This window comes from Neobacillus sp. GCM10027624, from assembly GCF_042675345.1.
Taxonomy (GTDB): Bacteria; Bacillota; Bacilli; order Bacillales; family Cytobacillaceae; genus Neobacillus; species Neobacillus cucumis_D.
Map to the genome: position 1 here is coordinate 1 of NZ_JBHTHD010000003.1, position 230,686 is coordinate 230,686.

229 protein-coding genes, 1 pseudogene and 3 riboswitches (1 of these 233 cut by a window edge) are annotated in these 230,686 nt (G+C 38.0%); of the genes and pseudogenes, 174 read left to right on the forward strand and 56 right to left on the reverse strand.

The features are described 5' to 3' along the window. The first annotated feature begins 273 nt into the window (after positions 1–273). From ACFQZ9_RS04980 to ACFQZ9_RS05000, 5 genes are all read left to right on the forward strand, one after another. Positions 274–1,137 carry a YxiH-YxzG fusion protein gene (locus tag ACFQZ9_RS04980; protein ID WP_498942608.1) on the forward strand — a complete coding sequence of 288 codons (864 nt, stop codon included), beginning with the start codon at positions 274–276 and terminating at the stop codon, positions 1,135–1,137. Between the two features lie 246 nt (positions 1,138–1,383). After that, on the forward strand, positions 1,384–2,043 hold the full coding sequence (locus ACFQZ9_RS04985) for a cysteine hydrolase family protein (RefSeq protein ID WP_498942609.1): 660 nt from the start codon (positions 1,384–1,386) through the stop codon (positions 2,041–2,043). Positions 2,044–3,399: 1,356 nt separating this feature from the next. Further along, a complete protein-coding gene (locus ACFQZ9_RS04990) occupies positions 3,400–3,639 on the forward strand; it encodes a hypothetical protein (RefSeq protein ID WP_498942610.1) in 240 nt (79 codons plus the stop codon). A gap of 366 nt (positions 3,640–4,005) precedes the next feature. Beyond that, on the forward strand, positions 4,006–5,334 hold the full coding sequence (locus tag ACFQZ9_RS04995) for a nucleobase:cation symporter-2 family protein (RefSeq protein ID WP_498942611.1): 1,329 nt from the start codon (positions 4,006–4,008) through the stop codon (positions 5,332–5,334). A gap of 31 nt (positions 5,335–5,365) precedes the next feature. Further along, complete coding sequence (locus ACFQZ9_RS05000) at positions 5,366–6,598, forward strand: PucR family transcriptional regulator (protein ID WP_498942612.1); 1,233 nt, start codon at positions 5,366–5,368, stop codon at positions 6,596–6,598. Between the two features lie 34 nt (positions 6,599–6,632). Here ACFQZ9_RS05000 and ACFQZ9_RS05005 read toward each other — a convergent pair whose 3' ends face one another. Further along, the gene (locus tag ACFQZ9_RS05005) at positions 6,633–7,361 is read right to left on the reverse strand and encodes a PucR family transcriptional regulator (protein WP_498942613.1); all 729 of its coding nucleotides are present in this window, start codon (positions 7,359–7,361) and stop codon (positions 6,633–6,635) included. A 208-nt stretch (positions 7,362–7,569) separates the two neighbouring features. Here ACFQZ9_RS05005 and uraD point away from each other — a divergent pair, with 208 nt between their 5' ends. From uraD to ACFQZ9_RS05045, 8 genes are all read left to right on the forward strand, one after another. Further along, the gene (gene uraD, locus ACFQZ9_RS05010; RefSeq protein ID WP_498942614.1) at positions 7,570–8,070 is read left to right on the forward strand and encodes a 2-oxo-4-hydroxy-4-carboxy-5-ureidoimidazoline decarboxylase; all 501 of its coding nucleotides are present in this window, start codon (positions 7,570–7,572) and stop codon (positions 8,068–8,070) included. 108 nt (positions 8,071–8,178) lie between these two features. Continuing rightward, the gene (pucL, locus tag ACFQZ9_RS05015) at positions 8,179–9,150 is read left to right on the forward strand and encodes a factor-independent urate hydroxylase (protein WP_498942615.1); all 972 of its coding nucleotides are present in this window, start codon (positions 8,179–8,181) and stop codon (positions 9,148–9,150) included. Continuing rightward, positions 9,147–9,500, forward strand: a complete 354-nt coding sequence (gene uraH, locus ACFQZ9_RS05020; RefSeq protein ID WP_498942616.1) for a hydroxyisourate hydrolase — start codon at positions 9,147–9,149, stop codon at positions 9,498–9,500. The genes pucL and uraH overlap by 4 nt, the downstream gene beginning before the upstream one ends. Positions 9,501–9,542: 42 nt before the next feature. Then, entirely contained in the window at positions 9,543–10,061 is a 519-nt protein-coding gene (tpx, locus tag ACFQZ9_RS05025) for a thiol peroxidase (RefSeq protein WP_498942617.1), read from the forward strand. Positions 10,062–10,282: 221 nt separating this feature from the next. Next, a complete protein-coding gene (hemA, locus tag ACFQZ9_RS05030; RefSeq protein ID WP_498943585.1) occupies positions 10,283–11,647 on the forward strand; it encodes a glutamyl-tRNA reductase in 1,365 nt (454 codons plus the stop codon). A 72-nt stretch (positions 11,648–11,719) separates the two neighbouring features. Next, a complete protein-coding gene (locus ACFQZ9_RS05035) occupies positions 11,720–12,010 on the forward strand; it encodes an IDEAL domain-containing protein (protein WP_498942618.1) in 291 nt (96 codons plus the stop codon). A 201-nt stretch (positions 12,011–12,211) separates the two neighbouring features. After that, complete coding sequence (gene katG, locus ACFQZ9_RS05040) at positions 12,212–14,395, forward strand: catalase/peroxidase HPI (protein WP_498942619.1); 2,184 nt, start codon at positions 12,212–12,214, stop codon at positions 14,393–14,395. 328 nt (positions 14,396–14,723) lie between these two features. Beyond that, on the forward strand, positions 14,724–15,149 hold the full coding sequence (locus ACFQZ9_RS05045; RefSeq protein ID WP_498942620.1) for a Fur family transcriptional regulator: 426 nt from the start codon (positions 14,724–14,726) through the stop codon (positions 15,147–15,149). 114 nt (positions 15,150–15,263) lie between these two features. Here the strand turns inward: ACFQZ9_RS05045 and ACFQZ9_RS05050 are convergent, their stop codons facing one another. From ACFQZ9_RS05050 to ACFQZ9_RS05070, 5 genes are all read right to left on the reverse strand, one after another. Further along, entirely contained in the window at positions 15,264–15,446 is a 183-nt protein-coding gene (locus ACFQZ9_RS05050) for a hypothetical protein (RefSeq protein WP_498942621.1), read from the reverse strand. A gap of 735 nt (positions 15,447–16,181) precedes the next feature. Next, entirely contained in the window at positions 16,182–18,128 is a 1,947-nt protein-coding gene (locus ACFQZ9_RS05055; RefSeq protein ID WP_498942622.1) for an ABC transporter permease, read from the reverse strand. After that, positions 18,118–18,882: an ABC transporter ATP-binding protein gene (locus tag ACFQZ9_RS05060; RefSeq protein WP_498942623.1), complete on the reverse strand. Its 765-nt coding sequence runs from the start codon at positions 18,880–18,882 to the stop codon at positions 18,118–18,120. The genes ACFQZ9_RS05055 and ACFQZ9_RS05060 overlap by 11 nt, the downstream gene beginning before the upstream one ends. 103 nt (positions 18,883–18,985) lie before the next feature. Next, positions 18,986–19,990 carry a sensor histidine kinase gene (locus ACFQZ9_RS05065; protein WP_498942624.1) on the reverse strand — a complete coding sequence of 335 codons (1,005 nt, stop codon included), beginning with the start codon at positions 19,988–19,990 and terminating at the stop codon, positions 18,986–18,988. Next, a complete protein-coding gene (locus ACFQZ9_RS05070) occupies positions 19,987–20,679 on the reverse strand; it encodes a response regulator transcription factor (protein WP_198313068.1) in 693 nt (230 codons plus the stop codon). Before ACFQZ9_RS05070 ends, ACFQZ9_RS05065 begins: the two co-directional genes overlap by 4 nt. Positions 20,680–21,267: 588 nt before the next feature. Here ACFQZ9_RS05070 and ACFQZ9_RS05075 point away from each other — a divergent pair. The 6 genes from ACFQZ9_RS05075 (at position 21,268) to ACFQZ9_RS05100 (ending at position 27,176) form a co-directional block, all read left to right on the forward strand. Further along, positions 21,268–21,936, forward strand: a complete 669-nt coding sequence (locus tag ACFQZ9_RS05075; protein WP_498942625.1) for a cyclase family protein — start codon at positions 21,268–21,270, stop codon at positions 21,934–21,936. 637 nt (positions 21,937–22,573) lie between these two features. Next, positions 22,574–23,275 carry a response regulator transcription factor gene (locus tag ACFQZ9_RS05080; protein ID WP_498942626.1) on the forward strand — a complete coding sequence of 234 codons (702 nt, stop codon included), beginning with the start codon at positions 22,574–22,576 and terminating at the stop codon, positions 23,273–23,275. Then, positions 23,276–24,211 (forward strand): sensor histidine kinase, encoded by a 936-nt coding sequence (locus ACFQZ9_RS05085; RefSeq protein WP_498942627.1) that lies wholly within the window; start codon positions 23,276–23,278, stop codon positions 24,209–24,211. A gap of 96 nt (positions 24,212–24,307) precedes the next feature. Then, positions 24,308–25,231, forward strand: a complete 924-nt coding sequence (locus tag ACFQZ9_RS05090) for an ABC transporter ATP-binding protein (RefSeq protein WP_498942628.1) — start codon at positions 24,308–24,310, stop codon at positions 25,229–25,231. Positions 25,232–25,426: 195 nt separating this feature from the next. Continuing rightward, entirely contained in the window at positions 25,427–25,990 is a 564-nt protein-coding gene (locus tag ACFQZ9_RS05095) for an ABC transporter permease (protein WP_498942629.1), read from the forward strand. A 925-nt stretch (positions 25,991–26,915) separates the two neighbouring features. After that, positions 26,916–27,176: a hypothetical protein gene (locus ACFQZ9_RS05100; RefSeq protein ID WP_429745747.1), complete on the forward strand. Its 261-nt coding sequence runs from the start codon at positions 26,916–26,918 to the stop codon at positions 27,174–27,176. A 331-nt stretch (positions 27,177–27,507) separates the two neighbouring features. Then, positions 27,508–27,596, reverse strand: a riboswitch (cyclic di-GMP riboswitch). A gap of 592 nt (positions 27,597–28,188) precedes the next feature. On the opposite strand, the gene ystJ is transcribed toward ACFQZ9_RS05100, so the two are convergent. The 4 genes from ystJ to ACFQZ9_RS05120 form a co-directional block, all read right to left on the reverse strand. Further along, positions 28,189–29,436: an NAD(P)-dependent malic enzyme gene (gene ystJ / locus ACFQZ9_RS05105; protein ID WP_498942630.1), complete on the reverse strand. Its 1,248-nt coding sequence runs from the start codon at positions 29,434–29,436 to the stop codon at positions 28,189–28,191. A gap of 137 nt (positions 29,437–29,573) precedes the next feature. Then, positions 29,574–30,080 (reverse strand): acyl-CoA thioesterase, encoded by a 507-nt coding sequence (locus tag ACFQZ9_RS05110; RefSeq protein WP_498942631.1) that lies wholly within the window; start codon positions 30,078–30,080, stop codon positions 29,574–29,576. Between the two features lie 177 nt (positions 30,081–30,257). After that, positions 30,258–31,508, reverse strand: a complete 1,251-nt coding sequence (odhB, locus tag ACFQZ9_RS05115) for a 2-oxoglutarate dehydrogenase complex dihydrolipoyllysine-residue succinyltransferase (RefSeq protein ID WP_498942632.1) — start codon at positions 31,506–31,508, stop codon at positions 30,258–30,260. An 80-nt stretch (positions 31,509–31,588) separates the two neighbouring features. Continuing rightward, positions 31,589–34,480, reverse strand: coding sequence for a 2-oxoglutarate dehydrogenase E1 component (locus ACFQZ9_RS05120; RefSeq protein WP_498942633.1), 2,892 nt, complete (start codon positions 34,478–34,480; stop codon positions 31,589–31,591). Positions 34,481–34,642: 162 nt separating this feature from the next. Between ACFQZ9_RS05120 and ACFQZ9_RS05125 the strand changes: the two genes are divergently transcribed. The 6 genes from ACFQZ9_RS05125 to ACFQZ9_RS05150 all read left to right on the forward strand — a co-directional run bounded on the left by ACFQZ9_RS05125 (position 34,643) and on the right by ACFQZ9_RS05150 (position 40,520). Continuing rightward, the gene (locus ACFQZ9_RS05125) at positions 34,643–35,542 is read left to right on the forward strand and encodes a LysR family transcriptional regulator (RefSeq protein ID WP_498942634.1); all 900 of its coding nucleotides are present in this window, start codon (positions 34,643–34,645) and stop codon (positions 35,540–35,542) included. A gap of 434 nt (positions 35,543–35,976) precedes the next feature. Continuing rightward, the gene (locus tag ACFQZ9_RS05130; protein ID WP_498942635.1) at positions 35,977–36,438 is read left to right on the forward strand and encodes a hypothetical protein; all 462 of its coding nucleotides are present in this window, start codon (positions 35,977–35,979) and stop codon (positions 36,436–36,438) included. A gap of 235 nt (positions 36,439–36,673) precedes the next feature. Beyond that, positions 36,674–37,564, forward strand: a complete 891-nt coding sequence (locus ACFQZ9_RS05135) for a ubiquinol oxidase subunit II (protein ID WP_498942636.1) — start codon at positions 36,674–36,676, stop codon at positions 37,562–37,564. Between the two features lie 21 nt (positions 37,565–37,585). Continuing rightward, positions 37,586–39,589: a heme-copper oxidase family protein gene (locus tag ACFQZ9_RS05140; protein ID WP_498942637.1), complete on the forward strand. Its 2,004-nt coding sequence runs from the start codon at positions 37,586–37,588 to the stop codon at positions 39,587–39,589. Positions 39,590–39,593: 4 nt separating this feature from the next. Further along, a complete protein-coding gene (gene cyoC, locus ACFQZ9_RS05145; protein WP_498942638.1) occupies positions 39,594–40,205 on the forward strand; it encodes a cytochrome (ubi)quinol oxidase subunit III in 612 nt (203 codons plus the stop codon). A 36-nt stretch (positions 40,206–40,241) separates the two neighbouring features. Continuing rightward, entirely contained in the window at positions 40,242–40,520 is a 279-nt protein-coding gene (locus ACFQZ9_RS05150) for a cytochrome o ubiquinol oxidase subunit IV (RefSeq protein WP_429745984.1), read from the forward strand. A 488-nt stretch (positions 40,521–41,008) separates the two neighbouring features. Here the strand turns inward: ACFQZ9_RS05150 and ACFQZ9_RS05155 are convergent, their stop codons facing one another. The 3 genes from ACFQZ9_RS05155 to ACFQZ9_RS05165 form a co-directional block, all read right to left on the reverse strand. Continuing rightward, a complete protein-coding gene (locus tag ACFQZ9_RS05155) occupies positions 41,009–41,254 on the reverse strand; it encodes a hypothetical protein (RefSeq protein WP_498942639.1) in 246 nt (81 codons plus the stop codon). Positions 41,255–41,280: 26 nt separating this feature from the next. Continuing rightward, positions 41,281–41,721, reverse strand: a complete 441-nt coding sequence (locus ACFQZ9_RS05160; protein WP_498942640.1) for a hypothetical protein — start codon at positions 41,719–41,721, stop codon at positions 41,281–41,283. Between the two features lie 785 nt (positions 41,722–42,506). After that, on the reverse strand, positions 42,507–42,890 hold the full coding sequence (locus tag ACFQZ9_RS05165; protein ID WP_498942641.1) for a winged helix-turn-helix transcriptional regulator: 384 nt from the start codon (positions 42,888–42,890) through the stop codon (positions 42,507–42,509). Between the two features lie 194 nt (positions 42,891–43,084). On the opposite strand from ACFQZ9_RS05165, the pseudogene ACFQZ9_RS05170 reads away from it, so the two are divergent. From ACFQZ9_RS05170 to ACFQZ9_RS05190, 5 genes and pseudogenes are all read left to right on the forward strand, one after another. Further along, positions 43,085–44,257: pseudogene (locus ACFQZ9_RS05170) on the forward strand (MFS transporter); the annotation flags it as partial. A 57-nt stretch (positions 44,258–44,314) separates the two neighbouring features. Then, positions 44,315–44,782 (forward strand): heme-degrading domain-containing protein, encoded by a 468-nt coding sequence (locus ACFQZ9_RS05175; RefSeq protein ID WP_498943586.1) that lies wholly within the window; start codon positions 44,315–44,317, stop codon positions 44,780–44,782. Positions 44,783–44,793: 11 nt separating this feature from the next. Continuing rightward, positions 44,794–45,267, forward strand: coding sequence for a tautomerase family protein (locus ACFQZ9_RS05180; protein ID WP_498942642.1), 474 nt, complete (start codon positions 44,794–44,796; stop codon positions 45,265–45,267). 53 nt (positions 45,268–45,320) lie between these two features. Beyond that, on the forward strand, positions 45,321–46,163 hold the full coding sequence (gene pgoN / locus ACFQZ9_RS05185) for a glyoxal/methylglyoxal reductase (RefSeq protein ID WP_498942643.1): 843 nt from the start codon (positions 45,321–45,323) through the stop codon (positions 46,161–46,163). A gap of 127 nt (positions 46,164–46,290) precedes the next feature. Continuing rightward, positions 46,291–47,328, forward strand: coding sequence for an NADH:flavin oxidoreductase/NADH oxidase (locus ACFQZ9_RS05190; protein ID WP_498942644.1), 1,038 nt, complete (start codon positions 46,291–46,293; stop codon positions 47,326–47,328). Between the two features lie 190 nt (positions 47,329–47,518). Here ACFQZ9_RS05190 and ACFQZ9_RS05195 read toward each other — a convergent pair whose 3' ends face one another. After that, positions 47,519–48,103, reverse strand: coding sequence for a TetR/AcrR family transcriptional regulator (locus ACFQZ9_RS05195; RefSeq protein WP_498942645.1), 585 nt, complete (start codon positions 48,101–48,103; stop codon positions 47,519–47,521). Between the two features lie 276 nt (positions 48,104–48,379). Here ACFQZ9_RS05195 and ACFQZ9_RS05200 point away from each other — a divergent pair, with 276 nt between their 5' ends. Continuing rightward, positions 48,380–49,834, forward strand: a complete 1,455-nt coding sequence (locus ACFQZ9_RS05200; protein ID WP_498942646.1) for a DHA2 family efflux MFS transporter permease subunit — start codon at positions 48,380–48,382, stop codon at positions 49,832–49,834. Positions 49,835–49,973: 139 nt separating this feature from the next. Here ACFQZ9_RS05200 and ACFQZ9_RS05205 read toward each other — a convergent pair whose 3' ends face one another. Then, on the reverse strand, positions 49,974–50,861 hold the full coding sequence (locus ACFQZ9_RS05205; RefSeq protein WP_498942647.1) for an AraC family transcriptional regulator: 888 nt from the start codon (positions 50,859–50,861) through the stop codon (positions 49,974–49,976). Between the two features lie 196 nt (positions 50,862–51,057). Here ACFQZ9_RS05205 and ACFQZ9_RS05210 point away from each other — a divergent pair, with 196 nt between their 5' ends. From ACFQZ9_RS05210 to ACFQZ9_RS05220, 3 genes are all read left to right on the forward strand, one after another. Next, positions 51,058–52,305 (forward strand): Zn-dependent hydrolase, encoded by a 1,248-nt coding sequence (locus ACFQZ9_RS05210; protein ID WP_498942648.1) that lies wholly within the window; start codon positions 51,058–51,060, stop codon positions 52,303–52,305. A 104-nt stretch (positions 52,306–52,409) separates the two neighbouring features. Next, positions 52,410–53,636, forward strand: coding sequence for a diaminopropionate ammonia-lyase (dpaL, locus tag ACFQZ9_RS05215; RefSeq protein ID WP_498942649.1), 1,227 nt, complete (start codon positions 52,410–52,412; stop codon positions 53,634–53,636). Between the two features lie 39 nt (positions 53,637–53,675). Beyond that, the gene (locus ACFQZ9_RS05220; protein ID WP_498942650.1) at positions 53,676–54,839 is read left to right on the forward strand and encodes a M20 aminoacylase family protein; all 1,164 of its coding nucleotides are present in this window, start codon (positions 53,676–53,678) and stop codon (positions 54,837–54,839) included. Between the two features lie 122 nt (positions 54,840–54,961). Here the strand turns inward: ACFQZ9_RS05220 and ACFQZ9_RS05225 are convergent, their stop codons facing one another. Next, the gene (locus ACFQZ9_RS05225; protein WP_498942651.1) at positions 54,962–56,380 is read right to left on the reverse strand and encodes a sigma-54 interaction domain-containing protein; all 1,419 of its coding nucleotides are present in this window, start codon (positions 56,378–56,380) and stop codon (positions 54,962–54,964) included. Between the two features lie 295 nt (positions 56,381–56,675). Between ACFQZ9_RS05225 and ACFQZ9_RS05230 the strand changes: the two genes are divergently transcribed. The 4 genes from ACFQZ9_RS05230 to ACFQZ9_RS05245 are packed head-to-tail and all read left to right on the forward strand — an operon-like array spanning position 56,676 to position 60,642. Continuing rightward, entirely contained in the window at positions 56,676–57,851 is a 1,176-nt protein-coding gene (locus ACFQZ9_RS05230) for an aminotransferase A (RefSeq protein WP_498942652.1), read from the forward strand. A 1-nt stretch (position 57,852) separates the two neighbouring features. Continuing rightward, on the forward strand, positions 57,853–58,050 hold the full coding sequence (locus ACFQZ9_RS05235) for a DUF3311 domain-containing protein (RefSeq protein ID WP_308913120.1): 198 nt from the start codon (positions 57,853–57,855) through the stop codon (positions 58,048–58,050). Continuing rightward, the gene (locus tag ACFQZ9_RS05240) at positions 58,047–59,525 is read left to right on the forward strand and encodes a sodium:solute symporter family protein (protein ID WP_498942653.1); all 1,479 of its coding nucleotides are present in this window, start codon (positions 58,047–58,049) and stop codon (positions 59,523–59,525) included. Before ACFQZ9_RS05235 ends, ACFQZ9_RS05240 begins: the two co-directional genes overlap by 4 nt. Before the next feature lies 1 nt (position 59,526). Continuing rightward, a complete protein-coding gene (locus tag ACFQZ9_RS05245; RefSeq protein ID WP_498942654.1) occupies positions 59,527–60,642 on the forward strand; it encodes a M20 metallopeptidase family protein in 1,116 nt (371 codons plus the stop codon). Between the two features lie 110 nt (positions 60,643–60,752). On the opposite strand, the gene ACFQZ9_RS05250 is transcribed toward ACFQZ9_RS05245, so the two are convergent. Continuing rightward, positions 60,753–61,358: a TetR/AcrR family transcriptional regulator gene (locus ACFQZ9_RS05250; RefSeq protein WP_498942655.1), complete on the reverse strand. Its 606-nt coding sequence runs from the start codon at positions 61,356–61,358 to the stop codon at positions 60,753–60,755. Positions 61,359–61,655: 297 nt separating this feature from the next. Between ACFQZ9_RS05250 and ACFQZ9_RS05255 the strand changes: the two genes are divergently transcribed. From ACFQZ9_RS05255 to ACFQZ9_RS05295, 9 genes are all read left to right on the forward strand, one after another. After that, positions 61,656–63,254, forward strand: coding sequence for an ABC transporter substrate-binding protein (locus ACFQZ9_RS05255; protein WP_498942656.1), 1,599 nt, complete (start codon positions 61,656–61,658; stop codon positions 63,252–63,254). A 63-nt stretch (positions 63,255–63,317) separates the two neighbouring features. Next, entirely contained in the window at positions 63,318–64,262 is a 945-nt protein-coding gene (locus ACFQZ9_RS05260) for an ABC transporter permease (RefSeq protein ID WP_498942657.1), read from the forward strand. 12 nt (positions 64,263–64,274) lie between these two features. Beyond that, positions 64,275–65,174 (forward strand): ABC transporter permease, encoded by a 900-nt coding sequence (locus ACFQZ9_RS05265; RefSeq protein WP_498942658.1) that lies wholly within the window; start codon positions 64,275–64,277, stop codon positions 65,172–65,174. A 23-nt stretch (positions 65,175–65,197) separates the two neighbouring features. Continuing rightward, positions 65,198–67,231: an ABC transporter ATP-binding protein gene (locus tag ACFQZ9_RS05270; RefSeq protein ID WP_498942659.1), complete on the forward strand. Its 2,034-nt coding sequence runs from the start codon at positions 65,198–65,200 to the stop codon at positions 67,229–67,231. Further along, a complete protein-coding gene (locus tag ACFQZ9_RS05275; RefSeq protein ID WP_498942660.1) occupies positions 67,228–68,028 on the forward strand; it encodes an HpcH/HpaI aldolase family protein in 801 nt (266 codons plus the stop codon). The genes ACFQZ9_RS05270 and ACFQZ9_RS05275 overlap by 4 nt, the downstream gene beginning before the upstream one ends. A 35-nt stretch (positions 68,029–68,063) precedes the next feature. Beyond that, on the forward strand, positions 68,064–68,741 hold the full coding sequence (locus ACFQZ9_RS05280) for an RraA family protein (protein ID WP_498942661.1): 678 nt from the start codon (positions 68,064–68,066) through the stop codon (positions 68,739–68,741). Positions 68,742–68,778: 37 nt separating this feature from the next. After that, positions 68,779–69,951 (forward strand): aminotransferase A, encoded by a 1,173-nt coding sequence (locus ACFQZ9_RS05285; RefSeq protein WP_498942662.1) that lies wholly within the window; start codon positions 68,779–68,781, stop codon positions 69,949–69,951. Positions 69,952–70,194: 243 nt separating this feature from the next. Continuing rightward, positions 70,195–72,270: a sigma-70 family RNA polymerase sigma factor gene (locus ACFQZ9_RS05290; RefSeq protein ID WP_498942663.1), complete on the forward strand. Its 2,076-nt coding sequence runs from the start codon at positions 70,195–70,197 to the stop codon at positions 72,268–72,270. Positions 72,271–72,379: 109 nt separating this feature from the next. Further along, positions 72,380–73,180: a carbon-nitrogen hydrolase family protein gene (locus ACFQZ9_RS05295; protein WP_498942664.1), complete on the forward strand. Its 801-nt coding sequence runs from the start codon at positions 72,380–72,382 to the stop codon at positions 73,178–73,180. Positions 73,181–73,249: 69 nt separating this feature from the next. Here the strand turns inward: ACFQZ9_RS05295 and ACFQZ9_RS05300 are convergent, their stop codons facing one another. After that, positions 73,250–74,425 (reverse strand): PucR family transcriptional regulator, encoded by a 1,176-nt coding sequence (locus ACFQZ9_RS05300; protein WP_498942665.1) that lies wholly within the window; start codon positions 74,423–74,425, stop codon positions 73,250–73,252. Positions 74,426–74,612: 187 nt separating this feature from the next. Here ACFQZ9_RS05300 and ACFQZ9_RS05305 point away from each other — a divergent pair, with 187 nt between their 5' ends. The 10 genes from ACFQZ9_RS05305 to ACFQZ9_RS05350 all read left to right on the forward strand — a co-directional run bounded on the left by ACFQZ9_RS05305 (position 74,613) and on the right by ACFQZ9_RS05350 (position 83,862). Beyond that, positions 74,613–75,977 (forward strand): PLP-dependent aminotransferase family protein, encoded by a 1,365-nt coding sequence (locus tag ACFQZ9_RS05305; RefSeq protein WP_498942666.1) that lies wholly within the window; start codon positions 74,613–74,615, stop codon positions 75,975–75,977. Beyond that, the gene (locus tag ACFQZ9_RS05310) at positions 75,961–76,656 is read left to right on the forward strand and encodes a CoA transferase subunit A (RefSeq protein ID WP_198313095.1); all 696 of its coding nucleotides are present in this window, start codon (positions 75,961–75,963) and stop codon (positions 76,654–76,656) included. Before ACFQZ9_RS05305 ends, ACFQZ9_RS05310 begins: the two co-directional genes overlap by 17 nt. Beyond that, the gene (locus ACFQZ9_RS05315) at positions 76,641–77,297 is read left to right on the forward strand and encodes a 3-oxoacid CoA-transferase subunit B (protein WP_498942667.1); all 657 of its coding nucleotides are present in this window, start codon (positions 76,641–76,643) and stop codon (positions 77,295–77,297) included. Before ACFQZ9_RS05310 ends, ACFQZ9_RS05315 begins: the two co-directional genes overlap by 16 nt. 12 nt (positions 77,298–77,309) lie before the next feature. Further along, complete coding sequence (locus ACFQZ9_RS05320; protein ID WP_498942668.1) at positions 77,310–78,491, forward strand: thiolase family protein; 1,182 nt, start codon at positions 77,310–77,312, stop codon at positions 78,489–78,491. A gap of 30 nt (positions 78,492–78,521) precedes the next feature. Next, complete coding sequence (locus ACFQZ9_RS05325; RefSeq protein WP_498942669.1) at positions 78,522–79,790, forward strand: zinc-binding metallopeptidase family protein; 1,269 nt, start codon at positions 78,522–78,524, stop codon at positions 79,788–79,790. Between the two features lie 264 nt (positions 79,791–80,054). Continuing rightward, entirely contained in the window at positions 80,055–80,534 is a 480-nt protein-coding gene (locus tag ACFQZ9_RS05330; RefSeq protein ID WP_498943587.1) for a CBO0543 family protein, read from the forward strand. A gap of 197 nt (positions 80,535–80,731) precedes the next feature. Continuing rightward, positions 80,732–81,751, forward strand: coding sequence for a fatty acid desaturase (desA, locus tag ACFQZ9_RS05335; protein WP_498943588.1), 1,020 nt, complete (start codon positions 80,732–80,734; stop codon positions 81,749–81,751). A gap of 72 nt (positions 81,752–81,823) precedes the next feature. Continuing rightward, positions 81,824–82,963, forward strand: coding sequence for a sensor histidine kinase (locus ACFQZ9_RS05340; RefSeq protein ID WP_498942670.1), 1,140 nt, complete (start codon positions 81,824–81,826; stop codon positions 82,961–82,963). Beyond that, complete coding sequence (locus ACFQZ9_RS05345) at positions 82,960–83,559, forward strand: response regulator transcription factor (RefSeq protein ID WP_198313100.1); 600 nt, start codon at positions 82,960–82,962, stop codon at positions 83,557–83,559. Before ACFQZ9_RS05340 ends, ACFQZ9_RS05345 begins: the two co-directional genes overlap by 4 nt. A gap of 123 nt (positions 83,560–83,682) precedes the next feature. Then, positions 83,683–83,862, forward strand: a complete 180-nt coding sequence (locus ACFQZ9_RS05350; protein WP_498942671.1) for a hypothetical protein — start codon at positions 83,683–83,685, stop codon at positions 83,860–83,862. A gap of 14 nt (positions 83,863–83,876) precedes the next feature. Here ACFQZ9_RS05350 and ACFQZ9_RS05355 read toward each other — a convergent pair whose 3' ends face one another. After that, positions 83,877–84,707: an alpha/beta fold hydrolase gene (locus ACFQZ9_RS05355; protein WP_498942672.1), complete on the reverse strand. Its 831-nt coding sequence runs from the start codon at positions 84,705–84,707 to the stop codon at positions 83,877–83,879. A 164-nt stretch (positions 84,708–84,871) separates the two neighbouring features. Here ACFQZ9_RS05355 and ACFQZ9_RS05360 point away from each other — a divergent pair, with 164 nt between their 5' ends. The 5 genes from ACFQZ9_RS05360 to ACFQZ9_RS05380 all read left to right on the forward strand — a co-directional run bounded on the left by ACFQZ9_RS05360 (position 84,872) and on the right by ACFQZ9_RS05380 (position 89,446). Then, on the forward strand, positions 84,872–85,066 hold the full coding sequence (locus ACFQZ9_RS05360) for an IDEAL domain-containing protein (protein ID WP_026574646.1): 195 nt from the start codon (positions 84,872–84,874) through the stop codon (positions 85,064–85,066). 157 nt (positions 85,067–85,223) lie between these two features. Continuing rightward, positions 85,224–86,378: a stage II sporulation protein P gene (gene spoIIP, locus ACFQZ9_RS05365; protein ID WP_498942673.1), complete on the forward strand. Its 1,155-nt coding sequence runs from the start codon at positions 85,224–85,226 to the stop codon at positions 86,376–86,378. Positions 86,379–86,552: 174 nt separating this feature from the next. After that, complete coding sequence (locus ACFQZ9_RS05370) at positions 86,553–87,128, forward strand: DeoR/GlpR family DNA-binding transcription regulator (protein ID WP_498942674.1); 576 nt, start codon at positions 86,553–86,555, stop codon at positions 87,126–87,128. A gap of 31 nt (positions 87,129–87,159) precedes the next feature. Continuing rightward, positions 87,160–88,794, forward strand: a complete 1,635-nt coding sequence (locus ACFQZ9_RS05375; protein WP_498942675.1) for a copper resistance protein CopC — start codon at positions 87,160–87,162, stop codon at positions 88,792–88,794. A gap of 19 nt (positions 88,795–88,813) precedes the next feature. Next, positions 88,814–89,446, forward strand: coding sequence for a YcnI family copper-binding membrane protein (locus ACFQZ9_RS05380; protein WP_498942676.1), 633 nt, complete (start codon positions 88,814–88,816; stop codon positions 89,444–89,446). 38 nt (positions 89,447–89,484) lie between these two features. Here the strand turns inward: ACFQZ9_RS05380 and ACFQZ9_RS05385 are convergent, their stop codons facing one another. Further along, complete coding sequence (locus tag ACFQZ9_RS05385; RefSeq protein WP_498942677.1) at positions 89,485–90,132, reverse strand: YczE/YyaS/YitT family protein; 648 nt, start codon at positions 90,130–90,132, stop codon at positions 89,485–89,487. A 225-nt stretch (positions 90,133–90,357) separates the two neighbouring features. Here ACFQZ9_RS05385 and ACFQZ9_RS05390 point away from each other — a divergent pair, with 225 nt between their 5' ends. From ACFQZ9_RS05390 to ACFQZ9_RS05450, 13 genes are all read left to right on the forward strand, one after another. After that, a complete protein-coding gene (locus ACFQZ9_RS05390) occupies positions 90,358–91,542 on the forward strand; it encodes an aminotransferase class I/II-fold pyridoxal phosphate-dependent enzyme (RefSeq protein ID WP_498942678.1) in 1,185 nt (394 codons plus the stop codon). Positions 91,543–91,668: 126 nt separating this feature from the next. Continuing rightward, positions 91,669–92,118 (forward strand): SRPBCC family protein, encoded by a 450-nt coding sequence (locus tag ACFQZ9_RS05395; protein ID WP_498942679.1) that lies wholly within the window; start codon positions 91,669–91,671, stop codon positions 92,116–92,118. Positions 92,119–92,258: 140 nt separating this feature from the next. Beyond that, positions 92,259–93,629 (forward strand): cadherin-like beta sandwich domain-containing protein, encoded by a 1,371-nt coding sequence (locus ACFQZ9_RS05400; RefSeq protein WP_498942680.1) that lies wholly within the window; start codon positions 92,259–92,261, stop codon positions 93,627–93,629. Between the two features lie 245 nt (positions 93,630–93,874). Further along, a complete protein-coding gene (ppc, locus tag ACFQZ9_RS05405) occupies positions 93,875–96,634 on the forward strand; it encodes a phosphoenolpyruvate carboxylase (RefSeq protein ID WP_498942681.1) in 2,760 nt (919 codons plus the stop codon). A gap of 100 nt (positions 96,635–96,734) precedes the next feature. Then, the gene (locus ACFQZ9_RS05410; RefSeq protein WP_498942682.1) at positions 96,735–97,271 is read left to right on the forward strand and encodes a hypothetical protein; all 537 of its coding nucleotides are present in this window, start codon (positions 96,735–96,737) and stop codon (positions 97,269–97,271) included. Between the two features lie 321 nt (positions 97,272–97,592). Continuing rightward, positions 97,593–98,894, forward strand: coding sequence for a coiled-coil domain-containing protein (locus ACFQZ9_RS05415; RefSeq protein ID WP_498942683.1), 1,302 nt, complete (start codon positions 97,593–97,595; stop codon positions 98,892–98,894). A 253-nt stretch (positions 98,895–99,147) separates the two neighbouring features. Continuing rightward, a complete protein-coding gene (locus ACFQZ9_RS05420) occupies positions 99,148–99,396 on the forward strand; it encodes a hypothetical protein (protein WP_198313111.1) in 249 nt (82 codons plus the stop codon). Continuing rightward, on the forward strand, positions 99,396–100,493 hold the full coding sequence (locus ACFQZ9_RS05425; protein ID WP_198313112.1) for a GerAB/ArcD/ProY family transporter: 1,098 nt from the start codon (positions 99,396–99,398) through the stop codon (positions 100,491–100,493). The genes ACFQZ9_RS05420 and ACFQZ9_RS05425 overlap by 1 nt, the downstream gene beginning before the upstream one ends. Before the next feature lie 17 nt (positions 100,494–100,510). Beyond that, a complete protein-coding gene (locus ACFQZ9_RS05430) occupies positions 100,511–102,118 on the forward strand; it encodes a spore germination protein (protein ID WP_498942684.1) in 1,608 nt (535 codons plus the stop codon). Further along, positions 102,115–103,305 (forward strand): Ger(x)C family spore germination protein, encoded by a 1,191-nt coding sequence (locus tag ACFQZ9_RS05435; RefSeq protein WP_498942685.1) that lies wholly within the window; start codon positions 102,115–102,117, stop codon positions 103,303–103,305. Before ACFQZ9_RS05430 ends, ACFQZ9_RS05435 begins: the two co-directional genes overlap by 4 nt. Positions 103,306–103,435: 130 nt before the next feature. Next, positions 103,436–103,531 (forward strand): YjcZ family sporulation protein, encoded by a 96-nt coding sequence (locus ACFQZ9_RS05440; protein ID WP_198313115.1) that lies wholly within the window; start codon positions 103,436–103,438, stop codon positions 103,529–103,531. A gap of 20 nt (positions 103,532–103,551) precedes the next feature. Continuing rightward, the gene (locus tag ACFQZ9_RS05445; protein WP_198313116.1) at positions 103,552–103,701 is read left to right on the forward strand and encodes a YjcZ family sporulation protein; all 150 of its coding nucleotides are present in this window, start codon (positions 103,552–103,554) and stop codon (positions 103,699–103,701) included. Positions 103,702–103,879: 178 nt separating this feature from the next. Next, positions 103,880–104,479: a cell wall hydrolase gene (locus ACFQZ9_RS05450; RefSeq protein WP_498942686.1), complete on the forward strand. Its 600-nt coding sequence runs from the start codon at positions 103,880–103,882 to the stop codon at positions 104,477–104,479. A gap of 12 nt (positions 104,480–104,491) precedes the next feature. On the opposite strand, the gene ACFQZ9_RS05455 is transcribed toward ACFQZ9_RS05450, so the two are convergent. From ACFQZ9_RS05455 to ACFQZ9_RS05465, 3 genes are all read right to left on the reverse strand, one after another. Continuing rightward, on the reverse strand, positions 104,492–104,938 hold the full coding sequence (locus ACFQZ9_RS05455; RefSeq protein WP_498942687.1) for a YkvA family protein: 447 nt from the start codon (positions 104,936–104,938) through the stop codon (positions 104,492–104,494). A gap of 94 nt (positions 104,939–105,032) precedes the next feature. Then, positions 105,033–106,754, reverse strand: coding sequence for an AAA family ATPase (locus tag ACFQZ9_RS05460; protein ID WP_198313118.1), 1,722 nt, complete (start codon positions 106,752–106,754; stop codon positions 105,033–105,035). A gap of 144 nt (positions 106,755–106,898) precedes the next feature. After that, on the reverse strand, positions 106,899–107,156 hold the full coding sequence (locus tag ACFQZ9_RS05465) for a hypothetical protein (RefSeq protein ID WP_498942688.1): 258 nt from the start codon (positions 107,154–107,156) through the stop codon (positions 106,899–106,901). Positions 107,157–107,338: 182 nt separating this feature from the next. Here ACFQZ9_RS05465 and ACFQZ9_RS05470 point away from each other — a divergent pair, with 182 nt between their 5' ends. The 3 genes from ACFQZ9_RS05470 to ACFQZ9_RS05480 all read left to right on the forward strand — a co-directional run bounded on the left by ACFQZ9_RS05470 (position 107,339) and on the right by ACFQZ9_RS05480 (position 111,128). Further along, the gene (locus ACFQZ9_RS05470; RefSeq protein ID WP_198313120.1) at positions 107,339–108,919 is read left to right on the forward strand and encodes a peptide chain release factor 3; all 1,581 of its coding nucleotides are present in this window, start codon (positions 107,339–107,341) and stop codon (positions 108,917–108,919) included. A 281-nt stretch (positions 108,920–109,200) separates the two neighbouring features. Continuing rightward, on the forward strand, positions 109,201–109,956 hold the full coding sequence (sigI, locus tag ACFQZ9_RS05475; RefSeq protein ID WP_232490234.1) for an RNA polymerase sigma factor SigI: 756 nt from the start codon (positions 109,201–109,203) through the stop codon (positions 109,954–109,956). Beyond that, positions 109,953–111,128: an anti-sigma factor domain-containing protein gene (locus ACFQZ9_RS05480; protein WP_498942689.1), complete on the forward strand. Its 1,176-nt coding sequence runs from the start codon at positions 109,953–109,955 to the stop codon at positions 111,126–111,128. Before sigI ends, ACFQZ9_RS05480 begins: the two co-directional genes overlap by 4 nt. Positions 111,129–111,172: 44 nt before the next feature. Here ACFQZ9_RS05480 and ACFQZ9_RS05485 read toward each other — a convergent pair whose 3' ends face one another. Next, positions 111,173–111,376 carry an alpha/beta-type small acid-soluble spore protein gene (locus ACFQZ9_RS05485; RefSeq protein ID WP_133332630.1) on the reverse strand — a complete coding sequence of 68 codons (204 nt, stop codon included), beginning with the start codon at positions 111,374–111,376 and terminating at the stop codon, positions 111,173–111,175. Positions 111,377–111,495: 119 nt separating this feature from the next. Next, positions 111,496–111,849, reverse strand: a complete 354-nt coding sequence (locus ACFQZ9_RS05490) for a DUF3905 domain-containing protein (protein WP_198313123.1) — start codon at positions 111,847–111,849, stop codon at positions 111,496–111,498. A gap of 134 nt (positions 111,850–111,983) precedes the next feature. On the opposite strand from ACFQZ9_RS05490, the gene ykzP reads away from it, so the two are divergent. Both ykzP and ykzE read left to right on the forward strand, forming a co-directional pair. Further along, on the forward strand, positions 111,984–112,148 hold the full coding sequence (gene ykzP / locus ACFQZ9_RS05495) for a protein YkzP (protein ID WP_165976144.1): 165 nt from the start codon (positions 111,984–111,986) through the stop codon (positions 112,146–112,148). Then, the gene (gene ykzE / locus ACFQZ9_RS05500) at positions 112,148–112,285 is read left to right on the forward strand and encodes a protein YkzE (RefSeq protein ID WP_198313124.1); all 138 of its coding nucleotides are present in this window, start codon (positions 112,148–112,150) and stop codon (positions 112,283–112,285) included. Before ykzP ends, ykzE begins: the two co-directional genes overlap by 1 nt. Positions 112,286–112,308: 23 nt before the next feature. On the opposite strand, the gene ACFQZ9_RS05505 is transcribed toward ykzE, so the two are convergent. Further along, positions 112,309–114,054 carry a B12-binding domain-containing radical SAM protein gene (locus ACFQZ9_RS05505; RefSeq protein WP_498942690.1) on the reverse strand — a complete coding sequence of 582 codons (1,746 nt, stop codon included), beginning with the start codon at positions 114,052–114,054 and terminating at the stop codon, positions 112,309–112,311. A 338-nt stretch (positions 114,055–114,392) separates the two neighbouring features. Here ACFQZ9_RS05505 and ACFQZ9_RS05510 point away from each other — a divergent pair, with 338 nt between their 5' ends. From ACFQZ9_RS05510 to ACFQZ9_RS05520, 3 genes are all read left to right on the forward strand, one after another. Next, on the forward strand, positions 114,393–115,406 hold the full coding sequence (locus tag ACFQZ9_RS05510; protein ID WP_498942691.1) for a 2-oxoacid:acceptor oxidoreductase family protein: 1,014 nt from the start codon (positions 114,393–114,395) through the stop codon (positions 115,404–115,406). Next, a complete protein-coding gene (locus ACFQZ9_RS05515; RefSeq protein WP_498942692.1) occupies positions 115,406–117,700 on the forward strand; it encodes a thiamine pyrophosphate-dependent enzyme in 2,295 nt (764 codons plus the stop codon). The genes ACFQZ9_RS05510 and ACFQZ9_RS05515 overlap by 1 nt, the downstream gene beginning before the upstream one ends. Positions 117,701–117,846: 146 nt before the next feature. Further along, positions 117,847–119,025, forward strand: a complete 1,179-nt coding sequence (locus tag ACFQZ9_RS05520) for a PAS domain-containing sensor histidine kinase (RefSeq protein WP_498942693.1) — start codon at positions 117,847–117,849, stop codon at positions 119,023–119,025. A gap of 26 nt (positions 119,026–119,051) precedes the next feature. On the opposite strand, the gene mtnK is transcribed toward ACFQZ9_RS05520, so the two are convergent. Next, positions 119,052–120,239 carry an S-methyl-5-thioribose kinase gene (gene mtnK, locus ACFQZ9_RS05525; RefSeq protein WP_498942694.1) on the reverse strand — a complete coding sequence of 396 codons (1,188 nt, stop codon included), beginning with the start codon at positions 120,237–120,239 and terminating at the stop codon, positions 119,052–119,054. 98 nt (positions 120,240–120,337) lie between these two features. Then, a riboswitch (SAM riboswitch) is annotated at positions 120,338–120,489 on the reverse strand. Between the two features lie 212 nt (positions 120,490–120,701). Between mtnK and ACFQZ9_RS05530 the strand changes: the two genes are divergently transcribed. The 6 genes from ACFQZ9_RS05530 (at position 120,702) to ACFQZ9_RS05555 (ending at position 125,679) form a co-directional block, all read left to right on the forward strand. Next, complete coding sequence (locus ACFQZ9_RS05530; protein WP_498942695.1) at positions 120,702–121,880, forward strand: pyridoxal phosphate-dependent aminotransferase; 1,179 nt, start codon at positions 120,702–120,704, stop codon at positions 121,878–121,880. A gap of 75 nt (positions 121,881–121,955) precedes the next feature. Further along, positions 121,956–122,065, forward strand: a riboswitch (SAM riboswitch). A 77-nt stretch (positions 122,066–122,142) separates the two neighbouring features. Further along, positions 122,143–123,354, forward strand: a complete 1,212-nt coding sequence (mtnW, locus tag ACFQZ9_RS05535; RefSeq protein ID WP_498942696.1) for a 2,3-diketo-5-methylthiopentyl-1-phosphate enolase — start codon at positions 122,143–122,145, stop codon at positions 123,352–123,354. Then, positions 123,355–124,020, forward strand: a complete 666-nt coding sequence (locus ACFQZ9_RS05540; protein ID WP_498942697.1) for an HAD family hydrolase — start codon at positions 123,355–123,357, stop codon at positions 124,018–124,020. A gap of 1 nt (position 124,021) precedes the next feature. Next, entirely contained in the window at positions 124,022–124,651 is a 630-nt protein-coding gene (locus ACFQZ9_RS05545) for a methylthioribulose 1-phosphate dehydratase (RefSeq protein ID WP_198313133.1), read from the forward strand. 28 nt (positions 124,652–124,679) lie between these two features. Beyond that, a complete protein-coding gene (locus ACFQZ9_RS05550) occupies positions 124,680–125,213 on the forward strand; it encodes a 1,2-dihydroxy-3-keto-5-methylthiopentene dioxygenase (RefSeq protein WP_133332621.1) in 534 nt (177 codons plus the stop codon). Between the two features lie 217 nt (positions 125,214–125,430). Further along, positions 125,431–125,679, forward strand: a complete 249-nt coding sequence (locus ACFQZ9_RS05555; protein WP_232490237.1) for an aspartyl-phosphate phosphatase Spo0E family protein — start codon at positions 125,431–125,433, stop codon at positions 125,677–125,679. A gap of 36 nt (positions 125,680–125,715) precedes the next feature. On the opposite strand, the gene ACFQZ9_RS05560 is transcribed toward ACFQZ9_RS05555, so the two are convergent. Next, complete coding sequence (locus tag ACFQZ9_RS05560; protein WP_498942698.1) at positions 125,716–126,447, reverse strand: ZIP family metal transporter; 732 nt, start codon at positions 126,445–126,447, stop codon at positions 125,716–125,718. A gap of 430 nt (positions 126,448–126,877) precedes the next feature. Here ACFQZ9_RS05560 and ACFQZ9_RS05565 point away from each other — a divergent pair, with 430 nt between their 5' ends. The 6 genes from ACFQZ9_RS05565 (at position 126,878) to ACFQZ9_RS05590 (ending at position 132,116) form a co-directional block, all read left to right on the forward strand. Next, positions 126,878–127,705, forward strand: coding sequence for an electron transfer flavoprotein subunit beta/FixA family protein (locus ACFQZ9_RS05565; RefSeq protein WP_498942699.1), 828 nt, complete (start codon positions 126,878–126,880; stop codon positions 127,703–127,705). 33 nt (positions 127,706–127,738) lie between these two features. Continuing rightward, positions 127,739–128,764 carry an electron transfer flavoprotein subunit alpha/FixB family protein gene (locus ACFQZ9_RS05570; protein WP_498942700.1) on the forward strand — a complete coding sequence of 342 codons (1,026 nt, stop codon included), beginning with the start codon at positions 127,739–127,741 and terminating at the stop codon, positions 128,762–128,764. Further along, complete coding sequence (locus tag ACFQZ9_RS05575; RefSeq protein WP_498942701.1) at positions 128,757–130,052, forward strand: FAD-dependent oxidoreductase; 1,296 nt, start codon at positions 128,757–128,759, stop codon at positions 130,050–130,052. Before ACFQZ9_RS05570 ends, ACFQZ9_RS05575 begins: the two co-directional genes overlap by 8 nt. After that, a complete protein-coding gene (locus ACFQZ9_RS05580) occupies positions 130,052–130,336 on the forward strand; it encodes a ferredoxin family protein (protein ID WP_133332615.1) in 285 nt (94 codons plus the stop codon). The genes ACFQZ9_RS05575 and ACFQZ9_RS05580 overlap by 1 nt, the downstream gene beginning before the upstream one ends. Before the next feature lie 240 nt (positions 130,337–130,576). Next, positions 130,577–130,729: a hypothetical protein gene (locus ACFQZ9_RS05585; RefSeq protein WP_498942702.1), complete on the forward strand. Its 153-nt coding sequence runs from the start codon at positions 130,577–130,579 to the stop codon at positions 130,727–130,729. A gap of 1,102 nt (positions 130,730–131,831) precedes the next feature. Then, the gene (locus tag ACFQZ9_RS05590) at positions 131,832–132,116 is read left to right on the forward strand and encodes a ferredoxin family protein (RefSeq protein WP_026574684.1); all 285 of its coding nucleotides are present in this window, start codon (positions 131,832–131,834) and stop codon (positions 132,114–132,116) included. A 200-nt stretch (positions 132,117–132,316) separates the two neighbouring features. On the opposite strand, the gene ACFQZ9_RS05595 is transcribed toward ACFQZ9_RS05590, so the two are convergent. After that, positions 132,317–132,601, reverse strand: a complete 285-nt coding sequence (locus ACFQZ9_RS05595) for a hypothetical protein (RefSeq protein ID WP_498942703.1) — start codon at positions 132,599–132,601, stop codon at positions 132,317–132,319. Between the two features lie 286 nt (positions 132,602–132,887). Here ACFQZ9_RS05595 and ACFQZ9_RS05600 point away from each other — a divergent pair, with 286 nt between their 5' ends. Continuing rightward, positions 132,888–133,412, forward strand: a complete 525-nt coding sequence (locus tag ACFQZ9_RS05600; RefSeq protein WP_498942704.1) for a hemerythrin domain-containing protein — start codon at positions 132,888–132,890, stop codon at positions 133,410–133,412. 30 nt (positions 133,413–133,442) lie between these two features. Here ACFQZ9_RS05600 and ACFQZ9_RS05605 read toward each other — a convergent pair whose 3' ends face one another. Both ACFQZ9_RS05605 and ACFQZ9_RS05610 read right to left on the reverse strand, forming a co-directional pair. Continuing rightward, positions 133,443–134,678, reverse strand: coding sequence for an MFS transporter (locus tag ACFQZ9_RS05605; protein ID WP_498942705.1), 1,236 nt, complete (start codon positions 134,676–134,678; stop codon positions 133,443–133,445). A gap of 197 nt (positions 134,679–134,875) precedes the next feature. Then, positions 134,876–136,378, reverse strand: a complete 1,503-nt coding sequence (locus ACFQZ9_RS05610; RefSeq protein ID WP_498942706.1) for a sensor histidine kinase family protein — start codon at positions 136,376–136,378, stop codon at positions 134,876–134,878. 243 nt (positions 136,379–136,621) lie between these two features. Here ACFQZ9_RS05610 and ACFQZ9_RS05615 point away from each other — a divergent pair, with 243 nt between their 5' ends. Both ACFQZ9_RS05615 and ACFQZ9_RS05620 read left to right on the forward strand, forming a co-directional pair. Continuing rightward, entirely contained in the window at positions 136,622–137,062 is a 441-nt protein-coding gene (locus ACFQZ9_RS05615; protein ID WP_498942707.1) for a MarR family winged helix-turn-helix transcriptional regulator, read from the forward strand. Positions 137,063–137,158: 96 nt separating this feature from the next. Further along, positions 137,159–138,853, forward strand: a complete 1,695-nt coding sequence (locus ACFQZ9_RS05620; RefSeq protein ID WP_498942708.1) for a M3 family oligoendopeptidase — start codon at positions 137,159–137,161, stop codon at positions 138,851–138,853. Between the two features lie 49 nt (positions 138,854–138,902). Here ACFQZ9_RS05620 and ACFQZ9_RS05625 read toward each other — a convergent pair whose 3' ends face one another. Beyond that, positions 138,903–141,062 carry an ATP-dependent Clp protease ATP-binding subunit gene (locus ACFQZ9_RS05625; protein WP_498942709.1) on the reverse strand — a complete coding sequence of 720 codons (2,160 nt, stop codon included), beginning with the start codon at positions 141,060–141,062 and terminating at the stop codon, positions 138,903–138,905. Positions 141,063–141,259: 197 nt separating this feature from the next. Between ACFQZ9_RS05625 and ACFQZ9_RS05630 the strand changes: the two genes are divergently transcribed. Beyond that, entirely contained in the window at positions 141,260–142,306 is a 1,047-nt protein-coding gene (locus ACFQZ9_RS05630; RefSeq protein ID WP_498942710.1) for a YkvI family membrane protein, read from the forward strand. 110 nt (positions 142,307–142,416) lie between these two features. Further along, positions 142,417–142,536, forward strand: coding sequence for a DUF6254 family protein (locus ACFQZ9_RS05635; protein ID WP_231510828.1), 120 nt, complete (start codon positions 142,417–142,419; stop codon positions 142,534–142,536). A gap of 85 nt (positions 142,537–142,621) precedes the next feature. Here the strand turns inward: ACFQZ9_RS05635 and ACFQZ9_RS05640 are convergent, their stop codons facing one another. Continuing rightward, positions 142,622–142,810: a YkvS family protein gene (locus ACFQZ9_RS05640; protein ID WP_198311054.1), complete on the reverse strand. Its 189-nt coding sequence runs from the start codon at positions 142,808–142,810 to the stop codon at positions 142,622–142,624. Positions 142,811–143,059: 249 nt separating this feature from the next. On the opposite strand from ACFQZ9_RS05640, the gene ykzS reads away from it, so the two are divergent. From ykzS to ACFQZ9_RS05700, 12 genes are all read left to right on the forward strand, one after another. Beyond that, complete coding sequence (gene ykzS, locus ACFQZ9_RS05645) at positions 143,060–143,257, forward strand: protein YkzS (RefSeq protein WP_198311055.1); 198 nt, start codon at positions 143,060–143,062, stop codon at positions 143,255–143,257. A 43-nt stretch (positions 143,258–143,300) separates the two neighbouring features. Then, entirely contained in the window at positions 143,301–143,861 is a 561-nt protein-coding gene (locus tag ACFQZ9_RS05650; protein WP_498942711.1) for a glycerol-3-phosphate responsive antiterminator, read from the forward strand. A 200-nt stretch (positions 143,862–144,061) separates the two neighbouring features. Next, positions 144,062–144,886 (forward strand): MIP/aquaporin family protein, encoded by an 825-nt coding sequence (locus ACFQZ9_RS05655; RefSeq protein ID WP_498942712.1) that lies wholly within the window; start codon positions 144,062–144,064, stop codon positions 144,884–144,886. Between the two features lie 27 nt (positions 144,887–144,913). Continuing rightward, positions 144,914–146,404, forward strand: coding sequence for a glycerol kinase (gene glpK / locus ACFQZ9_RS05660; protein ID WP_498942713.1), 1,491 nt, complete (start codon positions 144,914–144,916; stop codon positions 146,402–146,404). 179 nt (positions 146,405–146,583) lie between these two features. After that, positions 146,584–148,278: a glycerol-3-phosphate dehydrogenase/oxidase gene (locus tag ACFQZ9_RS05665; RefSeq protein WP_498942714.1), complete on the forward strand. Its 1,695-nt coding sequence runs from the start codon at positions 146,584–146,586 to the stop codon at positions 148,276–148,278. Positions 148,279–148,570: 292 nt separating this feature from the next. Beyond that, positions 148,571–148,837, forward strand: a complete 267-nt coding sequence (locus ACFQZ9_RS05670; RefSeq protein WP_026574699.1) for a phosphocarrier protein HPr — start codon at positions 148,571–148,573, stop codon at positions 148,835–148,837. Beyond that, positions 148,837–150,549, forward strand: a complete 1,713-nt coding sequence (gene ptsP, locus ACFQZ9_RS05675; protein ID WP_498942715.1) for a phosphoenolpyruvate--protein phosphotransferase — start codon at positions 148,837–148,839, stop codon at positions 150,547–150,549. Before ACFQZ9_RS05670 ends, ptsP begins: the two co-directional genes overlap by 1 nt. A 521-nt stretch (positions 150,550–151,070) precedes the next feature. Beyond that, on the forward strand, positions 151,071–151,706 hold the full coding sequence (locus tag ACFQZ9_RS05680; protein ID WP_498942716.1) for an FMN-dependent NADH-azoreductase: 636 nt from the start codon (positions 151,071–151,073) through the stop codon (positions 151,704–151,706). 83 nt (positions 151,707–151,789) lie between these two features. Continuing rightward, on the forward strand, positions 151,790–152,575 hold the full coding sequence (locus ACFQZ9_RS05685; protein ID WP_498942717.1) for an SDR family oxidoreductase: 786 nt from the start codon (positions 151,790–151,792) through the stop codon (positions 152,573–152,575). A gap of 81 nt (positions 152,576–152,656) precedes the next feature. Continuing rightward, positions 152,657–153,127 (forward strand): hypothetical protein, encoded by a 471-nt coding sequence (locus tag ACFQZ9_RS05690; protein WP_198311063.1) that lies wholly within the window; start codon positions 152,657–152,659, stop codon positions 153,125–153,127. A 161-nt stretch (positions 153,128–153,288) separates the two neighbouring features. After that, positions 153,289–154,167: an NAD(P)-dependent oxidoreductase gene (locus ACFQZ9_RS05695; RefSeq protein WP_498943589.1), complete on the forward strand. Its 879-nt coding sequence runs from the start codon at positions 153,289–153,291 to the stop codon at positions 154,165–154,167. 68 nt (positions 154,168–154,235) lie between these two features. Then, positions 154,236–154,415, forward strand: a complete 180-nt coding sequence (locus ACFQZ9_RS05700; RefSeq protein WP_498942718.1) for a hypothetical protein — start codon at positions 154,236–154,238, stop codon at positions 154,413–154,415. 39 nt (positions 154,416–154,454) lie between these two features. Here ACFQZ9_RS05700 and ACFQZ9_RS05705 read toward each other — a convergent pair whose 3' ends face one another. Next, positions 154,455–155,609 (reverse strand): aminotransferase A, encoded by a 1,155-nt coding sequence (locus ACFQZ9_RS05705; RefSeq protein ID WP_498942719.1) that lies wholly within the window; start codon positions 155,607–155,609, stop codon positions 154,455–154,457. A gap of 124 nt (positions 155,610–155,733) precedes the next feature. Next, positions 155,734–156,213 carry a YkyB family protein gene (locus ACFQZ9_RS05710; RefSeq protein WP_498942720.1) on the reverse strand — a complete coding sequence of 160 codons (480 nt, stop codon included), beginning with the start codon at positions 156,211–156,213 and terminating at the stop codon, positions 155,734–155,736. Between the two features lie 292 nt (positions 156,214–156,505). Here ACFQZ9_RS05710 and ACFQZ9_RS05715 point away from each other — a divergent pair, with 292 nt between their 5' ends. Continuing rightward, positions 156,506–158,614, forward strand: coding sequence for a putative bifunctional diguanylate cyclase/phosphodiesterase (locus tag ACFQZ9_RS05715; protein ID WP_498942721.1), 2,109 nt, complete (start codon positions 156,506–156,508; stop codon positions 158,612–158,614). A 56-nt stretch (positions 158,615–158,670) separates the two neighbouring features. Here the strand turns inward: ACFQZ9_RS05715 and ACFQZ9_RS05720 are convergent, their stop codons facing one another. Beyond that, on the reverse strand, positions 158,671–159,540 hold the full coding sequence (locus ACFQZ9_RS05720; protein WP_498942722.1) for a metallophosphoesterase: 870 nt from the start codon (positions 159,538–159,540) through the stop codon (positions 158,671–158,673). Positions 159,541–159,736: 196 nt separating this feature from the next. Then, on the reverse strand, positions 159,737–160,552 hold the full coding sequence (locus ACFQZ9_RS05725) for a C39 family peptidase (RefSeq protein WP_498942723.1): 816 nt from the start codon (positions 160,550–160,552) through the stop codon (positions 159,737–159,739). A gap of 156 nt (positions 160,553–160,708) precedes the next feature. Between ACFQZ9_RS05725 and ACFQZ9_RS05730 the strand changes: the two genes are divergently transcribed. The 13 genes from ACFQZ9_RS05730 to ACFQZ9_RS05790 all read left to right on the forward strand — a co-directional run bounded on the left by ACFQZ9_RS05730 (position 160,709) and on the right by ACFQZ9_RS05790 (position 174,300). After that, positions 160,709–161,920: an EAL domain-containing protein gene (locus ACFQZ9_RS05730; RefSeq protein ID WP_498942724.1), complete on the forward strand. Its 1,212-nt coding sequence runs from the start codon at positions 160,709–160,711 to the stop codon at positions 161,918–161,920. Between the two features lie 206 nt (positions 161,921–162,126). After that, positions 162,127–162,363, forward strand: coding sequence for a YkuJ family protein (locus ACFQZ9_RS05735; RefSeq protein WP_198311072.1), 237 nt, complete (start codon positions 162,127–162,129; stop codon positions 162,361–162,363). Between the two features lie 114 nt (positions 162,364–162,477). Beyond that, a complete protein-coding gene (cbpB, locus tag ACFQZ9_RS05740; RefSeq protein ID WP_498942725.1) occupies positions 162,478–162,921 on the forward strand; it encodes a cyclic-di-AMP-binding protein CbpB in 444 nt (147 codons plus the stop codon). Between the two features lie 58 nt (positions 162,922–162,979). Continuing rightward, positions 162,980–164,503: an MDR family MFS transporter gene (locus tag ACFQZ9_RS05745; RefSeq protein ID WP_498943590.1), complete on the forward strand. Its 1,524-nt coding sequence runs from the start codon at positions 162,980–162,982 to the stop codon at positions 164,501–164,503. Between the two features lie 44 nt (positions 164,504–164,547). Then, entirely contained in the window at positions 164,548–165,432 is an 885-nt protein-coding gene (gene ccpC / locus ACFQZ9_RS05750) for a LysR family transcriptional regulator (RefSeq protein ID WP_498942726.1), read from the forward strand. Between the two features lie 77 nt (positions 165,433–165,509). Beyond that, on the forward strand, positions 165,510–166,220 hold the full coding sequence (gene dapD / locus ACFQZ9_RS05755) for a 2,3,4,5-tetrahydropyridine-2,6-dicarboxylate N-acetyltransferase (protein ID WP_498942727.1): 711 nt from the start codon (positions 165,510–165,512) through the stop codon (positions 166,218–166,220). A gap of 60 nt (positions 166,221–166,280) precedes the next feature. Then, positions 166,281–167,405, forward strand: coding sequence for an N-acetyldiaminopimelate deacetylase (locus ACFQZ9_RS05760; protein ID WP_498942728.1), 1,125 nt, complete (start codon positions 166,281–166,283; stop codon positions 167,403–167,405). A 281-nt stretch (positions 167,406–167,686) separates the two neighbouring features. Continuing rightward, entirely contained in the window at positions 167,687–168,235 is a 549-nt protein-coding gene (locus ACFQZ9_RS05765) for a peroxiredoxin (protein ID WP_198311077.1), read from the forward strand. A gap of 119 nt (positions 168,236–168,354) precedes the next feature. Then, positions 168,355–168,810 (forward strand): TlpA family protein disulfide reductase, encoded by a 456-nt coding sequence (locus ACFQZ9_RS05770; RefSeq protein WP_198311078.1) that lies wholly within the window; start codon positions 168,355–168,357, stop codon positions 168,808–168,810. 165 nt (positions 168,811–168,975) lie between these two features. Further along, positions 168,976–170,730, forward strand: coding sequence for an ABC transporter ATP-binding protein (locus ACFQZ9_RS05775; protein WP_498942729.1), 1,755 nt, complete (start codon positions 168,976–168,978; stop codon positions 170,728–170,730). Positions 170,731–170,748: 18 nt separating this feature from the next. Further along, positions 170,749–172,566, forward strand: coding sequence for an ABC transporter ATP-binding protein (locus ACFQZ9_RS05780; protein ID WP_498943591.1), 1,818 nt, complete (start codon positions 170,749–170,751; stop codon positions 172,564–172,566). An 85-nt stretch (positions 172,567–172,651) separates the two neighbouring features. Further along, positions 172,652–173,557 (forward strand): DUF4349 domain-containing protein, encoded by a 906-nt coding sequence (locus ACFQZ9_RS05785; RefSeq protein ID WP_498942730.1) that lies wholly within the window; start codon positions 172,652–172,654, stop codon positions 173,555–173,557. An 83-nt stretch (positions 173,558–173,640) separates the two neighbouring features. Beyond that, entirely contained in the window at positions 173,641–174,300 is a 660-nt protein-coding gene (locus ACFQZ9_RS05790) for a potassium channel family protein (RefSeq protein WP_198311081.1), read from the forward strand. A 46-nt stretch (positions 174,301–174,346) separates the two neighbouring features. Here the strand turns inward: ACFQZ9_RS05790 and rnjA are convergent, their stop codons facing one another. Both rnjA and ACFQZ9_RS05800 read right to left on the reverse strand, forming a co-directional pair. After that, complete coding sequence (rnjA, locus tag ACFQZ9_RS05795) at positions 174,347–176,014, reverse strand: ribonuclease J1 (RefSeq protein ID WP_133332580.1); 1,668 nt, start codon at positions 176,012–176,014, stop codon at positions 174,347–174,349. A gap of 6 nt (positions 176,015–176,020) precedes the next feature. Beyond that, a complete protein-coding gene (locus tag ACFQZ9_RS05800) occupies positions 176,021–176,230 on the reverse strand; it encodes a DNA-dependent RNA polymerase subunit epsilon (protein WP_498942731.1) in 210 nt (69 codons plus the stop codon). Between the two features lie 503 nt (positions 176,231–176,733). On the opposite strand from ACFQZ9_RS05800, the gene ACFQZ9_RS05805 reads away from it, so the two are divergent. Continuing rightward, the gene (locus tag ACFQZ9_RS05805; protein WP_498942732.1) at positions 176,734–177,504 is read left to right on the forward strand and encodes a Cof-type HAD-IIB family hydrolase; all 771 of its coding nucleotides are present in this window, start codon (positions 176,734–176,736) and stop codon (positions 177,502–177,504) included. Between the two features lie 35 nt (positions 177,505–177,539). Here ACFQZ9_RS05805 and def read toward each other — a convergent pair whose 3' ends face one another. Next, positions 177,540–178,091, reverse strand: a complete 552-nt coding sequence (def, locus tag ACFQZ9_RS05810; protein ID WP_498942733.1) for a peptide deformylase — start codon at positions 178,089–178,091, stop codon at positions 177,540–177,542. Between the two features lie 127 nt (positions 178,092–178,218). On the opposite strand from def, the gene ACFQZ9_RS05815 reads away from it, so the two are divergent. The 5 genes from ACFQZ9_RS05815 to lpdA all read left to right on the forward strand — a co-directional run bounded on the left by ACFQZ9_RS05815 (position 178,219) and on the right by lpdA (position 184,180). Beyond that, positions 178,219–178,872 (forward strand): YkyA family protein, encoded by a 654-nt coding sequence (locus ACFQZ9_RS05815; RefSeq protein ID WP_498943592.1) that lies wholly within the window; start codon positions 178,219–178,221, stop codon positions 178,870–178,872. Between the two features lie 382 nt (positions 178,873–179,254). Further along, positions 179,255–180,370, forward strand: coding sequence for a thiamine pyrophosphate-dependent dehydrogenase E1 component subunit alpha (gene pdhA, locus ACFQZ9_RS05820; protein ID WP_498942734.1), 1,116 nt, complete (start codon positions 179,255–179,257; stop codon positions 180,368–180,370). Between the two features lie 3 nt (positions 180,371–180,373). After that, a complete protein-coding gene (locus ACFQZ9_RS05825) occupies positions 180,374–181,351 on the forward strand; it encodes an alpha-ketoacid dehydrogenase subunit beta (protein WP_026574728.1) in 978 nt (325 codons plus the stop codon). A gap of 87 nt (positions 181,352–181,438) precedes the next feature. Then, on the forward strand, positions 181,439–182,761 hold the full coding sequence (locus ACFQZ9_RS05830; RefSeq protein ID WP_498942735.1) for a dihydrolipoamide acetyltransferase family protein: 1,323 nt from the start codon (positions 181,439–181,441) through the stop codon (positions 182,759–182,761). A gap of 3 nt (positions 182,762–182,764) precedes the next feature. After that, positions 182,765–184,180, forward strand: a complete 1,416-nt coding sequence (lpdA, locus tag ACFQZ9_RS05835) for a dihydrolipoyl dehydrogenase (protein WP_198311088.1) — start codon at positions 182,765–182,767, stop codon at positions 184,178–184,180. A 668-nt stretch (positions 184,181–184,848) separates the two neighbouring features. On the opposite strand, the gene ACFQZ9_RS05840 is transcribed toward lpdA, so the two are convergent. Then, on the reverse strand, positions 184,849–185,283 hold the full coding sequence (locus ACFQZ9_RS05840; RefSeq protein WP_498942736.1) for a DUF1885 family protein: 435 nt from the start codon (positions 185,281–185,283) through the stop codon (positions 184,849–184,851). 150 nt (positions 185,284–185,433) lie between these two features. Between ACFQZ9_RS05840 and ACFQZ9_RS05845 the strand changes: the two genes are divergently transcribed. Further along, positions 185,434–185,733, forward strand: coding sequence for a DUF3055 domain-containing protein (locus tag ACFQZ9_RS05845; RefSeq protein WP_198311090.1), 300 nt, complete (start codon positions 185,434–185,436; stop codon positions 185,731–185,733). A 151-nt stretch (positions 185,734–185,884) separates the two neighbouring features. Then, a complete protein-coding gene (locus ACFQZ9_RS05850) occupies positions 185,885–186,010 on the forward strand; it encodes a GapA-binding peptide SR1P (RefSeq protein ID WP_081810767.1) in 126 nt (41 codons plus the stop codon). Positions 186,011–186,056: 46 nt separating this feature from the next. Here the strand turns inward: ACFQZ9_RS05850 and ACFQZ9_RS05855 are convergent, their stop codons facing one another. Next, positions 186,057–187,529: an aminotransferase class I/II-fold pyridoxal phosphate-dependent enzyme gene (locus tag ACFQZ9_RS05855; protein ID WP_198311091.1), complete on the reverse strand. Its 1,473-nt coding sequence runs from the start codon at positions 187,527–187,529 to the stop codon at positions 186,057–186,059. A gap of 192 nt (positions 187,530–187,721) precedes the next feature. Here ACFQZ9_RS05855 and ACFQZ9_RS05860 point away from each other — a divergent pair, with 192 nt between their 5' ends. Both ACFQZ9_RS05860 and ACFQZ9_RS05865 read left to right on the forward strand, forming a co-directional pair. Continuing rightward, positions 187,722–188,681, forward strand: coding sequence for an NAD(P)H-dependent flavin oxidoreductase (locus tag ACFQZ9_RS05860; RefSeq protein WP_498942737.1), 960 nt, complete (start codon positions 187,722–187,724; stop codon positions 188,679–188,681). A 33-nt stretch (positions 188,682–188,714) separates the two neighbouring features. Next, complete coding sequence (locus ACFQZ9_RS05865) at positions 188,715–188,987, forward strand: UPF0223 family protein (RefSeq protein WP_498942738.1); 273 nt, start codon at positions 188,715–188,717, stop codon at positions 188,985–188,987. 38 nt (positions 188,988–189,025) lie between these two features. Here ACFQZ9_RS05865 and ACFQZ9_RS05870 read toward each other — a convergent pair whose 3' ends face one another. Next, positions 189,026–189,658: a YktB family protein gene (locus tag ACFQZ9_RS05870; RefSeq protein WP_498942739.1), complete on the reverse strand. Its 633-nt coding sequence runs from the start codon at positions 189,656–189,658 to the stop codon at positions 189,026–189,028. A gap of 182 nt (positions 189,659–189,840) precedes the next feature. Between ACFQZ9_RS05870 and ACFQZ9_RS05875 the strand changes: the two genes are divergently transcribed. Together ACFQZ9_RS05875 and ACFQZ9_RS05880 are read left to right on the forward strand one after the other, a co-directional pair. Continuing rightward, complete coding sequence (locus tag ACFQZ9_RS05875; RefSeq protein WP_198311095.1) at positions 189,841–190,035, forward strand: YkzI domain-containing protein; 195 nt, start codon at positions 189,841–189,843, stop codon at positions 190,033–190,035. Between the two features lie 279 nt (positions 190,036–190,314). Further along, a complete protein-coding gene (locus tag ACFQZ9_RS05880; protein ID WP_198311096.1) occupies positions 190,315–191,112 on the forward strand; it encodes an inositol monophosphatase family protein in 798 nt (265 codons plus the stop codon). 30 nt (positions 191,113–191,142) lie between these two features. Here the strand turns inward: ACFQZ9_RS05880 and ACFQZ9_RS05885 are convergent, their stop codons facing one another. Continuing rightward, positions 191,143–191,328, reverse strand: coding sequence for a YlaF family protein (locus ACFQZ9_RS05885; protein ID WP_133332566.1), 186 nt, complete (start codon positions 191,326–191,328; stop codon positions 191,143–191,145). A gap of 161 nt (positions 191,329–191,489) precedes the next feature. Here ACFQZ9_RS05885 and typA point away from each other — a divergent pair, with 161 nt between their 5' ends. From typA to ACFQZ9_RS05905, 4 genes are all read left to right on the forward strand, one after another. Further along, the gene (gene typA, locus ACFQZ9_RS05890) at positions 191,490–193,328 is read left to right on the forward strand and encodes a translational GTPase TypA (protein ID WP_198311097.1); all 1,839 of its coding nucleotides are present in this window, start codon (positions 191,490–191,492) and stop codon (positions 193,326–193,328) included. Positions 193,329–193,422: 94 nt separating this feature from the next. Next, positions 193,423–193,737: a YlaH-like family protein gene (locus ACFQZ9_RS05895; protein ID WP_198311098.1), complete on the forward strand. Its 315-nt coding sequence runs from the start codon at positions 193,423–193,425 to the stop codon at positions 193,735–193,737. 15 nt (positions 193,738–193,752) lie between these two features. Next, positions 193,753–194,058, forward strand: a complete 306-nt coding sequence (locus tag ACFQZ9_RS05900) for a hypothetical protein (protein WP_498942740.1) — start codon at positions 193,753–193,755, stop codon at positions 194,056–194,058. A 149-nt stretch (positions 194,059–194,207) separates the two neighbouring features. Beyond that, a complete protein-coding gene (locus ACFQZ9_RS05905) occupies positions 194,208–195,122 on the forward strand; it encodes a nuclease-related domain-containing protein (RefSeq protein ID WP_498942741.1) in 915 nt (304 codons plus the stop codon). Positions 195,123–196,578: 1,456 nt separating this feature from the next. Here ACFQZ9_RS05905 and ACFQZ9_RS05910 read toward each other — a convergent pair. Beyond that, the gene (locus ACFQZ9_RS05910) at positions 196,579–196,779 is read right to left on the reverse strand and encodes a YlaI family protein (RefSeq protein ID WP_026574744.1); all 201 of its coding nucleotides are present in this window, start codon (positions 196,777–196,779) and stop codon (positions 196,579–196,581) included. Between the two features lie 151 nt (positions 196,780–196,930). Here ACFQZ9_RS05910 and ACFQZ9_RS05915 point away from each other — a divergent pair, with 151 nt between their 5' ends. Beyond that, entirely contained in the window at positions 196,931–197,386 is a 456-nt protein-coding gene (locus ACFQZ9_RS05915) for a pyridoxamine 5'-phosphate oxidase family protein (RefSeq protein ID WP_198311100.1), read from the forward strand. Positions 197,387–197,403: 17 nt separating this feature from the next. Here the strand turns inward: ACFQZ9_RS05915 and ACFQZ9_RS05920 are convergent, their stop codons facing one another. Further along, positions 197,404–197,988: a YhcN/YlaJ family sporulation lipoprotein gene (locus tag ACFQZ9_RS05920; RefSeq protein WP_498942742.1), complete on the reverse strand. Its 585-nt coding sequence runs from the start codon at positions 197,986–197,988 to the stop codon at positions 197,404–197,406. Between the two features lie 188 nt (positions 197,989–198,176). On the opposite strand from ACFQZ9_RS05920, the gene ACFQZ9_RS05925 reads away from it, so the two are divergent. Further along, positions 198,177–199,505, forward strand: a complete 1,329-nt coding sequence (locus tag ACFQZ9_RS05925; protein WP_026574747.1) for a PhoH family protein — start codon at positions 198,177–198,179, stop codon at positions 199,503–199,505. A 40-nt stretch (positions 199,506–199,545) separates the two neighbouring features. Here ACFQZ9_RS05925 and ACFQZ9_RS05930 read toward each other — a convergent pair whose 3' ends face one another. Next, entirely contained in the window at positions 199,546–200,043 is a 498-nt protein-coding gene (locus tag ACFQZ9_RS05930; protein ID WP_498942743.1) for a molybdopterin-binding protein, read from the reverse strand. 179 nt (positions 200,044–200,222) lie between these two features. On the opposite strand from ACFQZ9_RS05930, the gene ACFQZ9_RS05935 reads away from it, so the two are divergent. Then, the gene (locus tag ACFQZ9_RS05935; protein WP_198311347.1) at positions 200,223–200,504 is read left to right on the forward strand and encodes an Fpa/YlaN family protein; all 282 of its coding nucleotides are present in this window, start codon (positions 200,223–200,225) and stop codon (positions 200,502–200,504) included. A gap of 175 nt (positions 200,505–200,679) precedes the next feature. Beyond that, the gene (locus tag ACFQZ9_RS05940) at positions 200,680–201,882 is read left to right on the forward strand and encodes an FtsW/RodA/SpoVE family cell cycle protein (protein WP_498942744.1); all 1,203 of its coding nucleotides are present in this window, start codon (positions 200,680–200,682) and stop codon (positions 201,880–201,882) included. Between the two features lie 31 nt (positions 201,883–201,913). On the opposite strand, the gene ACFQZ9_RS05945 is transcribed toward ACFQZ9_RS05940, so the two are convergent. Further along, positions 201,914–202,822, reverse strand: coding sequence for a COX15/CtaA family protein (locus ACFQZ9_RS05945; RefSeq protein ID WP_498942745.1), 909 nt, complete (start codon positions 202,820–202,822; stop codon positions 201,914–201,916). Between the two features lie 554 nt (positions 202,823–203,376). Here ACFQZ9_RS05945 and cyoE point away from each other — a divergent pair. The 7 genes from cyoE (at position 203,377) to ACFQZ9_RS05980 (ending at position 210,063) form a co-directional block, all read left to right on the forward strand. Further along, entirely contained in the window at positions 203,377–204,315 is a 939-nt protein-coding gene (gene cyoE / locus ACFQZ9_RS05950; protein WP_498942746.1) for a protoheme IX farnesyltransferase, read from the forward strand. 190 nt (positions 204,316–204,505) lie between these two features. Continuing rightward, a complete protein-coding gene (coxB, locus tag ACFQZ9_RS05955) occupies positions 204,506–205,564 on the forward strand; it encodes a cytochrome c oxidase subunit II (RefSeq protein WP_498942747.1) in 1,059 nt (352 codons plus the stop codon). Between the two features lie 31 nt (positions 205,565–205,595). Next, complete coding sequence (gene ctaD / locus ACFQZ9_RS05960) at positions 205,596–207,464, forward strand: cytochrome c oxidase subunit I (protein ID WP_198311107.1); 1,869 nt, start codon at positions 205,596–205,598, stop codon at positions 207,462–207,464. Further along, positions 207,464–208,090, forward strand: a complete 627-nt coding sequence (locus ACFQZ9_RS05965) for a cytochrome (ubi)quinol oxidase subunit III (RefSeq protein WP_198311108.1) — start codon at positions 207,464–207,466, stop codon at positions 208,088–208,090. The genes ctaD and ACFQZ9_RS05965 overlap by 1 nt, the downstream gene beginning before the upstream one ends. Positions 208,091–208,094: 4 nt before the next feature. Beyond that, positions 208,095–208,430, forward strand: coding sequence for a cytochrome C oxidase subunit IV family protein (gene ctaF / locus ACFQZ9_RS05970; protein ID WP_498942748.1), 336 nt, complete (start codon positions 208,095–208,097; stop codon positions 208,428–208,430). Between the two features lie 145 nt (positions 208,431–208,575). After that, a complete protein-coding gene (gene ctaG, locus ACFQZ9_RS05975) occupies positions 208,576–209,481 on the forward strand; it encodes a cytochrome c oxidase assembly factor CtaG (RefSeq protein WP_198311109.1) in 906 nt (301 codons plus the stop codon). Positions 209,482–209,601: 120 nt separating this feature from the next. Then, complete coding sequence (locus ACFQZ9_RS05980; RefSeq protein WP_198311110.1) at positions 209,602–210,063, forward strand: DUF420 domain-containing protein; 462 nt, start codon at positions 209,602–209,604, stop codon at positions 210,061–210,063. A gap of 34 nt (positions 210,064–210,097) precedes the next feature. On the opposite strand, the gene ACFQZ9_RS05985 is transcribed toward ACFQZ9_RS05980, so the two are convergent. Further along, positions 210,098–210,457, reverse strand: coding sequence for a YugN family protein (locus tag ACFQZ9_RS05985; protein ID WP_133332550.1), 360 nt, complete (start codon positions 210,455–210,457; stop codon positions 210,098–210,100). Between the two features lie 191 nt (positions 210,458–210,648). On the opposite strand from ACFQZ9_RS05985, the gene ACFQZ9_RS05990 reads away from it, so the two are divergent. Further along, positions 210,649–211,083 (forward strand): CBS domain-containing protein, encoded by a 435-nt coding sequence (locus ACFQZ9_RS05990; protein WP_498942749.1) that lies wholly within the window; start codon positions 210,649–210,651, stop codon positions 211,081–211,083. Positions 211,084–211,266: 183 nt separating this feature from the next. Then, entirely contained in the window at positions 211,267–212,307 is a 1,041-nt protein-coding gene (locus tag ACFQZ9_RS05995) for a CAP domain-containing protein (RefSeq protein WP_498942750.1), read from the forward strand. Between the two features lie 29 nt (positions 212,308–212,336). Here the strand turns inward: ACFQZ9_RS05995 and ACFQZ9_RS06000 are convergent, their stop codons facing one another. Then, the gene (locus ACFQZ9_RS06000) at positions 212,337–212,690 is read right to left on the reverse strand and encodes a regulator of G-protein signaling domain-containing protein (RefSeq protein ID WP_498942751.1); all 354 of its coding nucleotides are present in this window, start codon (positions 212,688–212,690) and stop codon (positions 212,337–212,339) included. A gap of 19 nt (positions 212,691–212,709) precedes the next feature. Continuing rightward, positions 212,710–213,192, reverse strand: coding sequence for a PaaI family thioesterase (locus ACFQZ9_RS06005; RefSeq protein ID WP_198311113.1), 483 nt, complete (start codon positions 213,190–213,192; stop codon positions 212,710–212,712). 132 nt (positions 213,193–213,324) lie between these two features. Between ACFQZ9_RS06005 and ACFQZ9_RS06010 the strand changes: the two genes are divergently transcribed. From ACFQZ9_RS06010 to ACFQZ9_RS06030, 5 genes are all read left to right on the forward strand, one after another. Next, complete coding sequence (locus ACFQZ9_RS06010) at positions 213,325–213,747, forward strand: YlbD family protein (protein ID WP_198311114.1); 423 nt, start codon at positions 213,325–213,327, stop codon at positions 213,745–213,747. Between the two features lie 18 nt (positions 213,748–213,765). Beyond that, positions 213,766–214,005 carry a YlbE-like family protein gene (locus ACFQZ9_RS06015; RefSeq protein ID WP_198311115.1) on the forward strand — a complete coding sequence of 80 codons (240 nt, stop codon included), beginning with the start codon at positions 213,766–213,768 and terminating at the stop codon, positions 214,003–214,005. A gap of 101 nt (positions 214,006–214,106) precedes the next feature. Further along, a complete protein-coding gene (locus ACFQZ9_RS06020) occupies positions 214,107–214,556 on the forward strand; it encodes a DUF6130 family protein (protein ID WP_198311116.1) in 450 nt (149 codons plus the stop codon). Between the two features lie 59 nt (positions 214,557–214,615). After that, a complete protein-coding gene (locus ACFQZ9_RS06025) occupies positions 214,616–215,050 on the forward strand; it encodes a YlbF/YmcA family competence regulator (RefSeq protein ID WP_198311117.1) in 435 nt (144 codons plus the stop codon). Between the two features lie 297 nt (positions 215,051–215,347). After that, positions 215,348–215,623, forward strand: a complete 276-nt coding sequence (locus ACFQZ9_RS06030; RefSeq protein ID WP_026574767.1) for a YlbG family protein — start codon at positions 215,348–215,350, stop codon at positions 215,621–215,623. 28 nt (positions 215,624–215,651) lie between these two features. Here the strand turns inward: ACFQZ9_RS06030 and ACFQZ9_RS06035 are convergent, their stop codons facing one another. Next, positions 215,652–216,041 (reverse strand): DUF7147 family protein, encoded by a 390-nt coding sequence (locus ACFQZ9_RS06035; protein WP_198311118.1) that lies wholly within the window; start codon positions 216,039–216,041, stop codon positions 215,652–215,654. Positions 216,042–216,400: 359 nt separating this feature from the next. Between ACFQZ9_RS06035 and rsmD the strand changes: the two genes are divergently transcribed. Next, complete coding sequence (rsmD, locus tag ACFQZ9_RS06040; RefSeq protein WP_498943593.1) at positions 216,401–216,958, forward strand: RsmD family RNA methyltransferase; 558 nt, start codon at positions 216,401–216,403, stop codon at positions 216,956–216,958. Positions 216,959–216,977: 19 nt separating this feature from the next. Beyond that, positions 216,978–217,466 (forward strand): pantetheine-phosphate adenylyltransferase, encoded by a 489-nt coding sequence (gene coaD / locus ACFQZ9_RS06045; RefSeq protein WP_198311119.1) that lies wholly within the window; start codon positions 216,978–216,980, stop codon positions 217,464–217,466. Between the two features lie 20 nt (positions 217,467–217,486). On the opposite strand, the gene spoVV is transcribed toward coaD, so the two are convergent. Continuing rightward, positions 217,487–218,707: a sporulation integral membrane protein YlbJ gene (gene spoVV, locus ACFQZ9_RS06050; RefSeq protein ID WP_498942752.1), complete on the reverse strand. Its 1,221-nt coding sequence runs from the start codon at positions 218,705–218,707 to the stop codon at positions 217,487–217,489. Positions 218,708–218,900: 193 nt separating this feature from the next. Here spoVV and ACFQZ9_RS06055 point away from each other — a divergent pair, with 193 nt between their 5' ends. Then, a complete protein-coding gene (locus tag ACFQZ9_RS06055) occupies positions 218,901–219,680 on the forward strand; it encodes a patatin-like phospholipase family protein (RefSeq protein WP_198311121.1) in 780 nt (259 codons plus the stop codon). A gap of 8 nt (positions 219,681–219,688) precedes the next feature. Next, positions 219,689–220,708 (forward strand): YlbL family protein, encoded by a 1,020-nt coding sequence (locus ACFQZ9_RS06060; RefSeq protein WP_498942753.1) that lies wholly within the window; start codon positions 219,689–219,691, stop codon positions 220,706–220,708. A gap of 23 nt (positions 220,709–220,731) precedes the next feature. Here the strand turns inward: ACFQZ9_RS06060 and ACFQZ9_RS06065 are convergent, their stop codons facing one another. Together ACFQZ9_RS06065 and ACFQZ9_RS06070 are read right to left on the reverse strand one after the other, a co-directional pair. After that, complete coding sequence (locus tag ACFQZ9_RS06065; RefSeq protein ID WP_498942754.1) at positions 220,732–221,943, reverse strand: tRNA(Met) cytidine acetate ligase; 1,212 nt, start codon at positions 221,941–221,943, stop codon at positions 220,732–220,734. Positions 221,944–222,044: 101 nt separating this feature from the next. Further along, complete coding sequence (locus tag ACFQZ9_RS06070) at positions 222,045–222,278, reverse strand: hypothetical protein (RefSeq protein ID WP_198311124.1); 234 nt, start codon at positions 222,276–222,278, stop codon at positions 222,045–222,047. 251 nt (positions 222,279–222,529) lie between these two features. Here ACFQZ9_RS06070 and ACFQZ9_RS06075 point away from each other — a divergent pair, with 251 nt between their 5' ends. The 4 genes from ACFQZ9_RS06075 (at position 222,530) to ACFQZ9_RS06090 (ending at position 224,930) form a co-directional block, all read left to right on the forward strand. Beyond that, on the forward strand, positions 222,530–223,054 hold the full coding sequence (locus tag ACFQZ9_RS06075; RefSeq protein ID WP_198311125.1) for a YceD family protein: 525 nt from the start codon (positions 222,530–222,532) through the stop codon (positions 223,052–223,054). Between the two features lie 81 nt (positions 223,055–223,135). Beyond that, positions 223,136–223,309: a 50S ribosomal protein L32 gene (gene rpmF / locus ACFQZ9_RS06080; protein WP_024029176.1), complete on the forward strand. Its 174-nt coding sequence runs from the start codon at positions 223,136–223,138 to the stop codon at positions 223,307–223,309. A 155-nt stretch (positions 223,310–223,464) separates the two neighbouring features. Then, positions 223,465–224,229: an enoyl-CoA hydratase/isomerase family protein gene (locus ACFQZ9_RS06085; protein ID WP_498942755.1), complete on the forward strand. Its 765-nt coding sequence runs from the start codon at positions 223,465–223,467 to the stop codon at positions 224,227–224,229. A gap of 80 nt (positions 224,230–224,309) precedes the next feature. Continuing rightward, on the forward strand, positions 224,310–224,930 hold the full coding sequence (locus ACFQZ9_RS06090) for an RsfA family transcriptional regulator (protein WP_198311127.1): 621 nt from the start codon (positions 224,310–224,312) through the stop codon (positions 224,928–224,930). Positions 224,931–224,961: 31 nt separating this feature from the next. On the opposite strand, the gene ACFQZ9_RS06095 is transcribed toward ACFQZ9_RS06090, so the two are convergent. Next, complete coding sequence (locus ACFQZ9_RS06095) at positions 224,962–225,432, reverse strand: N-acetyltransferase (RefSeq protein ID WP_198311128.1); 471 nt, start codon at positions 225,430–225,432, stop codon at positions 224,962–224,964. 252 nt (positions 225,433–225,684) lie between these two features. Here ACFQZ9_RS06095 and ACFQZ9_RS06100 point away from each other — a divergent pair, with 252 nt between their 5' ends. From ACFQZ9_RS06100 to bshC, 6 genes are all read left to right on the forward strand, one after another. Continuing rightward, positions 225,685–227,022, forward strand: a complete 1,338-nt coding sequence (locus tag ACFQZ9_RS06100) for an acetyl-CoA carboxylase biotin carboxylase subunit (protein ID WP_498942756.1) — start codon at positions 225,685–225,687, stop codon at positions 227,020–227,022. A gap of 13 nt (positions 227,023–227,035) precedes the next feature. Next, positions 227,036–227,248, forward strand: coding sequence for a biotin/lipoyl-containing protein (locus ACFQZ9_RS06105; protein ID WP_327835821.1), 213 nt, complete (start codon positions 227,036–227,038; stop codon positions 227,246–227,248). A gap of 22 nt (positions 227,249–227,270) precedes the next feature. Further along, positions 227,271–228,812, forward strand: a complete 1,542-nt coding sequence (locus ACFQZ9_RS06110; RefSeq protein ID WP_498942757.1) for an acyl-CoA carboxylase subunit beta — start codon at positions 227,271–227,273, stop codon at positions 228,810–228,812. A gap of 226 nt (positions 228,813–229,038) precedes the next feature. Next, positions 229,039–229,941, forward strand: coding sequence for a 2-dehydropantoate 2-reductase (locus ACFQZ9_RS06115; protein WP_498942758.1), 903 nt, complete (start codon positions 229,039–229,041; stop codon positions 229,939–229,941). Next, a complete protein-coding gene (locus ACFQZ9_RS06120) occupies positions 229,938–230,333 on the forward strand; it encodes a DUF3397 domain-containing protein (protein ID WP_498942759.1) in 396 nt (131 codons plus the stop codon). The genes ACFQZ9_RS06115 and ACFQZ9_RS06120 overlap by 4 nt, the downstream gene beginning before the upstream one ends. A 180-nt stretch (positions 230,334–230,513) precedes the next feature. Further along, a protein-coding gene (gene bshC, locus ACFQZ9_RS06125; protein ID WP_498942760.1) for a bacillithiol biosynthesis cysteine-adding enzyme BshC crosses the window boundary here: on the forward strand, positions 230,514–230,686 show its beginning. It continues 1,462 nt past the right edge of the window; the window shows 173 of its 1,635 coding nt (coding positions 1–173); its start codon is at positions 230,514–230,516; its stop codon lies beyond the right edge, outside the window.

The following is a 230,686-nucleotide window of genomic DNA, read 5'->3' on the forward strand; positions in this document are numbered from 1 at the left end:
TCTTTATCAGTATTGACCCTTCCATACCTTTTTCATTCTTTGTGGTGAAGCGCTGATTTTTGCGCTTCATGGATGGCTATCGGTTGAAGAAGTTGATTGTAAATGGAATCTTTGAAATGGAAGGCAGTCTTGAGGCAACGAGATTATACAGTGTCCGTTTGAAACAATAATGGTATTTGGAATGGGATGAGAACTGAAAGATTGTGAAAAATTGTTCTTAAACAAACGGGTGCTTATGTTATCAAGTGTTGATTATGATTTTTAGGGGGAAAAATGAATAATATAAAAGCTAGCCATTATATTAACATAGAACATATAGCTGGTGGATTTGACGATTTTAGAATTAGTGTCGATTTCGATGGAAATCTTATTTTATTAACAGAAAAAGATGCAAAAGGTAAGTATTTGCATAAGATATATCATTTTTTAAATCAAGAAATAAATGAAATCAATGTTCCTTTGGTATCGGAAGCATTTGATTTTGCTCAACCTCTTGAAGAGAATTGGTTAATGGTTAGTGCAAGAACCGACGAAGAAGAAGGGTATTTGAGGAACGCCACTTTGTTTGACATTCAAGGAAATGTATTGAAGACCTTTTCGTTTGATGATGCAATTCAAGATGTACAAACCACAAAAAATTCAGATATATGGGTAAGTTATTTCGATGAAAATATGGATTCAGGTTTAAGATGTTTTGATAAAGAAGGATTACAAACATTTAATTATCTTGATTTTGTGATACAAACAGGGAGAAAGGTTCCTTTCATAGACGATTGTTATGCTTTAAATGTAACTTCAGAAAGTACAATTATATATTATTATTATGACTTTCCACTTGTAAAATTAAATAAGACAGGCTATGATATTTTTCCAAATATACACATAAAGGGGAGTCATGCATTTGCTTTCCTGAACGATTTTGTTTTGTTTAGTCATGGTTATGATGATAGAGCACTGGTGTATTTGTATTCTTTAAGGGACAAGCAAAGAAAGACATTTCAAACCGTCGATCAGAATGGAGAAGAACTGAAATATGAATACGCCGTTGGCAGAGGAAGCAAATTGTTCTTAGTTAAGGGGAGGGATGTTTACTTAATAAATATGGAAGATGAACAGTTTTTGAAGGAAAATATTTAAAGTAACGGGTGTAAGAGTTAGAGGAATATAGCTGCTTCGGCAGCTTTTTCTTGTTCCACTAACGGGGCAGAATAGTTTAAGTATATTTCTTCACAAAGTTTTTTTATCGATTCAAATGTTTTCTCGTTTACCTGCTTATTGACAGATTAGATTTTTTGGGGGAGGGAATCGAATCGCACCATAACCGGGGTAATAGACCTAATTTGCATGTTGTAATATTGATAGCATCGAATAGGAATAATAAGCATGGTAAAGGGGGTGAAAAGGTTGGAAAAATTAAATGAGAACTTGGAACGGAAAAACACGACCGTCATCGTTGTGGATATGCAAAACGATTACTGCCATCCTGATGGAGCAATTGCTAAAAGCGGAAGCGACGTCAGCGCGGTCAAAAAAATACTGCCGAGCTTGCGCAGCTTATTAGCTGGGGCAAGAGAGCACTCTGTTCCAATCATTTTTTTGCAGACGAACCATGAGAAGTCGACTGATTCTGAGGTTTGGCTTTCCCGCTTTCCGGATGGTGTCAACCCGATTTGCCAGACGGGGAGTTGGGGAGCGGAATTTTACGAAGTTGAACCGCAGCCGAATGACATCATTGTGAAGAAGCATCGTTACAGTGGATTCGTTCATACTAGGCTGGAGTCCATATTGCGAACTCTTAAAATCGAAACCTTGATTTTAACAGGCGTCAGCACGAATCTTTGTGTGGAATCAACCGCCAGAGACGGGTTTATGCTGGATTATCGAATTGTGCTCATGAAAGATGCCTGCGCTGCTTTTTCGCAGGAAGAACACGATATGACCTTAAAAACCGTAGATACCTATTTTGGAATGGTGGCAGATACGGAACAGGTTTTTTCCTTTTGGCGGATGCACACTCCCCAATCCCCCCAGTTTTTGGCCTAAACGGTTGATGGACAAAAAAACGACCATGATTATTTTGACAAACCCCAACAATAAAAACAGTGGTAGCCTAGGATGAGAAAAAAAAGTTCTAGCCTGTCGCTGTTTTATTGATTATTGCTGCATCCCTTTTTCCTTTTGAACAAACGGGTTAATCTAATATGAAATAGTATAAGAATATTATTAGTAGGCGATACCTACACGCTATTTTATATTAGCGCGTGCTTTTATCTGTTTAAAAGTAAATTCTGCTGTATCCGGTACGGATATTTCAGTTGCACCCTCCGGCAAAAACTTTCGGTCTATTCGATATTTACCTACCCTTAGGATTAATTTATTTTGTTTCATCTTTTGATACTTTAAATTTTTTCCTCGCTAAAAATTTGAAAATAACTCCTTACTTCATCTAATGTGAGTGAAGATAGACCTCTTGGGGAATATCCTTAATTCGATCACACATCATAATTCCTTCCGTTTTAAGCCAATTAAAGAAATTACAAAAATCTCTTACATAATTAAATAAGGTCATAGAAGAGCCAATATCTTTTTTAGCATCTACATACGGCCTGTAATTTCCAAACAAACATGAAATTCGAAAGAGAAGGGTAATGGATTTTGGTTTTCACTTTATATCAACTAATAGATTAATAGACCTGAGCCAGTATCCCTTGCTTTCTTGTTCCGTAATTTTTAGCTCTATTTAGGTGCTTCTTTTGAAACTGTTTACCCGAATACGATCGTTGTTAGGTTTAACGCATTCCATAGCCTGACTTTTACTTTTCGTCACTCATATATCCTATTCTGTATTAGATTACGATTTTGAACTAAGGAAAAGAAGGTGAATCCTTTTCATTATTGTGTCAACTGACTGAAAGTACTAGCGGACTTTTGTTCAATTTACGGTAAATTTGATTCATAATAAGTAATTTCTGTAAAGTTAATTTCATGAGTTTATAAAAATTAAAAACCTAAACTTTACAAAGTTATTCTAGGAAAGTTGAAAGGAAACTCTTTGAAGTGTAAAAAAAACATACTTTAACTTTTTGTAATAATTATTAAATAATAATCAGAAAAATATTGAAATTAGGAATTTTTGGTGCTAATATTATAAATATATTTTGGAACAATGTTCCTTAATGAGCAACAAATGGCATATCATTACATTTTGGGAAGGGGGAAGTGAATTGTCCTACAGTAATAGACAAATTGTTGGTCAGAGGATTTCAAATAGAATGAATAAATTAACGGCAATCTCTGTGCTTTCAATCGGTGTAACTTGATTGTCTTTTACAAAGGAGTTTCGTGAAGGTAAGGAATTAGTTAGTAAATGGATGACGGAAGCAGGCATGATGGTACGAATTGAATCCTGCATGGGGTGATCAGCATCCTGGGTTTGGTTATCCGGGAAGTGAAGTGAATGTATTAGAATTAACAGAGCATTTACAGGTATTATTAGAAATTGGTTATATCAGTGAGGGCTCACAATATGTTGTTGTCTTTGAAGTAAAACCAGTGGAAATGAAAATTCGGATGTGGAAGGTGCACAATCCAAACGGCTTTTGTCCAAGCCTGGGCAAGAGTTTAATGCATTGTTCTTAGATTTATTCTTAATAAAAAACGATTGTGAATTATAAAAAAGGGAGGAATTTTGGCAAGTTACGCAGAATGATAAATTAAATCTTTTTTTGACAGCGTTTCCACGGGCATCTCAAAAATAATGTAAATTTTTGATTAAAAGGGAGTAAATATGTCTATCTATGAAGCTGTTGTATATAAAGATAAAGAATTAATGTCAAAGGTGAATTCTTGAATCAATCTCAAATGTGATTCATAGTTTTGATTTTGTTGTCCGAATAATTCTGAATATTATTTATATTCAGTAAGTAGTTTGTTGTTTAATGAAAGTTGCCCCGGCTTTGTGAAAAATGCAACTCCAATATTTTCTTATATCAAGGAGGAACATGGATGGGAAAATTAAGCTTCGGTAAAACAATTGCGTTAGGATTTCAGCATGTTTGTGTTATGTATGGCGGTGCTATAGCAGTCCCATTAATTGTAGCCCATTCACTTGGATTGACACAACAACAGCTTGTTTATCTTATTTCGTTTGATTTATTGTCATGCGGTATTGCGACTTTAATCCAAGTAATTGGTTTTGGGAGTATCGCCGGTATTCGATTACCCGCTTTAATGGCCGTATCCTTTATCGTTCTTGATCCTGCCATAGCAATTGGCAAGGCATATTCGATAACAGGTGTATTCGGGGCAGTTATGGTTTCAGGAATAGTAATTGCCCTTTGTGCCCCGTTTATTGGTAAGTTGGCAAAGTTTTTCCCTCCTATTGTTTCGGGTTCTGTGATTCTCATAATTGGTATTACCTTAATGCCTGTTGCGATGGCTAATGCTGCTGGCGGTCAAGGAGCTGAAAATTTTGGGGATCCAAAGAATCTGCTCATCGCTGCATTTACCTTACTCTGCTTTTTAATTTTCAACACATTTTTTAAGGGATTTTTAAAGTCAATTTCTGTCTTAATTTCGATGATCATTGGTACAGTGGCAGCTAGTTTCTTTGGAATGGTGAATTTTTCAACAGTAAGTACAGCAAAATGGTTTAACATTGTCACGCCATTTTATTTTGGAACACCTACATTCCACCTTTCTGCCATTATTACAATGGTTATTATCTCCTTTATTATTGCGATTGAAAGTATTGGCGTATTTATGGCACTTGGTGAATTTTCAGATAGGAAAATTGGCGAAGCCGATATTAAAAAAGGACTACGTGCAGAAGGAATTGGGGCATTTATTAGTAGTATCCTAAATTCCTTCAGCCATTCGACTTTTTCACAGAATGTCGGGCTGGTTATGCTTACGAAAGTAACAAATTTAAGTGTTTTGGTTGCTTCCGGGATTATTCTTGTATTTTTAGGTCTTGTACCAAAAGTAGGAGCTCTCACCACTATGATTCCTGCTCCTGTTCTTGGTGGGGCCATGATCCCGATGTTTGGCATGCTAATTGCAGCTGCATTAAAAATTATTGGGAAAGCGGATATGTCTTTGCCATCTAATCAAATTACAATTGCTATTGGCGTTGGTATCGCATTAGCAATAAAAGGTGTCCCCACTGCCTTTACTCATCTTCCACAAACTCTTCATTTATTAATTGGGGATGGCGTTGTAGTTGGTGCATTAGTTCTTGTTATATTAAACGCATTGTTAAATGGTAGTTTGCAAGAAGGGCATTTTCATGGATTCGAGAAAGTAGAAGCAGAAGCCATATTGGATGCTGAATAGAACAGGTTTTTATAAAATGGGGGCGTGAACAATGTCATTTCTGGTATCTGATTTTTTAAAGCTGCAGGTAATTGGTAGCAGCCGTATCATAGCGGGGGATCGAGGGGGAAATAACAGCATCCGTTCTGTCAGCATTATGGATGCTCCCGATACATCATGGTTAAAACGAGGTGATTTGCTGCTAACAACCGGGTATGTCTTTAAAGATCAACAGGATACTCAGATTAAATTGCTCAATGACCTCGCCGGGAAACATTGTGCTGGTTTGGCTATTAAAGTAAAAAGGTTTTTTTCTGAAATTCCTGCAGTTATGTTACAGGAGGCAGATCGCTTAGGTCTGCCTTTAATAGAATTATCATCTGATATTGTTTTATCTGACCTGCTTCTTTCGGTAACGAAAGAGATTGTAAGTTATGAAGATTTGTTTAATAAGAAAAATTCTTTAGTCTCACTAATTATGGGCCATCCACTCGAGCATGGAGATCTAGAATTAATCTCCCATCAATATAAGTTCATGCCTAACTCCAATTATATTGCGATGATGATATCAGTTAATCCCTATCATGGAGATAAACCGGTTATTAGTCAAACCACCTTTGCTCAAATGGCAAACGAGATTGGAAACAAAGTAAATGCAAAGTTACTAATGATTCCTAACAATAAAGATTTTTCAGTGATTTTAAATCCTCTTAATCTAAAAAAACCGCTAGAACTTGCCGCTATTGCAAGGAAAACTGCAAGACTTCTGGGAAATCAAATTCAAAAGAAATTTCCCAAACAAGTGATTCAAATCGGAATAGGTTCATCATGTATACAACTCTCGAGAATACATAAAAGCTATAAGGAAGCTAAGGAAGCTGTTCATTTTGGAAAAACAAATTCAGACTACAGGAATTTGGCCATTTATGAATACGCTGATTATGCACCTGAAGGTTTATTTCAGCAGTTATCAGATGACGTGTTAAAAAACTATGTTAAAAGTACACTAGAAGTGCTAACTACATATGACCAAGAAAATAACTCGAATCTGCTGCAGACCTTAGAGGCATTCCTGGAAAGCGGCGGCAAGCTGGCAGAAACTGCGAATGTTCTTTTTGTACATCGAAACACAGTGAAATTTAGGATTTTACGAATTGAGGAATTATTGGGTATTGATCTAAATGAAAGCAAGACGACATTTCGCCTCCAATTAGGGTTGCGAATTGCAAGGATGCTCGACTTGCTGCCTTGTTCAAATGAAGTTGAAATAAAGTCAATGATTTAAAGATTTTTAGGGCCGGAATGATTCCCGGCCCTTTTTATTTTTGCTCGGAATATTGGTAACTCCATAAGGCCAACTGTAATTTGAAAATATTCTCTCCATTGTTAAAATCCATACCAAGAAGTTCTTTAATTTTTGGCAAACGCTGGTGTACGGTGTTGCGGTGAATACCCAGTGTATGAGCCGTTTCTGTCGGTTTTAGACAGCTATTCAGGTATACCGATAGTGTTTTGATGAAATCCGAATGATTCAACTGATCATATTCAATTAATGGAGACAGTAAGTGAGTATAATAATTTTCTAGAACATCTTTTGGGATATATCGCAGTAACGAATAGATTTCAATTTCTTTTTCCTCTTCCATCGTCTCTTCGGACTGAACTGCTAATATTTTCCTTAGTACTGCAAGAACTAAATCAGCTATCGATTGTTCATCTGGAATTTGAAAGATGGGAAAAGAATATTCATCCGCAATTGAAATCATCTCAGAAGGCAGTGAGCGTTGTAAATGGTTGGTTTTGATTCCCAGTCCTGCACACTTCCGTTTTGCTAGATCCTGAACCAATTTAATTAATGAAGCTTCTTCATTTTTGAAAACATACCCCGTAGTTAAGACCAAATCTCCTTCTTTAAGCCAATGAATAACATCAGGGGCGTCGAAACTATTAACTGATGTTATATAGTTGGAAATTCCATTAAAACCTGCAGCGATCTTACAAGTGTTTAATGGAGGGCTGCTTAGTGCTTCTGCTAAAGTCAACTTCATGGTTCCACTTCCTTTTATAAGAAGTTTCTAATTATCAATAGTTTACCTTATGGTGTGCTCAGAGCACAATGGAAAGTAGTCAGATTTGTCAGGTTCGGCTAATGACCCTAATAATAAATCCTATTAAAATTAAATTAATCCTTAATAACTATTAAATGAGTAGTTTATTAGGAGAGAGGGGGTCTCTAAATAGAAAGGAATGAAAAATATGAGCAGGAAGCTGGCAAAAATGAATGAACTTGATCAAGCTGCTTTTACCGAAGCTCTTGGATGGATTTTTGAACATTCACCGTGGGTGGCGGAAAAGGCTTGGGTAAATCAACCGTTTCATTCTATATCTGAACTGCATCGGACGATGGTTCATGTGGTTCAGGAGGCTGATCTAAATGAAAAATTTGCTCTCTTGAGGGCACACCCTGATTTGGCAGGGCGAGTTCAAATGGCAGATGCATCAGTTAAAGAACAAGCGGGTGCAGGCCTTCATCAGCTTTCAAGAGAAGAACATGAGGAATTTCTTTTACTCAATAAGACATATACAGACAAATTCGAATTTCCTTTCATCATGGCAGTAAAAGGCCAAAACAAAGAATCCATAAAGCAGATGTTGAAAAAACGGCTGCACAATGGACCTGAGGCTGAACTTAAAGAAGCTCTGGAACAAATCTATAAAATAGCTTTGTTTCGCTTAGAGGATTTTCTTAACGCCTAGCTTAGAGGTAATAACAAAATGCCAGAGCTTTCTTCCATTCTTTTGTAAATGAACGGGCTACCGTTGATTTAGATTTTAAATGATTTAAAAATAGAAGGAGGAGTTTTTATGAGTTCAAAGGAAAGAGTTATGTATTATGGTAAAGGTGATGTATTTGTTTTCCGGACCTATCAAACCCCGCTTGAAGGTATTAAATCAATTCCTGAGTCAGGCTTTACTGGCCGCAATAACGTTATTTTTGGAATGAATGCTAAGATTGCTCTTGAAGGGGATTTTGAGGAATCATTTACGAAAGCGGACAACAGCCGTGTTGTTGCTACTGATTCTATGAAAAACTTTATTTTGCGCCAAGCAGCACAGTACCATGGACCGACTTTTGAGGGATTTTTAGCATTTGTTTGTAATCGCTTCCTTAACACTTATGCACACCTTACTGCTGTTGAAATTACTGCCGATGAAGTTCCCTTTGAAACGGTAAATGTTGCCGGACAAGATCAATTAGAGGCAAGTCCGCTAGTTTACAGACATTCAAGAAATGAATTAATCACGACTACTGTAAAGGTACAACGGACTGAGAAAGGAAATAAAATTGTAAAGCAAGAAAGCGGTATTAGGAATCTTCACTTGATTAAAGTATCCGGCAGTTCATTCTACGGTTTTATTCATGATGAATATACTACCTTGCCGGAAGCAAAGGATCGTCCGCTTTATATCTACTTAGATATCCATTATCGTTACAACAATAATGAGGATGCGGTTTCAGACGATCCGGCTGTTTATGTTCCAGCTGAACAAATTCGTGATATTACTGCTTCTGTTTTCCATGAGGCAGAAACAAAATCCATCCAAGATTTAATATACCGTGTAGGTTTACGTATTCTTCAACGCTTCCCGCAGCTTGCAGAAGTACAGTTTTTATCTAATAACCGTACATGGGAAACGATTGTTGAAATTCCAGATTCTAATGGTGCTGTATTTACAGAGCCAAGGCCACCGTACGGTTTCCAAGGTTTTGTTGTAGACCGCCAAGACCTTGAGAATGAAGGATTAGCAGTTTCTCCACAAAAGGTAGAGGCATGAGCGGCAGATTAACAACCCATGTTTTAGATTTGGCAAAAGGTATGCCAGTAAAAGGATTAAAGATAGATCTTTGGAAACTTGGACCGGAGCGTACTTTTATCAAGTCAGTAAATACGAATAGTGATGGCAGGGTGGATTCCCCCTTATTAAACGATAATCAACTAACAACCGGGGAGTATGAATTACTATTTTACGTGGCTGATTATTTTCGATCTCAAGGTGTCAATGTACCCGAGCTGCCCTTCCTTGATAAAGTCCCATTAAGGTTCGGTGTTGCGGACCCGGACAGTCATTACCATGTCCCGCTGTTAGTTGCACCAGGCGGATATAGTACCTATCGCGGCAGTTGATTAATAAATCTTCTTTACGGTTTGAAATGGAGGACAGAGTTTATGATAACAGAACGCACTCGAAGAGCCACATTAGCAGGTAATCCCGTTACACTTATTGGACCAGAAATTAAAGTCGGTGATAAGGCACCAGACTTTGAGGTTTTGGCGAACGACAGGTCAAAGGTAACTCTTTCAGATTCAAATAATATGGTACGACTGATTAGTGTCGTCCCATCCCTTGATACCGCTGTATGCGACCAGCAGACTAGACGCTTTAATGAAGAAGCGGCAAAGCTTGGTGAAAACGTCGTCGTATTAACAATTAGTGCGGATCTCCCGTTTGCCCAGAGCAGATGGTGCGGGGCACAAGGAATACAAAATGTTCAAACGTTATCGGATCATCAAAGTATGTCATTTGGCAGTGCATATGGGACCTACATGAAGGAGCATCGTTTGGAAAGCAGGGCTGTCTTTGTAGTAGATTCCCAAAATATTGTGACCTATGTGGAATACCTTTCTGAAGTAACGAATCATCCAAATTACGATGCAGCTTTAACAGCGGTCAAAGCTGCAAAATAGACTTTAGCAACAGTACTTCTCAATTAAATTACGCAGAAACACTTGGAGTAAAATTTATATTTTTAATAGTTATCTATTACAAATTAACTGAATTTACAAAAAAGTTATAAAATTTATGAGTGCGGTAAATATGATTCTAAGTTTACCGCACTTCCTTCCAATATTTATGATCTTATCTTTTTCCGGAATGGTTTAAAAATGGAGTGGTACATGTGGAAATAATGGTTTTAGGTATGAATCATAGCACAGCACCTGTAAAAATTAGGGAGAAATTTAAAATACAAAAAGAGTCTTATTCCAATTTTATTGAATCTCTGTATCGAACTGAGGGTCTTCAAGAGTGTGTAATTTTGTCAACCTGTAATCGAACTGAAATTTATGCAGTTGTAGATGAAACACATATGGTTAAGCATAAAATCATCCAATTTCTTACCGATTCTTTTGAGGCAAACAAATTACAGATTACAAATAATTTATATTTAAAAGAAAATGATGAAGCTGTAAAGCATTTATTCCGCGTTATCTGTGGTCTTGATTCTATGGTTCTAGGAGAAACTCAAATTTTAGGACAAGTTAAAGAAGCTTATACTAGAAGCCACAGTCATCAAGCAACAGGTACTATATTTAATAAATTATTTAACCAAGCCATTACATTTGCTAAACATGTTCATTCCGAAACGGATATCGGCAGAAATGCTGTTTCTGTTAGTTATGCTGCAATAGAGTTAGGAAAAAAAATTATTGGTCCTTTACATTCCAAGACTGCTGTTATTTTAGGTGCAGGTGAGATGGCAGAATTAACGGTAAAACATCTTCACGCAAATGGAGCAGATAAAATAATTGTTGTGAATCGAACATATGAACGAGCTAAGAAATTGGCAGAGAAATTTGGTGCTGGCACCAAAACAATGGACCGAATTCACGATGTACTAATCGAAGCTGATATTATTATAAGTTCGATTGATATGAAAGAACCTATCATCACTGCAAAAGATATGGAAACTATTAACCTAAAAAGAACACAACGCCCTTTATTCATGATTGATATTTCTGTTCCAAGAAATATTGATCCGAAAATTAATAACCTTGATCATGTTTTCTTATACGATATCGACGATTTGGAAAGTATTGTTGAAACCAATCTAGAAAAAAGAGCTCAAGAACGTGAAAAAATCAACGATATGATAGATCAGGAATTGCTGACCTTTAAGGCGTGGTTAAGCACATTGGACATTACACCTATTATGGCTGCCCTTCGTTCAAAATCATTAGCAATCTATGAAGAGGCTATCAGTCAAATTGAAAATAAGTTACCAGGTTTAACCGAAAGGGAACGAAAAATTATTCGTAAATATTCAAAAAGCATCGTTACCCAAATGATGCATTCACCTTTAATTGGAATGAAACAGATGGTTGCTACTAATTCAAACCAAAAAGAAATTTCGGACCTTATTATTCAACTTTTTTCTTTAGAGGAAGAAGTAGACGAACAACATAATGCGAGAAAATTTAATTCAAAGCCAAACCACCTAATTAATGTATTACATCCTTCTACTACCTTTGGGAATATTCCTGTCCACTCTTGAATAAATGTGGAATAAGGATGATATATATAAGAAAAAGATGATCATATAAAAAGGTATTAGGGGTGATTTGCAATGGAAAAGAAAAAACCGTATAAAAGCACTTCATATAGTGAGATTATGAAATCGCTTAATTCATCAAAGAAAACTCAAGATGTGAATTCAAATCTTGATATGTATATACAAATGGTCTTGGATGAAGCAATGGTCACCCGGCAAATTACGCTCCTAGAGGAAAAGATTAATGATGCTCTTACATCAATGGATAAGCCTTTATTTCTGGAATTGTCCGCTACGTATGAAAAATTAAGACACCAACAACAAAGCTTAATTGAAAAAGGTAGGCATATAGTAAAGAAACTATGAATATTGCTACTTTAAACTAGCATAAGTATTATTTCAAATTTAAATATTTTTGCAGAATTATCTGAAATAAAAATAAATTAAATTTATTATATATTAATATTGATTTTTAAATGATTTTAATTTTTAATAGGTATATAGCATATTTTAATCGCTATCAAAAATATTAACGGGGTGAAAAAAATGACTAAAGGGGAAAAAAATATGGACACGAAAGACACTACTAACATTGGAAAGTGCCCGTTTCACCATGGCGGTGCAACTTCTAACAAATCTAGTAATATGCCAAATAGAGACTGGTGGCCAAACCAGTTGAACTTGAAAATTCTGCATCAGCATGACAGAAAATCTAACCCAATGGGAGAAGAATTTAATTATGCAGAGGAATTTAAAAAATTAGATTATGATGCTCTTAAGCAGGATCTTAAAGTGCTTATGACAAACAGCCAAGATTGGTGGCCGGCAGACTATGGACATTATGGTCCATTCTTTATCCGTATGGCTTGGCACTCAGCAGGTACATATCGTACAGGTGACGGCCGTGGTGGTGCCGGAACTGGCAATCAGCGTTTTGCTCCACTGAACAGCTGGGCTGACAACGGTAACCTTGATAAAGCCCGTCGACTGCTATGGCCGATTAAGCAGAAGTATGGCAACAAGATCTCTTGGGCTGACTTAATGATTCTAACGGGTAATGTTGCGATCGAATCAATGGGCGGCAAGACATTTGGTTTTGGAGGCGGACGTGCTGACATTTGGCATCCAGAAGAAGATATCTACTGGGGTTCTGAAACTGAAATGTTGGGTGATAACCGTTACACAGGTGATCGTGAGCTTGAGAACCCACTTGCTGCTGTTCAGATGGGTCTAATTTATGTTAACCCTGAAGGACCAAACGGTAAACCAGATCCGCTTGCAAGCGCTCGTGACATACGTGAGACCTTTGCACGTATGGCAATGAACGATGAAGAAACAGTTGCACTAGTTGCTGGCGGTCATACTTTTGGTAAGGCACATGGTGCAGGAGATGCTGCTCATGTTGGTCCAGAACCAGAAGCTGCTCCTATTGAAGCACAAGGTTTAGGTTGGTTAAGCACACATGGCTCAGGTAAAGGTCATGACACCATCACGAGTGGTATTGAAGGTGCTTGGACTGCTAATCCGACAAAGTGGGATAATGGTTACTTTGATCTATTGTTTGGATATGAATGGTGGCTTACAAAGAGTCCTGCAGGTGCATTTCAGTGGCTTGCAGTAAATCCTGATGAGAAGGATCTTGCACCGGATGCAGAAGATTCATCAAAACGTGTTCCGACAATGATGACCACTGCGGATATGGCTTTACGTTTTGATCCAATATACGAAAAGATTTCTCGTCGTTTCCATGAGAATCCGGAAGAATTTGCAGATGCATTTGCCCGTGCATGGTTCAAACTAACACACCGTGACATGGGTCCTGCTTCAAGATATCTTGGCCCGGAAGTTCCAGAAGAAGAGCTTATCTGGCAAGATCCTGTACCATCCGTTGATTATGAATTAACGTATAATGAAGTAGAAAAGATTAAAACGATGATCCTGGATTCAGGTCTTACAATTACCGAGTTAGTCACAACGGCGTGGGCTTCAGCAAGTACCTTCCGTGGCTCAGATAATCGTGGCGGCGCAAATGGTTCTCGCATCCGTCTTGCTCCACAAAAAGATTGGGAAGTGAATCAACCAGAACAACTTACAAAAGTGCTTAGTGTACTAGAAGACATTCAAAGTCATCTAGATAAAAAAGTCAGCTTGGCGGACTTGATTGTACTAGGCGGTAGTGCCGCAGTAGAGAAAGCTGCTCAAGATGCAGGTTTTGACGTAACGGTTCCTTTTGCACCTGGACGCGGCGATGCAACACAAGAGCAAACTGATATTGAAAGTTTTGCAGTCTTAGAGCCTATCGCGGATGGTTTCCGTAACTATCAGAAGAAGCAGTATAGTGTAAGTGCAGAAGAGATTCTAGTAGACAAGGCACAACTACTAAACCTTACTGCACCAGAAATGACTGTACTTATTGGCGGTATGCGTGTTCTAGGTACAAACTACGGTGGTACAAAACACGGAGTTTTCACTGATTGTGTGGGTACACTTACTAACGACTTCTTTGTTAACCTGCTTGACATGGGGGTTGAATGGAAGCCTGTAGAAGGTGATATATATGAAGGACGTGACCGCAAGACAGGTGAAGTAGTGCGTACAGCAACTAGAGTTGATCTAGTGGTCGGTTCAAACTCCGTTCTACGTGCCATTGCAGAAGTTTATGCTCAAGAAGATAACAAAGAGAAGTTTGTACATGACTTTATTGCCGCCTGGGTAAAGGTAATGAATGCAGATCGTTTCGATCTTAATTAACGACTACGGGTATTCATGCAACAAAGCCCAATGAAAGTTGTTAATTATTATCCCTGTTATTCCCAAGAGGACCGACAATTTTAGTCGGTCTCTATTTTGGTGAAAAATCAACATGGAAATTACATTACCTGATTTGATCCATACACAAAAAAGAAATCCTAAAACACATATTAGTGCTGTTGTCTAATTTGGATGACAGCATTCGTGTTTTACAAGGGTAATGATTTTGAATGTTATTCTCGATTCTATCGGTGCCCTTCTATTAAACTTATAATATTCTCGAATTTACCAACATGGTGAATAAAAAAATAGAATGGAGATGTTGTAGATGATGAATCATCCACGTGTTCAACAAGGTTTTGAGGTATTAAAAAATAATGGATTAAAGCTAACCCCACAGAGAATTGCCATAATGGAGTATATGGCCACTTCTAATTCTCATCCCACCGTAGATGAAATCTGTAAAGATTTAAAGGGATTTTTGCCTAGTTTAACGCCAGCCACGATATATAGTAACTTAAAAAGTTTTAAGAAATATAATCTTATAAATGAGTTGTCCTTTGGGGAATTTGCTAGTCGCTTTGAATGGGCTACTTCCTTTCATTACCATGTTCGATGTAAATTGTGCGGAAATCTTGCTGACTTTTATTACCCAAAATTAATTCAAGTAGAAGAATTCGCCAAAATTAATTTACAATTTAATGTAACTCATCACTTTTTTGAATTACAAGGAATTTGCCCTAAATGTATTTAAAAAGGGTGTTTGAAAGTGAACGATCCTTTGTCATGTAGACATTCCATTCAGTAAAGAATATCATTATTTCTTTTGACAATGCTTCTTCAAAAGTAAGCCCTCCACCAAGTGATATCATCTTCTCGGTGAACAAAAAGCAAACGTACTTAACGCCCGACTACGAATGTTAATCACGTGAACAGATAATTCTTTGTTGCTGCTTTTTCGATATTCATCCTCTGAGTATGGTATACGTTCGGTTCGAAGATAATTGATATAACTTCGTACTTTATCCGCTGTAATTTCGATAACGTCCATAACATCTCCTGAAAGAAACACCTCATTACTTCTTGATAACCATTTATTGATCCTAGCCTTAGTCTGTTAATTTTAAAGCTGATTTAAGAATAGATGAATTAAGCGACTTGGTTAATGAAATTAAATTAATCAGCAAGGTTTTGAAGGTAAAAGCTACCTTAAAAATATGGATTACACTTTACATATTGAATGTAAAATAGATAAGATTAAGTGAAATGCAGAAACATGCTATCGTGCGGGTTATGTTCAAGGCAGTTATCGGCGAATCCCAGCAATTCTATCAGCGAAATTTAATTAAAGTACATCAATACGCCTCCAAACCAAAACATAGCTTGAAAATAAGCTCGATAATTAATAATACGCTTTTCACCCCATGTTGATACGGTTATCCATCTGTTATCAAAAGTATCTCGAGAATATCCAGTAATGGTCATCCAGTGCCATGCGTATGGATAACCCGTTTTCGGCCATAGCAGATTTAATGTAGCCACAGGACAATTACTAAGCAGCCAACTTAAATCCTTCCATTTAAATTTCACTTTTCCAGAATTTTTTCTCTTGTTTTTTTCAATCTTTTTCCCACATTATGCATTTGCGTAGGCATCAATACCATTTTTTGTTGTTTATGCAGATATATCCTTTATTACTTGATCTACATTCAATTAGTGGCCATGTACACTACTAAAAAATAAAACAAAGGCTCCAGCATATACAACGATGCTAGAGCCTTTCACATTATAGGGCTTCTTTAATAATCTTCTTGTAATATTGAACAGACAGCATTCCGAAGATAGAGTACAACGTGGCATATACAACCATGACTACAATCATCGGTGTCCACAGTTCCGTCCCAAAAAGGAACCAGCCAGATTTGACGGCAAAGTAACTGTGTGATAAGCCGATTACTAAAGGAATCCCAAAACTAAACAGCTGCTTCCCGCGAATGCCTTTCACTAAATCCCCCCGGGTAAACCCGAGTTTCCTTAAGATTGTGTAGTTAGGCATTTCCTCTTCACCTTCGCCCATTTGTTTAAAATACAAAATACAGCCAGAGGTAATCAGGAATGTTAATCCCAAAAAGCCGACGATAAACATGATCAGTCCCATATTTTGTTTTTGAAAGTTGCTCATTTCCAACCGAGAATCCATCGAGTTGTCTTCATTCCCAAACATTTCTTTGAACAGATCATTCGCCTTTGTAACATGCTCCTCATCCTTCAACGTAATCCCAATAAATAAAGAGGATTTCTTTTGGATGGTAGGCTCAAGGTTATTTTTTAACTGTTTGAAGACAGAGTCGTTGACAACCGCCACAGGAAAGCCACCGCCTGTAAAATATCTTGATACAATAAATTCTTTTTCTAAGCCTTTATACTGTAAAGAAATGGCCTCGTTTTGTCCATGCAATTTGATTTGCCCTAAATCCTTTAATGACATAAATGACTGCAGCAAATCATTATAACCGGTAAAGATTGTTTCCTCTGGTGGTAGATCCATGTCTATCACAGCCTTGTCACTGACGACCGGGAGAGGCACGCTGCTTGGGTTGATGGTTAATTCCTGCAATCCGGTTTCCATAATGGTCGATAGGTCAGCATTTACCTGAATGACATCGGCTCTTTTTTCATTAAATGGCAGATGATTTTCTTCTAATGCCTTTTTAAATTGTTCGGCATCCGTCGTTTTGGTGAAGGCAAAATCGGCAGCCACATTATTTTCAGCCATTTTTTCCGCAGAGTAGTAAGAAATATAACTTAATGACAAAAGTCCAATGGCCAAAGCGGAAACAGTAGTGATAATTGTTAATAATAAGGCGTTTGATTTCATCCGAAACATAATGGAAGAAAGTGATAAGACCTCTTTAATGTTTAAATACCCATCTTTCTTTTTCCGTATCAAATGAAAAATAAAGCTGACGGAGCCTTTGTAAAACAGGTAGGTTCCGATGATGACAGAACCAAGAATACCAATCATTGCTATGAATAATTCATTTATCGTGGTAAAATCGCCGCCAAATAATTTTGAAGAAACGTAATAGCCAACGCATACCAGAATCATACCGGTGATTCCGATTAGGATTTCCCATATCGATAATTTCATTATTTTTTGCTCAGTCGACGAGGTAATCCTAAATAAAGCCAAAATGGACTGTTTTTTTATAAATATATAATTCATCAACATTATCAAGAGATAAATGGTGCCGAACACAATCAGAGTTTGAACTAATGCCTTGGTTGAAAATCGTAAAACGGCGTCCGCATCCACTTGCGTGACTTTCAACAGAATCATCATAATAAATCGGGAAAATGAAAAGCCAAGGAATATTCCTATTACCAAGGAGCCAAAATAAAGAAAAAAGTTTTCAGTGCTCAGGATGTGGAATATTCGGCTTTTCGTCATCCCAATGAGTTGAAAAAGGCCAATTTCCTTGCTGCGCCTCTTAATGAAGATTGTATTCGCGTACAGCAGAAAGATCGTCACAATGGCGACAAGAAGAACGGATGCTGCCCGAATGGAAGCGCCACCCTTAATGGAGCCCTTTGTCGTGTCCATCGCCGGGTCATATTGCAAAGTGACAAAGGCAAAATACAAGGCAACACTAAAGACTAGGGCAAACACATATAAATAGTAGTTTTTTAGATTCTTTTTCAGATTACGGATAATCAAATGATTAACGCTCATTCTGGGTGACCCCTCCCAATACACCTTGTGTTTTCATGATGTCTTTAAAAAATGCTTGGCGTGATTGATCCCCCTTGTTCAGTTGGGTGTATATTTGACCATCCTTAATAAAAATGACTCGACTGCTATAGCTGGCAGCCACAGGATCGTGCGTTACCATTACAATCGTGGCGCCGCTGCTGATGTTTAACTGGTTCAGTTTATTTAATAAATCGGAGGCTGACTTGGAATCGAGTGCCCCTGTTGGTTCATCTGCAAAAATAATGCTCGGGTTATGAATAAATGCCCGTGCTGCCGAGGTGCGCTGCTTCTGGCCACCTGATATTTCATTAGGATATTTATTGCCGATCTCGGTAATCCCTAGCTGTGATGCCACTTCGTTGAACCTTCGGTCTGCCTCTTGTTTGGAGGCATTGGAAATGGACAAAGGCAATAAGATATTTTCTTTAACCGTCAAGGTATCCAGCAAGTTGTATTCCTGAAAAATAAAGCCTAAATGGTGCTTGCGGAACTCGGCAAGCTGTTTTTCCTTCATACGGGTGATTTCTTTTCCCTGTATCTTAATTATCCCACTGCTCACCCTATCAATTGAAGAAAGGACATTTAGCAGGGTTGTCTTACCGGACCCCGATGCACCCATGATACTCACGAATTCACCTTTTACAATTTTTAAGTCCAATCCTGTCAATACTTCCTGCTTATTAAACTTGTTACCGTAATTTTTTTGAATATTAGTAGCTTCAAGTATTTGCATAACGACACACTCCTTTATTATCCGATAGCTTCATTATAGTAAGCTTAGGTCTGCCGTTCCTTCGATTGGACGAACAAAACAACAAAAGCATATGACATTTTTGTCACATGCCGATAATATGAACAAACTCATTTTTTTGCGGAAAGGTCAAGGTAATTGTCGTTCCTATTCCAAGCTCAGAGTGAACGTTAAACTTGATCAGCAATGGCCGGGCAGCTTTTTGGGCAAGGTATAATCCCATACCGGTTGCCGAACCGTCTTGATGGTTGGCTGTAGAGGTAAAGCCTTTATCAAAAATGCGGGGCAGGTCATTTGGAGCGATACCGCGTCCGAAATCAGTGATTTTGAAACAGGTTCGTCCGTCTTGGACATAACTATTTAAAAGGATGTCAGATGCCTCGCTATATTTCACGGCATTTGTTAACAGTTGTCGGAGTATGAACGCCAGCCATTTGGCATCCGTCAGGATTTCCTCTTCTTCCAATTCCAGTTCAAAACCAATTCCCTTTTGCATGCACCATGATTGCAAGGTTCTGATTTCGTTAAAAATTAATGGTTTTAGTTTTGTGTTTTCAATATACAAATCATTTTCCATAAAAGGGATCCGCTTTTGGTGGAGTTGCTGATCCAGCAGAAGGTGAATACGTAGCCATTCATACCGTAGATCCGCTTTCAGTTTTTCATCCTCCATGCGGTCAATAATCAGCTGCATCGCTGTTAACGGTGTCTTTACTTCATGTATCCAAGATAACAGTTGGTCTTTTTCCTGTTCCAATGTTGTCCAATTAGCAGCCGCTTCCTGTGTTAAAAAATCAATTTGTTTCGTAAGGCTGTTTTCAATGATTCCTTCAAAAGGACGATAGGCACTGGGTATGCTCATAGGATCCAGGTTGTTTTCTCTTTCCTCTAAGACTTTATAGAATATCGTTTCCTTCTGATAGCGAATGGACAAGAAAATCACAAAAATAATCAACGAAACAAATACAATATAGAGAAGTGGAAGTAATGGGATTGACGTATCAAGAAACGCAACCAAAATAACCAAAATTTCCAAGGACAAAATCAGGAGAATCCAGCTCCGCCGTTCTATGAGATACTTTTTTATCATAGCGGCTGGGCCTCTTCAACAGCGATGTAGCCTTGTCCCACCTTGGTTTCAATATATTGCCCAAGACTAAGTTCATCGAGTTTTTTCCGCAGGCGGTTGACGTTGACGGTTAAGGTGTTGTCACTGACAAAGCGCTCATCGTCCCATAAGCTTTTGATTAACGCTTCACGGGTGACAATTTTATTTTTCTGCCCAATCAATTCTCTTAATATTAATATCTCATTCTTCGTAAGTTCAATCGAGCCCGCCTCAGTGGTCACCGTATTTTTTTGATATTCCACAGCAGCGCCATTCCAAGTTTTGAACTGGACTTGTTCGGTATTGTAATTATAGACGCGCCGTAAAATCGCTTGGATCTTGGCAATCAGCACATCAAAATGAAACGGCTTTTGGACAAAGTCATCCGCGCCAAGCTGCATGGACATCACCATGTCGGAAGGGTGGTCCCGAGAAGACAGAAAAAGGATCGGTACATTTGAATGGGATCGGATCATGCGGCACCAATGAAACCCATCAAATTTGGGCAGCTGGATATCAATGATCACTAAATCAGGTTTCACTTCTGTAAAGTCCTGCATCACATTGCTAAAATCCGTAACGCCAAAAACCTCATAAGACCAACCTGTTAACCTTTCTTTTATCTCATGATAAAGCGTTGCATCATCCTCAATTAGTAATAGTTTAAACACAATGTTCACCACACTTTGTTATAGTTCCATACACAAATTGTATAGCAAAATTTACCTGTATGCCAGCAGTCCATAAAGAAGCAAGGCGGTATAGTGCTAGATAAGTGAATATCAAATAGTTAACGATATTTGAAGGAGGAATACCTATGTATAAAAACGCTAATTGGCTGTGGGAATCGGGGGTTCAGTCGTAGCTGCCTTTTTTGGCGGCTTTTTCAAACAATGCCGCATAACTTTAAACACACAAGGCGATTTAGATACTAGCTAGAATCTTAGAACAAGAATTTTAGAAGCTTACAAGAATCTCAAGAATCTCTCAAGAATCTATATCTAGTGCATTTGTACAAATTGATACGTTAGCCAACAATGCTAAAATAGTTCAACAAGCTATGAGCGATTTTAGGACTAAACCTATTTTAGTTATCCCATTAAAGGGCACATTTTCTTAACAAGAAAGCGTGCTTCTTTATGTATTCGGCCATTTAATTTAATAAGAGATTGCATAAACCTTAGAAAAATTGGATAATATGTTAAAATTTCCTTGTATTATTTTTAAATAATTGTGAAAAGGGAGAGTGGAAATATAATATGAGGAATAAAGCTTTTATTGATTTAAGTCATACTATTGAAGATGGTCTTATAACTTATAAAGGGTTACCTGCTCCAATAATCTGTGATTATCTAAGTCGGGAAGAATCTCGAAAACATTATGAAAAAGGTACAGAATTTCAAATTGGAAAAATAGAAATGGTCTCTAATACAGGAACTTATGTTGATGTTCCATTCCATAGATATCATGATGGGAAAGATCTTTCAGAAACGACCATTGATAAAATGGCTGGTTTAGAAGGAATTATTGTTCATGTTGAAGAAAACAACAAAGAAATTGATGAAGAATTATTTAATGAACTTGATATTGAAGGAAAAGCTGTTTTAATTCATACAGGTTGGGACAAATATTGGAATACAGATCAGTATTTTGAAGACCATCCCTATTTAACCGAAAATGCAGCCAAATATTTAGCAAATAAACAAGTTGCATTAGTTGGAATTGATTCTGTAAATATAGACGATACGTCAGGAAAAGCTCGCCCCGTACATACGGTTTTACTAAGACAAGAAATACTAATTGTTGAACACTTGTGTAATTTAAAGGGTCTCTCAAATAAGGACTTCTTATTTTATGCCGTATCTCCTAAAATTAAGGGATTTGGAACCTTTCCTGTTCGAGCTTTTGCGGAAGTTTTAAATAAATAAGGTTAGGTGTGTATTAGTGTTGTAGAAAATAAATTAATCGTAGTATATTTTTTGTTCTGCAATTGGAGCCATTATTGAAAGTTATATGCATTATTAGAACAACAGTAATGTTTTGTTGATGCTGCAGGTTATTTTAAGAATATTGTCATGTTTCTACTTAAACTTAAATGAAATAAATGGTGCGAGATCAGCTTTTTGTTTATTAAACCAAACTAGCCAATAGAACCCTTATAGGTTGCTAGAGTTGCAGAAAAGGCTGTCATTTTGGCAGTTTTTTTTGTGAAAATAAATGGAGAAATTAGGTGATTTGATTTTTATAAGGGAAAAAAGATAATAGAAAATAAAGATAGTCTTACCAGTATGGGGTGTAAGGGAAAATGAAAAACGCCTAGATGAATAATTTTCATCTAGGGGTGTGAGTCAACAAATCATGTGTGTTTCTTATTACACTAAAGGGGGAGGTTCAAAAAAACGTGGCTGTCAAATGAAGGACTATTTGATGAGGAATCTAAGTAGTTTGCAGCTGATATTTAGGTGATCAGTTTTAATCTAAAGCAGAAATACCTACAATACTTAAACTTCCAGAGTGGGGTTAAAGAACGTATTATATAAAATGATTACAAGGGAGGCGTTGTTTATGATGCAGAAAACGATTTTACTTGTCGAAGATGATCCGGATATTAGTAATATGGTAAAAACATATTTAAATAATGAGGCCTTTAATGTTAAATGTGTTTTTGATGGCGAGGAAGCAGTGCATGCCTTTAAGCATGAGCATTATGATCTGGTTTTGTTAGACTTAATGTTACCAAAGTTAAATGGTATGAACTTTCTTCAAATGGTGCGGACTAGGAGTTACATTCCCGTAATTATTATGTCAGCAAAAGATAGCGAAGTGGAAAAAGCATTAGGGCTTAGTCTAGGAGCAGATGATTATATCACTAAACCATTTTCAATGGTTGAACTTACGGCAAGAGTGAAAGCGGTCATAAGAAGATCCACACAGTACATAGTCACTCAAATAGAACGAAATACATCAATAATCAAAGTACATGAGATTGAATTGGATATGGAGAATCTTTGTGCGACAAAGAACGGCATTCAGATCAACTTAACATCAAAGGAATGGAAGATTCTTTGTTTGTTTTTTGAAAACCAAAAGAAGGTCTTTACAAAAGAACAGATTTATCGTTCCGTCTGGGGTGACGATTACTATGGTGATGAAAATATTATAAACGTTCACATGAGTCGACTGAGAGAAAAAATCGAGGATACCCCATCGAAACCTGCCTATATTAAAACAATATGGGGGATCGGGTACAAGCTGGGAGAATTTTAAATGATTACTGTATTAAGCTGTATCATAATTGTCCTTCTTATTTGTATATTCTATCAATATCAATCAAATAATGGAAGAAAAAAGAGTCTTACTTATATAGCAGAAAAACTAAAACAGATCAAAGCCTCACAATCAAGTGAGAGAATTCTCATCGTAACTGATGATAAGCAACTCATAGAAATGTTAGATTATTTAAATCAAATTGTCGATGGCTATCAAGAGAATGTACGTCACTATAAAAAAATGAAAGCCTCGATGAAACGGATGTTGGCGAATGTCTCTCATGATCTTAAAACGCCGCTTACAGTGATCTCAGGATATATGGAAATGCTTCAAAATCAACCTAAAATTGATGAACAAGAAAGAGTACGGTTGCTAAAACAGGTACATAGTAAAACATTAGAACTCATTACGTTATTGAATACATTTTTTGACTTGACTAAGTTAGAATCCGGTGATACGGATATTCCTCTTGAAAAAGTTAATTTAACTGAGATCTGTAAAAATAATATTCTATTGTTCTATGAATGGATCCAAAATAAAGGGTTGGAAGTGGTCATTGAGATACCAGAAAAGCCAGTTTTTGCCCTTGGTAATGAAGAAGCAATAAACCGTGTATTATATAACTTGATTTCAAATGGTCTTCGCTATGGTGCGGATGGAAAGATGATCGGTTTAAAGATGTTTTATGATGAAACGAGGGTCTATGTCGAAGTTTCCGATAAAGGAAAAGGAATTAATGAAACCGAGCAGGAGCGTGTATTTGAACGTATGTACACGCTTGAGGAATCGAGAAATAAAGCCTTCCAGGGCAGTGGTCTAGGTTTAACCATTACAAAAAGACTGGTTGAAGAAATGCAAGGAGACATTTCAATACAATCCATACCATTTGAAAAAACGTCATTTACATTTTCATTGAAACGTCTTAATAAGTAGCTAACTGTTTTCTTAAGATTTTTGTAAGAATTTTGACAGAAAAAAGCAAGGGTCGCTTGCTAGAATGAAAACAGTTAGAAAACGAGGAGGGTCATCATGGACTATGTTGTACAGACAAGAAATTTAACAAAAACTTTCCAAGGGCATGATGTTGTGTCCCATGTAACAATGAACATTAAACAAGGTGAGATTTACGGATTCCTTGGACCGAATGGTGCAGGTAAGTCAACAATTATGAAGTTACTAACCAATATGATTAAGCCTTCACATGGCGAGATCACCATCTTCGGAGAACCTCTCAATCATAATTCTTTCGATTACTTGAAGAGAATAGGCAGTATGATTGAATATCCCATTTTCTATGAGAAAATGACTACAATGGAAAATTTAGAACTGCATTGTTCTTATATGGGATACCACAGCAAGCAGGCGATTCGTGAGGCTTTGGATCGAGTGGGTCTTGAAAATGTCGAGAATAAGCTGCCAAAAGACTTTTCACTAGGGATGAGACAGCGTCTTAGTGTCGCCAGAGCGATTATCACAAAGCCGGAATTCTTGATTCTGGATGAGCCCATTAATGGATTGGATCCTGCTGGGATTAAGGCTATGAGAAAGTTATTCAAAATGCTTAATCAAGAATACGGTATGACACTTTTAATTTCCAGCCACATCATTGGTGAAATTGAGCAGATTGCAGACACAATCGGTGTCATTAAAGGCGGCAAACTAATTGAAGAGGCGTCAATGGCTACAATAAAGGCTAGAAATTCAGAGTACATAGAATTGGTAACCAGCAATCAAAGAAAAGCGGCTATGGTGCTGCATGATAAATTAGGTATTAATAACTTTAAGGTGGTCGATGAACAAACTATTCGTATCTATGCCATAGAAGTACCTCAATCAAACATTTCTAAGACATTGATATTGGAAAATATCGATATTGAGTCTATTGATAAAAAACGAACAACATTGGAAGAGTATTTTATAAAAAAAGTTGAGTTAGACCAAATCGTGAGTTAATTATCGTACGAAGCGAATAGTGGACGGAGTAACATTTTAAAAGTTAAGGAGCCGATCATATTGTTTCATTTAATAAGACTTGAATCAAAAAAGTTTAAATTAGGATGGTTTGTCAAAGGTGCTATTCTTGCAAATATAATCATTTTGAGTTTTTTATGTATTATCCCTGTCGTTGAAAGAAGTGAAGGTACTGAAATGTTTAACGATGTGACAGAAATTTTTACGATAAGTGGAGCATGTGTTAGAGGTGTTTTTATCGTATTTGCAGCTGTACTTATTTCAAAAATGATTATTCAAGAGTTTAGGAATCGAACAATCCTCATTATGTTTTCCTATCCAATTAATCGTAAAAAAATTCTGAGTGCAAAATTGATTCTAATCGTATGGATGACATTCATTGCAATGACAATTTCTCATATAGTGGTGATTTTTGGTTTTATTGGATTGAATCAAATCTTTCATTTGACTCCTGCAATTAGTTTAACTTCAAACGATGTTTTGGCGGAGATAATAAAAGTAATCATGTTTAGCTTGACGACCTCAGTAGCAGCACTCATTCCTCTATATTTTGGGATGAGAAAATATTCGACACCAGCAACGATAATTTCTTCACTTTTAATCGTTAGTGTGACATGCCAATCAATAGGTCCGAATTTCTCATTAGCCAGTATTATTTATATTCCGCTTGCCTTGGCATTAATTGCTCTTAGTTTTGTTGTGTTAGCTATTCGGAATATTGACCATATTGATTTAGATTAAGTCGGATGTTCAGTGGTGATGTTTATCCGGTTTTGTTACATAAAGAAAATAAAAACTCAGCATTTTTGAACTAGAATGATCGTGTTCAGAAAAGGAGAGTTTTGTGACGAATGATCATACAAATCATATTTTTGACAGCAGTTATATTGGCCGGAACAAATGGAAAAGCCAAAAGAATTTTATCAAAATGAAAAACCAACCGAGGAATAATCACAGGGTGCGATTGCTGAAAAATAAGCAGTCGCTTTTTTACTATACTAATCTGAATAGTTCTATAAATTATTGGATGTAAATAATTAAGAAACCGGGTTAATCTTCTCATATGAAGAGAGCTTGGTTTTAAATTTGGATGTGCAAAATAGCACGCTAATAAAGGTGGTATTATGTTATTCATAACGGAGAAGTGAATAGGAGAAATTGAACATAAACCTTGTTGAGCGCAGGATATTATGAATTTTTTATGAGATAAAAAACGTTGGTCAATTTCTAACCAATGATACAAAAAAAGAGGCTCAACTTAGTTATAGCCTTCCAATGTTAAATAAACAGGGATTTATTACTTTAATAGATTAAAAATCATTGATAGTGTAAGCGTTTACATTTATAATGAAAATGGGCTGGAAGGCAAGCGTGGCCATCAATGGTATCAAGCGAAGGATGGAGCTTATACTGGAGTAAGAGCTAAAAAGGTATTTATTTTGTCTTTTTTAAGTAAGTAAGACGGACCTTTCCCGAAACACCATTTATCAAAGCAAAAAAGAATTGATTGATCAAAAAGAGAACGTTATATAGGGAAGTATATTAATTATTTGTAAAGATTAAACGAAGTCAGCAAAAATTTTATAAACCCTGATTTATAATGAATTTGAATCTATATTGTCCAAAAAAGTTTTTGTACTTCACTTTTCAGGGAGAGATGTGGATAATGAATTTTTATGAAAAGTTGCCAACTGATTTTTTAATTGCTTTTTATAAAGAAATGATGAAAAACATTGAAAACGGAGTATTAACAAAAAACATGTATTATGAATTAAGTTTAATGATTTCAGCTGCGAGTCAAAGGGGGATTACATTAGACAAACCATATGACTTTGAACACGTAGTGGATCAAGAGGCTTTGGATAATTTCATTCAATCAACGAATAAATGTACCGAAATTTTTTCGGTTACCTCTTGTGAACTTTAACTTAGTAACCTAAAAAGAAATGCAAAGAAAATCCTTTTTATAAAATACAGGATTTTTTGATCACACTTTTCGTGTAGGAATTTTCTGTAATTTTTGATATTCCGTAATAAGCTTATCTAATTATTGACTTTAACAAAGGGTGTCATTGCTATTTAAGCCAGTTTCTTTCGCAATCAGGATCAAACTCTTTCTCATCTGATTGATCATGTTTTCTAATTCTTCGGCCTCTGCGTATATCATCCTAGCTCCCCTAATTTCTGCGTTTAATCATCATCTGATCAAACACAAATCCTTATTGTCAACGGCAAAAAACACATTCTTTCAAGAATGCGCTGGCAGCTGGCAAACGTCGTGAAATTCTCCACCTTAGTCCCTTTAGCTTTGCGTCATTACGTTTCCGCAATTTTGCCCTTATACAGTTTATTTATCTATCAATCAGTATTATACAAAAAAATGTTACATAATTGGAATACTTCTGACAAATTTATAATTGGCATATTTTTACTTGATTATTTTTAAAGATGCACTGTCGTCTTCAATAAGTGAAAAAGTAACGGGTAGATTAACAAAAGGTGAAATCCTCTCTACAATATTTTTCCAACTGCAATTGGGTAAGTTTTTAAAAGCCTGTAACGATCAAAAGTTTTAGTTGGTGTTTTGATGTTGATATATCTATCCATTTTGCCATGTAGATCAACTCCATTTTTTGAATATTGGATGAAGTAGAACACCGATAAGTTAATTAATAATAATTGGTGGACAGTTAATAAAAAAACCAATGTAACACTTAAAGGGTGTTTATATGGAAGAACGAGTGTCAATTAAGGCAGCTTTTCTTTTTGCCGAAGTGTGGAAAGGCAATCATTATAACGATGCCAATCAATAAGATGCTGAGAGCCATAAGCAATTGGTTACATTGATTCATCTTTGCCGTTGCTACCAGGAAAAGACAAATAAAGCTTACCTTAGTATTCATCAACACAGCGAATAAGGTAAGCTTTGGTTTTTAGATTTATAAAAAAGCAGGTTGTTTTTCTTCTACTAGTGTTAATAGACGCTTTTTTACCTCTTCAACATTTACATTTTTTTGTGAAACACCCGTTTCCATTGCAGCATTAGCAACAGCTGCTGCTACATGGGCAGCTACCCGGCGGTCAAATGGATCTGGAATTACATAATCAGCATAAATTTCATCATCTGAAATTAATCCAGCAATTGCATACACGGCTGCCAACTTCATTTCTTCATTGATTTCTTTTGCCTGAACATCTAATGCACCACGGAAAATTCCGGGAAATGCCAAAACGTTATTGACTTGATTTGGGAAATCAGAGCGCCCCGTACCAACTACTAGTGCTCCAGCTTCTTTTGCATCCTCGGGCATGATTTCTGGTACTGGATTGGCCATGGCAAAAATAATTGGATCATGGTTCATGGAACGAACCATTTCTTTCGTCACAGAACCAGCAGCTGATACGCCAATAAATACATCCGCTCCCAGAAGAGCATCCGCTAGTGTCCCTTGTTTTCGTTCTTTATTAGTGATGCGGGCCATTTCTTCTTTGAATAGATTCATTCCGAAAGTACGTCCTTCATATATAGTCCCTTTTGTATCACATAAGATGACATCCTTTACCCCCATATGAAGCAAGAGCTTAACAACAGCTACACCTGCCGCACCGGCACCGTTTATTACGGCACGTATATCTTCAATGTCTTTGCCAACGAGTTTAAGAGCATTGATTAATCCTGCAGCGGTTACAATGGCTGTTCCATGCTGGTCATCATGAAAAATGGGAATATCGCATGTTTTTCGTAATAGATCCTCGATCTCAAAGCATTGCGGTGCTGCGATGTCTTCCAAGTTTACTCCGCCAAAAGTTGGTTCTAATAGTTTAACGACCTCAACAATTTTATCGGTGTCCATCGTATCAAGGCAAATTGGAAATGCATCTACATCGGCAAACGATTTGAATAACAATGCTTTTCCTTCCATAACCGGCATCGCGGCTTTCGGGCCAATATTTCCAAGACCCAAAACGGCTGTTCCATTCGAAACAACTGCAACGAGATTCCCCTTCATTGTGTAATCAAATACTTTGCTTTCGTCTTCATGTATGTCTAAGCAGGGCTCTGCAACACCTGGTGAATAAGCAAGACTTAAATCGTTTGCATCACGTACTGTGACTTTAGAGTAAACACCAAGCTTTCCTCGTTTTTCCCTGTGCATCTTTAATGATTCTTCACGTAAAGTTGACATACAATGTTTCTCCTTTTGTTTAAGTTTTTTGGGTTATAGAAATAAGAAGAAGGCCTACTTTTTTATTGCCATCAAAATTGTCAGAACATGATAGATTTCTAAAAACTTAATCATATCGATCATATGATGTGTCAGTACTAGTGCTGATGCATTGTTAAAAACGCAGCTAATTCTTTACTTTTCTGCTTTCTCTCTTTACGTACTCTTGCCCGCTCGGGGGCGGTTTCATGTAATTTTATTTCTTCTTCTGTTTCAGGAATGACTTCCGGAACACGCGCTGGGCGTTTATGCTCATCAAGCGCGACAAATGTTAAGAGGGCAGTTGCTGCGATTTTACGCTTACCGCTTTTTAAGTCTTCCGCTATAATTTTCACAAATACTTCCATTGATGAGGTGCCTGTCCATGTCACATAAGATTCAAAACAGACGGAATCTGTTGTTCGAACTGGATGTAAAAAATCGACTGAATCCGTTGAAGCCGTTACACATTCTTTTCGACTGTGGCGTGCCGCGGAAATGGAGGCAATTTGGTCTAAATCACTCATTAACCGGCCACCAAATAATGTATTGTGATTATTTACATCGTTAGGGAATACACGACTTGTTCGTATTACTCTTGATTCTTTACAATATTTAGCTTCCATTGACAAATCCCCCGAAATATATCAAACTATTGGCGTTTTATTTTTTTATCATTAAAGAGTTATTACCATCACTATTAAATCGTTAATAGGGATAAGAGTGCATTTCTTTGAGGAATTTTTTAGCTCCCCAGGAGGAGAATCCCTATTGAGAAGCTTCTAAAAATCCTTGATTAAAGTTCAACTTTCTAATAATAAGGATTCTGGGTCTTCCAACAACTCTTTTACCATAGCCAGGAAGCCTACAGCTTCTTTCCCATCCACAATTCGATGATCGTAAGATAGGGCAACATACATCATTGGACGGTTTTCAATTCGTTCACTATCAATTGCTACTGGCCTTGTTTGAATCTTATGCATGCCGAGAATTCCTACTTGTGGGCTATTCAAAATCGGTGTTGACATTAAAGAGCCAAAAACCCCACCGTTCGTAATCGTAAATGTTCCACCTTGTAAATCATTTAAAGTAAGGGCGTTTTCACGAGCTTTTTTACCAAGATTACCAATTTCTTGTTCGATTTCGGCAAAGTTTTTCTGGCTCGCATTGCGTACAACTGGAACGACCAAACCTTCTGGCGCTGCAACTGCAATTCCGATATCGTAAAACTTCTTGATAATTAATTCATCGCCTTGAATTTCGGCATTTAAAAGTGGGAATTGCTTTAAAGCTGAGACCACGGCTTTTGTAAAGAACGACATAAATCCAAGGCGAACCCCATGTTTATTGAAAAAGGCATCTTTCCGCTTATTGCGTAAATCCATAATAGCGGACATGTCAACTTCGTTAAATGTTGTCAACATCGCTGCAGTATGTTGGACTTCTACAAGGCGTTTAGCGATGGTTTGACGCCGGCGGGACATTTTTACTCGTTCTACTGGTTTATCAAACTCTTCATTAATTTTTTGTACAGTGGGTTTTGGACTTGCTTTTTCCAATTTTGGTTCTTCCTTTACCTTAGATGTATGCGAATAGGCTTTTACATCATCTGGCCTAATTCTTCCTAGCGGGTCATTACTGCTTACTTGGTTTAAATTGATTCCAAGTTCTCTTGCCAATTTTCTTGCAGCCGGTGAAGCAATCGGCCTTGTGGCTTTCGCTAGTTCTTTCTCTGGCTGGGCGTTTTGTTGATTTAAAGTTTCTTCAACCGGTTTTTCCGGAGCAGCTGTTAGAACTGGTGGAATGGCTCCCTCAGTTATATTCTCTTCGATAATAGCAATTACATCGCCTACTTCTACCGTATCGCCAGGTTCCTTTAATACTTTTGTAACTATACCGGAGTTTTCAGCGTTTAATTCTATATTAACTTTGTCTGTTTCCAGCTCTACTAAACTGTCTCCTTTGTTGACACTATCACCAAGATTAATAAGCCATTGTGAAATAGTTCCTTCTGAAATGGATTCTGCCAACTCTGGTACTTTAATTTCAATCATGTTTCATATCCTCCTATGTTTTAGGTTAGGTCTCTTATTAAATTAGTATTTTAACTTTGGTATCTAGCTGATAATGATTGTTAGCTTCTAATTAACTCTCTTTCTTGTTTCTTTGTATCTACTAGACTCTTATAGTTCAAAGCTTGTTGGATGATGAGATCTTGTTCCTTCTTATGGACGATTGAATCACCGACTGCAGTGCTTGAACGTTCAGGTCGTCCAATGTAACCGAATTTCAGTCCGCCGGAAGTAAGATCAAAAAGGGTAGGGGCTATATAATGCCAAGCGCCCATATTCTTTGGTTCTTCCTGTACCCAAATGATTTCCTGTAAGTTCGGATAGCGCTTTATGATTTCTTCTACTTTTTCCTTCGGAAATGGATACAATTGTTCGATGCGAACGATGTGTAACTCATCCAAGTTTCGATTTTCTTTACTTGAGTCAATTTCTACAGCTAGATCGATAGCCATCTTTCCCGTAGTTAACACTAATCGCTTTACTTTTTCTGTCCTTTTTCCGAGTTGAGACTGTTCCACAACTGTTTGGAAACTGCCTTTACTTAAATTAGTACCAGGAGAAGCGACCAGCGGGTGACGAAGCAGACTTTTTGGAGTCATAATGACTAATGGCCGAACAAACTCTGTTCCTAAGATGGATGCCTGACGGCGCAAAATATGAAAGTATTGGCCAGCACTTGTTAAGTTTGCTACCGTCCAGTTGTTTTCTGCTGCTAACTGTAAAAAGCGTTCAATACGGGCACTGGAGTGCTCAGGCCCTTGGCCTTCATAACCGTGAGGCAACAAAAGGATAAGCCCTGATTTTTGCCCCCATTTTGCTCTTGCTGATGAAACAAATTGATCAAAGAGAGGCTGTGCTGTGTTTGCAAAGTCACCGTATTGTGCTTCCCATATTACAAGTGTTTCAGGAGCAAATACGTTATAGCCATATTCAAAACCTACGACAGCCGCTTCTGACAGAGGGCTATTATGAACTGCAAACGAAGCTCGTGCTTGTGTCAGATGTTGCAAGGGTGAATAAGTTTTGTTTGTTTCAATGTCATGCAACACAATGTGACGATGAGCGTACGTTCCACGCTCAGAATCTTGTCCGGTTAGACGGATGGGTGTGCCTTCCTTTAACATTGTCGCGAATGCCAGCGCTTCTGCTACCGCCCAATCAACTTTCCCGTTTTCATTCAGTGCTGTTTCACGGCGCTCCAGTATCCGCTTCAATTTTGGATAAACTTGAAAACCTTCCGGCCATTTCAGCATTTCAGTATTTAATTCACGAAGGGTATCAAGCAACACGCCTGTCTCTAATAGTGGAATTCCTTTAGCGATAACCCCCGGAACCTCTACATCAGCAGATGGCTCATCTTGCTTCCTCTTTGACGCTTTGTCATACTCTATTTGAAGTATTTCTTGCACGGTGTGATGGATTTCTTCGACCTCTTTTTGATCGAGAATGCCTTTAATTCGCAACTGTTCGGAATACAATGCTCTTACCGTTGGATGGCTCGCGATTTTTTTGTACACCTGCGGCTGGGTGACCGCTGGGTCGTCCATTTCATTGTGGCCAAAACGTCGGTATCCGACTAAATCAATCAAAAAATCCTTTTGGAATCGAGCACGGTATTTATATGCAAGACGAACTGCTGCCAGACAAGCTTCCGGATCATCAGCATTTACATGCACAATCGGGATTTCAAAGCCTTTTGCCAAGTCACTCGCGTATCTCGTAAAACGAGAATCATGACTATCTGTCGTAAATCCGACCATGTTGTTCGCAATAATATGAATGGTGCCTCCTGTTCGATATCCTTTTAATCCACCTAAATTCAGGGTTTCTGCTACAATACCCTGGCCAGGAAAGGCAGCATCACCATGTACCAGTATCGCGAGCGCTTTCTTAACATCCCGCTCAGGATATCCTGCTTTTTGTCGTTCCTCTTGGGCTGCTCTTGTAAACCCTTCTACAACCGGATCGACAAATTCAAGATGACTTGGATTATTTGCTAAGGTGATACGTGTGCGAACATTACCGGAACCCTCCACAAATCGATTGCGGCCTAAATGGTATTTCACATCTCCTGTCCAACCCTCACTAATGTCGACTAAATCTTCCGACGGTCCCTGTTGTTTGGCGGACGAGTGCTGGAACTCAGAGAAAATCTTGTTGTATGGTTTGTTTAACACATGAGTCAGGACACTTAAGCGACCGCGATGCGCCATTCCAATCAAGACATTGCGTGCTTCATCGTCTACACCTTCGTACACCACTTCATTCAACATTGGTACAAGCATGTCTACACCTTCAATAGAAAACCTCTTTTGACCGACAAAGGTTTTATGTAAAAATTGTTCAAATCCTTCGACCTCTGTCAAACTTTTTAACAGGTTTGTTTGTTCTTTTTTAGATAAGGAGCGATGCAAGGGACCTGTTTCTACTATCTGAGTTAACCATGCTTTTTCGTCCATATGATCAACATGGTTAAATTCGTATGCTAGTGACGAGGTATAAATATTCTTTAATTGGTTTACAGCATCCCATGCAGTTTGAACGCCTTCAGGTGCCTCTTCCCAAACAAGATTAGCAGGAATCGCTATCAAATCATGGAAACTTAGCCCATATTTTTCTGGATTAAATAAATTATGATTTTGTTCATTCACCTCTAATGGGTTGATGTTTGCTACTAGATGTCCATGTGAACGAATGTCTTCTAGTAGTTTTACAACTTTCATAACTTTCTCTATACTCGCTGATTTACTAGGAACAACAGATTCATGTTCGACGTTCTCTTTCATTTGACTTGTTTCAAGAGACGGTGATCCATATTTAATAAACAGTTCTTTTAATTCTGAATCAACGGTATCTAACCCGTTAATATATAGTTCATATTGTCCTATCACATAGCCAAGGTTTGGACCATTAAATTTCTTCCATGGATTTGGCTGAATTTTCTGTTCTCCCATTAAAAATACCCCCATGATTGAGTTTTTTATGTTTTATGAGATTTAAAGAAGTAATTAACAATTGATTAAGGATTAGGATAATGCAATAATGAATTTAAATAAAATTTCAAAAAATTATATTAGTTTATAAAAAATATTTATATCAGATTATTAGGTGGGACAATGGATTACCGTGATTGGGAAATACTGAAGGAACTTTATAATCAAAAAAATCTTACAAAAACAGCTCGATTATTATTTATTACTCAACCAGCTTTAACTAGTCGGTTAAAGCATATGGAGGAAGAACTTGGTGTTAAAATCGTAACCCGTGAAAGGCGTGGAGTGCATTTTACCCCACAAGGAGAATATCTTGTCCAAAGTGCTGAGGAGGCCCTTGCTCATTATCAAAAAATAAAAGAAAATGCTCAAAATATGAGTAATAGCGAAAGTAATAAAGTGGTAGGTACGTTGAGATTGGGGGTATCCAATTTTTTCGCGAATTATGAACTTCCTCATATTTTGAAACTATTTAAAAGGCAATATCCCCATGTGGAGTTCAAGGTGATTACGGGATGGAGCAGAGACGTAACCCAACTTATACACAGTAAGGATGTTCATATCAGTTTTGTTCGGGGAGACTATGGATGGAGGGGATTATCGAAACATCAATTATTTGAAGAAACCATTTGCGTTGCTTCAAAGGATGAGTTTGAAATTATGGATCTTCCCCGTCTCCCTAGGATTGAATATAGAGGGGATTACTTATTAAAATCAGTAATTGATCATTGGTGGGCTGAAAATTATGCGCAAGCGCCTTTTATCAGTATAGAAGTCGACCAAGTTGATACGTGTAGGGAAATGGTTATAAATGGTTTAGGATACGGTATCCTTTCCAGCAGGGTACTTAGCGGGATAGAAGACTTATCCAAAGTCCAATTAACGGATCAAGAAGGAAATCCTATATTGCGAAGAACGTGGATGTATTATCATAAGGAATCCTTAGAATGGAATGTCGTTAAGGCATTCGTACATTTTATAGAAAATCATGATTGGAAATGTTCTAGTGCAAAGATAAAATAAAAGTGCTATAAAATGCATCTTAGAAGGTATAACTGAAAAAAGTATCAGTACAGCAATTAAATATTTTCCTTAAAACAAGCACCTTTTTTTAGATGCTTGTTTTTTCTTTCATTGGGGTACCACCACATGCCCATCTAGCTAAACATTAATGAATGTGTAGAATAGAGCCGTTTCAGCAAAGAAAAGTCTCTGCTTCTAAAGAAAAGCATGCCAAATAAGCATGGAATAGGAAATTAAAAAGACCTATTGATTTGTCATAAATGAAAAATCGGGGTAAAAGGAGCCTATCCAACTGCTTGTACAATTGGGGAATGAAAAGGATTTTTTTCGCATATGGATTATCAATAAAGATTGTCAAAAAAGGGGGACTTACAATTCGTTTTTTAGTTTGTGCTGCAGAAAATGGTTTAATTAAGAATTCGAGGGGGAATGGTGTGAAACCATTAGATGAAAACGTATATAAATTTCTAATGCCCTTATTTTTTTCAGGGGTTGTCTTCTTTTTGAGTTTCTACTTCTGTATATTAGGCGTTTCCCTTTATCTTTATTCCCTTCCTATCTATGCATTTTTACTGCTTATCTCTTTATTTCTGTTTTATCAAACCGATAAAAATTTACATGAATTCATGAAAAATGGAATCACAACCTTTACTCACTATACCTTTTATCATCGCTGCATTGGTATTTATTTAATGTTATCCATTGTATTATTTGGGGTATCCATTGCCTATATTCCTTTTTATTACAATGGAGGATTTGTCTTTGTTTGGTACTGTGCCCCTATGTCGATTCTTTGCTTCATTAGTTTTATACAATCTCAAAAACGAATAAAACGTTTAAAAAAGACCCTTGAACATAATGATCATCCAGAAGACATGGATCAACTTAAGTTATAACTTTCACTATTTGAAGTGTCATAAAAGAAAAAGCCCTATCTGACAATAATCGGATAGGGCTTTTTCTTTTGGAAATGGTGTTGATACCTGAATGATGTGGGGAAGGGTGGACATTTTGTCACTATTTGAACACGAAACCATGTTTTGGAATTATGCAATCAGAGTTGGGTACTCTATTAACTATTCACAAAGTGTTTAAGTTAAATACCACAACAAAATCGAAGGGGAAATGAAAGTGAGAACATGGAGTCAATATTCGATCTTGGGTTTGTTGGGAACATTGCTTCTGGCTGGTTGTGACAAAAGTAAATACATTGTTCTTGACCCAAAAGGACCCGTCGGCCAAACAGAGTTAGACTTGATTGTAATCTCTGTCATTTTATGTGCAATTGTAATCATTCCAGTCATGGTAATCTTTGTTTACATCATTATTCGTTATAAAGATAGGCCTGGAAACACTGCACCTTATCAACCTGAATGGGCTGACAGTAAAGTGTTGGAAATCGTATGGTGGGGAATTCCTGTTGTGATTGTCGCTATTCTTGGGATTTACACAGCTAAAACAGCCATTAAAGTATCGAAACCCCCTGTTACAGATGTGAAACCGATTGTTGTCCAAGTCACATCATTGGATTGGAAATGGCTGTTCACCTACCCTGATAAAAAGGTTGCGACTGTCAATTATGCGGTCATTCCTGCAGGGGTTCCGATTCAATTTGTTTTAACCTCCGATGCGCCAATGAATTCATTCTGGGTACCTCAGCTTGGAGGACAAGAATATACGATGCCTGGCATGTCAATGGGGTTGTGGCTTCAGGCGAACAAAATAGGGGAATATTTCGGAAGCGGGGCCAATTTTACCGGAACAGGATTTGCCCATATGCAGTTTAGGGTCAAAGCTGTAAGTCAAGCGGATTTCAATACATGGGCAGCCGGTTTGAAAAAAAATTCTCCTGTTCTTACAAACGCAGGGTATCAGGAATTGTCCCAACCAGGCAATGTGAAAGAATTAAGTTATTCTTCATATCCGAACAAATTATACGAAAACATCGTGAACAAAAATGGCGGAACCCTTCATCATCATATTCACAATTACGGTGAAGACACGATCATGCCAAAGAAATAGTAAACAGGAGGAAAGATTTCCATGAATACATCGCATTTTTTTGTGACTGGCGATCCGATGATTTACGGTGCGGATGTCTCCATCATTTTGGCTATCGTAGCGATTATCTTCTCGCTTACCTATTTTAAAAAATGGGGCTGGCTTTGGAGGGAATGGATCACAACGGTTGACCATAAAAAAATCGGGATTATGTATCTTTTATCTGCGCTGCTTATGCTCTTCCGCGGCGGCGTGGATGCCATTTTAATGCGGATTCAGCTGGCTGTGCCGGATAGTAAATTTTTAGCCTCTGACCACTATAATGAAATATTCACAACACATGGGACAATCATGATTTTATTTATGGCCATGCCTTTTATGTTTGCCTTATTTAATATCGTTGTTCCATTGCAAATTGGTGCCCGCGACGTCGCTTATCCCTTTTTAAATGCTGTCAGCTTTTGGCTGTTCTTTATTGGCGCCATGCTCTTTAATATCTCGTTTGTGATTGGTGGTTCAGCAAGTTCAGGCTGGTTATCGTATCCGCCTTTATCGGAAACCATGTTCAGTCCGGGTCCCGGGCAAAACTTCTGGATATGGGGAATTCAAATTTCCGGTATCGGAAGTCTGGCCACAGGAATTAACTTTGTCGTCACCATTTTAAAAATGCGGGCTCCCACAATGCGGCTAAGGGATATGCCTTTATTTACATGGTCCGTGTTAGCTTCCTCGATTGCCGTTTTAGGTGTATTCCCGATTCTTACTGTCACATTAGCCATGTTAACGATTGACCGTTTACTTGGCGGGCATTTCTTTACGATGACGGCCGGCGGTAACCCGATGATGTATGTCAACTTGATTTGGATGTGGGGTCATCCTGAGGTGTATATCGTTGTCCTGCCCGCTTTCGGGGTATACTCCGAAATTGTTGCCACATTCTCTAAAAAACGGACCTTTGGCTACAGCTCCATGGTTTATTCCATGATTGCAATCGCTATTGTTTCTTACTATACATGGGTTCATCACTTCTTTACGATGGGAGCCGGTGTAGACGTGAACATCGTCTTTGCCATTTGTACGATGATTATTGCGATTCCAACAGGGGTGAAAATATTCAACTGGCTATTTACCATGTACCGCGGCCGAGTCCAATTTTCACAGCCGATGCTTTGGATGTTTGCGTTTGTACCCTGTTTTCTTGTCGGCGGTGCAACGGGGGTCATGCTGGCGGCAGCACCTGCAGACTATCAATATCACAATAGTTACTTTTTGATTGCCCACTTTCACCAAGTGTTAATCGGTGGGGTTGTGTTCGGCTACCTGGCAGGCATGTACTATTGGTTCCCAAAAATATTTGGATTTGAATTAAATGAAACGCTCGGAAAATGGGGATTCTGGTTGTGGCAAATCGGTTTCTATGTATGCTTCATGCCGCAATATGCTCTTGGCTTTATGGGGATGACGCGCAGGATTTATACGTATAACCAATCTGCTGGTTGGGATATGGGCTGGGCTCCGCTCAACTTCATCTCTTCGATTGGCGCATTCCTGATGGGGATTGCCTTCGTCATCCAAGTTTGGCAAATTCTATACAGCGTTAAATATGGTAAACGTGATGTAACCGGAGATGCCTGGGACGGTCGGACACTGGAATGGTCGATTCCGTCACCGGCTCCTGCTTACAACTTTGCCATCATCCCTGAAGTAAGGGGAGTAGATGCCTGGTGGTACAAAAAAGAAGAAATGCGGCAGGAAGGATACAAAGAAGAAAAACCGAAATATGAACCAATTCATATGCCGAAAAATTCCGGTATTCCTTTTATCATGTCGTGCTTCTTCTTTATTGCCGGATTTGGCTTTACGTTCGAATGGATGTGGATGGGAATAATCGGATTAATCGGTGTCGCAGCCACTTTATATGCCCGTTCATTCCAATATGATACGGATTATTACATTCCAGTTGAAGAGATTGAACAAACGGAAAAAGCGTTAAGGAGTCTTAACCATTCCGTCGATGTTCCAACTGGAGAAACTTTTGGGAGGTAGTTATATGTCACAGAGCGTGACTGCTCATATGTCAGGCCATGGTACCGACCATGGCCATGCAGACCAGGAGGAATTAAAGGTTTTAGGATTTTGGATTTTTCTTGTCACCGACTGTCTCTTATTCGCGACATTTTTCGCTGCTTACGCTGTTTTACATTCCCATACAAATGGCGGTTTTACAGCAAAGGATTTCGATATTCCCGGCTTTATTGCTGAAACTTTCATCTTGTTAGTCAGTTCTTTTACAAGCGGTATTGCAGTCTTAGCCATGCATAAAGGAAAGAAAAAGGCTTTAATTGGCTGGCTGATTATAACCGCAGTCTTAGGAGCAACGTTCGTAGCCCTTGAGATCAATGAATTTGTAAGTATGGTCGCAGAAGGAGCTACCCTTACAAAAAGTGCGTTCCTTACATCCTTTTTCTCTCTTGTAGGAACCCATGGTGTGCACGTCTCGTTTGGGATTCTATGGATGATTGGGTTGATGATTCAGATTGCCAAAAGAGGGATTACACCAGTTACAACACGGAAAATTTCAATCATTAGTTTGTATTGGCATTTTTTGGATGCTGTTTGGATTTTCATCTTTACCGTTGTTTATTTAATGGGGGTGATGTAATTGTCCGCTCATGAACACGCTGAACATACTGGATCAATGAAAGCGTACGTTATCGGTTTTCTTTTATCGATTATTTTGACGATCATCCCACTTTTTCTCGTATTAAACCATTTGATGGGGAAAACAGCGCTTATGGTCAGTATTTTGATTGCAGCTGTTTTGCAATTTGTCATCCAGCTTTTCTTCTTCATGCACATTCGCGATGGCGAAGCACCAAGATACAATGCAGCTGCACTCATTTTAGGGATTATTTTCGTTTTGACCATTGTAATTGGATCTATGTGGGTGATGTCATTTAATTATGTTGTTCAATAATGGCGGGAAAGAGCTTTATCGCGTGGTGAAGGAAAGGAATACGCTGTGCGATGCAGAAATGGGATACAAAGCATGGAAGATAGGAGTGAAAAGATGGATAGTTACGGGCTTTATATCATTTGTGGTTTGTTTGCTCTGACACTTATTTTCATTACCGTTATGTTTACGAAATCAATGAAAGAATAACCAGCATGAAAAAAATGACTATCTTACTGGATAGTCATTTTTTGTGGATTATGAAAGTTTTCGAATTCGAGAACTGTCTAGCGCAATAAGCCAAGCCCCTTGGGCTTTTATAGGAATATGAATTATTCATTCATCAACCGATAAAACATAAAGGAGGAGATGCCTAATGCTGCAGCAAATAATCCGACATAGGTAACGGTATAATAATAATACGGATCCATATTTACCACCTTTCTACTCTGCGATAGTGGAGAAACCAGCTTCCAACGGCTGTTATCGGTAAGTAAAGGAGAGGTGTCCTATCAGGTATTATTTTTAGGTTTATACGAACGATCTCTGCTTTGGGTCGAGCCAAAAATGGCACCCATAATAAAAGTGAATCCCGCACCAACAAAAAAGCCAAGTGCGATGTTAAAGTGGAAATTTTCATCCATTGTCCATGGAACTCCATCGACTGTCCATGGGTGTCCAGTGAGAAATTCATAAAGCAAAAACAAAATTCCGATGGCTACTTCTGCGATTGTCAATTTAAGGGTTAATCTTCGCATATAATTGCCTCCATTACAAATTAAGATTATTGTGTTGAAATGACGGAAACACCCAAAATGGGAGCAATTGTTTTGAGGTTTTTCCGATTTTCCTTAATGAGATTTGGAATTTTGGATTGATTCTTGTTGGAAATGGCCTCAGTTAGCTCATCAAATTTTCTGTCCACATTGTCTGCATAGGTTTTGCCTTTTTTCACTGTTAATGGAGGCAAAATAGCGTCGTGAAATTCATCGTAAAGGTTTCGTGAAAGAGTTGTGGCGTTATCATAATCTCCTTTTGCGACATACTTCTCAATAGCAGAAAATCCATAAAGCAAGTCTGAAAAGGGCGCAGTTAAGGAGCGTTGGGAATAACTGATTTTTTGTGTTTGTATCTCGTTCATACTTCTGTTTTGTGAATCTCCACAACCTGTAAGACCTATTGCTGTTAGTGTTCCCATCGTCACCATAATTATTTCTTTTCTCATTCTTTAACCCCTTTTTAAAAAGTCCTGTTTAATAATATTCCCATTAAATAATTTTTTTAATATAACGAAGAAGAGTTGCACAAAATTTATGGAAAGTGACGGTCAGAGAAAGGTGTTTGGATCAAACTCTAGCATGCTATTCCATGTTAAATAAATGGATTGAGGATGGCTTGCAGGACGTGCTGCCTTGACAGGGTTGAGGTCACAGGTTCGATCCCTGTACAGGCCATCAATACAGAGCCTTGGTAACCGTTGTGTTATCAAGTTTTTTCTATATAACAGGAAATTTAGTTTGAAGTAATACAGATGAATTGATGGAAAAATAAAAAAGTCTAAATCATAACCAAACAACTAGAACAGGTTTACGCTTGTTCTTTTTTTGTTTTTTGTAAAAAATTGATCAATTGTTTTGTCGTTTTTTTATCAACGAAAATGACGTATAGAGGGGTGTGCGGGGATTATACAAAGAAGATTGTAAAACTAAAAAATCCGATTCCCTAAATATTTGAGGAGTCGGATTTTTGATTTGTCTTATTACAAAATTGTACCCGATAGCCATCCATGAAGCGCAAAAATCAGCGCTTCACCACAAAGAATGAAAAAGGTATGGAAGGGTCAATACTGATAAAGACCTTAATCCAGTCAACCAATTCATAGACTTATTCATTAAGCTCTACTCTTTTTTTTAACGATTGAGCAGGGTCTTCTTAAGAATTGTCATTTTTCTAATCTTGAGGAAGTTTATTTTCATGGTAGTTTATCAATTGTTGCTGGACTGTTTTAAGTTATGATTGCACAAAATCAATCTTTTTGTTTAAAATGTTGTCCTCTAAGACAGATGATTTATCACCATATACTTTCGTAATATGATTCTCTCCCCAAGCACATAAAGAATCCAAAATACTTTTCAAACTCCAGCCATATTCGCTAAGTTCATATTCCACTTTTGGGGGAATTTCATTATAAATAATCCGGTTAATAATTCCAACCTGTTCTAATTCACGTAATTGTTGAGTTAACATTTTTTGTGTGATGGCAGGCATAAGTCGTTTTAATTCACTTGTTCGTTTCTTACCATGTGTTAAATGACAAAGGATTACACACTTCCATTTCCCGCCTATAACCTCAAGTGTAGCTTCAACCGAAATATTATACTTTTTAGTAGACATACTTATCCTCCTACTCAATATTTATAGGTACTAAAAAGTGCCTATGTAACTTTCAGGTACCTATATAACTTTAAAGTGCGTACTTACTTTCGTGAAATACACTCCTTATAATACATCTTGCGGACATCTTCTGCCAGACTTTTTAAAGGGAATGTCCTAGAAAAATTTCACATCACTAGAAAGGAGAAAGGAACATGGAAAATAAAAAAAGTACATGGGCACTTTTAGCTTTAGCAGTAAGCGCATTTGCAATTGGAACAACAGAATTTATAAGTGTTGGTTTATTACCCCTCATTGCAAATGACATGCATATTTCCGTTACAACAGCCGGGTTAACAGTTTCTTTTTATGCCTTGGGAGTAACATTTGGAGCACCCATTCTGACTCCGTTAACATCGAGGATATCTCGAAAAGCTTTGTTGCTTTGGATTATGGTCGTTTTTATTGTAGGAAATACTATTGCAGCAAGTGCAACGAGTTTTGCAGTATTGATCGTTGCTCGTGTAATCACAGCTTTTTCACACGGAGTATTCATGTCTGTGGGTTCAACCATTGCTGCTGATGTAGTTCCTGAGAATCGTAGAGCTAGTGCCATTTCCATTATGTTTTCAGGGCTAACTATAGCAATCGTGACTGGGGTACCTTTTGGTACTTTTATTGGTCAACAATTTGGATGGAGAGAAGCCTTCATTGCAATTGTCATTATTGGAATCCTTGCTTTTATCGCAAATTGTATATTGGTCCCATCTAATCTGCCAAAAGGAACTCGTACATCATTGCGCATGCAATTCAAACCAATTACCAATGGTCGGTTACTACTTGTTTTTATTATTACTGCACTAGGTTATGGAGGTACATTTGTTGTTTTCACCTATTTATCTCCACTACTTCAGCAAATTACACATATTAAAGAAGGTGCTGTTGCCATTATTTTACTTGTGTATGGGGTTGCTATAGCAATCGGTAATATCATTGGTGGAAAGATATCGAATAAGAAACCTATTGTTTCATTATTTTATATGTTTATCATACAAGCCATTGTGCTTTTCATTTTAACATTTACAGCACCGTTTAAAGTTGCGGCATTAGTAACAATCTTGTTTATGGGACTCTTTCATTTTATGAACGTACCTGGTCTTCAAGTGTATGTCGTAATATTAGCGGAACGCTTTGTTCCAAAAGCAGTTGATGTAGCATCTGCAATCAATATTGCTGCTTTCAACGCTGGAATTACACTTGGTTCATACCTTGGGGGTGTGATTACTGATTCCATTGGACTTATCCATACTGCTTGGATTGGTGGATTAATGGTCGTTGGAGCTGTGATTCTTACAAGTTGGAGCATGGCTTTAGAGAAAAAAGATCAAAAAAATGCAAAAGCAGCCAAAACGATTATGGGAGTGAAAAATATGAGTATTTCAAGCATGGGTGAAATAAGAAAAAGAATATTAATAGAAGAAGAAACACTTCAATTTTCCTCTTTTACAAATGAAGATGCTTTTCAATTAGGTTTACTAATCGTTGAAACAGCCAAGCAAGAGGGTAAATCGATTGCTGTGGATATAACAAAAAATGAGGTGCAATTATTTCACTTCAAAATGACAGGGACGACTGAGGAAAATACCAAATGGATTGAGCGGAAAAAACGGGTCGTTTCTTTGCATAATCATAGCTCTTATTATATGCAGATACAAAGTGAGTTAAGTGGAATCCCACATCATGAAGAATACCGTTTAGATGCTTCGGAATACAGTGCGTTTGGTGGAGCATTTCCCATCCAAATAAAAAACGTAGGGGCTATTGGGATGATAACAGTATCAGGATTAACCCCTGAAGAAGATCATGAATTGGTTATTAGAGCGGTTAAAAATTATTTAAATAAACAGTTTTAGAGGAGGATACTATGCCATTAATTGAGGTAAATACTTGGCCAACCATGTCAACAGAAGAAAAAAAGGAATTCATTTATAATGTGACCGAACTTACAACAAAATTATTAAAGATTGTCCCTGACAAAATTCAAGTATTGATAAATGAACGAGAGAAAGAAAACTGGGGTAAAGCTGGGGCAGTAGCAATCGATGCTACCTTTGCTGAGAAGAGTAGGGTGGTCAATTGGGATACAAAAGAGTCTTATCATACGCCGGATAGTAACATAGATGGAATGGCTATTATCACGATTGATATTTGGAATACATTTGATCAAGATACGAAGGATAAGTGGGTAAACCAGCTTACACAAATAACCTCTAAATATACTCATGCACCTTTGGATAAAGTACTTATCGTCATTCGTGAAATGATTCCAGGAAACTGGGGACAAAGTGGTGTAACGGGAGCAGATAAAGACTTTCTTTCCAAAAGTCGGACATTTTAAAAACGCACGCATTCGAATATAAATTCAAAAAGATAATAATGGAGGTAATTTTAATGGTTAAAAATTTACAGGATACAACCACGTTGCATAACGGGGTAAAAATGCCTTGGTTTGGTATAGGAGTATTTAAAGTAGAAGAGGGACCTGAGTTAGTTAGTGCGGTAAAAGCAGCTATTAAGAATGGTTATCGTAGTGTTGATACTGCAGCTATATATGGAAATGAAGAAGGAGTCGGACAAGGAATCCGTGAAGGAATTCAAGAAGCAGGAATTTCAAGAGAAGATTTGTTTGTGACTTCTAAAGTTTGGAATGCTGATTTAGGATATGAGTCTACCATTCAAGCATATGAAACAAGCTTAAAAAAACTTGGATTAGACTATCTTGATTTGTATCTTATCCATTGGCCAGTAGAAGGTAAATATAAAGATGCATGGAGAGCAGTAGAGACTCTTTATAAAACAGGAAAAATAAAAGCCATTGGGGTAAGTAATTTCCAAACACATCACCTTGTAGAATTGATGAAAGATGCCGAAATTAAACCGATGGTGAATCAAGTAGAGTACCATCCACGTTTAACTCAAAAGAAAGTTCAATCTTTCTGCCAAGAACATGGTATTCAACTAGAAGCATGGTCACCATTAATGCAAGGACAATTATTAGATAATGAAGTTCTAACTGAAATTGCTAGTAAGTATAACAAGTCCGTTGCTCAGGTCATTTTACGTTGGGATTTACAAAATGGTGTTGTGACGATTCCGAAGTCTACAAAAGAACATCGTATTATTGAAAACTCTACCGTGTTTGACTTTGAGTTAACGAAAGAAGATATGGAACGAATTGATGGCTTGAACCAGAATCATCGAGTCGGTCCTGATCCAGATAATTTTGATTTTTAGTGAACTACTTAAATAAACTTACCAAATAAAATATTAGCAACATAACTTATGGGGTACTACCAGCAAAACAAAAGGGAAAGGTAAAAGCTGACCCAGAACACGAAAAATTATTTGGGGATGATAAGGAATGAGCAATATGCTATTTTCACCATTTAAACTGAAATCTTTAAAATTGAAGAACCGAGCTGTTATGGCTCCCATGTGCCAATACTCAGTAACTGAAAAGGACGGGAAACCTAACGAGTGGCATTATGTTCATTACGTCAGCCGAGCAATCGGAGGGACTGGACTAATCATAATGGAAATGACTGATATTGATCCAGATGGAAGAATTACGGATTATGACCTTGGTTTATGGTCAGATGACCAAATTCCAGCCTTTTCAAGAATTATTGACCAGGTTCATGCCTATGGTACAAAAATAGGCATACAGATTGCCCATGCCGGGAGAAAAGCAGAGGATGCTGCCAATCCGGTTGCCCCCTCTGCGATAAAATTCCCGGATGAAGGCTATAAAACTCCACGTGCTTTATCAACTGAGGAAGTAAAGGAAATGGTTCAGCTGTTTGCCGATACAGCAAGAAGGGCAGTGAAAGCGGGAGTGGACATGATTGAAATTCATGCTGCTCACGGGTATTTGATCCATCAGTTCCAATCACCGCTTACGAATAAACGTGATGATCAATATGGGCAGGATTTTTCCCTTTTTGGGAAGGAGGTTATCCAAGCTGTAAAAAAAGAGATGCCATCTGACATGGCCTTATCTGTCCGTATCACAGCAGTAGAATACGCTGATGGAGGCTATGATTTAGATCATGCCGTTATGTTAAGTAAAGCCTATAAAGAAGCAGGAGCTGATATTCTCCATGTTAGCAGCGGTGGTGAAGGAATTCCAGGTGAAAGAAAGCCAGGAAACTACCCAGGCTACCAGGTTCCATTTGCCCGTAAGATTCGTGAGGAGGTTAGCATTCCAGTAATTGCAGTAGGAATGCTCGAGAAACCTGCTGTAGCAGAGGCTGTGATTGGGAATGGAGATGCAGACTTGGTTGCAATTGCCCGCGGAATGCTAGTGGATCCATATTGGTCTACCCATGCAGCGATTGAATTACGGAGCAAGCAGATAAATCTACCGAAACAATATGAACGTGGTTATCATATAAAATAACGCTATTTATTGCGAGGTCAACTTTTTCATAAAGACTTGGAGAATTAAATATGTGAGATTTAAATAATAACCATAAGAAGGGTAAAGCTTTGTATTTGAACTGCCCCGTAAATGTTAGACACCAAACTAACATTTACGGGGTGTTTTTATGGCCAAATTTACAAAGGGAAAAAAGGCATTTACCCATAGCTTACTCCTTATCCAGTCGAAAAAGTCTAGACAACTGCTTAGCCAGAAATTGCGGTGTATAAGGCATATCGTTACGCAGCCAAGCTACAATCGTACCTATTAAAGCTGATGAACTGTACCAGATAGCAATATCCCTTGGTATGTCATTATTATTTTTCAATTTGTTGTTAGCTGTTTTCTCAGTTATTGCTTTCGTGAGAATAGTTAACAAGCGCTCTGTAAAGATGGGTGATCTTCTGGAATTAAGAACTACTTTATAAAATTTGTAATTCTTAGCAATATACTCAAGCAGCGTTTCTAGCTTGACAAAGTCGATGTTTTTATCAGTATTTTGGTCACCTTTTGTACTCCCCATTATCGATTCAATATCCTCAGCCATTTCCTGTGCCATTTTCTCTAGCATGTCCGGAATATCTTTATAATGAAGGTAAAACGTCACACGGTTAATGGTTGCGCGTTCAGCAATCCGATTAACCGTTATTTTATTGATATCGACCTCTTGTAGTAAATCTATTAATGCTTCCTTAATTAGTTGACGTGTGCGAAGGATACGAGGATCTTTTCGTGGTTTTTCCTGGTCTGTCATCACTAATCACCTTTCCTACTGAATGGAAATTTACAATAATTAAAGTTCTGTCTATTAATTAGGACTTACACAACAAAAATGAAATAAATGATAATTAATTTACACATCGTAAGAAATTGTCTGTTGTCAGATCAGCCATCGCAATATAAAGTAATTTATACAATGTTAATTATTAAACACATTGTAAAAAAAGTCTACGATGATTTTAGAAAGGATAGGGGAATTTTGAATAGTCATCCAAATAGCGTCACAAATTCGTTAAAAAAAGGACCTATAATGTTCATTATGATCTTAGGGGCTTTCCTTGCAACCTTAAACCAAACACTCATGAGCGTGGCTACTCCTGAGTTAATGGTTGAATTCAAAATAACAGCAGCAACTGCCCAGTGGTTAACTACGGGTTACATGCTTATAAATGGTGTCTTGATTCCCATTACCGCCTACTTAATGCAGCGGTTTTCCACACGTCAACTCTTTCAAGCTTCCATGTTCGTATTTTTAGCAGGAACCATTTTTTCAGCATTAGCATCTGGTTTTCCTTTACTATTAACCGGACGCATGATACAGGCGGCTGGAGCAGGAATCATTATGCCGTTGCTTACAAACGTCATTCTTACCATCTTTCCTCCTGAAAAAAGAGGAGCAGCCATGGGTATGGTCGGGCTTGCCATCATATTTGCACCAGCCATTGGACCTACTATTGCTGGCTATATTATTGAACACTACAAATGGGAAACCATGTTTTACGGGATGATTCCATTTGCTGTCATAGTTATTGGTCTGGGATTCATATATCTCCGAAATTTATCTGAGCCAATCAAAACAAAACTTGATATCCTAAGTGTCGTACTCTCCACCATTGGTTTTGGTGCGTTGCTATATGGTTTCAGCCGGGCTGGGAGCCTTGGATGGTCAGACATGGAGGTACTTAGTACAATAGCGGTTGGTATCATAGCCCTTGGACTCTTTTCATGGAAACAGTTGAAATCGCAGAATCCACTGCTTGACTTACGTTCGTTTAAGTACAATATGTTTTCCTTAACAACGATTATTAATATTGCGGTTACTATGGTGATGTATGCAGATATGATGCTGCTTCCACTTTACCTACAGAACGTCCGCGGTTATACAGCAATTGAGTCCGGTCTGCTTCTACTTCCAGGAGCACTAATCATGGGATTCCTTATGCCGGTTACAGGTAAGCTGTTCGATCGCTTTGGTGCAAAATGGCTAACTGTTATTGGAATGATTATTACCATTGCGACAACAATGGGCTTTACCAATTTGACGGACACGACAAGTTATCTGTATTTGGTTCTTATGTCAACGGGGCGCCGAATTGGAATGGCCTTGATGATGATGCCTTTACAGACCGCCGGTTTGAACCAACTGCCCCAGCAATTAAATGCTCATGGAACGGCCATTAGCAATACCGTTCGACAAGTGGCAGGAGCTGTTGGGACTTCGCTTCTCGTTACTGTTATGTCTGACCGGACAAAAACACATCTGCAGGATATGATTCCTTCAGCAGCATCTAAGGGCCTGAATCAAGCACAGGTTATTAAAGAAGCCACCATACAGGGCATTAATGATGCATACCTTGTTATTATTGGGATTGGCGTCATCGGATTACTTCTATCCTTATTTATTAAAAAGGTAAAACAAGCATCCGATTTAGAATTTAAAGCGAGTTTGGAAAAGGCTGCAACAAAAACGTTAAGTACAAACTAAGGTTAATTTTGTTTGCATGAGTTACATTGGTTATAGAAAAAGTAAAAGACAGTTTCAAATCCAAACATATTGTGGATTTGAAACTGTCTTTTTGATTACCCTGTTCTCGGTGTTCCATCAATACCTGAAAATCTCCCGGTCATATTATACATTTTATTTTTTTGTATGCTAATGGAGTCATGTCCATGGAATCTTTGAATTTATCAATAAAATAGCTTGTACTATTAAATCCAACTTGATAAGCAACTTCAGTAATATTAGAATCACCTTGCTGCAGTAGATATAAGCTCTTTTGAATACGATAATCTATAACATAACTTAATGGTGTACATTTTAAAAACCTACTGAAATAACGACAGCATTCTGAACGGCTCAGTTGACCCACCCTTGCAATATCTTCTAACATAATTTTTTCTGCATAATGCTCATGGATCCAACTTAACATTTGCTTCATTCTTTGATTCTTTACTATTTCTGTCTGAACATATTCCAGCTTAAAACCATTATCGATTAAGTTTTTCCAAATTAATGATAGTTTCATGGTTATATCGATTTCATAGTATTGGTACTTTTGTTCAATACAGTGATAGATTTCTAAAATTGTATCTAAAATGCTTTTCCCCCAAAGCTCATTTGCATTTACATATAGGTAAGGTAAATTAGTCGCTTGAATGTAAGGTTTTACATACGTGGCATAGAGTTCTTGTGATATCACAAAATTAGGGGAAAGATTTAAGCAAATATAGACACAACTCGACCGATTTTTGTCCTGTGCCATGTGCAGGCATCCACTATTTATAAACAGTCCATCACCTTCGCGAACCACTACACAATCTTCATTAACTTGAAAAAACGCTTCCCCTTTTACAATCAACACAAATTGAATTTCGTCATGCCAATGAAGTGGAATATAGCCATGTATATTTTGATTAATGGTGGTTTTATAACATGCAATTGGCATAACGACTGTGTGGTGTTTGGTTAGTTCTTTTAAACTTTCATCAATCATGAAGTTTTTCATTTGCACGGCCAACACCTCAATATATTTATATTTTTCTATTCAATATTAGTATTATTGGTACAAATACTTAATTATTATAACATTATAATTACATTTTAATAATGTGGTTCACCCTCGATTAGCTGATTTACTTTATGTTTTAACAAATTTATTAATCTGGTTGTTTCCATGCTACTCTACATGTTGAAAAGGGGAAATGAACATGACAGTTACTAATTTAAACCTAACAATCAACTCTGAACGCCTACTTAACCGTATTCAAGAACTTGGCCGAACGGGTCTGGACAATGAAAATAAAAGAACGAGATTAGCTGCATCAGATGCAGACAAAGCGGGACGTGATCTCCTAGTCACTTGGATGAAGGAAGTAGGATTGGAAGTTGAAATCGACAGAATCGGTAATATCTTTGGTATTTGGTATAGTACAGAAAATAGAAATGAAGCACCAATATTGCTTGGCTCGCACATCGACACAGTTATTAATGCCGGTATGTATGACGGATGCTATGGTGTTCTTTCAGGGCTTGAAGTAATAACTACTTTGCAGGAGACAGGTTTTGTTCCAAATCGTCCAATTGCAGTCGCAGCATTTACCAATGAGGAGGGAGTGCGCTATCAGCCTGACATGATGGGATCTCTTGTGTATGCTGGCGGGCTATCAGTTGAGGATGCGCTTAAATCGGTTGGTACGGATGGTACTCTATTAGGCGTGGAGCTTGAGCGTATTGGATATGCCGGTACAAAGGAGCCGGGCTTTTTGAAGCCACACGCTTACATTGAGCTTCATATCGAACAAGGCCCTATTCTCGAAAAAGTGGGTATTCCAATTGGTGCTGTTGAGAATCTTCAAGGTATTTCTTGGCAGCGCATTACCATTGAAGGTGTTGCCAATCACGCTGGTACTACACCAACTGATATGCGGCGTGATGCAGGACTTGCTGCGGCTCGGGTAATAACCTATTTACGTGATCGTGCGAAAGCTTCTAACGGGCAAACTGTTGCAACCGTTGGAACAATTAGTTTTAAGCCAAATGCTGTTAATGTCATTCCATCATTGGCAACTTTCACTGTTGATTTGAGAAATCCAAACGGGAAGAGATTGAAAGAGGAAGAGCAGGCACTTGCAAACTACCTCGAAGAATTGGCGGTAACCGAAGAAGTAACCATTACATCGGAACAACTAGTACGTTTCCCTCCAGTCGCTTTTGACCAAACAATCGTAAAACTGGTAGAGAAAGCTGCTGGAGAGCGCGGGCTCCACTCAAGACGAATGACATCTGGTGCGGGACATGATGCTCAAATGATGGCTCGCGTTTGCCCGACAGCTATGATTTTCGTCCCAAGTATTGACGGTATTAGTCATAATCCTAAGGAGTATACAAAAGATTACGACTTGATAGCTGGAGCAAATGTATTGCTTGATGTCGTTTGCGAACTTGCAGGCAATTAGTAAAAAATCTGTAAAGACAAACAAAAAAGCATGGCTTAAAGATTTAAGTGTCATTCAAATTTAATTAGGATACCTACAATAAAACCTTTTTTAAGGAGATAAAAATGGGGAATTTAACAGAAATTAAATATATTGTAAATAAAAATGCAAGAAAAGCAGATATGGAGAAAGCATCTGTAGAATTTATTAATAGTGAAGTAATTGAAAAGGTAAGAAATTTTCATAAAAGCTTTCCAGAGTATAAAGTAACTCCACTTCACAGCTTAGATAAGTTGTCTAAACAATTAGGAGTTAGCAATATTTGGGTAAAAGATGAATCTTATCGATTTGGACTTAATGCTTTTAAAGTATTAGGTGGTTCATTTGCTGTAGGAAAATATTTAGCAAAAAAATTAAATGTCGATATTTCTGAGCTTTCTTTTGAAAAACTAAGAAGTAAAGAAGTAAAAGAAAAACTTGAAGACATTACTTTCGTCACAGCAACTGATGGAAATCATGGAAGAGGAATTGCTTGGGCAGCAAATCAGCTAGGACAAAAATCACTTGTATTTATGCCAAAAGGGTCTTCAGAAATAAGATTAAATAATATAAGAAAAGAAGGAGCAGAAGCTTCTATAACAGATTTAAATTATGATGATACAGTTAGGCTGGCAAGCCAGAAGGCTGATGAAAATGGCTGGGTTTTGGTACAGGATACGGCTTGGGATGGATATGAAGAGATTCCAACTTGGATTATGCAGGGTTATGGAACGATCTTGGATGAAGCAGTGGAGCAGATTGCCGAAGCTGGTGATGAACGACCAACGCATGTGTTTTTACAAGCCGGAGTTGGTTCCTTTGCAGGTAGTATGCTCGGATATCTAGCAGGGAAATTCGGGGATCAACGTCCTATTACAGTTATTGTCGAACCGGATAAAGCGGCCTGTTTATACAAATCTATAAATATTGGTGATGGACAACCCCATTCTGTAACGGGCGCTTTGAATACGATTATGGCAGGTTTAGCATGTGGGGAACCAAGTACAACTTCTTGGGGGGTTTTAAAAGATTATGCTGAAGCCTTTGTTTCTTGTCCAGACTCTGTGGCCGCGCGAGGTATGCGAATTCTTGCAAACCCATTGGGCAGTGACCCTCAAATTGTTTCAGGTGAATCTGGTGCAGTTGGTTTGGGATTAATTAGTCTATTGGCTGAAAACAAAATGCTCAGTGGTATGAAAGAAATGTTGAAACTGAATCAAGATTCGAAGATTCTTATGATCAGCACAGAAGGTGACACGGATCCAGAGAATTATAGAAAAGTAGTATGGGATGGGGCATATCCATCTGTATAATCCTATTAATAAAAATATTTTATGAGAGGGTGAATGAATATGACTAATGGAAATTTTGAAAAACAGCTTACTGAGTGGCGGCACTATCTCCATGCGCATCCAGAAAGCGCCTTTGAAGAAAGAAATACTTCTGAATTTGTAGCTAAAGTCTTAACAGATATGGGATTAGAGGTTCACAGAAATATTGGCGGGACTGGAATCGTTGCCAATCTTACAGTGGGCGATGGAAAAGGTATTATTGGGATTAGAGCAGATATGGATGCTATTAATCTAACGGAAGAGGTTGAATATCCATACAAATCCCAGAATTCGGGTAAAATGCATGCGTGTGGTCATGATGGGCATATGGCTACCATTTTGGGCGCAGTCAAGTTATTAACGGAGCGTAAAGATTTTAAAGGGACAGTTCGGTTTATTTTTCAACCTGCAGAGGAAATTGGCAAAGGCGCTTTTGCCATGATGCAAGATGGACTTTTTGAACGTTTTCCGGTAGATGAGATTTATGGAATGCACAATATGCCAGGCATGCCTGTGGGTTCCATTGCAACTCGTGTGGGCGGAATAATGGCCAGTGAGGATAACTTTGTGATCCGTATTAAGGGACAAGGCTCACATGCTTCAAGCCCTCATATGGGGAAAGACCCGATCGTTATTGCGTCTGAAATTATTATTGCTATGCAAACCATTATCTCTCGTAATATGGACCCAAATGTTCCCGCTGTCATTTCGTGTACTGAATTTATAACAGATGGGATTCGTAATGCGATACCTACAAATGTAGTGATTAAAGGGGATACTAGAAGTTATACCCCAGAGGTATCAAAGTTGCTGGAAGATAGAATGCGAACGATTAGTGAGGGAATTTGCAAAATAAATGGAGCAGAATGTCAATTTGAATATACCCATGAATTCGCACCAACAGTTAACTGGGCAGAGTGTGTTGATATATCGGTAAGAGCAGCCCAAAATGTGGTTGGTGAAAATAAAGTGGATGGAAATTGTCAACAGTGGATGGCTTCGGAAGATTTTGGTGCGTTTTTGCAGAAGATTCCTGGTTGCTTTGTATTTATAGGAAATGGTGATGAGTCTGATTTAATTGGCAATGTTCCACTTCATAACTCACGATATGACTATAATGATAAGATATTAAAAATTGGTGCGGAATATTTTGCTGAGTTAATTAAAATACGCTTGCCAAAATAAATATTTTATAATTGCTGATTTCCGCTCTAATCAACTTTGTTTAAAAATCAACATAGTTCTTTAACATAGTTAAGTTTTAATACTGCCGAAGGGTCAAACCCCTTGGCAGTTTTTTTATTTTTCTACTCCTCAACCAATTTCTTCTCACTTATTCTCAAATTGAATTTTTTCAAGCGGCGAATGATATAGGATTGGGATACACCGAGTTTTTTTGCTGTTTTCCAAGTGCTATTCGTTTCGTTATAGGTTTTAACTAATATATTTTTTTCAATCTGTTCTAAATAGATGGGTAAACTCATTTCTTCAACGTTTTGAAGTAGCATTGCTTCAGTCTGCTGAAGGGGGAAGTCTCTTGGTAAATCTTCTAGATCAATTTTGGGTCCAGCAGATGTAATCACTAAGCGTTCCATTAAATTTTCAAGTTCACGAATATTTCCTTCCCAACTGTAATTGTATAAGGCATCCATTAAGTTTTTGGTTAAAGTTTGCCTGCGGTTATACTTTTGGTTAAATTTACTTAAATAAAAATTCAAAAGTGGAATAATATCTTCTTTTCTTTCACGTAAAGGGGGAATTTTCATAGGAAGGATGTTTAAACGATAAAATAAGTCCTTACGAAATGTTCCTTCCTTGACGCGTTCCATTAAATTTACATTGGTGGCTGCAATAATTCGGACATCCGCTTGTTGTAACTGGTTATCCCCAATCATCCGATAGGTCTTGTTTTGTAAAAATTGCAGAAGCTTTGATTGTAGATGTAGAGGGAATTCTCCGATCTCATCTAAAAATAATGTCCCCTGATCAGCCGCTGCAATTAAACCGAGTTTTCCATTCGCATTGGCCCCTGTAAATGCCCCCTTTTTGTACCCAAATAATTCCGATTCAATGAGCGATTCTGGAATGGCACCGCAGTCTAAATGAATAAATGGTTTATGATTACGACTGCTCAACTGATGAATTCGATGGGCAAAGGCTGTTTTTCCAACACCAGTTTCTCCAGTTAATAGAATCGTTGTCTCGACATCCGAAATTTTTTGAGACCATACAGAAATAGATTGTGCAGCTTTACTTTTTCCAACATAGAATTCTTCTTCCTGCTGATTTTGTTGCAAAATTAGCTCGCGAATTTGCTGTTTATATAGTTGTAAAATAGACTCAATTTTTTCTAATTCACTTGATTGATTGATCGCTTGGGATAATTGTCTTGCATGCGTTACAATATATTGGATATCCCCGTTCTCGTCTGGAATATAATCACCAGAAACAAGCAAGCGACCATGATTTTGAGTGATCTGGGCGGTGCTTATAAAGCGTTTTTGTTCGATGACAAGCCTAGAGATAGAAGGTGAAAATACCCCTTGTTTTTCCATTTCAAAAACGTTATTGCCAATTAATTTACCAATTGAAAAAGTTTCTGCAGCCGCTTGATTCACCCACAATACTTTCCCATTTTTATCGTTAATCCAAATAGGATCTTTCAATGTATTAAAAATCTTTATAAGTAATTCACCATCTAATTGTTGTAAGGCTTCTGCTGTCAAAGTGTTCCTCCATTCATCATTCATTTCCACATGCAGGAAAAGTATTATAACCCCTGTTTGATTCGTTATAGACTCATTTTGAACCCTTATGTAAGAAACTATAGCATAGAATAAAGCAAATCTATACATTTTTCGACATAAATTGAATCTAATTAGAATCAATAAGTTAAATTCGAATTATAAATTCTGTGTTAAGTTTTTCAAAAGTACTGATTTATCAGTGTTTTGAAATTGGCATGCTTCTTGCATATCTATAAAGCGTACTCAAATATAGGGATAGAAGGGGGAGAGCATCATGGATCATTTACTTAGTAAAACAGTTAAAAACATCAAAATTTCTGCCATTCGTGAAATCGGAAACAAAGTGGCAAATGATCCTTCGATTATTAATTTAACAATTGGACAACCGGATTTTGTAACACCGGATTCCATATTAGAAGCGGGGAAACATGCAATTGAAGCGAAAAAAACTGGCTATACTCATAACGCAGGTGTGCTTGAACTAAGACAAGCTGCATCTGACTTTGTAAAAAGACGATACCAACTAAATTATCGCCCAGAAGATGAAGTTTTAATTACAATGGGCGCCAGTGAAGCGTTGGATATTGCCTTCCGCACGATATTAGAGCCGGGTGATGAAGTCATTTTACCAGCACCTATTTATCCAGGTTATGAACCACTTATTCGTATGTGCTTCGCAAACCCTGTGTTTGTAGATACTCGAAATCATAATTATAAAATCTCTGCAAAATTAATTGAAGAAAATATAACAGAAAAAACAAAATGTGTTGTTTTACCCTATCCGTCAAACCCAACGGGTGCTATTTTAAACGCTCAAGAATTAGAAGAAATTGCAAACCTATTAAGAGGGAAAGATATTTTTATTATTTCAGATGAAATATACAGTGAACTCACATATGGATTGAAACATATTTCCATCGCTTCATTCCCAGAAATGAAAGAGAAATGCATTGTCATCAACGGTCTATCAAAGTCCCATGCCATGACAGGTTGGAGAATTGGTTATACATTAGCACCTGCTTATATCACAGATGAAATGTTTAAAGTTCATGCCTATAACTGTGTATGTGCAAGTTCGGTCAGTCAATACGCTGCCATGGAGGCATTACATCACGATTTACCAGAAGTCGAAGAAATGCGTCAAGCATATGAAAAACGGCGTAACTTTGTTTACCAACGTATTACGGACATGGGTTTAGAAACCATTAAACCAGATGGTGCGTTTTATTTATTTGTTTCAATCGAAAAAACAGGTTTAAGTTCGAATGAATTTATCCATCAACTTGTAGATGAAGCGAAAGTGGCCGTCATTCCGGGATATGGTTTTTCTGAATATGGCGAAGGATACATTCGTATTTCGTATGCATGTTCAATGGAAAAGCTAGAAGAGGGCATGAACCGTATGAAACGGTTTGTACAAACTTTATTAAAGGTAGAGGAGGCTATTTAATTTGAAACCATTCTATTTTCTGGCGTTTATTCCGGTTCTGGCTTTCCTTATAGGTGTGCCCCTAGTAAATCGGATTGAACTTTATGTATTAGGGCTGCCTTTCACAATGTTTTGGATTGTATTGTGGGTTATTTTAAGTTCTTTAACTATATTAATTTTGTATCGTTTTGATCAACAGGATGAGGAGGTGTCAGAATGAATATTTCAATCATAATTATGATAGCGGTTGTGATCTTTTGCATGTATACGGCGATACAAGCAGGAAAAGGCAAAAATGGAAAATTGGAAGAGTGGGCATTGGGTGGACGAGGCATGGGTGCAATCATTACTTTCTTCTTATTAGCAGGGGAGTTTTTTACCGCCTTCACTCTAACTGGTTTAGTAGGACTAGCTTATAATAGTGGGATTGCAACTCTTTATATCATGTCATATATCTCGATTGCCTGTATTATCGGCTATTTTCTATTACCAAAAATTCGACATTATAGTAAAAAGCATAATCTTATTTCACAGGGTGACTTTTATGAGAAAAAATATAATAGTCCGTTTTTAGGGAAGCTTATTACAATCGTTGGGGCCATTGCGATTATTCCAACAATTGTAATGGCATTAAAAGGGATGGGGCTGATTGTGTCTGTTGCATCCTACGGGGCGATATCTTCTACAGCAGCCATTTGGTTTGGAAGTATTATTGTCTTAATTTATACATTAATTTCGGGACTTCATGGATCTTCTCGTGTAGCTTTAATTAAGGATATCCTAATGTTTGGTGTGCTTCTATTTTTAGGTCTATACTTCCCATTTCATTATTATGATGGAGTTGGATCAATGGTTAAAAAAGTTGCTGAGGTTAAGCCTCAAGTATTACTTTTTCCAGATCAAGGTCTAAGTCTTGTATGGTATGTCTCCACTGTAACATTAATGTGTTTAGGGTTATATCTGTGGCCAAATTCATTTTTATCGACTTATGCCGCGAAAAATGACAAAGCCCTTCGTAAAAATACAATTTTAATGCCGTTATATTCATTAATGCAGCTATTTGCATGTCTTGTCGGATTAACGGCAATCTTAGCAATTCCGACTCTAACAGGAGCCGAAAGTGATTTAGCATTAATAAAACTAGTATTTGAAACATTTGATCCATGGTTTGTAGGATTCATTGGAGCAGCGGGATTACTGGCATCTTTAGTACCGTGTTCAGTCGCGTTGATTACCATTGGTTCTATGATCACTTCTAATATTTATATGCCATTGAAACCAGATACTTCCGTTCGTAAGCAAATGAATATTGCACGTCTATTCGCAATCATTGCAGCGATTATTAGCTTATACGCATCATTAAAATCACACGGTGCCATCGTGTTCCTGCAATTAATTAGCTATAACTTTATTATGCAGCTATTCCCAGCTCTTATTTTTAGTTTACAGAAGAAAAACTTTGTTACGAAGCAAGGTGCAATCAGCGGTATTGTCATGGGTGTATCATTAGCACTATACTCCGCAGCGACAGGTACAACTGTGGCAACATTATTCCCGAACTTACCTTCATTTATTTTAGATATTAATAATGGTTTATATATGTTAATCATTAACGCAATCGTAACAGTGGTTGTCAGTCTTGTAACTCAAAAATCAACAGCGGAAATGAATAGTTTAGAAAGTGAGATTATATGAAATGAAACTTCAAAATTATGAATTGGCAAAGAAACTACGACACGAATTGCATCAACATCCAGAGCTTTCTAATGAAGAAGTTTGGACAAAACAGTATTTAATGGAGTTTTTGAAAGCGATTACAGAGCTAGAACTTGTCGATAAAGGGAATTGGTTCTATTGCATTTATCGTGCAGGAACAGATCAGCCAAATATTGCTTTCCGTGCAGAATTTGATGCGCTGCCAATGGATGAATTCATCGAACTTCCATGGGCTTCCGAGTTCCCTGGAAAAGCACACAAATGTGGTCATGATGGTCACTCGGCAACACTCGCAGGATTTGCGCTTGAAATCGATCAATCAGGTGCAGATAAAAATATCTTTTTCCTCTTCCAGCCTGCTGAAGAAACGGGAGATGGTGCTATTCAATGTGTTGATTTTATTAAAGAACACAATATTGATGAAATTTATGCCTACCATAACATGAGTGGCTTCCCATACAAGTCTATAGGGATTATAGATGGAACGATTATGTGTGCTTCTAAAGGGATGACGATTCATCTAGAAGGTGCTCCTACTCATGCCAGTCAGCCAGAAAAGGGGATTAATCCATCCTTCGCAATCGGTAATATTCTCGGAGCGATTCCTGAATTCACTTCACCAGAAAAAAATAAAGGTCTTATTCTTTGCACCGTTGTACAAATCGATGTGGGTGAAAAAGCTTTTGGTATTGCTGCATCAAAAGGAGACCTTCGTATGACCATACGTGCTCTTTACGAAGAAGAGTTGGATCGATTACAAGAAAACCTTGAAAACTTTGCAAAAGCCCAAGCAGAAGAATTCGGGTTAAAAGTAAGTTTCCAATATAATGATGAGTTCCCGGAAACATTCAATCATAAAGAAAGTGCAGATAAAATTCGTATGGTTGCAAAAGCCGAGGGAATGGAATTAGTTGAAGTGGAAGAAGCATTCCGTGCTTCTGAAGACTTTGGACACTTTACAAAGTTAACAAAGGGTGCATTTTGCTTTATTGGAAATGGGGAAGATTATCCACATATTCATACACGGGAGTATGATTTCCGTGATGAACTAATTGAAACAGGAGTGGAACTGTTCAAAGAACTTGTGGGGCTATAAAAGACATTTGAAGTAATTTCACGCATTTCAAAGGCTCTCAACCAAAATGATCGAGAGCCTTTGAAATATTGAAAATGAACGCTTTGCAAACTTTGGGTGTTTGTTCCTACTTAACTTTTCACACACTCCAGTTTCGGATCAAAAGTATCAAAAAACGGGACAAGCAGCTCCATATGTTCTTGTCCTAATTTATCTGTAGAGTGGAGCAGCCAATCGAAGATAATGCCCCTGGTATAAATAAGAATCATGTGGGCGATAAATCCTGCATCCATATCCCGGCGAAATTCATTTAGCTCCTGTCCTTTTTGAATGATCCCTTTAAAATGGTTAAACATTCGCCGTTCCTGCGAAATCATGTAGGAAGGCTGTTCATCATTGATTTGCAGGGTATAGATGGTCTTCGTCCATTCTCTGCGGCTTTCATTTACATAATTGTACATTTCCCAGCATAGGGCAATCAATTCTTCTTTATTAGATTGATAGGTTTGTGATGATACTCTGGTGATTACTTCCTCATCAAGATCAAACCAGGAACTAAGGATAATTTCTCCTTTATTTTTAAAATGATTATAAAAAGCCCCTTTGGTGACCCCGGCTTTTTTACAAATATCGTCAATTGTCGTATTTTGATAGCCTTTCTTGAGAAAGAGCTCCAAACTGATCTGGTTCAGTTTATTGCGCGTTTTTTTTGCTTCTTCCCTGCTTTTTCGAGCCATTTTGACATCGCTCCTTTACTAAAAATACAATTTTTCCCTTAAAAGGTAATCCACACGTAAATCATAACACAGAATGAAATCTAACAAAATTAGAAGAAAATCAATAATATTTTTTATCTTCTAAATTATTGAAAAATTGAAAAGATTATAGTAAGATGAAAACATCAATTACATACTCTGGTATCTAAATGATAAGGTATGTCTTTGGATTTATCAATCACAAAGGAGGGAAATAAGGAAAAAGTACTTTTATTTTTCTAAAGTAGATTAAAAGATTTTAAAAGGAGGGTTCTTTTAATGATGAATAGGAAATCAAAGTCTTTATATCTTACTGTCATGATTGGTTTGATTATTGCTGTCATACTTTCTGGCTGTTCGGGTTCAAAAACCACTACCTCGGATTCTCAAGCATCCTCGAAAAAGCAGGAAGATCCAGGGAAGCCACAGTATGGCGGAGTATTAAAAATTTCCTCACCTATTGAACCAGCAAATATAGGAAATCCGCCAGAGCAAGTTGGAAGCGGATTCTTACACATGATGGCTCCTGTTCTTGAAACTTTAGGAAAATTTGATGAGAAGGGTGAAATGCAGCCGCTTTTAGCAGAAAAGTGGGAAACCAACCCGGAGGCAAAAACCATTACCTATTATTTGAAAAAAGGCATTAAATTCCACGATGGAACCGATTTTAACGCTAAGGCTGTGAAATGGAATATTGAATTATTCCAAAAAGCCAAACGCGGCGAAGTAGACGGGATTAAGTCGATTGACGTAATAAATGATTCTACCGTACGAGTGAACCTGACGGAATGGAACAGCAGTTTGAACAATGCACTTTGTTTCTGGATTCAAATGATTTCGCCGACTGCTTATGAAAAGAACGGAAAAGACTGGGCAGCCAGCCATCCAGTGGGCACTGGTGCATTCGCATTTGACAGCTGGCAGCGCGGCGTCTCTATAAAATACAAGAAAAACGAGAATTACTGGCAAAAGGGTCTGCCATATCTTGACGGTGTTGAATACAAAATCATTCCAGATGCGATGACCGCCTCCGCTGCCTTCCAAAAAAGAGAAGTGGATGCAACATTCTATTTACCGGTTGATAGGATCCTAGAATTAGAAAAGAACGATCAATACAAAGTCGTCACCCTTACAACAGGCCTTGGCAACAGAGAAAACGGGCTGATCCCAAATAGCGGAAATCCAGATTCTCCATGGGCCAATCCGAAGGTCAGAGAGGCTTTAGCGCATGCGATTGATGCGAAAACCATTGTTGAAAAAGTCCTTAAAGGCGGCTATGAAGTAACAGACCAGTGGGGGCCAATGACAGGTTCTTCTTACAATAAAGATGTAAAAAAATTTGATTTTAATCCTGAAAAGGCGAAGAAATTGCTGGCTGAAGCAGGATATCCAAACGGCTTCAAAACGAAGCTTCTCTCTTGGCCTGGCCTTGAGCATGAATCACTTCCGCCTGTTTATCAGAGCTATTTAAAGGAAGTTGGAATTGATGCAGAAGTTGTAAACGTTGATACTGCTAGAATGTATAAACTGATTGGCACGAAGTGGGACGGGCTGATGTACTTTGACGTCATAACCTCCCCAGACCTGCCGCTTTACATGGAGCGTTACTTAAGCAAAAAAGCCAAATTATACGTAAACATTGATCATCCGGAAAAAGTGGAAGCGCTCATTAAAAAGGGTAAAGCTGCAACTGATCCAGAAACAAAGCAGCAAGCAAACCTTGAATTACAGAAGGCTGTCTTCGAGGAAAACCATATGTTCTTCCCATTAGCGATTACGACGATGCCAATTGTCATGTATCCAAATATTCAAGGCAGCGGATTTAATGAAACATATGGCAATGTGTATTCTCCAGAAAAGACATGGCTTTCAAAATAATGAAAAAGCTTGGGGGGATGATGATTCATCTTCCCTCTAATCTAACTGAAAAGGAGAATTGCCATGATTGCGTTTATTATCCGCAGGCTATTGCAGACCGTCATTGTTTTGTTTATGGTGACCCTCATCGTATTTTCCATTCTGCAGGTTTTGCCGGGAGATCCTGCACGGACTTTGCTCGGACCTGAAGCCTCACCGGAACAAGTAGAACAAATCCGCGAAGAATTAGGGCTGAACCGCTCGCTGCCAGTTCAATATATTACCTGGGTTGAACATGCCGTTCAAGGGGATCTGGGCAAGTCGATTGCCATTAAGGAAGATGTCACGAAGATTATTGGTGAACACCTGCCAAAAACCATTTATATCAGTATTCTTTCGATGGTATTAGCCATCCTGATTGGGGTGCCGGCCGGGATCATTGCGGCTATTCGAAGGGGAGGAAAAATTGATTCCCTCATTTCCGTCATCTCAAACTTTGGAATGGCGGTACCTGCCTTCTGGCTTGCTGTATTATGTATTTATTTCTTCAGCTTAAAACTGGGATGGTTTCCGGTGCAAGGATATACCTCCCCATTTGAAGATTTCTGGTTGAGTATAAAGCAGGTTACTATGCCTGTTATCTGCCTTGCCTTTGCGGCGCTAGCTTCCTTTGCCCGCCAGACCAGGTCGGCGATGCTTGAAGTTATTATGCAGGATTTTACCAGGACAGCCCGTTCCAAAGGATTAAAAGAAAATGCAATTATTATTAGACATACACTTAAAAACGCCATTATTCCTGTTATCACCTTAATTGGACTGCAGGTGCGGAACGTCGTCGGAAGTACCATATTTGTTGAGCAGGTCTTCAATATTCCGGGTATGGGACGGCTTGTCGTTCAAAGTGTCTTTAATCAAGACTTTGTTGTCGTTCAGGGCTGTGTGCTCGTCATTGCCATTATCGTTGCCCTTACCAATCTATTGATTGATATTTCATATGGCTATGCAGACCCGCGGATAAGGATTAAATAAGGAGGTAAAAAGATGACAACTGAAATCATCGCTTCTGAAAAAGCCGTGGAACAGAAGGTAAAAAAGACAAGTAATGCAAAGCGCTTCCTTCGTGTATTCCTTGCTCGAAAAACGGTTGTAGTGAGTTTGGCCATTATCTTCGTTATGATTATTTGCGGCATTTTTGCTCCGTTGCTTGCACCCTATGATCCATATAAACAAGACTATACCCAGATTCTTGCAGACCCATCACTCGCCCATCCATTGGGAACAGATTTGATTGGAAGGGATGTCCTGAGCCGGATTATTTACGGCAGCCAGGCAGCACTGCTTGTGGGAATTGTATCCGTTGCCATTGCAAGTGTGATTGGGATCATCCTTGGATTATTTTCCGGCTATGTTGGCGGGTTAATAGATGCCATTATAATGAGAGCAATGGACGCCCTTATGGCGATTCCTCCTATTATATTGGCAGTGGTTTTCGTGGCAGCCTTTGGCGGCGGTTTAAAGAACGTCATCATTACGTTAGGTCTGTCACTTGTACCGACTTACGCCCGGTTAATGCGGGGGCAGGTACTAGCGATAAGGGAATCAGATTATATTGTGGCGCAGGAGCTCATGGGCTCGTCGGACATAAGAAATATGATCAAGCATGTACTGCCAAACTGTATTTCACCACTCATTGTTTTGATCACCTTAAACTTTGGTGTAGCCATTTTGTCTGAAGCGGGACTAAGCTTTTTAGGACTTGGAATTGTACCGCCGAAAGCTGCTTGGGGTTCGATGATTAATGACGGCTATAAATATTTATTATCCAATCCAATCCTTTCCTTTGCACCCGGAATGGCAGTCGTACTGGTAGTGGTGGCCTTTAATATTGTCGGAGATGCATTAAGGGATGCCCTTGATCCACGCTTGAAAGGAAGCTTGTAAGAAACAATGGGAGGTGTACATAAATGAGCCATTTGCTCGAGGTTAAAAATTTACAAACACAATTCACAGTCGACCGCAATGTCGTAAAAGCAGTTGATGGCGTTTCCTATTACGTGGATGAGGGAGAAATCGTTGCAGTCGTCGGCGAGAGTGGCAGTGGGAAATCCGTGACACAGTATTCCGGAATCCAGTTGATCCCCACACCCCCTGGTAAAATTGTCGGCGGCGAAGTCTTATTTAATGGAAAGAATTTGCTTCAATTAAGCGGTGAGGAGCTCAGGCAGGTTCGCGGTGGGGATATCGGCGTGGTGTTCCAGGAACCGATGACATCACTCAATCCCGTATTAACAATTGGGTACCAAATTATCGAAACCATTATCCTTCATCTCAAAATGAATAAGAAGGATGCCCGCAAACATGCGATTGAACTTTTGAAAAGCGTGGGGATTCCTGATGCGGAAGCAAGGATTGACTATTATCCGCACCAATTCAGCGGCGGTATGCGGCAGCGGGTGTGCATTGCGATGGCAATGGCCTGCAATCCGAAAATCCTCATTGCGGATGAAGCAACGACGGCGCTTGATGTGACTACGCAGGCGCAGATCCTGGAAATGTTAAAAGACATTGTGAAAAAAACAAAAACCTCTGTTGTAATGGTTACCCATAATTTAGGCATAGTGGCCCGTTATGCAGACCGCATATATGTCATGTATGCAGGGGAGATCGTCGAATCGGGCACCACGAAGGAGATTTTTTCAAATCCAAAGCATCCCTATACGATTTCCCTATTGAACGCCATCCCAAGATTAGATGATCCAAAGGGCAGGCAGCTGATTCCGATTGACGGGATTCCTCCATCTCTTATTAACAAACAGGATATTTGTGCCTTTTTGCCAAGATGTCCGCATCGGACGGTAGCTTGTTCAAGGAAACCAGCGCCAAGGCTTCAATCTTATGGTGGAAACCATTATGCAGCCTGTCATGAAGATGTGATCAACAAATCATTAGTAGATGTGGCCACAGGCAGTGTCACTTTGATGGAGGCTCCAGTTGAACAAAAGAAAATGAACGAAACCCTATTAGAGGTCAAAAACCTTAAAATGTATTTTCCTGTCATGAAGGGTGTCTTAAAGCGGAAAGTGGCAGATGTGAAGGCAGTGGACGATGTCAGCTTTTCGATTAAAAAAGGGGAAACCCTTGGATTAGTTGGGGAAAGCGGCTGCGGGAAGACCACGATTATTCGCAGTATTTTACGGATGTATGAACCAACTTCTGGTGAAGTAATTTTTAACGGACAAAACATTGCCAAAATGCCAAAGGGAAAACTGCGTCCGATACGTAAAAACATCTCCCTTGTGTTCCAGGATCCGTTTAGTTCGCTCGATCCCCGGCAGACGGCGGGAAGTATTGTCGGCGAGCCATTGATCATTCATAAATTAACGAAAACAAAAGCGGAATATGAGAAACGTGTCGATGAATTATTCGAACTAGTGGGTCTGAATCCTGCATGGAAAAACAGAGTTCCCCACGAATTCAGCGGCGGGCAAAGACAGCGGATCGGAATCGCCCGGGCATTGGCAAGCAACCCTTCGTTTATCGTTTGTGACGAGGCCATTTCCGCACTGGATGTGTCGATTCAGGCGCAAATTATTAATCTATTAGAAGATTTACAGAAAAAGCTTGGTCTTACGTATTTATTTGTCGCTCACGACCTCTCTGTTGTCCGCCATATCAGCGACCGGGTCGTCGTGATGTATCTAGGCAAGATTGTCGAGGTGGCAGATTGGAAGTCACTGTATGAGAACCCGCTCCATCCTTATACAAAAGGATTGCTTGCTGCAGTCCCGATTCCGGATCCATTTGTGGAAGAAAACAGGGAACATGTGATGCTCGAAGGGGAAATCCCAAGCGTGATGAACCGGCCAAAGGGCTGTGCCTTCTTTAACCGTTGTCCGATGGCAACCAAGGAATGCAGTGAAGTAGAGCCGCCGCTTGTTGAAACCGAAGAGGGGCATAGTGTCGCTTGTATTAAAGTTGGAAAGGAAGTAGGAGTATGAACCATACGAAGAGAATCGATAAAGCATTACAAACAAGGGGTTTTGCGGTTGGAACCTTTATTTCCTATAACAGTCCCGATGTAGCCGAATTTGCCGGCCACTCCGGATTTGATTTTGTCCTGCTTGATGCAGAGCACAGCACGTTTTCTTTTGAAGGTTCGGTTGAAATGATCCGTGCTGCTGCGGCTGGCGGCACTGCTGCCGTCGTCCGGCTTCCATCCAGTGAGCATTCCGGCATTACGAAAATCTTAGACGCCGGCGCAGCAGGGGTATTGATAGCTAGCGTCCGGACAGGGGAAGAAGCAAAAAGGATTGTGCAGGCAGCGAAATACGGACCCGCCGGCAAACGGGGATTCACCCCAAGCATTCGGGCAATGGATGGTTTTAAAAACAATAAGGAATACCGTGAGTGGAGTGACAACAACCTCTTAATCTGGGTAATTATTGAAAATGAAGAGGCGCTCGAAAATATGGAAGATATTCTCGATTCCGGCATCACCGGCATTATGCCTGGTCCTTATGATTTATCGATGGCTATGGGATACGAGGGGGACACAACCCATCCGGAAGTGGTGAAAGCCTTGGACCGCGTCATCGACCTGGCTGTCAAAAAGGGTGTCGATCTTGCTGTATTTTCCGAGGTTCCAGAAGGGGAAGGCACACCAACACCATACGAAATCGCGATGTCTTGGAAAAAGCGTGGAGCCCGGTTCATTCATTTTAGCACAGACCGGATGATCATGGCGTCTGGATACGGAAAAATATTAGACGGTTTGAAGGAACCGTGTGACGTGTAGTTTTTTTATCAGAAATCAAAAGGAGCAATGTGAAGATGATAACGATCAATACTTCCATTAAAAGACCAGACCCAGAATTGGTAAGACAATTGGGGGAAATTACGCCAAGTGATTACGGCCACCAGCTAAATTATCAATTCATTACGGCAAGTAAAATGAAGCCGTTATTCACGATTGAAACGCCTTTTGCAGGTCCGGCGGTAACCATTCGGATCCCTCCAAATGATGTTCTATTAACCTGTAAGGCACTGGATTATATTCAACCCGGTGACATTGTTGTTATTGATGCATCCGCGGAGGAACGCTATGCCTGCTGGGGGGAAGTGACAACCAGGATCGCAATGGAAAAAGGGGCCGCGGCTGCGATTGTCAACGGGGCTATTACGGATACGATTGTCCTAAGAGATTTAGGGTTTAAGGTGTATTCCCATTCAGTGTCGCCTTTAACGACGAAATTCTACGGTCTCGGCGGCGATTTCAACGTGCCTGTTTCCATTGCCGGCTGCGTGATTCAGCCTGGTGATGTAATTGTTGGAAGTAATGATGGGCTTTTAGTCGTACCGCAAGATGAAATCTCAAACTATTTAGAAATTGGGAAAGCCGCACAGGAATTAGATGCACAGAATCTCGAGGATTTACGGGTTTTAGGAGCCGAATCATTCCTGCGCAGGCTGGATGCCCAATGGGAGAACATGCTGGAAAAGGATGAATAACAAAAGATAAAAAAGATAACCTGGGAGATGGTGGCAGATGCTTCATTTAGTCAACAAGAATGTCAGACAAATAGAAAAATCCGGTATTCGAAAAATCTATAATAAAGTGTTGAACGATCCAAGTATTGTTAATTTTACGGTTGGCCAGCCGGATTTTCCGACTCCTGAAAATGTGATTAATGCCGGAATTAAATCGCTGGAGGAAAAACGGACCGGTTATACGACCAACGCGGGATTACCTGAACTGCGAAATGCGATTGGAAACTTTGTGGACCGCCGCTATGGGTTGAAATATGATCCGGAAAGTGAAATTCTTGTTACCATCGGTGCAAGTGAAGCACTTGATATTGCCTTTCGCACCATTCTTGAAGAAGGCTGTGAAGTAATTTTGCCGGCACCTATTTACCCGGCATATGAACCACTTATTAGATTATGCGGTGCCATCCCCGTTTTTATCGATACAAGGGAAAATGGTTTCAAGCTAAACGCTGAAATGATCAAAACAAAACTAACGGACAAGACGCGATGCGTCCTTCTTCCTTATCCATCCAATCCATGCGGGTGCATTTTGGAAAAAGAAGAGTTGCAGGAGATTGCCAATCTTTTAACGGAAAAAGAGATCTTTGTGATCTCCGATGAAATTTACAGTGAATTAACCTATGGAACGAACCATCATTCGATTTCCTCTTTTCCTGGGATGAAAGAAAAGACCATTGTCATTAATGGTGTTTCCAAATCCCATGCAATGACAGGCTGGAGAATTGGGTTCACATTGGCTCCGAGCTATCTGACAGAACAAATGTTAAAAATCCATGTGTTCAATACTGTTTGTGCAACTTCCGCGAGTCAATATGCAGCTTTAGAGGCGTTAGCGGAAGATTTAATTGAAGTGGACCAGATGAAGGCAGAATACCAAAAACGCAGGGATTATGTATTTGACCGTATCCAATCAATGGGTCTTGTTGTGAAATGGTCGGAAGGAGCCTTCTACTTATTTCCTTCGATAAAAAATACAGGGATGAGTTCTGAAGAATTTACTGAAAAATTAATTGATCAGGCGAAAGTAGCGGTCATTCCTGGCAGTGCCTTTTCAACTTATGGAGAGGGATACATTCGAATCTCTTACGCCAACTCTATGGAAAATTTAGAGGAGGGGTTAAACAGGTTAGAGGAGTTTTTAGCAAAAGCTAATATTAAAGTTGATTGCTAAACGACTCTAGCTTTTCTAAATAGTAAGAACCTTCCTTTAAAGCGTTATATATATCAATGTTTAAAGACTCCTTTCATTTCTGTGGAAAGGGTCTTTTTATTATTAAACTACTAGGTAGAATATATTAATTCCTCTAGGTTTAAAAAAGCTGAGAGGTCCATTTTGAAACTACTGATATTGTTAATAACTTCCACATCTTGTATTATTAGGTATAAAGAGAATGTTAAAGAGGGGAGCACATTTATGATCCCAGCAATAATAGATTCCATTTCAATCACTCCGAAAAGAGAAAAAGGCATGGAATCCATCCTCGATTGGTTCGACCAGCATAAACAAGCGTTCTATACACTAGGTTGGTCCTATCTTAGAAATCAAAATCAAGTGGAAGAGCTTTTTTACCGGTCCATTATAAAAGTCCACAAGGAGTTACCTCGATTTAAGAGCGAATCATCATTTGAAACGTGGGTGACATCCATTTTCATAAATACCTGCCGGGAGCTTTCTGTTAATAGAAGTTTACAAGTTTCAGAGGAAAGTGAATCGTGTCCGGTTTTATTTAAAGCGCTTGATCAATTGAAAGATGATGAGAAAGAAGCGATGGCCCTTACCTATGTAAAAGGAATTTCTCAGGAGGAAACGGCACATCTCCTTCAAATTTCAGCAGAAAAGTTGAAGGAGCTTTTGTTTTCCGGAATTCAGTCACTTAGAAAAGAAATGGGGTACGGATTACACATTGGTGGCTGTAAAGAGTATCAAAAGGATTACATCGATTACTTAGAAAGAACCCTGGAGCGGTCGAAAAAGATTGAGTTTGAGATCCATATTTATCATTGTCAAGACTGTCAGGAGGATTTGGCAACATTTCAGGATGTCATGTTAACCATGGTAAATCTTACTGAAAGGATAGAGGATTTCCATGTGCCATCTGATTTCATGGAGAATGTCAAAGCGAAGCTGGCAGAAAAGGAAAAGAACAGACAGCTGAAGATCAGGAAACGTATAAGACTGGGAATGGTTTTGGCAGGTGTTTTCGCTTTATTAATGGGTATCGAAATTTTTACAGGGGCTTTTAAAAGCCTTTACTATACCATGACAGAAGAAAATCAAGAACTGCGTGCCTTTCTGCAGCAGGGATTGGGCGAAAGGCTGAATCTGGAAGCAGAGATAAATGGGGTGAAAATTAAAATTAAGAGCGCCATTTTGGATGAATTTCAGACGCTTGTTTTTTATGAAATAGAAGATACGGATCAAGACAATCAATATGTGATGAATATAGATGAGGGGGTTTCTGTGGAGAACCAATATGAAATCATGAATGGTTCTGCAAATCCAAGGTACTACCCCCCTGACCTTAAATCAGAGGTAAATATTAAGGGAAAGAACGTATATCAAGGAAAGATTAGTTTGCCGCCGATTTCCAAGGATAAGGGGACAATCAAACTGAAGATCACAAAGTTGCTGAAATTGATTCACGATCCTTCAAACCGGAATCGTTTAAGGGTTTCCGATAATATGGAATATAAAACAGGTGAGTGGAACTTCGAGGTCCCAGTAACAAAACAGCGTTCCGTGGAACATAAATTGGATGGAGAAAAGGAAGTCGAGGGAATCCCGGTTCGATTTGATAAACTGACCATTGCCCCAACAGCGACGATTCTGCAATACAGTATTAAAAATGACCAGATGAAGAAGCGGATAGATGCTCTTAGTTTTGACAATCTAGTAGTGAATAATAAGAAAATGAAACCTGACTTGTATGGCGGCTCTTTTTTAAATCCACTTCAAGACATGAATTGGAGTACTTTTCAAATCAACTTTGGCCCCATTTTTGGGGAAGAACCAAAAGAAGTAAGCGTTCAATTACAATCTATTAATTTAACGATTGAAGACAAAAAAACTATCGAGCTGGATGCTGCTAAAAAATATCCTCAAACTTTTGAATATGCAGGCAGTACCATCTCCATTGACAAGCTGGAAGTTGGAGTTTCTACCAATATGGTTATAAGCAATCTTGAAGTTGAAAATCGGGCATATGAGTCGCTGCAATTCGATATTATCGGTGAGAATGAAGAACATCCTGATTCAATCGAGATGGAATCTGAAGGAGTACTCGTTGATAAAAATGGGGTAGTATACGATATGAATGTAACTCCTTTCTCGTACGAAGAAATCGAGCAGCCCCGTTATTTCGTTACCGTTCAAAGGATGAAGTTACAAAATAACAACACTGGAAAAAAAATGATTCCAAAATGGATGGAGATTGATGGATATAATACAACAAAATATTTAGATGATGTTGCGAAGATTTCGTTGGAATAACATTTATCGCCTACATGCCTGATAGAATTTCAACTATTATCAATTGTTTGAAAAATGGGTGGAACATGACTAAAATAGAGGTATCGTTATTTTTTTAGGAGGTACTTTCATGAGAGTAGCCATTGCCCAATTATCCACCAGTGTTGATAAAACTGCTAATTTAGAAAAGGCAGTTCAATATATTACGAAAGCAAAAGGATTGGGTGCAGATTTTGTTATATTGCCAGAATTCTATATGGCACTTGCCACCCCTAAGTCTGGAGTTTTACCGGTCGAAGCAGCAGAACCATTGGATGGTCCTTTTGTCTCTGGGCTTAAAGAAGCTGCAAGGACAAACGAAATCTATGTTGTTTGTGGAACGTATGAATCCAAGTCGGATGATCCAAAACGTGCATTTAACACTACAGTAATGATCAATCGTTCTGGGGAACTCATCCACTCATACAGAAAAACACATTTATATGATGCCTTTAGTTATCATGAGTCAGATACCGTAATACCAGGAGATAATCATTATAAAATAGTAGAAACAGAGTTTGGAAAAATTGGCTTGATGGTTTGTTATGAATTACGATTCCCTGAAATCGCAAGACAGTTTGCCCTTCAGGAAGCGGATATTCTATTTGTCCCAGCAGGATGGGTGGCAGGGCCAATGAAAGAGGATCATTGGCAGACACTAATTCGTGCAAGAGCAATTGAAAATACTATGTTTGTCTGCGGCGCAAACCTTGTTGGAGATATTTTTACAGGGCGCAGTGTGATGGTTGACCCAATGGGGGTCATCACAGCAAGCGGTGGCGAAGAAGAAACATTAATTTTTTCAGATATAGACCTAGATCGGATTCGCCGGGTTCGCGAAAAACTCCCAAGTGTAAAACACCGAAAGCCCGAATTTTACCGGAGTCATTAAAAATTTAAAAAAAGGCGATTTCCGATGCATGGAATCCGCCTTTTTTCTTAATATAACCATGAAGGGAAATCATGATCTGACCATCTTATAATTTACTAATTTATAAGCCAAAATTGCCAAATATAATTTTGTACAATCCTCAAATGAACTCAAATTAGCCCCTGTCTTTTTTTCAATCTGCCCCAATCTATATTTCAGGGTATGACGGTGAATATACAAATCTTCTGCCGTATTTTTGATATTTTGATTAAAATACAAATAGGCTTCAAGCGTAGTGATTAAATCCACACCCCGTGTATCCAATAAGCTACCTAGATATTGGTGGTAAAACTCTTCTAAATTCACCCCGGAATTTTTCATTTCAAGCAGCAGCTGATACAAACTAAAGTTATCATAATGAACGATTGGCTGCGGTTTAAATAGAATTTGCGATAGATAGGCAGCTTGTTCTGCTTGTCTGGTACTTTCCGCCAGCATATGAAGGTTAGTGACGGTTTTTCCGATTCCAATCGAAATGGGTACCCCCTCAGAACTAAGTTCCATACTATTTAATAATTCCCGCGCTATTTCAACGATATTCCCCTTATTACCTCCCTCCAGTAAAACAATTATACTATCTGGCTTTGTCCGCATAAGAAAGGAGATTTTCTTCTTCTTCAAAGTAGATTGAATTGCTTCTGGTAATTGCTCCTTTATCTTTTGATTGATTAAAGCAGCAAAATGGACCGAAAAAATCGTTTGTGGCTTGGTAAAGTCAATCCCTAAATTCTTTCCTCGCTCCATCACATCCGTTGGATTAACGATGGGTTGGGTCAAAAGTTCCTGGAGAAAATCACTCGCCACAAAAATTTCCCTCTGTTTATTGACAATTTGTTCAAGCAGTTCTTTTGTAATCATTGAAAAATTTATATTCGCGGGAATTTCAATTAAAGGAAGAGCATATTGATCTGCAAGTGAAATAAAGGATTGCGGAATTTCCTTTAGATATAAACCCGTATATAAAGCTACACCAGATAATTTTCCAAGCGCTAAAAGCCTCTTAAACTCCGATTGTTTTTCTTTATCTTCTCCAAGCCCAAAGCCTGTCGTAATCAGGAGTTCCCCTTCTTGAAGCCGATTGATATCTTCAATGACCTCTACAATGGTTACCCATTTAACCCAATTTTGTAATCCGTTTTTACCGGCAATTAATTTTGTTTGCTGCATAATCGGAAGTTGCAACGCTTCATGGATGCGAATGGCCAAAGAAACCAGTCCCTTTTCTTATAAATTGGAGCTATTATACATCGTGTATAAATCCAACTCTATTATTTCATCTTTTTGTAGAATTGTGAATCTTTAAAAAAGAATTTACTATTTTAATTACAGTAGAAAAAATATTATTCTAATTTATTTATGATAGAGAATTTGCTCTAGAGAGGGGTCAGAGGAAATGGAACGTGATTATTTAATTAAACCGGTATTAGGGGCTAAATATCCTGTTGCTTCACATGGAAAAGGAATTTATATCTATGATATTGACGGCAATGAATATATTGATGGTGCTTCAGGGGCGGTAACCGCAAGCATTGGACATGGTGTACAAGAGGTTATGGAGGCAATGGTTGAACAGGCCCAAAAAATTTCTTTTTCCTATCGGGGGCAATTTACTAGTGAACCTGCGGAAAAGTTAGCTAAAAAATTGAGTGATTTAGCCCCTGGAGATTTGAATTGGTCCTTCTTTGTCAATAGTGGTTCGGAAGCGACGGAAACCGCAATGAAGATTGCTATCCAGTATTGGAATGAAAAAGGGCTACCGCAAAAGAAACGGATTATCTCCAGATGGATTGGTTACCACGGGATTACGATCGGAGCCCTATCCATGTCAGGGCATGTATTAAGAAGGCGTGGATTTAATTCACTTTTAGCAGATTATCCGACAATTTCGGCTCCTTATACGTATCGTCGTCCAGACAGCAGGACGGAAGAAGAGTGGGGGATTGCCTGTGCAGATGAGCTTGAGAAAGCGATTCAAAGATTTGGTGCAGATACGGTTGCAGCCTTTATTGCGGAGCCAATTGTTGGTGCCTCAGGAGGTGCTATAACCCCTCCACCGGGATATTATGAACGAATCAGAGAAATTTGTGATCGTTATAATGTTTTATTTATTGCCGATGAAGTCATGACCGGTATTGGCCGTACTGGAAAAATGTTTGCAATGGAACATTGGGATGCTATTCCTGATTTGATTACTTTAGGAAAAGGCATGAGCGCAGGGTACACTCCTATTGCAGCCACTATTGTCAGTGACCGTGTCATGGCCCCGATCTTAAATGGCTCCAAGTCTGTTTTGGGCGGACATACCTATAGTGCCAATCCACAATCAGCGGCCGTTTCATTGAAGGTTTTGGAATATGTTGAGAAACATCAATTAGTTCAAAAAGCAGAAGAACAAGGTCAGTATCTTTTTGAGAAATTAAAAGAATTATATAACACCTATGAAATCATTGGTGATGTAAGAGGAAAGGGACTCTTGTTAGGGATGGAATTTGTTTCAGACCGTGTCAAGAAAACATCCTTCCCATCCCAATTGAATATAACAGGCAGAATCATTGAACGAGCATTTAAAAAAGGTTTAATTGTATATCCAGCAGCGGGTGCAATCAATGGCGAAGGTGATTCAATTATAATTTCTCCGCCACTCATTATCACAAAAGAAGAAATTAATCGTTTAGTGGGCATTTTGGAAGAAGCAATTGCTGAGGTGCAATATGAGCTTACACAAACAGGAGGGAAGACCAATGCAGTCTCTGTCTAAAAAAGGCAAAGTAGCTTCATTAGAAGAGGCTCTCTCACATATTACAGATGGATGCACCTTAATGTACGGCGGATTCGGCGGAATTGGTACGCCCCCGTCCTTAGTGGATGGAATTTTAGAAAAAGGCTGTAAGGATTTACACTTAATCGGAAATGATACAGGTTTTCCTGATATCGGAATTGGAAGATTAGTCAGTGCCGGAAGAGTGAAGAAAATCATTACTTCCCATATCGGTTCTAATCCAATCGCTGGAAAATTGATGACCGCTGGTGAATTGGAGGTAGAGTTTTCCCCACAAGGAACTTTGATTGAACGGATTCGTGCGGGCGGTATGGGATTAGGCGGCATTTTAACCGATGTTGGTTTTGGAACAATTGCTGAGGAAGGAAAAGATGTCGTTTCAGTGGATGGTAAAGAATTCATGATTGAAAAAGCACTTACCGCCGAAGTGGCCATTGTTCATGCTTTAAAAGCAGACCCGCTCGGAAATCTTGTCTTTGATAAAAGTGCGCGAAATTTTAATCCTCTCGTGGCAATGGCCGGGAATTTTACGATCGCCGAGGTAGAAGAAATTGTTCCAATTGGAGAACTGGATCCAGAGGCAATTGTTACACCGGGAATCTTTGTAAATATGGTAATACCGAGTAAGGGAGTGACATGGAAATGGGTTTGGGAGTAGAAGTAAGGCAGCGGATTGCCAGACGTGCTGCACAGGAAATTGAGGACGGTATGATTGTGAACCTTGGAATCGGAATTCCTACTTTGGTTGCTGATTATATTCCTTCTGATATTTTTGTTCAGTTCCATGCGGAAAACGGGATATTAGGGACTGGTCCTACCCCGGTAAAGGAGGAGGCAGATCCGAACCTCTGCAATGCCGGCGGTTACCCTGTAACGTTAATGAAAGGAGCTTCCTATTTTGATAGTTCCATAGCATTTGGAATGATTCGACGCGGCTATCTTGATATCACGATCCTAGGCGCGCTCGAAATAAGTGAAAAAGGAGATCTGGCCAATTGGATTGTTCCAGGAAAACGTGTTCCAGGAATGGGAGGAGCAATGGACCTCGCTCAAAAATCGAAAAAAGTGATTGTTCTGATGAATCATACGAATAAAAATGGCGAATCAAAAATTTTAAAGGAATGTACATTACCACTAACTGCTAAAAGCTGTGTGGATTTGATTATTACGGAAATGGCCGTAATCGAAGTTACTGAACAGGGTTTGTTGTTAAAAGAGGTAATGGAGCCATATACAGTGGAGGATGTTATTAAGTATACCGATGCACCTTTAACAGTAATGGTTGGGTCACCGAATTAAGGAGTGAAGGAAATGAATGAGGCTGTCATTGTAGCGGGTGTTCGTACAGCGGTAGGAGCATTTGGGAAATCTCTTAAAAGTGTACCCGCCACTGAAATGGGAAGACAAGTGCTGGAAGGGTTAATAAATAAAACCTCTATAGAAAAAGAAGATGTGAATGAAGTGATTTTTGGCCACGGTTATGTGCATGGCGGCGGCTTAAACTCGGCAAGGATTTCATCGCAATTAGCTGGATTCCCCGCCAGTGTACCAGGCAGTGTTGTCATCAAGGCATGTGGTTCAGGTTTAAAAGCGATTACCAATGCAGCACTAACGATTCAAACTGGTCAGGAAGAGGTCGTCATTGCCGGCGGTGTAGAAAGTATGAGTCAGGTTCCATATCTAGTAAAAAACCGCTGGGGAAGTAAGTTCGGGAATCTTGAAATGGAAGATGCCTTATTAACAGACGGCCTTATTTGTTCGCTGGAAAAAGAACATATGGGCATGACTGCAGAGCGATTAGCAGAAATATACGGTATTTCTCGTGAAGAACAGGATCAATTTGCTTTAGAAAGCCATAAAAAGGCAGCACGAGCGATTGAAAACCACTGTTTTGAGGAGGAAATTATTCCACTTGAAGTGAAAGATCGAAAAGGGAATTATTTTTTTCAAACAGATGAGTCCGTACGAATGGATATACAACAAGGGAAGTTAACAAAACTTCCGCCTGCTTTCAAAAAGGATGGATTGATTACTGCAGGTAATGCTTGTCCGATGAATGATGGGGCTGCTGCAGTATTGATGATGTCAAAAGAAAAGGCGGAAGCAAGAGGGATAAAACCGTTATTAAAGGTTAAAGCATTTGCAAGTGCCGGGGTAGAAGCAAATGTGATGGGAATCGGCCCTGTACCAGCTACGAAAAAAGCTTTGCAAAAAGCAGGATTAACATTAAATCAAATTGGACGGATTGAACTGAACGAGGCGTTTGCTGCTCAGGCATTGGCTGTAATAAAAGAATTAGATCTAGACCCTGAAATAGTAAATGTAAACGGTGGGGCGATTGCACTTGGTCATCCAGTTGGGGCAACAGGTGCAAAATTAACGGTGACTTTAATGAACGAAATGTTACGTTCCAAGACAAAGTACGGGATGGTAACACTTTGTATGGCCGGAGGTATGGGGCTGTCTGTAATCTATGAAAACCTGTGCTTATAATTTAGGAGATTCAAATAATGAGGTGAAATGATGCATACAATCCAAAAAGATATTCAAGCCTGGTTAAAAGATAATTCTGAAGAAGGAACCCTATTATTACAGCGTCTTGTTCAGGCCCCAAGCGTTGCTGGTAATGAGGCTGGTGCTCAATCGATTATTGCTGAAAAATTAAACGAAATGGGTTTAAAGGTAGATGTATGGGAACCGGATGGAAATGAATTAAAAGGAAGTGAATATTTTTGTTCGCCTAGAGAACAATTTACGGGGAGCCCAAATGTTGTCGGAGTACTAGCTGGAACCGGCGGAGGCCGTTCCATGATTTTGAATGGTCATATTGATGTTGTTCCTGAGGGGGATCATGAACAATGGTCTGATGATCCTTATAGTGGTGCTGTGAAAGATGGAAAAATGTTCGGTCGCGGGGTCACGGATATGAAAGGTGGTTTAGTTTCATTTCTCCTCGCAATTGAGGCCATTCAACAGCTCGATATTAAGCTTAAAGGTGATGTAATTTTCCAAAGTGTTGTGGAAGAAGAGAGCGGCGGGGCAGGTACATTGTCTACACTTCTTAAAGGATATAAAGCAGATGCTGCTCTGATAACAGAACCTACCAATATGCGTATTTTTCCAAAGCAACAAGGGTCGATGTGGTTTCGAATTTTAGTGAAAGGGCGCTCTGCTCATGGTGGTACCCGCTATGAAGGGGTAAGTGCTCTTGAAAAAACCATGCTGGTGGTTAATCAAATTAGAGCTTTAGAAATAAGGCGAAACGAACAAATTGATGATCCTCTTTATGAAAAAACGCCGATCCCAATTCCAATCAACATTGGTGTCGTGTCGGGCGGAACTTGGCCATCTTCTGTTCCGGATTTGGTCAAAATAGAGGGCAGAATGGGAGTAGCTCCCAATGAGAAAATGGAAGACGCTAAGCGTGAAATGAGTCAATGTTTGCAGCAACTTGCGGAAATTGATCCATGGTTTGCAGAACAACCTGTTGTTTTAGAATGGTTTGGTGCACAGTGGCTTCCTGGTTCAATTGATATCGAACATGAATTGATGAATTCCCTTGTTTATCAGTACCGTGAATCAGTCGGTGAGGAACCAGTCATTGAAGCGGCACCATGGGGAACGGATGGGGGATTACTCACAGAAATCGGAAAAATCCCAACGGTTGTTTTTGGCCCAGGAGTAACCGAAATGGCTCATTACCCTAATGAATATATCGAAATGGAAAAAGTTTTTAAAGCGGCAGAAATCATTGCGCAAACACTTATTCAATGGTGTAACTACCAAGAGTAATTTTTATCCTAAGACATTAAGCGAATTTACGTTTAATGTCTTTTTTCATACATAGGATAAAAATAATAGTAGTCAGATATTCTACATGTTAATTTAAATGAAAAAGGGATGCCCAAACAAAATTTGCGCATCCCTTTTTCATTATTTTTGCGTTCTGTAAAAATTTTTAAAGATAAAAATTAATTTGGAAATAAAGTGGTAATTATATTAAGGGAATTAAAAGAGATATAGGGGTGAGAAAATATATATCAATTAGCGATCATTATTTGGACCTTTACGGTAACTTTCCGTAAAAAGGCATGGAGGAATTTTGATAGGTGCTACCCAACAATTCTTTACATGGTGGTTGGAAATCTTACCTATGAATACATCGCTCATAACAAGTTTCATCTTTGGGAATTAAACAGAATTGGAAATATACCGGAAATATGTGCAGACTTTATATACCTGTTTTTAATGGTTGTTCCTGCGACCTTGACTTACTTATCCAACTACCCGGATATTCCCAAAAAAAGAATACTTTACATAGCAAAATGGGTATTCATCTTTACAATTGTAGAATGGATTGGTGGCCGCTATTTTAATGCCATTAATCATTATCACGGCTGGAATATCTGGTGGTCATTTTTTTTTAATGTAGTGATGTTCACCACATTAAGGCTACATTATTTACATTACAAACGAGCGTTAATCATTAGCATCTTTTGGGCTTTTTTCTACCTGATCTTGTTTGATTATCTATAAAAACCATTTCGTCCATTCCAGACCGACAAAATGCACGAAATGTCCACGAAGAGTGCCTGTCACCTTTTTTTTGTAACTTTAGCATTTTTGACGAAATATGACATTTATCATGTTTGGGACATGACAGGTATGACTTCAAATGGCAGATTTTCTTCTTTAATATGAGTGATAACATGATGAAGAAGGGAATCAAAAACATGATTGAACAAAACCAACGAAATTTGCGCAAGCAGGTTGCCCCGTTTGAAAAAGCTAATACAAAAGACAGTGTCTGGCAATTGGTCAATACACTTGTTCCGTTTTTTCTATTATGGTTCTTTGCTTATAAAAGCATATCGATTTCATATATCCTCACCTTATTATTATCGGTTGTTGCTGCGGGATTTTTAGTAAGGGTTTTCATCATTTTTCATGATTGCTGCCACCATTCCTTTTTTAAAAGCCGTAAGGCCAATAAAATTCTTGGCACAATTACGGGTGTGTTAACGATTCATCCATATAGTCAATGGCAGTATGAGCATTCTGTTCACCATGCTACCAGCAGTAATTTGGATAAGCGGGGCACAGGCGATATTTGGATGCTAACCGTCGACGAATATCAGGCAGCATCGTTCTGGACACGTGCAGCCTATCGTTTATATCGAAATCCAATCGTGATGTTCGGCTTTGGTCCAATTTATGTTTTTCTTCTTAAAAATCGCTTTAATCGAAAAGATGCTAGAATGAAGGAAAGAATCAATACTTATATAACCAACATCTTGATTGTTGTAGTGGCCGGATTGCTTTGCTGGGGAATTGGCTGGGTTAATTTTCTTTTAGTTCAAGGACCGATATTCATGATTTCTGGAGCAGCGGGGATCTGGTTATTTTACGTACAGCATACGTTTGAAGACTCTTATTTTGAAGAAGATAAGGATTGGGAATATGTAAAAGCGGCTGTTGAGGGCAGTTCCTTTTATAAGCTTCCAAAAGTTTTACAATGGGTAACAGGGAATATTGGTTACCACCATGTCCATCATTTAAGTCCAAGGGTGCCGAATTACAAGCTTGAAGCTGTTCACAACCATACAGAGCCTCTTAAAAATGTTCCAACCATTACAATTTCGACAAGTCTAGCATCACTAAAATATCATCTATGGGATGAGACGGCGAAAAAGTTTGTAGGCTTTAAAGATTTACGATCTTCAGTTAAAATGAAAAGTGTTAAACAAATATAAAAATGGATGCAGGATAAGGACCAAGGTGTTCTTGTCCTTCATTTTTATTCCGTCGGTAATGAGGTTTTGCTAATGATAAAAAAGTATATGACTTTCCAGAAAAGTAATGGGATCGCTCCTTATATATGGACGGTTCTATGTATTTTACCGTTTTACTTTATTTTTCAATCGTCATCGGTAATTAAAATTGTTGTAGGAATTTTGCTCACCATTTTGTTTTTTATTTTTTATCGAATTGCTTTTATTTCAAGGGGATGGCCGGTTTATCTCTGGACCTTAATTCTGATTGGAATTTCGATCACCTCGAGCAGTCTTTTTAGCTATGTTTACTTTGCATTCTTTCTGGCTTACTTTATTGGAAATATAAAAGACCGGGTTCCCTTTCTTATTCTTTATTTTATTCATCTGTTTAGTACATCGGCCTCTATTAACTACAACATAGTTGTTCATGAAAAGTTGTTTTTGCAACAACTGCCTTTTGTGATTATCATCTGGATAAGTGTAATTCTTCTTCCGTTTAGTATTTATAATCGGAAAGAGCGTGGTCAACTTGAGGAAAAGCTAGAGGATGCCAATAAGAGAATTTCGGAATTGGTTAAAATGGAAGAGCGGCAGCGGATTGCCCGTGACCTTCATGATACACTGGGGCAAAAACTTTCTCTTATTGGACTAAAGAGTGATTTGGCGCGAAAATTAATAACAAAGGATCCAGAGCAGGCACGCAATGAATTAAAGGATGTTCAGCAGACAGCACGAACCGCATTAAGTGAAGTGCGAAAAATGGTATCTTCTATGCGCGGCATCCGGTTGAAGGATGAAATACAAAGAGTAAAACAGATTCTTAAAGCTGCACAAATTCAGTTCATGGGTGATGAAGATCCAACATTTACGAATGTTTCTCTTCTAACAGAGAATATATTAAGCATGTGTCTGAAAGAGGCAGTAAATAATGTGGTAAAACATAGCGGTGCTGCTTCTTGTACCTTGACCATTGAGCAATCATGGAAAGGTATTGTGATGAAAATTAGTGATGATGGGGCATTTAACCGTGATGAAAAATTTCAATATGAAGGTCACGGTTTGGTTGGGATGAAGGAACGACTTGAATTTATTAATGGAAGCCTGGAGCTTTTAACGAAAGAAGGAACAACCTTAATAATAAGAGTTCCAAATGATGTTACTCAGAAAGAAAGGCAAGGGGATGGAAAATGATTTCAATTGTCATTGCGGAAGACCAGCAAATGCTATTAGGGGCCTTTGGGTCCCTTCTCAACCTGGAAGAGGATATGAGTGTAGTTGGAAAGGCATCTAATGGTGCAGAAGCTGTTACCCTTGTTAAAAGGCTAAAGCCGGATGTTTGTATTATGGATATTGAAATGCCTGGGAAAAGCGGACTTGAAGCGGCTGAAGAGCTGAAAGGTTGTGGCTGCAAGGTTATCATTTTAACGACCTTTGCGCGTTCCGGTTATTTTCAACGTGCCTTAAAAGCAGGGGTGAGTGGCTATTTGCTGAAGGATAGTCCAAGTGAAGAGCTTGCGGGTTCCATCCGAAGTGTAATGGCTGGAAAACGAATCTATGCACCAGAGCTAATGGATGATGTTTATGGAGAGGAGAATCCCCTCACCGATCGTGAAAAAGAGGTGCTTGAGCTGGTGGCGGATGGTAAAAATACAAAGGAAATTGCCGAAGAGCTTAGCATTAAAACCGGTACAGTCCGAAATTATATTTCGATTATCCTCGATAAACTGGAAGTAAAAAATCGAATAGAAGCCATTACCCAGTCCAAGGAAAAAGGGTGGTTTAAATAAATTTATGGCCTGTATCTTTTCTAAGATATAGGCTTTTTTAATTGATGAAGGACAAAAAATCCGTAGGGAAACGTGTAAAAGTCCTTCATAAAGTTGATGAACGACAAAATACAGAAAGGGAAGTTGAAAAATGTCCTTCATAAAGCCGATGAAGGACAAAAATCGAAAGGGAAGTTGAAAAATGTCCTTCATAAAGCCGATGAAGGACAAAAACCGGATGGGGAAGTGAAAAATGTCCTTCATAAAGCCGATGAAGGACAAAAATTGAAAGGGGAAGATGCAAAATGTCCTTCATCATGTTAATAAGTCTTTCCAAGTTAGACAGCAGCCAAAAACTTCTTAATGTGGTGATATACTTCTTCTGGACGTTCCTCCGGGACAGCATGTCCGGTTTCTTTTAAAACAATCAGCTCTGAATTAGTTAAATCCTTTTTTAATCGTTCTCCCACATGAAGAGGCATAGAGCGGTCGTGTTCTCCCCAAATTAATAAACAAGGTGTTTTGATTTTTTGAAGAACCTCTACTGGCAGATCTCCCTCACGGTGGCGAATCATTTTGGTAAGAGCGACAAAGATTTTATCCTGTAAAAATGGCTGCAGATAGCCATTTATCATTTCCTCATTAATTAATGAATGGTTAAAGAGAGAATCCTGAAGGTTTTTCTTCACGCCTGTTCGGGCCAGCCAAAATTTCACAAAGAGGTGGAAATAGGGAATGTAACTGGTGAGAATCAGCGGTAACCCAAACCGTTTCAAATAAGCCGAGCTGCAAAGCAGGATGGCTTTGTCAGCAAGTTCTGGCATCATATGCAAGATATTCAGTACAATCTGACCACCCATGGAGTGGCCTAAAAAGGTCATTTTTTTGATCCCCAGAAATTCGGTAAGTTTTATCACCGTTTGAGCGAGATTTTTATAAGAGTACACATAACTACTGGACTTATCACTTTTCCCAAAAGGAGGAAGGTCCACGGATAAAACTTGATAATCCTGCTTTAATAAAGGAATTAAATGGCGAAAAGTAAAAGTGGATGAAAGAAAGCCATGCAATAAAATAACCGTTTTGTCCGTGGTTGATTTTGGATAGAATTCATAATAAATATTGATGTTATTTACCTGCTGGTGTCCGGTTAACACACCCTGTTCCATTTAATCCGCCTCCAACTCTTATTAAAAAATGGATGGCTATAATTTTCCCAACTACATGTGAATTACCCGTTAAAAAAAAATTACCAAAAATTTTTAAAATAAAATGTTTGAATTTTTAGAAAATTATTAGTATAATAAAAAAAAACTAAAGGAGTTGATTTCCGATGGAAAAGAAATTACTTAATTCACCACAACAATCAAATGAAGAGATGGATTCAAAAATTGCTGAAATGGTGTTAAACAATGCCTTGCTCGAATTTCGCAAAGCAAAAATCCGTGAGGAAATCGATTACTCCTTACAGGAAAGAAATAAAGAAAAATTCCTAAAGCTAACAGAGGAATTAAAGAAAATTTCGTAGTTCACCAACCATAATCTTAATTTAAAAATTTGAGCCCCTTTCCAAACGGAAAAGGGGTTCTTTGTGTCTCTCTATTTTTTTGCCTAGCATTTTTAAATACTGATTCTATCTATCATTTTGGCTGCATAAGATTTTGATAGAAGGAGGTACAAATCCAATGAAAAAAAATAAGCCTTTTAGTTTGTTTATCCGGATCAATGGTGCGGTTTTATCAGTTATTTTCATTTTTATTCTAATTGCCGGAATGACGACAATTCTTTCGTTAAAAATGTCCTCGGATTCGGTTGGAGAGGTACTAGAAACATCTGATTTAAATAAACTATACCTTTACTTTTTTGGAAGTGAAAACAAGTACTATATCCAAAATCGTAAGGATATTAAAGATATTCCATTAACAAAGGTTGGCTTTCAAATTGCAACCAATATAAAAATTAGCGATATTCGAACCTTCTTTGAAAGAGAATTGCCCGGTTTCGCTGAATTTAATACAAAAATTGAACTTGCCGGTCAAGGAACCGATTTAACCACACTACCAATCGAATCCGCACCACCGATGGATGTTTTATTAAAAGAAAGAGAAATTGCCCAAAACGAATTAAATGAAAATGACTCAAACGAAAATAACAACACACCACCGCCAAGTCAAACCACAAATGGGAAACAAGTAGTGTTTATCTATCATACACATAGCTGGGAATCCTATCTGCCACTATTAAAGGGTGTTACAAACCCAGATGAAGCTGTTAGTTCCAACAATCGCGTTAATGTTGTGGGAGTAGGGGATTATTTGGTTAAGGATTTAGCTGCAAGGGGGATTGGCAGTGACAATAGCACAATCAATGCTACTCAAGAGCTTCACAAAAGAGGGTTGGATTATTACTCGGCTTACCAATTTTCAAGGGGCGTTGTGCAAGAGGCGATGGCTGGAAATCATGATTTGAAATTTATGATAGATATTCACCGTGATTCATTAGGAAGGCAAAAAACAACTACGACCATTAATGGGAAGAGCTATGCAAGGTTAGTTTTTATCGTTGGGCAGAATAACTCCAATTATGAAAAAAATACTATTTTGGCTAAAAACCTTCATAAGGCATTAGAAAAGAAATATCCAGGATTAAGCCGAGGGGTCGTTTCAAAAGATAAAAGTGAAGGAAATGGGGTTTACAATCAAGACCTATCACCAAGGGCAATCTTACTGGAAGTTGGTGGAGTTGATAACAATTTAGCAGAGCTTCAAAATGCGGTGGATGCCTTTGCAGATGTATTCAGTGAATATTATTGGCAAATGAAAAATGCTAAAGCGTTCTAACGGGAAAAGGAGGCCATTACTTGGCCTTCTTTTTTGTGTAAATAAATGTTTTTAAGTGTTAAAAAATGTGATTGTTCAACATTTATTCACAAATTGTTCATATAGTTATATTGTTTATGGTACCAAGGTCAATTATGATGGGTATTGGAAAGTTTTTCTTAGGGGGTGGATAAAATGTTACCAGTCGAACGGAGAAAGCAAATTGTTACATGGTTGAACCAAGAGGGAGCTTTATCAATTTCCGAAATCAGCAAACGCCTGAACGTATCGGAAATGACGGTTTATCGAGATATTAAACCGCTACTTGAAGAAAAGAAAATTATTAAAACCTCAGGTGGGATATCTTTAACACCGATCACGAATGATTTCTTGAACGCTTGTACATATTGTTTAAAAGAATCTAATAATCGTCACCCTGTCCAGATCATTTTGAATGATTTACGGGTAGAGCAATTATGCTGCCCACATTGTGGATTGCTTCGGTATAAAGATATTGAAAAGGATGTCTCGCAAATTATCTGCCGTGATTTCCTGAGCCATTCAACTGTGAGTGCAAGGACGGCCTATTACCTTATGGACACTGATTTTAACTTAAATTGCTGTCAGCCGCAGGTATTAACCTTTGAGTCACTAAAACATGCAGAGCAATTTCAAAAGGGATTTGGCGGAAACATTCGAAGGTTCCAAGAAGCAGTTGAGGAAATTCAGAAGAGAATGAATGGCGAACACGACTGCACCTGTCATAAGTAGATGCTGAACTACAAGGAAGGGAGGTGGAGCAATGAATGTAAAAAAGAAAAGCAGTCTTTTTTTGCTTACGCTTATTATTTTTATTTGTTTATTTCCAACTATATCTTCAGCACATGCTTATATTAAAAAATCAACACCAGTAGAAAATGAAATTTTAGAAAAATCACCATCTCAGGTCATGATTCAATTTGATGAAACGATCCAACCGGAGTTTAACTCCATTCAGGTATTTGATTCAGACGGGAAACGGGTGGATAAAAAAGATGGCCGGATTGATCCGAAAAAGCCATCGATTCTGGAAAGTGATTTAGAAAAACATCTACAGAATGGAACGTACCGAATCGAATGGAAGGTTGTATCCAATGACGGACACCCTGTCCAAGGTGTGATTCCGTTTCAAATTGGAGAGAACAGCACAGGGAATGCTGTTATTCATCCAACATCAAAAGGGTACTCTCCCACCTTAGATTTAATCGTGATACGGTGGCTGCAATACATCAGTAATGCCTGTTATGTTGGTGTACTCTTTTTTGTCTTAGTAGTCATTTCAAAAGAATCTGTTGAAAAGCCATTAATTAAGACAGTAAAGTTTTCGTATATATTCTTATTGCTTAGTATCCTATTGAATCTGCCGCTTCAGGCAACGATTTTAACAAGCAGCAGCTGGATAGATGTATTTAATTTTTCAACCTTGCAAGATATGATTTTAAATACCCAGTTTGGAGATATGTGGCTTGTACAGGTGGTCATGCTTATTATCCTAGCGATTCCTACGTTTCTATTAAGCAGGAATATATCCAAAAATAATGTCCTTAATTGGATTTGTCTTGTTTTGGGAATCTGTTTATTGCTAACGAAATCATTAACAAGTCACGCTGCCTCTACAACCAACAAATTTCTTTCCGTTTTGATTGATTTCGGGCATTTACTGGCTGCATCAGTCTGGATTGGAAGCTTAGTTGCAATGATTGTACTACTGCCATTGGTCAGAAGTTCTGAAACCAAGGATATCTATTTAAATATCATCGGAAGATTTTATAAATGGGGCCTTATTCTAGTAGTACTTTTAGCGTTTACAGGGGTATTCAGCAGCCTTTCCTATATTCCAAATCTATACTCCCTCACCCATACAGATTATGGGAAGGTGTTAGTTGGCAAGGTAATTTTACTTCTTTTCATGTTACTTTTAGCCGCTATTAACTTTTTAAAAGGGAGAAGGAGAAAGGCAAAGGGACTTACCGGTACGATTTGGAGTGAATTGTTGATTGGAGCAATGATTTTAATCCTTTCTGTTTTGCTTACCAATTTGCCGACAGCGATGTCCGCTCCTGGTCCTTTTTTAGAAACGAAAACAGCAAATCATGGAAATAAGGTGCAATTAAGAGTTACCCCGAATGTGATAGGCGAAAATTTATTTGAGGTTACGGTAAAAGATAAAAAAGGACAGCGTTTGAACGGGATTGAGCAAGTTACCCTTACGTTTACTTCTTTAGATATGAATATGGGGGTTAATACGGTTACCTTAAAGAAAAAAGCTGAAGGAATATACAGCCTCAAGGGGATGAGCTTTAATATGGCCGGCAGCTGGAGGGTGCATGTACATGTGCTTACCAAGTCGCTTGACACACTTGATAAAGATTTCCAATGTATTGTAGGAAGTCAATAATAACGAGAGGGGAATTCAAATGAAAAAAATAGTAGGGAAGATGTCGAGAATTTTTATTCCAGCAGTGATTAGTTTATTTTTGTTTTCCAGTATTGCAAGTGCACATGTAACGGTTGCTCCAAATACTTCAACAACTGGTGCATGGGAAACCTATACACTTAAGGTTCCAGTTGAGAAAAATGTTGCAACCACCAAAGTAACGGTAAAAGCACCAGCGGGAATCGAAATTATGTCTTATCAACCGGTTCCGGGCTGGAAATATTCAGCCGATAAGGATTCAAGTGGTAAGGTAAAAACCTTTACATTTGAAGCAACAGGGGAAGGAATTCAAGCTGGACAATTCCAACAATTTGTCTTTGTTGCTAAGAACCCAGATAAAGCTACAAAAGCAGCATGGGATGCTTTCCAATATTATAAAGACGGAAGTGTCGTAGAGTGGACGGGGGATGAAAATTCAGATTCTCCACATTCCATAACGGATATTGTTACTGCAACTTCAACAGATCATCACGATTCACAGCCTGCTGCCCATGAAGATAAGAAGCCTGCAGAAACAACAACAGAAAAGTCTAAATCAAACAACGCTCTTCCAATCGCAGCCATCGCAATTTCCGCTGTGGCACTTGTACTTTCATTCCGTAAAAGAGGGTAAATACTACACAAAAGACCGGGGTTTCTCCCCGGTCTTTCTTACATTACCACACTTTCAGGTGTATCTTTCTGATTTTTCTTTTTTACTGATTCGACAAAGAGTTTAAAACCTTTTAAGGAACGCTGGAAGATTGGACTTTGAATAAAGGTATATAAAAATGTTGCAATAAAGACGGGTCCACCTAATACTAAGCCAATAATTAAGACAAGACTTTCAACAATCATCCTTGCCTGACTAACGGAAAATCTTGTTTTGTCGGAGATAGATAACATAAAACCATCGCGCGGGCCTGCTCCAATCCCTGCCGCAACATACATTCCCCCGCCAATCCCAGTAATAACAATGCCGGATAGAAGAATCAGGTAGTCCACCCAAGTATGGGTTGCACGTGGAAGGATATCTAGCCAGAGGAAAAAATCCATAACCGGACCAATAATCAAAGCATTTAAGAAGGTTCCGATATTGATATACCTTCTGTCAGCTACAAAAGAAACAATAACAAGGAGCAGTCCGCAAATGACTGACCATGTGCCAATCGAAAGACCAAAATGATTGTATAAGGCAACATTCAAAACTTCCCAGGGATGTAACCCAACATGCTTCACCTTAACTGCAATCGCATTTCCTAGTCCAAAACAGACTAACCCCGCGAAAAATAAAAAATATCGAAAAAGGATAACCACCACTTTAACCCCCAAAACTCAAACTGAACTTATCAGAATTTTGAAACCTATCTTACGATTTTAAAATATAGCGATAGTATTAGCAATTCATTTTTTTGAAATCTGCTAAAATCGGATAATAAATGTTTGTTAAAATAGTTTTGAATTGTTTTATAATTAAGAGAGTGGAAATTTTACGACCAGATTAAATATTATCCTGCAAAAACTAATAACAAGAGGTGATTGGTAATGAAACTGGTTGCAGCAGAAAAGCTTCAGAAAATGACGACAAGCATCTTTCAAGAGGTTGCTGAACGTAAGCAGCAGGCAATAAGGAATGGAAAAGATGTAATTGATTTAAGCGTAGGGAGTCCTGATTTACCGCCCCCTCAAATTGTGGTTGATACATTAATTGACTTTGCCAAGGATAAAAGCAAATACGGTTATACCTTAAAGGGAATATCTGAATTTCATGAAGCGGTTAGTTATTTTTATCAGCATCGATATGGCGTCAGCCTTAACCCAGTAACAGAGGTACTGCAGCTTATGGGGTCCCAGGATGGGCTAGCGCATTTGGCTACTGCTATTTGCAATCCTGGTGATTATGTATTAGTCCCGGACCCAGGTTATCCGATTTACGAAGCAAGTGTAACGATTGCGGGCGGTGTGGTGTATCCGATGGCGTTACTTGCGGAAAACCACTTTCTGCCACAGCTTGATAAAATACCGTTAGACGTTTTAGAAAAGACGCGGATGATAATTCTGAGCTATCCCGGTAACCCGGTGACGGCCCTTGCTGATCAGGACTTTTTTGAAAAAGTAATACGGTTTGCCAAGCAGCATAATATTTTGATTGTTCATGATTTTGCTTATTCAGAATTAATTTTTGATGGTCATCCGCAAATTAGTTTTATGTCGGTTCCGGGAGCAAAGGAAGTTGGCATTGAATTTAATTCTCTTTCGAAAACCTTTAATATGGCCGGCTGTCGTATTGGCTATGTTGTCGGAAATGAAGAGGCGCTGAAAATTCTAGGTGCATTAAAATCGCATATTGACTATGGCATTTTTTATCCGATTCAACAAGCAGCCGTCAAGGCACTAACTTCGGACTTTACATCACTAACTAATCAGATGAAGGATTACGAAATTCGCCGTGATGCGTTAATCGCTGGTCTTGAAAAAAGCGGCTGGAGTGTACCGAAATCTCCTGCGACCATGTTTGTTTGGGCGATGATACCAGAGGGGTGGACCTCACGCCAATTCGCCTTTGAATTGATTGATCAGGCAGGGGTAGCTGTTGTTCCAGGTGATGCCTTTGGGCAATTAGGTGAAGGCTATGTAAGAATTGCGATGGTGCATTCACCGGAACGTTTAACGGAAGCGGCAGAACGGATTCATGTATTCTTAAAGGAACACTCGTATAGTGTGAAGTAATGATTTTCATAAGTTATCTAGATGTATTTCTTCTATTCTCACTTACTTGATCATATATCTATGTAAAAGGCCTTCAATTCAGTTAATTGAAGGTTTTTTACTTGGAAAGGGAAAGAGGGAAAATAAATGCCAAGCGGAATGCACCACGTAGTTTTAGATTTGCCCATCGAAGTGGTCTGGGGGTTCGTGAAGGATATGGATCATTGGGCGCCACTTGTCCCTGGCTATATTCACCATGAAAAATTAGATAACCGCAATTCTACATGGGAATTTAAAAGTGACATCGGGATTATGAAAAAAAAAGTTAAATTATTAGTTGAAATAACGGAGTGGAATGAGCCGACAAGAGTGTCCTTTACTTTAAAAGGAATAAAAGAAAAGTATAGTGGCGGGGGCTACTTTGAGGCGGAAGCTCTCAGCGCAAACAAAACCAAAATGACAGGATTCTTGGATGTTACTGCAAGCGGCGCTACAGCACCAATGGTCAATTCAGTTTTAAAAAATTCGATTCCAAAGCAGGCAGAGGAAATGGCTCTAGCGATCTCCACAAAATTGGAAGAATTAAAGCGAGTATGAGAATAGGAAAAACCCCGGATCAAGTTGGTCCGGGGTTTTTCTTATCAAAAAATAAAGTTAAGAAAATCTTAAGCATCGAATGATATTGTTAGTCCAAATTAGAAAACTTTCGAGTTTTAATTGACATAGGAGGAGTATCGATGCGAAAAGGTAAAGGAGTGAAAATCATTCTTGCTGCTTCCCTGGTCAGTATGGGTTCGATTTCATACATACCAACAACCTACGCAGCCACCGCGGATCAATTAGCAGTTACCACGAATTCAGAGGAGCAAAACCCAAATACCCTATCAGGTCTAAAAATTGAAGGTGTCCCACTTGATCAAACCTTTTCACCTAATCAAAAGGAGTACTCGGCAACAGTAGAAAATGAAATTCAGGAAATCACATTGGATGTTGAAAGTGAAAATCCTCAAGCAAGCATTACCGTCAATGATAAGCCTTTAAATGATGGATTGTTTTTTCTTCAAACCGAATCTAACCTATTTGAAATAACCGTTATGGATGGAAGCCATCCTGCAAATACTTATACACTTACCGTGACAAGAAAGAAAAATAATAATAATTTGCTAAAAAATATTAAGCTATCACAGGGAGAGTTATCTCCTAAGTTTTCTCCATCCCAATTGGATTACAATGTCAAGGTGGGAAATGATGTAAAAACCCTTATGATTACTCCAGAATCTATGAAGGAGACATCCAGCATACTCATCAATAATAAACCGTTTAAGGGGGAAGCGAATACTCTCTCGCTGCCAGTAGGAAAAACCACGATTACAATTTTGGTTACCGCTGAAAATGGTGACAGAAAAACCTATACCTTACATGTAACAAGGGAGCCTCAACAAGCAAACAAACCGCCCGTTTCACCAACCGGCACCGTACAGGATGCAAATAATTCAAAAGCAAATGGATCGAATAAGAGTACCAATCAAATTCAGAAAGCAGTTCCAAATATGGTCGTTACTCCTGTGAGTACATCAATGCCTACTCAGAATAATCGCCCAACAAATCAGACTCAATCTACCGTTCAAAAAATAAATAAGGCAACCTTATCTTCACTAACAGTATCCGAGGGTACTTGGAATAAAGATTTTACTGCAGATGAATATACCTACCATTTGTCCGTTGCGAGTAATGTTGAATCCGTTATCATCAGGCCGACAGCGAAATATAGCGGTTCAACGATTAAAATTGAAGATGGCAGTAGTAAAACCATACAGCTGGATGGTAAAAAAACAATCATTTCCGTTATCGTAACCAATGGGGAAGACCGAAAAACGTATGTCATCGTTTTCAAGAAAAAGGTAGAAAAAAGTGAATCCAATCCAGCAACAGATAGTACCGCCGAGTCAACCGTAAGTAGTGCTGTCAGTACATCGGTTACCACTTCAAAAAATACCCTAACAACAGGACAAACAAGTACAGGGGAAGGACAAGGAGAAACTCAATCCGCGTCCGTTTGGGGAAGGCTTACGGCGGAGATTAGTCAATTTTTTAGTAAACTATTTTAAAACGGTAAAAACCTGGCTTTCTCAGCAGGTTTTTACCGTTTTAATCATCATGCAAATTCCAAATAAAAACACTAATTTAGTAAAAAATTGGTTTAAAAGGATTAATATAAATGAAAACGCTTTTTTTAATTAATAGGGTAAAATTTTATTAAAAGGAAGGATTTTTATTCTACATTTTTCGAAAATTATGTTATATTATTATTTAAAAATTTATTAGAATTTTTTGATTAAGGGAAGGTGAGAACATGACAACAGAATTAAAAGTAAATGACAGCAGTCTTCCATTGCGTAGAGATGTCAAATTACTTGGCCAAATGCTTGGTGAAATCCTTATCAGTCATGGTGGGGTAGAGCTATTCGAAAAAGTTGAAAAAATTAGAAACATGTGTAAATCTCTCCGAAATCAGTATGAAGAAGAAACCTATACCGCTTTAAAAAAGGAAATCTCCACCTTAAGTAATCCAATGCGTATGCAAGTGGTCCGTGCTTTTTCTATGTATTTCCATTTGATCAATGCAGCAGAACAAAACCATCGGATTCGCAGACGCAGGCAGTATCAATTGGAGTCAGAAAACGTTCAACCTGCATCAATTGAAAGTGCAGTCCTCTCATTAAAAGAAAACCATATATCGAAAGAAGTCATCCAGGAAGTTCTAAAAACATTGTCACTTGAGCTTGTGATTACCGCCCATCCAACAGAGGCAACGAAGAGGTCGATTCTTGAAATTCAACAGCGAATTGCTGCAATTTTGGTGAAGCTTGATGATCCAATGCTGACAAAGAGAGAGAAGAAGAAGCTCGAAGAGGGCTTGTTCAATGAGATAACCATTCTTTGGCAGACTGATGAGTTACGGCATAACAAGCCGTCAGTAATGGATGAAGTCCGCAATGGGCTCTATTATTTTGATCAAACCCTTTTTGAGGTTCTTCCTGAAATCCATTATGAGGTAAAAGACAGCCTTGAAAGAAATTATCCGGAAGAAAAATGGGATGTTCCAAATTTTCTCCGATTTGGTTCATGGATTGGCGGAGATCGTGATGGAAACCCAAATGTTACTCATGATGTGACTTGGGAGACTTTAATTCGCCAAAGAAGAGTTGTGCTAAAGAAATATAAAGGGGTCCTGACCGATTTAATGAAGCGGTACAGCCATTCCACTACAAGGGTAGACGTAAGTGAAGCACTCCTGCAATTGCTTGAGGCACAAGAAGATAAGTATTTAACAGAGGATAAAAAGTGGCCGGTTAAAAATGAGGTTTATCGCCGGGTATTTGCGGTAATGATTGAACGGGTGAGACAGGTAGGGAAATCTGAGGTTGGTTATCAATCAGCTGAAGAGCTGTTAAAGGATTTGTTTGTTATTCAAAGCAGCTTAAAAAGCCATCACCCTGCTGCCCATGAATTGCGATCCATTCGAAAGTTAATCCGCCAAGTCCAGTTGTTTGGCTTTCACCTTGCAACTCTCGATATTCGAAATCATAGCGGTGAGCATGAAGCAGCGATTACTGAAATCTTAAGAAAAGTAAGCATCACAGAAAACTATGCCGAGCTTTCCGAAGAAGAGAAGCTTACTATTTTGCAGAATATTTTAATCGACCCCCGTCCGCTCCTTTTACTAAATGAAGATTATTCGGAAGAAACACAGGAAATGATTAAAGTATTCCAAATGATTAAAAAGGCTCATGAAGTATTTGGAAAACGTTCTATTTCCGTTTATCTTGTAAGTATGACAAAATCTCCAAGCGACCTGCTAGAGGTACTGGTTTTGGCAAAAGAAGCTGGAATTTACCGGCTCCATGCTGATGGCACTTTGGAAAGCCATTTGAATGTGGCCCCGCTCCTTGAAACCATTGATGATTTATCAGCAGGACCAAGGATTATGGAAACACTTTTCAAAATGCCGTTATATCGTAATCATTTGCAGATTTTGGGTGACCGGCAGGAAATTATGCTAGGTTATTCAGATGGAAGCAAAGATGGAGGCACTTTAACTGCCAACTGGAAACTTTATAAGGCCCAGATTGAAATTCATGAGATGGCCAAACGTTATGAGATTGGACTGAAATTTTTCCATGGCCGCGGTGGTTCTCTTGGACGTGGGGGCGGTCCATTAAACAAAAGTATTTTATCACAGCCAGCCGAAACAATCGGTGATGGAGTGAAAATTACTGAACAAGGTGAAGTATTGTCTTCGAGGTATTTACTTGAGGACATTGCCTATCGAAGCCTTGAACAAGCAACTTCCACACTGCTTAAGGTTGCTACTCATGTATCAAAAGAAGCTGATCAAGGGAAATTACGAAATGCTGAATGGGAAAAAGCGCTTGATGAAATTTCAAGCGAAGCCTTAGGAAAATATCAATCACTTGTGTTTAATGACCCAGATTTTCTTACTTATTTTAACCAGGCAACACCATTAAGGGAACTTGGGGACTTAAATATCGGTTCAAGACCTATGAGCCGAAAAAAACAAGGGAGATTTGAAGATTTACGTGCGATTCCATGGGTATTCGCATGGACGCAAAGCCGTCAGCTGCTTCCTGCTTGGTTTGCTGCGGGGACTGGTTTGGAAAGTTTTGCATCAAAGAATGGGAAGAATTTGACCTTATTACAGGAAATGTATCAAAAATGGCCGTTCTTCCAATCGACAATTGATAACTTGCACATGGCTTTGATGAAGGCAGATATTACAACCGCCAAGGAATATTTGTCACTCGTTGAGGATCAAACCATTGCTGAAAGAATTTTCACTAATATTCTTGAAGAATATGAAAAAACAAAAGTGATTCTTTTAAAAATAACAGGTGATCAAGAATTGCTTGATCATACACCAAATATTAAGGAATCGGTATTTAGACGTAATCCATATGTCGATCCGTTAAACTTTTTACAGGTTGAGTTAATAAAAGAATTACGCAGCCAGGCTGAGCCAAATGACGAATTGTTAACGGAAGTATTATTAACCATCAGCGGAATCTCCGCAGGACTACGGAATACTGGTTGATCTTAAAAAAACAAACTCTTTTTACGAGAGTTTGTTTTTTTATTTAAAGAATTCCGAAAATTATATATACTATTAGTAAAAAAGAAATCGGGTGAATAGGTTGGCGATTTATAGTCATTCAAGTATTTTAACAGAAAATGAGATTGATTTTTTATTAGATTTATTGCCAATTTCATATAGCACAACACCCGATATCTACATATTTGACGGCTGGCAGGAAATTGCCACACTATCGGAAAATTTATCCGCACGCTATAATTTACTAAAACATCTTGTCAAATCTTCTATTTTTTCAACCTATAATTATCAACAGTGCAAAATTTTTATCTACTTATTTAATTTGCCATACCAAGACCCTTTATTAAAAAAACTGCATGGCGTTTTTTGCTTATTTCATGAAATGCGCCATCATCATCAATTCACTACAAATAAACATAAGTTTTTACAGGCACTATCAGGTCCTCCGTTACTAGGTGCATCCTATTCATTTTCATGGGTGGAAAAGGATGCAAACAAGCATGCCATAAAGTGGATGCGCAGAAATCGAAAAAAAATAAATCATCAATTTCAACTTCATTTCTATCAATGGGATATTGGAGTGAATGAACAAAATAAATTAAGAATACTTCCGGGCTAAAAAGGTTTTTCCAGAAGATCCAATCAAATTAATTGGGTCTTCTTTTTTTTGAACAAATTGTTAACTTTCGTGGGAAAAATAGCCTTTGAAATATAAATGTAATATTATCATAACTTTTTTGACAAAATTAGATGTTATACTACTAATTATAACAAAATATGCTAGAAACAGGTCGTTTGTTTGAAATGGCCATATACATAATGATACCTATTGAAAATAAATAGACTAAAATACATAGAAAATTGTCAAATGACTGTTTGAATCTTGTCGAAATTCAAAAGAAAGTTTTAAAAATTTGACGATGGGAAAGCAGGGAATCAATTGAAAAAGAAACTAACCGTACTTAGTACGCTTGTAATGCTTGGGCTTGGAAGTGCCTATTCAATTCCAGCTGTAAAGGCTGCACCAAATAACGATTTACAAAGTATTAAAGGTCAACGTTCGGGAGTACAGGCTGGTATTTCAAAAGCAAATGCTGAGATCACTAAGGTACAAAGTGATCTTGCTAGATTAATAGAACAATCAAACCGTGTGGATCAGGCGGTTAAAGATAATAATTCCATGATGAAGAAAACAGAAGAAAACATTAAGGATTCGAAATCTCAAGTTCAGCAATTAGAGCAAGAAGTTGCTGTCATAAAGAAAAGAATTGATACACGTAATGAGATTTTAAAAAAGCGCGCCGTATCATACCAAGAGAGCGGTGGAACCGTTAGTTATCTGGATGTCTTGTTAGGTGCCTCCAGCTTTAGTGATTTTATTGATCGAATTGGTGCTGTTTCTACATTTGTTCAAGCGGATCAGACTTTTATCAAACAGTATGAAGCCGATAAAAAGGAAGTTGAAGTAAAACAAGCTGCCGTTCAAAAAAAGCTGACAGAGCAAAAGGAAATGAAAACCGAACTTGAAGGTATGCATGAGCAGATTTTGGATCAAAAAAAGGAAAATGATTCATTAAAGAAAGAGCTTAAACAAAAAGAACAAGAACAATTGGATCGTATTGCGAAACTAAAAGGAAAAGAACGCGAACTTGCTTTAAAAGAATATGAAATGATTCATGCAAATGATGTTGCCCCTGCTCCTGTAACTGTAACTGTAACTGTATCTGATAACAAGAAAAGTTCAGATAATGACAAAAGCGCTAGCAATTCATCATCATCATCTTCCTCTTCTTCATCTAATGAGTCCAGTGCAGACGATAACACACCAGTTGCGTCTCATTCCGGTGCTAGTGGAAGTGTTCAAGATGTGATTACTGCTGGAAATAAATACATTGGAAATTCTGTTTATGTATTTGGCGGCGGTCGTACTGCTTATGATGTTGCCCATGGCAGATTTGATTGCTCAGGCTTCGTTCATTGGGCATATGCACAAGCAGGATATAATATTGGTTCAAGCACAGATTCCTTAAAGTATGCAGGGAGACAGGTTCCAGCAAGCCAGATGAAGCCTGGAGACCTTGTATTCTTTAACACATATAAAACAGATGGTCACGTTGGTATTTATGTAGGCGGCGGAAAATTCATTGGTTCCCAAAGTTCGACGGGTGTAGCGATTGCATCAATGTCAAATAGTTATTGGAAGTCAAGATTTAATGGAAGAGTTGTTCGGATTATAGATTAAAAATAAAAAGAGAAGCTGGGCTCCCCGCTTCTCTTTTTATTTTGGAATACTTGCTAGTATACCATCAAGAAATCCCTTCATTTGGAGCAGTCCTGCTTCATCCTTCGGCCCCTTTTCTTTTGAAGTCATCTTTATTATGACAATTCATTTTAGTGTTTTATTTTTCCTATAAGTGGAATTCGACTACTTTTTTTGGATAAAAATAACTTTCTTTTGGCAAGATAAGGTAACAATGTTAGGGGTTGTTTTGTCCATGGTAACTTTATCATTCGTCTTAATCGCTCTATTTCTAACTGGACTTCTTACCCTATTTGATACGCAGTTATTTGGATACACCTTTATGACATCTATACAACATTTACTTTTTTCAGAAATTGCAGCTGGAAGATATATTGTCATAACTGGAGCGACGATTGGTTTCATTTCGAGTATTGTCATTGATGTACGAATTTTTTTATCGAAAAGAAAAGGTAACAATACGGAAGGGAATCAAGTTTCGTAATGGAAAAGGAAAATATATCTTTAAGTCAACTCCTGACACTGCTCATTAATTTTTTATTGGGAAGTGCGATTGTTGTTGGGATTGGCGGGGATGCCAAAAATGATGCCTGGATAGCGATAGGTGTTTCTACCTTTTTAGGGATTGGGGTTATTTGGTTTTATCATACTTTGTCGAATCGGCTTGAAGGTAAAAATTTATTTCAACTAATGGAGTTTTGTATTGGTAGAAAACCGGCCATTTTTTTAACCTTCCTTTATATTATTTATTTTATATATATTTCAAGCAGAGTGGTAAGGGATTTTGGAGAATTAATGGCTTCTGCAATTATGCCTAACACTCCGATTGAAGTTGTTTCGATTACATTTTCTCTCTTAATGGGGTATGTAATCTATCTGGGTATCGAGGTGCTTGCACGAACCTCTGAAGTATTTACTCCATATTTGTTTATTTTTTATCTATTATTAGCTATTTTTTTATTTGCAAGCGGCAATGCGAATATTGAGCAAATTCAACCAATCCTTGGCGAAGGGGTTACACCTATTTTTAGAACTCTTTTTAAGGATTTGATTTTTTTCCCATTTGGTGAACTGATTGCCTTCACGGTTATCTTTTCGAGCGTTACAAACAAGAAGTACAGTCTGAGATTTTCATTTATTGGGGTGGGAATTGCCTCCTTTTTACTTATGATTGCCTCTTTTTTAATGATTATCACGCTTGGAGTCGATTCAATGCTCCGGTCCAACTTCCCGCTTTTAAGTACAGGGCGGAATATTTCGGTTGGGAATTTTATTGAAAGAATTGATGCGATTGTTGTTTTCATTATGATGTTGGGAATCTTTGTGAAAGGGACCATTTTTCTATTTGGGGGTTTAAAGGGGTTAGAATATATTTTTCAGCTGCCCTATCGTTATTTTGTACTCCCGATTTCAACCCTTGTAGCTTTATTTTCGGTGCTTATATCCATTGATTTTGCGGATCATATCCAAGAAGGTTTGAAAATGGTTCCTTATTACTTGCATTTACCTTTCCAATTTTGTATACCAGTGATTCTTTTCATTTTTTTACTTTGGAAGCAAAAGAAAAAAAGGTCTAGTTAAATTGAGGTGTTGTCCTTATGTCCCCGATAAAGCCGATTCGTAGTTTGCGGAAGAAAAAAATGAAAATGGATGATTATTGGAAGGAAGTTCAACCACAGAATAGTGAGAAGAATGATACAATTACACACTTCTCGGCCCAAGAGTTAAAAAGTGAATTAGAATTTTCTTTTGGAAAGTCAGCAGATTTTCGGGGTGTCATTGCAGAAATTGACCATAAGGGAGCACTGTTAATTTATCTGGATAGTATGGTGGATACGAAAACCTTGAAGGAAACGACTCCAAATTTGTTTTCATCCAATTTTAATGAAGAGGTTTGCCTAAATTCAACCGAGGAACTTATTTCACTATGTAAAAAGGTTTTTGGAGGGACAGATTATCAGCTTTTAGGGTCAAGGGATGAAATTTGTAGGGCTGTATTAAATGGATCCATTGTAATCGCTATTGAGACAATCGAGAAAGCCATTTCTATTAGTATGACTAGTGATGAAAAAAGGTCGGTTACCGAACCTAGTACACAAACCGTGATAAGGGGACCAAAGGATGGGTTTATAGAGTCCCTTTCAACTAATGTCAGTTTAATTAGAAGAAGGATTCGTAATAAAAATTTATATTTTGAGTCTTTTACCATAGGCGAAGATACTCAAACGAATGTATATCTAGGATATATAAAAGGCATTGCGAATGAAGCTATTTTACAAGAAGTACGAAACCGGTTAAAAAAAATAAAAGTCAGTGCCATCTTTGAATCGGGGAATATAGAAGAATTAATTGCTGATAAAACTTTTACCTTATTTCCTCTAGCCTTAAACACGGAACGCCCTGACACGGTTGCTGCTAATTTAATCGATGGAAAAATTGTCATCTTAATTGATGGGACACCTTTTTGTTTACTCGTACCGGCTGTTTTCGTGAATTTTTTCGAAATCTCAGAGGATTACTATCAGCCATTTTTATTAGGGACATTTTTAAGGGGGATTCGATATCTGGCATTTATGATCGCGCTGTTAACCCCATCCTTATATGTTGGAATATTAACCTTTCATCATGAACTACTGCCGACAACCTTGCTGCTAAGTGTAATTGCCCAGCGTCAGGGTGTACCTTTCCCAGCCGTGGTTGAGGTTTTAATCATGGAGATTACGTTTGAAATTTTACGTGAAGCAGGAGTGAGGATGCCACGGACGGTTGGGCAGATGGTTTCAATTGTGGGTGCTCTCGTCATCGGTCAAGCAGCTGCGGAGGCAGGAATCATTTCCAATATTATGATTATTGTTGTCGCGATCACGGCAATTGCCAATTTTGTCTCTCCGGTATACAGTTTTGCGTCTGCTTCAAGATTATTAAGGTTTATGCTTATATTATTTGCTTATATTTTAGGATTATATGGCGTTTTGATAGTCCTGGTTGCAATGGTAGCCCATTTAAGTTCTCTTCGTTCTTTTGGCGTTCCCTATTTGTCGCCTATTGCTCCCATCATTGTTGAGGATCAAAAGGATGTTTTCTTCAGAATTCCTTATTGGGCTATGAAAAAAAGACCTAAATATTTAAGAACAGAATCGGAAACTAAGGTTTTTTCAGAAGCCTCGCCAAGCCCGCCGCAATCGGAAGGTGGGAATAACGCTTGAGGAATAAATTATTTTGCTGGATATTTATTTGTCCTTTTCTTTTAGCAGGCTGTTGGGATCAACGGGAGTTATCAGAAATTTCAGTGGTAACCGGTATGGCGATCGATAAAAGTGATGAAGGGAAATATTCTTTAACTGCCGAAGGAATCTCAGCCGAAGAATTGAATCCAAAAACCGGGACAGGTTTTACTCCCTCGATTGTTTTTACTCTTCACGGTAATACCATTTCAGAGCTTTCGCAAAAAATGAATGTGGGTGCTTCAAAAAATGTAATTTATTCACATATGCAGACTTTGATTATTGGGGAAGAGGTTGCAAAAAAGGGGTTTATGGAATTTATTGATTTTTTGGAAAGAAATCGTGAGATACGGGATGATTTTAACATTATCATTGCTCATAATGTGAGTGCTGCGGATATATTAAAGGTTACTTATCCCATTCAAAAATCGTCATCCTTAAAGCTGCATGTTCAGATCGATTCCATGGTACAGAACTGGGGAGGTGACCCGGATGTAAGGTTAAATGATGTCGTTCAAGCCTTTACTTCGCCGGGAAGACATCCGGTAATGGCCGCGGTAACCATTCAGGGAAATTCTGAAGAAGGCAGCGGTGTAGAGAATATGAAAGAAGTAAGTCCAAAAGCGATGGTTGTCCTTGATTCACTTGCCATTTTTAAGAAAGGGAAGCTTCTTGATTTTTTACCACTTAAAGATACCCGGAATTATTTATGGGTTGAGGATAAAATCATCCGTACCGCTCTTTCTGTCCCTTGCCAAAAAAACAAATACATTGCAATAAGGATTTACAATTCAAAAACTAGAGCGAAGGCAAGAATGATAAGAGGGTTACCGGTTATTGATATAAATGTCAGGTCAGAAGCTTATTTGGATGGGACTCAATGTACAAAAGATATAACCAAAATAAAAACTTATGAGCAATATGAAAAGTTTACGGAGAAAATGATTGAAAAGAACATGATGAAGACGATTCAAAAGGTTCAAAAGGAATATCGATCCGATGTTTTTGGTTTTGGTGAAGAGATGTACCGCCAGGATTACCGGAATTTCAAAAAGGTTCAAGATCATTGGGATGAGCTTTTTAGCGATGCCATCATTAATGTCCATGTAAATGTACAATTAAGAAGGTCGGGGATTCGGACAAAAAGTCTCCTAAGTAACTCTAAATAACCCTGCTCATCTTTCATAAAAGATGGGCTTATTCTTTTTTTTCAAAATTGGGTAATAGGGATAAGTGTCTAGTGCACATTTCTAGGTGCCTGAATAGGATATATAGAATTTAAATAAGGAGGTAATATAAATGACTGGTGCAGTAGGCGGCTATGGCGGCGGCTTTGCCCTTTTAGTAGTGTTATTTATTTTGTTAATCATTATCGGGGCTTCATGGGTAGTATAAAAAACAGGAGGTAATGAAAAATGTTTGGATATGGTGGATATGGTGGTTTTGGTGGCGGATGCTGCGGTGGTTACGGATATGGAGCAGTTGGAGGTTGGGGTGGCGGTTTCGCATTAATCGTTGTCTTGTTCATCCTATTAATTATTGTAGGGGCGGCTTGCTTCTATTAAAATTTGATATTAAATGTGTATTAAAAAAACGCAGCGATTTATACAATCGCTGCTTCTTTCATTTAATAAATGGACAAACTATCCATATTTACCATGGAAATGATTAAAGGTTGGGTGAGCATGGAATCCATGTTAAGGTTATATCAGAGCAAAACAATGGATAAAGGAGGAACTGAATATGAAACGTATTGTGAGTGTTTTTATGACGGCATTCGTTTTTCTTTTCATGCTTGTTCAACCTGGACTATTGGGGCGTGTTGATGCACAAACTCTTGAATCTGTAAAAATTTATAAAGTTCATGATGAAACACCAAATCAAGTCGCACTTAAATATGGTGTTTCCGCATCAAAAATTATAAAAGTAAATGGAATTAAAAATAATAGACTTACCCCAGGTGAAAAAATCATTATTCCAAAGCAGATTTCTCAAAAAGAAAAAGATTTACTGGCAAGATTGGTGACTGCAGAAGCAAAAGGTGAGCCATATAAAGGGAAGGTAGCAGTTGCTGCTGTTGTGTTAAATCGAGTGAAGAATGACCAATTTCCGGATTCTATTCACCAAGTGATTTACCAAAAGAGACAGTTTCAACCCGTTGACAATGGAATGATTAATAAACCCGCTGTTAAAGAGGCAAAAAAAGCAGTAAATGAAGCTATCGCCAAAAATGGACAAATAACAGACGCCTTATATTTTTATAATCCGGATAAAACAGACAGCAAATGGCTTCGATCTAAGAAGACAATTAAAAAAATAGGCCATCATCGGTTTGCTATTTAGAAACCCTCTTGATCATTCAAGAGGGTTTTTGCTTTGCCCAGCTTCAGCGCCTAGCCCCTCTAGGTTGCTTTTGCTTTTCCATTTTTCAAATTCATCTAATTCCCCGGATATTTTTTTGATGGCATAGCCGATTACTGCTGCATCGTCTACAATACCTAATCCAATGATAAAATCGGGAATCATATCGATTGGGGAAACAAAATAGAGAATAGCGCCTATAACGGTTGCCAGTGTACTCTTGGAAATATTTCGATAATCGCCTTTAGAATAGGCTTTAATTAGTTCAATCAAAAGCTCGATCTTACCGAAGGCGTCCCCTAATGAATTCTTCTTTTCATTCACTTTGGTTGTTGCTTGTGTCATTAATTCATTTGTTTTTTGTTGATGATTAATGAATTCCAATGCTTTGTTTTTATATTTAGTGAATTCTCTTTCGATTTTTTCTTTATTACCGAACAATATAATCACTTCCTTTTAAGGAATACATGGTTAGTTTACCACGAATGAGTAATAAAAAAACACGGGGTGTGGTTACACACCCCGTGCTTTTAATTTAGGCTGAAACAAAATTTCCTAACACAATCTCATCCACTTCGTCGCCTTCAAGTGTCTCCTTTTTTAATAAAGCATGCACTAATTGCTGATACTGTTGATGATGGTTTTGAATTAGGGTTTGGGCTTTTTCTAATCCTTTGTCAAAAAGTTCCTGCATCTTTGCTTCTTTATCTTGTTTATTAAATGTAAGAGTAAATCCATTTTGGAGCATTCCTGTATCAACCATTTGTTCAATAATTTGTTTTGCCTGCTGGACATCACCGCTAACACCAATACTGTGTTCACCCAGCATCATTCTTTCAGCTACACCGCCGGCTAAAATCATTGCAATCCGCTCAAGTAGATCACTAGTGGTTGATAAATGAAGTTCTTTTGGAATTGGTGCAACATAGCCAAGTGCATCACCACGAGGAATGATGGTGGCTTTTCTAACAGAACCCGGTTTTGTGACAGAAGCAACTAGCGCATGTCCTGCTTCATGAATGGCTACACGGCGCTTGGTTTCAGAATCCTGTAATGTACGAGATGTACTTCCTAAAATTGTACGGTCTAGTGCATAATCAAGGTCTTCCTTATAAATCATATCTTTGCTGTTTCGAACAGCACGTCGGCTCGCTGTTTCGAATAGAGATTGAAGCTCGGCACCTGAAAAACCGGATGTGCTCTCGGCTAAGTCATCCAATGAGGCAAGAACATCTTTAGCGATTGCCTTTCCTTTCGTATGAATAGCGATAATCTCCTTTCTTCCCTTTGTGTCTGGAAGAGGGACATGGAATGAGAAGTCAATCCTTCCCGGACGCAGGAATGCATCATCGAGCATATCTTTACGATTGGTTGCTGCGATAAATAGGATCCCGTCATTGTCATGACCGCCATCCAGCTGCACAAGAAGCTCTGTTAATGTTTTTTCAGCCTCTTCCCCGCCATGCGCTTTTCTTTTTCCGGCAAGAGCATCCACCTCATCAATAAAGATTACAGCTGGACTTTGCTTTCTTGCTGCTTGGAATAAAGAACGAACCCTGCTGGCCCCGACGCCGACAAATAGTTCATTAAAGGCTGATCCGCTAGCAGAAAAAAATGACGCATTTAGCTCGCGTGCCATGGCCTGGGCTAATAATGTTTTACCAGTACCCGGAGGTCCGTATAACAAAACCCCTTTTGGCGGTTTAATCCCTAATTTTAGTGCTCTTTCCGGCTCCTTTAAGGTTGAAAGGGTTTGTAAAATTTCTTCCTTCATTTCCTCTCCAATTCCTCCAACATCATCTAATGTAGTGGAAGGTAGAGTACGTGCTTTCGCAACACTATTTTTCATGGAGTTTCCTAGCCCGAAACCGCCCTTACTCTTTTGCAGGGCGAATGCTGCTCCGGCGAGAAGAATAATGACCCCGCCAAGTACCCATTTTCCGTACGGGCTGCTATTCGAATAGGAATAATTAATATTATATTTTTCAACTAGCTTGTCTACCATTTGACTGTTAGGGGGAACATGAGAAATATATTGAGCGTTTCCTGCTTTAATGTGAATGCTGCCGTCAGCCCGTTCAGTTAAAGTGACCGTCTTACCCTGCTGATTTTGGATCGTTTTCTCCACAGATGAGAATGGAATCGCCACCTCAGCTTTCGAACTTTGAACCACCCAAATAATACCTGATACCACAAATATAAACGCTACAAAGAGCGGAATAAACTTTGAAACTATTCTTTTCGTTTTTTCATTCAATTACGATCATCTCCTTTAACAAGAGTACTACTCTATTATAAAAGGGATTTCGGAAAAAAGGACGTGGGAATCAGAGGAAAAAGCATAGATGTCAGAAAAAAAGAGCCTTTCCGATATCAGAAAGGCAGCTATATCGTATAAGAATTAAAGGGTCCGAAGGGTTGGAATGATGGGTGCCAATACACTTTGAGCAAGGACACCAATACTCACTCCTTGGCTTTGTGCTTTGCTCCATTTAAAAACATGAACTTTTTCTGTCTTTCCTTCATACAAAAATAATAACTCATCGCCATCTTCGACAATCCCGATTTTTTTATAAGGGATATGATTCTCCTTAAGAACAATCTCAAATGCTTTATGTATTAAATTTAAGGTAGGTTGATCAAACGATGTAATATTCATTATTTCCTCCTAAATTTTTATAAAATAAATTAATAAATGGCTTTCTTCATTATATTCTTATTTCCTGGGATAAAAAAGAAATAATTGATGTCGATTAATTGAAGATTGCAAAGTAATCACAAGACATATAAGATTGAAGTTATGGACAAAAACTAATTGTCAAAAAAAGAGAGGAAGTCAAGATGGGAAACAAATTTACAGAAGAAGTATTATCGCGCCGGACCTTTGCTATTATTTCCCACCCAGATGCCGGTAAAACAACATTGACTGAAAAATTGTTATTATTCGGTGGCGCCATTCGGGATGCGGGAACGGTAAAAGCAAAAAAAACAGGGAAATTTGCGACAAGTGACTGGATGGAAATTGAAAAGCAGCGGGGAATTTCTGTTACATCCAGTGTGATGCAATTTGATTATGATGGTTTTCGTGTCAATATATTGGACACTCCTGGGCACCAGGATTTTAGTGAGGATACCTATCGTACTTTAATGGCCGTTGATAGCGCCGTAATGATTATAGACTCCGCAAAAGGGATTGAGGAACAAACACTAAAATTATTTAAAGTTTGCCGGATGCGGGGAATTCCAATTTTCACGTTTATGAATAAGCTTGACCGCCAAGGAAAACCGCCGCTTGAGCTACTGGCAGAATTGGAAGAGGTACTAGGAATTGAATCCTATCCAATGAATTGGCCAATCGGAATGGGGAAAGAATTCCTAGGGATCTATGACCGTTACCACAATCGCGTTGAGCAATTCCGAGTGAGTGACGAAGATCGATTTCTCCCTTTAAATAAAGAAGGCGAGATTGAAGGGGATCATCCGATTAAGAATTCCGGCCTTTATGATCAAACATTAGAAGAAATCCTGCTTCTTAATGAAGCGGGAAATGAGTTTTCCGCAGAAAAGGTAGCTGAAGGTACGTTAACACCTGTTTTCTTTGGCAGTGCTTTAACCAACTTTGGTGTACAGACTTTCTTGGAGTCTTACCTGCAATTTGCTCCGGCGCCAAAAGCACGAAATTCATCTATTGGGGAAATTGATCCGCTTGGTGAGAATTTTTCAGGTTTTGTTTTTAAAATTCAAGCGAACATGAATCCTGCCCACCGTGACCGGATTGCCTTTGTTCGAATTTGTTCAGGTAAATTCGAACGTGGGATGACTGTAAATATCCCTCGCCTTGGGAAACAATTAAAGCTTTCCCAATCGACCTCGTTTATGGCGGAAGAAAGAAATACCGTGGATGAGGCTGTAAGCGGTGATATTATCGGCTTATATGACACTGGTACCTATCAAATCGGTGATACATTGACGACTGGAAAAGACGACTTTCAATATGAAAGACTGCCGCAATTTACACCTGAGCTCTATGTAAAGGTATCTGCAAAAAACGTCATGAAGCAAAAGTCCTTTTATAAAGGGATTCAACAGCTTGTTCAAGAAGGAGCTATTCAGCTCTACAAAACGTTTAGAATGGAAGAATATTTGTTAGGCGCAGTTGGACAACTGCAATTTGAAGTCTTTGAGCATCGTATGAAAAATGAATACAATGCTGAGGTCCTAATGGAGCGTATGGGATCAAAGATTGCCAGATGGGTCGAAGGTGATGAAGTGGACGAAAATTTATCCAGCTCTCGAAGTTTGCTTGTAAAAGATCGTTATGACCATAATGTGTTTTTATTCGAGAACGACTTCGCACTAAGATGGTTCCAAGAGAAAAACCCATCCGTCAAACTATATAACCCAATGGACCAACATGAATAATTGTTTAATAAAAACCGCAACCCCCATTTTTAGCTTATGGGGGTTTTTTCCTGTATAAAAATTATTTTTAAACCCCCACAAAACTCTTTAACATAACCGTACTTTTGTAATGAAAAGGCGATCGCAAAAAATCTTAAGGAGAGGAAAAAACTGACAAGAAAACGGTCTCATTTTGGACAATAAACTTGAAGATTAACAGTTGTAACAAACTGTATTCGATTGGTAATGACCACCTAAAATCTATAACATCATCCGTATGGTATAATTGGGTGAATAGAGAGGTGAGTCTAATGCTCAGTTTGTTGTTCATGACCAAAAAGAAGAAAAAAACACTGGAGGAATCGGTCAAATTAATTCAGCAAGGGGACCGTATTCTACTTAATGAACTGATTGAATCATACAAGCCATTTATTGCGAAAACAGTTTCGTCTGTATGCAAACGATATATATATGAATCGGATGATGAATTCAGCATTGGTCTTTTAGCCTTTAATGAAGCGATTGAAAAATATTCATCCGAGCGGGGAAGTTCCCTATTAAGTTTTTCTGAAGTTTTAATCAAAAGAAGAGTCATAGACTATATTCGTAAACAAACCAAAAATCAACATATAAGTCTTGATTTCCAAACCTCATCCCTCGAAGAGGAGTCTCCTGGTACGGTAATTGTAAACGAATTATCTCTTGAAAATTATCATAAAAAAACGGATGAGCAGCTAAGAAAAGATGAAATTATTCAATTTCAACAATTGCTGAAAACCTTTGATTTAAACTTCAGTGATTTAGTGGAAAATTCTCCAAAGCATGCAGATGCAAGAAAAAATGCAATTCTTACCGCCAAAATGATTGTTGATCACCCGGAGCTTAAAGAAATATTACTTGAAAAAAAACGTCTTCCCATTAAACAATTAGAAAAAATGGTAGATGTCAGCAGAAAAACAATCGAACGAAATCGTAAGTATATTATTGCAATTGCACTTATTTTATCAGGTGATTATGTTTTTCTAAAGGATTATATAAAGGGGGTGCTTGAGACATGAAAAAGGGAATTGTAATGGAAATTGATGATGCGTTTTTATTGCTTTTAACCCCGGAGGGTGAATTTTTACGCGCAAGAAAAAGGAATCAACCCTATGAAATTGGTGAAGAAATTCACTTTTTTCCCATTGAAAATACCGATTTACGTGCATCCCAATCCAGACGTTCGGTAAAAAATCTGTTCAGAATGAAACCTATATGGGCAGGGCTAATGGTTCTCCTTTTAATTCTAGCTTCCTTTATCCCTGCTTACCAAGATAACAAAGCCTATGCTTATATGTCGATTGATGTAAATCCAAGTATTGAGCTTGGTGTAAATAAGAAGATGAAGGTAGTCGAATTAACAGGCTTTAATGAAGCGGGAAAGGAAATCATAGCGAATATTCCTAACTGGCAGAAAAAGGACGTTTCTGATCTCACTCAAGATCTTCTTAGCGAGATGAAAAAAGAAGGCTATTTGAATGATCGTAAACAGGTTATTATTTCTACCGTTCGGACGGAAAAGGCAGAAAAACCGGTTGAAGATAAGCTGAAAGAAAACATTGAGGAAATTAAAGAAACAGTAAATAAACAGCATTTAGAAGCCACCGTTCTAAAGGGTTCAGAAAAAGAACGGAAAGAAGCTCATCAATTAGGGCTTACGACAGGGAAATATAAAGAAAATAAAATCCAAACAATTCAAAATGCTGAACATAAGGAAACAAAATGGATTAATGGAAAGTCTAAAAGCCAAAAGGCAGTTCCGGCACCTATGGCACAACCTGCGTTACCGCCGGGACAGCAAAAGAAACTTGATGGGGACAAAAATAAATCAAATAATGTCTCTGCTAAAAAAGGAAAACAAATGAATCAACCTCCATCGAACCGTCCACAAGGTAAGATGAAAAATAAATCGGAAAAGAAATCGAAAAAACAAGAAAAAAAGGATCAGAGTTCAAAGGATTCAAAACCTGACCATAAAAATAATTCAAATCAAAAGAAAAATTCAAGTCACAAGAACCAAAACAGTAAAGAAACCAATTCCGTCTACAAAAAACAATTAAGTAATCAGAATAAATCCAGTCACAAGGGAAATTCAAATCAAAAAGCAAAGGGAAAAGAGAAGCACCCTCAATCAAGCAAGATTAAAAACAGCAGCCAAGAATGGTATCGTTACAAGCATAAAAATAGGTAAAAAGTCCGGCTATCCTGCCGGACTTTTTTCAGCCAATTATGAAATTATTCTTGTGAGGAATTTCCTGATAATTGTGCCTGAGCCTGCTTGACAAGTCGCTTGGTGATTTCGCCCCCAACAGAACCATTTGCCCGTGAGACTGTATCTGACCCTAAGTGTACACCAAACTCTTGCGCTATTTCATATTTAACTTGATCCAAGTACTGTTCAATGCCGGGAACTAATAATTTGTTACTGCTATTAGCCATAATCGTCAACTCCTTAAAATCGTTACAGAGAAAAAATCTCTGTAAGGATAGTATTTTTCATAACTTTATTTTCATGAGTGGTAATGTTTTTCGGATATGGATATCTTAGAAAAATTAATTTAGTCTGTTCCCTTTCCAACATCCTTTGAAGGATGCATAAAAGGGTAGGCTTTTGGTTTCCGTTTACTCTCAAGTAATTCCTTGTTTTCGGTTGTATTCCAACCGATATCATTTGTTGGATGAACCCACTCATCTCCTGCCATAATTTCAGGATCTGTTTCATCTGTCCAATTTTCTAAAGGAGAATTATCAGATGCATACATACTGTCACCGATCACTACCCCATGTTTGTTAACAAATGGTGTTTCCATTTTTATACCAGTACCCTCAAAACTCGGAGCATTGATTTGATGTGGCAAGGTTTCATCTATATCCAATGGTTTTAGAGATTTTTCGCGATTTTGCTTCGTCATGAATCATTCACTCCTTTTTCTTATATTTTCCTACAGTAAAGAAAATTTATATTAAGAAAAAAAAGGAAATGAATGATTATCATTGTTTGATAAAAACTACTTGTGTAAGATTATTTTTTTGGGAGGATTATACGATGGCAAAAAGGAAAGCAGAAGTTAATGCAGTTGAAAAGTATTCTAAAACCCCACATAAAAATGTTCAGGAAAGTGAATTTTCAGCAGAATTTTCTCATGGAGAAGATGATCACTTAAAGGGTGCTAATCGAAATTCCAAATTAGGAAGAAAGGGAAGAGGGTAATGAAGCCAGGCAGCAAGGCACAAATTCCGAAAGAAGAATTCAGCATTGAATTTGGAGATGTAAACGGAACGAAGCTGTTTGAAACACTTCAAATACCAAATAAAAATAAGAAGAAAACCGAAAGTAAAAAACAATAAAAAGCCGGCTTAAGCCGGCTGGTTTATTTTTCTTTGAAAGAGAAAATCACCGTTTCTTCGTTTGTTGGGTTAAAGTAAGCAACCAAACTGGTTGGATGGGCAATAATCCTTCCTGATGCAAGATATTCTTTAAGGTCAAATGAAAGACTTTCAAGCATGGTATGTTTAAATAAATCTTTTTCATCAAGCCCTAAATCTATAAAAGACTGTCCTAATAAGGAAGGGAACTCCGAGATTTGCTTATAAATTTTTACGCGCTCCTCTTTTGTAAAGCTCTGTTCCCACCAAGGCTTCCTTGGTTTATATTTATGATGGATCAGATAGTCGTATTTCATCAACCCGATTACGATTTCCAAGTCCTTAATAGAGATGTGTTCTAAGAAGGAATGCAGTCTGCGGAATAAGTCCTCCAATTGATGGCCGATTCTTGACCATCCTTGTTCATCCCAGAAGGTTCCGAATTGTTGGAAGAAGTCAAATGGTGAAGAAAAGACGTTTGTAACTAAATATTCTACTGTCAGGTCCATTCGATGGTCGTTCCAATATTTTTCTAATACATCTTCCACTTGTTTTATTTTGACAATGTCATCAAAAGAAAGTACGTTATTCCCCAAAATTTCATATGGCGAATGATCCATATAGATATACCCATGGTCATTAGCACGAAGCCGTACTCCGGTTCCTCTGAGCATTTTTAAAAATCCAAGTTGTAATTCTTCCGGTCGCAATTCAAAAACATCATTAAACGTTTTTCTGAAGGAATCGTAGTCTTCTTCGGGCAGGCCGGCAATTAAATCAAGATGCTGATCAATTTTACCGCCATCCTTCACCATCGTTACCGTTCGAGTTAACTTTGTGAAATTTTGTTTTCGCATTACCAGTTCGTTTGTAAAGTCATTGGTGGATTGAACACCAATTTCAAAGCGGAATAATCCTTTCGGTGCCTCTTGATTTAGAAAATCAATAACTTCAGGGCGCATAATATCTGCGGTGATTTCAAACTGGAATACCGTCCCTGGCAGGTGTTCATCAATCAAAAAACGAAACATTTCCATTGCGTAACTTCTGCTGATATTGAAGGTACGATCGACAAACTTAATCGTTTTGGCGCCATTTGCCATTAAATAACGAATATCCTCTTTAATTTTTTCTCTTTCAAAATAACGAACCCCGACTTCGATAGAAGATAAGCAAAATTGACAGCTAAATGGACAACCACGGCTTGTCTCAATATAGGTGACACGTTTGCCAAGATACGGGATATCTTCTTCAAAACGGTAGGGTGAGGGGAGCTCTTTTAAATCAAGCTTATTCATTTGCGGAGTAACCACAGCTTGACCCTCGTTACGGTATGCAATGCCAGGGACATTTCGATAGTCTTTGTTTGTTTCAATTTCTGAAAGAAGCTGCTTAAAGGTTTGTTCTCCTTCGCCCATCACAATAAAATCGACCTGAGGAATTTTTTCCATCCATTCCGATGTATCATAGGAAACTTCAGGACCCCCAAAAACAATGATAATGGAAGGATCGATTTTTTTAAGCATATTTACGACTTTAATTGTTTCTTCTATATTCCAAATATAACAGCTGAATCCAATAACGTCTGGCTTTTGCTGATAGAGGTCGGTGACAATATTCATGACCGGGTCTTTTATCGTATATTCTTTAATTTTTATATTAAATTCAGGCATAGCGTAAGCCTTTAAATAACGAATAGCCAGGTTCGTATGAATATACTTGGCATTTAAAGTAGTACAAATGACTTTCATTCGATTTCTCCTTATTTATAATAAATAACATTTAATTATAACCCATTCTTGGCTAATAGAGTAGATGTTAAACGGGTGAAGTGGCAGAGAACAGGTTGAATTGCACCTGTTATACCACAGGTTTAACCCTGTTATATAATTATGAAAACGCTTCAAAGCCATTCTTATTAAGGTTTTTTATAAAAATTACAAAGTGTTATAAGAAATTTCCTTTATGTATAACATTTGTCACAGACTTATTAGAAACAATTACCTTACAATACTCTTGGGGAAGTTAATCTATATTACTTTTTTATAAGAAGCACTTCGATGCTTTTTGTCTATCGGGAGGGGATACTATGTCGGTATTACCGAAGAAAAATGAATTGGGATTTTTTGAAATCCGTTTGGAATCCATTGGTGGATTAGGTGCGAACTTAGCTGGAAAAATGCTTGCAGAAGCAGGTGTATTAGGGCTTGGCTTAAATGGCTCTAATTTTTCATCTTATGGTTCGGAGAAAAAAGGTTCTCCAGTGAAAAGCTTTATACGCTTTTGTGAGCCTGAAGTTCAAATTAGGGACCATAGTCCAATCGAACAGCCACATATAGTAGGTGTTTTCCATGAAGCACTATACAAAACGATTAATGTTGTCAGCGGCTTAAATCCTGATGGAATTGTTTTAGTAAACACAGCTAGAGATTTTGATGAAGTAAAAAGAGATTTAAAACTTGAATACGGAACGCTTGCCATCGTTGATGCTTTAACGATTGCCGTGGAAGAAAAAACAAAGGTCAATACAGCAATGCTTGGAGCGCTGTATCGAATTTGTGATTTCTTGGACCCAGAGTCGATGCGAGATGTGATCCGTAAAACGTTTGAAAAAAAATATCCACATCTTGTAGAACCAAATATTCGTACCTTTAATCGCGGTTTTGAAGAAGTTCAATTTAAAACCTATCAAGTGCCGGATGGGGCGGAAGGTAAAGCATTTACCCGTCCGCAGCCACTGTTGGGATTTATGACCCAAGAAATTGGCGGCGCCATTGTAACTCAAGGTAATAGTATTTTAAAAGACTTAAGTGGCTCAAGACAAGGATTTCTGCCGGAATTTAACCGGGATAAATGCATTGATTGTGCTGCGTGTGATAATGTTTGTCCAGATTTTTGCTTTGTATGGGAAGAAGGAGAAGATAAACGGGGCCGAAAGCAAATGTTCCTGAAAGGAATTGACTACCAATATTGCAAAGGCTGCCTAAAATGTGTAGAAGCATGTCCTACAGCTGCGCTGGGTGATCTTCGTGAAATGATAGGTTATGCAGATGCAAACCGTGTTAAGCAAAACTTTCCTTATGTAGCAGGGGGTAGTTACTAATGGCAATTTTAGAAGATAAATTATTAACAAATCAGGTTGCTGAACAATTAACAACCTTTGAATCCGGAAATGAAATGGCGGCGATGGCTGCTGCACAAATCAACTATCACATCATGGGGTATTTTCCTATTACACCATCGACTGAAGTAGCCCAATTCTTAGATCAAATGAAAACGCGCGGAGAGCATGATATCAAATTAATTCCTGCAGATGGAGAGCATGGTTCCGCGGGAATTTGTTATGGTGCCGCAGCAACAGGTGCTAGGGTATTCAATGCGACAAGTGCAAATGGATTCCTTTATATGATTGAACAGCTGCCGGTACAAGCTGGTACACGTTTTCCAATGGTGATGAACCTTGTGACTCGTGCCGTCAGCGGGCCGCTTGATATTAGAGGAGATCATTCCGATCTATACTATGGCTTGAATATTGGCTGGGTCATTTTAACAGCCAAAACACCCCAGGCAGTTTACGATATGAATATTATTGCACTTAAAATTGCAGAACATTCTAAAGTCCGCTTGCCGGTTATTGTTGCTTACGATGGCTTTTTTACTTCCCATCAAAAACGCAGAGTTGAATATTTCAAAGACCGCCGTGTAGTTCAACAATTTGTAGGGGAGTGTCCAACTGATTATAATTTTATTAGGGACCCGCAGAAACCGGTTACTATTGGAGCCCACATGAATGGGCAGGACTTGATGAATAACCATTTCCAGCAATCAGAAGCGTTATACAATGCGGGGGAAGTCTTTAAGGAGGTTGCAGCGAAATATGCAAAACTATCCGGAAGAGAATATCCAGTTCTTGATTTATATAAAATGGAAGATGCTGAGGTTGCATTATTCCTATTAAACTCTGCTGCTGAATCGGCAAAGGATGTTGTTGACGGGTTACGGGCAAAAGGAATCAAAGCCGGTGTAATCAGCCCTAATATTATTCGCCCATTCCCTGCAAAGGAAATTCGGGAAGCACTCAAAAATGTGAAAGCTTTATTAGTTGGTGAACGTGCCGATTCATATGGTGCGCATGGGCCAAATTTAACACATGAAGTGAAGTCTGCTCTTCAAGACGACAAAGCAAATCAAACGATTGTCTTAAGCCGCGTGTTTGGACTTGGCGGGAAAGATTTTTATGCTAGTGATGCACAAGAATTTTTCAAATTAACGATGGATGCAATGGAAAAGGGTTATGCTGAGAACCCGTTTGATTACTATGGGCATATTCCTGGGAACCCGGAAAAGATTCTTAAACCAGTTATTTCCCCGCAGCATGGGGATGTCTATAAATCGGGATTAATTGAAGTTAAAATGGATGAAGAAACAAATAAATTAAAGGTGAAAATCCCGCCGCTCCGAGCCTTAACAGGTAAACCGAAACGAATTGCCTCCGGCCATGGAGCCTGCCCAGGCTGTGGAATTTTCGCAGGTCTTGAACTGTTTTTTAAAGGAATTGAAGGCGATATTGTCACGCTTTTCCAAACTGGCTGTGCCTATGTTACGACTACTGCTTATCCGCATAGTTCACATAAGCAAACGATGATGCACAATTTATTCCAAAACGGGGCAGCTACGCTTTCGGGAACAGTTGAAGCCTTTATGGAATTGAAGCGCAGGGGGGAAATTCAAGTATCGGATGATGCCACATTTGTTATGATTACTGGTGACGGCGGAATGGATATTGGAATGGGCTCAGCAATTGGTACAGCCCTTCGCGGTCATAAACTGATCATGCTTGAATATGATAATGAAGGCTACATGAATACGGGTTCGCAAATGTCTTATTCCACTCCACTTGGCCATATGACGAGCACATCGGGCGTAGGAAAGGCACAACGCGGAAAAGCCTTTCATCATAAGGATACTGCTCAAATCATGGCAGCTACGAATATTCCATATGTGTTTACAGGATCTGAAGCATTCCCGCAAGATTTGATTAAAAAGGGAGCAAAGGCTCAGTGGTATGCACAAAATGTTGGGACTGTTTATGGGAAAATCTTGATTACCTGTCCATTAAATTGGAAATCGGATGACCGGTACGGTACAACCATTGTAGAAGAAGCTGTAAACTCCTGTTTCTTCCCACTTTATGAGGTGGAACAGGGAGTTACCAATATTACCTATAATCCGGAAGAGAAAAACAAACGGATTCCACTTGCTGATTGGCTTAAATATATGGGCAAGACAAAGCACCTTTTAAAAGATGAAAACAAACCAATTTTAGAAGAATTTGAAGCAGAAGTAGAAAAAAGATGGCAGCGGTTAAAAGCCAAGCATGAAAACCCTATGTTATAAGTGAAGAAAGGCAAAGCGCTTAGCGTTTTGCCTTTTTATAGTAGAAAAGGAGTACTATAGAGGATTTTTGTTCTATAATGTAGAATATATAAACTTATAATATGATGAGTGGAGCTACATTATTGGAAGTCGTGGGGTGGCGATACGTGGAAAAGCAAGTTCAGAAAAATAACGCTTTACCTATAAATGAAGCAGGTAATATACATATAGAAGAAAATAGGAATACCCACGTTGGGAATAGAAATAACCCTAAGTATCCATTTCTTGAAGAATTAAGGAAACTAAAAAAAAGTGAACGGAAGTTTAGAAGGATTTTTGAGGATTCGATTGACGGGCTTCTTTTATGGAATGATCAATTTCAGATTGTCGATCTTAATAGCAGTGCAGAAGACATATTTGGTCTTTCTAAAGACCTTTTGATTGGCAAGGATCTTTTTAGATTATTCAGTGATACTAATTTCAAACAAGAAATCATCAAACATGTTGAACAAGTAATGGATATGGGGAAGCATTCTTCGACGATTATTATTGAATCAGAAGAAGGCCAAAAAAGATATTTTGATTATTCATCAAAACACGAGATTGTTGAGGGCTTAAACTTTACGGTAATTAAAGATATTACCGAAAAGATGGAAATACAGGAGCAGCTTCGTAAATCCGATACGTTAAACGTAATAGGAGAGCTTGCTGCCGGGATTGCGCATGAAATTCGTAATCCAATGACGGCCTTAAAGGGCTTTATTCAATTACTTGAAGGCAGTATTAAATCAGAACATGAAATGTATTATCAAGTTATAACATCAGAATTACAGCGTATCGATTCAATCATTAATGAGTTTTTGATTTTAGCAAAGCCACAGGCAAAACGGTTTCAGGAAAAAGATATTAAACAAATAATGAAGGAAACGGTTGACCTTCTGAACGCTCAAGCAGTCTTGCATAATGTACAATTTATTACGAGTTATGAAAACAACCTTCCGCTTATTTTTTGTGAACCGAATCAATTAAAAAAGGTTTTTATCAATATTATCAAAAATGCTATAGAAGTAATGCCGGATGGCGGTAATATCTTAATTAAAATCAACCAAACAGAAAATAACCAAATTCGGATTTCGATTTGCGATGAAGGGGCGGGAATTCCGGAAGAAAAAATAAAAAAACTAGGTGAACCTTTTTATACGACTAAGGAACGGGGGACCGGACTAGGTTTAATGGTAAGTTACCGGATTATTGAAGAACATCAGGGAACCATTCAAATAGAAAGTGAAATAGGGAAGGGAAGCACTTTTACCATTATCCTTCCACTCTTAGGAAATTCAAAATGAAAAGCAATCCGGGCGGATTGCTTTTGCTATTTAATCGTTTCTTTTACAACAGTGATAAATTGAGTCAGCTCTTTTATTTCCTTCCGCTGTTTAATGAGTAATGTCCCTAATTCCAATGATTTTCTTTTTGCGGTTAATCTGACATTTTCATCTTCAATACGGTCCAAATCGGCCACATGGGCAAGGCCAATTGTTCTTCTAATCAATTCACAGCCTGCAAATCCAAGGGCATCCTCAAAGTATTTTGAGAGAACGTGGTTCAAAAATAATTGGGTATTTACTAATTTCTCTTTATTTTCTACTTCCCAAAGGCGGCTGAATTCTTTATGAAAAACATTCCAGACCGTCTCGACATGGTTAATAAAGATATTGCGTTTATCATTGTTAACAATGACTTGGAACAGTAAATTTGCAAATACCTGCCCTATATCAAATCCAGCAGGACCATAATAAGCAAATTCGGGATCAATCACTTTTGTCTCGGAGTTATTTGCGAACATACTTCCCGTGTGCAAATCACCATGAAGTAGATTTTCTGCTTCTGTTAAAAAACTTTTTTTCAACACGGAAACATGAAAGATTAACTCGTCATCTTTCCAAAGGGATTCAACATCAGCGCGCAAACCCTCTTCAAATTCATTCGTTTCAGCATCATAATAAGGATCCGTAAAAATAAGGTCTTCTGTTATATTGCATAGTTCCGGATTAATAAAATTTTGTACTTGCTCCTTTTTTACCGCTGGTCCTAACGAATAATCGGAGGTATAAAATAATGTTTTCGCTAGATATTCACCAAGATGCTTTGAAATTAAAGGATAGGTTTCCCCATTGATAAATCCAGTTCTTGCAATGGAAAGATGGGAAAGGTCCTCCATCACAGTTACGGCTAATATATCATTGGTATAATAAACTTCCGGAACGTAGGCTGGTGCAAGATGACCAAATATTTTTAAAGCGTCGGCTTCGATTTTTGCTCTTTTAACGGTCAACGGCCAGCTTTCTCCAACAACTTTCGCATAAGGTAGAGCTTGTTTAATAATAATACTTTTACTACTTTTTTGCTCTACGAGATGAAAAACTAAGTTTAAATTCCCATCCCCAATTTCCTTACAGGTTAGTTGTGACTCTGCATCAAATATATTCAGTTCTAATGCTAGCTGGATTGCGGTGGTTTCCTTTAAAGGCTGATACGCTTCTAGATTTAAAATACTCATGATTTATTCCTCCTGTTTATTAGAGGCTTTTTCAAACGAAAAAAGCCTCTTTCTCATTTGAAAGAGGCTAAAGGACAATTGTTTTTTGTTCTTCGCACCTCTTATCTCTCAGAAAGTAATCTTTCTGTTGGAATTAGCACCGTGCCTTGTGGGAGGATTCCCGGCGCAGCTGCGCCCCATTTTACAATGGAATTTCGGTCGGTTGCTGGGCTTCAAAGGGCCAAATCCCTCAGCCAGCTCGTGATAAGAGAAAATCTAATTTTCATTTTTTTCAATATGTTGAAATAATAACAGTAATATAATAATAGTGTCAATATTTTTAAAAAATTATTTATAATATTCAGGTTTTCTATCTTCGAAAATGGAAGCAGTAAAATTTTTACTTTACAAGCCGTTATAAAAGTAATATCATTTGTGACTAGAATTTCAATAATAATTTACTTTTTAAGCAGGTGAGAACATTTGAACACTTTTCCACCATCAAATCTATTAGAAAATCTACCGAAACAATTTTTTGCGTCATTAGTAAAAAAAGTGGGGCAATACATTAAAGCAGGTCATGATGTCATTAATTTAGGTCAGGGTAACCCCGATCAACCAACCCCAAAACATATTGTTGAGAAGCTAAAAGAAGCCGCCGAGAAACCGATAAATCATAAATATTCGCCTTTTCAGGGTTTTCAATATTTGAAGCAGGCGGCAGCAGAATTTTATCAAAGGGAATATGGTGTTTCTGTTAACCCCGACAAAGAAATTGCGATTTTATTTGGCGGAAAAGCAGGTTTGGTTGAATTACCGTTATGCCTATTAAATCCAGGCGATACCATCCTAGTTCCTGACCCAGGATATCCGGATTATTGGTCCGGGGTAGCCCTTGCACAGGCAAAAATGGTTACAATGCCCTTAAGGGAAAAAAATCATTTTTTACCTGATTATGAGGAATTATCACAAGAAGCTTTAACAAATGCAAAATTAATGTTTCTTAACTATCCGAATAATCCTACAGGAGCGACCGCAACAGAGGAGTTTTTCTCTGAAACCGTTAAGCTAGCAAACGAACATAATCTTTGCGTTGTACATGATTTTGCTTATGGTGCAATTGGCTTTGACGGGGAAAAACCTTTAAGCTTTTTACAGGTAGAGGGAGCAAAAGAGGTTGGAATCGAAATCTATACATTGTCTAAAACTTATAATATGGCTGGCTGGCGTGTAGGGTTTGCTGTAGGAAATGAAAGTATCATTTCATCAATTGAGCTTTTGCAGGATCACTTATATGTTAGTCTGTTTGGCGCCGTACAGGAAGCGGCTGCGGAAGCATTAACGGGACCGCAGGATTGTGTATGGGAGCAAAACAAACTGTATGAACGTAGAAGGAATATTTTAATTGATGGACTTAGAACGATTGGCTGGGAGGTAACGGCACCGAAAGGATCGTTTTTTGCCTGGTTAAAGGTTCCCAATGGATTTACTTCTGAGGAATTTGCCAATCTTCTACTTGACCAAGCCCATATTATGGTTGCGCCCGGGATTGGCTTTGGCAGCTTTGGTGAAGGGTATGTTCGTGTTGGATTATTAACAGACGAGGAAAGACTTAAAGAAGCTGTCAGAAGAATAAGTTCCTTAGAAATTTTCAAAAAATAGTTGACAGATTTTTTTTTTCTTGGGATAATCCTTTATAAAGTTAAGCAACGTTTAAAAGTGAATATAACGAATGTTTTCTTATCAAGAGCAGGCGGAGGGACCAGCCCTATGAAGCCCGGCAACCGACTTACCCAAAATAGTAAGCACGGTGCTAAATCTTGCAGCAAAAAGCTGAAAGATGAGAAGATGGTAGTTTCGAATGCTAACCTCTTCTTTCTTGAAGAGGTTTTTTATTTATACAGGAAAGGAAGTACGAACATCTATGACTGAAATCATTGCTACATACCTCCTTCATGGGGAAAAAAGTCCGGCAAAAAAAGCGGAGGAAATCGCACTAGGATTAACGGTAGGTTCCTGGACCAATCTGCCTGAACTTGAAAAAAATCAATTGCGAAAACATAAGGGCAGGGTGGTGTCCATTGAAGACTTCCATTCAGAAAAAGATGAGCCGTCAATTATCCGGATTGCCTACCCAACCGTTAATTTTTCAAATGACTTACCGGCAATTTTAACGACTGTTTTTGGAAAGCTGTCCCTCGACGGGAAAATTAAACTCCTTGATTTAGAGTTCGGTCAAGAATTAAAAAATCAGTTTCCGGGACCAAGATTTGGAATTGAAGGCATTCGTGAAAAGGTGGGTGTCCAAGGTCGTCCCCTATTAATGAGCATCTTCAAAGGGGTACTCGGAAAAGATCTGGCTTTTTTAGCGGAACAATTGAAACAGCAAGCACTTGGCGGTGTAGACCTGGTAAAGGATGATGAGATCCTTTTTGAAAATGAACTGACACCATTTGAAGATAGAATTACAGAGGGTAAAAAGGTTTTACAAGCTGTTTACGAGGAGACTGGGCATAGAACCTTGTATGCAGTAAATTTAACGGGTAGAACATCACAGCTTAAGGATAAGGCTAGAAGGGCTGCAGAGCTTGGAGCCGACCTTTTATTATTTAATGTATTTTCTTATGGTCTAGATGTCTTACAGGAATTAAGGGAGGATGATGGCATTGGATTACCATTGATGGCACATCCTGCTGTAAGCGGTGCGTTAACATCATCACCGCAATATGGACTATCCCATTCCTTATTACTTGGAAAGCTATTACGCTATGCGGGTGCAGATTTGTCATTATTCCCGTCACCATACGGAACTGTTGCATTAGATAAACCTTTAGCTTTATCGATAGCTAATGAGCTTACAAAGGAAGATTCATTTAAGACAGCATTTCCTGTCCCTTCTGCCGGAATCCATCCAGGATTGGTTCCACTGTTAATTCGTGATTTTGGTGTTAATTCCGTTATCAATGCCGGCGGCGGTGTTCATGGACATCCGGATGGAGCAAAAGGTGGCGGCACAGCTTTTAGGCAGGCAATTGATACTAAATTAAAGGGTTATTCCTTGGTGGAAGGTGCTAAAATTTATCCGGAGCTTAAAAAGGCTCTTGAATTATGGGGAAATGCGGAGGTTACGGTTTAAATGACGAAACCTGTAATTTATTGTGATTTTGACGGGACTGTTACCGAGAGTGACAACATTATTGCAATTATGAAAAGATTTGCACCTCCAGGATGGGAAGCAATCAAGGATCAAATTTTATCCCAACAAATATCAATCAGTGAAGGGGTAGGAAAATTATTTTCGTTATTGCCCAGTGATTGGAAAGATGAAATAACTGCATTTGCGATTGAAAATGCTAAAATTCGACCGGGTTTCAAAGAATTTGTTGAATTTGCCCGCAGTGAAAACATCCCATTCTACATAATCAGTGGTGGAATCGACTTTTTTCTTCATCCGATTCTTGAGGAGTTCGGTCCTTTTGATGGGGTTTATTGCAATGAGTCAAATTTTTCCGGTGAAACAATCGAAATTTTATGGCCGAATGAATGTGATAAACTATGTACCAATCAATGCGGCTGTTGTAAGCCGAGCATTATTCGACAATTAAACCTAGAGGAAGATCCTTTCAAAATTGTCATTGGGGACTCTGTTACCGATTTAGAAGCAGCAAAACAGGCGGATTTTGTGCTGGCAAGGGATTTGCTTCAGGAAAAATGTGCTGAGTGGGGAATTAATCACCGGGGGTTCAACACGTTCTTTGATTGTATGGAAGAAATAAAAAAAGAATTGGGGTGGATGAGATAAAATGCTAAAGAAAAGATGGTCTGAATTGGCGGATGTTAAAGACGAACTGGCAGAGAGAGATTGGTTTATGGGGACAAGTGGAAACCTTGCGATCAAAGTTAGTGATCATCCACTGCAATTTTTGGTAACAGCAAGTGGCAAGGATAAACGGAAACGTACGGATGAGGATTTTCTTCTAGTCAATGAATTCGGCCGTGCCGTCGATCAAACTCATTTAAAGCCGTCTGCGGAAACTTTGCTTCATGTCGAAATTTATCAAAAAACAGCGGCCGGATGCAGTCTCCATGTTCATACGATTGATAATAATGTTATTTCTGAAGTGTATGGCGACCAAGGTGAGGTCACGTTTAAAGGCCAGGAGCTTATTAAGGCATTTGATATGTGGGAAGAAGATGCTGTCTTAAAAATTCCGATTATTCATAACTATGCTGATATTCCTACACTTGCACGTGTATTTTCTGAGCATGTTTCAGGGGATTCCGGTGCTGTTCTAATTCGAAATCATGGGATTACGGTTTGGGGAAAAACTGCCTTTGAAGCAAAGAAGATACTTGAGGCATCAGAATTTCTGTTTCGCTATCAGTTACGATTATTAGAACATAAACAAAATCAGTTATTTAAAGTGGTATAATTAAATTATTTAAAGGGAGAGAATGAAAATGGCTTATATTACATTCCAAAGTAAAGAAGAACAAATTCATGATCAGCAGGAGGTTGCAGGTTTCCTATCAAGTCAGGAAGTTATTTATGAGCAATGGGATATTTCAAAATTACCGCAAGCTTTAGTTGAAAAATATAACCTAAGTGATGAGGAAAAAGAGGAAATCCTAGCTGTTTTTGCAACTGAAATTGCAGATATTTCGGCAAGAAGAGGCTATAAAGCTCAGGATGTAATCTCTTTATCAGATACAACACCAAACTTGGATGTTCTTTTGAAGAACTTTAAACAAGAACATCATCATACAGATGACGAGGTTCGTTTTATCGTAAGCGGACATGGTGTATTCGTTATCCAAGGAAAAGATGGTGAGTTCTTTGAAGTTCATTTAAATCCAGGAGATTTAATTTCTGTACCGGAAAATATCAGACACTACTTTACACTTGAAGCAGACCGTAAAGTGGTTGCTGTTCGTATTTTCGTAACAACAGAGGGCTGGGTACCAATTTATGAAAAAGAAGAGGTAAATCAATAAGCTAAAATAACAAAGATACGGCCGGCAGATTCTGCCGGCCGCTTTTATTTGTAAATCTTAAAAGCTGCAAATCTAGAAAACTGTGTCGAATAAATGGAATAATTATAATGTTTTGTCTACTTTTGCGATACGGTTTACTTTTTGACAAATTCTTGTATAATTCATCAAGTAGCCTAATTTAGTGGATTAGAGTGTAAGAGTAAGGAGAAGGATGAAATTGTACAAGCATGGTAGTAGTAGTTCAGAAATGTTAGCGGAAATAAAAGTAAAAAGAGAACTTATGATGGAATGTGCAAATACAAAAGGTTTTACAAGTGAAGAGACCATCAAATATAGTCAAGAGCTTGATGAATTAATCTACGAATATCAAAAAGTTGCAGGTCAATCTACTAAAAAACAAGAGGAGGTAAAACTTTCTTTTAAACAATCCATATTAGTATGGCCGAAGGTAATTGTGGGTTTTTAAAAAGAAAAGATTGGAGTGTGGATGCAGCTGCGATTCTTAAAAAGTTTCGATAATTAATACCATTGCAAGCAAGCCTGTAATAAAGGCATAGGTTGATGTTCTTTCATTACCGTCCCCATGACTTTCCGGAATTAACTCCTTATAGATAATGAACAACATAGCACCTGCCGCAAATGAAAGTCCATATGGTACAAGCCCTTGAACAAATGCTGTTAGATAAAATCCCATTAACGAGGTAACAATTTCAATAGCACCCGTTAACGTCGCAAGGATGAAGGCCTTAAATTTACCCATCTTTTGATTGATTAGAAATAACGCAACTAGAAGGCCTTCCGGCGCATTTTGAAAGCCAATTGCCAGTGCAATTAAATTCCCTGTCTCTCCAGTATTAGAGGCATAACTCACACCTACTGAAAGCCCCTCCGGGATATTATGAAGGGTGATTGCGGAAATGATCAAAAAAGCCTTTTCGTCAAACTGAATCCCGTATTGATTATGGTCAAGTTCAATATGTGGTATTTTCTTTTCTAAAATCGTTAATGCAAAAACTCCGAGGAACACTCCAATAAAAAGTGAAAGAAATCCCCCGATTTTTAATGCTTCAGGAATAAGTCCTATTGTAGAGGCAGTCATCATAATCCCTGCGCTAAAGGCTAATAAGATATCTTTAAAGCGGTGTGTAACGGAATGATGGATAAAAAGAATAATTAATGCACCCGCCCCTGTTGATAACGCAGAAAGAATACTTCCAATCAATACATCAGCCATTTACACTCCATTCCTTTCCCTTTCTTAAAGATAAAAATGGAATATTTGTAATTTTAGATAATAATGTGATTTTTATCATTGTTTATATCTTAATATTTCATATAGTTATATTAAAGATATTAATAAACTTACATCAGGATTTTCTACATAAGCTTCTAGATTTTTTTATTCCCTTTCATTCCCACTCAGGTTCCGTATTAACCAACTTCCAGAAAAGCTCACATGTATTGAAGTCTATTCAAAAGTTCAAGAAAGGTTCATACACTCGCTTTTGAATATATACTAAAATTAACAAGTAAGGAAAAAAAAGAAAATTAAATTAGTTTAGTACTATGCTTATATTGCGATTCCTATATCGTAATAAAAAGCATTTTTATCTGAAAGCAACAGCTTTCAATTACCAGATTTTATGGAGGAGGGAAAGTCCTACATGCACATTGTCGTCTGTGTCAAACAAGTACCTGATACAAAAATTATTAAAATTAATCCCAAAACCAACACACTCGACCGCCGCAGCGCACCAGCGATCCTAAACCCTTACGATGCACATGCTGTACAGGAAGCTGTAAAGATTAAAGAGAAAACCGGCGGTACTATTTCTGTGTTATCCATGGGGCCACCTCAAGCAACAGAGGTCATTAAAAAAAGTATTGAAATTGGTGCAGATAGAGGCTATCTAATCTCTGACCGTGCATTTGCAGGGGCGGATACGCTAGCAACGAGTTATGCTTTATCTAAGGCGCTGGAAAGAATCAACAAGGATCTTCCTGTTGATATGGTTATTTGTGGAAAGCATGCTATTGATGGAGATACCGGGCAGGTTGGTCCCGGGATAGCAAGAAGGATGGATATCCCTCCAGTTACAAATGTAATCGAAGTATCGGAAGTAAATTTAAACGAAAAGACTGTTTTATTAAGAAGAAAGCTATCCAGCGGATATGAATTAATTCAGGCAGAAATGCCATGTCTGCTCACAGTTGAAAAGGAAATAAACGAAATTGAATATGCACCTATGCCAAACATGTTGAAAGCAGCACGATACGAATCAATTGTTTGGACAGTTAATGATCTGGAAAATGTGGAGCGCACACAGCTTGGTCTAAAGGGTTCCCCTACGGTTGTAGGAAAAATGTTTACCCCTCCAAGGCCGGAAGGTGGAGTGAAACAACTTGAAGGCTCTGCGAATGAGCAAGTGAAACAGCTCATGGGAGTCTTAATGGAGAAGAAAGATCTGTTCGCCATCCAGTCATCAAAATAAACCTTTATCTTTTTAGTGCAGGGAGGGATTTTAATGAATCTTGAGGAATATCGTGGAGTTTGGGTCTTTATTGAACAAAATGGTGGGAAAATCGAAGGAGTTTCTCTAGAGTTGTTAGGTGCCGGCAGAAAATTAGCTGATAAGCTGCAAGTTCCGCTGGGAGGATTTTTACTTGGACAAGGCATCAAATCATTGGCAAACAAAGTGATTGAGTATGGTGCAGATGAAATATATATCATTGATCATCCTGTATTAAAGGAGTACCGCACAGAATCTTATATGAAAGGTGTAGACATGCTTGCCGAAAAGTATAAGCCTGAAATCATTCTGTATGGTGCGACACCTAATGGAAAAGATTTAGCTAGTGCAGTAGCGACCGATTTAAATACCGGTTTAACCGCAGATACGACTATGCTCGATATCGATTTGGATAACCGGCTATTAGAAGCAAGCCGTCCTGCTTTCGGCGGTAATATTATGGCTACAATTCTTTGTAAGAAACATCGGCCGCAAATGGCAACAGTTCGTCCTAAAGTCATGAAAGCATTAGAGCCGGTTGCAGGCAGAATAGGGAAGGTTATTGAAGAACAAATCACCCTTAAAGAAGAAGATATGCGTACAAAAGTACTCCAAATTGTGAATGATGTCACAAAGAAGGCGAATTTAGCGGATGCTCACGTCATTGTATGCGGTGGAAAAGGGATGGGGGACGAGAAAAACTTCCAACTCATTCATGAATTTGCTGAAACAATTAGTGCGAGTGTCGGTGGAACGAGGGATGTTGTTGAAGCTGGCTGGCTTCCGCATTACCTTCAAATTGGTCAGACGGGTGAAACAGTTACACCGAAGATTTTCTTTGCAATAGCAGTGTCAGGTGCCATCCAGCACGTGGTTGGGATGAAAAACTCGGATACTATTATCGCCATCAATAAGGATCCGAAAGCACCTATTTTCGACGTAGCAACCTATGGAATAGTCGGAGATGCTATGGAAATATTGCCAAAATTAATTGAGCAATTTAAACAGGTTCAGAAGGGCGGTGCAATGAGCTATGTCTGAGAAATTTGATGTAATCATCGTTGGAGCAGGTCCGGCAGGCTCAGCTTGTGCACTGGTTTGCGCAAGAAACGGTTTGAATGTATTGCTTCTTGAAAGAGGAGAATACCCTGGCAGCAAGAATGTTATGGGCGGCGTCTTATTCAGCAAACAATTAAGGGATCTGGTTCCTGAATTTTGGAAGGAAGCCCCTCTTGAGCGTCCAGTTGTTGACCACAGGTATTGGGTGTTAGATGAAGAATCAGCCATTCAAATAGGGTATAAAGGTATGGAATGGGGTGCAGAACCTTACAATAGTTTTACTGTTCAAAGAGCCAAATTCGACCAATGGTTTGCGAATAAAGCAGTGGAAGCAGGAGCATTGCTCGTTAATGAAACAGTGGTCACAGAATGTATTGTAGAAAACGGCAAGGTTGTTGGAGTTCGTACTGACCGTCCCCACGGAGAATTATATGCCGACGTAGTGGTATTAGCCGATGGAGTAAACTCCCTTTTAGCTAAACAGCTAGGCTTCCGGAAAGAACATCCACCGGAACATGTTGCTTTATGTGCCATGGAAGTTATTAATATGCCAAAAGAAAAAATTAACGAACGGTTTAACATTGCAGAAAACCAAGGTGTAGCAATTGAAATTTTTGGTGAATCGACAAAAGGGAATTTTGGCGCTGCATTCCTTTATACGAATCAAGATAGCATAAATATTGGGGTCGGTACAACACTTGCCGCTATGATCAAAGATAAATTAAAGCCATATGATTTATTGGATCAATTAAAAAATCATCCAACGATAAAACCTTTGGTTGAAGGTGGGGAATCTGCAGAGTATCTTGCCCACCTAATCCCTGAAGGGGGATACCGTTCAGTACAGAAGGTGGTTGGAAATGGTGTCGTTGTCGTTGGTGATGCAGCATCGCTTGTTAACGCTATGCACGGTGAAGGCTCCAACTTGGCCATGTACTCTGGGGAACTGGCAGCAAAGACAATTGTTCAGGCGAAAAAACGCGGAGACTTTAGCGAATCCAGCTTAAACCAATACCGCGAAGCTCTTAACAATAGTTTTATCATGAAAGACTTGGATAAATACAAAGATGCACCTCATACATTTGAGTCATATCCGCAATATTTTAAAGAATACGCTCCAATGCTAACCAAAGCAATGGGTAAATTCTTTACTGTTGATGGTACACCTAAACGTGATAAACAAAAACAAATTATGAAGAGTTTTACAGACGGAAGAGGGACTTTCAAAGTGCTTACTGATATTTATCGTGTTTGGAAGGCGGTGAAATAATGTCAACGACAACTCTTGAGGAAAAACAATATCTTCTAAGATTTAAGTGCGACACGAAATCACACTTAACCGTGCTTGATCATGATGTTTGCATGACCAAATGCCCGGATAAACTTTGCACAGTATTTTGCCCGGCCGAGGTTTATAAATGGGAAGGAACACGGATGCAGGTAGGCTTTGAAGGTTGCCATGAATGTGGAAGCTGTCGGATTGGCTGCCCACAGGAAAACATTAAATGGGAATATCCAAAAGGCGGACATGGGATTGTGTTTAGGTTAGCTTAAAACTGTGAGCATTTTGTGAGCAAATGTGAACATAAAAACACGCTCTTAACTGTTTGTATAAGTAAAAAAGACGGCACTGATTATACAGTATCGTCTTTTTGTTTGTCTTCAATATATTTAGAACTCCTTAAACTATTCTTAACATTTTTTTACCTACTAAAATAGACAGTTTGTCCAATCATTTTTATTCCCTTCCTAATAATTTATATAAAGTGAGTGTTAACAAAAATTAAGGAGTGATTGGTAATATGGGAAGTTCAAGTAGGTCAAGTTCAAGTAATTCCAGTTCAGGTAATTGCTGTTCAAGTAAGTGCAATGGATGTGTATGCAGACAGCTCAGAAAATTACAACCAGGTACTGAAGTGGATTTATTTTTACAAGGTGGAACAGTAATCGAGGATACCAAGTTTGTTAGCTTTGATAAAAAGAATTGTTGTGCATTCTTCTGTGATAGTGAGGCAGAACCTGGAGTCATTGTTGTAGATTGTAGACAAATTGTAGGATTCCGTTTTGAAGCTGAAGATTAATAGGATATAAAAAATAGGGACGATGCCATTTAGTGAGCATCGTCTTTTTGTTTATCCTCTTCATCTATAAGTATAAGTAATTCGCTTAATTCAATTTCTAAGACAAAACATACTTTACCCAATGTGTCCCGTTGATAGCTTTTCCGGTCCTTTTTACTCTTTATTCATTCTACCCCTTTCTCGTACAGGTGCTTGTAAAGGGACAGCTGGTGCTAATATTTGTGCACCTGGTGCTACTGGTGGATGTATTTGATACCATTCAGGCAAAGCAGAGGATCGTTTAATAGGACCAGAACTACCGATTTGCAAAAATTGAAGTATTGACCATTTCAGTGATTTTCAAAAAATTAATTTTTATTCCTAATCGAGTTTTAAAATTCACATTAATCACCCCTTATGAATACATGCTCAATTGCTAATTTCTATTTATTCTTATTTTCAAGGAATCCATCAAGCAGATCTTCTTCATTTTTTAAATGAATAACGAACCTCCGAAAAGATCTTAAATTGGTTCTTTTTTTACAGAAATACCAACACTAATTGTTTAAAAGAGCCAACATGAAAAGAACTCCTTCGAAGGAGTCCTAATCATGAAGTAATTCATCTATAATTTCTAGGGGTAAATTTATTATACCAATTTTATCCATGTAAAAAAGAGGAAAATGGACTAAGGAATGCTAGTTCAATTTATCTAAAATATTTTTTTCTTAAAGAACATATTTGCCAAATCGAGTGGCTAAAAGTCGCTCTTTTTTTCTTCTTCAGTAAGGTCGTATTTTGAATCAATACTATATATTATTTATATAATTTTACCTTGTTTCTTATAATTTTGAATCAGTTGTTCAAATAGCTCATTATCTGTTGAAATTAAATATTGGGCTTCCCAAGGCTACTTCTATCGCAAAACCGTTAATATTTCATGACTTTTGAAAGAAATTCCCCCTTCGTGTTTGGAAGGCAGTAAAATAATGTCAACGACAACTCTTGAGGAAAAACAATATCTTCTAAGATTTAAGTGCGACACGAAATCACACTTAACCGTGCTTGATCATGATGTTTGCATGACCAAATGTCCGGATAAACTTTGCACAGTATTTTGCCCGGCCGAGGTTTATAAATGGGAAGGAACACGGATGCAGGTAGGCTTTGAAGGCTGCCATGAATGTGGAAGCTGCCGGATTGGCTGCCCACATGAAAACATTAAATGGGAATATCCAAAAGGCGGACACGGGATTGTATTTAGGTTAGCTTAAATTAAAAGGTGCTGTTTGCGAGAGCAATAGCACCTTTTTCTTAACTATATATTTTATTGAAACTGATTGCATTTTGTCAAAAAAATCGTCTATACCTCCTTTTGGAAAGCAGAAAAAAATCAAATTTACCACTATATGTATATTTTTTCACAATGGAGTGCAAAAAAGAGGGTAAAGCAGAAGGATTAACTTTATGAGGTTTAGCTGATTTTCTCTTTAATGGTTGATGGGGAAAGCTCGTCGTTTTCACAAAAAACAATAAAAGTTTTGGCCAAATCGATTGCACAATCTATGGACTGCATAAGATTGGAACAATAAAAAGGATGATTCCAATTAAAGGCACCTTCATAATTTGATGGATAAATACTTACCTTCCAGTGATAATATCCTGTTGGCTGCTGAATGGTTTCACCTTGGATCCCGACTAACCAATGCGTCGCTTTCGAATCGATTTGTTGAATTCCAGACTCCTTTAAGACCATCATGTCATTTAATCCAATTGGGATTAATGCCTTTTGGTAAAAATCACGATAATTTGGGGTTTGCAGGATAATCAACCTCCCTTTTGTTTGACTACCTTTATTATATGATGGTTTTTATGGTTTTTTGAGTAAAAATGTTAAAATTTTTTGAAAATTAGATACCTTTTCACCGAATTGTCAAAATAAAGGATATGCCTATTGTATAGGAGGATTAATGTGACCTATATCACAACAATTCTTCCATGTTCCTTTTATACTATAAGAAGTTAAATTTGAAGAGGTGACTTTAATGAGTGGCTGTATGAGTGGTTTTGGCGGTATGCCTCAAGCTGAATTAAGCAAAGGATTAAAACAGCTAAAGGGAGAGCATCCACCATTATTAGACCAATTAGATGAATTATTTAAATTAACAAAGCAAATTGAAGATGAAAAAGATATTGAACAAAACTTTACCGTATTAATTACAAAGGTGAAGGAATTCAAGGCCGAGCTTGACCCCCATTCTGAACGGGAAGAAGGAGTCCTTTTTCCGATGATGGGCGCCTATATTGGAACTACTTCCGGCCCCATCGCTGTGATGGAATATGAACATTATCAGGCAAAATTGAAAATAGCTGCATTCCTTGAAAAAGCTGAAAATGACCAGATTTCCTCTGCGGAAAAGAAAAATTTAGCCGATTTAATCAAAAATGCCTATTTAATCCTAACTGAGCATTTCTCCAAAGAAGAAAATGTGTTATTTCCAATGGCAGAAAGAATGCTCACAGATGAAGAAAAAGAAGAGCTATTTACTAAAATACAAGAGATTAAATAAAGGATGGGGTTCACCCCATCCTTTTTAAATTTATCCCTGATACCACTCACGAAGCTTTTTGTCTGATGGCAAAAAGAGAGCTGTAAGCCCTAGTAACGGCAATACACCGATCCCAATTACCATCGATTGTATACCAATTAGGTCTGCAATGTACCCTAGTCCAACCGAGCCAATGGCCCCCATTCCAAACGCAAGTCCTACCGTTAAGCCCGACATAAGCCCAATTTTTCCTGGAACAAGCTCCTGTGCATAAACAACCGTAACTGAAAAGCTTGTCATTAAAACAAAACCAGTAAATAGAAGGAAGATAAAGGCAACGCCAGATGGGACAAACGGAATAATAATGGAGAAAGGCACTGTTGCGAGCATTGATAAAGCAATGACCGTTTTCTTTCCAAACTTGTCAGCAAGCGGACCGCCAAAAAAAGTTCCAAATGCACCTGCTACTAAAAATGCAAATAAATAAAGCTGGGATTCTTTAATGGTCATTGCATATTGTTTTATGGCAAAAAAGGCATAAAAGTTTGTCATGCCCGAAATGTACCAGGATCTTGCGAAAATTAACAGTAAAATTAGCACGAGTGCCTTTTTAATATCCTTTGATATTCCTGTTTTCGGACCAGTATTTGCTGATTTTTTCTTCAAACGAGCTGAAGAAACTTTTAATCTTTGATTATACCAATTTGCAATATAAACAAGTAAAATGACGGCTAGTGCTGCAACGATTGTAAACCATGAAGCACCTATTTGTCCGAGCGGTACTAAAATAAGTGCGGTTATCAGTGGGGCTAATGCCTGCCCGCTGTTACCACCAACCTGATAAATTGATTGAGCAAGTCCTCGGCGGGAACCAGCTGCCATATGCGCTACTCTCGAGCCTTCTGGATGAAATACTGCTGAACCGAGGCCGATGAAAATAACGGATAACACAATGAAACCGAAGTTTGGAGCCATACCCAATCCAAGTACACCGAACAAAGTGAAGGTAAGTCCAATAGGCAACGCAAAAGGCATTGGTTTTTTATCCGTAAAAATACCGATGACCGGCTGCATAACAGATGAAACCATGTTTAAGGAAAAGGCAATGATTCCTAGCTGGGTAAAGGAAAGTCCCATCGACTTTTCTAAAATTGGAAACATCGCGGGCACTACGGATTGAATTGCGTCATTTAATAAATGGCAAAGCCCGATAATAAAAAGAATTTTAAACATCGTTGACTCATTCGCCTTTGGGGCTTTAGCGTTTAGAATTGCTTGTTGGTTCATTGTAGTCTCCTTTTTCAAATTGAACAAATTTTTTCTATTCTAATCTTACAAAATTTTCATTAAAAGTAGAATAAAAAATTTCTAGTTTCGAAATAATTTATTATTGCTTCATAAGATAGATGAGACTAAAAATTATCTGAGAAAAGAGAAATGTCCTTCAACAGGACGATGAAGGACAAAACGTATTCAAGAAGCTATTATGTGTTTTTTGCAAGCGGTAAGGTTATTTTTACTGTTGTGCCTTTTCCGGCAGCACTCAAAATCTGTATTTTTCCGCCAAAGGATTGGATAATCCTCTTACAGACAACCAAGCCAAGTCCAGTTCCAGTTTCTTTTGATGTATAAAAGGGCCGAAAGATTTTATCCAACTCCTCCTTACTCATTCCTTTCCCATTATCAATGATTTCAAGTTGGCAAAACTGTGAATTTTTTTGAAGAATTATTTCTAATTTTCCCGAGCCTTCCATAGATTCAAACGAATTTTTTGCAATATTTAACACAACCTGTTTGATCTGGTCTTTAACACATTGAACCATTACCGGGTGAGAAGGAATGACCCACGTACAATCTACATTGCATAAATTTCCCTCCGAAATAATCAACGGTTTCAGCTCTTGCAATGTTTCAACAATATTAACATTATCAGTTAACTGTGCAGTCGGTTTCCCTAGAATTAGAAACTCGCTGACAATTTCATTGATACGGTTTAATTCTGAGTCAATCACTTCAAAATAATATTGGTCTTCAGGTGCAGTATATTTTTCACTCAAAAGCTGCATAAGTCCCTTCACACCCGTTAGCGGATTACGGATTTCGTGGGCAGTACTTGCAGCTAAAGTCCCTACCAGTTCCAATTTTTGTACTTCATTTTGTTTCCGTTCTTTAACCGTGTGCTTTCTTAATAGAATGTATTCAATAAGTAAAAAAAGCACATGAGTGATAACGAGGATGATAAAAAGTGCTTCACTGAATTCTGCAGCAATTTCTTTTATATTTCGATTTGCAATTTTCACCTTGATATCCCAAGGCAAACGGTCCATTGGCCAGTGAATCCAATTATTTTCATCATTTATAGTTGAATCCTTGACATTTAATTTTACGATTGGTTTGTTATCACCATTTACTACAACCAGTTTGGATTTTGGTGTAAGAACCTTCATGAGGTTTTGCATATAATCTATCCGTAAGTGGGCGACAAGTATAGCCATTACGTGATGGTTTTCGTCTAAAACAGGTGCGGCTAATCCTAATATTCGCTGGTTATTTTGGGTTATTTCTTGATGGTCGGAGATAATTGTATCCTTTGTCTTAATCACATCTTGAATATATTTTTGCCGGGAAAATTCCACTGTGTATTTTCGCAATTCCGAACCTGTGAGCACTTTCCCATTTTTATCAAGAAGATACAAGCCTCCATACCTTAGATCCTTATCGTGAATTTCCTTCAGTAAGGGCTCCACTTTTTCAGGAGAAGACAAATTCCCTTTAACAGAAAGAGATAGAATTTCTAAACTTGTAGTTGTCTCGCCAATAAACTGATCCCAGCTTTTCTGGTAAATGGAAGCAACCCAGCGTGCCTGCTCTTTTCTTTCTTGATTCTGTTCTTTTAGAATGTTAGAAAAATAATATGAGCCTATAATAATAACAGGAAGAACTACTATAATTAGATATAAATAAAAGTTGCTCTTGAGATTTTTCATGTTAGTACCTCAAACATCGATAAGTTGACCTAAATCATTATATCATCTGTTCTACTTTTTGAGAAAATATTCCTGCAATAAAAAAAATAGGAAGTTTAATTTTTGAGTGGGGTACTTACCAGGAGGTGCGCTTCACAGGTTAAATTGACATATTTTAAAAAGTTTTTTATAATAATTTTGAAATCAAGATAATTTTAAAATTAGTATTTACAGTTTTTAAAAAATAAAGAGGATGAAATTTATATGGAAAATGAAGCTATTTCTCAATCTTTAAAGCTGTTCATTGTCCTTTCAAGAGCGTATAAGGCAATTAATGAGCATGTAAATAAAGGAATTCAAGCAAGTGGTCTTAATCCGACGGAATTTGCAGTCCTTGAGCTTTTATATCACAAAGGTGATCAGCCAATGCAGCAAATTGGCGGTAAAATTCTCCTTGCCAGCGGCAGTATTACCTATGTAGTCGATAAACTAGAACAAAAAGGATTGCTTAAACGAATTGCCTGTCCAAAAGATAGAAGGGTTACCTATGCCCAAATTACCGATGAAGGAAAAAACTTTATTGAAGGGATTTTCCCTGAACACGCTGAAAATATTCACAAATTAATGTCAAGTCTAACTGTGGATGAAAAGTCGGAAGCCATTGAATTATTAAAAAAACTCGGTTTACCTGCAGGGAAATTTTAATGCGGCCAAATGGTCGTATTTTTTTTTTACAGGAATATTTATGAGTAGTGTCGAAAACAACAAGAAGGTTAATATATAGATAAAGGGGTTGTTAAAATGAGCTTTGAAAGCTATACATATCAACGGCCAAACTTAGATGAAATGAAAAAAAACTTTCGATTAGCGATTGAACGTTTTAAAAGTGCATCTTCAATTGAAGAGCAATCAGCCGCCATGGATGATGTCAATAAACTAAGAAATGATCTTGGAACGATGTTCAACCTTTGTTATATTCGTCACTCGGTTGATACAAACGATGAATTTTATAAGGAAGAACAGGATTACATGGATGAAATCCAGCCTGAAATTGAGGGATTGGTGAATCAATATTACCAAGCACTTGTCGACTCTAAGTTTCGCACTGAATTAGAGAGAAAATGGGGGAAACAGCTTTTTGCACTTGCTGAGGGACAACTTAAAACCTTTAAACCGGAAATTGTTCCTTTTTTGCAAAAAGAAAATCGCCTTTCCACCGAATATACAAAACTTCTTGCTTCAGCCAAGATTGACTTTGAAGGTGAGGAGAGAACACTTGCTCAATTAGAGCCGTTTACACAGGCAACCGATCGAGAGATGAGAAAACGGGCTAGCGTGGCAAAATTTAATTTCTTTGCCGAGAATGAGGCTGAACTGGACCGCATTTATGATGATCTTGTTAAAGTGAGAACAGAAATTGCCCAAAAACTAGGTTATAAAAATTTCGTTGAGCTTGGTTACTACCGGATGATGAGAACAGATTATAATGCAGAAATGGTTGCAAAATTCCGTGCTCAAGTAAAGGATTTCATTGTCCCGATTGCAACAAAACTAAAAACAAGGCAGGCAGAGCGAATTGGCCTTGATCATTTAAAATATTATGATGAGGGATTTGTCTTTAGGACAGGAAATGCCATCCCAAAAGGGAGCCCGGAATGGATTATAGACAATGGTCAAAAGATGTATGAGGATCTTTCAGTAGAAACTGGTGCCTTTTTCAAATTCATGCGGGAAAATAATTTGATGGACCTTGTAGCGAAAAAAGGGAAAGCAGGCGGTGGTTATTGTACTTTTATTGAAAATTTTAAAGCACCGTTTATTTTTTCAAACTTTAACGGCACCTCCGGTGATATTGATGTTTTGACACATGAAGCAGGTCACGCCTTCCAAGTTTATTCGAGCCGCTATTTTGAAATTCCTGAATATTACTGGCCAACCTATGAAGCAGCTGAAATTCATTCAATGAGTATGGAATTTTTCACATGGCCGTGGATGGACTTATTCTTTAAAGAAGATACGGAGAAATATCAATTTGCCCATTTAAGTGATGCTCTCTTATTCTTACCTTATGGTGTATCTGTTGATGAATTTCAGCATTGGGTATATGAAAATCCTGAAGCATCTCCAAAAGATCGGAAGCACAAATGGAGAGAGATTGAGAAGAAATACCTGCCGCATAAGGATTATGATGGAAATCAGTATTTAGAAAATGGCGGCTTTTGGCAGCGTCAAGGGCATATTTATAACTCCCCTTTTTATTATATTGATTATACACTTGCACAAATTTGTGCCTTCCAGTTCTGGAAAGGCTCTAGAGAGAATCAAGAAGAGGCTTGGAGAGATTATGTGAACCTTTGTAAGCTTGGCGGGAGCATGTCCTTTACCAAGCTAGTTGAAGCCGCAAATTTAATCTCACCATTTCAAGATGGCTGTGTCGAATCGGTGATTGGTGAAATCGAAAAATGGTTGAATTCTGTTGATGATAAAAATTTGTAAAAAGAAAGCGAAGCCTAATTTATTTATAGGCTTCGCTTTTGTTTTTAAATTACTGAACTGTTGCTTTTTCGGCCAATACTTTGATTTCACCTTCGTGAATGATAGCTTCAACCTTTTTTGCATCAGGTTGATCTAGAATAAAGTCAGCCATTTTATCTTCAAGCTGTTCTTGAATAACCCGACGTAATGGGCGGGCACCGAAGGCAGGGTGAAACCCTAGTTCAGCAAGTTTTTCTTTTACTTCAGGTGTTATTGATAATTCAATATTTTGTTCCGTTAATGTTTCTTTTAATTCAGTAAGCATTAAATCAACAATTTTGAGAATATCTTCCTTCTCAAGTGTGTTAAACTCAATAATGCTGTCAAAACGGTTTAAAAATTCCGGTTTAAAGAAGCTTCCTAAAGAATCCAAGATGGATGCTTCCTCAATCGCCTCACTTGTTCCAAAACCAACATGAATTGGCTTATAGCCAATACCGGCGTTACTTGTCATGATAATGACCGTATCTTTGAAACTTACCGTTCTTCCCTGGCTGTCAGTGAGACGACCATCCTCAAGAATTTGCAGAAACATATGCTGTACATCAGGATGTGCTTTTTCAATCTCATCCAATAGAATAATGCTGTAAGGGTTTCGACGTACTTTTTCAGTTAATTGACCTGCCTCATCATGACCTACGTATCCTGGAGGTGAACCGATTAATTTTGAAACACTGTGTTTTTCCATATACTCGCTCATATCCAGACGGATCATTGAATCCTTTGAACCAAATAATTCTTCAGCAAGAGTTTTTGTTAATTCAGTTTTACCGACCCCGGTAGGTCCTACGAAAAGGAAGGAACCAATCGGGCGCTGTTTTGATTTTAAGCCGGCACGGCTTCTTCTAATTGCTTTCGCAACCTTTTCCACCGCTTTTTTCTGTCCAATTACTTTAGATTCTAGATTTTCCTCAAGATGCTTCATTTTAAACTGCTCATCCTCTTGAAGTTTACCTACAGGAATACCTGTTTTTTTCTCAATGATTTCTTGGATATGTGCAGCTTCAACAGTTGGTCTTTCGTTATCTCCAGCTTGGCTTAACGCTTTTTCCAGCTTGGTTTCCTCGTCTCGAAGTGCTGCTGCTGCCTCATAATTTTCTTTTTTTAATACAGCCTCTTTTTCGGTTTGAATTTCCTTTAAGCGGTTTTCAATTTGCTCGGTACTCTTATAATCCGAATTAAGATTCAATTTAGAACCCGCTTCATCAAGCAAGTCAATCGCCTTGTCCGGTAAGAAACGGTCTTGGATATAGCGGTGTGATAATTGCACGCATGCTTGAATGGCTTCATCTGAATAGGTTACTTCATGGTAGTCTTCATATTTCTTTTGAATACCTTTTAAAATCTGGGTGGCTGCTTCTGGTGATGGTTCTTGAACATGAACTGGTTGGAAGCGGCGCTCAAGAGCAGAGTCTTTTTCAATTTGACGGTATTCCTTTAAAGTGGTTGCGCCAACAACCTGTAATTCACCACGTGCAAGTGCAGGTTTTAAGATATTTCCTGCATCCATAGAACCTTCAGCTGAACCAGCTCCAACAAGTAGATGAATTTCGTCAATAAACAGGATAATATTCTTACGTTCTTGTAACTCTGAAATCAATTGCTTGATTCTCTCTTCAAATTGGCCTCGAATTCCTGTGTTTGCAACTAATGAAGCAACGTCAAGCAAATAAACTTCTTTATTTTTTAATTTACCTGGTACTTGTCCTTCGGCAATATTTAAAGCAAGGCCCTCAGCGATGGCTGTTTTACCGACACCAGGTTCACCAATTAATACTGGATTATTTTTATTACGTCTATTTAAAATTTCCATTACACGCTTAATTTCTTCATCACGGCCGATGACTGGGTCAATAAGACCTGCTTTTGCCATTTGCGTTAAATTACGTCCAAATTGGTCGATAAAACCGCCGCCATTAGAAGGATGTTTTTCATTTTGCATGTTTTGCTGACCATTCATTTGTTTATTTTCATTAGAATTTTTTGAGAAAAAAAGATCTTCAAATGGAAATTCTGAAAAAGCTTTCATCGTTGGCCCGAATCCTGCCCCAATTGTATTTTTTCCTTTTGAATAGCACTCATGACAAAGTTTCATTTCTTTTCGCTGTCCATTTATGACGATGTTAAATTGTACAGTTGCTTGGTTTTCTTTACACCTTTGACATAGCATAATAAAAACCTCCTATAATATACATTAATAAGGCGCTTGACTTTGACTTTGACTAACTTTGACCTTATAACCGTAGTATACTCTGACCTTTTTTGACTTTCAAGGGATTTGTTTATGGTAATTATTTCTTAAATATTAAAGTTAGCTCGTCTTTGTTTGTCCATCTCTTCATATAGTTAAATAGAGGGGGAGATGATGTGAAGAAAAATTGGACAGCAGCTTTTCAGATTGCAGCAGTCTACGTCGGGACTGTCGTAGGAGCTGGTTTTGCCACAGGAAGAGAGATCGTTGAATTTTTTTCACGCTTTGGCTTCTTTGGCTTAATAAGTATTTTAATGAGCGGCTACCTCCTTGTTGTTTTAGGTTCCAAATTAATGAGAATAGCGGCTCATATAAATGCAAAATCCTATCAGGAGTTAAATGAATATTTATTTGGGAAGTGGGCAGGCAAAGCCATTAATATCATTATGCTTGTGATGCTTCTTGGTGTAAGTGCCGTGATGCTCGCTGGTGCAGGGGCAGTATTTGAAGAACAATTGGGCCTTTCGAAAAACTTCGGAGTCCTATTAACCATATTTCTTTCTTTTATTGTCATGATGACTGGTACAAAAGGGCTTTTTGCAGTAAATTCTTTTGTGGTACCCTTAATGATTTGTTTTAGTTTATTGTTAATGGGCTTTTCTGTAAAATTACCTCATTTTATGGATCAATTTTTATTTATTCCACATGTTGATGATGGCTGGAAAAGCGTGGTGGCTCCCTTTTCCTATACTGCTCTAAATTTAGCCTTGGCCCAGGCAGTTTTAGTGCCGATTGCCACAGAAATAAAGGATGATTGGACAATCAAGTGGGGAGGAATACTAGGAGGGGCTGCTTTGACCCTTATTCTACTCTCAAGTCATTTTACTTTAATCATGCTCCCAAATCTTGAGAATTATGAAATTCCTATGGCCATAATTATGAAACAAATTGCTCCATTTTTTTATTGGATTTTTGTGATGGTCATTTATGGGGAAATTTTTACTTCGGTAATTGGAAACGTATTTGGTTTAGATCGGCAACTTAAGCAATATGTATCGGTTTCGACCATCACCTCTATTTCAGGAATTTTTGCCATTTCTTATGTAATTAGTCTCATTAATTATGGAAAATTACTGTCATACCTCTATCCGTTGTTCGGATACATAAGCCTGATATTTTTCATCTTGTTATGGATGAAACGGTTGCCCAATAGAATCAAGTAAAGGGGGGCTCATTTCTTTGAATGGAAATTATTTGCTGTAATTTTCATTCTTTTTCCTATGATAAGGAAAAGGCTTTTTGAAAAAAATAGTAGGTGAAAGGAGTGAATGGTATGAGCAAATCGCAGAGGCAGCATGAGAGGGAATGGACTGTTAGAAAACAAGATCAAAATCCGCATGGCAAAGTGAAATCACTTAAACAGATTTCAAACGAAATAGGAAAACAGCCATAAATTTAAGGTTGAATGGGTTTTGTTTAAGTAATGATACAGAGGAAAAAGGCAGCCGCGGGCTGCCTTTTTAATGGCTCAACACAAATTAATAAGCGCTTTCTTTTACAATCTTATAGTTTTTATGATTTACAACCGTACGCTGGTCCAATTCTAAATCACGGTAATTGTCCATGTATGTTAGATCGACTATTACAGAATTTTCATTTACCTTTTCCACTATTCCCTGTAACCCACCACGGAATTCAATGATATTTCCTATTTCTGCTACTTTCATTCAGTCTCTCCCCTTTGCCATACAATTTCATCTATCCCATTTAAATAACAGTTTGCACTACTTTTCCAATTTCGTAAAGGATTTTATTTGACAATTACGTTAATTTTGATAAAAAAATTAATTAACTATAATAGTAGATTTATTATTTAAAAAAATTCCTACAATTGAAGGGTATTTCCTCGGAAATTTCGACAAAAAATACCCCTTTATAAAGATTTACGTTAAAATACTTTTGTAAAGGTGGTGCATATGTTGAATGAAGATGCTGTAAACGAAATATTGGAACGGTTAAAGGCCGGAACACTTTCTGAGTATTATGTAAAGCAGGATGATTTTATGGTATTCCGGCAAGTACTTGTTAAAAGAAAGGATTTTAAACATTTCCGTGGGATTGCGCAGAGAGGTGGAGATGTCCTTTATCAATATTTGCAAGTGCCAAGAAGTTAATTTGTGTACATATACAATAAAGATTAAAAATGGAGGGAGGACAATGATGATTAGCCAAAGCATATTACCAGCATCAACGAATATGAAGGAGTTTGAGCGCTTTTTAAAAAGCTCCTATGAAATCGGCGTTTTTTTAGATATGCATATCTCTCAGTTAAAAAGTATAAGTGTACTTGCAAAACAATATGGAAAAAAAATGATTTACCATGTTGACCTCATACATGGGATAAAAAATGATGAATATGCGACAGAATATATCTGCCAGGAATATAAGCCTTTTGGATTAATTTCAACGAAATCCAGTGTGATTTTGAAGGCTAAGCAGAAGGGAGTCATTGCGGTACAGAGAATTTTCCTCCTTGACACCCATGCATTGGAAAAGAGCTACTCATTAATTGAAAAGACACGTCCTGACTTTATTGAGGTTTTACCTGGGGCCATGCCTTGGATGATTACTGAAGTAAAGGAACGCATTGGGATCCCCATTTTTGCAGGCGGGCTTATTCGGACAACAGCAGAAGTGCAAAATGCACTGAATGCAGGTGCTACAGCCATTACGACTTCAAAGCGGGAGCTTTGGGATACATTCGCAGTTCAAAAATAAAGTTTCAGTTTCAATAGTTTGGAATAAAAAAGGATTGACAACGCTTTCACTAGTTTATATACTTTAATCAAGTTAATAGAATTGTGACGGAGACAAGGAGATTCACGCGAAAGACCATGGCTTATGGTTTTTTTGTGTGAATCTCCTTTTTTGTTTTCTGTCAGAAAGAACAACATATAATGAAAAAGGAGCGGAACAAATTGACACCCTTTATTGGAGAATTAGTAGGAACAATGATTTTGATTGTCCTCGGTGCTGGAATTGGAGCGGGATCTTCGTTAAAAAAATCCTATTCCAATAACGCCGGATGGATTGTAATTACCATAGCGTGGGGACTGGCAGTAACAATGGGAGTTTTCGCAGTAGGATCGGTGAGTGGAGCACATCTTAATCCGGCCGTTACCATTGCACTTGCTCTTAATGGAGAATTCCCGTGGTCCGATGTGCCGGGGTATATTCTTGCCCAAATGATTGGAGCCATCCTCGGTGCAGCCCTAGTCTATCTACATTATCTGCCGCATTGGAAAGAAACAGATGACCCAGGAACAAAGCTAGGCGTTTTTGCGACAAGTCCGGCAATCCCGCATACATTTTCAAATCTATTTAGTGAAATTTTTGGTACATTTGTTCTTGTACTTGGTTTATTATTTATTGGGGCTAACAAGTTTACAGAAGGATTAAATCCACTGGCGGTTGGATTATTGATTGTCGTGATTGGAATGTCATTGGGTGGAACCACTGGATATGCAATTAATCCTGCTCGTGACCTTGGGCCGCGGATCGCACACTTCCTACTGCCGATTCCGGGTAAAGGGAGCTCTAACTGGGGCTATTCATGGATTCCGGTTGTAGGGCCGCTGTTAGGCGGAAGCCTTGGGGCAGTATTCTATAAAGCTTTATTTTTAGGGGAAGTTACCGGAGCCCTATGGGTAGTTATAGGACTTAATCTGATCGTACTATTACTTGCATTTATTGCAGGAAAAAAACAGAATACGAACAATAATTTAAGAAGAAAAGCTGCTTAATATAAGATCAAATTTGGAGGGCGTATTATGGAAAAGTATATTCTATCATTAGATCAAGGAACAACCAGTTCACGAGCCATTTTGTTTAATCAAAACGGGGAAATTGTTCATATTGCTCAAAGGGAATTTACGCAATATTTTCCAAAACCGGGTTGGGTTGAACATAATGCCAACGAAATATGGGGTTCTATCTTGTCTGTCATTGCTGAAGTTTTATCTGAAACAGGAATAAAGCCAGACCAAGTTGCCGGGATTGGAATTACCAATCAGCGCGAAACGGCGGTTGTTTGGGATAAAGAAACTGGGGAACCCGTTTATCATGCGATTGTTTGGCAATCCAGACAAACGAGTGGTATTTGTGAGGAATTAAAAGAAAAAGGTTACGGTCAGTTATTTCGTGATAAAACAGGCTTGTTAATTGATGCCTACTTCTCAGGGACTAAGGTAAAGTGGATTCTTGAACATGTTCCTGGGGCACATGAAAAGGCTCTCCAAGGTAAGCTTTTATTTGGAACAATTGATACATGGTTGATTTGGAAGCTTTCAGGGGGAAAGGCGCATGTAACCGATTACTCTAATGCATCCCGTACCCTAATGTTTAATATCCATGACTTAAAATGGGATGAGGAATTACTAGAAATTTTAGGTGTTCCTAAATCGATGCTTCCTGATGTTCGGCCATCCTCAGAAATCTATGCTAATACAGTGGACTATCATTTCTTTGGCAAGGAAGTGCCAATTGCCGGAGTTGCAGGAGATCAGCAGGCGGCATTATTTGGCCAGGCGTGTTTTGAAAAGGGTATGGCAAAAAATACGTATGGTACGGGCTGCTTTATGCTCATGAATACTGGAGAAAAAGCAGTAAAGTCTGAACATGGTTTATTGACAACAATCGCATGGGGATTAAATGGAAAAGTAGAGTACGCTTTAGAAGGAAGTATTTTTGTAGCGGGTTCAGCAATTCAGTGGCTTCGCGATGGTTTAAGAATGATTAAGGATGCTAAAGATAGCGAAACATATGCAGCAAAAGTGGAATCTACAGATGGGGTTTATGTTGTACCTGCATTTGTCGGGCTTGGAACACCTTATTGGGATAGTGATGTCCGAGGTGCGGTCTTTGGATTAACACGTGGAACAACAAAGGAACAATTTGTTCGAGCCACACTTGAGTCGCTAGCTTATCAAACAAAGGATGTCTTATCAGCGATGGAAGCCGATTCAGGCATTCAATTGAAAACACTTCGCGTTGACGGTGGTGCGGTTAAAAATAATCTCCTAATGGATTTCCAAAGTGACCTTTTAAATGTTCCAGTTGAAAGACCTGTGGTCAATGAAACAACAGCTCTTGGAGCCGCTTACTTAGCGGGACTTGCAGTTGGGTTCTGGAAGAGTCAGGAAGAAATCTCGAAGCAATGGGCAATCAGCCGGAAGTTTGATCCGAAAATGAACGAAGAGGACCGTAAACTTCTGTACGCTGGCTGGAAAAAAGCAGTAAATGCGGCAATGGCATTTAAATAAACTATTCTGTTTCGTAAAAATATGGTATAATAAAACACAAGTTAATATATTGGCAGGAGAATTTGGAGAGACCACAAAAACATTACCATTTGGTAATGTCTTTTGTGGTCTCTTTTTATTTCCCCTAAAAAATTTCTAAGCATATAATAATAAGGCTTCTTAATCGGGAGGAAAAAATAATGAGATTTTCGAATTTAAATCGTAAAGAGATTGTATCGAAATTAAAGGAAGTTAAGTTTGATGTTTTAGTTATTGGTGGTGGAATTACCGGAGCCGGTATCGCCCTTGATGCGTCTTCAAGAGGAATGAATACCGCACTGGTCGAAATGCAAGATTTTGCGGCAGGTACATCGAGCCGGTCTACAAAATTAGTGCATGGAGGATTAAGATATTTAAAACAATTTGAAGTGAAAATGGTCGCAGAAGTAGGGAAAGAACGTGCGATTGTCTATGAAAACGGCCCGCATGTCACTACTCCAGAGTGGATGCTTCTGCCAATGCATAAAGGCGGAACATTTGGACCATTCTCTACATCTATTGGTTTACGTGTTTATGATTTCTTAGCAGGAGTAAAAAAATCAGAACGAAGAACGATGTTATCTGCGGAGCAAACCCTTGCAAAAGAGCCGCTCGTTAAAAAAGAGGGCCTAAAAGGCGGGGGGTATTACGTAGAATATCGTACTGATGATGCAAGACTAACGATTGAAGTAATGAAAGCGGCGATTGAAAAGGGTGCAACTGCCTGCAATTATACAAAAGTTACAAATCTTATCTATGAAAATGGAATCGTTGTCGGTGTAATGGTCCAAGACTTGTTTACAGGTGAAAAATATCAGGTCCGTGCGAAAAAAATTGTCAATGCGGCGGGTCCATGGGTAGATCAAATAAGGGAAATGGACCATTCGAAAAAGGGAAAGGTTCTCCAGTTGACAAAAGGTGTCCATCTCGTAATTGACCAGTCTCGATTCCCTTTAAAGCAAGCAATTTATTTCGATACGCCAGATGGTCGAATGGTATTTGCAATCCCTCGAGATGGAAAGGCATATGTGGGTACAACGGATACATTTTATGACCAGGATAAAGCGCACCCTTATATGACAACTGCTGACCGCAGCTATATCATTAAGGCGATTAATTATATGTTTCCTGATGTGAAAATAGCCGAGAAGGATATTGAGTCCAATTGGGCAGGAGTTAGACCACTTATATATGAAGAAGGAAAAAAGGCATCGGAAATTTCTCGAAAGGATGAAATTTGGGAATCCAAAACAGGTCTTATTACAATTGCTGGAGGGAAATTAACGGGATACCGGAAAATGGCGGAAACGATTGTGGATTTACTTGCAGCGAAATTTAATGCTGAAGAGGGGAAGAACTACCCGGCTTGTATGACGAAGGATATGCCAATTTCCGGCGGCGATGTTGGTGGTTCTGTCCATTTTTCAGACTATGTTGGTAGAAAGGTAAAAGTTGGTCTTGAAGTGGGGTTAACCAAGGAAGAGGCAGAACAATTAGCAAAAATATATGGCTCAAATATTGAAGACGTTTTTGAACTTCTTAATACGTATAAAAATGATGCAGCTCGTTATGGATTGCCACTCACATTATTTGCTAAGTTAATCTATTCCATTCGCTATGAGATGGCAGCCACTCCAATTGATTTCTTTAATCGCCGAACTGGTGCAATATTGTTCAATATTCAACTTGTACAAAAATGGAAGAACCAGGTATTAGCTTATATGGCTGATCAATTTGGATGGAACGAGCAAGAAAAGCAAAAATATACCAATGAATTGGAAGAAGCCCTAATGCATGCAGTAATACCAATTGATCAACAGAATAATGAATTTCCCAAGGCAGTGGGCGGAAATTAATAAATGGCAGGCCGTAAATTTTTGCGGCCTTTCTCTATTTTTGTGATCTTTACTACTGTTCAAGTGAATAAGAAAATGATATTCTATCCTTTGTATTATTTTTCACAAACTATGCCTTTTATTTAAAACATAATTGTGTCATTTTAGGGAAAAAATAATTTTGATTGTATTGTTTTATTTATTAATCAATTAACGGTTTAGTTGACTAAAATGAACAAATTGTTTAAGTTTATTAGGCAGGTAATAATTTTAAATTTATTATATTAATTGACATTAAAGGAGTTTGATTTACATGGCAGAAAAACAATTTAAAGTAACAGCTGAAACAGGAATTCACGCAAGACCGGCAACCTTGTTAGTACAAGCAGCTAGTAAATTTAATTCTGAAATCAATTTAGAATATAAAGGAAAAAAGGTTAATTTAAAGTCAATTATGGGTGTAATGTCTTTAGGAATTGGCCAAGGAGCAGACATCGTGATTTCTGCTGAAGGAAACGATTCAGAAGAAGCTTTATCAAGCATTGAAGAAACATTGAAAAAAGAAGGTTTGGCTGAATAATGAGTTTTTTACATGGAATTGCTGCATCAAACGGTATTGCAATTGCAAAAGCTTACCGTCTTGTAGAACCTGATTTATCCTTTGCAAAGAAAACGATTGATGACAAGAATTCAGAGGTAAAAAGATTTCGTATGGCAATGGAAAAATCTACGTCTGAACTTGAAATCATTCGCGACCGGGCAAAGGTAGAACTTGGGGAAGATAAGGCAGCCATTTTTGAAGCACATCTTCTAGTTCTAAGTGACCCTGAATTGACCGGACCGATTGAAGATAAAATTCAATCTGAAAAAATCAATGCTGAATTTGCCTTAAAAGAAACGGCAGATATGTTTATAACAATGTTCGAACAAATGGATAACGAGTATATGAAGGAGCGGGCCGCAGATATTCGTGATGTAACGAAGCGTGTTCTTTGCCATTTACTTGGTGTTCAATTGGTAAACCCAAGCATGATTGCCGAAGAAGTTATTATCGTGGCTGAGGATTTAACTCCTTCCGATACCGCTCAATTAAATCGAAATTTTGTAAAAGGCTTTACCACCAATATTGGCGGCCGTACCTCGCACTCAGCGATTATGGCAAGATCATTGGAAATTCCTGCAGTAGTTGGAACCAAAACAGCTACTGATGAAATTAATAATGGTGATTTGGTCATTGTGGATGGGCTTAAAGGTGAAGTACATATTAATCCGACACCTGAGCTAGTGGAACAATACCGTAAAATCCATAACGAATATGAGGCGCAAAAAGCTGAATGGGCAAAATTAGTTAATGAAAAAACTGTTTCTGCAGATGGGCATCATGTTGAATTAGCCGCAAATATCGGAACTCCGAATGATTTAAAAGGAGTTATGGATAATGGCGGTGAAGGAATTGGTCTATATCGAACTGAATTCCTTTACATGGGAAGAGATCAGCTTCCAACCGAGGAAGAACAGTTCGAATCCTATAAAGCCGTCTTAGAAGGAGTGAATGGCAAGCCAGTGGTGGTTAGGACTTTAGACATTGGCGGCGATAAGGAATTACCATATTTGGAATTACCAAAAGAATTGAATCCATTCTTAGGTTTCCGTGCGATTCGTTTATGCCTAGAAGAGCAGGGAATTTTCCGAACTCAATTGCGTGCACTGCTGCGGGCAAGCAGCTATGGTAATTTAAAAATTATGTTCCCAATGATTGCAACCCTTGATGAGTTCCGCCAAGCAAAGGCAATCCTAGAAGAAGAAAAAGCGAAGCTTCAAAGCGAAGGGCAAACTGTTAGTGAAAAGATTGAGCTTGGAATCATGGTTGAAATTCCTTCAACTGCGGTTTTAGCTGACCAATTTGCCAAAGAAGTTGATTTCTTCAGTATAGGGACAAATGACCTCATTCAATATACAATGGCAGCTGACCGTATGAATCAGCGTGTATCCTATCTCTATCAGCCATATAGTCCATCTATTTTAAGATTAGTCAAAATGGTTATTGATGCTGCACATGTAGAAGGAAAATGGACAGGCATGTGCGGTGAAATGGCAGGAGATGAAACAGCCATTCCAGTTCTTCTAGGACTTGGTCTTGATGAATTCTCAATGAGTGCAACATCCATTTTAAAAGCCCGTTCACTAATTCGGAACCTCAAAAAATCCGATATGGAAAGTCTCGCGCAAAAGGTATTAAATATGCAAACAACTGACCAAGTAATCGAGGCTGTAAAAGCAGCAATAAAATAATTTACCTTAAAACCGACTGGGAAATCAGTCGGTTTTTTTTTGTGAAAAAAGAAGGGATTTTTAGACAAGTATAGAAATATAATATAGTAAGAAAGACTTATTAATACCGAATGTTGATAGGTCTATCGTACAACGTGCAGGATCGTGCAGGGGGTGAAAGGAATTATGGAACAGAAACCGTTACATTATGATGGTAGTTTACAACTAGACTCTACACTAACTGAGTCGGTGGTTAATGAACCATTCCAAATGACCGATGAAATGAGAGTAAATATTGGTCGTAACCCGTACTCAGTTGATACAAATGAATAAGAGGCTGTTTTGAGGATTTGTCTAAATGACAAATCCTTTTTTTAATGGGCTACTTTAAAGCAGAAATGTTGACCGAACCATTTTTTTAATTTAAAATTACCTCGAATTGAAAATATATTAATTCAAGGTTTGCGAAAAAGTTTGGTTAATTTTTATATTTTTGATTTAAACTAAAATGTCAACTACATGAAGAGAAAGGTGATGGAAGAATGTCTCAAGTTTTATATATAACGGCGCACCCACATAATGAAACACAATCCTACAGTATGGCCGTTGGGAAGGCGTTTATCGATACGTATAAGGAAGTAAATCCCGGAGATGAAGTGGTTCATTTAGATTTATACAAAGAGAATATCCCGCATATAGATGCAGACGTTTTTAGTGGTTGGGGAAAGCTTCGATCTGGACAAGAGTTTGATCAGCTATCTGCAGAAGAAAAGGCAAAGGTTAGCCGGCTGAATGAATTAAACGAACAATTTATTGCCGCAAATAAATATGTTTTCGTTACTCCGTTATGGAACTTTTCATTTCCCCCGGTTATGAAGGCATACCTTGATTCTGTTGCTGTTGCAGGAAAAACATTTAAATACACGGAAAAAGGTCCGATTGGACTTTTGACTGATAAAAAAGCACTGCATATCCAAGCACGCGGCGGGTTCTATTCAGAAGGACCTGCAGCCCAAATGGAAATGGGCCACCGGTATATTAGTATTATGATGAGTTTCTTCGGTATTCCAACCTTAGAAGGGCTCTTCGTTGAAGGGCATAATGCAATGCCTGATAAAGCACAGGAAATCAAAGAAAATGCCATTGCTCGTGCGAAGGATCTTGCGCATACGTTTTAAACAGAAATAAATTTGGGGAGACAGAATTACTCTGTTTCCTTTTTTCTTGTAAGATAAAAGAAGAATAAAGGGAGGAAATAATGATGGAATTAAATCTAAATGGTAAAACAGCGATTATCGCAGCCTCAAGTCAGGGGCTCGGTTTTGCGATTGCGGAAAGACTCGTAAGGGAAGGCGCAAATGTCATGATTTCTGGACGGGATGAGGAGAAACTGAAACAAAAAGCAGCTTTGCTTGAAGCAATTGATCTTGGAAAAGTCAGCTACCATAGAACCGATGTAACAAATCCTCCGGAAATTAAGCAGCTTGTTCAAAAGACAATTGACATCTTTGGTGAAATCCATCTGCTTGTAAATAATGCCGGCGGTCCGCCTGCAGCTGCTTTTGAAGATCTATCCGATAATGAATGGCAGAATGCATTTGAATTAAATCTATTATCCTATGTAAGGCTAATCCGAGAAAGCTTGCCTTACTTAAAAAAAGAGGGAGGAAAAATCCTTAATATCGCTTCTTCTTCTATAAAAGAACCGATTCCTGGATTAATTTTATCAAACACATTTCGAACTGGAATTGTCGGGCTTTCAAAAACACTCGCTTCTGAATTAGCGCCATACAATATTTTAATTAATACAATTGCCCCTGGACGGATTGCAACAGATCGAGTGAAACATTTAGACCAAGTCAATGCAGATAAGCAAGGTGTTGACCGAGAAGTTATTGAAGAGAAATCAAAAGCGGCAATCCCTCTAAAAAGATATGGGAAACCTGAAGAATTTGCCAATGTCGCTGCGTTCCTTTTATCGGATGCAAATACCTATATGACAGGAAGCTCGTTCCTTGTTGATGGGGGCATGATTAAAGCGATTTAATTTTTCACTCCCTATATAAGCCATTCCTAACGTTTATTTCCATTAATCGATGGTTATGGTAGTAATAAAGGGAGTGTTAGGATGCTGAAAAAATTGCGGATGCTGTTATTTTTATCAATTGGAATCATCAGTACATCTTTTTTAACCGGATGCGGGCTGAAGTTTTCAGATGAACTGATTGTCAACCGATTTGCGGATGCCTTATTAACAAAAAATAATGAGCTTCAGTTTCGCTTTCGCATAAATGACCAAATATTAAATGACCGTCAATTATATAAGGTTAAAGTGGCCATCCATGATGATAAACTAGCAGCAGCTATTGGTCAAAGAGAAATTGTATATGGTGAAGAACAAGTCATTAATGGAGAATTTTTAGATGTGGGGCGAAGTGAAAAATATATTTATATGAATCCCATTCCCTTAAAAAAAGACTTACATATCCATGAATTGGAGAATATGATTGAAAATAAAAATGCTGTATCAATTGAAGTATTCAACAATCAAGAGGTCTTTGGTCGTGCATACCTAACTAATTTTTCTTCAGAGCTCTAAAATGAAGATTAACTTTTCGTAAGGGTGGACACAATAAGTATGTGCATAAATTTGGAGATTTTAGCGCGGGGACCGGGTCTGAAAAATGACCCGGTCCTTTTCAATACTTTCAGAGAAATTTAGTGCTAAAATAGAGGTAAAATGAGGAGAGGGTGATGAATTTGTTAACTCCAGAAAATACGGTAATCGGATTTATTGGAATAGGCGTGATGGGAAAAAGTATGGCAAGCCATTTATTAAATGCGGGGTTCCCGGTAGTTGTTTATTCGAGAACAAAGGAAAAAGCTACAGACCTTTTGGAAAAAGGTGCGACATGGGCTGGAAATCCCCAAGACGTGGCTGAGAAAGCCCAGGTTATTTTTACGATTGTCGGTTATCCGAAGGACGTGGAGGAAGTTTATTTTGGTGAAGATGGACTAATTGCCCACGCTAACGCAGGAAGCTATCTAATCGATATGACGACTTCTGCGCCTTCGCTTGCCAAAAAAATATATAAGGCTGCTAAGCAGAAGGGAATGCAGGCCATTGATGCTCCTGTTTCAGGTGGGGATGTCGGGGCGAAAGAAGCGAAGCTCTCGATTATGGCTGGCGGTGAGCGGGAAGCTTTTGATGCGGTTCGTCCGATACTCGAGCACCTTGGAACGAACATTGTCTACCAAGGGGAGGCTGGAGCAGGGCAGCATACAAAAGCATGTAATCAAATTGCAATTGCTTCCAATATGATTGGAGTATGTGAAGCGATCATCTATGCAGAAAAAGCTGGATTGGACCCTGAGACTGTATTAAAAAGCATTTCAACAGGGGCTGCTGGAAGTTGGTCTCTAAGTAACCTTGCCCCAAGAATGCTCAATGGAAATTTTGAGCCAGGGTTTTACATAAAGCATTTCATTAAGGATATGAAAATTGCCCTTGATGAAGCAGAACAAATGGGAATGGATGCCCCTGGGCTGTTATTGGCTAAATCCCTTTATGAGCAATTAGCTGAAAAAGGTGAAGAAAACAGCGGAACTCAAGCGTTGTATAAATACTGGAAGAACTAAAGGTATCGAATAAATTCCTTCTCTAAAAAGAAACTAAAAGAGAATTATTTTTAGGAGGAATTGCAAAAATGGCCAAACGGACGAAAAAAAATGATCCCCAGCAAAAAAATAAAAAAGGATTTGATTCATCACAGCTGAATGAAGAATTTGCTCATGAAATGGGTTCAGCTGCCGCAAATAAAATCCATAAAGATAAAGCAAAGAAAGAAAAAGCACCAAAGAATAATGGGAAATATCAAGGTCAATAAAAGGAAAACCCTCACTCTATTGCAGTGAGGGTGTTCTTTTTAATTCAGCTTTTTTAAATAGTTTTCTACCCCATTTAAACCTTTTTCCAATGTTTCCATTGAACAGGCGAAAGACAAACGGAAATAGCCTTCTCCATATTCTGAAAAAGCACTCCCGGGTACGACGGCTACTTTTTCTTCCTTCACAAGATTAAGGGCAAAATCAAAACTGTTTAACCCTACGGTCTTAGGGATTTGCACGAAAAAATAAAAGGCTCCATCCGGTTTCACGACGCTAAGTCCCATTGCATTTAACCGGTCAAATACATACTCTCTTCTTTTCTCATATTCCATTTTCATCGGCAGGGCATCATTCATACCCGCTGTAAGGGCCTCAATCGCTGCCTTTTGGGCAATAGAATTAGCACAGGACACATTATATTGATGAACCTTTAGAATATGTTTGGTCAGTGTCTCTGGTGCAAATAAGAGGCCAATTCTCCAACCTGTCATCGAATGTGATTTGGATAAACCATTTATAACAATTGTTTTTTCTTTTAGAAATGAAGCAATGGACCTATGTGGCTGTTCATAGGTTAGTTCGCTGTATATCTCGTCTGCAAGGATAAAGAAATCCTGATCCTTACAGAAGTCAGCAATTTCCCGTAACTCTTCTTCAGAGAGGCTCACCCCTGTAGGGTTGGATGGATAAGGCAATACGATACATCGTGTTTTTTCAGTAATGTGAGGTTTGATCATCTCTAACGTAAAGCGGAAATTATTTTCTGTTACATCCACATGTACAGGTGTTGCCCCCATCATTCGAATAATCGGTTCATATCCCGGATAAATGGGACCCGGCAAAATAACCTCCGTTCCTTCTGTTAATATTGTTCGGAACGTAATGTCAATTGCTTCACTGGCCCCCATAGTGACAATTACTTCGGTATCTGGCTGATAATGAAGGCCGTATTTCTTTTCCATAAAGGAGCAGGCTGCTTTTCTTAATTCGAGCATACCGGCGTTATGGGTGTAAGATGTATAGTTTTCCTCAATGGCCTGTATTCCTGCTTGTTTTACATGTTCCGGGGTAGGGAAATCTGGTTGTCCAATCGTAAGGGAAATTAAATCTTCAATATGAGAAACCATATTAAAAAATTTTCTGATTCCGGAAATTTCAATATCTTTAACTCTTTGATTGATTAAGTGTTCCATAACTCGTTCATCCTTCCCATTTGTACCTGTATGTCTTTAGTTGAGTGTGAATATAGATGGATTTTTATCAATATTCTACCACCTAGAGGTGTTCACGCATATTAAAAGCCGGAATTCTCCGGCCTTAATTCGTATATCTTTCTCCCAGTTTCTTAAAGACAGGTTTTTGATAGGAGCGGCGGTTACCCGGATTGGAGGGAGAATGCTGGATTTCTTTTATTCCTGTATAGGATTGTAATAAGGCTTTTGCAATATTCAGTGAAAGATTTGCTTTTGGATTTCTTACTCTATCATCTAGCTTCCCTAAATGAGGTAGCTCGGCAAAATCTGATTTTGTGGGAGGAATATGGAATGTGTACCTTCCGCATTCAACTAAAACATCAGATTGCTGCTGGCTGTTTTTTGGATGTTCCGAAAAATGAAGTCCTACTTTTTTAGCTTTACCTTCAACAATTAATTTTTTTAATGCTTCATGCTTTAATTTGTATAAAAATTTGGGATTGATAGCTGTTTTTGCATGGCGATTTACAATAAATACAGCCTGAGAGAGGTTTTCGATGGTAAAATTAAGTTTGGTAAGAGGGCGTTTCTGGTCCGGGTTCAAAATAAGTACTCCTTTCTGTAGTTCAAAGCATCTTTATTATACACATTTTTTATTTAAAAAATAAGGGTAGGATCTTGATATCAATAAAAAAGAAATAATCCCAGCCAAAATTTCCAATAATAATTAATATAGGTTTTAAGTTCACAGTATAAAGGTAAAATAATAGAAAATTTTACCGGAATAGTGAATAAATTCGATATTTTCACTTATTTAAATTGTAAAATATAAATACACAAATGTAAAAACATTATTGTAAAAATATGCGAACTTTTTATGTCTAAAGGATGATAAAATGGAGCAGTCAATCAACATACTATCTTCAAAATTTAGTGCGGACAAAGTAAGTGAAAAAATCCAGAAAATCATCTTCGATATTATTTTTCAGCATGTTCAGGATATGGTTTACGTAATGAAGGTCGAAAGAGGCCCCTGTTTTCGCTATATATTTGTCAATGAGTCAGGGATGAAAAAGGCGCGGATTTCCGCTGCTGCAATCGGGAAAACACTGGAAGAGGCTCTTCCCCTTGAGTTAGCTCGCTCACTTCAGGTTAATTACGAAAAATTGCTGAAACAATCCGACAGTTATGTATTTGAGGATGAATTTTATTTTGAGGATGGAAAAAAAGTTTATGGGGAAACGGTTCTAACTCCCGTTTACGATGAAAAAAATACCGTTAGTTACATTGTTGCTGTGACAAGGGATATTACGGAATGGAAAATGGAAAGAAATAAATTAATCGAAAGTGAGCAAAGATACCGGTCTATTGTTTATCATAATTTAGATGCAATTATCATGATTAGTCCTGAAGGTGAAATTCTAGATGCAAACCCTGCTGCATCGGTTTTAACGGGTTACCAACAAAATCAAATCAAAAACTTATCTGTATACAACTTAATGGATGATCATGACTTAGCTAAATTGAAGAACCTTTTAGAAAAGACGTGTTCAGGGTATGCGCATGAGTCACTCGAAATTAGGCTGAAGCATCAGAATGGGCATTTGATTATTGTTCACCTTAAAACAGCTCCTATTATTATTCATGGAGAGATTAACGGCCTTTATGTTATTTGTAAAGACATCTCAGAGCATGCTAAAAATATGGCTACGATAAAATTTATGGCTTTTCATGATCAACTAACCGGGCTGTTAAATCGAAGAGCTCTTCTTGATCATTTAAATGAGCAGATTTTTACTCCAAGAAAAAGGAAAAAGCAATTTGCGCTGATTTCAATCGACCTTGATCGCTTTAAATACTTAAATGATACTTTAGGACATTTAGCAGGTGATGAAATATTAAAAACCGTTGCAGGTCGTTTACTACAATTTCAAGACGAGAGTTGCTTTGTCTATCGTCTGGGTGGCGACGAATTTAATATTTTACTCCTTCATTCAAACCATCAAACAACTAATTCATTTGTCAGGAAAGTTTTTTCTGCGTTTGTCCATCCTTTTTATTTTAATTCGAATGAATACTACATAACACCGAGTATTGGCATCAGTATGTACCCCAATGATGGGAAAGATGCTGAAATGTTAATTAAAAATGCGGATGAGGCTTTATTCCGTGTAAAGGAAAAGGGAAAAGCGCATTACCAATTTTACCGAAGTGACATGAATACGAGCGTCCAAAATATCATTACATTGGAAACTCATTTACGTAAGGCAATTGAGAAGGATGAGTTTACATTGTATTATCAGCCTCAAAGGGATTTGGAAACAGGAGAAATTAACAGTTTTGAAGCCCTAATCCGATGGAATAACAATGAGCTGGGGTTTATTCCACCGAGTGTTTTTATTCCTCTTGCAGAGGATACCGGCTTGATTGTTCCAATTGGGTACTGGGTAATCAGTCAGGCCTGCAGGCAAATTAAAAAATGGAATAATATGGGGTTTCATTCGATTCGAGTAGCTATAAATATTTCTCCAAAACAATTTCAACAGCGAAATCTTGTGGATGTTATTCAGTCTATGATAGAAAAATATCGCATCAAATCTTCATCACTGGAAATTGAAATTACTGAAGGGATGATGCAGGACACCAAAGAAACACTGCCAACTTTAAAGAATATAAAGAAAATTGGTATAACGATAGCTGTTGATGATTTTGGGACAGGCTATTCATCATTAAACTATTTAAAACAATTCCCAATCGATGTTTTAAAAATTGACCAATCCTTCATTAAGGAAATCCCTAAAAATGAAAAGGATATGGCTATTACAACCACGATTATTCACCTTGGAAAAAGTTTAGGATTAGAGGTCATAGCTGAAGGTGTGGAGAATCAAAATCAGGTAGAATTTTTAGCAGATGCGAAATGTCATAAAATACAAGGGTATTATTATTCGAAACCACTGCCCGCATTAGAAATAGAGGAAAGATTTCTAATTAAAAAAAAATAAAAAGGTTTTCAATAAATAAAAATCCTTATCTGCCTTTAAAATAGATAAGGATTTTTTTATATTGCTTTTTCAGATCTTAGTGTGAAAATGGTTAGTTCTGGCTTGGCCATAAAACGAAAAGGGAGACGCGTTGTTCCAATTCCTCTATTAACATATAAGGTGAGATTCCCAATAGAATACAGTCCTTCAGTGTAAATTTGGGCAAAAGGCGGGGTAACAAGTGCCCCCAAAAACGGAATTTTCACTTGACCTCCATGACTATGTCCGCTGATCTGCCATTGTATCGGGTACTGTGATGCGGTATCCGCAAGGTCGGGAGCATGCGATAATAAAATTTTAAACCTATTGCTGGGTATATGTCTTGAAGCTAAGGCTATATTGGGTTTGCCTAACATCGCATCATCTACTCCAATTAAATAGATGGGCGTATCATCTTCTAGTTTAATGGATTTAGATTCATTTAATAAGACTGTAAAATTTGCTGCCTCCATAATATTCCGATAAATGTCAGTGCCATATCCTCCATGATCATGGTTACCAAAGATACAGAACTTTCCAAGTGGAGCATTTAACTGCTGCAAGAGTGGGATAATTTGATTTATCTTATTATATCGATTCGGTTCATCCATTAAATCTCCGGTAAAAAGAATGAGATCAGGATTGAGGTTATTAATTTTTGTCATTAGCTTTTTTAGCTGCTGGAGATTATATTGAAAACCCAAGTGGGTGTCACTGAATTGAATAATCCTTTTTCCGTCAAAGCTTTTTGGGATTAAGGGATGTTTGATTTCCAGGTTATTGGTGTCTAACAGGGAAGGTTCAATCCGGTTGGCATAAAAATATCCTCCAGAACTAAGGCCGAAGATCGTGAGGAATGCACCGAATGAACGCTTTAAAAGGAATCTTCTTGTCATTTTTGTTTGCATCTTTTCTTCAAATCCACCTCACCTTTGTCTTTTAGAAATAAGCGTCATTTCGTATTTTCTTGAAAATTGGCAAAGAAAGCAAGTATTTTTAACAAAAATATCTTTTACTGCCGATTAATACGTTTTTATTCAAAACTTGAACAATTATTCATAAAAAAGAGATACCAATAATTTGGTATCTCACTATACATTGCATTTATTTATAACTGACTGCCCGGCAATTTAAAGCTTTCCAGGAGGAAATAAATCGATCTTTTCCAACCCTTACTTGTTTTCTTCCTGATAATGGGTCATTTAAATAGACGAAATTCCTATCGTATCCAACGAGAACCACCGCATGGAGGTCCAAAGGCGTTTTAATGTATTGCTGCCCATGATACCATGACTCCCAGCGGTCCGGAAGCCTGTAATCTCCAGTTGTCCAAACCACAACTGGATATCCATCTGAAACATGCTTTAAGACCCGTTCAAAAGGCTGATTTGTTAAATTAATTGCCCGGCCGGGGAGCTTTTGATTAATTAACTGAACCATTGGCCGATCAAAAACTGCATAGCCCGGGGACTTTCCTGTCATATCACCAACAAATCCTTCTGCAGGGTTTCCCCACCTCCGAATATCACCATTCGTTTTTACGAGCGGGTCGGAATCCTTTTTAATAAGGCGGTAGAGCTCTATTTTATCCGTTTTGACACCTGCATATTGAAGTACCATTGTCAGGCTGGTGACTTCGCATCCATACCTTAATTCAGGGTTTTGCCTAATTAGAGGTACATTAAGCAGTTGTGAAGCTTTTTTAGGATTTACATTTGCAGGCTTCGATTGTTTTGCCTGTATTGGTATCATTTCATTTAATACGCGGGTTGAGTTAATATTTTGTGTTTTTACCTGATTGTTTTTCTCAATAACAGCAGCTGGTGCCGATTTTTTTGTTCTATTTGAAATGCTGTCATTTTCTAAGTTACTGCATCCAAGCAATGGAAGAATTGTGGCTAAAGCAAAAAGCTTCTTCAATACTTCTCCCCCTTTAAATGGACTTAAATTTAGGGTGTGATTGTATCTCTTCTTCTATGATGGTATCCTGTTGGAAAAGAACGTGAGAGGGCTTTTATGCGTATTGTATATATTGGTATGGTATAATGAGAAAAATCTTTTTTGGAGGGCAATTAAATGGATGCATTGGATATCCTAGCGGATCTTGAAAATGTCATTCCTTTTTTTCAACCAATCTTTAGTGCGGAAGAACAAAGTGTTATCGCATATGAAGTATTGGGAAGATATAGGTCAGAAGGGAACATCATAAGCTTGGGACCCTTTTTTCAGGATGATCAGATTCCGGATGAATATAAATTTGAAGTAGATCAAATTGTGGTAAGTAAGGCATTAGAAAAAGCACTTAATTTGGATGAGCATGTCAAGATTTTTTTAAATCGAAATGCTGATTTATTAATGTATGGACATGGCGAACCATTTTTACAAGAGCTTTTAGAGTTTGAAAAAAGGGGTATTCGATTGAGTCGAATTGTTCTTGAAGTATCGGAACAAAATTACACAGGGGATTTTGATCAATTAGATCACTTACTGCAATACTATCGTACGTATGGAATCCAAATTGCGATTGCCAGGATAGATAGTTCAAAAAATTATTTTCAGCGAATTGGTGAAATTGAACCTGATATTTTGAAGGTCAATCTGGAAGCTTTAAAATCAACGTCAATAGGAACGAATTTTAATGACGTATTATTTACTCTGTCATTATTGGCACGGAAAATTGGGGCGACATTATTGTTTGAAAATATTGAAATGAGTTATCAGCTCCAATTTGCCTGGAAAAATGGCGGAAGATACTATCAAGGATATTATCTTCACCCGCCGGAGGCTGAATTTATTCAAGGAGATATGCTAAAAGAGCGATTAAAAGAGAAATTCCACGACTTTATTTCATATGAAAAAAGAAAATTAGAAGCAGTATATACGACAGCCGAGTTTTTTCAAATTAAAGTTCAGGAAATTGTTATAAAAAACAGGAAGACAAGTTATGAGGATCTATTTCAATCTTTGATAAAAGAAATGGACCATATCGCCTTTAGAATGTATGTATGTGATGAAGATGGCTTTCAAAAATCTGTTAATATCTTTAAAGAAAAAAATGACTGGATAACTCAAGCACAGTATCTTAATAAAAACTGGAGCTGGCGTCCTTATTTTTTAGAAAATATTATCAAAATGCGTAATGAGCGAAAAGGAATCTTGTCGGATTTATACAGTGATATTGAAACAGGTGAAACGATTCGAACTTTTTCTTTTCCCATGAATGGGGAAGAATATTTGTTTATCGACATATCTTATCAATATTTATTTGAGCATGAGCAGCTTTTATAAAGACGACTTAATGCACCCTTTAATAAAAAAATTTTTCCTTTCCTCCAATTTTGCTTGGACAAATGCCGTTCCTTATTTTATTCTTTTAATATTGGCATATTAAAACTTGGTAGTTAAAATTAAACCATAATCCGTTTGGATAGAAACATGTCAAAAGAGAAACATAAATATAGGAAGTTTGTTTGTGTTTGAAAGGAGATAGGCAAATGTCACAGCTTCAAGGTATATTAACTCGATTAAAAAACCTTCAGGAACAATCGGGGGGTGGAGAGCCGGCACAACGTTATTTCGAGGTAAATGGCGAGCGCAAGTGTCAGGTAACATTTCATCCTAAGACAGAAACATTTGAATTAGAAGTATACAATGAGAAGGAAAAACCAAAACGGTATCAATTTGATAACGTTGATATGATTACAATTGAAATTTTTGATTTGATTCAATAAGGGACCTTCGGGTTCCTTTCTTTTTCGGTTTTGAACATGTAAAAACCGAACAGTATCAATGGAACTATGGTAAAATAAAAAGGAATCAAACAAAAAATTTGAGGGGTTCGGCTCATGATAAGTCTTCACAGTGGGGAATTTTTAGAATTAAGTATAAAAGATTTTATGATCCCTTCCGAGCGGGTCGCACATGTTCAGATTGGGAACAATCTTGAGCATGCTTTATTAGTTTTAACCAAAAGTGGATATACTGCTATTCCTGTTTTAGACCCACATTATAAGCTCCATGGATTAATAAGTACGCCGATTATCATGGATTCCATTTTAGGTTTGGAACGGATTGAATTTGAAGAGCTGGAGAAAAAACGGGTAGAAGAGGTCATGAAATCGGATATTTCGCGGGTAAAGATTACCGAATCGATTATAAAATGCCTTGAGCTGCTCGTAAATCAACCTTTCCTTTGTGTCGAATCTGAGGATGGTTTTTTTGAAGGAATTTTGCCAAGAAGTACAGTATTAAATCAATTAAACAATTTAGTTGAAAAATTTATTAAATGATTGATTAGAGCTCCCTTGATAGGGAGCTATATTATTGAGTTTAAAAAGAGGTGTTATAATGGGGGATACCGCAGCAGAAAAAAATATTGAAGGGTCTCAAAAAAAGCGAACCAAAAAGCATCTGGTTTTAGCTTCCGTTATGCTCGCTATGTTTATGGGGGCGATTGAAGCAACTATTGTTTCAACAGCAATGCCTGCCATTGTTGCTGATTTAGGCGGTTTTCAATTATATAGCTGGGTGTTTTCAGCGTATTTGTTAATGAATTCAGTAACGGTTCTCATTTATGGAAAGTTATCAGATTTATTTGGACGAAAACCCATCATGTTTTTTGGCGTTATCATTTTTTTAATAGGATCCACACTTTGCGGTTTTGCCTCATCAATGAAAATGCTAATTATTTTCCGCCTCATACAAGGGTTCGGAGCAGGAGCTGTTATGCCAATTGCCACAACCATTGTAGGGGATATTTATACGGCTGAAGAGCGGGCAAAAATCCAAGGCTATCTTTCAAGCGTCTGGGGGATTTCTGCCATTACAGGGCCGGCTGTTGGCGGCCTGCTTGTTCAATATGTCAGCTGGCATTATGTTTTTTGGATCAATATCCCATTAGGAATTCTTTCCCTTGCAGGGTTATGGCTGTTTTTACATGAAAATGTGGAAAAGAAAAAACACGAAATTGACTATCTCGGAGCTATTCTACTAACGGTTGCCATTTCTTCGCTTATGTTGGTTCTAGTTGAAGGGGGCAGTCATTGGGCCTGGGGTTCTTGGCAGGCTTTATCGCTTTTTGCATTGTGCGGTCTTACATTGGTAGCGTTTGTTTTTCAGGAGGGCAGGGCAAAAGAACCTGTCATGCCATTTAATATTTGGAAAGAACGGTCCATTTTTATCGCAAATATTACCTCTTTAACAACTGGAATTATGTTAATCGGGATTTCAAGCTTTTTACCTACGTTCGTTCAAGGGGTAATGGAACAAACCGCCATTATTGCAGGATTTACCTTGACGACAATGTCAATTGGCTGGCCAATTGCATCCACAATGTCCGGTAAAATGCTGATTTCTCTGGGGTATCGAACCACCTCGATCATTGGTGGCGTAGCATTAGTGCTTGGCAGTCTCTTTTTTGTCACGATGTCCACTTCTGTAGGTCCTATCTGGGCTGCTGCAGGCTCATTTATTGTAGGAATTGGAATGGGGTTAACTTCGACAGCTTTCATCGTTTCCATTCAAAGTACTGTTGAATGGCAGCAGCGTGGAATCGCAACAGCCGCCAATATGTTCATGAGAAATTTGGGGAACACGATAGGGGCTGCCTTATTAGGCGGAATTCTTAATAATCGGTTAAGCAGTTATTTAAATGAAAATGCTCCAGAAGCAGGGAAGAAACTAACTATTAATTCGGCTAATATTCTTTTAAATGCAAAAGAGCGTGCACAATTATCTGAAACGGTAAGAGACGTACTTCAAAATGGTTTAACTCTATCCCTGCATGCTGTCTACTATGTGGTTCTAATTTTTGCGGTAATAAGTTTGATTTTGGTTTTCTTTATTCCGAAAAAAGGGAATAGCTCTGTTTAAAAACAGGGCTTTTTTCCATGAATATGATGAAGGTGGTTTGAACGTTGTCTTCACTATCTGAATTTCAATTATTATCTGTTTTGGCTCAAGAAATGAATATGCGTAAGGCTTCTGAGCGCCTGTTTGTCTCTCAGCCGGCTTTATCACAGCGCCTGCAAACCATTGAAAAAGATTGGGGAACGAAATTGTTTATTCGTTCCCAAAAAGGACTGGCACTAACTCCATCAGGGGAGCAAGTTATCCAATTTGTCAATGAGGTCCTGAAAAAGGAAGAAAAGGTAAGGGAGTCGATTCATTCACTCCAGGCAGGTGTGTCCGGAACTTTAAAAATAGCAGTTGCTTCAATAGTTGGGCAAAATTGGCTTCCCCAAGTATTAAAGCGATTTATTGATACCTATCCTCAGGCAAAAATTTCGCTTGTAACAGGCTGGAGCAGTGAAATTTTAAAATGCTTGTATGATGACCAGGTTCATATCGGGATTATTCGCGGAACTCCTGATTGGAAGGGGGCTAAGATCCACCTTTTTAGTGATCCGCTATATCTAGTGGACCGGGTTATAACAAAGCCTGAGCAGGTCTTGGACACAGATCGTCCGTTTATCCAATTTAAAAGCGACTCTAACTATTATCAAGAAATCCAAGATTGGTGGATGAGAAATTTTAAAACCTCACCAAAAAGGACCATTGTTGTCGATCAAATTGAGACCTGCAAACAAATGACGTTTAATGGAATTGGCTACTCCATCCTGCCGTCGATTACCTTAAAAAGTGCAGAAAAAAATATATTTAAAATCCCGCTTCTTAATGAAAATCATCTGCCGCTTAAAAGGGATACATGGCTTTTGGGATATGAATCTGCTTTTCAATTAAAACAAGTGAATGCGTTTGTTGAATTAATCAAAGAGTATGTTTCTGAAAAAAAACAATAATCCCATTTTTTTATTGTTTTCATCGCTTTCCTTTGTTAAAGTAATTTTTAGTACAAGCCTTAGGAGGAACATATATTATGAAAAAAATGGATGCACATGAAATTATTTCGTTTATCCAAAATAGTAAAAAATCTACACCTGTAAAGGTTTATGTAAAAGGTGACCTTGAAGGAATTGATTTTGGAAGCAATTCAAAGGTATTTGTGAATGGGAATACAGGGGTTGTTTTTGGTGATTGGGCAGATGTTAATGCTGCATTAGAAGCTAATCAAGCTAAGATTGAAGATTATGTAATTGAGAATGACCGTCGTAATTCTGCTTTGCCATTACTGGATATGAAAAATGTAAATGCCCGAATTGAACCAGGTGTTACGATTCGCGATCAGGTTGAAATTGGTGATAATGCGGTTATTATGATGGGGGCTGTCATTAACATCGGCGCAGTTATTGGTGACAATACAATGATTGACATGAATGTGGTAATGGGCGGCAGAGCAACGGTTGGGAAAAGATGTCATATTGGTGCCGGTGCTGTTTTAGCAGGAGTAATCGAACCACCATCTGCAGAACCAGTTGTCATTGAAGACGATGTTGTAATTGGAGCAAATGCAGTTGTACTTGAAGGTGTAAAAGTTGGAAAAGGGTCCGTTGTTGCCGCAGGTGCAGTTGTAACGGATGATGTTCCACCAAATACAGTTGTTGCTGGAATTCCTGCAAAAAAAATAAAGGATATTGATGAAAAGACTAAATCGAAGACAGAAATAATGGATGCGCTTCGTCAATTATAATCAATGGGAGAAAAGCGTGGATATTCCACGCTTTTTTTCTAAACCAAGGGAGTAATCTGAATGAATTCATATGTGAAAATTCGTCGTGATTTACATCAAATTCCGGAATTAGGGTTTCAAGAATATAAGACCCAAGCTTATTTATTATCTTATTTAAAAGGTTTACCTCAGAATAGGCTGTCGATTAAAAAGTGGAAAACGGGGATTTTTGTAAAGGTACATGGTCTTAATCCAAACAAAACCATTGGGTATCGAACAGATATCGATGGATTACCGATTTCAGAAGAAACAGGACTGCCTTTTAAATCAACTCACGATGCTCAAATGCATGCGTGCGGACATGATTTTCACATGAGTATTGCGATAGGAACTCTTACCTATCTTGTGGAAAATCCTATCCAGGATGATGTATTATTTATTTTTCAACCGGCAGAGGAGGGACCTGGGGGGGCGGAACCGATGCTGCAGTCAGAGATCATGCAGGATTGGAAACCGGATATGATTTTTGCCTTACATATCGCCCCGGAATACCCTGTAGGGACGATTGCTTTAAAAGAAGGACTACTCTTTGCAAATACGTCTGAACTATTTATTGATTTAAAAGGTAAAGGCGGCCATGCTGCCTACCCTCATCAAACCAATGATATGGTCATTGCTGCCTGTTCGTTAGTCAATCAACTACAGACCATCGTTTCTAGAAATGTCGATCCGCTAGATAGTGCTGTGATCACAATTGGCAAAATTACTGGGGGAACCGTGCAAAATATCATTGCCGAAACAGCGCGTTTGGAAGGGACTATTCGAACATTATCACCTGAATCAATGAAAAAGGTAAAGCATCGAGTAGAGTCTCTGGTTAAAGGGATTGAGACAGGTTACGAATGCGAGGCCAAGATTGATTTTGGGGCGATGTATCATCAGGTCTATAATGATGAAAAATTGACAGGAGATTTTTTCGAATATATGAGCCGACAAAATGAAGTAAAGGTAATCGAGTGCAAGGAAGCCATGACGGGTGAGGACTTTGGCTATATGCTTAAGGAAATCCCTGGATTTATGTTTTGGCTCGGAGTCGACTCGCCATTTGGTTTGCACCATTCAAAGTTAAATCCTAACGAAGAAGCCATTGATGTTGCTATAAAAGTAATGACAAACTATATCACTTATCAAGGGAATAAAGCATAAAACACAATGCGTTTTGTTTTATACTTTTTGGAAATCATGATAAACTTATAGCAAATAATGGTGAATTTTGTTACATAGAAAAAGTTTAATCTTCACCTAAAAAGGTAAAACTGATGGAGGGGAAATCTAGGTTATAATTAAAATAAGTATTTATTTAAATTAATTATAATTTAATATTGACTCAAAATTAGAATTATCCTATAATGAAATGTGTCAAAGGGATAGCAAATGAGAATTGCTATAAAGTTATCTCATTTAATTAATATTTGGAGGGATTCGATATGCCAGAACGTATGGTAGGTAAACAAGCTCCACGCTTTGAAATGGATGCAGTATTACCAAACAAAGAATTTGGAAAAGTTAGCCTTGAAGAGAACATGAAAAATGATAAATGGACAGTATTGTTCTTCTACCCAATGGACTTTACATTCGTTTGCCCAACTGAAATCACAGCTATGTCTGATCGTTACGAAGAATTCGATGACCTTGATGCAGTTGTAATCGGTGCTTCTACAGACACCATTCATACTCACCTTGCTTGGATTAAAACAGATCGTAAAGAAAATGGTCTTGGCGATTTAAATTATCCATTAGCAGCAGACACTAACCATGTTGTTGCTCGTGAATATGGTGTGTTAATTGAAGAAGAAGGTGTTGCACTTCGCGGTTTATTCATCATTGACCCAGAAGGCGAATTAAAATATTCTGTAGTAAACCATAACAATATCGGCCGTGACGTTGATGAAACACTTCGTGTTCTTCAAGCACTTCAAACTGGCGGACTTTGCCCTGCAAACTGGAAGCCAGGACAAGCTACACTAAATGTTTAAAATAGAAAAGCGGAAGCGCCTTGTTCAGGGGCGCTGGAGCTAGACAATTTTTAAATCAAACACGATAGACCTAACCTTTAAAGTGTTAGGTCTATTTTTAAAATAGAGGGGGTATTGAAATGAAATTACGTGAGCCAATGCCGGAATTAACGGGTGCAACCGAATGGCTGAACGGTCAGGTGACGAAAGAAGAGTTAGTTGGGGAAAGGCCTACACTAATTCATTTTTGGTCGATTAGCTGCCACCTTTGTAAAGAAGCAATGCCACAGGTCAATCAATTCCGTGATGACTTCAAAGAAAAATTAAATGTGGTCGCTGTTCATATGCCTCGTTCTGAAAATGATCTAAACATTGAAGAAATCAAGCAAGTGGCTGCCGAACATGGGATTTCCCAGCCAATCTTTGTTGACAGTGAACACAAACTAACGGAAGCGTTCGAAAATCAATATGTGCCTGCCTACTATGTCTTTGACCGTGAAGGTAAACTTCGTCATTTTCAAGCTGGCGGAAGCGGCATGAAAATGCTTGAAAAACGGGTAAATCGTGTTTTAGATGAATTAGAAAAAACCGAATAAAATAATGAATCAATCGGAACTGTTCGTATTTAAACGAGCAGTTTTTTTATGGAAAAATTTATTAAAAATATATGCAAAAGACTAGAAAAATACTTCGAAACCCGATATATTAAATATTGCGCCTTTATTCGAAAAATTGGAAATTGTAAGGAAAGGGGATTGAATGTGGAAACGTTTAAAAAATTAAAATCTTATTATTGGCCTTACAAAAAGTATTTTTTTATTTCCATGAGTTTTTTGTTAGTCGTTACGGCAATAACTGTTGTATATCCGATGATTTTACAGCAAACAATTGATGAGGTGGTATTAAAAGGGAAGTATTATTTGGTTCCATACCTGGCTATCGGTTTTATTTTTCTAATGGGGATAAAGGGCGGAGCCACCTTTATCAATCAATACACAGGTGATTTATTTGGAATTACCTCCGTCTATAAACTGCGAAATTCCTTATATGAAAAGCTGCAGTTTCTATCGTTTAGATACTATGATAATGCCAAAACGGGAGATTTAATGTCCCGATTAACGGCAGATGTTGAAGGATTTCGCTTTTTTCTTTCCTTTGGCTTTTCAGAATTACTTAGATTCCTCTTGTTAATCGCGCTTAGTGTAGCCGTGATGCTTTACTATTCCATCAGTCTAACCATCATTACACTCATTTCACTTCCTTTTTTATCTATCATCGTTTATAAATTTGATCGTGCGGTGCACCCTGCCTTTAAGGGGATTCGACAATCATTCGGACGATTAAATACAAAAGTTCAAGAAAGCATCAGTGGAATCAATACTGTAAAATCTCTATCAAGAGAAGGATTTGAAATTGAAAAATTTAACGCTTCAAATGGTGATTATAAGCAGCAAAATATCTTCACCTCCACCATATGGGCAAAGTATTTTCCATTAATGGAGCTAATGGGAAATATCAGTGTTGTCCTTTTATTAGGATACGGTGGTACTCTTGTCATGAGGGGTTCATTAAAACCGGGGGAACTTGTCGCTTTTTATAGTTTGGTTTGGTACATTATTTGGCCGATTGTTAACCTTGGATTTGTAATTAATTTGTTTTCACAAGCAAAGGCTTCAGGGGAACGGCTTTTAGAAGTCTTAGAAGTGAATAACGAAATAAATGATCAAGATGAGACAATAGATTCTGGCAGGTTAAACGGTCAAGTAGAGTTTAAAAACGTGTCCCTACGCTATGATGGGGGCTTAAAGGAAGCATTATTTGGTATTTCCTTTAGGATTGAGCCTGGAAAAGTAATTGGACTCATTGGCCCTACCGGTTCAGGTAAAACAAGCATTACGCAGCTTATGACGAGATTTTATGAACCAAGTGAAGGGGAGGTTTTGATTGATGATAAACCGGTAAGCGATTTTTCGCTCAGGACCTTAAGAAGCAATATAGGTTTTGTATTGCAGGAATCCTTTTTATTTTCGACTACCATAAAAGAAAATATCTCTTACGGAAGACCTGAGGCAGACATGTACCAAATTATTGATGCAGCTAAACGTGCCCAGGCACATGACTTTATTATGGAACTTCCGAATGGTTATGAAACGATACTTGGAGAACGGGGAATGGGCCTTTCAGGAGGACAAAAGCAAAGAATTGCGATTGCCAGAGCTATTTGTGTGGACCCAAGTATTTTAATCTTAGACGATGCTACTAGTGCAGTCGATATGGAAACGGAACTAAATATCCAAAAGGCTTTAAAAGAAGTCATGAAAGGCCGGACTACCTTCATCATTGCTCACCGTATCTCCTCCTTAAAGCATGCAGATGAAATTTTAGTATTAAAAAATGGCCGGATTGTGGAACGGGGAAAGCATGAGAAACTGTTAAATAATAATGGCCCATATCAACGGGTATTTGAAATCCAATATAAGGATCGGCAGAAAAAGGCATCATCTAAAACAGGTTAAAGGAGCGAATGATTTTTGATTGAAAAAAAAGCGCATCCAACTATATTAAAACGGTTTCATTATTCCTCAGATCAAGTGATTGAAAAACCCTTTAACTGGATTCAAATGGCAAGGCTGTTTAGCTATCTCAAGCCATATAATAAAAATTTATTACCTCTCTCAGCACTAATGGTCATCATCACCACGGTTATTCGGTTAACCATTCCGATTTTAATTGGAGTCTATACGCTAGATAAAGCCATCATCAATAAAGACACCCATTTATTGACCATCCTAGTTATCATCATTGCCAGCCTCTATTTCATTTCGTACATTGCAAATATTTTTCGAATTCGCTGGATGAATGAACTGGGGCAGGGGGTCATCTACGATATCCGAAAGCATCTTTTTTCACATGTACAAAATCTTTCGCATCAGTTTTTTGACCAGCGTTCTGCCGGTTCGATTCTTGTTCGGATTATGAATGATATCAATTCATTGCAGGATTTATTTACAAACGGAGTCATTAATTCATTAATGGATTCATTATTGTTAATGGGTGTTTTGATTGTTTTATTTTCACTTAGCCCATCACTTGCCCTTGCAGTAATGGTCATTTTACCAATCATGTTCTTTATCTCCACCAGCCTGCGTCGGAAAATTCGCAGATCTTGGCAGGTCGTAAGATTAAAACAGGCGAAGCTTAATTCTCATTTAAACGAAAGTATCCAGGGAATTCGCGTAACCCAATCCTTTACCCAGGAAAAGGAGAATATGGCTTTTTTTCAGGGTGTAATTCAGGAGAATTTCGAAAGCTGGAGAGTAGCTTCTCAAAAAAATGCGATGTTTAGGCCGCTTGTCGAAATAACCAATGCACTTGGTTCTGCGGTTTTAATTTGGTATGGAAGCCATCTTATCTTAAATGATTCTATGAAAATTGGGGAATTTGTCTCGTTTGCTTTTTATCTTGGAATGTTTTGGGAACCAATTTCAAGGTTAGGGCAGGTGTATAATCAGCTATTAGTTGGTATGGCTTCTTCTGAACGGATATTCGAGTTTCTAGATGAAAAGCCGATTGTTTCGGAAAAAGACAACCCGCAGGAAATGGGGGATATAAAGGGGCATATTCAATTTAAAAATGTTGTGTTCTCCTATGATGAGAGTCGGCTTGCTTTAAACGGGGTGAGCCTTGAAATAAAAGCGGGACAAACAGCAGCATTTGTCGGGCACACCGGTTCAGGAAAGACAACAATAGCCAATCTTATCTCACGTTTTTACGACGCAACATCAGGGGAAATTCATATTGATCAACACAATATAAAGGATATCTCACTGAAGAGTCTTAGACAGCAAATTAGTGTGGTCTTGCAGGATACTTTTATTTTTTCAGGGACGATTATGGAAAATATCCGCTTCGGGAGACCAGATGCAACGGACGAGGAAGTCCTATATGCAGCAAAAGCAGTTGGTGCCAATCACTTTATTGAAAAGCTTCCAAATGGCTTTCATCATGAAGTGGAAGAACGTGGGAATATTTTATCCGTCGGTGAAAGGCAGCTTCTCTCGTTTGCCAGAGCCCTTTTAGCCAACCCAAGCATTTTAATTTTAGATGAGGCGACAGCAAGTATTGATACAGAGACAGAAGTACTTATCCAAAAAGCTTTAAAAACTTTATTAAAAGGTCGAACCGCCATTATCATTGCCCATCGTCTTTCGACTATTCGGGATGCTGAACAAATCATTGTATTAGATCATGGGCAATTGATTGAAAAAGGCAACCATGAAGAATTAATGGAGCTTCAAGGAGAGTATTATCATTTGGTAACAGCACAGTTTAACATGGTAGATGCAGTGTAAAGCAGCCAAAATGGCTGTTTTACACTTTCTTTGTAACCCTTTTCACTTTTGCTCGTCGGTTTAAATAAAAAGGGGTGTGGTGCAAATGAATAGAATCAATCAATGGATCTCAATTATTTTTGTTTTTCTTCTTCTTTCAGCATGCAGTTCGGGTAGTAAAAGTGAGAGTGCAAAAATGGATTTTGCTACCAGCAAGACCGCCGATTCTGCTCAAAGCGGAAGGCAAGAAAAAGCATCATTACTATCAGGTGAGAACGCTAAAAAAGAAAAGGATCAATCGATTGAAATCGAGATGCCCGAAAAAAAGATCGTCTATACTGCAGACTTAGAGCTTCGTGTGAAAAAGTTTGAACAGACTGTACAAAGAATCGAAGAAAAAGCAGAAAAATACGGTGGATATATCGCAGAATCTAACGTAATAAAAGAGGGGAAAGAGCAGGTGAGTGGAAGCATTCGAATTCGAATCCCGCAAAAATATTTTCAAAGTTTTTTACATGATGCCGAGGGGCAGGCTGTTGAAGTGATTCAGCGAAATATTTCGGGTCAGGATGTTACCGAAGAATATGTGGATTTAGAATCCAGATTAAAATCAAAAATAGTCGTGGAAGAACGCTTACTCTCTTTTTTGAAAAAAGCGAATAAAACCGAGGACTTATTAAAAATTTCTGCAGATTTGGCATCTGTTCAGGAAGAGATTGAAACGATTGAAGGAAAATTGAAGTTTTTAGAAAATCAAACCGCTTTTTCAACTGTAAATATAATGCTGCATGAATATAAGGTGGTTGTTCCTAATATTGATAAGGACAATCTTAATACATGGGAGAAAACAAAAAAACAGTTTATGAACAGTATCAATACACTTATAGCTGTCGTTTCCTGGCTAGTTGTTTTTGTCATTGGCAATCTTCCGATTTTAATTATGATTTCAGTGATCGGTTTGCTTCTTTATCTTTACATCAAGAAAAGAAGAAATCATAATCCAAGAGGATAAAAGATATTATTACCGTTCAACGTTGTATATGCTAAAATGTACAAAGATAGATAGAGAACCTGATTTAGCTGGAGGAGAATTCTGTGAAAAAAAGCTTTGCAGTCATAGGACTTGGCCGGTTTGGCGGGAGTATTTGCCGGACACTTACAGAGGAAGGAATTGAAGTGTTGGCCATTGATAAAAATGAAGAAAGAGTGAATGAATATTCGATGATTGCTTCCCATGCCGCTGTGGGAGATACAACAGACGAAGCAGTTTTGAAAAGTTTAGGAATCCGTAATTTTGATCATGTAATTGTTGCCATTGGTGACGATATCCAATCTAGTATATTAACTACACTTATATTAAAGGAATTAGGTGTTCCCAATATTACGGTTAAGGCTCAAAATGATTATCATGAGAAGGTACTCAGGAAAATTGGTGCGGACCAGGTTGTCCACCCTGAACGGGATATGGGACGCAGGATTGCTAACAATTTAGCTTCTAATAATGTCCTTGATTATCTTGAATTATCTGATGATCATAGTATTGTTGAAATTGTTGCCAATGGAAAGATCGCCGGGCATACGATTATGGATCTAGATATTCGCAAAAAGTATGGCCTCAATATTGTTGCGATAAAAAGAGGAGAAGAACTGATTGTTTCCCCACAGGCTAAAGAAACACTTCGTGTGAATGATGTATTAGTTGTAATTGGAAGCGATGTAGACATAGACCGATTCGGGAAAAAGGCCATGGCATAAAATAGGCAACTTAAAAAAACGGAAACGCCCTAAGGCGTTTCCGTTTTTAAACTTCCATAATGATTGGTAAAATCATTGGTCTCCGTTTTGTTTTTTCATAAAGGAATGGTGCGAGTGTGTCTGTTATTTCATTTTTTATTTCTGACCATTGAGTCGTTTTTCTCTCCATTACCTTATTGATATGTTTAGTAATTAAGTTTTGAGCATCATTAATTAAATCACCGGATTCTCTCATATAGACAAATCCTCTTGAAATCAAATCAGGACCAGAGGCAATTTTAAAATCCTTCATATTGATGCTGACGACGACAACCACTAAGCCTTCCTCTGAAAGAATTCTTCGGTCTCTTAGTACGATATTTCCAATATCACCAATACCGCTTCCGTCAATATAAACTGAACCGGAAGGGATTTTACCTGCTACCTGCGCGGTATTTTCTGAAAGAGCCAAAACCTCACCATTATCCATGATAAAACAGTTTTCTTCTTGTACCCCACAGTCAACAGCAAGTTTGGCATGCATTCTCTGCATCCGGTATTCTCCGTGAATTGGCATAAAAAACTTCGGCTTTATGAGACGGAGCATCAACTTTTGTTCTTCCTGTCCGCCATGTCCTGACGTATGAATATTACTTAATTTTCCATGAATAACATCGGCCCCTGCTCTAAAGAGAAGGTTGATTGTGCGGCTGACGCTTATTGTATTACCAGGGATTGGCGAAGAAGAAAAGACTACTGTATCTCCCGGTATAATTTGAATTTGTCGATGTGTACCATTCGCAATTCTTGAAAGTGCAGCCATTGGTTCTCCCTGGCTTCCTGTGCAAAGAATGGTTACCTTATCTGCAGGAAGTCGGTTAATCTGATTGGATTCAATAAACGTTTCTTTTGGAGCAAGAATATATCCTAATTCAAGACCGATATTGATGGCAGCCTCCATACTTCTTCCAAATACAGCGATTTTTCGTCCATTTGTTACTGCTGCTTCTACTACTTGCTGCAAGCGATGGATATTTGAAGCAAAGGTTGCAAATATGATTCGGCCATCAACTTTTCGAAAAATATCATGTATGCTCTCGCCAACACGGCGTTCTGACATGGTGAATTCAGGAATTTCACTATTTGTACTATCCGAGAGTAAACATAAAACTCCCTCTTTTCCAATTTCGGCCATTTTGGTTAAATTAGCTGGTTCACCGACAGGGGTGAAATCAAATTTAAAATCACCTGTGTGGACAATTTGACCTGGAGGGGTTTTTACGACGATTCCATAGGAATCAGGAATACTATGTGTGGTGCGGAAAAAAGTAACAGATGTCTTACGGAACTTAATCACATCATCTTCTTTAATTTCAATCAGTTTAGCATTTCTAAGAAGACCATGTTCTTCAAGTTTATTTTTGATTAACCCGAGAGCAAGTTTACCACCGTAAATAGGAATATTGATTTCCCTAAGCAAATAAGGAATTCCGCCAATATGGTCCTCATGTCCGTGTGTAACAAACAGCCCTTTTATTTTTTCTTCGTTCTTTACTAGGTAGGTGTAATCCGGAATTACATAATCAATTCCTAAAAGCTCGTCTTCAGGAAATTTTATACCGGCATCAATTAGGATGATTTCATCCTGAAATTGAACAGCATATGTGTTCTTACCGATTTCACCCAGTCCTCCCAGGGCAAAAACAGCAGTTTGATCATTTTTTACAAATTTCATAAATTATCAAATCTCCAATACTTTGTAATCTTCATTTTGTTGTTCATACTCTAAAAACGCACCTGAAACTGCTTGTACAAATTCAATGTTATAGCCGCGGTCTGCAAGCTTTTTCCGAACATCTCTTTCTGATTCTCCCTCCGTAAAAAGGGTTCTTGTGTTCTCTCTCACTGGTACCTGTTTAATGCTTTCTTGATAATATACTTTATATATCATGACAATATCGCTCCTTAATCGATCATACCTATTTCTATTATATAAAATTTTTACATCTTTTTCATGTGTTTTATTATATTTGACAAATAAACCAAGACATGGACGTTCAGTGAAAAGTATGTAAAAGCATCACTGCTTATCAATTTACAATAAGGAAGGAGCCCTTCGCAAGTATGAAGGGCTCAAAATTTCAGGCAATCGATTTTTTTCGTAGTAAATCTTTCCACTGTTTTAAGAGCTTCTTTCTTAGCTTCTTTAACATAGTGGATCATCTCCTTAACTTTATTTTAAACGATCCTTGTCCAATGTAAAGCAAGCCATGACAGATTAATGAAGATTTTTTTCAGATAAAAGTTTTTTTGCTATTATTATATGGTGATTTTGCTAATTCTTTCATGGATAATCATGGAATTCAATTAATTGTTAACGAATTGACAATTTTTTTAGGAAGGGTTAGTGTTTTTATAGAAAAATATTATAAGCAGTTTTTGAAGGAGTTTATTATGAAGAAGATTGTTTTTTTCGACATAGACGGTACATTATTGGATCATGAAAAAAAACTGCCAACTAGCACAAAAAAGGCTATCCAGCTTTTAAAGGATAGCGGTGTTTATGTCGCAATTGCGACCGGCAGGGCTCCGTTTATGTTTGAAAGTATACGCAAGGAACTTGGAATCGATTCTTATGTTAGCTATAACGGTCAATTTGTTGTCTTTGAAGGGGAGGTAATCTATGAGAACCCCCTTAATCAAACTGAGCTTGAAAAACTATTGATTGAAACGGAGCAGAATGGACACCCCTTAATAGTAATGAATGAACAAACGATGAAGGCTACCGTTAAACAACATCCCTTTATCGACATTAGTCTTAATACATTGAATTTTCCTCATCCTGAGCAGGATGCTGCTTTTTATAAAAATAGGAAGATTTATCAATCCCTGCTTTTCTGTGAAGATAAAGAAGAATTAGTGTATTTTAATCACTATCCAAAGTTTAACTTTATTAGATGGCATGATTATTCTGTCGATGTTTTGCCTAAAGGGGGTTCCAAAGCGGAAGGCATCAAAAAAATGATTGAGCGTTTGGGGTTTGAATTAAAGGATGTCTATGCTTTTGGAGACGGTTTAAATGATTTGGAAATGTTAAAGGCTGTTGGTACCAGTGTTGCGATGGGAAATGGGGTCCCAGAGGCGAAAGAACATGCAGATTATATTACAACAGATGTCGCTGAAAATGGAATTTGGAATGGTTTAAAGGAATTACAGTTAATATAAAAAAAATGCCGGCTCCTTAAGGAACGGCAGTTTTTTTATCTTTCTATGACGATTGCTCCTTCAATCGGTTTGAAAGGGTCTTGTTTATCAATATAATCATAAAACATAATCCCATTTAGATGATCAATTTCATGTTGGAAACAGATGGCCGGAAGCCCTTTTAGTCGAAGCTTTATCTCTTCTCCATTTTCGTTAAATCCCTTTACCGTAACCCTTGCGTGTCTTGGTACAAAGCCTGGTATAGCATCATCCACGGATAGACAGCCTTCTCCTGATTGCAGGTACGATTTTTCAACTGAATGACTGACTATTTTTGGATTAAATAGTGCGTAACTATATGAGGCTTTTTCGTCCTGTATATGAACAGCAATCATTCGTTTTGAAACATTGATTTGCGGGGCTGCTAAACCAATACCCGGTCTTAATTTGTATTTTTCGGCAATCTCAGGGTTTTGACTGTTTTTAACATATTCTAAAAGCTCTTCTAAGATCCGTTTGTCCTCATCAGAGGCCGGGAGGGCAACTTCCGCTGCTATTTTTCTGAGAGTTGGATGACCATCGCGTATGATATCGTCCATAGTAATCATGTGCTGTCTCACTCCTGTTTTCTGTTATAATGATGAATAAGATTAGTCTATCAAACAAAATTAAAAAAGTTAACCACTTTGTAATGTATCTAAATGGTTTTAGAATAGGGGGATATACTTGCCTTTTGTGTTAAAAAGACGTTTATGGATTTCCATAATTACTACTGTAGTGATTTTATCCGGTTGTTTCAATCAAAAAACACCCGTCGAAAAAATCTATGATATTTTGGAAAAGGTTGTAGAGAAAGAAAAGGGGTTTGAAAATCAGCAAGAACCGCTAGTAACTTTAGAAAAAAAAGAAAAAGCTACATATGAAAAAATTATCGACCTTGGAATGAAACAGCATGATAAAGTTGTAAAATTGGCTGATACTGCTTTAGAGATGGCTGACAAGCGAAAGCAATATATGGACGAAGAAACCAAAAGTATCTCGGAGTCCAAAGAGACATTTCAAAAAATTAAAGAATATAAAAATGATTTAAAGGATCTTAAACTAAAAAAAGCTTTGGAAATTCTTTATCAGGTTATGATCAATAGATATTCCGCCCACGATGAACTGAATAAGGAATATCTTAATGCCTTAAAACTTGATAAACAATTGTATGGATTGTTAAAAAATAAAAATTTATCCTTTGAGGACTTAGAGGCAAAAGTGAATAAGGTGAATGAATCCTATCAAAAAGTCTATGCGGCAAATAAAAAATTTAATCAACTCACGAAGGAATACAATGATCAAAAGCTTGCATTTTATAAAATGTCAGGGTTGAAAATAAATGAATAATATTCAATTTTCTTAAAAACCGGCTGAAAGAGCCGGTTTTTCTTTGTTATAACAGAACAGAAATTTGTTTAATTTTATATAACAGATTGCCTATTTTAAATAATACAGCTCTGTTTAAGATGCCTCCTATTGTTAATGCTGAAATGATGAAAAATTATAAGATTTAGTATTTGACGCGTATAAAAAGTTGATGTAAACTCGGATATGTAGATAATAATTGTATCAATGAAATAAACAAAAATACTGATACAGAATATGATGGGATGGAGAGATAAATTTCCATTCAATATTTTTTGTCTTTTAGGGTTTTTGGGTAACCTACAAAGGTGGAATGATTAATTTATACTTATGTTTTTTGAAAAGAAAGGATGAGGTGACCTAAATGGCTTCTAAACTTAAGAACGCCCAGCTCGATGCGAAAAAGTCGCTCGATATCGTTGAAGAACAGTTTCAAACATTTCAAATTTTAAATGAAGAAGGCGAAGTCGTTAACGAAGCGGCAATGCCGGATTTAACAGATGCTCAACTTCAAGAATTAATGCGCAGAATGGTATACACACGTATCCTTGACCAACGTTCAATTTCTTTAAACCGTCAAGGAAGACTTGGATTCTATGCTCCAACTGCAGGACAGGAAGCATCACAATTAGCATCCCAATTTGCTTTGGAAAAAGAGGATTTTATTTTACCTGGATATCGCGATGTACCACAAATCATTTGGCACGGGTTACCACTTTATCAAGCATTCTTGTTCTCACGCGGACACTTCCAAGGAAATCAAATTCCTGAAGGTGTAAACGTTTTATCACCACAAATCATTATTGGTGCGCAATACGTTCAAACTGCAGGTGTAGCGCTTGGATTGAAAAAGAATGGCAATAAAGCTGTTGCTATTACGTACACAGGTGATGGTGGAGCATCACAAGGGGATTTCTACGAAGGAATTAACTTTGCAGGGGCATTAAAAGCGCCGGCAATTTTCATCGTTCAAAATAACCGTTTTGCAATTTCGACACCTGTAGAAAAACAATCAGCAGCGAAAACCGTTGCTCAAAAAGCTGTTGCTGCAGGTATTCCTGGAATCCAGGTTGATGGTATGGACCCATTAGCTGTTTATGCGGCAGTTCACGATGCACGTGAGCGGGCAATTAATGGCGAAGGCCCAACCTTAATTGAAACTCTTACGTATCGTTATGGCCCACACACAATGGCTGGTGACGATCCAACTCGTTATCGTACGGCTGAACTTGATAACGAATGGGAAAAGAAAGACCCACTTGTTAGATTCCGTAAGTTCTTAGAAAACAAAGGCTTATGGAGTGAAGAGAAAGAGAACGAAGTAATTGAACAAGCAAAAGAAGACATTAAAGAAGCAATCAAAAAAGCAGATGCGGCTCCGAAGCAAAAAGTGACTGATTTAATGTCAATTATGTTTGAAGAAATGCCTTCTAACTTAAAAGAACAATATGAAATTTATAAAGCAAAGGAGTCGAAGTAAGTCATGGCTCAAATGACAATGATTCAAGCGATTACTGATGCATTGCGTATTGAATTGCGTAATGATCCAAAAACATTAATATTTGGAGAAGATGTTGGTGTGAATGGCGGGGTTTTCCGTGCCACTGAAGGGCTCCATAAAGAATTTGGCGAAGAGCGTGTTTTTGATACACCATTAGCAGAATCAGGGATTGGTGGTTTATCTATCGGTCTTGCATTAACAGGATACCGTCCAATTCCGGAAATTCAATTCTTTGGATTCGTTTTTGAGGTAATGGATTCTATCGCAGGTCAAATGTCTCGTATGCGCTACCGTTCTGGCGGACGCTATAATATGCCAATTACAGTTCGTTCACCATTTGGCGGCGGCGTTCACACTCCTGAGCTTCACTCAGACAGTTTAGAAGGATTAATGGCACAGACTCCTGGATTAAAAGTTGTCGTTCCATCAACACCATATGATGCAAAGGGATTGTTAATCTCAGCTATTCGTGATAATGATCCAGTTGTATTCTTAGAGCATTTAAAATTATACCGTGCATTCCGTCAAGAAGTACCTGAAGAGGAATACACCATTCCACTAGGAAAAGCCGATGTGAAACGTGAGGGAACAGACCTTTCTATCTTTACTTACGGTGCAATGGTTCACGAATCATTAAAAGCTGCTGAAGAATTAGAAAAAGAAGGCCATTCAGTCGAAGTTGTCGATTTACGTACAATTAGTCCGCTTGATATTGAAACAATCATTGCATCTGTTGAAAAAACGGGCCGAGCAATTGTTGTTCAAGAAGCACAAAAACAAGCGGGTGTTGCAGCGACAGTAGTAGCTGAAATTAATGACCGTGCGATTTTAAGCTTGGAAGCACCAGTATTACGTGTAACAGCGGCTGATACTGTTTATCCTTTCTCCCAAGCAGAATCTGTATGGCTTCCTAACTATAAAGATGTGATTGAAACGGCTAAAAAGGTATTGACGTTCTAATATAATCGAAAAAAAGTCTGCTCTATTTCCCGCATAATGTTTGAATACACCTGCGAAAATAGAGGAAGTATAGGAGGATGAATTACAGTGTCATTTCAATTTAAAATGCCTGACATTGGTGAAGGTATTCACGAAGGTGAAATTGTCAAATGGTTCATAAAACCAGGTGACAAAGTTCAAGAAGATGATGTACTTTGCGAAGTGCAAAATGATAAAGCGGTAGTTGAAATTCCTTCTCCAGTAGAAGGTACTGTAATTGATGTTTTAATTGGTGAAGGAACCGTTGCGACTGTTGGACAGGTTCTTGTTACATTTGATGCCCCAGGATATGAAGATTTGCAATTTAAAGGCGATCACGGTGATGATGAACCTGCAAAAGAAGCAGCACCAGCACCAGCACCAGCTGCACCGGAAGCAAAGCAAGAAACAGCACCAGCTGCTCCAGCAGCAACTGCTGGAACACAACCTCAGGTTGATGTAGATCCAAATCGCCGAATCATTGCAATGCCATCTGTACGCAAATATGCACGTGAAAAAGGTGTTGAAATTGCACATGTTGCCGGTTCAGGTAAAAATGGCCGGATCATGAAGGCTGATATTGACACATTCTTAAGCGGTGGTGCACCAGCAGCACCAGCTGAAAATGCTGCTGTAGGCGAGGAAGCAAATGTTGAAGTTCCAAAAGCAACACCAATTCCACAAGGTGAATATCCTGAAACACGTGAAAAAATGAGCGGTATCCGTAAAGCAATTGCGAAGGCTATGGTGAACTCTAAGCATACTGCTCCACATGTTACCTTAATGGATGAAATTGATGTAACGAAACTTGTTGCCCACCGTAAAAAATTCAAGGAAGTGGCTGCAGCGAAAGGTATCAAGTTAACTTTCTTACCTTATATCGTAAAAGCATTAACAAGTGCTTTGAGAGAGTTCCCGGCATTAAATACTTCTTTAGATGATGCAACAAATGAGATTATTCATAAACATTACTATAATATCGGTATTGCAGCTGATACAGAAAAAGGCTTATTAGTACCAGTTGTTAAGGATGCAGACCGTAAATCCGTTTTTAATATTTCAAATGAAATCAACGAATTGGCAACAAAAGCACGTGATGGTAAGCTAGCTCCAAATGAAATGAAAGGTGCATCTTGCACGATTTCCAATATTGGTTCCGCTGGCGGTCAGTGGTTTACTCCTGTCATTAATCATCCTGAAGTTGCGATTTTAGGGGTAGGTCGAATTGCTGAGAAACCAATCGTAAGAGATGGTGAAATTGTTGCTGCACCAGTACTAGCTCTTTCATTAAGCTTTGACCACCGTATGATTGACGGTGCTACAGCACAAAACGCAATGAATCATATTAAGCGATTATTGAACGATCCTGAATTATTGCTAATGGAGGCGTAAAAAATGGTAGTAGGAGATTTCCCAATTGAAACAGATACTATAGTCATCGGTGCAGGCCCTGGTGGATACGTTGCTGCTATTCGTGCTGCACAGCTTGGACAAAAAGTAACGATTGTAGAAAAGGAATATGTAGGCGGTGTATGTTTAAATGTCGGCTGTATTCCATCTAAAGCGTTAATTGCTGCAGGTCATCGATATGAAACAGCTATGCATTCCGATCAATTTGGTATTACAGCAGAAAATGTAAAGGTTGACTTTTCAAAAGTTCAAGAGTTTAAAGGCAGTATTGTAAATAAATTAACAGGCGGCGTTGAAGGGCTATTAAAGGGAAATAAAGTAAACATCGCTCGTGGTGAAGCGTATTTTGTCGATGGCAATACACTTCGTGTGATGGATGAAACTTCAGCCCAAACATATACGTTTAAAAATGCAATTATTGCAACTGGTTCTCGCCCTATTGAGCTACCTGCATTTAAGTACTCAAAACGTGTTCTGAACTCTACAGGTGCTCTTAATTTAAATGAAATTCCTGAAAAAATCGTTGTTATTGGCGGCGGGGTAATCGGTATTGAACTTGGCGGTGCATATGCTAACTTTGGCAGCCAGGTAACAATTTTAGAAGGTGCCGATGAAATTTTAGGTATGGGTGTTTTTGATAAGCAAATGGCAGCCCTTGTTAAGCGTAATATGAAGAAAAAAGGTGCAGAATTCTATACAAAAGCATTTGCTAAGGGTGTAGAAGAAACAGAAAATGGCGTTGTTGTAACGTTTGAAACAAAAGGTGAAGAGAAGAAAATTGAAGCTGATTACTGTTTTGTAATGGTTGGACGCCGACCAAATACAGATGAGATGGGCTTAGAGCAAGTCGGTGTGAAATTAAGCGAGCGCGGGTTAATTGAAATTGATCAGCAATGCCGTACCAATATCAGTAATATTTACGCGATTGGTGATGTAGTTGCAGGTCCTCAATTAGCACATAAAGCATCATATGAAGCAAAAATTGCTGCTGAAGCGATTGCTGGTCATTCTTCTGAAATTGATTACCTAGGTATTCCTGCGGTTGTCTTTTCAGAGCCTGAGCTTGCATCTGTTGGTTATACAGAAGATCAAGCGAAAAAAGAAGGAATTGAAGTGATTGCAGCGAAGTTTCCATTTGCAGCAAATGGCCGTGCGCTTTCACTTGACAGTGCAGATGGATTCTTAAAATTAATCACTCGTAAAGAAGATGGTCTTGTAATTGGTGCTCAAATTGCCGGTGCCAGTGCATCAGATATGATTGCTGAACTTGGTCTTGCTATTGAAGCAGGTATGACAGCAGAGGACCTTGCAATGACTATCCATGCACATCCAACCCTTGGGGAAATAACAATGGAAGCGGCCGAAGTAGCTTTAGGAAGCCCAATCCATATTATTAAATAATACTGAATGGTTCTTTCCAAAGAGGAAAGAACCATTTTTTTTAGTAATGAGCTTTTCTCGAAAATAACTATATTTTTTTTACATATACTATATTATTCATGGTTTTAGATGAAGTTTGTGTGGTGATAATTTTGAGGGTTTATGTTGTGATGCTGCTGCAATTTATTATTTGGAGCGGTTATACTTTGATTGAGTGGTTATCAAAGCATGATCAATTAGTATATAAAGTCATTATGTTTTTTGTCTTTTTTTATTTGGCCTATTTGATTGGTAACGGTATTACGAAGTCCTCAAGAAAAACACTATTTCTCACTGCTTTAAGCCTTGTAATCTACACCTCAATACATTACACCCTGGAGCTCTACACCCATTAAAAAACTCCCTTATTGGGAGTTTTAGATTGTCGAGAAAAGATTATTTTTCTCGACATTTTTTGGTCAAATCTAAATTCCAATTTATTGATCGTTCCTGTAAAAGGGCCTGATGATATCCGCACCGGTCACTCGCTTTCCGCGGGGAGGTCCTGGAGCGGAAATCAACAGACTTTTTACACAGACCATTCTCAATATTTTTAACTAATTAACGCGGTTAATTACTAAAGAGAGTGTATAAAATAAAGGCTATCGAAAGATTCGACAGCCAGGAACTCCCTTTTAGGAGTTTTTTAATTATTTTCTAGGATAATAATACATGACTCTTTCATTAAAAAGATGTAGTTCTCCTTGCATTTTTTTTGCGAGAAATTTACAAAATTCATTGGCTTTCCCTTTATCACCATAAGTAGATTGTTCGGGCAGCGTTACTTGAATGTACTGCTGTTCTCTTTCTTCACCGTTCTCATCGCGGATTACCTCTGAGTCAACACCAATTAAAATCGCGAAATACTTTTCATGTTCGGAATGTAAATAAAACCATTTTCCTTTCCCATCTTCCTTTTCCTTTACTTCATACGGAAAGGCAGCGTTTCCAAATTGCCAATCAACTTGATTCCCTGTTTTTGAGGTAATATCTTTATAATAATAAAAAAGTTCTTTTACTTCTTCAATTGTAACTCGTTGTTTTGCAGATGAAGGCACCAGCTTGATATATGCATTTTTCGCCAACATCATTCCCCCCTAACACTCCAATTATATCCCTTACTATTTTAGCATTGAATAAAATCCAATGACAACCGTACAAAAATAAGTTTCTTGTAATTTTTGAGAAAATAAATTACAATAATATTCTAAATATTAAAAGAATGGAGGAGTCCAATGGAATTATTTGACAAGTTATATGATGAGCAGGAAAATGTAAAGGTGAGGTTTGTAGGCTTTACGACTGAACAGACCCGCTATGACTTTGGAATTGTTTTTACGAATATGTTTTTTGGAAAACCCCTGGTAGTCTGTATGCAAACCGGCCGTTCTACCCTCCTCGACCCTAAAGACATCGAAGATATTGACCACTTGCAAACCGTTTTCCGCATTTCCGACCGTCAACAAGCAGCCGATTTAGCTGAATTCTTCAGCGTAACCATTCCTTCCGTTCATTCTTACACTCAGTATGAATAATGGGACAGAAAGGGTCCAGTATGGACCCTTTTTGTTTACATAAAAATTAAATGTGACATACAATTTAGGCTTGAAAAATTAAATGTGATATATTATTATTATCTCAAGGATGTTTTAAACGCTTACATTTCATATAAAGGGGATAGAAAAGATGGGTACAATCGTATGCCAAGCTTGCAACTCTACTATTGATCATTTTGAAGACGAAAAAGTTACAGTTTTATATTCTTCAAAATGCACATGCTGTAATGAACACCATTCAAAAGAAGAAAAATAATTTATGTATAAAATAAAACAGGATTCCAATGTGGAATCCTGTTTTTTTATTTAATTGCCTTGTATTCCTTTATAACTCTAATTGTTTTTAATTCATCATCTTCAGGGCCTTGGACTGGCAGTCCTGCTTCAATATTTTTCTGGGTATAGAGCAGGTTTTCCTTTGTAATAATCTCACCTGGGATAAAAATTGGAATTCCTGGCGGATAAACCATTACAAACTCTGCAATAATACGACCTTCAGATTGTTCAAAAGGAATTACTTCCGTTTCTGAATAAAAAGCATCTCTAGGTGTTAAAGCAAGTAAAGGGATATCTGGAAGTAATACTTGAACCGGTTCGATTTTTTCTGCACGATCTTTAAATTCCTCAGATAGTTCCTTCAAGGCATTTACTAAAATGTCAGCCTCATTATCAGTATCACCGAACGTAATAATACAAAGGATGTTATAAAGGTCAGATAATTCTACCTCTATATTATGCTTCTCTCTTAACCATTTTTCTACTTCATAACCGGTTAACCCTAAATCTTTAACCGAAATAATTAGCTTTGTCGGGTCGTAATCGAAAGTAGCTTTCGAACCTAAAATTTCCTCGCCAATACAATGAATATGTTCAATCTCATTTATTCTTTTACGTATGCTTTGTGCCAACTGGATCGTTTTTTCAATGAGGTCCTTTCCTTTTGTAACTAACTGCTTACGAGCAACATCTAAAGATGCAAGCAATAAGTAGGATGTGGAAGTCGTTGTCATCATACTTAGGATTGATTGAACATGTTTCGCGGAAACAAGTCCTTCCTTGACATTTAAGATGGAGCTTTGTGTCATCGAACCTCCAAGTTTATGGACACTTGTTGCTGCCATATCAGCTCCAGCCTGCATAGCAGAGAGGGGAAGTTCATCGTGAAAATGGATATGCACACCATGTGCCTCATCGACCAGAACGGGTACATTATAAGAATGCGCAATTTCAACTATTTTTTTCAAGTCCGCTGAAATGCCGAAATAGGTTGGATTGATGACTAGAACTCCCTTTGCATCTGGGTGCTGCTTTAATGCTCGTTCCACCGCATCTGTCGTAATTCCATGAGAGATCCCTAATTCTTCATCGATTTCGGGATGGATAAATACAGGGATAGCACCAGAAAATACAATGGCTGACATAACCGATTTATGAACGTTTCTAGGAACAATGATTTTGTCTTCCGGACCGCAAACAGCCATTACCATAGCCATAATCGCTCCGCTTGTTCCTTGGACCGAGAAGAAGGTCCGATCGGCACCAAATGCTTCGGCTGCAAGGTCTTGAGCCTGTTTAATCATGCCCTTTGGTGCGTGCAGATCATCTAGTGGTCCGATATTAATTAAATCAATCGAAAGAGCATTTTCACCAATGAAATTTCGAAAGTCCGGATCCATACCAGCACCTTTTTTATGGCCCGGGATATGGAATTGAACAGGATTCCTTTTTGCATGTGCTAATAAACCGCTGAAAAGCGGTGTTTGATTTTGCGACAATTTAGTACCACACCTCTTTATTTCAAATACTTATATTTTCATTTGAATAAAAATACATAAAACATATGAATTATAGCACTATTCGTTCCCCTTGCATAGAGAAACGTTTCTTAAAAGTTAGTTTCCCTAAAAAACAGGAAAATTACCCTTTAAAGTAGAAATAAACAGCAATGAGTTATTGGAGGGGTACGAATGAATTGGCAAACTCGAGTCACTGATTTACTCAATATTCAATATCCAATTGTCCAAGGAGGGCTAGCATACCTAGCTTATTCAGAACTTGCTGCAGCTGTTTCAAATGCCGGCGGTCTCGGGCAAATTACGGCTATGTCACTTGGACACCCGGAAAAACTAAGAGAAGAAATTAGAAAAGTTAAACAGCTGACAGACAAACCATTTGGTGTTAACTTTGCTATTGGGCAGCATGGAAGATCCTTTACGGATTTCTTACAGGTTGCCATTGAGGAAGACGTACCAGTCATTTCAATGACAGGAGGGAATCCTGCACCTATTTTTGAACAGCTAAAAGGAACTTCAATTAAAACCTTAGTCCTTGTTGCAGCAAGAAGGCAGGCTGTAAAAGCAGAGGAACTTGGTGCGGATGCGGTCATGGTTGTTGGTCAAGAAGGAGGAGGGCATCTTGGGAGAGATGATATCGGTACGATGGTCTTAATTCCACAAGTTGTCGATGCTGTTTCAATTCCTGTCATTGCTTCCGGGGGAATAGGTGATGGAAGAGGATTAATGGCTGCACTTAGTCTAGGGGCAGAAGGGATTGAAATGGGAACAAGATTTATAGCAACCAAGGAATGTGTTCATGCGAATGAACGATATAAGCAAAGAATAGTAGAGGGAAATGAAGCAGATACTGTTGTGATCAAGCGTTCCCTAGGCAGTCCGGGAAGAGCCATTGCGAATACATGGACAGAAAAAATACTTGAAATCGAAAAAGAAGATGGGGGCTATGAGCAGCTAAAAGACTTTATTAGCGGTTCAGCGAATATTCGATACATTTATGATGGGGTGGAGGACGAGGGATTTGCATGGGCCGGTCAAGTAATGGGCTTAATAAAGGACGTACCCACCGTTGCGGAATTATTTTCACGAATGATATCCGATTCGGAACAAATTCGCAAAAAATGGGGAAAATAAGATAAAGCAGAGAGATGTAAGCAGGTGAATAGAATGGAGTACCAATATCCTATTGACTATCATTGGTCAACAGAGGAAATCGTGGATGTAATAAAATTTTTTGAAGCGGTTGAAGGGGCGTATGAAAAGGGAATTTCCCGTGATGAAATCATGAATGCTTATCGCCGCTTCAAAGAAATTGTACCAGGCAAGGCAGAGGAAAAGAAAATTTGTGGTGAATTTGAAGAAACAAGCGGGTATTCTTCCTACCAGACCGTTAAAAAGGCCAAAGAAGCAGATACAGGTGTTAAAATTTCTATGCCATAATAAGAAAAGCTCCCGAACAAAGTGTTCAGGAGCTTTTCTTATTTGTGATTTACGGCGAGTTTGTATAATGGAGCAACTTGTTTAAATACTGTCTCGATTTCTTCAAGCAACTCTTCAGGTTTTAATTGAATAACTTTTTCGCGATCCATTACGAAGCCGGATAGGAGTTCAGCTTTTTTAACCGTTTGGAGCCGCTGGAAAAATGATTGTAATTCCTCTTTAGACAGTTCTTGGTGTTTAACTGTCTCCGGTTTTGTATGATCAACAGACCAAACAAAATCTTTTGGTGTTTCTTTATATAATTTATTTAATTTTTTTGTGAACCTTTCACCAATGACCTCTTTTTGTGGTGACTCATAAATGACCGCAAACCAAATAAATAAATGGGTATTCCATAATCCGATTTGGAAATGAGGCAGCATCTTATAACCGCGTGCATTATTTGCTAAGGCCACCCACGTGTCCTTTGGTGGATTGATTGTTCGTCTGGCGTGTTTTGCTACATGAACATACATTTCATCGCCTGTAAGGGCAGCTAATAGGGGAGAAAAATATTGTCCCAAAAACTCCAGCTTTGGACGAATCGTTTCCTTAAGCGCCTCCATTCTTGCTTCTAAACCATCTATTAAGAACACATCAAAATCCTCATTTGTAAAATTTTTAAACTCCATTTTGCAACCCCCTGCAATAAGCTTTGTCCACTATTGTAGCATATTGGCGGTTTTTGAAGAAATCTATTGCTTATCTGGGTTAACGCACAAATTTGTTACATCCTTACGTGTTGGCTCATAGTATAACAGTAAAAAATAGTCTGAAAAATTAGTAAATAACAATCGTGAAAGGGAGGAGAACCATGAAACAACTAATGAATACAACGCTTAAAAAAGCAGGAGAAAAAGAAAGAACTGCCTATTTGAGATTGGAAATGGACTATGAGCTGGCTACTTTATTTGAAGCAATTGAGGAAAAAAATGAGAAGAAAATAAAAGAATGTAAGCTGAAATTGGAAAAAATCCGCCAGGAACTTTTACGTTTAAAAGCTCTTTAATTAAAACAGGTATTTCTTCTAAGGAGAAACTCTACAAGAATGATACAAAATAGAAAAGTAGTCGAACTTATCTAAAACGAACTCCAGTGACAAAATGGGAGTTCGTTTATTATTGCTTCCATTTGTTAATCTATTCACGAATGTATAAAAATGGAACAACAAAGTTGATGTGTTAAAGCAATTTGATTAAGCTATAAGTACATCAATTTTTTTTGGATGTTTCATACTACATACATTAGATATACAACGCGAAAATTCGATAAACATTGGAGGGACGAAATGAATTGGGAAAATATTTATACGCTTGCACTTACTTGGGTAAAAGAAGCCGGGGAAAGAATTAGATCATCCTTTGATCAGACATTAAATATTCAAACAAAATCAAATGCTAATGACCTTGTCACGAATATGGATAAAGAAATTGAACAATTTTTTATTGGGAAAATAAGAGAAAGCTTTCCAGACCACAAAATTTTAGGCGAGGAAGGATTTGGTGACGAATTAAAGGATTTAGAAGGAATTGCCTGGATGATTGACCCGATTGATGGAACAATGAATTTTATTCATCAGCAGCGGAATTTTGCCATTTCGTTAGGAATTTATGAAAAAGGGATTGGGAGAATTGGGATTATTTATGATGTAGTCCATGACGAATTATATCATGCCTTTAAAGGGAAGGGCGCTTATATGAATGATAAGGTTCTCCCGGCGTTAAGCGAGACAAATGTCCAAGAATCGATTATTGCATTAAATGCTACTTGGGTAATGAAAAACCATCGTATTGATCATAATTTACTCATTCCACTTGTCAGGGATGCACGGGGCACAAGGTCGTATGGGACGGCTGCACTTGAAATGATCTATGTAGCGACAGGACGGGTGGATGCTTATATCTCGATGAGGCTATCCCCATGGGATTTTGCGGGAGGAGCCGTAATCGTAGAAGAATTAGGGGGAATCGTAACAAATTTAAGGGGAGAAAAGCTTGATTTCCTCAATAAGGATTCACTTCTTGTAGCAAAGCCTGGACTTCACCAAACAATTTTAAAAGATTATTTAAAAGAAGGAAAATGGTAAAAATGAGCCTGAGAAATCAGGCTCACTTTTTTATAATTGACCGTTCTCACGCATTCTTTTTTTTGTTTTAAATCCCATTCCCATGACTAAAATCACGGCAATAATACAGGCAAGTGTGCCAATGATACTTTGTTCAGCAATCGCAACTCCGATACCAGCAATCAATGCCGCAGCAAGGATTGCGTATAAGAGTAAAGTCCATTTAATTTGTTTCATAATAATCCCTCACTGTTATTTTCAAGACTAATTTCCTTTATCTTTATTATTGTACATAAATTCTTTATAGGTTTCCACCTTAATTATGGTATAATGTTTTAGTTGTATTTGAAAAACTATAATAAGCTTTATTTTTATGAATAGAGGTAGGAGTGAATTTTTTGAAAATAAGAGAAGATATTCGCAATATTGCCATAATTGCCCACGTTGACCACGGGAAAACAACCCTAGTTGACCAGCTGTTAAAACAATCCGGAACATTCCGTTCCAATGAACATGTTGAAGAGCGTGCAATGGATTCAAATGATCTTGAAAGAGAACGTGGAATTACCATTCTTGCTAAGAACACTGCAATTCAGTATAAGGATACTCGCATCAATATTCTTGACACCCCGGGACACGCTGACTTTGGCGGAGAAGTAGAACGTATCATGAAAATGGTTGATGGGGTTTTACTTGTCGTTGATGCCTATGAAGGTACAATGCCGCAAACGCGATTTGTTCTAAAAAAAGCATTAGAGCAAAATCTTACGCCAATTGTTGTCGTAAATAAAATCGACCGTGATTTTGCCCGTCCAGAAGAAGTTATTGACGAAGTTATCGATTTGTTTATAGAACTTGATGCAACCGAAGACCAGCTTGAGTTCCCTGTTATTTACGCTTCGGCCATTAATGGGACAGCAAGTACGGATCCACATCAACAGGATGAAAACATGCAATGTTTGTACGATTCCATTGTTGAAAACATTCCTGCGCCAGTTGATAACAGTGATGAACCGCTGCAATTCCAGGTAGCTCTTCTTGATTACAATGATTATGTAGGAAGAATTGGAATTGGACGGGTATTTCGTGGGACCATGCATGTAGGTCAACAGGTTGCCCTAATGAAATTAGACGGATCTGTTAAACAATTCCGTGTTACTAAGATTTTTGGATTCTTTGGTTTGAAACGTCAAGAAATCCAAGAAGCAAAAGCTGGCGATTTAATCGCTGTATCCGGAATGGAAGATATTAACGTAGGGGAAACAGTTTGTCCGACTGAGCACCAGGAAGCATTACCTGTTTTACGGATTGATGAACCTACATTACAAATGACCTTCGTTGTCAATAACAGTCCTTTTGCAGGACGTGAAGGAAAATATTTAACGGCGAGAAAGATTGAAGAAAGACTTCGTGCCCAATTACAAACAGATGTAAGCTTACGAGTTGATAATACTGATTCTCCAGATGCTTGGATTGTTTCAGGTCGTGGCGAGCTTCATTTATCAATCTTAATTGAAAACATGCGTCGTGAAGGCTACGAGCTTCAGGTATCTAAACCAGAGGTTATCGTCAAGGAAGTTGATGGCGTACGTTGCGAGCCAGTTGAACGTGTACAAATCGATGTTCCTGAAGAGCATACAGGTGCTGTAATGGAATCCATTGGTGCCCGTAAAGGTGAAATGATTGACATGATCAATAACGGAACAGGTCAAGTTCGTTTGATCTTTAATGTTCCTGCACGTGGATTAATTGGTTATACAACAGAATTTTTAACTATGACTCGTGGATATGGAATTATCAACCATACTTTTGATAGCTATCAGCCAATGCTGCAAGGCCAAGTAGGAGGACGCCGTCAAGGAGTACTTGTTTCAATGGAATCAGGAAAAGCTTCGACATATGGTATCATGCAAGTAGAGGACCGGGGAACGATTTTTGTTGAACCAGGTACTGAGATTTACGAGGGTATGATTGTTGGGGAACATACGCGTGAAAATGATATTACCGTTAATATTACAAAAGTAAAACAAGCAACAAATGTCCGTTCTGCAAATAAAGATCAAACCTCGGTCATTAAAAAGCCAAAAATTATGACCCTTGAGGAATCACTTGAATATTTAAATGAGGACGAATATTGTGAAGTTACACCAGAATCTATCCGTCTTCGTAAAAAAATTCTTGATAAAAACGAACGGGAACGTATGGCTAAAAAGAAAAAATATGCTGAAATGAGTTAAACCTTTTAGTAATTGTCAGTGGCAGAAAATGTAAGGGACACTATAGCATCCAACGAAACCACTGATAAAAATAGATTTAAAGGAGGTTTTGTGTGTGAATGTTGCAGAACGTCTTTCATTTTTTGCCGCACTTTATAAAGTAACGGAACAGCCCAAAGTAGGTATGTGGCTTTTATACTTAACAATTGTTGCCTTATCGATTGTGGTCTATAAGCTCGGCTTCGCCAAAAAGCTTCCTTTGGGTAAATCCATTGTTATTTATATCTTTCTGTGTGTCGGCTGTACCCTTCTCACTTTTTTAGGTATCTTTTTACCTGTTGCGGAGGGACTTGTCATTGCGGCTTTAATCTTGATTATTTATAAAATTCGCTTGCATCAATCGAAAAAACATCAAGCAGAAGTGAAGTAATTGGGGGATACGGAAATGAAAATGAAGTCCTTGCAGGATGCATTATATAATTGGCTTACGATTAAGGTTGTAAGTGATGCCCGTCCAGATGATACGGCTGCTAAGGAGACGGTTGACCTCTTCGAAGAGATTCTAATTTCTGATTATCATCTTGTTGATATAGAGATTACAACAGATGATGTCATGTATTATGTATCCTTTCTTCAAGAAGGTGAAAGCAAGAAACAGCGTTTCCCCCGCGAAGTTATTGAGGTTATCCTAAACCAAATTAATGACGAACCGGATAAATATTGCAACTTCCCTGCAGAGGAAGAAGAATAAAAAAGAAGGTGTCCTTTTGACACCTTCTTTTTTATTTGAAAATATTCATAAAATCATTAACAAATTGTTCATACAGACAATTACTTACTCATGAATTTTTCTTATAAGATGTATTTGATATCTCATTTTATTTAGAGAGGAAGTTGGTTATGCAATTATTAAAGCAACGTACGGAATCAATTGAGTTATTGGTCATGAGAATATTAAACACCCGGATGGAATTATCCCTACAAGACAAAAGACGCTATTTAAATCTTGAAAAAGGTTATCAAGGAGAGGTGATATTTGACCAATTAACTGTAAAACTTGAAAGTGATCTATATATAATAAATGACTTATGTCTGGAGGTGAATAATCAGGTGTTTCAAATTGATACTCTTATTATTTCACAAGAAACCATTTTTACATTGGAAGTTAAGAATTATGAAGGAAACCATTATTACGATTCCAAAAAGGATGGGTTTTTTACTATTTCCAATAATGAGATAAAAAACCCACTTGATCAGTTGAAACGTAGTAAATCCCTCCTCCGCCAATTGCTCCAAAATATTGGTAAACAGTTCCCTGTTGAAGGATATGTTGTTTTTGTAAACCCCGAGTTTACTTTATATGAAGCCCACGTAAACATGCCCATTATTTTTCCTACTCAGCTTAATTCCTTTATGAAAAAATTAAATCAACTTCCATCAAAACTAAATGGTCGCCATCTGAAGGTTGCAGAACAATTAATCTCGTTGCATCGAAATATTTCTCCATATACTCGGTTACCACACTATACTTATGAACGGGTTAAAAAGGGTTTAACATGTGCCCTGTGCTATTCATTTTCTATTTATATTAAGGGTAACAAATGTGTTTGTAGTCAATGTGGTCATGAAGAAAAAGTTGAAATTACTATTTTAAGGAATATTAAAGAAATAAAACTCATGTTTCCGGATAGAAAGGTTACCACTAGTGCAGTTTATGAATGGTGTAATGGAATGTTTTCAAAAAAGATGGTTCGGAGGGTGTTGAAGGCAAACTTTATATCAGTAGGGGAGAGGCATCTAAGATATTTTGAGTAAATTATATAAGAGTATCTAAGGTGAATTACCCCTGAAAAGTAGTTTATTTGTAAAAGGGTAAAAGGAAAGGTGATGCATTGCCCGAGAGAGCAATTTTTTCGTGAAAAGGGTAACGGGAACGGCCCTGCATTGCCCGAGAGAGTAGTTTTTATTATGAAAAGGGTAAAAGGAAAGGTGATGCATTGCCCGAGAGAGTGTTTTTATCATGAAAAGGGTAAAAGGAAAGGTGATGCATTGCCCGAGAGAGTGTTTTTATCATGAAAAGGGTAAAAGGAAAGGTGATGCATTGCCCGAGAGAGTGTTTTTATCATGAAAAGGGTAAAAGGAAAGGTGATGCATTGCCCGAGAGAGTGTTTTTATCATGAAAAGGGTAAAAGGAAAGGTGATGCATTGCCCGAGAGAGTGTTTTTATCATGAAAAGGGTAAAAGGAAAGGTGATGCATTGCCCGAGAGAGTGTTTTTATCATGAAAAGGGTAAAAGGAAAGGTGATGCATTGCCCGAGAGAGTGTTTTTATCATGAAAAGGGTAAAAGGAAAGGTGATGCATTGCCCGAGAGAGTGTTTTTATCATGAAAAGGGTAAAAGGAAAGGTGATGCATTGCCCGAGAGAGTGTTTTTATCATGAAAAGGGTAAAAGGAAAGGTGATGCATTGCCCGAGAGAGTGTTTTTATCATGAAAAGGGTAAAAGGAAAGGTGATGCATTGCCCGAGAGAGTGTTTTTATCATGAAAAGGGTAAAAGGAAAGGTGATGCATTGCCCGAGAGAGTGTTTTTATCATGAAAAGGGTAAAAGGAAAGGTGATGCATTGCCCGAGAGAGTGTTTTTATCATGAAAAGGGTAAAAGGAAAGGTGATGCATTGCCCGAGAGAGTGTTTTTATCATGAAAAGGGTAAAAGGAAAGGTGATGCATTGCCCGAGAGAGTAGTTTTTTCGTGAAAAGGGTAAAAGGAAAGGCCCTGCATTGCCCGAGAGAGTAGTTTTTTCGTGAAAAGGGTAAAAGGAAAGGTGATGCATTGCCCGAGAGAGTAGTTTTTATCATGAAAAGGGTAAAAGGAAAGGTGATGCATTGCCCGAGAGAGTGTTTTTATCATGAAAAGGGTAAAAGGAAAGGTGATGCATTGCCCGAGAGAGTAGTTTATTCGTGAAAAGGGTAAAAGGAACGGCCCTGCATTACCCGAGAAAGTGTTTTTATCATGTAAAGGGTAAAAGGAGCGGCTCTACATTGCCCGAGAAAGCAATTTTTTCGTGAAAAGGGTAAAAGGAACGGCCCTGCATTATCCAAGAGAGTAGTTTTTTCGTGAAAAGGGTAAAAGGAACTCCTCTGCATTACCCTAAAGATCGATTTGATAAGAAAAAAATGGTAAAAGCAAAGCCCTTGCATTATCTGCAAGAGCACAATTTTCTGGTCAAATCAATAATGCATTACCCGAAAATCACTTTAATCCTTATATTGGTTCACCAATCATCCTTTTCTGGTCGTTCTCGGTAAAAACGAAATTTTCCAGTGTCAATCCTAGCCTTTGTTCTTTCAGCTATCCTTATACTGCAATCCTGGCACATATATGTATGGATTGGACGATTACGCAGCCGTTTTGCTACTAGCGTTTCATCCTCAATTTTTTCTATCTTATCGCAAATTACGCATTTTACTCTCATTTTAACCCCCTAATTACCTCTCTGACCTATGACCGCTATTTATTTTTATAGTATATCATATTAAGCTTAGAGAAAAGCGAGCGTAAGAAAGTTGATGAAAAAAATAGATAGTAGTAATATTAGTATAACTGTTTTTAAAGGAGGTGTAACCATGGCTAACCTAGTGGAACCTAAATTAATTAAGCCCCTCTACGATGAGCTGCAAAAAGAGAGGTTCGTAACATTGGCAACAATAGATTACGAAACTGGCGGACCCAATGTCAGTGCAATTTCCTGGATTTTAGCAAAAGATGAGCAATCCCTTTATTTTGCAGTAGATAATCGCTCAAGAATCATCCAGAATATCGGTGAGAATAATCAAGTCGTCATTAATTTAATCGCCAACGAATCTACATATTCCATCCAAGGCACTGCTTCTATTAAAGAAGAAAGACTACAGGATGTTCCCTTGAAATTGGCGTTGATTGAAGTATCCATAAACGAAGTCAGAGACGTAATGTTTTATGGTTCAAAAATTGTATCTGAAGTCCAGTATGATAAAACCTACGACAAGGATGCTGCCGCCAGATTGGACAAACAAGTGATGGATGCCATGAAAAAAGCTTAGTTCGCACTAAGCTTTTTTTACTTTTTATGATTAGACTGCTCTTCTTGTTTCTGCTTGAGATTATTTTGTTCTTCCGGAGAAAGATTCTTACCCGGTTCATCTGTTGCATTCTTAGGATTTGGGGTAATTAAATCTCCGGGAACCTCAGGCATTAATCTTCCTGCAACATCTGCCAGCTCCTCCATGATTCCTTGAATCGGTCTGCCCTTATTGATGTCTGTGGAAATTTCCTTCAATCGTGCCGTAGTATCAGCATCTGCCACCACAATGGATTTTGCACCATAAGGATCTTTTTTCAAACTTTCTGCGACGGAATATTTAATGGTTCCTACCTGTGAACGTTCTAATTTTGAATTCACATCAATCCCTACGATTGCATACCGCCCAATGACAATCGCAGTGGCATCATTAACATTCGGGACACTGGTTGCCAGTTCAACTAGTCGCTTAGAAATTTCCTGCCCGGTTTTTCGGTCGACATTTTCAATATAACTGTTTTTAACATTCACTAATGATTTATTTTCCTGTTTTTGATTAACCTCATTATTGGAGCATCCGGCAATGCTGAATATTAAAAGAATGGCGGCTGCTATTTGCTTCACTTCACTTTCACCTCCGGGAAACATAGATGGAATATTTCACTTTATATGATTTCACTAACATTTATTGTGCATAACTCCTTCTATCTTTATTCGAAATAACATATATTTTACCAAAGTAGTACAGGTAACATGGTTTGTTGAAAAATCATAAACAAGCCAAAACAACTAGAAAAGCGGGAGGCGTCTCTTTGAGTAAAATATACGTATTAGATACAAATGTCTTATTACAGGACCCGTATTCCATTTTTTCATTTGAAGATAATGAAGTGGTCATTCCTGCAGTAGTTCTGGAAGAAGTGGACTCAAAGAAAAGGTATATGGATGAGATTGGTAGAAATGCTAGGCAGGTTTCAAGGTTAATTGATGGCCTGCGAGCGGCAGGAAAACTCCATGAAAAAATCCCGCTGGAAAATGGGGGAACGATCAGAATTGAATTAAATCATCGCTCCTTTCATGAACTTCAGGATATTTTTATTGAAAAAACAAATGATAACCGAATTCTTGCGGTTGCAAAGAATTTATATATGGAGGAACAAACAAAAGAAAATGGAAAGCCAGTCATTATCGTCAGCAAGGATGCGTTAGTTCGGGTTAAAGCAGATGCAATCGGCCTTGATGCAGAGGATTTTTTAAACGACAGAGTAGTCGAATTTGAACATATTTACACAGGATTTATCGAAGTTTTTCTGCCGATTGAATTACTTGGAAGATTTTACGAAAAAGGTGAACTGTATCTTTCGGAAATTGCTAATCATCCTTTTTATCCGAGCCAATTCCTGATCATGAAGGATGCGCTGGGAGGTTCGGCGTCTGCGATTGGTATGGTAGATAAAACGAGCAAAAAGGTAAAAAAACTTGTCTTAAATCAAGAGCATGTATGGGGAATTCATCCGCGAAATGTACAGCAGACGATGGCCATTGAACTCCTGCTTCGGAAGGATATCACCTTGGTAACACTAATCGGTAAGGCTGGGACAGGGAAAACTTTGCTTGCACTTGCAGCTGGTCTAATGCAAACGGAGGACTTTAGGGAATATAAAAAACTCCTTGTTGCCAGACCTATTGTACCAGTCGGAAAGGACTTAGGATTTCTCCCTGGTGAAAAACAAGAAAAGCTTAGACCGTGGATGCAGCCTATTTTTGATAACTTGGAATTTCTTTTCAATACAAAAAAGCCGGGAGAACTGGATGCGATTTTAGCCGGAATGGGTTCGATTGAGGTGGAAGCCTTAACCTATATTCGGGGAAGAAGTTTACCAAAACAATTTATCATTATTGATGAAGCACAAAATTTAACGAAGCATGAAGTGAAGACGATTTTAACCCGGGTTGGAGAGGGCAGTAAAATCGTATTAATGGGGGATCCGGAGCAAATTGATCATCCTTATTTAGATGCTTATAATAATGGGCTTACGTATGTGGTTGAAAAGTTTAAGGATCAGGATATTTCAGGTCATGTAAAGCTTTTAAAAGGAGAAAGATCGGGGCTGGCAAGACTTGCCGCAGACCTTTTATAAAAAAACAAACGGGCGCTTAATAAACAGCACCCGTCTTATTTTATTTAATATTAAATTGTTTAACATTTTTAATTGGATTGTGTTGATTTGAGCCATCTCCATAATAAAGATGTACTGGACCATCAGACGTTAATGGCTTGCCGCCTTCAGAAAATTTGAGGATAAACTCGAATGCCTCTTCAAGGGGAAATTCAATTTCCCCTTCTGAAGTTTCCACTACCACCATTGTTGCATCTGGATTAGGCTCGGCATTTTGCAAAAAAGGTTTTAGTGGAATACCAAAAGTACCTGTTAACATCTTAATTTTCTCATATTTCTTTTCAGTCTTTAAGGTCGGTGGATAAACAGCTCCTTCCATGATTTCGCGATCCCAATGTTTTGAAACAGCTTTCGTATATTCTTCAAGTGGATCCTTATCATCCTTTTCTTGAGAAAAATAGGTAGTTAAATCAATACGGCGATCGTCAAAAATCCATACACTTGGATCAAGCGTAATCGTATATTTACTATTACCTGTAACTAAAATAATTTTATCCAATTTTTTTACCCCCGTTCATTAAACGAATTAAGTATAACTTTTTTTTAGAGGAATGTCATTTTCTGAAGATAAAATGAATTTCCGCCTATACCTTTATGTCATTATTCTTGCATTTTTATGCTCTAAACGTTAAAATTTAAAGATAAGTGGGTTATCGCTCTGAAATGGGGGGATGAATGTTGGCGTCTGAAATGATCGTGAATCATCAGGAAAAAGCATATGCCTTGTTGCAGGCTGACGCTGAAAAAATATTAAGGCTTATTAAGGTGCAAATGGACAATCTTACGATGCCTCAATGCCCTCTTTATGAAGAGGTATTGGATACACAAATGTTTGGATTATCGAGAGAGATAGATTTTGCAGCCCGGTTAGGCTTAATTGATATTAAGGACGGAAAAGCACTTTTAGATCAATTGGAACGTGAACTATCCGCACTACATGATGCATTCAAAAGAAAATAAATGACCAAAGAACTCAAACAGTAAAGATTTCCATTTGTTTGAGTTCTTTATTATTTTTACTCTCTTTTTCCACTTTACAAATTATTAAAAGTCAGTAACTTTTCCACAAGAAATATGTCCAATTTTCTATTATAATAGTATTGTTAAATTAAATCTGAAGATGAGGAATAAATGAATGGTAAAAAAAATATTAAAGTCCTATGACTATACCTTAATCCTCGCCATTATCCTATTGTCAGCATTTGGATTAGTAATGGTTTATAGTGCCAGCATGGCATCTGCTGTTCAACGATATGGGCTACCCAGCGATTACTTTTACCAAAAGCAAAAAATATTTTTAATAGGATCATTAGTGATTTTTATTTTTACTGCTATAATCCCATACAAAATAATGAAATTTACAAAATATTTTTTAGCGCCGATGGTATTTTTATCGATTATCGCGCTATTAGGCTTATTTGCTTTTGGAACGGTTGCAGGAAATGCCCAAAGTTGGTATCAAATTGGCCCTTTAAAAATTCAACCTTCAGAGTTTGTTAAGTTGGCATTGATTATCTATTTATCTGCAGTTTATGCAAAAAAACAGACCTATATCAATCAATTTAACAAGGGAGTCCTACCCCCTTTAGTTTATTTAATGATTGTAGTGGTTTTAATTGCAAAACAACCTGACTATGGGACGGCACTTATTATTGTTCTCATTGCTGGAACTATTATTATCTCCTCCGGTATGAATATAAAAAGTATATCTAAATTACTGTTGATTGGGGTAATCATTGGTTTAATTTTTATTGTTTTTGCAAGAGGTGAAATTTTTTCACAAAAACGGGTTGATCGTTTTTCTGTCCGAAGTGATCCTTTTAAAGAAGAACAAACATCCGGATATCATTTGGCGAATTCTTATATTGCAATTGGTTCTGGTGGGGTTAACGGATTAGGATTGGGAAGAAGTATTCAGAAACTAGGCTACCTGCCAGAATCACACACAGATTTTATCATGGCTGTCATTGCCGAAGAGCTGGGGGTTTGGGGAGTTGGCTTTGTAATACTAACTCTGGCCTATATTGTTTTAAGAGGGATTTATATTGGTTTAAAATGTAAGGACCCTTTTGGAAGTCTCCTTGCAATAGGGATTTCCAGTATGATTGGAATTCAATCGTTCATAAACCTTGCCGGGGTTTCAGGAGTAATGCCCCTTACGGGTGTACCACTGCCATTTGTAAGCTACGGTGGTTCTTCACTGCTCATGCTTGCAATATCCGTCGGAATTCTTGTCAATGTCTCGATGTTTGTAAAATATGAGAGCACGAAAAATAAACCAGATCAAAAAGGAAAAAAAGAGCGGAACAAAGACGGTAAAGTTTTCTATCTTCAATAATAAAAAAGCTGCCAGCTTAATGGCAGCTTTTTTATTTATAATTTTTTCTGGACCTTGAATATAAGAGTAATAAATAGCTTAACACCCCAAATAAGCAAGTGATGAAAAAGGCATGTAATAAAGCAATATAGAGATTAAGTCTGCTGAAAATAATCAAGGCGCCGGCAATTACCTGCAAGCATACAAGGCAAAATGAAATAATCCATCCCCAGTACAGAACCTTTTGATCTTTATAATAGCGTAGGGCCAAGTATGTAACGTAGGCAATCCAGATAAATATCAAAGTTGCAGCAGTACGATGCCCCATTTGTACCCATTCATACATGTTGGTTGGTAAGGATGGAGCGTCGTTAAGACATAAGGGCCAATCACGACAGACAAGGCTTGATTTTGTGTGGCGGACAAGCGCGCCGGTATAGATGACAAGATAACTATAGATGGAGACGCCAACAATGTGAAACCCCATCCTCTTATCGATATAAAGCTTGTCTGCATCAAATTTCTTATCAATTTCAAAAATAAGCAGGGTAAGTAAAAAAACAGCTGCAAAGGAAACAAGAGAAATTCCAAAATGCAATGCCAGAACAAAGCTTGATTGGCCCCACATAACAGCTGCTGCCCCAATTAATCCCTGCAGAAGCAGGAAAAAGAAGGAGAGAAACGATAGAAACTTTGTTTCCCGAATATGACCAATGACCTTCCAAGTCCAAATGGATAAAATAAGAACCATGATGCCTTCAGCACCGGAAACAAGCCGATGGGCAAGCTCGATAATTAATTCTGAAGTTATGTCAGATGGAACTAATTTATCCTCGCATAGCGGCCATGATCTTCCGCAGCCCATTCCGGAACCCGTTTTTGTAACAAGTGCACCGCCAAGTAAAACTAAAATCATCCCAATCGTAGTGGCGACAGCCAACCACTTTAATGAACGTTGCAAAAAATTCACCTTCTTAACTTAGTTCAAAAATTTGTCAATGGATATTATTGTCAGTATAATAAATGAAATGGTACAGAAAAAAGCCCTTATTCATCATAACGAAAAGAAGAGGAAAAGAACAGAATTTCGATATTTTTTTTGGCGATTTTTAAATCGGAATAAAGGAATGGATAATTTTAAATTTTCACTATTATTATAGTGGAAACTATTGAAACTTACTTACCAGTTTGTTAAAACTATAAAGGACAGCTATATTTAGGAATTATTTCCCTATAATCAAGGAAATAAGGGGTCTTTGAATATTCAGAATATTACAGTCACAATTTAGTCAAAAATTATTCAAAAAAAGTTCACAAAAAATACTCGAAGTGTGATTTAATATACAGTGAAAGTGTTTTTTAAAACACTTCTTTTTTTAGACATATTCTTAACTTAGGAGATTATAAATTCAGGCATTATCTTTTCCTGATGATTAAATAGAAAAGATAAAATAAATTAGGTATCGTTATAACGGATATTGCAAATATTGTAATAAAGGATTAGGAGGAGAAAAAATGTCCAATTCAAAGGCTTTTGGTGATACTGCTATAGAAAACGACGCATCAAGCCTGCAAACTGGTATCGAAAAAACGTCGGCATGGAAGGACTTTTTAGCCCTTATAAAGATTGGAATTGTCAATTCTAATCTCATTACTGCATTTACTGGCCTATGGCTGGCACTTCATTTTACCGGACAAAGTTTTTTAGATAACTTAGATATCGTATTTTTGACATTAGCTGGTTCAGCCCTTATTATCGCTGGGTCTTGTGTAATTAATAACTGGTTTGACCGCGATATTGATCACTTAATGGATCGAACAAAAGCCAGACCGACCGTTACAGGAAAATTGGCTCCTGCAAAGGTATTGACATTTGGAATTATCCTAATAGGTCTGGGAACGCTGTCTTTATTATTTACTACTTTAACTGCAACAGTAATAGGACTGCTTGGAGTTTTTAGTTATGTTTTCCTCTATACATTATGGTCAAAGCGTCAGTTGGTTTCTAATACCATCATCGGAAGTATCTCCGGTGCTGTCCCGCCTCTAATTGGCTGGGCTGCCGTTGATGGAAATCTTGATAAAATGGCTTGGGCATTATTTGTTCTCATGTTTGCCTGGCAGCCTCCCCATTTTTATGCATTAGCAATGAGAAGGGTGAAGGAGTATAAAGCAGCAGGAATTCCAATGCTTCCAGTGGTTAAAGGATTTAAAACCACAAAAAGACATATTGTACTATGGGTAGCTGTTTTAGTGCCTATCCCATTTTTCTTAAAAAGTTTAGGAATCCCATTTCTAATTCTTGCAACCGTGTTAAATCTCGGCTGGCTTGCATTAGGGATTTATGGATATAGGATCAAAGATGATATTAAGTGGGCAAAACTAATGTTTGTGTACTCATTGCAATATTTAACTATTATTTTTGTAGCGATGGTTATTGTTACATTGATTTAGTTTTGCGGTGATATTCTTCTAGGCTGATGGAAGTTATTCTTCCATTTGCAATAAGATACACAGCGGCGTGCTTTAAGTGATGCCCCGCCGCAGGGTATTCTTACATATAGGGATAAGTCATTCTACATACTTCTTTGATCTAACATTTATATTAAAGAAATTTTTTACGAAAGAGGGGTTTGATTGAGCTATGAAAAGGCTTGCAAAGTGGCGTTTAATTTCGTTGTTTGCGATCTTAGCGCTAATTCTCTCCGGATGTGGTGAACCGTTCCTATCAACGTTACAGCCCGCCGGTGAAGTTGCAGATATGCAATATGGTTTAATGAAGTTAAGTACTTACATCATGGTGGGAGTTATCCTAGTTGTCATGATCATTTTCGTCTTAGTTTTCTTCCGGTTTAGAAGAAAGGACGATAAAATTCCTAAGCAGGTTGAAGGGAGTCATAAATTAGAAATTATTTGGACGGTTATTCCGATTCTATTACTTCTAATTCTGGCTGTTCCAACGGTTGCTGCAACATTCAAGCTTGCAGATGTGTCAAAAATGGATCAGAAAAACACTAAAGCACTTGTTATTAATGTGCGTTCCCATTTATATTGGTGGGATTTTGAATATCCAGGTCAAAAAATTGTAACTAGCCAAGAGTTAGTTGTTCCTACAAATGAAAAAGTTTATTTTAGCTTAAAGTCTATGGATGTAAAACACGCTTTCTGGATTCCAGCAGTAGGTGGGAAAATGGATACTAACACAGATAACATTAATAAATTCTGGTTAGAGTTCGACAGTAAAAAAGCTGATGAGGCAGGAAACTTATTCTATGGTAAGTGTGCTGAGTTGTGCGGACCATCCCATGCATTGATGGATTTTAAAGTTAAGACAATGTCCCGCGATCAATTTGATAGCTGGGTGAAAGCAATGCAAAATATAAAAGAACCACAAAAAGCGGATTCCGCTGTAGCACAGCAAGGACAGGAAATCTTCAATAAAAGTTGTGTAGCCTGCCATGCTGTAACTCCACAAAATAATAAACCTGAAGCAGCAAGACTTGCACCAAACTTAACAAACTTTGGTGATCGATCTCGTGTTGCTGGTATTTTGGATCATAATAAAACTGAAATTAAAAATTGGATTCGAAATCCTGAAACATATAAACCAGGAAATAAAATGACTGGTAAATACCCAGAAATGTCTGAAGATCAATTAAATGCTTTATCTGAGTATTTAATGGGCTTGAAAGTACAGCAGTAGTAGGGGAATTGGTTGAAAGGGAGGTAAAATTGTGAGTACCTATGCTCAAAAAAAGGGATTTGGCGCAACTTTATGGGATTTTTTAACTACAGTTGACCATAAAAAAATCGCGATCCTCTATATGATTGCAGGCGGATTTTTCTTCTTAGTAGGTGGAATCGAAGCGGTCTTTATCCGTATCCAGCTTGCAGTGCCAAATAATGATTTTGTCAGTGCTGGACAATTTAACGAAATTATTACGATGCACGGAACAACGATGATTTTCCTTGCAGCGATGCCGCTAATTTTTGGTTTTATGAATGCGGTAATGCCTTTACAGATCGGTGCACGCGATGTAGCGTTCCCATATGTAAATGCTTTAGGATTTTGGTTATTCTTTTTCGGCGGTGTATTCTTAAACTGTTCATGGTTTTTAGGCGGAGCACCAGATGCAGGCTGGACATCTTATGCATCTCTTGCTGTTGCATCAAAAGGTCATGGAGTTGATTTCTATATTTTAGGGTTACAGATTTCCGGTCTTGGAACCTTAATTGGTGGTATTAATTTCCTCGTAACCATCATCAATATGCGTGCACCAGGAATGACGTACATGAGGATGCCATTGTTTACTTGGACAACATTTGTAACATCTGCATTGATTTTATTTGCATTCCCTCCATTAACAGTGGGTTTAGTGTTAATGATGTTTGATCGCTTGTTCGGAGCAAATTTCTTTGAAGTTTCTATGGGCGGTAACACCGTTATTTGGGAACACCTTTTCTGGATTTTTGGACACCCAGAGGTTTATATTTTGATTTTACCTGCTTTTGGTATTTTTTCTGAAATATTCCCGATTTTCTCAAGAAAACGCTTATTTGGATACTCTTCCATGGTATTTGCAACCGTTTTAATCGGTTTCTTAGGATTCATGGTATGGGCTCACCACATGTTTACAACAGGATTAGGACCAGTAGCGAACGCTATTTTCGCTGTTGCAACAATGGCAATTGGTGTACCAACTGGTATTAAAATTTTCAACTGGTTGCTAACACTTTGGGGTGGTAGTGTTAAATTTACTACACCAATGCATTGGGCCTTTGCGTTTATTCCATCGTTTCTTGCTGGTGGTGTAACAGGGGTTATGCTTGCATCTGCAGCTGCAGACTACCAGTATCATGATACGTATTTCGTTGTTGCCCATTTCCACTATGTAATTGTCGGTGGTGTAGTTTTTGCCGTTTTTGCCGGAACTCACCTATATTGGCCAAAAATGTTCGGTACAATGTTAAATGAAGCAATGGGTAAAATAACTTTCTGGCTATTCTTTATTGGGTTCCATATGACATTCTTTATCCAACACTTCTTGGGACTTTGGGGAATGCCGCGTCGTGTTTTCACATACCTTCCAGGTCAAGGATTTGACACGGCTAACATGATAAGTTCAATCGGTGCTGCCTTTATGGGTGTGGCAGTTATCGTAATGCTAATAAACATTATTGTTACATCTGTTAAAAATGTTAAAGTTGGGAACGACCCTTGGGGAGACGGTAGAACCCTTGAATGGTCGATTCCATCACCACCTCCATTCTACAACTTTAAGCAACTTCCGCTTGTTCGTGGATTAGATGCTTATTGGTTAGAAAAAATGGAAGGTAAAAAGGAAATGACTCCTGCTGAGCCGCTTGGTGATATTCACATGCCGAATTCATCATTTCTTCCATTTACAACGGCTCTTGGGCTTTTCATTGCCGCATTCGGTGCTATGTACCATGTAAATGACAAAGCATGGGCATTACCGGTTATGATTATTGGTTTACTTGTAACATTTGGGTCCATGTTCTTACGTTCAGTAATTGATGACCATGGTTTCCATATCCATAAAGAAGAATTACTTGAAGAAGAAAAGGGGGCTAAGGCATAATGCACGCTGAAGAAAAATTCACATATGAAAACTGGCCTGCTGAGCCTGAAAAATCCACCCTTGAGTCAAAAAATAAGTTCTTAGGATTTTGGTTTTTCTTAGGCGGGGAGACTGTACTATTTGCTTCCCTCTTCGCAACCTATCTAGCATTAAAGGATAAGGTTCCTGATTCAAGTCAGCATTTGGCAAAAGACTTGTTTGAACTTCCGTTGACATTCGTTGCAACAATGCTTCTTTTAACAAGTTCGCTTACAAGTGTATATGCAATGTACCACATGAAAAACTTTGCATTTAAGAAAATGATGGTATGGCTTGGGTTGACTGCATTATTGGGTGCAGGATTCCTTGGACTAGAGGTTTATGAGTTTAACCACTATGTTCACGAAGGACATACATTTACAAGTAGTGCATTTGGATCTGCTTTCTATACATTAGTTGGTTTCCATGGCGGTCACGTAGCATTTGGTTTATTATGGTGCTTAACACTAATGTTCCGAAATGGAAAGCGAGGTTTAGACCTTTACAACGCGCCTAAATTTTATGTGTTTAGTTTATACTGGCACTTTATCGACGTTGTTTGGGTATTCATCTTTACAGTAGTATATTTAATGGGAATGGTGGGATAAACTGATGGCAAATCCACAGGTAAATTCAGGTAACCCAAGAGTTGACATTGAATATCGCCGGAAAAAAAGCGCTGAAGAAATGAGATATCAAGTTATTTCTTTTGCTTTAATGATATTCTTGACTTTAATTGCTTTTGCAGCAGTTGCTGTTAAAGGGTTTACAGCTTGGTTTACAATACCATTTATTATTCTTTTAGCTGTTGTTCAAGTCATATTTCAGCTCTATTATTTCATGCACATGAGCCATAAAGGGCATGAAGCTCCATCATTATTCTTGTATTCAGGGGTACTAGTAGGAGCAATTACAATTTTAACATTTACTACCATTATTTGGTGGTAAGCAAAATAAAAAGAAAATCGGCTGAAAGGCCGATTTTCTTTTTATCATGTTATAATGATTATAATATTGTCATTCTTGGCTTTAAGGTAGAACAAGAGGGTATACTAATGGATGGCTTTTTAAAAATATGTTGAGGTGATTTTCGGTGCTTACATTAGATATTTTTGGATTCAAAGCACTATGGAGCCCGTACTTTTTATCAATTTTAATTGCATTATTGGTTGGTTATTTTTTAATTACGATTAAATTTAGGAGCAAGTTTAATGACAGCGAGCCTTTAACTAGAAAGCAAGCAGTGTACTTTGTATTATGTATTAGCCTTTTATATACCATTAAAGGTTCGCCACTTGATTTAATGGGTCATTTGATGTTTTATATCCATGCCACCACAATGATTTTGTTAGTGTTTCTTGTTGCACCATTGTTTGTATTAGGGATCCCGCCATGGCTTTGGAGAAAAGTGTTAAGTCTTAAAATAGTAAAACCTATTTTTAATCTTGTAACAAAGCCAATTTTGGCACTTTTACTTTTTAATGGATTATTTTCTTTGTATCATATTCCAGTTATTTTTGATCATGTAATGCAAAATGGATTTTTCCATGCTGGTTATTCGATATTGTTATTTTCTTCCGCGGTTTGTTTGTGGTGGTCATTAATATGCCCGCTTCCGGAACTAAAAGGAATAACCGGATTAAAAAAAGTAGGGTATCTTTTTATAAACGGAATATTATTGACACCCTCATGTGCATTAATTATCTTTGCAGATCATTCATTTTACGCGACTTATTCTGACCCAAATGTATGGGGGAGGGTAATGAGTTTATGTGTCGGATCTTCGACCTTCGAGGGTTTAAATCTAAGTGGACCCCAACTATTTAGTTCCATGTCATTAGTGGATGACCAACAGTTAGGCGGAGTTATTATGAAGGTTCTTCAGGAAATCATTTTTGCTTTTGTATTAGGGCATGTATTTTTTGAATGGTACCGCAAAGATCAAGCTGAATCTGAGGCAGAACTAAATAAAACTTTAAAGCCAACCCTTGTTGAATAAAATCTCCCTGCCCCAATGGGAGATTTTTTTCTGAATTTAACCAATTTAGCTTTATGTTTGAAAAAGAATGTGAAGTACTTTAAAATTGCATTAGAATAATTAAAAAGCGAGGAAGCTTAAATGTCCTTACCCATTTTACCTACGATTAGTACGTCCTTTATCATTCTAAGTGCCATAACAATGGCAATTGGCTGGCGGCAAATAAAACAAAAACGAATTGATGCCCATAAAAAAACAATGACACTTGCGGCCATATTTGCTCTTATTTTCTTTATTATTTATGAGTCAAGAACAGTGTTTATCGGAAATACATCCTTTGGCGGTCCTGATAATATTAAGATTTACTATACAGTGTTTTTAATCTTTCATATTACTCTTGCCACTTCGGGAGCAGTATTAGGCCTTATTTCTATAATAACTGGCTATAAAAATAAACTTAAAGTTCATCGCAAACTCGGACCTATCACATGTATTGTCTGGTTTTTTACGGCCATCACCGGTGTAGCGGTCTACCTATTATTATATGTATTTTACAAGGGTGGAGAAACTACCTCTTTAATCAAAGCAATTCTCGGATTTTAAAAAAAAGACGCATGAGCGAATCATGCGTCTTTTTTTATTCAGCAAACTTTTCTATTTTACCTTTAATTTCTTCTAAAGTTTTTTTACATTGGTTTACAAGGCCGCTTGGGAAGTTTTCACCTTCACCATATTCTACTCCGTGTGGATAATAATATTTCCCTAGTAATGGTGTCATCAATTGAATAGTAGCTTTGTGCGAGCCAACGTCTCCCTGGGTGGCATAACCAAACACACGCAAGTAGAAAATGCCCTCTTTTAATTCAAATTTACGATCATATGTAACACGTTCATAATCCCATTGGCCTTCACGTACTAAGCCATGTTCATCCATGACCTCATCCAAGCGGTTTAAATCAGCTTTAAATTTTTCGATTCCAGTATTTTCGAATTTCACTTTTGAATTCCCTCCTAAAAACGTGCCATTACCCCTATGTTACATTATTCGGTATTATAGCAGATTTAATTCAATTTAATAATAGTTGAATTTGTATCAACTTGCAATGAATTCATTTACAGAATAATTTAATCTCTATGGGGAATTCTATATTATTGTTAAGAATTTTATTATTGTAGGGGGTATTTGATATGGAAAAAATTCGTGAAATAATGACCGACAAGGTAGAAAGCTGTTCCTTACTTGATAATGTATATGAAGTAGCAGTTAAGATGAAGGAATTAAATGTTGGGGCCATTCCCATTGTAGATAACGAAAAGCTTGCCGGAATGATTACGGACCGTGATATCGTTTTACGATGTGTTGCAGAAAAACATCCTGCTTCATCGAAAGTGGAAGATATAATGAGTAACGATTTAATTACGGTTTCACCTGATGCTTCCAGTAGAGAAGCAGCTAAATTAATGGCGGAACATCAAATTCGCCGCCTTCCTGTTGTAGAAGGCGATAGGCTAGTAGGAATAGTATCACTTGGGGACTTCGCAATCAGGGATTTAACAGACGATCAGGCAAAACAAGCACTTACGGAGATTTCAGAATCAAATTATAATGGAATGCAGCATTAAAAAACAAGAAAACAGGTGCCCTTGGTACCTGTTTTCTTGTTCTTAATGTTACTATTCTGTTAAGATGGTGTATACATATTACTTAAAAAGATATAGATGATATAATTAATTTATCTATATTACATAGAAAAGTATTAGAGAGGGTGTTGGCCTCTGCGAACACTTATACGAATTCTTGTTGTCTTGGCTCTTTTCTTATCCATTGGTTTTTATATAAGTGTAAAAGACGATAACAGTGATGAGGTTTTAATAAAGGACCATCACACTTCAGAAATGAGTCCGACATTACCGAAAAATCCAGATATAAAGCAAAGTAAAATCTCTCGGGAAAGGCCAAAAGAAGGACTATCCCTGCTAATTGGGAAAAAACTATCGGCTTTGGAAAAAGAACTTGGAAAGCCGCAGCGAATTGACGAATCAGCCTATGGTTATCAATGGTATATTTATAACTCAGATTATTCCCGCTATGTGCAAGTTGGGGTTGAAAATAACCGAATCGTAACAGTCTATGCAATTGGTAAGAATTTGGATGTTGCACCATTTGAAATTGGCCAACCAGTGGAGGAAATCTTTAATACTCAATATATTGATGCCAATATTGAAATTGATCAAGATGGGAACTCTTATCGGTTTGAATTGAATGATACAGATTTAAATATACGGCCAATCGTCCAATTAGGAAATGTGTATGTACAACTCTATATTGATAAATTCACAGGAAATCTTTCAAGTGTTCGTTTTCTTGATGCTGATACCCTCATTAAACAGCGTCCTTATGAGCTTGTTTATCGTGGGAAATTAATTGAGGCCGATGAACCAAGTATTGAAATGTGGAGAAAGATTGAAATAGGAGAAGAGAAGCAAATTTTCGACCTTACAAATGTTTTAAGGGTAAGACATGATTTAAAGCCGCTATTGTGGGATGAAAAAACTGCCAAGGCTGCATACGGCCATAGTAAGGATATGGCTAATAATAATGATTTTTCCCATACATCAAAGAAATTTGGCACCCTTTCCGACCGGTTAAAGTCAGCTAAGGTTGTTTATCAAGCTGCGGGGGAAAATATTGCTGCTAATTATATTGATGGACCAGCCTCAGTTGAAGGCTGGCTAAACAGCAAAGGACATCGTGATTCCATGTTAAATGGAGACTTTTCCCATATTGGTGTAGGAGTATACCAAAAGTATTATACACAGAACTTTATTCAAAAGTGGAAACAATAAAAACAGCGGTTTGTTGAGGCCGCTGTTTTTTAAATTCTTTCAAAATGACTAAAGACTAATTGGCTGCTTTCCCAACAGCCGTATACTTTTAGAAATTCACCCACCTTAAAGGTCTCAATCGTTGTTGTTTTGGTTAGCGGAGTCATTTTTTTAACTGTGATTTGCTGGGATTTTGTTTGCAGCTTTATCTCCTGGACAAAAATATAGCGATGATAATAATAGCGCTGTTTTTCCTCATAAATACTCTTAATTTCTCCAACTGCAACGGCCTCTTGACGGATATTTTCAAGCGCAAGCCATTTAGTATCTTGTTCCTTCATTTCTTTTTTAGTGATCAAATAAAAGTAAAGAAGGATAACAGGGATTACAATGGCGGTGACCATATGTTGGACCCCCTAAATATTATTTCTTTATAACAAAAAATGTTCCGGTTGCATGGGCAATTTTTTTACCATCATCGCGATGGACTTCACCGGTGACGACCAGTGTTTTATTTCCTTGGTGGATAATCTCAGCGTTACAGCGAAGACTTGCCCCAATTCCAGGAGCAATGTAATGGATATTCAACTGATTGGTTACGGCACCATATCCTTCTGGAAGAAGGTAATTTGCAAGTGTTCCCATTGCTGTGTCAAGGAGCGTTGCTGTTATTCCACCATGGACAATATCAAACGAATTGTTTAGAACCGGGTTTAATGGAATCGTTATTTCACAGGAGTTTTCATCAAGCTTACTATCCATATGAAAAAACTGATCGATAAAAGATAGTTTACCTACATTAATTTTTCTTTGCAAAACCTCTAAAAAATGGGCAATGGCAGTGATATCATTTTCAGTACCATTTTCTAAACATGATTCTAATAATGTGTATAATTTGTCCTTCATCTTTATACCTCTTTCATTTCATTTCAAGAACATCTTACCACTTATAAATAATTTAAGCATCATTAAGTCTTTCACACATTTTATTTTCTGACATATCGTAATATAGGCATGAAGTCGGCAGAGGTGAAAAAAATGGCTCAAAAAAAACTACATCCATCTGTGGCGAAGTTTAAGGAATTTGTGAAGAATAATCCTAAGATGATCCAAGAGGTACGGAAGGGTAAAACCACCTGGCAGGAATTGTATGAGGATTGGTACTTGCTAGGAGAAGAGGATGCACGATGGGAGAAAATTGGAAACGATAAAAATGACTTGTCTGAAAAAACAGAGGAACAGGAAACAAATACAGAAAAAAAGGGGGACTTGATATCGAATATAATGGGAATGGTGAACAAAATGGACCCAAATCAAATTCAAAACCACATTAACAACTTAAGCCAAGCAATTGGTGCGATTCAAGGTGTTTTATCGCAATTTCAAGGGAGTAACGGGGCAAAACCGCCTGGAAAACCGCAAGAAGGGCCAATAAATCCTTTTACATTTCGAAAAGATTAAAAGGAAGGATTTTTAAATATGCGTAAAGACGTCCTAGAGTATTTAGGTGGACAAAAAGAGTTAAAGCAATTTATTCGGGAGCAGCCGCTCTGGTACCGAAAACTTGGCAGAAACCCTTATGACATACAATCATTAGAAATCGCCTCATTACACTATTATAAGAAAACAATCCCACATCAAGTGGAAAAATTCTCAAACAGTGTACAAATGGCTTCAATGATGTTGAATATGTTTCAGTCGATGAAAAATCAAGGGTAATCAAGACCACATAAAAAATTTATGTGGTCTTTTCATTTCCTTGTTTTATTTAGATTAAAAAACAACAAGGAAGCGAACAATACAGGAAAGGAGTGATGGGATTGAAAAGGAATTTTTGGATGCTGACCCTTTCCATTTTTGTAATTTCCATTATGACAGGATGTCAAAACGATGTGCCCAAGCCGGAATCAAATTCAAAAATAATACCAATTGTACAAGCTAGTACATATAAATTTGATTCTAATTCTGAATTAAACCAAATTTCTGATGAAAAACCTTCCTTATTTGTTCAATACAAATCAAGAGGGACCAATGTGATGGTGGAGTGTATTTTAACTGGAATTAGTTTTCGAGAATCTGACAGTTCAAAAGAAAAACTTGGGAAGATGGTTGTGTGGGTCGATGACAGGAAATATCAAGAGGTTTCCACAGCGGCGTTTATCGTTAAAGGACTTTCACCGGGAAATCATAAAGTGAAGCTTGAGGTAATTGATTTAAATAATCGACCATATGGATTAACGAAAGAATTCATGGTAAATATCCCTAAGTAAAAAGGAAAATTTCGCTTTCTCCTATCGTTCGTGTTAAAATATGAGTGGAGGTGGGCGACATGCTTGCTACATCTGAGCGAGTTGAATTAGAAGAATATGCAGAAGAATTGGCTAAAATGATTTTAGAATCTGATGTTGTTGAACAATATCAAATTTCCTTATATAAATTGCGGCATAATCGGGAATCACAAAGAAAAATTAAACGGTTTATCCGCGTAAAAGATCTATATGAAGAAGTACAGCGCTTTGGTAAATATCACCCTGATTATAAAAAGATCATGACAGAAGTCCGTGAATATAAGCGGGAAATGGATTTGGATCCGCTTGTAGCAGATTTTAAGCTGGCAGAAAATGATTTGCAGGCTCTTTTGGACGATGTTAGTGTCTTAATCGGTGGATCTGTCTCAGAGCATATTAAAGTGCCAACAGGGAATCCATTTTTTGATACGGGACATAGCTGCAGTGGTGGCTGCAGCAGCGGCAGCTGTGGTTAATGGGATTAGAATCGGCTAAGGGAGCCGATTTTTTTATAGAGATAAAAAATTCGACTTTGAGAATTGTCTAGCTCCAGCGCCTAGCCCCTCGAGGGAAAAAATGAACTGCTTTTTTCTTAGGTTGCTTCGGTCCTGTCGATGAAGTCAAAGAACGACTTCACCGCCAGGACCTCCAGCACTTGTCGGGGCTGACCGAGGCGCTTCCGCTTTTCTAATTACAGAAAAGTTTGAATTGAAAAATACTGATTTGATATGCTAGACTAATTAAAATGATGGTTTGTTGAAGGGGAAAAAAGTATGTTTGTACAAAGACAAGGTTTAGTTATTTGGCTTTACTCATTAAAACAAGCCAAAATGTTACGGCGATTTGGGAATGTCCACTATGTTTCAAAAAAACTAAAATATGTGGTTTTGTATTGTAATCAAGAAGATTTAGAGGGAATTATGGAAAAGTTAAGTTCCTTTTCCTTTGTAAAAAAGGTCGAACCCTCCTATAAACCTTTTTTGAACAAGGAATTTGAAAATTCGGCTCCGGACAAGGCAAAAGAATACGACTATAAAATGGGAATTTAAAAAGGTGAGGGCAGCTGCCCCCACCTTTTTAATGTAAAGGTAATAAATAATGATTTAATCGTAAGATCCCGATTAAATACTGATAATAAAGTTCTTTTTCATGGAATATCGTGGATGGTTTTACTGAGAGCTCATGAATTGTTTTGTTAAGCATTTCTGCTGTTTGGGCAAACAAACCATAGCGTTGATTCGCCAAAAAATTTGGATTTGGAATCCCTTCTCGGCAGATATATATGGCTTGGAATTTTCCAGGGTCTGTTGGCTTCAACACAACGACTAAGGAGGTTACCTGCTTCTCGTCGATGGTTGTATGTAAAGCCATCATGTGCATAAGACGATGCTGATTTGCTTTGGCAAGCTCTATTAACTCATATATATCAGAAAAACCCTCACCTAATTCAATAAAGCGCTGGATCAATAATCTGACTCCCCTTTTTTTTAGACTCAACAATACTTTATCATTTTGGGTAAAAATAAAAAACCCCGCAGAAATAAATCTGCAGGGTCCTTCTATATCCTTAACCAAGGATAGAAGGCAAAGGGAGAGGAGAAACCGGAGGAAGAACTTATGGGGAAACGTAAGTCTTCTCCGCGGTTGGCAACAACATCCTCGAATTGATGTTGTTAATAACATTATCCCCACAACGAAAAAGCTTATACACGTTTTTTTATTTTTTTCTATTATGATGTTGAAATGATTAGATATTTGGCTAGTTTATTCAATTATGGTAGGATAGGGGAAGAAAAATGATTTTTTAAATAAATGTGGTGATAGTTCTGAGAGTGGTTTCAGGTATTTGTAAAGGTAGACCCCTTAAAGCAGTACCAGGAAATACAACAAGGCCAACAACAGATAAGGTGAAAGAAGCCTTATTTAATATGATCGGTCCTTATTTTAACGGTGGAATCGGACTAGATTTATTTGCAGGGAGCGGCGGTTTGGGAATCGAAGCACTAAGCCGAGGCTTGGATAAAGTGATTTTTATTGATCGTGACGCCAAAGCCATTCAAGTGATTCGCGAAAATGTTAAATCGTGCAGCTTTGATGAAAAAATCGAGGTATATCGAAATGATGCTGAGCGCGCATTAAAAGCGCTTATAAAAAGAGAAATCCGTTTCGATTATATCTTTTTGGATCCACCGTATAAAAAGCAGCAACTTATAAACTTAATGCAAACAATTGTAGAAGAGAACCTTTTGAGTGAAGACGGGATTGTTGTTTGTGAACACAGCCACGATGTAGAGCTTCCGCAATCAGTAGGGGCCTTAACACAAATAAAACATGAAAAATATGGGATTATTACGGTTACGATTTATTCGTTAATCTGTGAGTGAGTGATAAGGGGGAGTCTTTTTGGCTAGCATAGCCGTTTGTCCAGGGAGTTTTGATCCAGTTACATATGGCCATTTAGATATTATAAAGCGAGGGGCCAAAGTTTTTGACCAGATATATGTTGTAGTGTTAAATAATTCTTCTAAAAATCCTCTATTTACAGCGGAAGAACGCATTCACTTGATTAAGGAGGTAACAAAACATATACCTAATGTAGTTGTCGATGAATTTGCCGGTTTACTTGTTGAATACGCGAAAAGCGTTAAAGCAAATGCCATCATTCGCGGCTTGCGGGCTGTTTCCGATTTTGAATATGAGATGCAAATTACTTCAATGAACAGGGTCCTTAATGAAGAAATTGAAACATTCTTTATTATGACTAACAACCAATATTCCTTTTTAAGTTCTAGTATTGTAAAAGAGGTAGCCAAGTACAATGGAAAAATATCCGAACTTGTGCCTCCATATGTTGAAAAAGCTTTACATGCAAAATTTTACAAACATGAATAAAAAAAGCCGGGCATAAATAGTTATGTCCGGTTTCTTTGTAATCTAAAAAATAAGATGACCGTATAAAGTGCAAGTGAAAATATCGTAATTAGCGGTCCAGCCTCGATCATTCGTTCGTAAAAGCTATGCATCCAAGAACCTTTTTCAAAAAATCCAACAGGCACGGAACTGGTTGGATGGTCGGTTTGGTAAAAACGGAGGTAAACTGGCTTCCATAAGAGATAGGCAAAAATACTTGCGAGTATACCATGGATAATACGCGCTATGAAAAATGGCTGAAAGCGAATATTTGCCTGGGCTAAAATACTTGCAACCTGTGCCTGAACACTGAAGCCGCTAAATGCCAGGATAAAACTTACCATCATGGTCTGTTGCAAAAGAGGTGCATCCTGTACTTGGCTTGTCAGCTTGCTTCCTAGTGTAAGTTCAAATATTCCAGAAATAAGAGGAATACTTAAGTTTTCCGTAAAGGAAAACACGGAAAGAAGCATTTCAACAGCTTTAGCTAAAATCGCAGTAATATGTAAATGATACAGCAGTGTGTTTATGACTGAAAATAGGATAATAAAGCCACCAATCATTAACAAGGTTTGAATGGAGGAGTTAACGGCATCGCCAAGCATTTTTCCGATTGGGCGATTATCCTTTAACCTAGTACGATGCAGGGTGGAAAAGGCTGATCGGATGATGAATTTACGCTTTTGTTCATCCTGATGACTGCCATTGTCCTTACCGTAAAAACGCATTATGATACCAACACAGATATTCCCTAGATAATGAGCCAAGGCCAGTATGATGCCCAATTTGGCATTATTGAAAAACCCTACAGCAACTGCACCAAAAATAAATAATGGATTCGAAGAGTTCGTGAATGAAACAAGCCGCTCTGCTTCAATTTGAGTCAACTGGCCTTCCTGGCGCAGGCGAGCTGTAAATTTGGCTCCGGCAGGAAACCCGGAGGCCATCCCCATCGCCCATACAAAACCTCCCACACCTGGTACGCGAAAAACAGGCCGCATAAGGGGTTCCAATAGGACCCCAATAAATTTAACAACTCCAAAGCCGATTAGCACTTCAGAAACGATAAAAAAGGGCAGGAGGGAAGGGAAGACAATTTCCCACCACATCTTGAGACCACGGACTGAAGCTTCCAAGGACTCCTTCGGAAAGCTGATAAGTGAGGCAGCTAGTATGGTAATTAATATGGATAAGACAATCGTTTTAACTTTTGAACGAAACACGAAGGGGACCTCCTTCCTTGGGGTAACAGTAACTATGCATTTCCCCCGTATCAATGATAAAATAAGAAATATTCACGCAAGTGTCCTTTTACTACTCGTCCTCATATAAATCAAATATACTCATAGTTCGAGAAATTAGACCATAAGATTGAACGAGATTTCACTTTTGCGGGTGAGTGAGGTGGTAACTTTAATGGTACAGCCTAAAATAGGGTTAGCACTTGGATCAGGCGGAGCACGCGGGTTTGCGCATTTAGGTGTGATCAAAGTAATGGTGGAAGAGGGTATCCCGATTCACCTGATTGCAGGAAGCAGCATGGGTGCCCTAGTGGGGAGTTTTTACGGTGCCGGTATAGAAATGAATCGATTATACAAACTTTCAACAGCTTTTAAGCGAAAGTATTTTTTAGACTTTACTGTTCCAAAAATGGGGTTTATTGCAGGAAAGAAAGTGAAGGATTTTGTCAGGGTATTTACGCACGGAAAAAATATTGAAGATTTATCCCTTCCAATTGGAATTGTCGCAACTGACCTTTTAACTGGAGAAAAAGTAGTGTTTCAAAATGGTCCTGTTGCAGAAGCCGTTCGGGCTAGTATCTCAATTCCGGGAATTTTTGTTCCGGAAAGGTACAAAGGGAGAATCTTAGTAGATGGGGGTGTTTCCGACCGTGTACCTGTATCGGTTGCAAAAGATATGGGTGCGGATATCGTCATTGCCGTGGATGTCTCGATGGTGAAACGAAACGCTGAAATCACATCGATTTATGACGTGATTATGCAAAGTATTGATATCATGCAGACTGAAATTATTAATACAAGGGAGATTGCCGCGGATATTATGATTCGTCCTCCGGTTGAAATGTTTAGTTCACGCGCATTCACCAACATTGAAGAGATTATTAAAGCAGGAGAAGAAGAATTTAAAAAACATATTCCTCAAATTAAACAGGTTATTGAGCAGTGGAAGGGGTAAAAAGTGGAATGCGTAAGAAAATATATATCAGTGCTTTATTAATTATAGCGATTGTGTTAATTGGAGGTTTGTTTTATACACTCCCCTTTTATGTAACAAAACCGGGGATGGCCAAAGAACTTCATCCTATAATAAAGGTAGAAGATGGATACAAGGAAAAAGGCAACTTTATGTTGACAACAGTTAGGATGGGAAGAGCAACAATCTACTCCTATCTAGAAGCAAAAATAAAAAAATATGAAGAACTCTATCCAGTAGAACAGGTTTTAGATAAAACCGAGACAGATGAGGAGTATAATGCAAAACAGCTCTATCTCATGGCCCAATCCAAATTAAATGCAATTGATGTTGCGTACCGAAAGGCAGGCCTTCCGGTAAATTACAAATATAAAGGAATCTATGTGGTTGATGTCGTTCCGGGAATGCCGGCGGATGGCAAGCTTCAAGCAGGTGATCGGATTTTTAAGGTTGATGGTCATCAGTTCCCTTCCTCAGAAAAATTCATTGCCTATGTAGGTGAAAAAAATAAGGGTGACCAAGTTACCTTAACATTTATAAGAGATAAAAAAACAAAAACAGCCAAACTCAATGTCCAGCAGTTAAAAAAGCAGCCTAATCGAGTGGGAATCGGAATTTATTTAGTTGATGACAAGGAAGTAAAGGTAGATCCACCTGTTGAAGTAAAAACGGATGAAATTGGCGGTCCTTCAGCTGGATTGATGTTTTCACTCGAAATCTATAATCAATTAACAAAAGAGGACTTGACGAAAGGTTATCAAATAGCAGGAACTGGTACCATTGATGTGGATGGGACGGTTGGTCCGATTGGGGGAATTGAACAAAAAATTGTAGCAGCAGATAAAGCAGGAGCGGAAATCTTCTTTGCGCCTAATGAAAAAGGTGCAAAAGATTCCAACTACCGGGCAGCTGTGAAAACTGCCAAGGATATCAAAACAAAAATGAAAATTGTACCGGTAGATACATTTGATGATGCCGTTGCCTACTTAGAAAAATTGCCTCAAAAGTAAAAGACGGTGCATTGCACCGTCTTTTACTTTACTATGATCGGAGTTTGTTTATATTCTTGCTGGATGAATTCATTTCTTAGGTCCATAGGTATGCCAAATGCATAGATTTGTGCTGCTTTGATATCAAGCATAATTTCTTTGTGCTTATAGGAAGATAGTTTTGAAACGAGCGGGAGCTTAAGCTCGGATTTCACTTTGTTTAAGTATGTTTTTCCTTTTTGGGTCATCCCTAGTAATCTTAAATAGTTTGCACCTTCAGGTTTGCTCATTTCTTCTTTTCCTGCATTCGTTAAAATATGTACGCAAATTCGTTGCAGTCTTGTCCATGTATAACGCTTAGTTTTGACTTTTTCCATGAATTCCTGAAAACTGCCTGCGGTTAATGCAGCAGCTTTCAGCCGATTTTCAATTCCTTCTTCAACCTCATAAATATTCCTAAGCTCTTCTGGGGTGCACTGTATCAGTCGAAATTGTAGATAGCTCCAATAATTTTCCCATTGCTGAAACCCCCCATAATGATTGTAATACTCCCTTAATAATTCAGTCGTTGGGTCTGGGACATACTGGTCGATATTAAATGTTCTTTCATCAGTTGAAAATAGGGCTTTACGTATACTTGTTGCACTCGCAATCGTTTCAGAAGCAAAATGCTCATCATGGTAATTGGCATTCTTTCGGGCAATGGTTAGCGGTTTTATTTGACTATTCATTTTTTTTATAGATTTTATATACTGAAATCCCAGGATGTTATTTGGTTTTGTTAAGTTTAATAAACCTTCTGTTTCAGTAAAATCTTGAAAGGAAAGGGATAATGCCTTTGGATAGCTAACACCCGATTTAATATGTCTCCTTACATTCTCATCAAAGATTTCTTGATGCTCTTCCAAAAAGTCAATGGTCTTTAAAAAGGAGGAAATGTCGCCGCTTTCACTTCCAAAACAAAAAGATTCACAATGAACCGCATCTAATATAGAAACTGCCCCATCAGCAAAAAACTCTGCATTTTGAGTAGCAAATTGATATGGAAGCTCAAATACGAGGTCTACTCCCCCGGATAAAGCCATTTTCGTTCGGTACCACTTGGAAACTAGTGCAGGCTCTCCTCTTTGCAGAAAATTTCCGCTCATTACTGCAATCACAATATCAGCATTCGAGGTTTCTCTTGCTGCTTGGACGTGAAAAGCATGTCCATTATGAAAGGGATTATATTCGACAATTACGCCAACAGCTTTCAATGTTTTCTTCCTCCTGTTTTTTTAAAAATTTATGTATATATTATAACGAAAACGGAAGGGAATAGCTTTGTATTCCCTCATGTTATAATGTCCTCTCAATTTTAGTCGTGATCATCCCATTCATACCCATTCCAGTGTCCATTCCATTCATACCCGTTCCAATCATGTCCATTCCAGCCATTTCCGTTCCAATCATGTCCGTTGTGGTGAAATCCATAATAATATCCAGGGTAACCCATGTGATAATAAGGCATACCCGTCCCTAAATAAGGGAATCCGCCATAGTAACTTGCACCAATTGGTACAGTTTGATAAGGTTGTTGTGGAAAATACATATTTACATCACCCTCTTTCTAGTTTACGATATACCCTATGACAATTTATTTTACTAAGAGCTTATCCCCCTACCAAATAGGTAATTAGACAATATAAATGTTTGTAAAAAGTGCAAGTGGATAAACTTATAAGTAATTGCTTACTAAAGGAATATAATTTGATGAAATCACCTTTCTAGGTGTAAAGAAAAAACATTGACAAAAATTTAATCGAAGGCTATAATTACCTTTGTTGCCTTGGGGTGATTCAATTGAAATGGACATTAAGCCAATTACAAAAATATCGAAACAAGGATTTTCCGATTGATGAAACGATTCGGGTTGATGAGATTAAACAAGATGATCCTACGATCCGAGAGGTATCTCCAATGCATATTACCGGCAGGGGAGATATTGATTCAACGAAAGTGACCTTTCATTTAAAAATCGAAGGTTATTTAATACTTCCTTGTTCTCGTACTTTAGTGGATGTGAAGCTTCCAATTAATGTCGAAACATCTGAAACGTTCCTCTTACAGACTTCGAATTATGAAATGGAAGAGGAAGCGCATCAAGTAAAAGGGGATTGTATTGATTTAATGCCAGTCATTAGAGAAATTCTTTTACTTGAGATTCCGATGCAGGTTTTTTGCGAAGATGTCACTAATGAAGATGCTGCGCCACAATCCGGTAAGGATTGGGAAGTGATTCATGAAGAGGATCAATCGAAAAAAATTGATCCAAGACTAGCTGGACTTGCTAAGTTTTTTGACAATGACAATTCTTCCGAATCATAATCGGCAAAACATGGAGCACGTGAAGACCTTAAGTAATTCGTCTTCATGACTTTCTTTAAACTCTTTAAGGAGGTGGGAAGAATGGCTGTACCTTTTAGAAGAACTTCTAAAACTGCAAAGAGAAAACGTCGTACTCATTTTAAATTAAACGTACCTGGTATGGTAAGTTGCCCAAACTGTGGTGAAATGAAACTTGCTCACCGCGTATGTAAGGCTTGCGGAACATACAAAGGAAAAGACGTTGTGAACGACTAATTTCATTGAGATAAAAAGCACAAGGAGCATAAGCCCTTGTGCTTTTGTCGTTTTATGGGATGTTGATTTCCAAACTAAGTGATTAGTGCGATAATCATTGGGTAATTTTAAAAGAAGCAATCCATACATAGTTCATATTGAAGGGAGAAAGGATTATGGCTTATACCATTGAAAAATCAGAAAAGGGTTATTTATTATTTACCATCACAAGAGGCGATAAAAGAAATGCAGTAGATTATGATGTTATGGAAGGGCTTTCGAAAGTGATTCATCATGCGGCTGACCCTGATGTTTTGGCCTTGGTTATTACAGGAGAAGGGGAAGATGCCTTTTGTTCTGGTGGAGACCTTTCTGTTTTTCACTTGCTTGAAACCGAAGAAGAAGCCTATTCGATGCTTTCAAAAATGTCCAAAGTTCTTTATTCTCTGTTAACATTACCCATTCCTACTATTGCCCTAATGAACGGGCATGCAGTTGGAGGTGGATGTGAGATTGCCATTGCCTGCGACTTTCGTCTAGCACGGAAGGGGATAAAAGCTGGTTTTATTCAAGGAAAGCAATCGATTACAACTGGCTGGGGGGGAGGAACGATTTTGGCAGAAAAGCTGCCAAATCCTCTTTACATGAAGCTGTTAATGGATGCCAAGGTTCATAAGGTCGAAAGATTAAATGAGATAGGTTTGATTGACAGCCTTTATGAGACTGACCCTATAAAAGAATGTGAAACATACTTGGAAAATCTCTTATCTAAGGACAAAGGTGTACTGCAATCCTATAAACAGATATGGATTAGAAGGTGGGAGGAAACGAAACTGCAAGAGAGAATAGAGACGGAAGTCCGAAATTGTGCCCGCCTTTGGGAGAGTGAATCCCATCATCAGTACGTCAAAATGTTTATGAATAAAAAAACAAACAATTAAACTGAAAACAGGTGTTGTTTCAGTCTATCTTTTCTAGTAGATGCATATGTATGAATAAAAACACTAGGAGGGATTCTGTTATGGCGCCAACTCGCCAAGATGCATGGTCACAAGATGAAGATTTATTGCTTGCCGAAGTTGTTTTAAGACATATCCGTGAGGGAGGAACGCAGCTGCAGGCTTTTGAGGAAGTAGGCAAACAACTGTCAAGAACTTCAGCAGCCTGTGGTTTTCGCTGGAATTCTTTCGTTAGGAAACAATACAAGTCAGGTATTGAACTTGCAAAAAAACAACGAAAAGAAATGAAAAAACAATCACCTCAAGTGGAAGAAGAAAAAAATGGCGCCGAGGTCATGGTGGAAGCCGCCTCATCCAAATCCAATGGCGAATCTGTTAGTTTTCAATCCGTTATCCATTTTTTAGAGGGACTTCATAGGAAAGCTGAGGTTAGCTCCACCATTGAAGAGGACCGGGAAAAGTCAGTTGAAAAAATAAAAGAATTAGAAAAGAAAATCTTCTATCTGGCAGCGGAAAATGAAAAACTGAGTAAAAACCTAAAAGCGATTGAGGAAGATTATCGATCATTGATTGAAATTATGGAAAGAGCAAGAAAAATGGTTGTTCTCCAGGAGGAAGACCGTCAGCAAAAGGTAAAATTCCAAATGGATAAAAACGGGAATCTTGAAAGAGTGGAAAAATAAAAAAGCGGACTTTATGTCCGCTTTTTTTATTTTAATGCTGTGCTTCTACACCTGCAGGATACCATACAAGTGGATTTTCACCGCGGTCGCGTTCCATATCATACTCAACAGCATCAAATTCCATCTTATTCCAAAATTCACTTGAATGAACTCTAGGATTTGTTTTAATAGGCAGACCAAAGCTTTTTGCAAATTCTACAAGCTGCTTGCCGTAGCCTTTACCTTGATAGTCAGGCAGTACTTCTAGCTTCCAAAGCTCTAAATAATTTTGTGGTGGATAGAAATAACGGTCAAATTTCGCATCAATTTGGTATAAACTCATTCGTGCTACTAGTTTGTCTCCAAAATAAATACCATAAAATGGTGAATCACTATGATCTTCCACCATATTTGCTTCTAAATCTTCTAGCATAGATAACTCTTGAATCCCATACTGCTTAAACTTTTTAAATTCTTCAAGTGTTTTAAAATTGATTTTTAATTTTTCAACTTTTGACCCCATAAAGGAACCCCCTAAAAAGAAAGTGATTGGATACATCATCCGTATATCTTCAAGTGATACTGAATAACATGGAAATGAGATAATTTTTGAATTATTAAAACCGAACTACTACATTTATTATATAACAAAATTATAAAAATTTCCTACATTAAAACTTCGGGAAGCGTTTTCAAAGTTTGCAGGAAATTTCGTTAAGGTTGTAGAAACATATAATGATGGATGGACTAAAGGGTTTTAGAAAGGGGTAATCATGTGCAAAAAATTTTAATAGCCAACAGGGGAGAGATTGCACTTCGGATTATTAAAACCTGCCATGAGATGGGGATTGAAACAGTTGCAATTTTTTCAGATGCCGATAAGGAAATGCCCTATGTTAAAGCCGCATCTAAGGCAGTGTATGTTGGTGAGCCTCCAGTTACTAAATCCTATCTGCAAGTTGAAAAAATTTTAGCTATTGCGAAAGAAGAAAAGGTGGATGCCATTCATCCGGGATATGGATTTTTATCCGAAAATAGCGGATTTGCCTTGAGAACAATTGAGGAAGGAATCATTTTTATTGGTCCCAAACCGAAAACCCTTGAGCTGATGGGGGATAAAATTGTTTCTCGGCAAACAATGGAACACGCTGGTGTTCCCGTGGTTCCGGGAAGCGCTCATAGATTAAAGACACTTGAAGAAGCATGCTCCTTAGCTGCAACAATTGGATACCCCATAATGCTGAAAGCAAGTAGCGGAGGCGGGGGGATCGGAATGGTGTTATGTGAAAATGAGCAAGCGCTCGGAAAAGCCTATGCATCGACAAAGTCGAGAGCAATGGCTTATTTTGGCTCAGATGAGGTTTTTATCGAAAAATATATTGCAAACGCAAGACACATTGAAATACAAGTTTTTGGTGACATACATGGAAATATTGTTCATTTATATGAAAGGGATTGTTCGATTCAAAGAAGACACCAAAAGGTGGTCGAGGAATCTCCCTCTCCTTTCCTTTCCAATGAAATCCGCGAAAAAATGTATGATACGGCTGTTAAGGCAGCAAAAGCTGTTGACTACACTAATGCCGGGACAATTGAATTCATAGTGGACGAACAAGAAAACTTCTACTTTTTAGAAATGAATACAAGACTTCAGGTAGAACATCCTGTTACAGAAGAAATCACTGGACTAGACCTTGTTAGGTGGCAAATTTTAGTTGCAAAGGGAGAAAAGCTTCCAAAAATTCAATCTGAAATCACTTTAGAGGGGCATGCCATTGAATTCCGTCTTTATGCGGAAGACCCTGTGTGTTTTTTGCCATCACCGGGTAAAATTGCAACTTTTGAGTGGGAAAATGGGCAAGGTGTCCGGGTAGATGCCGGTTATGTGAGCGGAGGTACTGTAACTCCTTTTTATGACCCAATGATAGCGAAATGTATTTTCCATGGGGATACTCGCAATCAAGCATTAATAATTGCAGAACGATTCTTTAAAAGCCTAAAAATTGATGGAATTAAAACAAACGCGCCGCTTTTCTTAAAAATACTGGCGAATGAAGATTTTAAAAAGGGTATCTATACAACAAATTTCTTAACAAAACAATTAAAAAACTAAGGAGAGAATGAGTATGAGAGAAATTACTGCTTCTATGGCTGGTACCATTTTAAATATTTTTGTTTCAAACGGTGAAAATGTGAAATTGGGGCAGGAGGTTTTAATGCTCGAATCAATGAAAATGGAAATCCCGATTGAAAGTCCTACAGAAGGAATTGTTAGAGAATGTAAAGTGAGCATTGGTGATTTTGTTAATGAAGACGATGTTTTACTTGTAATCGAATAGCAGCTGATAAGGGGGGAGAACAATGGCAACACCCAATACATTGAATGAACGATTGACCGAAAATCGAAAAAAAATTGAGGCTGGCGGGCTGAAAAGATATCACGAGAAGCTAAAGGAACAAAACAAGTTGTTTGTACGTGAGAGGCTTGCGTTATTGTTCGATGAAGGAGTATATGAAGAAGACGGGAAATTTGCTAATTTCCAAGCGGGAGATCTACCGGCCGATGGGGTGGTTTGTGCGATTGGAAAGATAAACGGCCAAACAGTTTGTGTTATGGCAAATGATTCAACGATAAAAGCTGGATCTTGGGGAGCGCGTACGGTTGAAAAAATCATTCGTATTCAAGAAACCGCTGAAAAATTAAAGGTTCCATTACTTTATTTAGTTGACTCTGCTGGTGCGAGAATCACCGACCAGTTAGAGATGTTTCCAAATCGACGCGGCGCGGGTAGGATTTTTCATAATCAAGTAAAGCTCTCCGGTATGATTCCACAGGTTTGTATTCTTTTTGGACCCTCAGCGGCAGGAGGGGCCTATATTCCGGCATTTTGCGATATCGTTATTATGGTGGATCAAAATGCTTCCATGTATCTTGGTTCGCCGCGCATGGCGGAAAAGGTAATCGGTGAGAAGGTAAGCCTTGAAGAAATGGGCGGAGCCCGAATGCATTGTTCGGTAAGCGGCTGTGGCGATGTTCTTGTCTATAGTGAAGAAGAAGCGATAGAATCAGCAAAAAAATATATCGGGTATTTTCCTGCAAACTTTAAAGAAAAAACAAAGTTGATTGCTGGAATTGCGCCAAAGGAAGGCCGTGAACTAGAAGCGATAATTCCGGAAAATCAAAATGCCCCCTTTGATATGCACCAATGTATTGACTGCTTAGTGGATGAGGGAAGTTTTTATGAGATTAAAAAGCTGTTTGCGGAGGAGCTTATTACGGGTCTGGCGCGAATCGACGGCAGGGCAGTTGGAATTATCGCCAATCAGCCAAAGGTAAAAGGGGGCGTTCTGTTTGTTGATTCTGCTGATAAAGCAGCAAAATTCATTCAACTATGTGATGCCTTCCATATCCCTTTATTGTTCCTTGCTGATGTCCCAGGCTTTATGATTGGAACAAAAGTAGAGCGGGCCGGAATTATCCGCCATGGGGCTAAATTAATTGCCGCAATGAGCTCGGCAACTGTTCCTAAAATTTCTGTCATTGTGAGAAAAGCATATGGTGCCGGACTTTATGCAATGGCTGGCCCTGCATTTGAGCCAGATTGCTGTATCGCTTTACCAACGGCACAAATTGCTGTAATGGGTCCAGAAGCAGCTGTAAATGCAGTTTATTCAAATAAAATAAAAGAAATTGCCGATCCAAAAGAGAAAATCGCTTTTGTTCAGGAAAAGCACAAAGAATATAAAGAAAGTATTGATATTTATAAGCTTGCCTCGGAGTTAATTGTGGATGAAATTGTTGCCCCGGAGGAATTGCGGGATGTATTAATTCAGCGTTTTGATTATTACGAGACAAAAGAATTAACATTCAGCGTTCGGAAACATCCGGTGTATCCAGTCTAAATAGAAATGCGGAAGCGTCTTGCTTAGGGGTGACAAGCATAAGACGAGCCGGCGAGAAGGTTGCTTTTTAACCTTCTTGACGGATTGGCTGTAGACCATAGAGCCCCTAGGCGCTGGAGCTAGACAGTACAAAGTCCCTTTTCACTTTTGGTGAAAAGGGATTTTTCTTACCATGTGTATAACCTTTTGATAAAATAATAGAAAAGTGAAAAAATGAGGGATATGCTTGGAAATTGGAATTATTGGTGCCGGATCACTTGGTCTATTATTTGCATCTTATTTGAGTCGTGTTTTTACGGTTACACTTTATACACGAACAGAAGAACAAGCAATGGAAATTAAAAAAAACGGAATTATTTTAAAAAAGAACACTAAAAGGACTCAAGCCTTGGTCCGTGCTTTACCATTAAGTAAATGGGAAGGAACGGAAGATCTTATCATCATTACGGTAAAATCCTACCATCTAGAAGAGATTATTAAAAATATAAATAGACTACCAAGACCTCCAAAAAACCTGTTATTTTTACAAAATGGAATGGGGCATTTAAAGCATCTAGAAACACTTAGAGAAACACAGATTTCTGTCGGATCAGTTGAACATGGCGCATACAGGGAAGATGCTTTTACTGTCAGCCATAATGGAGAGGGTATAACGAATGTTGCTGTCTTTCGCGGAGATACTTATGTGTTAACAGCATTAACCGAAACCGCACCTAGCGAATTTCCAATTGTGATGAACGAAGATTTTTACAAGATGCTGGTGAATAAATTAATTGTCAATTCGGTTATAAATCCATTAACAGCTATCCTTGGGGTGAAAAATGGTGAATTAATTAAAAATGAATATTATTTTAAAAATGTTGTTCATTTATTTAATGAAATCTCAATTCTATTAAATATAGAAAACCCCGATATTCATTTGAAGAAAATAATCGATATTTGTCATAAAACAGCCGATAATCGTTCTTCTATGCTAAAGGATATTGAAGCAAATCGAAAAACTGAAGTGGATGCAATTTTAGGTTTCTTATTGGAAAAGGCAAATGAGGAGTTCAAAAAGGTTCCTTTAATTGAAAGCTTCTATCTCCTTTTAAATGGGAAAGAGCTTGGAAAAGGTGGTTTGAAATGATTACGTTTATTTCAACTGTTTTATCAGTCCTTTTTGTTTTACCGCCATTAGGATTTGTTGCGGCTTATATTATATTTAGGATGATCACAAAGAGTAAACGTAAATCTGTCCATAAGGCTTTAGATTTTACGACCCTCTTATTTATTATTGCTGTTCATTTTTTAATCGTAACCATTTGGGGGAAATCCCTTTTCTGGTTAATAATAATAGTGTTGATTCTAATAGCAATGACTTTTGTGGTGGTTCATTGGAAAATAAAAGGTGAAATTTTATTTGGTAAAGTGTTGAAGGGATTTTGGAGGTGCAATTTTATTCTCTTTTTTCTTGTCTACATGGCTCTTACATTTTATGGTTTGATTCATCGGGCCCTGACTTTTACCTTTTTTTCATAGGCAGTGTTGATTTCCGCTCCAATCAACGTTGTTATTAAATGAAAAATAACTTTTAACACAGTCTTCTCATAAAAAATTTTGTTTTCAAGAATTTTTGTAAGCAAAGTTTTTTTTGAAAAAGAGTGGTTAATGCTATACTCTTAAGGAATGAATATGGTTGATTAGAAAGGATGTACATAAATGGAGATTTTAAATCTCTCTTTACCGGCTGTAAACCGATTTGCTTCTAATTATTTGGAGCAGGCAGCTGATATACAATCATTTTTCCACTATCGTTATAATCAAATATCCGACGACCAGGATCGATTAACAGAGTTGAAAAATCGAAGCTTCCCCCGCGCAGAATTAACTGC

Bases quoted from the DNA above. Each gene is read 5' to 3' on its own strand.
- ACFQZ9_RS04980 (WP_498942608.1), top strand. From the start codon at position 274: ATGAATAATATAAAAGCTAGCCATTATATTAACATAGAACATATAGCT.
- ACFQZ9_RS04985 (WP_498942609.1), top strand. From the start codon at position 1,384: ATGGTAAAGGGGGTGAAAAGGTTGGAAAAATTAAATGAGAACTTGGAA.
- ACFQZ9_RS04995 (WP_498942611.1), top strand. From the start codon at position 4,006: ATGGGAAAATTAAGCTTCGGTAAAACAATTGCGTTAGGATTTCAGCAT.
- ACFQZ9_RS05000 (WP_498942612.1), top strand. From the start codon at position 5,366: ATGTCATTTCTGGTATCTGATTTTTTAAAGCTGCAGGTAATTGGTAGC.
- ACFQZ9_RS05005 (WP_498942613.1), bottom strand. From the start codon at position 7,361: ATGAAGTTGACTTTAGCAGAAGCACTAAGCAGCCCTCCATTAAACACT.
- uraD (WP_498942614.1), top strand. From the start codon at position 7,570: ATGAGCAGGAAGCTGGCAAAAATGAATGAACTTGATCAAGCTGCTTTT.
- pucL (WP_498942615.1), top strand. From the start codon at position 8,179: ATGAGTTCAAAGGAAAGAGTTATGTATTATGGTAAAGGTGATGTATTT.
- uraH (WP_498942616.1), top strand. From the start codon at position 9,147: ATGAGCGGCAGATTAACAACCCATGTTTTAGATTTGGCAAAAGGTATG.
- tpx (WP_498942617.1), top strand. From the start codon at position 9,543: ATGATAACAGAACGCACTCGAAGAGCCACATTAGCAGGTAATCCCGTT.
- hemA (WP_498943585.1), top strand. From the start codon at position 10,283: ATGGTTTTAGGTATGAATCATAGCACAGCACCTGTAAAAATTAGGGAG.
- ACFQZ9_RS05035 (WP_498942618.1), top strand. From the start codon at position 11,720: ATGGAAAAGAAAAAACCGTATAAAAGCACTTCATATAGTGAGATTATG.
- katG (WP_498942619.1), top strand. From the start codon at position 12,212: ATGGACACGAAAGACACTACTAACATTGGAAAGTGCCCGTTTCACCAT.
- ACFQZ9_RS05045 (WP_498942620.1), top strand. From the start codon at position 14,724: ATGATGAATCATCCACGTGTTCAACAAGGTTTTGAGGTATTAAAAAAT.
- ACFQZ9_RS05050 (WP_498942621.1), bottom strand. From the start codon at position 15,446: ATGGACGTTATCGAAATTACAGCGGATAAAGTACGAAGTTATATCAAT.
- ACFQZ9_RS05055 (WP_498942622.1), bottom strand. From the start codon at position 18,128: ATGAGCGTTAATCATTTGATTATCCGTAATCTGAAAAAGAATCTAAAA.
- ACFQZ9_RS05060 (WP_498942623.1), bottom strand. From the start codon at position 18,882: ATGCAAATACTTGAAGCTACTAATATTCAAAAAAATTACGGTAACAAG.
- ACFQZ9_RS05065 (WP_498942624.1), bottom strand. From the start codon at position 19,990: ATGATAAAAAAGTATCTCATAGAACGGCGGAGCTGGATTCTCCTGATT.
- ACFQZ9_RS05075 (WP_498942625.1), top strand. From the start codon at position 21,268: ATGAGGAATAAAGCTTTTATTGATTTAAGTCATACTATTGAAGATGGT.
- ACFQZ9_RS05080 (WP_498942626.1), top strand. From the start codon at position 22,574: ATGATGCAGAAAACGATTTTACTTGTCGAAGATGATCCGGATATTAGT.
- ACFQZ9_RS05085 (WP_498942627.1), top strand. From the start codon at position 23,276: ATGATTACTGTATTAAGCTGTATCATAATTGTCCTTCTTATTTGTATA.
- ACFQZ9_RS05090 (WP_498942628.1), top strand. From the start codon at position 24,308: ATGGACTATGTTGTACAGACAAGAAATTTAACAAAAACTTTCCAAGGG.
- ACFQZ9_RS05095 (WP_498942629.1), top strand. From the start codon at position 25,427: ATGTTTAACGATGTGACAGAAATTTTTACGATAAGTGGAGCATGTGTT.
- ACFQZ9_RS05100 (WP_429745747.1), top strand. From the start codon at position 26,916: ATGAATTTTTATGAAAAGTTGCCAACTGATTTTTTAATTGCTTTTTAT.
- ystJ (WP_498942630.1), bottom strand. From the start codon at position 29,436: ATGTCAACTTTACGTGAAGAATCATTAAAGATGCACAGGGAAAAACGA.
- ACFQZ9_RS05110 (WP_498942631.1), bottom strand. From the start codon at position 30,080: ATGGAAGCTAAATATTGTAAAGAATCAAGAGTAATACGAACAAGTCGT.
- odhB (WP_498942632.1), bottom strand. From the start codon at position 31,508: ATGATTGAAATTAAAGTACCAGAGTTGGCAGAATCCATTTCAGAAGGA.
- ACFQZ9_RS05120 (WP_498942633.1), bottom strand. From the start codon at position 34,480: ATGGGAGAACAGAAAATTCAGCCAAATCCATGGAAGAAATTTAATGGT.
- ACFQZ9_RS05125 (WP_498942634.1), top strand. From the start codon at position 34,643: ATGGATTACCGTGATTGGGAAATACTGAAGGAACTTTATAATCAAAAA.
- ACFQZ9_RS05140 (WP_498942637.1), top strand. From the start codon at position 37,586: ATGAATACATCGCATTTTTTTGTGACTGGCGATCCGATGATTTACGGT.
- cyoC (WP_498942638.1), top strand. From the start codon at position 39,594: ATGTCACAGAGCGTGACTGCTCATATGTCAGGCCATGGTACCGACCAT.
- ACFQZ9_RS05150 (WP_429745984.1), top strand. From the start codon at position 40,242: ATGAAAGCGTACGTTATCGGTTTTCTTTTATCGATTATTTTGACGATC.
- ACFQZ9_RS05155 (WP_498942639.1), bottom strand. From the start codon at position 41,254: ATGCGAAGATTAACCCTTAAATTGACAATCGCAGAAGTAGCCATCGGA.
- ACFQZ9_RS05160 (WP_498942640.1), bottom strand. From the start codon at position 41,721: ATGAGAAAAGAAATAATTATGGTGACGATGGGAACACTAACAGCAATA.
- ACFQZ9_RS05165 (WP_498942641.1), bottom strand. From the start codon at position 42,890: ATGTCTACTAAAAAGTATAATATTTCGGTTGAAGCTACACTTGAGGTT.
- ACFQZ9_RS05175 (WP_498943586.1), top strand. From the start codon at position 44,315: ATGGGTGAAATAAGAAAAAGAATATTAATAGAAGAAGAAACACTTCAA.
- ACFQZ9_RS05180 (WP_498942642.1), top strand. From the start codon at position 44,794: ATGCCATTAATTGAGGTAAATACTTGGCCAACCATGTCAACAGAAGAA.
- pgoN (WP_498942643.1), top strand. From the start codon at position 45,321: ATGGTTAAAAATTTACAGGATACAACCACGTTGCATAACGGGGTAAAA.
- ACFQZ9_RS05190 (WP_498942644.1), top strand. From the start codon at position 46,291: ATGAGCAATATGCTATTTTCACCATTTAAACTGAAATCTTTAAAATTG.
- ACFQZ9_RS05195 (WP_498942645.1), bottom strand. From the start codon at position 48,103: ATGACAGACCAGGAAAAACCACGAAAAGATCCTCGTATCCTTCGCACA.
- ACFQZ9_RS05200 (WP_498942646.1), top strand. From the start codon at position 48,380: ATGTTCATTATGATCTTAGGGGCTTTCCTTGCAACCTTAAACCAAACA.
- ACFQZ9_RS05210 (WP_498942648.1), top strand. From the start codon at position 51,058: ATGACAGTTACTAATTTAAACCTAACAATCAACTCTGAACGCCTACTT.
- dpaL (WP_498942649.1), top strand. From the start codon at position 52,410: ATGGGGAATTTAACAGAAATTAAATATATTGTAAATAAAAATGCAAGA.
- ACFQZ9_RS05220 (WP_498942650.1), top strand. From the start codon at position 53,676: ATGACTAATGGAAATTTTGAAAAACAGCTTACTGAGTGGCGGCACTAT.
- ACFQZ9_RS05230 (WP_498942652.1), top strand. From the start codon at position 56,676: ATGGATCATTTACTTAGTAAAACAGTTAAAAACATCAAAATTTCTGCC.
- ACFQZ9_RS05240 (WP_498942653.1), top strand. From the start codon at position 58,047: ATGAATATTTCAATCATAATTATGATAGCGGTTGTGATCTTTTGCATG.
- ACFQZ9_RS05245 (WP_498942654.1), top strand. From the start codon at position 59,527: ATGAAACTTCAAAATTATGAATTGGCAAAGAAACTACGACACGAATTG.
- ACFQZ9_RS05250 (WP_498942655.1), bottom strand. From the start codon at position 61,358: ATGGCTCGAAAAAGCAGGGAAGAAGCAAAAAAAACGCGCAATAAACTG.
- ACFQZ9_RS05255 (WP_498942656.1), top strand. From the start codon at position 61,656: ATGATGAATAGGAAATCAAAGTCTTTATATCTTACTGTCATGATTGGT.
- ACFQZ9_RS05260 (WP_498942657.1), top strand. From the start codon at position 63,318: ATGATTGCGTTTATTATCCGCAGGCTATTGCAGACCGTCATTGTTTTG.
- ACFQZ9_RS05265 (WP_498942658.1), top strand. From the start codon at position 64,275: ATGACAACTGAAATCATCGCTTCTGAAAAAGCCGTGGAACAGAAGGTA.
- ACFQZ9_RS05270 (WP_498942659.1), top strand. From the start codon at position 65,198: ATGAGCCATTTGCTCGAGGTTAAAAATTTACAAACACAATTCACAGTC.
- ACFQZ9_RS05275 (WP_498942660.1), top strand. From the start codon at position 67,228: ATGAACCATACGAAGAGAATCGATAAAGCATTACAAACAAGGGGTTTT.
- ACFQZ9_RS05280 (WP_498942661.1), top strand. From the start codon at position 68,064: ATGATAACGATCAATACTTCCATTAAAAGACCAGACCCAGAATTGGTA.
- ACFQZ9_RS05285 (WP_498942662.1), top strand. From the start codon at position 68,779: ATGCTTCATTTAGTCAACAAGAATGTCAGACAAATAGAAAAATCCGGT.
- ACFQZ9_RS05290 (WP_498942663.1), top strand. From the start codon at position 70,195: ATGATCCCAGCAATAATAGATTCCATTTCAATCACTCCGAAAAGAGAA.
- ACFQZ9_RS05295 (WP_498942664.1), top strand. From the start codon at position 72,380: ATGAGAGTAGCCATTGCCCAATTATCCACCAGTGTTGATAAAACTGCT.
- ACFQZ9_RS05305 (WP_498942666.1), top strand. From the start codon at position 74,613: ATGGAACGTGATTATTTAATTAAACCGGTATTAGGGGCTAAATATCCT.
- ACFQZ9_RS05310 (WP_198313095.1), top strand. From the start codon at position 75,961: ATGCAGTCTCTGTCTAAAAAAGGCAAAGTAGCTTCATTAGAAGAGGCT.
- ACFQZ9_RS05315 (WP_498942667.1), top strand. From the start codon at position 76,641: ATGGGTTTGGGAGTAGAAGTAAGGCAGCGGATTGCCAGACGTGCTGCA.
- ACFQZ9_RS05320 (WP_498942668.1), top strand. From the start codon at position 77,310: ATGAATGAGGCTGTCATTGTAGCGGGTGTTCGTACAGCGGTAGGAGCA.
- ACFQZ9_RS05325 (WP_498942669.1), top strand. From the start codon at position 78,522: ATGCATACAATCCAAAAAGATATTCAAGCCTGGTTAAAAGATAATTCT.
- desA (WP_498943588.1), top strand. From the start codon at position 80,732: ATGATTGAACAAAACCAACGAAATTTGCGCAAGCAGGTTGCCCCGTTT.
- ACFQZ9_RS05340 (WP_498942670.1), top strand. From the start codon at position 81,824: ATGATAAAAAAGTATATGACTTTCCAGAAAAGTAATGGGATCGCTCCT.
- ACFQZ9_RS05345 (WP_198313100.1), top strand. From the start codon at position 82,960: ATGATTTCAATTGTCATTGCGGAAGACCAGCAAATGCTATTAGGGGCC.
- ACFQZ9_RS05355 (WP_498942672.1), bottom strand. From the start codon at position 84,707: ATGGAACAGGGTGTGTTAACCGGACACCAGCAGGTAAATAACATCAAT.
- ACFQZ9_RS05360 (WP_026574646.1), top strand. From the start codon at position 84,872: ATGGAAAAGAAATTACTTAATTCACCACAACAATCAAATGAAGAGATG.
- spoIIP (WP_498942673.1), top strand. From the start codon at position 85,224: ATGAAAAAAAATAAGCCTTTTAGTTTGTTTATCCGGATCAATGGTGCG.
- ACFQZ9_RS05370 (WP_498942674.1), top strand. From the start codon at position 86,553: ATGTTACCAGTCGAACGGAGAAAGCAAATTGTTACATGGTTGAACCAA.
- ACFQZ9_RS05375 (WP_498942675.1), top strand. From the start codon at position 87,160: ATGAATGTAAAAAAGAAAAGCAGTCTTTTTTTGCTTACGCTTATTATT.
- ACFQZ9_RS05380 (WP_498942676.1), top strand. From the start codon at position 88,814: ATGAAAAAAATAGTAGGGAAGATGTCGAGAATTTTTATTCCAGCAGTG.
- ACFQZ9_RS05390 (WP_498942678.1), top strand. From the start codon at position 90,358: ATGAAACTGGTTGCAGCAGAAAAGCTTCAGAAAATGACGACAAGCATC.
- ACFQZ9_RS05395 (WP_498942679.1), top strand. From the start codon at position 91,669: ATGCCAAGCGGAATGCACCACGTAGTTTTAGATTTGCCCATCGAAGTG.
- ACFQZ9_RS05400 (WP_498942680.1), top strand. From the start codon at position 92,259: ATGCGAAAAGGTAAAGGAGTGAAAATCATTCTTGCTGCTTCCCTGGTC.
- ppc (WP_498942681.1), top strand. From the start codon at position 93,875: ATGACAACAGAATTAAAAGTAAATGACAGCAGTCTTCCATTGCGTAGA.
- ACFQZ9_RS05420 (WP_198313111.1), top strand. From the start codon at position 99,148: ATGGTAACTTTATCATTCGTCTTAATCGCTCTATTTCTAACTGGACTT.
- ACFQZ9_RS05425 (WP_198313112.1), top strand. From the start codon at position 99,396: ATGGAAAAGGAAAATATATCTTTAAGTCAACTCCTGACACTGCTCATT.
- ACFQZ9_RS05430 (WP_498942684.1), top strand. From the start codon at position 100,511: ATGTCCCCGATAAAGCCGATTCGTAGTTTGCGGAAGAAAAAAATGAAA.
- ACFQZ9_RS05440 (WP_198313115.1), top strand. From the start codon at position 103,436: ATGACTGGTGCAGTAGGCGGCTATGGCGGCGGCTTTGCCCTTTTAGTA.
- ACFQZ9_RS05445 (WP_198313116.1), top strand. From the start codon at position 103,552: ATGTTTGGATATGGTGGATATGGTGGTTTTGGTGGCGGATGCTGCGGT.
- ACFQZ9_RS05450 (WP_498942686.1), top strand. From the start codon at position 103,880: ATGAAACGTATTGTGAGTGTTTTTATGACGGCATTCGTTTTTCTTTTC.
- ACFQZ9_RS05465 (WP_498942688.1), bottom strand. From the start codon at position 107,156: ATGAATATTACATCGTTTGATCAACCTACCTTAAATTTAATACATAAA.
- ACFQZ9_RS05470 (WP_198313120.1), top strand. From the start codon at position 107,339: ATGGGAAACAAATTTACAGAAGAAGTATTATCGCGCCGGACCTTTGCT.
- ACFQZ9_RS05480 (WP_498942689.1), top strand. From the start codon at position 109,953: ATGAAAAAGGGAATTGTAATGGAAATTGATGATGCGTTTTTATTGCTT.
- ACFQZ9_RS05485 (WP_133332630.1), bottom strand. From the start codon at position 111,376: ATGGCTAATAGCAGTAACAAATTATTAGTTCCCGGCATTGAACAGTAC.
- ACFQZ9_RS05490 (WP_198313123.1), bottom strand. From the start codon at position 111,849: ATGACGAAGCAAAATCGCGAAAAATCTCTAAAACCATTGGATATAGAT.
- ykzP (WP_165976144.1), top strand. From the start codon at position 111,984: ATGGCAAAAAGGAAAGCAGAAGTTAATGCAGTTGAAAAGTATTCTAAA.
- ykzE (WP_198313124.1), top strand. From the start codon at position 112,148: ATGAAGCCAGGCAGCAAGGCACAAATTCCGAAAGAAGAATTCAGCATT.
- ACFQZ9_RS05505 (WP_498942690.1), bottom strand. From the start codon at position 114,054: ATGAAAGTCATTTGTACTACTTTAAATGCCAAGTATATTCATACGAAC.
- ACFQZ9_RS05510 (WP_498942691.1), top strand. From the start codon at position 114,393: ATGTCGGTATTACCGAAGAAAAATGAATTGGGATTTTTTGAAATCCGT.
- ACFQZ9_RS05515 (WP_498942692.1), top strand. From the start codon at position 115,406: ATGGCAATTTTAGAAGATAAATTATTAACAAATCAGGTTGCTGAACAA.
- mtnK (WP_498942694.1), bottom strand. From the start codon at position 120,239: ATGAGTATTTTAAATCTAGAAGCGTATCAGCCTTTAAAGGAAACCACC.
- mtnW (WP_498942696.1), top strand. From the start codon at position 122,143: ATGACTGAAATCATTGCTACATACCTCCTTCATGGGGAAAAAAGTCCG.
- ACFQZ9_RS05540 (WP_498942697.1), top strand. From the start codon at position 123,355: ATGACGAAACCTGTAATTTATTGTGATTTTGACGGGACTGTTACCGAG.
- ACFQZ9_RS05545 (WP_198313133.1), top strand. From the start codon at position 124,022: ATGCTAAAGAAAAGATGGTCTGAATTGGCGGATGTTAAAGACGAACTG.
- ACFQZ9_RS05550 (WP_133332621.1), top strand. From the start codon at position 124,680: ATGGCTTATATTACATTCCAAAGTAAAGAAGAACAAATTCATGATCAG.
- ACFQZ9_RS05560 (WP_498942698.1), bottom strand. From the start codon at position 126,447: ATGGCTGATGTATTGATTGGAAGTATTCTTTCTGCGTTATCAACAGGG.
- ACFQZ9_RS05565 (WP_498942699.1), top strand. From the start codon at position 126,878: ATGCACATTGTCGTCTGTGTCAAACAAGTACCTGATACAAAAATTATT.
- ACFQZ9_RS05570 (WP_498942700.1), top strand. From the start codon at position 127,739: ATGAATCTTGAGGAATATCGTGGAGTTTGGGTCTTTATTGAACAAAAT.
- ACFQZ9_RS05575 (WP_498942701.1), top strand. From the start codon at position 128,757: ATGTCTGAGAAATTTGATGTAATCATCGTTGGAGCAGGTCCGGCAGGC.
- ACFQZ9_RS05580 (WP_133332615.1), top strand. From the start codon at position 130,052: ATGTCAACGACAACTCTTGAGGAAAAACAATATCTTCTAAGATTTAAG.
- ACFQZ9_RS05590 (WP_026574684.1), top strand. From the start codon at position 131,832: ATGTCAACGACAACTCTTGAGGAAAAACAATATCTTCTAAGATTTAAG.
- ACFQZ9_RS05595 (WP_498942703.1), bottom strand. From the start codon at position 132,601: ATGATGGTCTTAAAGGAGTCTGGAATTCAACAAATCGATTCGAAAGCG.
- ACFQZ9_RS05600 (WP_498942704.1), top strand. From the start codon at position 132,888: ATGAGTGGCTGTATGAGTGGTTTTGGCGGTATGCCTCAAGCTGAATTA.
- ACFQZ9_RS05605 (WP_498942705.1), bottom strand. From the start codon at position 134,678: ATGAACCAACAAGCAATTCTAAACGCTAAAGCCCCAAAGGCGAATGAG.
- ACFQZ9_RS05610 (WP_498942706.1), bottom strand. From the start codon at position 136,378: ATGAAAAATCTCAAGAGCAACTTTTATTTATATCTAATTATAGTAGTT.
- ACFQZ9_RS05615 (WP_498942707.1), top strand. From the start codon at position 136,622: ATGGAAAATGAAGCTATTTCTCAATCTTTAAAGCTGTTCATTGTCCTT.
- ACFQZ9_RS05620 (WP_498942708.1), top strand. From the start codon at position 137,159: ATGAGCTTTGAAAGCTATACATATCAACGGCCAAACTTAGATGAAATG.
- ACFQZ9_RS05625 (WP_498942709.1), bottom strand. From the start codon at position 141,062: ATGCTATGTCAAAGGTGTAAAGAAAACCAAGCAACTGTACAATTTAAC.
- ACFQZ9_RS05635 (WP_231510828.1), top strand. From the start codon at position 142,417: ATGAGCAAATCGCAGAGGCAGCATGAGAGGGAATGGACTGTTAGAAAA.
- ACFQZ9_RS05640 (WP_198311054.1), bottom strand. From the start codon at position 142,810: ATGAAAGTAGCAGAAATAGGAAATATCATTGAATTCCGTGGTGGGTTA.
- ykzS (WP_198311055.1), top strand. From the start codon at position 143,060: ATGTTGAATGAAGATGCTGTAAACGAAATATTGGAACGGTTAAAGGCC.
- ACFQZ9_RS05650 (WP_498942711.1), top strand. From the start codon at position 143,301: ATGATGATTAGCCAAAGCATATTACCAGCATCAACGAATATGAAGGAG.
- glpK (WP_498942713.1), top strand. From the start codon at position 144,914: ATGGAAAAGTATATTCTATCATTAGATCAAGGAACAACCAGTTCACGA.
- ACFQZ9_RS05665 (WP_498942714.1), top strand. From the start codon at position 146,584: ATGAGATTTTCGAATTTAAATCGTAAAGAGATTGTATCGAAATTAAAG.
- ACFQZ9_RS05670 (WP_026574699.1), top strand. From the start codon at position 148,571: ATGGCAGAAAAACAATTTAAAGTAACAGCTGAAACAGGAATTCACGCA.
- ptsP (WP_498942715.1), top strand. From the start codon at position 148,837: ATGAGTTTTTTACATGGAATTGCTGCATCAAACGGTATTGCAATTGCA.
- ACFQZ9_RS05680 (WP_498942716.1), top strand. From the start codon at position 151,071: ATGTCTCAAGTTTTATATATAACGGCGCACCCACATAATGAAACACAA.
- ACFQZ9_RS05685 (WP_498942717.1), top strand. From the start codon at position 151,790: ATGGAATTAAATCTAAATGGTAAAACAGCGATTATCGCAGCCTCAAGT.
- ACFQZ9_RS05690 (WP_198311063.1), top strand. From the start codon at position 152,657: ATGCTGAAAAAATTGCGGATGCTGTTATTTTTATCAATTGGAATCATC.
- ACFQZ9_RS05700 (WP_498942718.1), top strand. From the start codon at position 154,236: ATGGCCAAACGGACGAAAAAAAATGATCCCCAGCAAAAAAATAAAAAA.
- ACFQZ9_RS05705 (WP_498942719.1), bottom strand. From the start codon at position 155,609: ATGGAACACTTAATCAATCAAAGAGTTAAAGATATTGAAATTTCCGGA.
- ACFQZ9_RS05715 (WP_498942721.1), top strand. From the start codon at position 156,506: ATGGAGCAGTCAATCAACATACTATCTTCAAAATTTAGTGCGGACAAA.
- ACFQZ9_RS05720 (WP_498942722.1), bottom strand. From the start codon at position 159,540: ATGCAAACAAAAATGACAAGAAGATTCCTTTTAAAGCGTTCATTCGGT.
- ACFQZ9_RS05730 (WP_498942724.1), top strand. From the start codon at position 160,709: ATGGATGCATTGGATATCCTAGCGGATCTTGAAAATGTCATTCCTTTT.
- ACFQZ9_RS05735 (WP_198311072.1), top strand. From the start codon at position 162,127: ATGTCACAGCTTCAAGGTATATTAACTCGATTAAAAAACCTTCAGGAA.
- cbpB (WP_498942725.1), top strand. From the start codon at position 162,478: ATGATAAGTCTTCACAGTGGGGAATTTTTAGAATTAAGTATAAAAGAT.
- ACFQZ9_RS05745 (WP_498943590.1), top strand. From the start codon at position 162,980: ATGGGGGATACCGCAGCAGAAAAAAATATTGAAGGGTCTCAAAAAAAG.
- dapD (WP_498942727.1), top strand. From the start codon at position 165,510: ATGAAAAAAATGGATGCACATGAAATTATTTCGTTTATCCAAAATAGT.
- ACFQZ9_RS05760 (WP_498942728.1), top strand. From the start codon at position 166,281: ATGAATTCATATGTGAAAATTCGTCGTGATTTACATCAAATTCCGGAA.
- ACFQZ9_RS05765 (WP_198311077.1), top strand. From the start codon at position 167,687: ATGCCAGAACGTATGGTAGGTAAACAAGCTCCACGCTTTGAAATGGAT.
- ACFQZ9_RS05770 (WP_198311078.1), top strand. From the start codon at position 168,355: ATGAAATTACGTGAGCCAATGCCGGAATTAACGGGTGCAACCGAATGG.
- ACFQZ9_RS05785 (WP_498942730.1), top strand. From the start codon at position 172,652: ATGAATAGAATCAATCAATGGATCTCAATTATTTTTGTTTTTCTTCTT.
- rnjA (WP_133332580.1), bottom strand. From the start codon at position 176,014: ATGAAATTTGTAAAAAATGATCAAACTGCTGTTTTTGCCCTGGGAGGA.
- ACFQZ9_RS05800 (WP_498942731.1), bottom strand. From the start codon at position 176,230: ATGATATATAAAGTATATTATCAAGAAAGCATTAAACAGGTACCAGTG.
- ACFQZ9_RS05805 (WP_498942732.1), top strand. From the start codon at position 176,734: ATGAAGAAGATTGTTTTTTTCGACATAGACGGTACATTATTGGATCAT.
- def (WP_498942733.1), bottom strand. From the start codon at position 178,091: ATGATTACTATGGACGATATCATACGCGATGGTCATCCAACTCTCAGA.
- pdhA (WP_498942734.1), top strand. From the start codon at position 179,255: ATGGCTTCTAAACTTAAGAACGCCCAGCTCGATGCGAAAAAGTCGCTC.
- ACFQZ9_RS05825 (WP_026574728.1), top strand. From the start codon at position 180,374: ATGGCTCAAATGACAATGATTCAAGCGATTACTGATGCATTGCGTATT.
- lpdA (WP_198311088.1), top strand. From the start codon at position 182,765: ATGGTAGTAGGAGATTTCCCAATTGAAACAGATACTATAGTCATCGGT.
- ACFQZ9_RS05845 (WP_198311090.1), top strand. From the start codon at position 185,434: ATGGAATTATTTGACAAGTTATATGATGAGCAGGAAAATGTAAAGGTG.
- ACFQZ9_RS05850 (WP_081810767.1), top strand. From the start codon at position 185,885: ATGGGTACAATCGTATGCCAAGCTTGCAACTCTACTATTGATCATTTT.
- ACFQZ9_RS05860 (WP_498942737.1), top strand. From the start codon at position 187,722: ATGAATTGGCAAACTCGAGTCACTGATTTACTCAATATTCAATATCCA.
- ACFQZ9_RS05865 (WP_498942738.1), top strand. From the start codon at position 188,715: ATGGAGTACCAATATCCTATTGACTATCATTGGTCAACAGAGGAAATC.
- ACFQZ9_RS05870 (WP_498942739.1), bottom strand. From the start codon at position 189,658: ATGGAGTTTAAAAATTTTACAAATGAGGATTTTGATGTGTTCTTAATA.
- ACFQZ9_RS05875 (WP_198311095.1), top strand. From the start codon at position 189,841: ATGAAACAACTAATGAATACAACGCTTAAAAAAGCAGGAGAAAAAGAA.
- ACFQZ9_RS05880 (WP_198311096.1), top strand. From the start codon at position 190,315: ATGAATTGGGAAAATATTTATACGCTTGCACTTACTTGGGTAAAAGAA.
- ACFQZ9_RS05885 (WP_133332566.1), bottom strand. From the start codon at position 191,328: ATGAAACAAATTAAATGGACTTTACTCTTATACGCAATCCTTGCTGCG.
- ACFQZ9_RS05900 (WP_498942740.1), top strand. From the start codon at position 193,753: ATGAAAATGAAGTCCTTGCAGGATGCATTATATAATTGGCTTACGATT.
- ACFQZ9_RS05905 (WP_498942741.1), top strand. From the start codon at position 194,208: ATGCAATTATTAAAGCAACGTACGGAATCAATTGAGTTATTGGTCATG.
- ACFQZ9_RS05910 (WP_026574744.1), bottom strand. From the start codon at position 196,779: ATGAGAGTAAAATGCGTAATTTGCGATAAGATAGAAAAAATTGAGGAT.
- ACFQZ9_RS05915 (WP_198311100.1), top strand. From the start codon at position 196,931: ATGGCTAACCTAGTGGAACCTAAATTAATTAAGCCCCTCTACGATGAG.
- ACFQZ9_RS05940 (WP_498942744.1), top strand. From the start codon at position 200,680: ATGGTAAAAAAAATATTAAAGTCCTATGACTATACCTTAATCCTCGCC.
- cyoE (WP_498942746.1), top strand. From the start codon at position 203,377: ATGTCCAATTCAAAGGCTTTTGGTGATACTGCTATAGAAAACGACGCA.
- coxB (WP_498942747.1), top strand. From the start codon at position 204,506: ATGAAAAGGCTTGCAAAGTGGCGTTTAATTTCGTTGTTTGCGATCTTA.
- ACFQZ9_RS05965 (WP_198311108.1), top strand. From the start codon at position 207,464: ATGCACGCTGAAGAAAAATTCACATATGAAAACTGGCCTGCTGAGCCT.
- ctaF (WP_498942748.1), top strand. From the start codon at position 208,095: ATGGCAAATCCACAGGTAAATTCAGGTAACCCAAGAGTTGACATTGAA.
- ACFQZ9_RS05980 (WP_198311110.1), top strand. From the start codon at position 209,602: ATGTCCTTACCCATTTTACCTACGATTAGTACGTCCTTTATCATTCTA.
- ACFQZ9_RS05990 (WP_498942749.1), top strand. From the start codon at position 210,649: ATGGAAAAAATTCGTGAAATAATGACCGACAAGGTAGAAAGCTGTTCC.
- ACFQZ9_RS06000 (WP_498942751.1), bottom strand. From the start codon at position 212,690: ATGGTCACCGCCATTGTAATCCCTGTTATCCTTCTTTACTTTTATTTG.
- ACFQZ9_RS06005 (WP_198311113.1), bottom strand. From the start codon at position 213,192: ATGAAGGACAAATTATACACATTATTAGAATCATGTTTAGAAAATGGT.
- ACFQZ9_RS06010 (WP_198311114.1), top strand. From the start codon at position 213,325: ATGGCTCAAAAAAAACTACATCCATCTGTGGCGAAGTTTAAGGAATTT.
- ACFQZ9_RS06015 (WP_198311115.1), top strand. From the start codon at position 213,766: ATGCGTAAAGACGTCCTAGAGTATTTAGGTGGACAAAAAGAGTTAAAG.
- ACFQZ9_RS06025 (WP_198311117.1), top strand. From the start codon at position 214,616: ATGCTTGCTACATCTGAGCGAGTTGAATTAGAAGAATATGCAGAAGAA.
- ACFQZ9_RS06030 (WP_026574767.1), top strand. From the start codon at position 215,348: ATGTTTGTACAAAGACAAGGTTTAGTTATTTGGCTTTACTCATTAAAA.
- ACFQZ9_RS06055 (WP_198311121.1), top strand. From the start codon at position 218,901: ATGGTACAGCCTAAAATAGGGTTAGCACTTGGATCAGGCGGAGCACGC.
- ACFQZ9_RS06060 (WP_498942753.1), top strand. From the start codon at position 219,689: ATGCGTAAGAAAATATATATCAGTGCTTTATTAATTATAGCGATTGTG.
- ACFQZ9_RS06070 (WP_198311124.1), bottom strand. From the start codon at position 222,278: ATGTATTTTCCACAACAACCTTATCAAACTGTACCAATTGGTGCAAGT.
- rpmF (WP_024029176.1), top strand. From the start codon at position 223,136: ATGGCTGTACCTTTTAGAAGAACTTCTAAAACTGCAAAGAGAAAACGT.
- ACFQZ9_RS06085 (WP_498942755.1), top strand. From the start codon at position 223,465: ATGGCTTATACCATTGAAAAATCAGAAAAGGGTTATTTATTATTTACC.
- ACFQZ9_RS06090 (WP_198311127.1), top strand. From the start codon at position 224,310: ATGGCGCCAACTCGCCAAGATGCATGGTCACAAGATGAAGATTTATTG.
- ACFQZ9_RS06095 (WP_198311128.1), bottom strand. From the start codon at position 225,432: ATGGGGTCAAAAGTTGAAAAATTAAAAATCAATTTTAAAACACTTGAA.
- ACFQZ9_RS06105 (WP_327835821.1), top strand. From the start codon at position 227,036: ATGAGAGAAATTACTGCTTCTATGGCTGGTACCATTTTAAATATTTTT.
- ACFQZ9_RS06110 (WP_498942757.1), top strand. From the start codon at position 227,271: ATGGCAACACCCAATACATTGAATGAACGATTGACCGAAAATCGAAAA.
- ACFQZ9_RS06120 (WP_498942759.1), top strand. From the start codon at position 229,938: ATGATTACGTTTATTTCAACTGTTTTATCAGTCCTTTTTGTTTTACCG.